Source organism: Bacillus sp. MT94 (assembly GCF_058792475.1).
This window is the reverse complement of sequence record NZ_JBXAEZ010000002.1, coordinates 57,672-288,357: the sequence shown is the minus strand read 5'-3', so window position 1 is coordinate 288,357 and position 230,686 is coordinate 57,672. Positions and strand designations below refer to the sequence as shown.

Here is a 230,686-nt window from a genome sequence, read left to right as displayed (position 1 = left end):
CATGCATATTCAATGGATATCATTCCGAATGGTGGTTCTAAGGCAAAAGGAATTGAGAAATACATTGAAAAGTTAGGTTTTAATCGTGATCAAGTGTATGCATTTGGAGATGGTTTAAATGATTTAGAAATGATTGAAGCCGTTGGCACAGGTATTGTGATGGGAAATGGCCATGAAGACTTGAAAAAACTTGCAAATCATGTGACAAAGGATGTTAGTGAAGACGGTATATATCATGGACTAAAGTGGGCTGGATTGCTATAAGTGAATATGGAACCCATTTCATAATAAAGAGGCGGAAGTTAATCTTCCGCCTCTTTATTATTATCGCTCTAGAGGTTTGGAATCATCAGGAGCGGCAAAAGGATTTTCTTTATTGATATGGTCATAGAACATAACGCCATTTAAATGGTCAATCTCGTGTTGGAATACGATTGCTGGTAAACCTTTTAAACGCAATTTTACTTCTTCGCCGTTAATAGAAGTTGCTTTTACTGTAATTCTTGTATAACGAGGAACATAACCAGGTACTTCGCGGTCTACAGATAGACAGCCTTCACCACCCTGTAAATATGTACGTTCAACAGAATGGCTAATGATTTTTGGATTGAATAATGCATGGCTATATAATGTACCATCCGCATCGGTTACATGAACTGCAATCATTTTTTTGGAAACACCGATTTGCGGAGCCGCTAATCCGATTCCAGGGCGTAAACTATATTTTTCAGCCATTTCAGGATCTTGGCTATTTATTACGAATTCAATCATTTCTTTTAAGGTAGTTGTATCTTCTTCGCTTGCCGGTAATGACACCTCTTCTGCAACGTCGCGCAAAATAGGATCTCCTTCGCGAATAACATCTTTCATTGTAAGCATATGTAATCTCTCCTTTCCTCTTTAGTCTACCAAAGGAGAGGGAAAAAGTCATCGGCAAGAAAGGGTAGGCATTTTGGAAATCGTTCTATTATAGAGTAGTTATGTATGTGATAAACAGAAAAAGACGGCAAAGCCGTCTTTTTCTTTCCATAGTTGTTTCGTTTTACATTAGCGAATGCAAGCAGCACCAACGATAATTAAAAGAATAAACAACACAACGATTAAGGCGAAGCCGCGTCCAGACCCGCCACAAGAACCGCCATAACCGTAGGAAGGATATGAACAAGTTGGATAGCAATATGAGTATCCGTACATGAGATGACCTCCTTTATCATTTCCCGCTAATACTGCGGTTACTATAATGTATGGAAGAGGGGGTGGAAATGTATAGGTATTTACCTAAAAAAGGAAGAGTAGTTTGTATATTTTTGTTACGAAGAGAGAAAAACTAAAGAGAATTAAATCGTTTACATATTATTCTAAGAGAAAAAATAAGTGAAAAAGGGAATAATATAACAGTAGGTCAATGCTTACTAATACAGATGTAAAAAATAAAAACACGTTTGTGTAGTAGAAACCTGCATATTATTTATAAAAAAACGTATTCAAAGTAATTGACATCGTAATTAGAATAGTTGTAAACTAAAAAACGTGATCAAGATTGTATTAATATGTTTCTGAAAAAACATTAGTACAGATTGTTAGGTACACAAAATTATTCTCAACCGACAGACAAACATGTTGGTTTACATCGTTGCGCTTTTTAAACTGGAAAATAGCCAGTGAAAGCGTTTCAGAATATGGTTCAAGAGAGGAAGAGGTGAACGGAATGGGTACTAAAACAAAAAAGACCCTATTTAATGTTGATGAGCAAATGAAAGCTATCGCAGCTCAATTTGAAACATTACAAATTTTAAATGAAAACGGTGAAGTTGTGAATGAAGCAGCTATGCCTGAATTATCTGATGATCAATTAAAAGAATTAATGCGTCGTATGGTGTATACACGCGTATTAGATCAACGTTCTATTTCTTTAAACCGTCAAGGACGTTTAGGTTTCTACGCACCTACAGCTGGACAAGAAGCTTCTCAATTAGCGAGTCATTTCGCACTTGAAGCAGAAGACTTCATCTTACCAGGGTACCGTGATGTACCACAATTAGTATGGCACGGATTACCATTATACCAAGCATTCTTATTCTCTCGTGGACACTTTATGGGTAACCAAATGCCTGAGAATGTAAATGCATTAGCTCCACAAATCATTATCGGTGCGCAAATCATCCAAACTGCTGGTGTTGCGTTAGGTATGAAACTACGTGGTAAAAAATCTGTTGCAATTACTTACACTGGTGACGGTGGTGCTTCACAAGGTGACTTCTACGAAGGTATGAACTTTGCAGGTGCATTCAAAGCTCCAGCAATCTTCGTTGTTCAAAACAACCGTTATGCAATTTCTACTCCAGTAGAAAAGCAATCTGCAGCTAAAACTGTAGCACAAAAAGCAGTAGCAGCAGGTATTTACGGAATTCAAGTAGACGGTATGGATCCATTAGCTGTATACGCAGCAACTGCTTTCGCTCGTGAGCGCGCAGTAAATGGCGAAGGCCCTACTTTAATCGAGACTTTAACATTCCGTTACGGTCCACATACAATGGCTGGTGATGACCCAACTCGTTACCGTACAAAAGATATCGAAAACGAATGGGAACAAAAAGACCCAATCGTACGCTTCCGTAAGTTCTTAGAAGCTAAAGGCCTATGGTCTCAAGAAGTTGAAGAGACAGTAATCGAAGAAGCAAAAGAAGATATCAAACAAGCAATTGCTAAGGCTGACCAAGCTCCAAAACAAAAAGTAACTGATTTAATGGAAATCATGTACGAAAAAATGCCTTACAACTTAGCTGAACAATATGAAATTTACAAAGAAAAGGAGTCGAAGTAAGCCATGGCTCAAATGACAATGATTCAAGCAATCACTGATGCTTTACGCGTTGAAATGAAAAATGATCCTAACGTACTTGTATTTGGTGAAGACGTTGGTGTAAACGGTGGTGTATTCCGTGCTACTGAAGGTTTACAAGCTGAATTTGGTGAAGATCGTGTAATGGATACTCCACTTGCAGAGTCTGGTATTGGTGGACTTGCAGTTGGTCTTGCACTTGAAGGATTCCGTCCAGTTCCAGAAATCCAATTCTTCGGTTTCGTTTTTGAAGTAATGGATTCAATTTCTGGTCAATTGGCTCGTATGCGTTACCGTTCTGGTGGACGTTGGACTGCTCCAGTAACAGTTCGTTCTCCATTCGGTGGTGGTGTTCATACTCCTGAACTACATGCTGATAGCTTAGAAGGATTAGTGGCTCAACAACCTGGTCTAAAAGTTGTTATTCCATCTACTCCATACGATGCTAAAGGTCTTTTAATCTCTGCGATTCGTGACAACGATCCAGTTATCTACTTAGAGCATATGAAATTGTACCGTTCATTCCGTCAAGATGTACCAGAAGGCGAATACACAATTGATTTAGGTAAAGCTGATATCAAACGTGAAGGTACAGATGTATCTGTTATCGCTTACGGTGCTATGGTTCACGCTGCATTAAAAGCTGCTGAAGAACTTGAAAAAGAAGGTATCTCTTTAGAGGTTGTTGACTTACGTACAGTTCAACCATTAGATATCGAAACAATCATCGCTTCTGTTGAAAAAACAGGTCGCGTAGTTGTAGTTCAAGAAGCTCAAAAACAAGCTGGTATTGCAGCTAACGTTGTAGCGGAAATTAACGACCGTGCAATCTTAAACTTAGAAGCTCCAGTTGTACGTGTTGCAGCTGCTGATACAGTATTCCCATTCTCTCAAGCAGAGAGCGTATGGTTACCAAACCACAAGGATATTGTTGAAGCTGTAAACAAAGTAATGAACTTCTAATTTTTAGTTTTTCATGTGCAAAAGAAATCAGCACATGCTGGTTTCTTTTGTACATATTCCATAATAATGAAATGAATCAGGGGGCTGAATTCCGTGGCATTTGAATTTAAACTACCAGATATCGGTGAAGGTATCCACGAAGGTGAAATCGTAAAATGGTTTATTAAACCAGGCGATGAAGTAAATGAAGACGATGTACTTCTTGAAGTACAAAATGATAAAGCAGTAGTAGAAATCCCTTCTCCTGTTAAAGGTAAAGTACTTGAAGTACTTGTAGAAGAAGGAACAGTTGCAATCGTAGGAGATACATTAATTAAATTTGATGCTCCTGGATACGAAAACCTTAAATTTAAAGGTGACGATCATGATGAAGCTCCAAAAGCTGAAGAAGCAGCAGTAGAAGCTCCAGCAGCGGAAGCTACTCCAGCAGCAACTGCAGAAGTAGTAAATGAGCGCGTAATCGCTATGCCATCTGTTCGTAAATACGCTCGTGAAAAAGGTGTAGACATTCATAAAGTAGCTGGTACTGGTAAGAACGGCCGTATCGTAAAAGCTGACATCGATGCATTTGCAAATGGTGGACAAACTGTAGCAGCAACTGAGGCTCCAGCAGCAGTAGAAGCTACTCCAGCAGCAGCGAAAGAAGAAGCACCAAAAGCACAACCAATTCCAGCTGGTGAATATCCAGAAACTCGTGAGAAAATGAGTGGTATCCGTAAAGCGATTGCGAAAGCAATGGTTAACTCTAAACACACAGCTCCTCACGTAACATTAATGGATGAAGTTGATGTAACTGAGCTTGTTGCTCACCGTAAGAAGTTCAAAGCAGTAGCAGCTGACAAAGGTATTAAATTAACTTACCTTCCATACGTTGTTAAAGCTTTAACATCTGCATTACGTGAATACCCAATGTTAAACACTTCTTTAGACGATGCATCTCAAGAAGTAGTTCATAAACATTACTTCAACATCGGTATCGCAGCTGATACAGACAAAGGTCTATTAGTACCAGTTGTTAAAGATACAGATCGTAAGTCTATCTTCACTATTTCTAACGAGATCAATGATCTTGCTGGTAAAGCACGTGAAGGTCGTCTAGCTCCAACTGAAATGAAAGGTGCTTCTTGCACAATTACAAACATTGGTTCTGCAGGTGGACAATGGTTCACTCCAGTTATCAATCACCCAGAAGTAGCAATCCTTGGTATCGGCCGTATCGCTGAAAAACCAGTTGTGAAAAATGGTGAGATCGTTGCAGCTCCAGTATTAGCATTATCTCTAAGCTTTGACCATCGTTTAATTGACGGCGCAACTGCTCAAAAAGCGTTAAACCAAATTAAACGTCTATTGAATGACCCACAATTATTAGTAATGGAGGCGTAATAACAATGGTAGTAGGAGATTTCCCAATTGAATTAGATACAGTCGTTGTTGGTGCAGGTCCTGGTGGATACGTTGCGGCAATTCGTGCAGCACAATTAGGTCAAAAGGTAGCAATCATTGAAAAAGCTAACCTTGGTGGCGTATGCTTAAACGTTGGATGTATTCCTTCAAAAGCGTTAATCAATGCAGGTCATCGTTATGAGAATGCAATGCATTCTGATGACATGGGTATCACTGCAGAGAACGTAAAAGTTGACTTTACAAAAGTTCAAGAATGGAAAAACGGCGTAGTTAAGAAATTAACTGGCGGTGTTGAAGGCCTTCTTAAAGGTAACAAAGTTGAAATCATTCGCGGTGAAGCTTACTTCGTAGATGCTAATACATTACGCGTTATGACTGAAGATGCAGCTCAAACTTATACGTTTAAAAATGCTGTTCTTGCAACTGGTTCTACACCAATCGAAATTCCAGGATTCAAATACTCTAAACGTGTTATCAACTCTACAGGTGCTTTAAGCTTACCTGAAATTCCTAAAAAACTTGTTGTAATCGGCGGCGGTTACATCGGTATGGAATTAGGTACTGCATATGCTAACTTCGGTACAGAAGTTACTGTAGTAGAAGCTGGCGACGAAATCTTAGCTGGTTTCGAAAAAGCTATGAGCTCTGTTGTTAAACGTGCTCTACAGAAAAAAGGTAACGTAAATATCCATACAAAAGCTATGGCTAAAGGCGTTGAAGAAACAGAAACTGGCGTAAAAGTTAGCTTTGAAGTTAAAGGTGAAATCCAAACTGTAGAAGCAGATTACGTATTAGTAACTGTAGGTCGTCGTCCAAACACTCAAGAAATCGGTCTTGAGCAAGTTGGAGTTAAAATGACTGACCGCGGCATCATCGAAATCGATGAGCAATGTCGTACAAATGTACCAAACATCTATGCAATCGGTGATATCGTTCCTGGACCACCATTAGCTCACAAAGCTTCTTACGAAGGTAAAGTAGCTGTAGAAGCAATTAGTGGCCATGCATCAGCTATCGATTACATCGGAATTCCTGCAGTATGCTTCACTGATCCAGAATTAGCATCTGTTGGTTACACTAAAAAACAAGCTGAAGAAGCTGGAATGACTGTAACTGTATCTAAGTTCCCATTCGCTGCTAACGGTCGTGCATTATCATTAAACAGCACTGACGGTTTCCTACAACTTGTAACACGTAAAGAAGATGGTCTTCTTGTAGGTGCTCAAGTTGCAGGTGCAGGTGCTTCTGATATTATCTCTGAGATTGGTTTAGCTATCGAAGCTGGAATGACAGCTGAAGATATCGCTCAAACAATCCATGCTCACCCAACATTAGGTGAAATCACAATGGAAGCAGCTGAAGTTGCTCTTGGAATGCCAATTCACATTGTAAAATAATTTAAGTAATGTAAATAGCCCCTCTCTTATTGTAAGAGAGGGGCTATTTTTATTTTCATCAAATGACTTGCAAGGTCTTTAAACGTACTTGTCGAATGAATATATAATACTTTAACAAATGATTTAGGCGTAACTTACTTCAAAGGTAATATATATCATCCTATAATATGTAATTGATTCAAACTTAACCCCATATATTAATAAAATAGAGCATGTCAAAGGAGAAGGTTCCATGAAAATATTACATGTTATATTTTATCATTTACTACTATGGAGTGGCTTTTCCACTGTATTAACATTATCGAATGGTGATAAGTTTCATTATAAAGTTATTCTTTTTTTCGTATTCCTGTATTTAGCCTATGTAATAGCGTATTTTGTATTACACGTAAGAAAGCAAGCGTTATTTCTTACATGTTCGAATTGTATACTATTTTTAATCGTATTATTTATTTTTTAAATTAACGTTTATAAAAATACATTGTTCTTCCATTAAATAATTGTAACTCTCCTTCTAATTTCTTCGCTAAAAAACGGCAAAATTCATTTGCTTTCCCTTTGTCACCATATGTTGCATTAGGTGGTAAAGAAACTTGGATGAAAAATTGTTCATTTTCTATACCAACACCAATATAAATTGAGTCATACCGGTCGTGATTGGATTGAAGTTTTAATGTTGTTGTAGATGTATCTAAAATTTCATAAGGAAAAGCTGTATTTGTATACGTGTAATTAATTTGGGCACCAGTTTTAGAAGTAACTGTTTTATAATAATGAAAAAGTTGTTTTATATCATCTATTGAAACAGATTGTTGTTTGGATTTTGGTACAAGCGTAATAAAGGCGTGTTGCATATAAGTTCCCCCTAACTTAGTAGAATACTATCATTCTACATCCTACTGAATTTTTTGACAATTAAAAGGAGTATTACATGTTTTGTTTAATATACTATTAATGAAACGTGATGTAGAAAGGTGGAAACCAATGTTTGAAAAATTGTATGATGAGCATGAAAGTGTGAAGGTACGATTTTTAGGGTTTATGACACATGATACACGTTATGATTTTGGTGTTATTTATACAAATATGTTTTTTGGAAAACCGCTCATTGTTTGTATGCAAACAGGAAGGTCTACTTTACTCGGAAGAGATGATGTAGAGAATGTTCAATATATACAGGAGATTTTTAAATTAGGATCAGAAGAGGAAGCGAAGGAGTTAGCTCAGTTTTTCAAATTTCTAGTTCCGTCAACTTCTTTACATGCGGAATATGAAGAATAATTAATGTGAAACAGTCGTACTTATAAATATGGCTGTTTTTTATTTTAATATCGCATACTAATTAAAATTTAAAATATTTAATGTGTTATACTAAAAACCTATTGACGTAAAAAGTATAACATATTAAAATAAAGACAGAAAGTTAAGCGGTTACAAAAAAGTTTTTGGGATTATAAACTTAGGGGGAAATGAAAAATGGGAACAATCGTATGTCAAGATTGTGAAGGTACAATTGCACACTTCGAAGATGAGAAAGTAACGGTACTTTACGGGAAATGTGGATCTTGCGGATGTGATCACACAGAGCATACAAAAGCCCAATAATTGATAGGAAATGGACAGCTAAAAGTTTTTAGGACCATAAACTTAGGGGGAAATGAAAAATGGGAACAATCGTATGCCAAGTATGTGAAGGAACAATCGGACATTTTGAAGATGAGAAAACGACAGTACTTTACGGAAAATGTGGAACAAATTGTGACTGTGCTAGAAAAGATAATGCGAAAGCTTAATGATAGATAAATAGATTACTATTAAAACTCAGGAGGAAATGAAAATGGGAACAATCGTATGCCAAGTATGTGAAGGAACAATTGGACATTTTGAAGATGAAAAATCAACAGTACTATACGGGAAATGTGGATCTCATTGCGAATGTGACCATAAAGAACATACAAAAGCTTAATAATAAGAAAAAGCGCCTACATGTGTAGGCGCTTTTTTAATAAATTGTAGTTGTATGGCCAACTGTTGCAACGATTGCATCATCTCTAATTGGAATAAAGCTTATGGATGTCTGTGGTGTACTAGAAGAAGCGTATTGGCTCATTATACGGCTATCTATACGGGTAATAGTATCGGTCAAGAAAGCTGAAATAAAAGCGTAAGGGACTCGTCGTTCATTTAATGAATAAATAATTTCTTCTTTTGTTTTTACACCTACGCCATGTCCGTAAAAAAAGAAATTTCCTAAATAGATTGTGTTTTCTCCTTGCCACTCAATCGTAGCTGGATTCACTTGTGGATTTTTAAAGTAAACGAGGTCACCTGGAACAAGATCGCCACCGTTTTTTGTTATGAGTCTTAGATCTTGATCGTAGTCCCATGTATAAAGTAAAAGGTTTGCAAATAGACGATTGAAAGTTTCTTCCTCATACAATGATAATAAAGCTTTATAAAAAATAATGATCATAGCGGTTGCGCATTCAGTTCCATATAGTTTTCCGTTTTTGAAAATATCTTGTATGGCAATAGAAGGTGGTATGTTTGGAAGAAGCTCGAATCCTCCAAGGGATGTTCTTTTCCAATACTGGGGGTTGCAAAAGGATTGTTGAAATGTGCGAAACTGAAATCCACTTTGAAAAAGTTCTAGTGCAGAGATAATAATATTAACTCGTAAATTGAGATCAAAGCTGAGTTCATCAGCTGTTCGGAAGGAATAAACTTCTTGATTTCCTGCCATTATTGATAAAATTTGTTGTTTCTCTGCTGCAAATGGCTCATATTCATTTGTAATATAAGGATGTACAATAGAACGGCCTATTACAATCATAATAGTATCCCCACCTATACGTTACATTCTTTAGTATCGTATGAAGAAAAGGAAAAAAGGTGAAAAAAAAGCCTATCAACTGATAGGCTTGTACTCTTTAATAACACGTAATGTTTGTAATGTCATATCTTCAGGACCTTGTACAGGTAAACCTGCTTCTAAGTTTTTACGAATATACTCTAAGTTTTCTTGTGTAATAATTTCCCCCGGAGTAAAGATTGGAATCCCTGGCGGATAAACCATAACAAAATCAGCTATAATACGACCCGCTGCATTTTCAAATGGAATGACTTCTGTTTCCGAATAAAAAGCATCTCGAGGAGAAAGTGCTAGCACTGGAATTTCTGGAATCTCTACTTGTACTTGAACACCTTTATCTGCCCTATTTCTAAATGTTGCTGCTAAATCTTGTAATGCTGCAATAAGTGTATTTGTATCACTTTCTGTGTCTCCTAAAGTGATAAGACATAGTATGTTGTATAGATCTGAGAGTTCTACTTCAATGTTATATTGCTCTCTAAGCCATACTTCAGCTTGGTGGCCGGTAATACCTAAATCTTTTACAGATACAATTATCTTTGTAGGATCATAGTTAAAGGTAGCATCTGTACCTAACATTTCTTTTCCAGGACAGTAAAGATGCTCAATAGAATTTATAGCATCACGAACATGTTCAGCTAATTGTATTGTTTGTTCTATGAGTGCTGTTCCTTCTGTAGCAAGACGTTTTCTCGCAACATCAAGTGATGCTAACAAGATGTAAGAAGTTGATGTAGTTGTAAGCATGCTAATAATAGATTGGACATGTTTTACATTCACCAAGCCTTCTTTCACATTAAGAATAGAACTTTGAGTTAAAGAGCCTCCTAATTTGTGAACACTTGTTGCTGCCATGTCTGCACCAGCTTGCATCGCTGACATCGGCAATTCATCGTGAAAATGAATATGAACACCATGAGCCTCGTCGACTAGTACAGGGATGTCATAAGAATGTGCTAATTGTACAATCTGTTCTAAGTCTGCAGCAAATCCAAAGTACGTTGGGTTAATAACAAGTAAGCCCTTTGCATCTGAGTGCTCTTCAAGTGCTTTTTTGACAGATTGAATTGTGATTCCATGAGAAATACCGAGTTTCGGATCGATTTCAGGATGCATGAAAATCGGTTTTGCACCTGAGAAAATAATAGCTGACATTACTGATTTATGCACGTTTCGTGGTACTAGGATTTTGTCACCAGGACCGCAAACGCTCATCACCATTGTCATAATAGCGCCACTTGTACCTTGAATAGAAAAGAAAGTATGATCTGCACCGAATGCAGCGGCTGCTAAATCCTGTGCTTCTTTAATCATACCTTTTGGATGATGTAAATCATCGAGTGGCGCAATATTAATTAAATCAATTGCTAATGCATTATGCCCAATAAATTCGCGAAATGTAGGATCCATGCCCTGTCCTTTTTTATGACCAGGAATATGGAATTGAATTGGATTTCGCTTACTGTGCTCAACTAAAGCGGTAAACAATGGTGTTTCGTATTGGGACAATCTATACACCCCTTCTTCTTCATAATATTTAGTATAATTTGTTTTATATAATCCTGCTCTAAAAAAGGTAAGTTCTTTTTTTAGAATGAGGCTTGTTTTTCTGCCATTCAAAAAATCGGTTTTGAGATGGTAGCTTCACTTTATTTTCTATAAAACAAAAGCATTATATCACCAATAATTATAGATGTATAGAAAAAAATATTTTTAAGGTGAGTATGTTTAATAGTTAGCCTCAACTAATGAATAGAGGAAGACAATTCCATTAAAATGAATAAATAGTGTATAATGCAGAGTGGCTATAATGAAGAATAAAATATTCTCTTTAAGATAGCATAATGAAACAAGAAGAAATGATAAATGAGGTGCGAAATGGAATATCAATATCCGTTAGATTATGATTGGTCAAATGAGGAAATGGTTATTATTGTGAAGTTTTATGAAGCAATTGAGAAAGCTTATGAAAAAGGAATTATAAGAGAAGAATTAATGGGTTTATATCGTCGTTTTAAAGAGATTGTTCCATCGAAAGCAGAAGAAAAGAAAATTGATAAAGAGTTTCAAGAAGTAAGTGGATACTCTATATATCGTGCTATTCAAAGAGCAAAGGAAGTCGAAGAACAAAAGCTTGTAAAAATGTAAAAAATATTTTGAAAAATAAAAACTGAAGTGATATAATGTGATAACAACTAAAAACGGACAATATAAATTGTCCGTTTTCTACTATCGATTACAAAGTGCATATAAAGGAAGGAGTGATTGCATCGTAGATTCAATCTTAGCAAGGAATTGTTCGTTGGTCATTGCTGAAAACTCCTCTGGTGATATATGAATACCAACTAATAATTCTGCTTTTTTTACAGTAGCTAGTCGTTCAATCATCTTTTGTAAGTCTTCGGTTTCAAGTGTTTTATGTAATTTCACACTTGGTTTAGTATGGTCAATGGACCAAACGAAGTCATTTGGAATATTTGTTTTTAAATCATTTAAATGTTCTAAGAAGGCATGAGCCGTCTCAACTTTTTGTGGACACTCATAGATTAAACCAAAGTATATGAAGGCATGAGTACCCCATAAGCCGATTTGGAAATGCGGTAGCATTTTATATCCTCGTTTATTTGTTGAAAAAGCAACCCAAGTATCGTTTGGTGGATTGACTTTGCGACGTGCGTGTTTTGCAACATGATAAAAAAAGTTCTCATCAGTGTGTTGGGATAAGTATTCTGCAAATTGTTCCCCTAAAGCTTCTAGCTTAGGATGAATGTTCGTTTTAATTGCACTCATTCGTTCTTCGAGACCATCAACTGTAAAGACATCAAAATCAGTTGACTTGAATGTTTGTATTGTCATGATTGTTCCTCCAACTCCTATTTTGCTTTTATTTTAGCATAGCTTGTACTATTCATAAAAAAAACAGCACAAAAAAATTTAAATAAAAAAATATAATTTTGTTGCATAGATGATTTATCCAACATAGTATAGTATAAAACAAAAAATCAGAAAATTAAATTAATTCTAGTCCGAGGGCAGACGAATATTGGGAGGAGGCAAATAATATGAGACAGGTGATTAATGCGTTAAAGAGAACAGATGCCGAAAAGAGAATACCGGTGCTACGTTTGGAGCTAGATTATGAATTAGCAACTTTATATGATGCGATGATGGAAGATGATAAACAGAAAAAAGAAGAGTGTGTACAAAAGTTAGAAGTGTTAAGACTTGAAATGATTCGTTTAGAAGCGTAATAATAGTATATGTATAAAAAATTAGTTGGTGCGAACCTTATAAAGGGTTCGTTTTTTCTGTGAACAGTAAAGATCGGAGTGTTTAAACATGCAAGAAGTATGGAAAGACATCGATGCACACGCCAAACGGTGGATTCGGGATGCAGGAGAGCATTTAATAGCATCCATGAAAAAAGCACTTATTATAGAAACAAAATCCAATGCAGCTGACTTAGTTACAAATATGGACCGAGAGATAGAACAGTTTTTAATTGGGAAAATTAAAGAAACATTCCCGAATCATAATATTTTAGGAGAAGAAGGTTATGGAGACGAGATAACGTCTTCTGACGGGGTTGTTTGGTTAATTGATCCAATTGACGGCACGATGAACTTTGTTCATCAAAAAAGAAATTTTGCAATTTCAATTGGGATTTATGAGAACGGTATCGGAAAGATTGGACTTATTTATGATCCAGTACATGATGAACTATATCATGCAGTCAAGGGATCTGGAGCTTTTTGTAATGATATATCAATTCCTCCATTGGAAAAAGGAACTGTAGAGCAAGGTATTGTAGCTTTAAATGCGATATGGCTTACAGATAATCCATTGCTTAATATGGAAAGTATGATGGCACTTGTTAAGAAAGCAAGGGGCACGAGATCGTATGGCTGTGCAGCGTTAGAGATGGTGTACGTTGCAACAGGAAGAATAGATGCATATGTAACGCCGAGATTATCACCATGGGATTTTGGCGGAGGACAGATAATTGTAGAAGAAGTTGGAGGGAAGGTAACGACATTCTCTGGAGCGTCACTTTCTATCATAGAGAAGAGCAGTGTGCTAGTTGCAAAACCAGGAGTGTATGAAGAAGTGTTATCTTTTATATCAGAGCCACAAAAAAAGTAAGAGGCTATGTATAAGCTTCTTACTTTTTAGCGTTATTGTGATTTGCGCATTTTTCTTTTTGTTACAAAACCGTATCCAACTGCAACAAATGTACCGATAATGCAAATAATAATACCGATTGGACTATTTTCAGCAATCATAATGCCGATACCGATTAAGAAAATAACACCGATAATTGCGGTTAATAAAAAGCGATATTGAATGTGTTCCATTTCTTCACCCTCCAATCTCATTTTACTTTCACAAAAGTAAGAATACAACTATATTTTCATTCTTGCTTTTATTTTAATTGCTATTGTATCCCCTTCGCTCTTATAATAGAGAAGGATTAAAAAGACATTAGGAGTTGGACATGTTGAAAAAACGACAAGATTTACGTAATATAGCAATTATTGCCCACGTTGACCATGGTAAAACAACACTTGTTGACCAGTTATTACGTCAAGCGGGGACATTCCGTGCGAATGAACATATTGAAGAACGCGCAATGGATTCAAATGATCTAGAAAGAGAACGCGGTATTACAATTTTAGCGAAGAATACAGCGATTCACTATGAAGATAAAAGAATTAACATTTTAGATACACCAGGTCACGCTGACTTCGGTGGAGAAGTAGAACGTATCATGAAAATGGTTGATGGTGTTCTACTTGTTGTTGATGCATATGAAGGTTGTATGCCACAAACACGATTTGTTTTAAAGAAAGCTCTTGAGCAAAACTTAACTCCAATCGTTGTTGTAAACAAAATTGACCGTGACTTCGCTCGTCCTGATGAAGTAGTTGATGAAGTAGTTGACTTATTCATCGAACTTGGTGCAAACGAAGATCAATTAGAGTTCCCAGTTGTATTTGCATCAGCAATGAACGGAACAGCAAGCTTGGATTCAAATCCGGCAAATCAAGAAGAGAATATGAAATCATTATTCGATACAATTATCGAACATATTCCAGCACCAGTTGATAACAGCGAAGAGCCACTTCAATTCCAAGTAGCACTTCTTGATTACAACGACTACGTTGGACGTATTGGAGTTGGACGCGTATTCCGCGGTACAATGAAGGTTGGACAACAAGTTGCTTTAATGAAAGTTGACGGAAGTGTAAAACAATTCCGCGTAACGAAATTATTCGGTTACATTGGATTAAAACGTCAAGAAATTGAAGAAGCAAAAGCTGGAGATTTAGTAGCTGTTTCAGGTATGGAAGACATCAACGTAGGTGAAACGGTATGTCCGGTTGAGCATGAAGAGGCTTTACCATTATTACGTATTGATGAGCCAACGCTACAAATGACATTCCTTGTAAATAACAGCCCATTTGCAGGTCGTGAAGGTAAATTTATTACATCTCGTAAAATTGAAGAGCGTCTTCGTTCACAATTAGAAACAGATGTAAGTTTACGTGTAGATAATACAGATTCTCCTGATGCATGGATCGTATCTGGACGCGGGGAATTGCATTTATCTATCTTAATTGAAAACATGCGTCGTGAAGGTTATGAACTACAAGTATCTAAGCCTGAAGTAATTATTAAAGATATCGATGGCGTAAGATGTGAACCTGTAGAGCGCGTACAAATCGATGTTCCTGAAGAATACACTGGTTCTATTATGGAATCAATGGGTGCACGTAAAGGTGAAATGTTAGATATGGTGAATAACGGAAACGGTCAAGTTCGCCTTACTTTCATGGTTCCGGCACGTGGTTTAATTGGTTACACAACAGAATTCCTAACATTAACTCGTGGTTACGGTATTTTAAACCATACATTCGATTGCTACCAACCAGTACATGCTGGACAAGTGGGTGGACGTCGCCAAGGTGTTCTAGTTTCACTTGAAACAGGAAAAGCATCACAATACGGTATTATGCAAGTTGAAGACCGTGGTGTAATCTTCGTTGAACCAGGTACAGAAGTATATGCTGGTATGATCGTAGGAGAACATACTCGTGAGAACGACTTAACAGTTAACGTTGTGAAAATGAAACAACAAACTAACATTCGTTCTGCAACGAAAGATCAAACTTCAACAATGAAAAAACCACGCTTAATGACTCTAGAAGAGTCATTAGAGTACTTAAACGATGACGAGTTCTGTGAAGTAACTCCAGAATCAATTCGTTTACGTAAAAAGATTCTTGATAAGAGCGAACGTGAAAGAGCTGCTAAGAAAAAGAAATCTGTAGAAGCATAAAAAAAACAGCTACCTTTAAGGTAGCTGTTTTTTTATGTTTATTTTTTAGAATATTTACTCTTTTTAGTGGACAGTATTTTTTTCGCAGGTTACTCTTGTATTAAGTACATAAAGAAATTTTGTTTTTTATGAGAAGGGGGGATAAATAGTGTTAGAAAGAATGTCTTTTTTTGCGAAATTATGTAAAGTTGATGAAAATCCAGAGTTAGGAATGTGGTTACTTTATGGGACGATTATTATATTAAGTGCTCTCGTCTATAATTTAGGATTTGCTAGAAAGTTGTCTGTACTAAAAAATATAGTAATATACATATCATTAGCAATTGGATGTACAGTATTAACCTTTTTTGCTGTATTTTTACCTGTTGGAGAAGGACTTGTTGTAGCGGCAATTGTACTTGGAATTTATAGATTGCGTTTGCGTCAAGCGAAACAACAAAAAGCAGGGTGAGGGGGCGAAGTTTTATGCGTTCAGTACAAGATGCACTATATAATTGGTTAACAATTAAAACAGTTGCGGAAGCACGTCCGGATGATAGTGCTGCAAAAGAAACGTATTTGTTATTTCAAAATATGATATATGAAGAACATAAATTAAAAGATGTGGAAGTTAAAAAGAACGAGGAAATGTATTTAATTACATATGAAATGAATGGGGAAAGGAAATCTGCAAGGTTTCCGCTAGAAGCCATTGATTGTTTCTTGGATCAAATGAATCTTGAGCCTGAAAAATATAAATAAGTCCTTATCTATATGAGTAAGGACTTATTTACATTTTACCAATCGTCTTCGACTTTTTTATCACGATATAATCGGAAATTACCACTTGCATGACGTTCCATTGTACGCTCTGCAATTCGTTCCGAACATTCCATGCACATATATGTATGAATAGGGCGATTACGCAGTTTTTTTGCCGTAGGATTTTCATCATCTAACATATCTTTTTTATCACAAATCATACATTTGACTCTCATTTCGTCACCTCAATACGAATTCTATCAGTATAAGTATATCATGGAAGTATAATGTTTTTGAATAATAGTGGGAAAAAATAATATTTTCGCAATTCGAAAAATAAGTTATGATAAGGATATACCAAGTATGTTTGGAGGTGAAAATATGGCGAATGTAGTAGAGCCTACTTTAACAGAGGGTTTAGTACAAACGTTGCGTAAAGAGTGTATTGTGATGATAGCAACGACAGATTTCGAAAAACAAGTTCCTAACGTAAGTGCTATTTCTTGGGTGTATGCAGTGAGCAAAACTAGTATTCGATTTGCAGTAGATCAACGTTCACGTATTGTGGAAAATATAAGGCATAATACAGGTGTAGTATTGACTATAATGGCGAATGAATCCGTATTTTCCATAAGTGGTGCAGGTGAAATTTTGACAGATAGAATGGAAGGTATTTCTTTGAAATTAACTGTAATAGAAGTTAATGTGCAAGAAGTACGTGATGTTATGTTTTATGGAGCGAAACTTGCAATTGAACCAACATATGAAAAAACATACGATCTTCGGGCGGCCAAAAAGCTGGATAACGAAGTGCTAGTAGGAATAAGAGAATTATAAATGTGCTAAATAAGAAATTCGTTTATTCACTTTTGTAATCGGTTATTGTGATTTAACGTTAATAATTATAATAAAAAGTAATATATTGAATAGAAATGAATAAAGAATAAATAAAAGGTTTAATGACTATGATTTTCGATTCTACCTCGTTTACACGGTACATATAATTATAACAATGGTTCGTCCATATTTTATGGATGAAACCCTTGTTCTACAAATTTAAAAGTGGAGTCAGGGGGTAACAGGTTGGATAAAATTTATGTGTTAGATACGAATGTACTTTTGCAGGATCCTTTATCTATTTTTTCATTTGAAACCAATGAAGTAGTGATTCCAGCAGTTGTATTAGAAGAGGTTGATTCGAAAAAACGTTATATGGATGAAGTAGGACGAAATGCTCGTTATGTATCTAAGTTAATAGATAAATTTCGTGAAATAGGAAAGCTGCATGAAAGTATCCCGCTAGAAAATGGCGGAACATTTCGTATTGAATTAAACCATCGTTCATTTGTGCAACTACAAGATATTTTTGTAGAAAAAACAAATGATAATCGAATTTTAGCTGTAGCAAAAAATCTATCTTTAGAAGAACAGGAAAAAGAGGACGGGAAGTCTGTTATTTTAGTAAGTAAAGATGTACTCGTAAGGGTAAAAGCTGATGCAATTGGTTTGAAGGCTGAAGATTATTTAAGTGATCGCGTAATTGAAGTAGAAAATATATATTCTGGCTTTTTAGAAGGATATATATCAAAAGAACAATTGGATTATTTTTATGAGAAAGGTGAATTGCCTCTATCTGAAATTGCGAATCACCCTTTTTACCCAAATCAATTTGTAGTAATGAAAGATGCATTAGGGGGCTCTAGTTCTGCGCTTGGCATTGTGGATCACTTAGGTAAGAAGGTAAAGAAACTTATTTTTCACAATGAACAAGTGTGGGGGATACGACCACGAAACGTGCAGCAAATTATGGGGTTAGAATTGTTGCTTCGTGAAGATATTCCGCTTGTAACATTAACGGGGAAAGCCGGCACAGGAAAAACGTTACTTGCGTTAGCTTCGGGACTTATGCAAACAGAAGACTTAGGGTTATATAAAAAATTACTCGTTGCAAGACCAATTGTCCCAGTCGGAAAAGATATCGGTTATTTACCAGGAGAAAAAGAAGAAAAGTTAAGACCATGGATGCAACCAATTTTTGATAACCTAGAGTATTTATTTAATACGAAAAAGCCAGGAGAGTTAGATGCTATTTTAGCTGGAATGGGTTCGATTGAAGTAGAAGCCCTTACTTATATACGCGGGAGAAGTATTCCAGATCAGTTCATTATCATTGACGAAGCACAAAATTTAACAAAGCATGAAGTGAAAACGATACTAACTAGGGTAGGGGAAAAGAGTAAGATTGTATTGATGGGAGATCCTCAGCAAATTGATCACCCATATTTAGATGAATATAATAATGGCTTAACGTATGTTGTAGAGAAGTTTAAAGAACAGCGCATTAGTGGTCATGTGAAGTTTGTTAAAGGGGAGCGATCTAATTTAGCTCAACTAGCAGCAGATTTATTGTAAAAAGGAGTGAGCTTAAGCTCACTCCTTTTCTTTAAATAATTGTAAATTTACGGATGTTCCGGATTGGATTTTGTCGATTAGATCCATCATTGAAATAGAGATGAACAGGTCCGTCTTCTTTTAATGGCTTTCCTTCTTTTGAAAAACCTAGTATAGCATTTTTGACAGTTTCTAATGGAAGTGTCATTGTATGATCTACAGTTTCAATTTCAACTTGCGTAGCGTCCTCTAAAATTTCAGCGTTAGCAAGGAATGGATGAAATGGTATACCAAATGTTCCAGTAATTAGCTGTTCTTTTTTATATTTCTTTACACTTTGTTGTATCGGCGGGAAGGCAGCACCATCACGAATTTCACGATCCCAATGTTCTGAAGTGTTTTTTAAATAAGTTTCTAGTTCAGACGTGTTTTCTCTAGTTTCATCAAAGTAAGTTGTCAAATCTACTTTTCGATCATCAAAGATCCAAACAGTTGGATCAATAGTGATTGGAAAACGTACTTTTCCGTTAATAAATAAAATTTCGCTCATTGTTGTTCCCCCATTTGTGTTATACTCCCACTTTTCAGTATAATAGCATTAGACACTGTTGTCACAAAAAATGTTTCTATTGCAATTTATTAAAACTATCGCTAATATTAATAGATAGGATAGAGGAGAGTAGGACGGAAACGGAGGGAATCAATTTGGCGTCTGAGACAGTAGCAAATCATCAGGAAAAGGCACTAGCCCTTCTACAAGCGGATGCAGAGAAGATTTTAAGACTTATTAAGGTGCAAATGGACCATCTTACAATGCCGCAATGTCCATTATATGAAGAAGTGTTAGACACACAAATGTTTGGACTATCCCGCGAGGTCGATTTTGCAGTTCGCCTTGGTCTTATTGCAGAAGAACAAGGGAAAGCAATGTTAGGTGAGCTCGAACGTGAGTTATCTGCACTTCATGAAGCGTTTACAAACAAACAACAATAACGGGTTCAAATAAGGGGGCTCAAACTAAATTAGTTTGGGCTTTTTATTTGTATAATAAAGCAGGAAGAATCAATGTACATATGGAATACAACAATAATTAAATTGAAACAGAAAGAGGAAATGAAATGAAAAAAGTATGGAAATCAATGGATTATTCATTGTTACTTCCTCTTGTTATCTTATGTGTGCTGGGAGTAATAATGGTATATAGTTCTAGTTCCATTGTTGCGATTTCGAGATTTGATAAACCAGCAAATTTCTTTTTTAAAAGACAATTAATTACTTTAGTTGTTGGGACAATAGTATTAATAATTATTGCTACTATCCCATATAAAGTTTGGAGAAAACGAATTTTTTTGTTGGGGAGTTACGGTGCTAGTGTTGCCTTATTAGCTGCAGCTGCCTTTTTCACTAAGAAAGTAAACGGTGCAAACGGCTGGATATTTGGAATACAGCCTGCAGAATTTGTTAAGATAACAGTTATTCTTGTCTTAGCTCATTTCTTTGCCAAAAGACAAGAAACGAATACACCTGTTTCCAAAGGGTCAGGTCCAGTACTTATTGGTGTTGGTATAATCATGTTTTTAATATTAAAGCAAAATGATTTAGGTACTGATTTGTTAATTGCAGGAACAGTAGGAATTATGTTTCTTTGTTCGGGAGTACAGGTTAACTTATGGATTAAACGAATTGCTTTAACTTCTATAGTATGGATTCCGGCACTATATCTTCTTGGTAATTATGCATTAAATCCATATCAAAAGGCACGTTTTTCTGTTTTCCTTGATCCGTTTAATGATCCTCAAAAGGATGGATTTCAATTAGTGAATTCATTTATTGGAATTGCTTCTGGAGGACTTAATGGTAGAGGTTTAGGGAATAGTGTACAAAAATATGGTTATTTACCAGAACCGCAAACGGATTTTATAATGGCAATTATATCTGAAGAACTTGGTTTTATAGGTGTAGCTATCATTTTAATCTGTTTATTACTTATTATTATTCGGTCATTTAGAGTTGCACAAAAGTGTACAGATCCATTTGGAAGTTTAATAGCTATCGGAATTGCAAGCTTGTTTGGAGTTCAAACGTTTATCAATGTCGGTGGTATGTCTGGAGTAATACCGCTAACAGGGGTACCATTACCGTTTGTTAGTTACGGCGGAAGTTCTTTATTAGCTAATCTACTTGCAATGGGAATACTACTCAATATTGCTAGTCACGTGAAACGACAAGAGAAACAACAGAATGGTCTAATGAAAGAAAGAGAACAAAATGGACCACATCTTGTAGTTGTAAAATAAAAAACACATCGTGCTTTAGAGCAGGATGTGTTTTTTATTTTCAAGTAGTTTTAAATATGATGTATTAATTTCTCTTTCAGTTAAAAGATGTATCACATTTGTTTAAATGTGATATACAATTAAGTTGTTAGAAAAGGAAGAGGTATGCTATACTATTTTTGTGAAACAAATTGCACAGAAAACTTATCATTTGTTAAAAAATAAGGTATGATGGATAAAAATAAAGTGAAGCTTTCTAAGTATAATATAATGTGGAAAGTGAAGAACTTCACGCTTTTTAAAGTGTGTATATATTTTATCTCTAGAGTGGTAGGAAAGTAGAGGGGGAAAATCATGACAAAGCTGCAACGTATTCAAAAAGTATTGGTAGCTAACCGTGGAGAGATTGCAATTCGTGTGTTTCGAGCTTGTTCGGAACTTGGATTAAAAACAGTTGCAATCTATTCGAAAGAGGATAGTGGTTCTTATCATCGCTATAAAGCCGATGAGTCCTATTTAGTTGGGGAAGGAAAAAAACCAATTGATGCTTATCTAGATATTGAAGGCATTATTGAGATTGCAAAAAGTAATCATGTAGATGCAATCCACCCTGGATATGGTTTCTTGTCAGAAAATATTCAATTCGCGAAACGTTGCGAAGAAGAAGGAATTATCTTTATCGGTCCGAAAAGTAAGCATTTAGATATGTTTGGAGATAAAGTGAAAGCAAGAACACAAGCGCAGCTAGCACAAATTCCAGTTATACCTGGTAGTGATGGTCCAGTAGATTCATTAGAAGAAGTCGAAAAATTTGCTGAAAAGTATGATTACCCGATTATTATTAAAGCGTCCCTTGGTGGTGGCGGTCGTGGTATGCGTATTGTGCGTACTAGTGAGGAATTAGGAGAATCATATAATCGAGCAAAATCAGAAGCGAAAGCAGCCTTTGGTAATGATGAAGTTTACGTCGAAAAATTCGTTGAAAAACCTAAACATATAGAAGTACAAATTTTAGCAGATGAAGAAGGCAATGTTGTTCATTTATACGAGCGTGACTGTTCTGTACAACGTCGCCATCAAAAAGTTGTAGAAATAGCACCGAGTGTATCACTTTCAGATGATCTGCGTCAGCGTATTTGTGATGCTGCTGTGAAGTTAACGAAAAATGTAAACTATTTAAATGCAGGGACAGTAGAATTCCTTGTAAAAGATGATGAGTTTTACTTTATTGAAGTAAATCCACGTGTTCAAGTAGAACATACGATTACAGAGATGATCACAGGAGTGGATATCGTTCAATCACAAATTTTAATAGCTGATGGACATGCATTACATAGTAAAATAGTAGGTGTTCCGAAGCAAGAGGAAGTGGTTGTACACGGATTTGCAATCCAATCTCGGGTAACAACTGAAGACCCACTAAATAATTTTATGCCGGATACAGGAAAAATTATGGCGTATCGATCAGGCGGTGGTTTTGGTGTGCGTCTTGATACAGGAAATAGCTTCCAAGGTGCAGTTATTACACCATACTACGATTCTTTACTTGTAAAAGTTACAACTTGGGCACTTACTTTTGAGCAAGCTGCTGCAAAAATGGAACGTAACTTAAAAGAATTCCGTATTCGTGGTATTAAAACAAATATTCCATTCCTAGAGAATGTAGTAAAACATAAAAACTTCTTATCAGGAGAATATGATACTTCGTTTATTGATGTGTCACCTGAACTATTCTTGTTCCCAAAACGTAAAGACCGCGGAACGAAAATGTTAAATTATATTGGTTCAGTAACAGTAAATGGCTTCCCAGGAGTAGGGAAAAAAGAAAAGCCAATATTCCCAGATGCTCGTATTCCATGTTTAAAACATTCAGAGCCAATCCAAAATGGAACGAAACAAATTTTGGACGAGCGTGGAGCAGATGGATTAGTAAAATGGGTACAGGATCAAAACCGTGTACTTTTAACGGATACAACATTCCGTGATGCACATCAGTCATTACTTGCAACTCGTATTCGTACAAAAGATTTACATCAAATTGCAGAGCCAACAGCGAGAATGTTACCAAACCTATTCTCAGCTGAAATGTGGGGAGGTGCAACGTTTGATGTCGCGTATCGTTTCTTAAAAGAAGATCCATGGGAACGATTACTAGATCTTCGTGAAAAAATGCCGAACGTTTTATTCCAAATGTTACTACGTTCGTCAAACGCAGTTGGCTACAAAAACTATCCAGATAATTTAATTCAAAAATTTGTGGAGTGTTCTGCTCAAGCAGGCATTGATGTGTTCCGTATTTTTGATAGTTTAAACTGGGTAGAAGGTATGAGAGTTGCAATTGATGCTGTACGAGATACTGGTAAAATTGCAGAAGCAACAATGTGCTACACAGGAGATATTCATGATCCATTACGTAGTAAATATGATTTGAATTATTATAAAAACTTAGCAAAAGAGTTGGAAGCATCGGGAGCTCACATTTTAGGTATTAAAGATATGGCTGGCTTACTAAAACCAAACGCAGCATATGATTTAGTTTCAGCATTAAAAGAGACGGTATCGATTCCGATTCACCTGCATACGCACGATACGAGTGGAAATGGTATATTAACGTATACGAAGGCAATTGAAGCAGGTGTTGATATTGTCGATGTAGCAGTGAGTTCTATGGCTGGTCAAACGTCACAACCGAGTGCGAACACATTATTCTATGCACTAGGTGGAAATGAAAGACAACCAGATGTTAATATCGATTCTTTAGAAAAGCTATCTCATTATTGGGAAGATGTACGCAAATACTATGCACCGTTTGAAAGTGGTATGAATGCACCTCACACAGAGGTATATATGCATGAAATGCCAGGTGGACAGTATAGTAATCTTCAGCAACAAGCGAAGGCGGTTGGTTTAGGAGATCGCTTTGATGAAGTGAAAGTAATGTACCGTCGTGTGAATGACATGTTTGGAGATATTGTAAAAGTAACACCATCATCAAAAGTTGTTGGCGATATGGCGTTATTTATGGTTCAAAACCACCTGACAGAACAAGATGTTTTAGAGCGTGGACATGCTTTGGACTTCCCTGGATCTGTTGTTGAAATGTTCTCTGGTGATTTAGGTCAACCGTACGGTGGTTTCCCGAAAGAATTGCAAAAGATTATTTTAAAAGGGAAAGAGCCGTTAACAGTAAGACCAGGTGAACTACTAGAGCCAGTAGATTTCGACGCGTTAAAAGAAGAATTATTCCATAAACTTGGACGCGAAGTAACAATTTTTGATGTAGTTGCATATGCATTATATCCAAAAGTATTTATGGACTATGAAAAAGTTGCTGAGCTTTATGGAAATGTATCTGTACTTGATACACCGACATTCTTCTATGGTATGAGACTAGGTGAAGAAATTGATGTGGAAATTGAACAAGGTAAGACATTGATGGTTAAACTTGTATCAATTGGAGAACCACAGCCGGATGGAAATCGTGTCCTTTACTTGGAATTTAATGGTCAACCACGTGAAATTGTCGTGAAAGACGAGAGTGTGAAAGCAACAGTTGCACAACGTGTGAAAGGAAACCGTGAAAATCCAAATCACATTAGTGCAACAATGCCAGGAACGGTAATTAAAGTAGTTGTAAAAGAAGGCGATGAAGTGAAAAAAGGCGATTCTATGGCAATTACAGAAGCGATGAAAATGGAAACGACAGTTCAAGCGCCGTTCAATGGTAAAGTGAAAAAAGTATATGTTAACGATGGTGATGCAATTCAAACGGGTGATTTACTTATTGAATTAGATCACTAAAATAAAAAAAGAGCTGTGTAAATATACAGCTCTTTTCTTTATTGCAAAAAATCCCTTGCCGAATTGGCAAGGGATTTTAGTTTTAAATTATTTTGTTTGTTTAGAAGTTGATCCGGCTTCTTTTGCATTCACTTTACTTCTTGTTCCTAACATAACTAAATAGCATAGTACGGCAAACAAGCAAGAAATGAATAGAGAATGTAACAATGCCATTGCTAAACTAGCGTTTGTAAATACAACTAAAATTCCTACTACAGCTTGAAGTGTAACAAGGATAAATGAAATGATCCATCCCCAATATACTACAGGTTGCTGTTTGTAATGACGAATAGCGAGAATCATCGCGTAAAGTATCCAAGCAAAAATTAACATTGCTGCAACTCTATGGCCCATTTGAACCCATTCATGTAGTTGAGTTGGCATAGGTCTGTTTTTGCTACATAAAGGAAAGTCTGGACAGGCTAAGCTAGCTCTTTCGTGACGTACTAAAGCACCTGTGTAGACGACGATATAACTGTAAATTGTTACACCATAAATATGAAATTTCATTTTTTTGTCCATAATAAGAGAACGTGCATCAAATTTTTGGTCAATTTCAAAGATAAGACACGTTAATAAAATGACAGAAGCAAATGAAATTAAGGAAATACCGAAATGGATAGCAAGTACAGCTGGCATTTGTCCCCAAACAACTGCTGCTGCTCCCATTAATGCTTGTGCAACTAAAAATACGAAGGATAAAATTGCTAACGTTTTTGTTTCACGCACATGTTTATAATATTTCCAGGACAAAATACAAAGGAGAGTGACAAGAATTCCAGCTGATCCTGATGTTAATCGGTGGCTAAGTTCAATAATAGTTTCCATTGATAAATTAGATGGAACAAATTCACCGTTACAAAGTGGCCATGATTTACCACAACCTTGACCAGAACCTGTTTTTGTAACTAAAGCGCCTCCTAATAAAACTATTAATAAATCAAGGCTTGTAATGACTGCTAACCATTTAATAAAGCGTTGCAATCTCTTTCACCATCTTTCTGCTATGAAGTTATTGCGAAATATTTTCATTCCATTATGTATAGAATAAAACGCGCTAGTTCCTATGATATATAAAAAATAATAAAATAGCAAAGAAATGGAGGGGAAAGGAAAGGGGGAGAAAATAGGTGTAAAAACAGGGTTCCTAAGGAAAAAATTAGGTGAAAAATAGGCTATTTTGAAAAGAAATGGGGAGAATACGTGTTAAATAGGATAAAATAGTTTATTATAGAAGGTAACATCATGTTATGATAAGGACAAGTCAGAATGAAGTTTTTTATATTCGACACAAAAAGTTCATGTTTTCTTCACAAAATGTTCGGGAAATATGATTTAATATATTGGAGTATGGGCGTAGATTAGTAGTAGAATGGGTTAACAATGTTTCTACTGTAATAATATTGTTATATAGAAGCGAATTATTTCATTTGAAATAGGCGCAAAAAGAAAGATGAAAGTTTTAAGAGGGGGTTAGAGTGATGAACCATGCAACAAGTGAGCTGCATGATGAGTCCGCTGTTACAAGTGTACCGGAAACAACTCGGATACAAGATTTAAAAGCACTCGTTAAAATGGGGATTGTAAACTCAAATACACTTACTGTATTTACAGGATTTTGGTTGGCATTACACTTTAATGGATTAAGTGTAATGGACAATCTGGATAAGTTATTCTTTACAATCGTTGGTTCTGGATTAGTTATGGCAGGGGTATGTTGCTTAAACAACTACATTGATCGAGACATCGATCCATTAATGGAAAGAACAAAGACCCGTCCAACGGTTACTGGAAAATATAAACCAGGATTTGCACTTACATTTGGACTAGTCATATTACTTCTTGGTTTTGTATTTTTATTATTAACAACACCAATGGCAGTCTTAATGGGATTTATTGGTGCTTTCACATATGTTGTTCTATATAGTTTATGGACAAAGAGAAAGTATACACTAAATACTGTTGTAGGTAGTATATCTGGTGCAGTTCCACCTTTAATTGGATGGGCAGCAATCGATCCATCTTTAGGTCATCCAATTGCTTGGATGTTATTTTTAATTATGTTTATTTGGCAAATCCCACATTTCCTTGCATTAGCGATGAAACGTGTTGATGAATATCGAAATGCAGGAATTCCAATGCTTCCTGTAGTTCATGGATTTGAAATTACGAAACGCCAAATTATGATTTGGACAGTATGTTTATTACCACTACCATTTTATATGAGTGGACTAGGGATAACATTTATGGTAATTGCAACACTGCTTAACATCGGATGGATCGCTTTAGGATTTTATGGATTCCGTAAGAAAGATGACATAAAATGGTCTGTGCAAATGTTTGTTTATTCCCTAAATTATTTAACAATCTTATTTGTATCAATGATTGTAGTTACATTCTTCTAAGACAACGACATAATTGGATTTCTTTACGTTGAGATTTACTTTACTTAACTATAAAGTACAATCTAATTCACAAGGAAAGTGGGGGTTGTTTGTATGAAGAAACAGTGGCGACTGCTTTCGTTCGTTTCACTGCTGGCTTTACTGTTAGGGGGATGCGGTAAAGCCTTTCAATCTACTTTAATTCCGCAAGGAGAAGTAGCAAAAATGCAATATGATTTACTTCTACTGGCAAGTGCAATCATGGTAGGAGTAGTACTAGTAGTTACTATTATTTTCTTGTATGTAATTGTGCGTTTCCGACAAAAGAAAGGTCAGGAAGATTATATTCCAGAGCAAGTTGAAGGAAATCACAAGCTAGAAATTATATGGACAGTTATTCCGATTATTCTTTTACTAATCTTAGCTGTTCCAACGGTTACATATACATTCAAACTTGCTGATGTAAGTGCGATGGAGAAAAAGAATATTGATAAAGATACTATCGTTGTTGATGTAACAGCGAATCTTTATTGGTGGGAATTTTCTTATAAATCAGAAAAGATAGTAACTTCGCAAGATTTAGTCATCCCCACAGGTAAGAAAGTGTATTTAAATTTGAAGGGTGCCGATATTAAACACTCATTTTGGGTTCCATCTTTAGCTGGGAAAATGGATACAAATACAGACAATGTGAACAAAATGTGGTTAAAGGCAGATAAATCGGGCACTTATAATGGTTTTTGTACAGAATTTTGCGGCCCATCACATTCTTTAATGCAATTTAAAGTGAAAGCTTTAGATGAAAGCGAGTACAAAAATTGGCTTGCTGATATGAAGAAGATTGATGGGAAGAAAGAAGTAGCTTCAACAAAGGCGCAAGAGGGCCAAGAAATATTTAATAAAAGCTGTATTGGTTGTCACGCAGTTGGATCTAATGATAGTAGACCACCTTCCGCTCGTATCGCACCAAACTTAGCAAACTTTGCGGATCGCGATATGGTTGCCGGTATTGCCGAAAACAATGAAGAAAACTTAAAAAAATGGCTGAAAGATCCTGAAAATATGAAGCCAGGAAACAAAATGACTGGCAAATATGGCAACTTAACGGATGATCAAATTGATGCATTAAATGCATACTTACAAACGTTAAAAGTTGAAAAGTAAAGAGGGATTATTCGCGAAGGGGAGGTTGAAAACGTGAGTTCTGTAGCAAAAAAACAGGGGATGGGTGCTGTCATATGGGATTATTTAACGACAGTAGACCATAAAAAGATTGCCATTCTCTATTTAATTGCAGGTGGATTGTTTTTTGTAATAGGCGGAATAGAAGCTCTATTTATTCGCCTTCAATTAGCGATTCCTAACAACGCTTTTCTTGTTGGGGATGCTTATAATCAAGTATTGACGATGCACGGTACAACAATGATTTTCCTCGCAGCTATGCCACTCGTGTTTGCATTTATGAACGCCGCTGTACCACTTCAAATTGGTGCACGTGATGTAGCGTTCCCGTTTTTGAATTCACTCGGATTTTGGTTATTTTTCTTTGGTGGAGTATTTTTAAATTTAAGTTGGTTTTTAGGTGGAGCACCTGATGCAGGATGGACATCTTATGCATCTTTAGCTTTAGCCTCTAAAGGTCATGGTGTTGATTTCTATGTACTCGGTTTGCAAATCTCAGGTATTGGTACATTAATTGGAGGGATTAACTTCCTTGTCACCATTATTAATATGCGTGCGCCAGGAATGACGTATATGCGTATGCCGATGTTTACATGGACGACATTTGTAACATCTTCGCTTATATTATTCGCTTTTCCACCGTTAACTGTAGGATTAGGACTTTTAATGTTAGATCGTTTATTTGGAACAAGTTTCTTTAATCCAGCATTGGGTGGGAATACAATTATATGGGAGCATTTATTCTGGATTTTCGGTCATCCAGAAGTATACATTCTTATACTCCCAGCTTTCGGAATATTCTCAGAAATCTTCGCGACATTTTCGAAAAAACGATTGTTTGGTTATTCATCGATGGTGTTTGCGACTGTATTAATTGGATTTTTAGGATTTATGGTATGGGCGCATCATATGTTTACTGTTGGACTTGGTCCAGTTGCTAATGCTATTTTCTCAGTTGCAACAATGGCGATTGCGGTTCCGACTGGTATCAAAATATTCAACTGGCTCTTTACAATGTGGGGCGGAAATATTCGTTTTACGACACCGATGATGTGGGCAGTAGCTTTCATTCCATCATTCGTCATGGGTGGAGTTACAGGGGTTATGCTAGCATCTGCACCAGCTGATTATCAATTTCATGATAATTATTTCGTAGTAGCACATTTTCATTATGTAATCGTTGGCGGTGTTGTATTTGGTTTACTTGCAGGAGCTCATTATTATTGGCCACTGATGTTTAATAAAGTATTAAATGAAACATTAGGAAAGATAACGTTTTGGCTATTCTTTATCGGTTTCCATTTAACGTTCTTTATTCAGCATTTCCTTGGCTTGATTGGTATGCCGCGCCGTTACTACACATATCTTGAAGGGCAAGGGTTGGAAATGGGGAATATGATTAGTTCTATCGGAGCGGTGTTTATGGCTCTTGGGACGATTGTTCTTCTATTCAATGTAATTAAAACGACAGTATCAAAAGAAAAAGCTGGTCGTGATCCGTGGGATGCACGTACATTAGAATGGACGATGCCAGCACCGACACCAGAATATAACTTTAAACAACTACCATTTGTTCGCGGATTAGATCCGTTTTGGATTGAAAAACGTGAAGGTAATAAAGAGATGACAGCAGCGGAACCAATTGGTGATATTCATATGCCAAATCCTTCGTTTTCACCATTTGTCATTTCTTTCGGATTGTTTATAGCGGCATTTGGTGCAATGTATATGCAGGGCGGAAAAGATAAGTTCTGGTTATTAGTAGCAATTATTGGTTTAATCATTACATTTGGCGCAATGTTCCTACGTTCAGTAATCGATGATCATGGATACCATATTCATAAGGAAGATTTAGATGATAAGGGGGGCAAGGCATAATGCATGTAGATGAAAAATTAACGAATGAAACATTTCCAGCAGAGCCTGAAAAAGCAACCCTTGAAGGGAAAAATAAGTTTGTCGGTTTTTGGTTATTTCTTGGAGGCGAAACAGTGTTGTTCGCTTCCTTATTCGGAACATATTTAGCATTAAAGAATTCTACAAATGGTGGACCAACATCTCAAGAAATGTTCCAAATGCCACTCGTTTTCATTATGACGATGCTTTTATTAACGAGTAGCTTAACAAGTGTATATGCGATGTATCACATGAAAAACTTTAACTTTAAGAAAATGCAACTTTGGTTACTAGTAACTGTATTGCTAGGTTTAGGATTTTTAGGGTTTGAGATATATGAGTTTTATCATTATACACATGAATTTAAGCATACTATGAGAAGTAGTGCGTTTGGCTCTGCATTTTATGCTCTTGTTGGTACACATGGACTCCACGTATTGTTTGGGTTGTGTTGGATTTTAACATTAATCTTTAGAAATGCGAAGAGAGGTCTAAATTTATACAATGCACCGAAGTTTTATGTTGCATCAATTTATTGGCACTTTATTGACGTAGTTTGGGTGTTTATTTTCACTGTAGTATATTTAATGGGAATGGTGGGATAAACAATGGCGATAAAGCAAACAAATAATCCTAAAGTTGATCTTGTTTATCGGAAGAGAAAAAGTGCGGAGGAAATGAAGCATCAAGTTATTACGTTTGCATTAATGATTTTTTTAACATTAGTTGCATTTGTAGCAGTGGCGTATCCAAAAACTTTTAGTCCGACTTTCTCTGTGCCATTTATTTTACTATTAGCAGTGGTACAAGTAATTTTTCAATTGTATTATTTTATGCATATGAGCCATAAAGGACATGAAGCAGCAAGTTTCTTTCTTTACTCTGGCCTGCTAATAGGGTTAATTACAATTTTAGCTTTTATGACAATTGTGTGGATTTGAAAAGTGAAATATAAGGGAGCTTGTGTTGTCACAGCTCCCTCTTCATATTATGGGATAACCTTACGAAGGTAGGTGTGAAAATGAGTAACTTGTGGATATTTGGTTTTCAGGCTTTATGGAGTCCAATTTTTTTATTATTTATGCTTTCGATTCTTATTGGGTACTTCTTAATTATTGGACCTTATAGAATGCGATTTGAAAATGCGACGAAGGTAAGTAAGAAGCAAATTTTTTATTTTACGACTGGTATTGTTCTTTTGTATTTTGTAAAGGGAGGGCCTATTGATTTAATTGGCCATATTATATTTAGTGCTCATATGTTTGAAATGGCAGTCATGTATATTGCAGTTCCACCGTTACTGTTGCTTGGTATACCAACTTGGTTATATCGTTACATTACTTCTTTTAAGTTCGTTCAAATTATATTAAAGGTATTTGCTAAACCACTTATTGCGTTGTTTGTATTTAACGGCCTGTTTTCTTTTTATCATTTACCAGTTGTTTTTGATACGGTAAAACAAAGTCAAATTGCTCATCCTATTTGTCTCGCTATATTGTTTTTTACAGCAATCATGATGTGGTGGCCGATGTTAAATCCATTACCAGAATATCAAACGTTAAGTGATATAAAGAAACTTGGTTACATGTTTGCTAATGGTATATTATTAACGCCAGCTTGTGCGTTAATAATTTTTGCGACAGCCCCGTTATTTGCAACGTATACGGATCCGGCTGCTTGGATGAAAGCGATGGAACTATGTGTACCAGCGGGCACTTTATCAGATTTAAATATAACGGGACCGGAATTTTTGCACTGGATGCCAGTAGTACAAGACCAGCAAACTGGTGGTATCATAATGAAAATTGTCCAGGAAATAGTGTACGGTACAATTATAGGCTATGTATTCTTTAGATGGGCACGTAGAGAACGTGAAAAGGATAAGGAGCAGTTGCAACAATTGCCGCCGTATTTACAAACTAAGTAAAAAAGGTGTATGGGATTCCATACACTTTTTTTACTTAGTTTTAGCTTCTTATTAAAGATTGAATTTTCTAATTATTTATGTTAAGTTAGTGTAGGCGTGTACTAAAAGTGGATATAAAATTTACTACTAGCTTTCATGTGTAATAATTCCATATGTAGTGCAAGTTTTTTAGAGAGTTACAAATATATATTGTTATCTTTAATAAACACGAACTATTTTAAGGGGGAATTTAAATGGGTAGTAGTGGAAGTATGGTAAAGCCGATTAGTGGTTTTTTGACAGCGCTAATTCAATATCCAGTACCAGTAGTAGAGTCACGTGCAGACATTGATAAACAAATTCAACAAATCATAAAAACAATTCATTCGACCAAATCAGGTTACCCTGGATTAGAATTGATAGTATTTCCTGAATATAGTACACAAGGGCTCAATACAAAAAAATGGACTACAGAAGAATTTTTATGTACAGTGCCTGGGCCAGAAACAGACTTATTTGCTGAGGCATGTAAGGAATCTAAAGTATATGGTGTTTTTTCAATAATGGAAAAAAAACCTGATGGTGGAGAGCCATATAATACAGCAGTTATTATTGATCCACAAGGTGAAATGATTTTGAAGTATCGTAAGCTAAATCCTTGGGTGCCAGTCGAGCCTTGGAAAGCTGGAGATTTAGGCTTACCTGTTTGTGATGGACCTGGAGGAAGTAAATTAGCTGTTTGTATTTGTCATGATGGCATGTTCCCTGAAGTAGCTCGTGAAGCGGCCTATAAAGGTGCAAATGTCTTGATTCGTATTTCTGGGTATAGCACACAAGTTAGTGAACAATGGATGCTAACCAATCGTTCAAATGCATGGCAGAATTTAATGTATACATTGTCGGTAAACTTAGCGGGTTATGATGGTGTATTTTATTACTTTGGTGAAGGACAAGTATGTAATTTTGATGGGACTACTTTAGTACAGGGGCATCGAAATCCTTGGGAGATTGTTACTGCTGAAGTATATCCAGAACTAGCAGACCAGGCTAGATTAGGATGGGGATTAGAAAATAATATATATAATCTAGGTTCAAGAGGATATGTAGCAACTCCTGGTGGGGTGAAAGAAAATCCATATACGTTTGTAAAAGATTTAGCTGAAGGTAAATATAAGGTTCCTTGGGAAGATGAGATTAAAGTAAAAGATGGATCTATTTATGGATATCCAGTAAAAAAAACGATTCATTCTTAGGGAGGGAAAAAACAAGCGCATCATATTGATGCGCTTGTTTTTGTTAATCAATAATTTGAAGTTCTTTTAACTCTTTTTCGACATTTTGTAGGAGTTGTTCACTTTTTTGAAGTACATTCGTTGGGAAAGTCTCATCATCGCCATATTCAACGCCGTGAGGATAATAATGTTTTCCTAATAAGGGAGGGAGTAGTTTTACTTCAGCGTGTCTACTGCCAATGTCACCTTCAACAGCGACGCCTTGCACTCGCAAATAATAAACATCCTTTAATATTTCAAATTTATAATCGTATGTAACCCGTTCATAATCCCACTGTCCAGCAAGTACGAAGTGGTTGTTTTCCATGATTTCAGTTAAAAGAGTTAATTCAACGACGGCTCCATTAAATTTCGTATTTGTAAATTGCATATAATACCTCCTTTTTTTATGTTACACCATTATTTTTATAATAGTATGAATAATAAGAAAGTGCAATTCAAATTGAGAGAAAAGGGATAATCCAGACTTTTTTCACAAAAATATGATATAGTGAAAAGAGTACGGTACACACAAAAAGAAAGAAAAGGATTTGTGTATATCTCAATTTTATGTTTTGTTCAGGAGGTATATCGTTTGAAGAAATTATTGCGTATCGTAATGATTACAATTTTAATTTTAGCTGTTGATTTATACGGGAAATTACTCGTTTCACAATATATATTAACCCCATCTCAATCAAAGCAAGAAAATAAAATTGTGAAAAAGAAAAAGCAAATTAAGGAAGACTCCTCAGACACTGTTTTAAATATGATTGGTGAAGACTCTGAAAATTTATTAGCGAAGTGGGGAGAACCCTCTCGAATAGAGCCATCTGCATACGGATATGAATGGTGGGTATACAATCAGGATTTAACTCAGTATGTTCAATTCGGAGTTTCTGAACGTAAAGTTATAACGGCGTACGCTGCTGGTGAACAAGTTAAGGTTCCACCTTATTATATAAATGAAAAATATGAAGAAGTATATAAAAAAAGTCCGCTTTCGCATGAAATTTCATTAAAAAGAGGGAAAAATAGTTATCAATTTGAACTATCTGATACCGAAGTCATGGAACAACCGTTAATACCTGTAGAAGATGGATGGGCGCAATTGTATTTTGATCAATTTACACATGAGCTTGTGGGTGTTCGTTATATGGATGATGAAACTTTATTACGCCAAAGACCATATCAGCTCGTTTATTCAGGTGAATTAATAGCAGAACAACCATTGACTCCAGAAAAGATAAAACAAGTAGAAAATGGGAATATGCAACAAATTTTTGATTTAACAAATATCATTCGAAGTCGTCATAAATTACCATTATTAACATGGGATCAGGAAACGGCAGATGTTGCTGTTGGTCACAGTAAAGATATGAAAGACAATAATTATTTTTCTCATGACTCACCTACATTAGGTACGCTAGGAGATCGTTTGCAGCGCGGGAAAGTAGGATTTCAACTTGCTGGTGAGAACATAGCGGCGCAACATAGTGATGGAATTGCGGCAGTGCAAGGTTGGTTAAATAGTGAGGGGCATAGAAAGAATTTATTAAATGAACAATTTACAGGATTAGGTGTTGGTGTATACGATAAATTTTATACACAAAACTTTATTCGAAAATAAAGCGAAACTGTAAGCGGTGGGGTGTTACATCACCTAATTAGTTACTTCGTATTCACTGAATTGTAGGTGGGAATCTGACCGTATGCAAATAGCAGAAAAAAAGGTGCATGAATCGTCTAAAAATAGGCGAACCATGCGCCTTTTTTTTCTTACTATATAGTAGATATACATGGAGAGGTGAGGATTATGCCAACAACAAAAGGGCCGTTACATCCATCGGTTCAACAGTTTAAAGAATTTGTAAACCATCACCCTAAAATGGTTCATGAGGTTAGAAGTGGTCACAAAACTTGGCAACAATTTTATGAAGAATGGTACTTACTGGGTGAAGAAGATCCAATATGGGCAACTTATAGACCGGATGGAGCGCCTGCGTTTTCTTCGGTAAAAGAAAATGAAAAAGAAAAAGAAAAAGATAATCGAACTGAAGAGGAAAAAACTGCTGATGTGATGGGGCAAATGCTTTCTTTTTTTAAAAAGTTGGACGTGGAACAAATGCAGAACCATTTAGCTAATGTGACGAGTGCTATTGGGAGCGTGCAACAAGTTATTCAGCAATTTCAAGGTAACCGTACGCAGCAAGAACAAAGTACTTCAGAAAATAACCCGTTTTTCTTTCAAAAGGATTAGGGGGAAAGATGATGAGAGCAGAAATTATGGAGTTTATAAAGGCTGATGAGGATTTATCTCGCTATATTAGAGAGCAACCGTACTGGTATAGAAAATTAACACGAAATCCTGAAGAAAAAGAGGCTTTTGAGTTAGCGGCGATGCAACATTTCAAAAAAACAATACCAGATAAAGTGGAAAAATTTCAAAATCAATTGGCTGTTGCTTCGATCATGATTGATATGTTTCAGTATATGAAGCAACAAAATGCAACCTAATTACAAGTGAAAAATATGTCCGTCATGCAGAACTTTTGTTACAATAGAGATTGATTATTTAAAAAGGAGTTGCAGCATGACGGAAATTTGTTTAGTACGACATGGACAAACTGATTGGAATTTTCAAGAAATTATTCAGGGGCGAGAAGATATTCCGCTTAATGAAGTTGGTAAGAAGCAAGCGAGTCAAAGTGCAGCTGCTTTACAAGAAGAAACGTGGGATATCATTATAAGTAGCCCGTTAATTAGAGCGCAAGAAACGGCTAATGAAATCGCAAAGGCGGCTGGATTACAATCGATTTTATTAGATGATCGATTTGTTGAACGGAATTTTGGAGAAGCTTCAGGGAAGCCAGTTGCGACTGTTAGAGAGTTGATTGCTGAGGGTAAAGTAGAAGGTATGGAGCAAGATGAAGAGATTGTAGCTCGTTGCTTTGCTGCTTTAGAAGATGTTGCAACAACTCATTTTGGCAAACGTATTATTATTGTTGCTCACTCACACGCGATAAAAGCAATTTTACATGCCATTGAACCAGATGAAATTACATTTAAGACACCATTAAAAAATGCGTGTATTAGTTATGTGAAACAAAATAGTGGGAAATGGGATGTTCTTAAATATAATATAGCGGAACATATTACTGTATAAGTGTGTACGGATATAGTGTGAAAATAGTTTCATTATATCTTTCTTTTGAGTAAGTCACTTCAATTAGTAGTTCTAATCTAAATGTGGTATGATGGATACTCGGAGGTGTCTCTCATGATTGTAGCGACGCTAGAAAGCGTATTAATATTAGATAAGGCAGAGCAGCTTGCAAAAGCGATTATCTGTTCAGATATAGCAGAAGATTATCGTAAGTATTATAGAGAATTACATGAAGATATGGAACTTCAGACGTTAATTCAGCAATTTACAGCGATGAAAGAACGGTATGAGGAAGTACAGCGTTTTGGAAAATACCATCCTGACTACACTACCGTATCAATGAAAATGAGAGAATTAAAGCGTTCTGTGGACTTACATGATAAGGTTGCAGCTTTTAAAAGAGCAGAAACTGCTTTGCAGAAGTTATTAGATGAAGTTAGTGTAGCAATCGGTTCGGAAGTGTCTTCTTCCATTAAAGTGCCAACAGGGAATCCATTCTTTGATGCTGGTGGCTGTGGTGGAGGTTGTGGTACTGGCGGAGGTTGTGGTTGTAAAAAAACGGGGTGATGTACCCCGTTTTTTAGAAGTTGGAAGGAAACGTATACAGAGTTTGTCCTGTAATGTTATAAATTTCTGATTGGTTTTCATAGAATATAAAATATATGTTTTTAAAAGGAGAAGATGGAGAAGATTATGTTCGGGCAACGACAAAGTATGATTGTTTATTTACATTCATTGAAACATGCCAAGATTTTAAGGAAATATGGTAACATACATTACATATCAAAACGATTAAAATATGCTGTAGTATATTGTGACATGGAACAAATTGAGCATATGATGCATAAATTGAACAAACTTCCTTTTGTGAAAAAGATAGAACAGTCGTATCGCCCGTATTTAAAAACGGAATTTGAAAATTCCCGTCCTGATCGAGCAAAAGAATACGATTATAGCTAATAGAAAAAATCCCCTGCTAAATTTAGCGGGGGATTTTTTAATTGAAATAAAGTGTTATTTCATCGGAGGAATGAAATTGTTCATTCGTAAAATACCAATTAAATGATTAAAAAATAGTTCTTTTTCTGGGAAAGTTGTAGATGGCTTTACAGTAAAAGTAGCCACTTTTTTTCCGAGTTGCTCTGCCGTTTCTTCAAATAAAATGACACGTTTACTTTTTTTATTTTCAAATACAGGAATGCCTTCACGACATATGTATAATGGTTGGAAATCACCAGTAGTAGTTGGTTTTAATATTACAACAAGCGAACACACTTTTTTATCGTTTTTTATCGTTTCAAATTGTAACATATGTGCTATACGTTCTTGATTTGTTTTGGCAATTTCAAGTAATTCATATAAATCAGAGTAGCCTTCTCCGAGTTCTATAAAGCGTTGAATCATATTTTTTCCTCCTCTTTCTTTTACTGTACCATTTCACTTTTTAAATGAAAAGCACACAAAGAAAAAAAACCCTGCATAGCAGGGCCCTTCTTATACTAGCATGTACTAGTAAGAAGGCAAAGGGAGAGGAGAAACCGGAGGAAGAACTTATGGGGAAACGTAAGTCTTCTCCGCGGTTGGCAACAACATCGAAGGTGATGTTGTTATAATTATTTATGTCCAATCTAAATGAAGATATACATAATGAAATTAAATTTTATGTCAGGCTTTTTATTTTTCTTTTTTTTATTTTGTGATAGGATAAAAAAGATAAAGTGGAACTAATATACATATTGGATTCATATTAGTGAATGATGAGATGAATACATAAAAATAATGAGTGGTTATTTGATGCTGAGTTTTCTAATATTTTGGTGAATGTAATTTGTTAACGGTTACCGAAGTGGGAATGGCTTTCTATAATCGCTCGATAGATTGAAATAAAGGTAGTGACAACAGATGAGAGTAGTTTCAGGAAAATGTAAAGGACACCCACTTAAAGCGGTTCCTGGTAATACAACACGTCCAACGACAGATAAAGTAAAAGAATCTATTTTTAATATGATAGGTCCTTATTTTGATGGTGGTATCGCCCTTGATTTATTTGGTGGTAGTGGTGGCCTTGGAATTGAGGCTTTGAGCAGAGGGATCGATAAAGCGATTTTTGTTGATAGGGATAGTAAAGCGATAAAAGTAATTCATCAAAATTTAGAAAGTTGTAGAATACAGGAACAAGCTGAAGTATATCGAAATGATGCGGAACGTGCAGTAAAGGCGCTTATAAAACGTGAAATGTCATTCGATCTTATATTAATAGACCCACCATATAAAGAGCAAAAAATTGTATCTTTAATTAGTGTAATGGATCAACATGGATTGCTACATAGTGATGGATTAATTATGGCAGAGCATGGTAATGATGTGGTTTTACCTGATTCAATAGGAAAGCTTGTAAAAGTACGAGCTGAGAATTATGGGATTACTGCAATATCGATTTATAAGTATGAAGGTGAGGGGACAGAATGACAAGTATAGCTATTTCTTCAGGAAGTTTTGATCCAATTACCCTTGGGCATCTGGATATTATTAAAAGGGGAGCAAAAGTATTTGATGAGGTGTACGTAGTCGTTTTAAACAATTCATCTAAAAAACCATTCTTTTCAGTTGAAGAGCGATTAGAACTAATTCGAGAAGCGACAAAGGATATCCCGAATGTAAAAGTAGATTCGCATAGTGGGCTGTTAGTAGAGTATGCAAAAATGCGTAATGCAAATGCAATATTACGTGGTTTACGAGCAGTTTCTGATTTTGAATATGAGATGCAAATTACTTCTATGAATCGAAAATTAGATGAAAATATTGAAACATTTTTTATTATGACAAACAACCAATATTCATTTTTAAGCTCGAGTATTGTGAAAGAAGTTGCGAGGTATGGAGGAAGTGTAGTAGATCTTGTGCCTCCTATTGTAGAGCGTGCTTTAAAAGAAAAGTTTCAAACCCCGTTAAAGTGAACGGGGTTTTTCTTTATACGTGCGAAAAAATAATAAAATAACATATAAATATAGACAAAATAATGTAAAAATTGGTCCGTAATGTATAAAAGATGTCCAAATTTCATGTAGTATAGAAGGATGCTTGGATAAAAATACAGGAATATCTTTTTGCATAGGTGAGAAAGAACTTACTTTCTCATAAAATGGTGTCCAAAATATAAATGTAAAAATAGGGGCAAGAATACTTTGAATAATTCGTGCGAAAAAATAGGGTTTAAATCGGATGTCTGTTTCAGCTAATATGCTAGCAACTTGTGCCTGAATAGAAAGACCGCTAAATGCTAAAATGAAGCTTGTTACCATAGCTTGTTGTAAGAGGGGTGTTTCATTTATTTGACTAATCATTTGGCTTCCGAGTGTCATTTCGAAAACACCTGATAATATAGGTATACTAAAATCTGTACTTAGTTGGAAGAATGATAAAATATGTTGCATAATAAAAGAAAGAGCTGCTGTAATGTGGAATACAGTAATCATTTTATTTAACACAGAGAATAAAATAATAAATCCGCCAATCATAAGTAATGTTTGAATAGAAGAAACGATAGCATCCCCAAGTAATTTACCGATTGGTCTTTTTTCTTGTAAGCGTGTCTCGTGAAGAATTAAAAAAGGGTTTTGAAAGCGGCGTTTTTTTGTAGTGTGTGTATTATTTTTGTAAGCGGTATTATGGCCGTAAAAACGCATAATTAATCCGACAGCAAAGTTACTTAAATAATGGGCAGCCGCTAATATAATCCCTAATTTTGGATTATTAAAAAAACCGATAGACACAGCACCGAAAATAAAAAGTGGATTAGAAGAATTTGTGAAAGAAACGAGGCGCTCCGCTTCAATCTGAGTTAAAAGGTTGCTTTTTCGTAGTCTAGCGCTTAGTTTGGCGCCTGCAGGGAAACCTGAAGCCATTCCCATTGCCCAAACGAATCCACCTATCCCTGGAACGCGAAAAAGTGGGCGCATGAGTGGTTCTAATATAACGCCAATAAATTTTACAACACCGATACTAATTAGAAGTTCCGCAATGATGAAAAACGGTAGTAGTGAAGGGAATACAACTTCCCACCATATATTTAACCCGCGAATAGAAGCTTGTAAAGCGGCTTGGGGGTGGAGTACAAGAGAAAAGGTTAAAAAAAGCGTTGATATGGTAAGGAAAGCGGTTTTCCATTTTTCATACATGTAAGTAAATCCCCCTTTGTCCCAAAAAACGTTCATTTCAGTATACGTGGATACGTAGTGAATTTAGACCATAAGTATGAAAAAGGAATGAAAAAAATTAAAGGGTGAGAAAAATGAAAGAACCAAAGATTGGTTTAGCACTTGGGTCTGGAGGAGCGAAAGGGTTTGCTCATATTGGTGTAATAAAGGTTTTAAGGGAAGCTGGTATCCCTATTCATATGATTGCAGGAAGTAGTATGGGGGCGCTAATAGGTACGTTTTATGCGGCAAGTAGTAACGTTGAAAGATTGTATAAATTGGCATCTGTTTTCAAGCGGAAGTATTATTTAGATTTCACGGTACCGAAAATGGGATTTATTGCTGGAAAACGTGTCAAAGATATGATTAAAATGTTTACATATAATAAAAATTTAGAAGAGTTAGATATCCCGACGGCTGTTGTGGCTACTGACATATTGAAGGGGGAAAAAGTGGTTTTTACAAGTGGACCAGTTGCAGATGCGGTGAGGGCTAGCATATCTGTTCCTGGAGTGTTTGTACCAGAAAAAATAGATGGACGATTATTAGTGGATGGTGGGGTTATTGATCGTATCCCAGTATCGGTTGTGAAAGAATTAGGGGCCGATATTGTTATCGCTGTGGATGTGTCTCCAATTAAGGTGAATGGCGATGTTACGTCCATTTATGACGTAATCATGCAAAGTATAGAAATTATGCAGCATGAGCTTGTAATGAATCGGCAAATTGCATCGGATTTAATGATGCGACCAGCTGTAGAGCAATTTAGTTCACGTGCTTTTACAAACATTGAAGACATTATTCGAGTTGGAGAAGTAGAAGCGGAAAAACATGTTTCAAATATTTATTTATTAATTGAGCAGTGGAAGGAGAAACATAATGTTTAAGCGTTTTCGGTTTATATATGCAATCTTAATAGGGGTTATATTGGCGATGTTACTTGTTTACGTGCGTTTACCGTATTATGTAACAAAACCAGGAATGGCTGCCAAATTAGAGCCTTACGTTCAAGTTGAGGGTGGAACGAAAGAATCTGGTGATTTTATGCTTGTTACGGTTTCAATGGGACCAGCAAATGTGGTGAATTTAATAGCGGCACAGTTTAATAAATATACACATATTTCAAAAGCGGAAGAAATATTGCAAAAAGGTGAGAGTAATGAAGAATATCAATTTCGCCAAAATTATGCGATGAAAGATTCACAAAATGCAGCAATTTATAATGCATATAAACGTGCAAATCGCTCCGTTTCTTTTGAAAATAAAGGTGTATTAGTTGCTGGTGTGGCAAAAGGAATGCCGTCAGAAGGAAAGCTTAAGCTTGGTGATGTTATTATAGCTGTTGATGGAAAAACATTTGAAAAGACGGAGCAATTTATTGAATATATGACTGGGAAAAAAGAAAGCGATGCTGTAAGTATTGAGTACATGAGAAATGGAAAACAATTGAAAGAAAATTTAAATGTAAAGAAGATTCCTAATGGGAATGGACGTGTCGGTATAGGTGTTTCTATCGTTACGGAAAGAGAATTAGTGGTCGATCCGAAAGTGAAAATTAATTCTCATGAAATTGGTGGACCATCCGCAGGTTTAATGTTCACATTAGAAATATATAATCAACTTGTGGAAGAAGACTTAACAAAAGGACATGAAATAGCTGGAACAGGTACAATTAATGAAAAAGGAGAAGTTGGCCCGATTGGTGGTATAAATCAAAAAGTGGTGGCTGCTAGCGATGCTGGGGCTGAGGTGTTCTTTGCGCCAAATGAAAAAGGAGCGGAGAAATCGAACTATAAAGATGCACTTGAGACTGCAAAGGACATTAAAACAAAAATGAAAATTGTACCAGTGGATACGCTGGATGATGCGTTAATATATTTAGAAAAGATGGATAAGGAAAAAACCTCTCTGAAATAGAGAGGTTTTTTTATAGGAATTTTGTAGTTGTTTCATCATAGCGAATAGGATGGTGTGTTATATCCTGTTTTAATAGTTGCGTGCGTAACGGTTCGTGCATGATGGAGAAATATACAGAGTTTGCTTTTTTCTCTATATCTAAAGCAGCATGGTCAAATGTTTTTGTATGAGTAAGGATTGGAAGTTCGATTTTTTTCTTGTTTTTTGAAAGATAAGTTTGTCCTTTTTGTGACATGCCTAGCAGGCGGATATATGGTGCATGTTGTTCTATATTTGCACTACGTATTTCCTCTTTTGTTGTGTTTGTTAAAATGTGTGTACAAGCTCTTTGTAGTCTAGTCCATGTATAACGTTTTGTTTTTAATGCTTCCATGAATGAATAGAAGGAGGAACTGTTTTGTATTTTTGATAAAATACGATGCTCTAAACCTTCTTCTATTTCATATATATGTCGTAAGTCTCCTGAAGACATTGTCATGAGTTTATATTTAAAAAATGAAAAGTATTGTTCCCAATTATGTAATATCCCGTAGTTTTGTTTGTAATTTGCTAAAAGCGAAGTGGTTGCCTGTGGGAGAAAAGGTTCAATTGTTGTAAATGATCCTTCTTCGCTAAAGAGTTGTTTCCGAATGCTTGTCGCGCTTGCAATATGTTGGTCATTAAATGTTTCATCATGATAATGAGAGGCGAATCTTTTTATAGTTTGAGCTTGTATAGAGCTATTTTGTGACAGAATTGCTTTAATGTATTGGAAGCCTAAAATATTATTTGGTTGTGACATATCTATGTTTTTTTCGGATGTTAAAATGTGTGAAAAAGCATCCGATGTTGCTTTTGCATAACTATTGCCAGCGTCCATGAATTGTTTTACAAGGTAGTTAAAAGTCTCTTCTTCGTTTTTTTGTACGGAGATGGTATTATAAAAATTTTCGATTTGTCCATCCTCACTACCGAAACAAATTTCAGAAACATGTAGGGCATTTAAAATGGAAATAGCACCATTTGCGAAGGTTTCAGCCTTTTGTGTTGCAAAGACGTATGGAAGCTCTACAACAAGGTCTACGCCGTTTGCTAAGGCCATTTTAGTGCGATACCATTTGGAAATGAGTGCGGGCTCACCACGCTGTAAAAAAGGACCACTCATAACGGCAATTATTATATCGGATTGTGTTAACTTTTTTGTCTGTTGCACATGATAAAGGTGACCGTTATGAAAAGGGTTATATTCAACAACAATACCACCAGCTTTTATGGTAATCTCTCCTTTCGATGTAGCATCTTTTTGAAAAACGTGATACTCTATATATTATTTACTATGATGACTTCATTATAGTGTAAAGAAAAAACATTGACAAATATAAAATGGCTAGCTATAATTTTGTTTGTTGCCTTGAGGTGATATGATATGAAATGGTCCATCCATCAATTGAATAAATTGAGAAATAAAGGATTGACATTGGATGAGATGGTAGATGTAAGTGAGCTAAAAGAGGTCGAGAAAGATATTCGTGAAATTAATCCTGTTCATGTAACGGGAAGAGTTGATTTTGGCTCCGGTAAGTTTACGTTTCATCTACATATAACTGGAAGCATGGTTTTACCATGTTCTCGTTCTTTAGTAGATGTGACATTACCATTTGACATTAAAACAACTGAGGTGTTCCAAACTTCACAAGAAGAATTTGAAACTGAAGCTGAAATTCATTGTTTAGAAGGAGAAGTACTTGACTTACTGCCCGTAATCAAGGAAAATATACTTTTGGAGATTCCAATGCAAATTTTCAGTGATGATGTTTCTGGTGGAGCACCGACGCAAGGTCAAGACTGGCAAGTGATTTCGGAAGAAGACAAAGAAAAGACTGTTGATCCAAGATTGGCAGGACTTGCAAAGTTTTTTGACAAATAATCGGAAGACTGGTTCAGGCCTTCATATGAAAATAACTATTTCTTTTAAGGAGGTGGGAAGAATGGCTGTACCTTTTAGAAGAACTTCTAAAACAGTAAAAAGAAAGCGTCGTACGCATTTCAAATTATCAGTACCTGGTATGGTAGAGTGCCCAAGCTGTGGTGAAGCGAAATTAGCTCACCGTGTATGTAAAGCATGCGGTACTTACAAAGGTAAAGAAGTAATCAGCAAGTAATTGCAGGAAAATAAACGCAGAAGATATCTTCTGCGTTTATTTTTTTTTGTCTTAATCTTTAGTTGTTGTATTCTATCTTTTCTAGTAACTGCATATGCTTAATAAAAAATGCATAGGGAGGACTAGAGAAATGGCGACAACAAGACAAGATGCTTGGACTGATGATGAAGATTTGCTTCTGGCAGAAGTAGTACTCCGGCATATTCGAGAAGGTGGAACACAACTTTCTGCCTTTAAGGAAGTGGGGAAAAATTTATCTCGTACACCAGCAGCATGTGGATTTAGATGGAATTCTTACGTAAGAAAGCAATATAAAGAACGTATTGAGGAAGCGAAGCAACTTCGTAAAGTAGAAAATTATGAAGTGAAAGAGACAAAAGTGTTAGAACCTACGTCAATTACGTTGAATGATGTTATTGATTTCTTGCAAAATTATAAAGATGAAAACTCTTTAACGGTGTTGCAACAACAAGTTGAATCATTACAAACAGAAAGAGAGCGTCTTCTGGAGCGATTATCAGTATATGAGGAAGAGTATAGAACATTGCTTGATTATATCGATCAAAAAAGAAGTGTAATGGTAGCGGAAAGAAACAATGCTCGCTCGACTGAGAAGTTAGAGAAGCTTAAGAAATAAAAAAACAGCTGTTATACAGCTGTTTTTTTTATTTCTTAAGCCGATTCTTCATTTGTAACCGCATTCAAATTTGTTTCTGGATGCCAAATATAAAAATCTCCATCAGTTACTGATACGGGGCTGAAATTTAATTTATCCCAAAAACCAGCTGAATGAATACGCGCTATCGTTTTAATAGGAAATTGCAGTTGTTTCGCATGATTTACAAGCATTTGTCCGAATCCTTGTTTTTGAAAAGTTGGTAATACTTCAAGTTTATAAAGTTCTAGGTAAGGACCTGTAATTTCGAATGGTTCTCCGCCGTTTCTTTTCATATATAGACTCATACGTGCGATTAGTGATCCGCCATAATAAATACCGTAAAATGGAGATTCACTGTCGTTTTCAATAATGTTTGCTTGCAATTCTTCCAGCATAGATAGTTCCTGGGCTCCGCACCCTTTAAATTTTTTGAATTCATCTAACGTTTTATAATTGATGAGCAAGCGCTCAACTTTTGGGAATCCCATTACATCACATCCTTTTCTTATCTCGTTGAATGCAGAAAAGTAAAAATATTTATAATAATAGTATAACTCATTTTTTTATTTTTATGAAGAAGATAGTATATTTCTTTTATTATTTTTTTGAGGATTTGCTAAACTAAGAGTATAAGTGTATTAATAGGCAGTATATACATAGTGAAAAATGAGAGTGTATTTGTTTGGCAGAGGACAACGAAATTATAGGGCGTGCTCATGTACTTTAAAAAGATATGAAAAAGGGGGGAGGCAAGGGCACTTAATGTGAATCCCTTGTGTGAAAATGAAAATTGGAATTGTCGGACCAGGTGCTATTGGTCTATTGTATACATTTTATTTACAAAAAAGTAACCAAGATGTTACGTTGTTTACAAGAACAGCTAAGCAGGCTGAAGAATTAAATGAAACAGGTGTAACTTGTATTAGAGATGGAAGATGGGAAACAGTATATCCGCCTGTTTTACCGATAGAAAGTATGGTAGCGCAAAATTTAGATTATATATTTATTGCTGTGAAGCAATATCATATAGATGACATACTACCGTTTGTGGAAGGTGCATCATCATTAATCTTTTTGCAAAACGGAATGTCGCATCTCCCAAAGATGCTGCAAATAGGGAGTGAAAATATAGCTGTTGGTATTGTAGAACATGGTGCGAAAAAAGAGGGAGGGCACATCGTTCATCATACTGGAGTAGGTGTAACGAGATTTGGAGTGGTTTGTGGCCAATCTATACATTTTAAAAAAATATTTCATTCTTTTCCTGTTGCTTATTTTCCAGTTCAAATAGAAACAGATTGGGAAGAGATTATGCGCAAAAAATTAGTAGTAAATGTATGTATCAATCCGTTGACAGCGTTATTGGGAGTAAAGAATGGTGAATTAATCAAGAATCGTTTTTTTTATCAAATGATGGAGCAAGTGTTTCAGGAGGTCGCATTTCTTATTAGAGGAGAAAAAGAAATGGTATGGCAAATGGTACGAAATGTGTGTGAAGGAACGTCTCGTAATACATCCTCTATGTTAGCGGATGTAAGAGCGAATAGACAGACGGAAATTAATGCGATTGTTGGGTATGTATTAGAAGAGGCTAAGAAACAGCAACGACCAGTTCCGACACTTCAATTTTTGTTCGATGCAATAAAGGGGTTAGAAACAAGAGTATAAGTGTTATTCTTTGCTTTTAAGTGAAACATTGACTACAATGTGGATTGGTGAGAGAACTGGATACGAAAGGAAGAATTATATGGAGATAAAAGAAATCTCTGTTCCGCAACAAGGTGTTGTAGCGGACTATATGAACGGTAAAAAAGAGATACAGTCATGTTTTGATTATATGTTAACAGAAGATGCTTTTAAACAACGTTTACATGATTTGCGTGAAAGGGAGTTTTTCCGCCAAGATTTAGTAGCGCATTTATTAGAATATAATACAAAATTACAAGCGGGAGAATCTACACTTCAAAATGTAAAAGCGCTTGGAGATGAAAATACATATGTTGTTATAGCTGGACAACAAGCGGGGTTATTAACTGGACCGCTTTATACAATTCATAAAGTTATTTCAATTTTACAGCTTGCAAAGGAAAAGGAAGAAAGTTTAGGAGTTAAAGTTGTCCCTGTCTTCTGGATTGCGGGTGAAGATCATGATATGGATGAGATTAACCATACTTTTGTAGCAAAAAATAAAAAGATGAAAAAAACTATTTTTTATGATCGTAATCCGAAAAAGGCGAGTGCTTCTGAGTCTGAACTTTCTGTTGAAGATTGTAGAAGTTGGATTGAAGAGATTTTTAAAACATACCCAGAAACAAATTTTACAAAGGATGTATTAAAATTTGTTGATGATGCTTTGAAAAAATCGAATACGTATGTAGATTTCTTTGCTCATCTTATTACGAAAATCTTTGCTAATTCTGGTTTAATCCTTGTTGATTCACATCATCCTGAATTAAGAAAGTTAGAAATTCCATTTTTTAAGCGAATTATAGGTAAGTATAAAGAGGTGCAAGAGGGGCTTCGTAATCAGCAGGAAGTAATTAAAGAACTAGGATACAAACCGATTATTGAAACGAAGTCTCATGCAGTGCATATATTCATGGAAATAGATAATGAACGAGTATTGCTTGAAGAGCATCAAGGTAAGTTTGTTGGAAAGGATGGGGCGCATTCCTTTTCATATGAAGAGTTGATTGAAGAAATGGAGAGAAATCCGGCACGTTTTAGTAATAATGTTGTAACGCGTCCTCTTATGCAAGAGTATGTATTTCCTACGCTCGCATTTATTGGAGGGCCAGGGGAATTAGCTTATTGGAGTGAATTACAACAAGTATTCCATACTGTCGGTTTTCAAATGCCACCTGTCGTTCCTCGTCTTACAATTACTTATGTGGAGAGAGATATAGCGACAGATTTATTCGATCTGCAATTGAGAGAAAGTGATCCGTTTTTAAATGATGTCGATAAACTGCGTGAAAACTGGTTGTCTAATCGAGTAGAGGAACCGATTGATGATCATTTTGAAAAGGCGAAAAAAGAAATTGCTGATATTCATATATCTTTACAGCAATTTGTAAAGAAAATAGAGCCAGGATTAGGTGCGTTTGCAGGGAAAAACGAATTGAAAATTAATGAACAAATTGAACTGCTGGAAAGAATGTTGAAAAGAAATGTTGAGAAAAAGTATGAGGTTCAGCTAAATAAATTCCGCCGTATACAATTCGCACTTCGTCCATTAGGTGCGCCGCAAGAACGTGTGTGGAATGTATGTTATTATTTAAATCAGTTTGGTTTGGATTTCGTTGATCGTGTAATGGAAAACCCTTTTTCTTGGGACGGAAAACATCATGTTATAAAACTATAAAATCTTGCTCTTTGGAGCAGGATTTTATTTTTATTCCGTTGAATTTACTGTGAAGTGATTTTTTTCTGAATTATCAATCAAAAAAATGTTGGATATGGTAATTGTGTTGGATACTTAAATATATGACAAAATAGCACAAAATGTAAACGTATTATTCGCTTTTTCGACAGTTTTTTATTTAAATTCCCGCAAAAGATGATAAAATTTAGTATATAATAAAAGAAAATAGCGATTTGTATAGTATGTTGCCTTTGTTGGTAAGTTAAATGAGTCGTTCTTTCGTATTATTTCATTCTCTAAGCGTGAAATATGTGCTTAGAGGAAGGGATACATTCAACATAATTAATTGGAAAAAGAGTAGGTGCAACAATGTTTAAACACGTAACAGTGCTTTTAAAGGAAACAGTAGACGGCTTAGATATAAAGCCAGATGGTACATATGTAGATTGTACACTGGGGGGAGGAGGACATAGTTCTTATTTATTATCCCAATTAACTGAAGGTGGAAAATTAATAGCGTTTGATCAAGATGAGATAGCGATTCAAAACGCGAAAGAAAAGTTCTCTTCATACGGTGAACAGTTTATAACAGTAAAGAGTAACTTCCGTTATTTAGCTGAAAAACTGCAAGAAATAGGTATAACAGAAGTAGACGGTATTTTATTTGATTTAGGTGTTTCATCCCCACAATTAGATACACCAGAACGAGGCTTTAGTTATCATCATGATGCACCGCTAGATATGCGGATGGATCAAGATGCCCCATTAACAGCGTATGATGTTGTAAATAGCTGGTCATATGAACAACTTGTAAGGATTTTCTTCCAATACGGTGAAGAGAAATTTTCAAAACAAATTGCAAGAAAAATTGAAGCTTATCGTGAGAATAAAGCTATTGAAACGACAGGAGAATTAGTAGAGCTAATTAAAGAAGGTATTCCGGCTCCTGCTCGTAGAACGGGTGGGCATCCTGCTAAGCGAGTGTTTCAGGCAATTCGTATAGCTGTAAATGATGAATTAAAAGTATTTGAAGAAGCATTGGAATCTGCTATTGAGGTGGTTAAGCCAGGTGGAAGGGTTAGTGTTATAACATTCCATTCATTAGAAGATCGTATTTGTAAAACAACGTTTAAGCGAAATAGTACAACGCCACAATTGCCGCCAGGATTACCGATTATTCCTGAAGAATTTAAGCCGAAATTAAAGCTTATTACAAGAAAACCGATTTTACCTTCTGATATAGAGTTAGAAGAAAATAATCGTGCGCGTTCTGCGAAGTTGAGAATCGCTGAAAAACGATAAAAGGGAGAGAGAGGTATGACTAATTTAGCTGTAAAGTACAAACAACAAGCGCAAGAAGAGGTGCAAATTCAAACGCCCCCACAGCAGATGGCTAAGCCGAAGGTTAAAGCGAAAATTACAAGAATCGAAAAACTGTTGTATGTAGCGTTTATTGGCTTTTTATTGTATGCCTGTGTCGCGTTTATTGGAAATAAAGCAGGCCTTTATCAAGTTAATGTAGAAGCAGCGACGATAGAAGAAAAAATTGTACAGCAGCAAAAAGAAAATCAAGAATTACAAGCTGAAGTAGAGAAGTTAAGTCGCTATGAACGAATCGCTGAAGTTGCAAAAAAACATGGGCTAGAAATTAATGCGAATAATGTGAAAGGCCTCAAATAAGGCAATAGGTGTGAAGGAACGATGAAGAATATGACTAAATTTCATACCAATAAGGGAGCAGGTTATTTTATGATATTTTTCCTCCTGCTCTTTTTGCTGTTATTAGCCCGATTTTTTTACATACAATCAACAGGAACAGTTCATAATCAGGATTTAGATGCACTTGCTAAACAAAAGCATAGTAAAACAGGAGTTCTTGAAGCGAACCGAGGAACCATTTATGATCAAAACGGTCATGTGTTAGCGCAAGACGCAAACTCTTACAAAATGGTAGCTGCACTAAAAGGTGCTAACTCAGTTGAGAATAAAGAAGATACTGCAAAGAAAATTGCAGGAGTACTTGGAAAAGGCGAAGAGGATATTTTAGCCACGTTAAATAAAGATAAAAGTCAAGTGGAATTTGGGAAGATAGGTAAGGGCTTGACGAAAGAAAAGAAAGAACAAATAGAAGCATTGAAATTGCCAGGGGTTTCTTTTATTACCGAAAATGCGAGAGTTTATCCAAATGGTGATTTCGCATCTTATGTTATAGGGCATGCGAAACCGAATGAAGATGGAATTGCAGTAGGTCAATTTGGATTAGAAAAAAGTTTGGATAAATATTTAGGAGCTTCAAATGGAGAGGTAGCTTATACAGGTGATCGTAGGGGGGTATCTCTTGACGGTGGGAAAGTGAATGTGAAGGCACCTAAAAATGGAGATAATGTATATTTGACAATGGATCAACGTATTCAAAGTTATTTAGAAGACGCGATGAAATCGGCGAGTCAACATTATGAGCCGGAAAGTTTAATTGGAATTGTGGCGGATCCGAAAACGGGGAAAATATTAGCAATGTCTAGTAAACCTAGTTATGATCCGAACATAGAGAATAATAAATATTTTTATAATGACGCAATTGCCAATGCATTTGAACCGGGATCAACAATGAAAATTTTCACGTTAGCGGCAGCTATTAATGAAGGTGTGTACAAAGGGCAAGATTATTATCAGTCCGGGACATATCAAGTCGGAAATAGGAAAATAAAAGATCATAACGGTGGTGCTGGTTGGGGCTCTATCACGTTTGATGAAGGGGTAGAGCGTTCTTCAAACGTAGCGTTTGCAATTTTAGGAGATCAAAAACTTGGTCCAGAACGTTTCCGAAAATATATTCATAGTTTTGGATTAGATGAAAAAACGAACATTGATTTATCAGGTGAAGGATCGAATACAATTTTATTTGATCAGCAAATACAACAAGTGACAACAGCTTTTGGACAAGGTTCCACTGTAACACCAATTCAGCTTGTACAAGCTGCAACGGCCATTGCAAATGATGGGAAAATGATGAAACCTTATGCAATTGATAAAATTGTAGATCCAATAACAGACAAAGTAAAATTAGAACATAAGCCAGAAGAAGTAGGAAAACCTGTTACAAAGGAAACAGCAGCGCAAGTAAGACAGTTATTAGAACGTGTTGTTACATCTCCGAAAGGTACAGGGACAGCTTATAAAATTGATGGATATTCAGTTGGTGGTAAAACAGGTACAGCGCAAATTCCGGATGGAAAAGGCGGCTATATGACAGGAAGACAGAATTATATATTCTCATTCTTAGGTATGGCACCAATGGACGATCCACAACTTGTTGTGTATGTAGCTGTTAAACAGCCGAAATTAAAAGATGATGAGAACGGCGCACAACCTTTAGCTGATATTTTTAAATATGTAACAAAAAATAGTTTAGAGTATTTAAAGATTAAGCCAAATGAAGTGAAAGATCCGAAAAAACATCTGAAAGAACAACAAACTACTGTTCCAGATGTAACTGGTAAAACGATGGCTGAAGCGGGGAAAGCGATTGATAAAGCAAAACTTCGTCCAATCGTACTAGGTGAAGGGAAAGTACAGCAACAAGTACCAAAAGCGACTGAACAAACATTAAAAGGCGACCGAGTCTTCTTGGTAGGAGATAAGCCTACAATGCCAAATATACAAGGATGGGCACTGCGTGATGTTATGAATTTAGCGAAGACATTACAGCTTAACTTGAAACCTTCTGGTACAGGATACGTAACAGAACAAAGTGTGGCGGAAGGAACATTATTACAACCTGGTACAGAATTAGGTGTCACACTCGTACCGCCACTCGAACCACAACAAGAAGCAGAAAAGCCGTAATGGTAAAAGAGAAGAAGTTCTAATTAAATAAGTACAAGCATATATTGGAACAAGCTAGGCGTAAGGGAGGCTTGTTCCGATATGCGTGTATCAAATGTAACAGTTAGAAAACGACTTATTTTTATACTTATATCAGGTATACTTATTTTCACTATTATCGATATTCGTCTTGGATATGTGCAATTTTTTCTTGGGAATATGTTAACGGATCGTGCGAAAGATTCATGGAGTCGTAATATTACTTTTGAACCCGAACGTGGGAAAATTTTAGACCGAAATGGTGTGGAACTTGCCACGAATAAAAGTGCTCCAACTGTCTTTGTTGTACCAAGGCAAATTGAAAAACCAGCAGAGACTGCAGAGAAGTTAGCTGCAGTATTAGGTGTGGAAAAAGATGAGATTTATAAAAGAATTACAAAAAAAGAATCGATTGTAAGGTTAGATAAAGGCGGAAGGAAAATATCACATGACAAAGCGAAAGAAGTACGAGGATTAAGTTTGAAGGGCGTGTATATCGCAGAGGATTCTATCCGGTACTATCCATTTGGAAACTTTTTATCACATGTATTAGGTTTTGCTGGTAGCGATAACCAAGGTCTTATGGGACTAGAAAAATATTATGATAAAGAGCTAAATGGAGACAAAGGTCATGTGCGTTTTTTTGCAGATGCGAAAGGGCAAAGGATGCCTAATGTTGGTGATGATTTCAAAAAACCAGAAGCCGGTTTAAATTTAGGATTAACAATCGATGCGCGTATTACAAGGATTATGGAAAGAGAAATGAATATTGCGGAGTCAACTTATAATCCAGACGGTATGATTGCAATTGCAATGAACCCTAAAAATGGTGAAATTTTAGGGATGTCTAGTCGGCCGAGTTTTGATCCAGCGGATTTTCAAAGTGTCTCTCCAGAAGTGTATAACAGAAATCTACCTGTGTGGAGTACGTATGAGCCTGGTTCAACATTTAAGATCATTACCCTAGCTGCAGCATTGAATGAAAATTTAGTAGACTTAGAGAAGGATACGTTTTATGATGATGGAGCAGCTGAAGTCGGTGGAGCTAGATTGAAATGCTGGAAAGCAGGAGGTCATGGCAGTCAAACGTTTTTAGAAGTCGTTCAAAACTCATGTAACCCGGGATTTATTGAACTTGGTGATCGCCTTGGTAAAGACCGATTATTTAAATACATTCGTAATTTTGGTTTTGGGCAGAAGACTGGGATTGACTTGCAAGGTGAAGGCAGTGGGATTTTATTTAATTTAGATAAAGTTGGTCCAGTAGAGCAAGCGACAACTTCATTCGGCCAAGGGGTTTCTGTTACACCAATTCAACAAGTAGCAGCTGTAGCGGCGGCTGTAAATGGTGGAACATTGTATCAGCCGTATATAGCTAAGGAGTTTATTGATCCGAAAAATAATCAAGTTGTTAGTAAAAAGACACCTGTTGAGAAAAGAAAAGTTATTTCCAAGGAAACTTCAGAAAAAGTTCGTTATGCATTAGAGAATGTTGTAGCGAAAGGTTCTGGTAAAGGTGCTTATATTGATGGATATCGTGTAGGTGGAAAAACGGGTACTGCTCAAAAGGTGAAAGATGGTAAATATTTAGAGAATAATTATATTGTATCTTTTATCGGATTTGCTCCAGCGGATGATCCAGAGATTGTTGTGTATGTTGCTGTTGATAATCCAAAAGGGGTTACACAGTTTGGTGGAGTGGTAGCAGCTCCAATTGTCGGGAATATCCTTCGAGATGCGCTTCCTGTTATGGGAGTGAAACCGAGAAAAGAACAAGTTGAAAAAGAATATAAATGGGGCGATACACCAACTGTGGAAGTTCCGAATTTAATTGGAATGAAAAAGAAAGATTTACAAACACAACTCGTCGATTTGCAGCTTGATATAAGTGGAGATGGAGAGAAAGTAATTAAGCAATCACCAGAAGCGGGAGCTAAAGTAAAAGAAGGCTCAAAAATTAGAATTTACTTCGGGAATTAAAGGTAACATAGTACGTTTTATGGTACAATTGGTGGAAGTGAGTTCTTTATAGAACAGTTACTTAACTTGAGACAATAAGTGTCTCAGTCATAAATAGGCCAGTAGCACTTACCTCCTTATATAGGAGGTAATGTGTTGCTTACTGAAAAAAAGATAAATAAACAATGTAGAGAGGGTTTAGTGAAATGAAGTTGCATACACTTTTATCATGTTTGCATGATTTTCCAGTTGTTCCAAAAGAAAATCCAGAAATCACATCTATAGAAGCTGATTCACGTAAAGTGAAAGAAGGAAGCTTATTTGTATGTATGAAAGGATATACGGTTGATAGCCATGATTTTGCTAAGCAAGCAGCGGCACAAGGAGCGGCTGCTATTGTTGCGGAAAGACCAATTGATGTTGACGTTCCAGTTGTACTTGTGAAAAATACTTTTCGTTCGTTAGCGGTTTTAGCTGATTATTTTTATGGTCAACCGACACACAAGTTACATTTAATCGGAATTACAGGTACAAATGGAAAGACAACAACATCGCATATTATGGATGAGATTATGCGAGCACATGGTCATAAAACAGGGCTAATTGGAACGATTAATATGAAAATCGGTGATGAAACATTTGAGGTGAAAAATACAACACCAGATGCACTAACACTTCAACAGACGTTTTCAAAAATGGTTGAACAAGGTGTGGACAGCACGGTAATGGAAGTTTCGTCACATGCGTTAGATCTTGGTCGTGTATACGGATGTGATTACGATGTAGCGGTGTTTACGAACTTAACACAAGATCATTTAGACTATCATAAAACGATGGAAGAATATAAACATGCAAAAGGGTTACTATTTGCACAGCTTGGCAATAGTTATAATCATAATCGTGAAAAGTACGCTGTGCTGAATAGCGATGATAATGTAACAGAAGAGTATATGAGAAGTACTGCAGCAACTGTTGTAACATATGGTATTGATACAACAAGTGACATTATGGCAAAAAATATCGTTATGACGAGTGGCGGAACTACATTTACCCTTGTCACACCGTATGAAAGTGTAAATGTTACGATGAAATTAATAGGTAAATTTAATGTATATAACGTACTTGCAGCAACAGCAGCAGGACTTGTTTCGGGTGTGAAATTAGAAACAATCATTGCTGTTATAAAGGAACTAGCTGGGGTTCCAGGGCGTTTTGAAGTTGTTGATGGAGGACAAAATTATACAGTTATTGTTGATTACGCACATACGCCGGATAGTTTAGAAAATGTATTAAAAACTGCAAAACAATTCGCAAAAGGTGATGTGTATTGTATCGTTGGTTGTGGTGGCGATAGGGACCGAACGAAGAGACCGATAATGGCAAGTGTTGCAACAAAATATGCAACTCATGCAATTTACACATCAGATAATCCAAGAAGTGAAGATCCAGCGGCTATTTTAGATGATATGGTACATGGTGCAAGTGGAAATAATTATGAAGTGATTATTGATAGAAAAGAAGCGATACACCATGCAATCACTAAAGTAAAAGCAGATGATATCATTATTATTGCTGGTAAGGGTCATGAAACGTATCAAATTATTGGTAAAGAAGTTCATCATTTTGATGATCGAGAAGTTGCGAAAGAAGCAATTACAGGGCGTTTAAACAACGAAGAGTAACAACGTGAGAGGAGGACTACATGTGCTTGAGCAAGGTTTATTAGTAACGGCTGGGGTAGCATTCTTAATTTCTGTTGCCCTTTCGCCATTGTTTATTCCATTTTTAAGAAAATTAAAGTTCGGACAGAGTATTCGTGATGAGGGACCAAAGTCACATCAAAAAAAATCAGGGACACCGACAATGGGTGGTATCGTCATATACGTATCTATGATGGTAACTTCACTTATTATGGCGATTAAGTTTAATTATTTAGGTGCAGAGGTTTCGTTATTACTATTAGTGACGTTTGGTTACGGATTAATCGGATTTTTAGATGACTACATAAAGGTAGTTAAGAAGAGAAATCTTGGTTTAACATCAAAACAAAAATTAGTAGGGCAGCTTGTTATTGCTATTGCATTCTTTTTAATTGGAAAAGGGCAAGCGTTCCACACATACATCATGATTCCGGGAACGGATGTTAAGTTTGAATTAGGTTGGGCGTATTTTGTACTTGTACTATTTATGCTTATTGGTGGATCAAATGCAGTTAACTTAACTGACGGTTTAGATGGTTTATTATCAGGAACAGCTGCTATTGCATTTGGAGCATTTAGTATTATTGCTGTGGCACAAGAGCAATTTGGAGTAGCGATATTCTGTATGGCAGTGGTAGGAGCTGTACTTGGATTTTTAGTATTCAATGCGAATCCAGCAAAAGTGTTTATGGGAGATACAGGTTCATTAGCTTTAGGTGGAGCCATTGCAGCTGTAGCGATTTTATTAAAACAAGAATTGCTACTTGTAATTATTGGCGGAGTATTCGTCATGGAAACTTTATCGGTTATTATTCAGGTCATTTCATTTAAAACAACAGGAAAACGTGTCTTTAAAATGAGTCCATTACACCATCATTATGAATTATGTGGTTGGTCAGAGTGGCGTGTTGTTGTGACGTTTTGGTCTGCAGGATTTTTATTAGCTGTGTTAGGAATTTATATCGGGGTGTGGATGTAATTGAAAACTGTAACTGAATTTCAAAATAAGAATATTCTTGTATTAGGCATTGCAAAAAGTGGTTATGCAGCAGCTACATTGTTACAAAAGTTAGGGGCGAATGTCATTGTAAATGACGGAAAGCCTTTAGCTGACAATGTACTTGCTGCAGAATTACAAGCAAAAGGAATGGACGTTGTATGCGGTGGCCATCCTTTAGAATTATTAGAGAGAAATATTTCTCTTGTCGTTAAAAATCCAGGAATCCCGTATTCTAATCCAATATTAGTTGCTGCGAAAGAAAAGCAAATTCCAATTGTTACGGAAGTTGAATTAGCATATCGTATTTCAAAAGCGCCATTTGTTGGAATTACAGGATCTAATGGTAAAACGACGACAACAATGCTGACATTTGAAATGTTAAAAGAAGGACAAAAGCATCCTGTTATTGCAGGGAATATAGGAACTGTAGCTTGTGAAGTAGCACAGGATGCAAAAGAAAATGAAGTTGTAGTTACAGAACTTTCATCGTTCCAATTGATGGGAGTAGAATCGTTCCAGCCTAAAATTGCAGCGTTCTTAAACTTATTTGAAGCCCACTTAGATTATCATGGGACGAAGAAGGAATATGGTTTAGCAAAAGCAAATGTTTTTAAAAACCAAACAGAAAACGATTATAGTGTAATAAACGCGGATGATGCAGATGTGATGGCTTTATCTGCGGATACTAAAGGTCAAAAAATCTTGTTTTCGACAACGAAAGAAATTGAAGATGGCGCGTGTATAAAAGATAACGCTCTTTATTTCAAAGGTGAAAAAGTTGTTGAAGTAAGCGATATCGTTTTACCTGGTCAACATAATCTAGAAAATATTTTAGCTGCGATGAGTATTGCGAAATTATTAGGTACTTCTAATGAAGCAATTACGGTCGTGTTAAAACGTTTTACGGGTGTAAAACATCGTTTAGAATATGTAACAACGATTAACAACCGTAAGTTTTATAATGACTCAAAAGCAACGAATATGTTAGCGACTGAGAAAGCACTATCTGCGTTTACACAACCGATTGTGTTACTAGCAGGTGGGCTTGACCGCGGAAATGAATTCGATGATTTAATTCCGTATTTCAAAAATGTAAAAGCGATTGTAACATTTGGACAAACAGCTCCCAAACTAGTAAGAGCGGCAGAAAAAGCGGGATTAGATATAATTGAAAGTGTCGATACTTTAGATGAAGCAGTGGTGAAAGCTTATGCTCATTCTAAAGAAGGTGATGTTGTTCTTCTTTCTCCAGCGTGTGCAAGCTGGGATCAATTTAAAACATTTGAAGAAAGAGGAGACATTTTTATACAAGCTGTGCATAAACTTATATAAAGTAAATCAAAACATCAGTAGGCTAACACCTACTGATGTTTTGTTACATAGGGCAAAAGGTTCTGCCTAAAGAGGTGGTGTTTGTGGGTAATGAAGAAAACGCCTGATTTTATGCTCATCATCGTAACACTTTCATTGTTGACAATCGGAATGATTATGGTTTATAGTGCGAGTGCAGTTTGGGCCTCTTATAAAATGGGGGACTCATTCTTTTTTGCAAAAAGACAATTACTGTTTGCGGGTCTTGGTGTAGTAGCTATGTTTTTTATTATGAAAATTGATTATTGGGTGTGGCGTACGTATTCAAAAGTAATTTTGCTAGTTTGCTTCATTCTTCTTATTCTCGTTCTTATTCCTGGAGTAGGTCTTGTTCGAGGAGGAGCACGAAGTTGGATTGGGATCGGAGCATTTTCGATTCAACCATCAGAATTTATGAAGTTTGCGATGATTATTTTCTTGGCGAAGTTTTTAGCGGAACGGCAAAAATTGATCACATCTTTTAAACGTGGTTTATTACCGGCTCTTAGTTTTGTGTTTCTTGCTTTTGGGATGATTATGTTACAGCCAGACCTTGGGACAGGAACGGTAATGGTTGGGACATGTATCATTATGATATTTATTTCGGGAGCGAGGGTCTTTCACTTTGCAATGTTTGGTTTGATTGGTGTAGCGGGATTTGTAGGATTAATTGCATCAGCACCGTATCGAATGAAACGCATTACATCATATTTAGATCCGTGGTCAGATCCGCTTGGAAGTGGATTTCAAATTATCCAATCATTACTCGCAATTGGACCTGGTGGATTATTTGGGCTTGGACTTGGACAAAGTAGACAAAAATTTCTTTATTTACCTGAACCACAAACTGACTTTATATTTGCGATCTTATCCGAGGAATTAGGTTTTATTGGTGGTTCATTTGTGTTATTATTATTTAGTCTATTATTATGGCGCGGGATTCGTATCGCATTAGGAGCGCCAGATTTATATGGTACGTTTTTAGCAGTAGGTATTGTGGCGATGATTGCGATTCAAGTAATGATTAATGTTGGTGTTGTAACAGGACTGATGCCTGTTACGGGTATTACCTTGCCGTTTTTAAGTTATGGTGGATCAAGTTTGACATTAATGTTAATGGCAGTAGGTGTATTATTAAATATAAGTCGCCATTCTCGCTACTAAACCCTGTTTATAAGACAGGGTTTTTCGTATGTGTGTAAAAATGCAATATGTATATAGAAATAAATATAATGGAAATAAGAAAAGAGAAGCGGAGGAGTTAGTAGTGCGTGTATTAGTTAGTGGTGGGGGTACTGGTGGTCATATTTATCCAGCTCTTGCTTTAATTAGAGAAATAAAAAAGTTAAATCCAGAAGCAAGATTTTTATATATTGGTACGGAAAATGGACTAGAGAGTACAATCGTTCCAAAAGCAGGTATACCATTTCAGTCTATTGTTATAAGTGGATTTAAACGAAAAATATCATTAGATAATGTGAAAACAGTAATGCGTTTTCTAAAAGGTGTACAGGATAGTAAACGATATATTCGTCGTTTTAATCCGGATATCGTAATTGGAACGGGTGGATATGTATGTGGACCAGTTGTATACGCTGCAGCCAAATTAGGTATTCCAACTATTGTACATGAACAAAATAGTGTACCAGGTGTAACGAACAAATTTTTAAGTCGTTATGTTGATAAAGTTGCTGTTTGTTTTGAAGCAGCTACAGAGCATTTTCCAGAGTCAAAAGTGGTAATGACAGGTAATCCGCGAGCATCAGAGGTAATGGATCAAAATGGAATGAAAGGGAAACGTTCAGTTGGGCTTTCTCTTCCTAAAAAGTCTGTACTTATATTTGGTGGAAGTCGTGGAGCTAGACCGATTAACGATGCCTTCGTTGAAGCAATTGAACAGTTGGGGAACAAAAGCTACGAAATACTATATGTAACAGGTGAAGTACATTATGACAAAGTGATGGAAGCCGTGAAGCAAAAAGGGAACCCGAACAATGTTATTATTAAGCCGTTCATTCATAATATGCCAGAGGTACTAACTGGTGTAGACCTTGTTGTTTCAAGGGCTGGGGCAACAACACTTGCAGAATTAACAGCGTTAGGAAAACCAAGTGTGTTAATACCGAGTCCGTACGTAACAAATAATCATCAGGAAAAGAATGCACGTTCAGTTGTTGATAAAGGAGCGGCAAAAATGTTACTTGAAAAAGATTTAACAGCTGAAACGCTTATTCGTGATATTGATGAGATTTTATTGGATGCACAAACATTACAAAATATGAAGCTAGCTGCTAAGCAACTAGGTATTCCAGATGCAGCAAATAAGCTGTATGAAGTAATGAATAAGCTTGTAAAAAAATAAAGTGAGGCTTTAATCGGTGGGGAGTGATTCTTTCTCGTTGATTATTACCTTTCACTAATCGGATGTTTACTGGCATCCCGATTCTCGCCTAACTTCTTTGTTACCGCCGAATTTTGATTTAGGAGCTGTACTGCCCGTAAATAGAGGGATAACGTTAGGTGAACGCCCTGCATATTATTGTCATAAGGAGACTTAATATGGGGGAGATTGTCTATGGAACAATTAGTAAATGAGCTTATAGAAGCAGACGTTGGTCATGTTTTAGTTAACGAGTCGTTAGCACGTTATACAACTATGAAAATAGGTGGACCAGCGGATATTTTAATTGTGCCAAAGCATGTAGCCGGTATTGAAAAAACATTACAGTTAGTAAAGCAATACAAAACGAAGTGGACTGTAATTGGGCGCGGTTCAAACCTTCTTGTATCTGATCAAGGCATAGAAGGTGTTGTTATTCGTTTAGGAGAAGGATTAGATCACTTAGAGGTCGAAAAACATAAGGTAAGAGTTGGTAGTGGATATCCTCTTATTAAATTGTCAACTTTACTTAGTCGTCAAGGGTTAGCTGGATTGGAGTTTGCAAGCGGTATTCCAGGAAGTGTCGGTGGTGCAGTATATATGAATGCAGGTGCACATAAATCGGATATATCGAGTGTATTATCGAAGGCTCTCATTCTGTTTGAAGACGGTACAATTGACTGGTTAATGAATAAAGAACTGGAGTTTTCTTATCGGGCATCTGTATTGCAAACGAAACGTCCTGGTATTGTTTTAGAGGCGGAGTTTCAATTACAGGCGGGAAAACGTGAAGAAATTGTACGTAGCATGCAAAATAATAAAGATTACCGCCGTGAAACGCAACCATGGAATCACCCGTGTGCAGGAAGTGTATTTCGGAATCCAATCCCACATTTTGCAGGAGATTTAGTAGAAAAAGCAGGGCTTCGTGGTTATAGGATTGGTGGAGCTCAAATTTCTGAAATGCATGGCAATTTTATTGTTAATACCGGGGGAGCTTCAGCGCAAGATGTATTGTCCTTAATTGAATTAATAAAACATACAATTAAGGATAAATTTGATGTAGATATGCATACAGAAGTAGAAATCATTGGAAGATAACGGTTATTCGTTCCGCTCATTATCATTTATGTTATAATAAGAAGATAAGAACGGCATGAGGAACATGCCGTTCTTTATGTTACATAGGGGGATCGTACATGAATAATAGTAAAGTGATTAAACTACAAGATCGTGTACCAAAATTGAAAAATCAAAAGAAAAAAAACAAAAAAAATGTTAATCATCGATTGATTTTATACATATCAATTTTATTTTTATTAGTGCTCTTTTTAATTTATTTTCGGTCTCCGCTTAGTAATATAAAAAAGATTAGTGTGTTTGGAAATCACTATATGACGGATGAGCAAGTAATGAAGGATTCAGGCGTGACATATGATACAAGTTATTTCCGAGTGACAGCACATAAAGCTGAAGAAAACTTAACGAAGCGAAAAGAAATTAAAGCAGTAAATGTAAAAAAACGTTTTCCAAACAAGATTGATATTCATATCGAAGAATATTTAACGATTGGTTATATAAATAAAGAGGGAAAATTACAACCGTTATTAGAAAATGGAAAAACGCTTGATGTACTACCTAATGGAAAACTTCCTGTTGCAGCACCGATTTTCGAACCTTTTAAAGAAGAGAAAATGAAGGAGTTAATCGCTGAACTAGAAAAATTAACACCAGCTATTTTAAAATCTATTTCGGAGATTCGCTATTCACCAACGAATGCGAATGAAGATCATCTTACTTTATATATGAATGAAGGTTATGAAGTGAGCACTACGATTCAAAATTTTGCAAAACGTATGGAAGCCTATCCGCTTATTTTAAAAACAATTGAGCCAGGTAAGAAGGTATTAATTGACTTAGAAGTAGGTGCATATACGAAAGAATTAGGTGCGGAAGAAAAAAAAGAATAGAATGGTAGTTTTCGTTGATTATAGCAGAAAAAACAAAACGAATGTTCTATTATATGTATACGAATTTAGAAGAATGGTTCATTTGATGAAAAATATGTAAAAATTCTTAGATTCATACTAGTATTGGTACAAGTTTCACTTTTCTATGAGTACATCTTAGTGTAGACTTATACTTGGCGGTAAACTTTACACTCGAAATAGAATTATTTCAAGATAAGCAGTTATTCATAGTTTACTGCGATATTCTTAATTGAATGCTAAATAAAAATAAGAAAAATATAGGGTTAAAAAAGGGAAACGTATAAAGACGTTGAATATTTTTCTTATAAATAGTAAAGTTGCGATTGTTGTTCCATATATTGAGTTGTATGGTATAAATAAAGAAGGAGGTGCCAAAGAATGAACAGCAATGAAATATATGTTAGTCTTGACATCGGTACATCCAATGTTAAAGTCATCATTGGTGAAATGGTTAATGACAGCTTAAACATTATTGGTGTTGGAAATGTAAAATCAAATGGTTTAAAGAAGGGATCGATAGTTGATATAGACGAGACTGTTCGATCAATTAAAAAAGCAATTGAACAAGCTGAGCGCATGGTGGGAATCCACATTGAGCAAGTTGTAGTAGGTGTCAATGCAAACCAGGTACAGCTACTTCCTTGTCACGGAGTAGTCGCTGTTTCAAATGAAGATCGTGAAATCGGGAATGAAGATGTCTTACGCGTTCTAGATGCAGCACAAGTTGTGTCAATTGCTCCAGAACGTGAGTTTATTGATGTGGTACCTCGACAGTTCATCGTAGACGGTCTTGACGAGATTAACGATCCACGCGGGATGATCGGTGTAAGATTAGAAATGGAAGGTACACTTATTACAGGCTCGAGAACTTTACTACATAACCTACTTCGTTGTGTAGAAAAAGCAGGTCTTGAAATTGTTGATATTTGTCTTCAACCTTTAGCGGCTGCAACAGTTGCTATATCTTCAGATGAAAAAAATAGAGGAGTAGCCCTTGTTGATATGGGGGGAGGATCTACAACTTTATCTATTTTTAAAGATGGAGAGTTACAAGCGACGAGCGTATTACCATTAGGTGGAGACCATATAACGAAGGATATTGCGATTGGGTTGAAAACTTCAACAGAAAATGCAGATCAAATTAAGTTGAAATATGGACATGCTTTTTATGATACAGCATCTGAAGAAGAGATGTTTACGGTTCCTATTATGGGAAGTGATCAAACAGAACAATATTCTCAGTTGGAATTATCGGATATAATAGAGGCTCGTGTAGAGGAAATTTTAATGTTTGTTCAAGATGAAGTGCGTAAGTTAGGAGTAAAGCAAGTGGCTTCTGGTTATGTACTAACTGGTGGAATTGCTTCTATGCCAGGTGTTCTTGACCTTGCATATGATATTTTACATGAAAATGTTCGTGTAGCAACTCCTGATTATATTGGTGTGCGTGAGCCCCAATATACAAGTGGAGTTGGATTAATTAAACATTCTTATCAAAAAGCTAAATTACGTGGGAAAAATGTGCAGGAAAAGCAAGAGCATTTTGAACCAGTACCAGCACCAGCACCAACGCCGGTACAACAGCAACCTGCAAAACAAAAAACTCGTAATCAAAACAATAATAATCAAAATGATGACCGCATGATGTCAAAAGTAAAACGTGTATTCCGTTATTTATGGGATTAAAATTGGACACGAAAAATGAGGTTCTAGGGGGATTTCGACATGTTAGAGTTTGATACTACTCAAGATCAATTAGCGAATATAAAAGTTATCGGTGTCGGCGGTGGCGGAAACAATGCTGTAAACCGTATGATTGAACACGGTGTACAAGGTGTAGACTTTATCGCTGTGAACACTGATGCACAAGCATTAAATCTATCAAAAGCTGAAACGAAAATGCAAATTGGTGGAAAATTAACGCGTGGACTTGGTGCAGGCGCAAACCCTGAAGTAGGGAAAAAAGCTGCAGAAGAAAGTAAAGAACAGATCCAAGAAGCACTTCGTGGTGCGGATATGGTCTTCGTAACTGCCGGTATGGGCGGTGGAACTGGAACTGGTGCAGCTCCAGTTGTTGCTCAAGTTGCAAAAGAATTAGGTGCTTTAACAGTTGGTGTTGTAACACGTCCATTTACTTTTGAAGGACGTAAGCGTGCGACGCAAGCAGCATCTGGTATTGCAGCATTTAAAGAAAATGTAGATACTCTTATTGTAATTCCAAACGATCGCTTATTAGAGATTGTTGATAAAAATACGCCAATGTTAGAAGCATTCCGTGAAGCTGATAACGTATTACGTCAAGGTGTTCAAGGTATTTCGGATTTAATTGCAACGCCAGGTTTAATTAACTTAGACTTTGCAGACGTAAAGACAATTATGTCTAATAGAGGTTCTGCTTTAATGGGTATTGGTTCTGGTAACGGGGAAAATCGTGCTGCAGAAGCTGCGAAAAAAGCGATTTCTAGTCCATTACTAGAAACATCTATTGATGGAGCTCAAGGTGTTATCATGAACATTACGGGTGGCGCTAACTTAAGCTTATATGAAGTACAAGAAGCGGCAGATATCGTAGCTTCAGCTTCAGATCCAGAAGTAAATATGATCTTCGGTTCTGTTATTAACGAAGGATTAAAAGATGATATCGTTGTAACTGTAATTGCAACTGGTTTTGATGATAGCATTGCAACTCAACCACCAAAACCAATTATTCGTCCGAATGCGAACCACACGCAACAACAGCAACAACCAGTAGCTCAACCTTCAAAACAACGTGAAGTAAAACGTGAAATGAAGCGTGAAGAGCCAGTTGTACATGAGCGTCATTCAGATTCAGATGATATCGATATTCCAGCATTTTTACGTAACCGTCGTAGACGATAAAAAAAGGAGCTTTCATGCTCCTTTTTTGTTTTTTAAATGGAAAAGACCTGCTAAGCAGGTCTTTTTTTATTTCGTATATTTCAATATATTTTGTTGGTGAAAATAAGAGTATATCATTCTATGAATTTGTACTTTTATTTTTTACCGACAGATTATGTCTAGAAATCACAAAATAACAAAAAAACACCTCCGCAAATTGACACACTTTCCTATTGGATATGCATTATACTAGTCTCAACTTGAAAAAAGAGGTGAATTGTTTGGTTGTTTACGCCGACGTTGTTTGGTTGTTAAACGCCTGCATTGATTTTCTTTTGCTTTTATTAACAGCTACCGTGTTAAAAAAGAAGATCAAAAGATGGAGGCTTGTGTTAGGGGCATTTATAGGTTCAACTATTGTTATTTTTGCCTTTACTCCTTTTGCTTCTATGATGACACATCCAATTATGAAACTACTGTACTCGTTACTTATTGTGTATACAGCATTTGGGTTTACAACATTTAGAAATTATGCACAAACTGTTTTTACTTTTTACTTTGTAACCTTTATGGTTGGCGGAGGATTAATTGGAACTCATTTCTTTTTGCAAACGAATGAAATGGTAAATGGATTGGTTCAATCTCAGTCAATTTCTTACGGCGATCCAATTAGTTGGTTATTTGTTATTTTTGGTTTTCCGGTAATTTATTATTTTTCTAAAAAGCGTATTGAAAGCGTAGAGGTCACGAAAATACACTATGACCAAATTGTGAAAGTAAAAATTCAATTAGCGGAAGAAGAACTAGAACTGGCAGGTCTTATTGACAGTGGGAACCAACTTTACGACCCATTAACAAAAACACCCGTTATGATTATGCATGTTTCATCATTAGAACATTGCTTACCATCTTGGTTAACAGAACAAATTTATTCCAAAACAGAAATTCCTCAAATACCAGAAAATGATTCTGGTTGGGCGACAAAATTACGTTTAATTCCTTTCCGTGCAGTAGGAGTAGAAAGTCAATTTTTGTGGGCAATTAAGCCTGACAGTGTGCAAGTTGATCATGAAGGTAGTTCTATTGTTGTAAACAAAGTATTAATTGGATTAAATACACAACAACTGTCTACTAATGGGGAGTATCAATGTATTGTGCATCCAAAAATGTTGATTTCACAAAAAATGGTGATCGCTTAATAATGAGAGGCGGGATAATATGATGAAATTAAAATTTTATTTAGTATACCTTTGGTATAAAGTATTGCTGAAATTAGGAATTAAGACCGATGAAATTTATTATATTGGTGGAAGTGAAGCGTTGCCACCACCGTTAACGAAAGAAGAAGAGGAAGTTCTTTTGAATAAATTGCCAAAAGGAGATCAGGCAGCAAGGTCATTACTTATTGAACGCAACTTAAGGCTCGTTGTATATATAGCAAGAAAGTTTGAAAATACAGGGATAAATATTGAAGATTTAATTAGTATAGGAACAATCGGCCTTATTAAAGCGGTAAATACATTTAATCCAGAAAAGAAAATAAAATTAGCAACATATGCATCGCGTTGTATAGAAAATGAAATTTTAATGCATTTACGTCGGAATAACAAAAATCGTTCGGAAGTTTCTTTTGATGAACCGCTAAACATTGATTGGGATGGGAATGAACTATTGTTGTCTGACGTGTTAGGTACAGATGATGATATTATTACAAAAGATTTAGAAGCTACTGTAGATCGTCACCTTTTAATGAAAGCATTACACCAATTAAATGATCGTGAAAAACAAATTATGGAACTTCGGTTTGGGCTTGCTGGAGGAGAGGAAAAGACGCAAAAAGATGTGGCGGATATGCTTGGGATTTCACAGTCATACATTTCGCGTTTAGAAAAAAGAATTATAAAAAGATTACGAAAAGAATTTAATAAAATGGTGTGAAGAATAGGACCAGCCGTTATGTAGGCTGGTCTTATTCTATTTAGTTGTATTAGGAAAGATAATTTAAATGAAAAATCGTGAAAAAACCATATGCATAAAATCCCCTTCAAAGGAAATACTTTACACTGTACAGCAACTCCCGATAGGAGGGAACACTTTGACGAGAAACAAAGTAGAAATTTGCGGTGTTGATACAGCTAAACTTCCAGTATTAAAAAATGAAGAGATGCGTAAATTATTTCGTGAAATGCAAAGTGGAGAGATAAGCGCAAGAGAAAAATTAGTGAATGGAAACTTACGTCTTGTACTGAGCGTCATCCAAAGATTTAATAACAGAGGAGAATATGTTGACGATTTATTCCAAGTTGGTTGCATCGGACTTATGAAATCAATTGATAATTTTGATTTAGGCCAAAATGTAAAATTTTCAACGTATGCTGTGCCGATGATTATTGGGGAAATACGCAGATATTTGCGTGATAATAATCCGATTCGCGTATCGCGCTCATTGCGAGATATTGCGTATAAAGCTTTGCAAGTAAGAGAGAAGTTAATTGCAGAAAATTCAAAAGAACCAACAGCAATGGATATTGCAAAAGTGCTAGAAGTAACTCATGAAGAGATAGTATTTGCTTTAGATGCAATTCAAGATCCAGTTTCATTATTTGAACCGATTTATAATGATGGAGGAGATCCTATCTTTGTTATGGATCAGTTAAGTGATGAAAAACAAAAGGACGAGCAGTGGGTTGAAGAACTAGCATTGAAAGAAGGAATGAAGCGTTTAAATGATCGAGAGAAAATGATTATTAGAAAACGTTTCTTCCAAGGAAAGACACAGATGGAAGTTGCAGAAGAAATTGGGATTTCCCAAGCTCAAGTATCACGTTTAGAGAAGTCAGCCATTAAACAAATGAATAAAACGATTCAAGGATAAGGTCTCACCAATTATGGTGAGACCTTTTTATATGTAATATGGTTTGTGCTCATAGTAGGGGATTAGTGTTCATATAATGAAACTAGCATGGTGTTTCGTATAGGTGGCTTCCTGTAAATATGAGAAACAGCTTCCAATTCGTCATATAAGGGAGAGGGTAAAAATGGTGATACGAATTTCAGAGTTACAGATGAAGGATGTTATAAATATTTCAGATGGAAAAAGGATTGGGAATATTGGAGATATTGAAATTGATATGAACACAGGGCAAGTTTGTTCTGTTATTATTTCCAAACAGACACGTATGCTAGGTATTTTTGGAAAAGATGTTGAGATTGTAATTCCTTGGAAGGAAATTGTGAAAATTGGGGAGGATGTCATACTTGTAAGAGTAGATCCTGTTAATACTGTAACAGAATCAATACAAACACCGACAATTTCATAAAGAATATTACAAATTCCTCTTTTTTTTCTGTTAGGATTATGAAAAAATAAAAGTATGGTAAAATAGACAGGAAGTACCATGCTTTTTTCTGTTATTTTAATTAAAAGGAGCCGCTTTATTATGAGAGAACCATTTAAATATGTGGACGGTATACTGTATTTACAAGCGTGGAAAGAACTTGGAAACATTACTGCTGGATTTACGACAAAAGATGGTGGGATAAGTACGGGCTCCTTTCATGCGATGAATTTAGGATTACATGTGAATGATATCGTGGAGAACGTTCATGAAAACAGACGCATTTTAGCAAATAAGTTACAAAAACCATTAGAAAACTGGATTTGCTCTGAACAAGTTCATGATCATCATGTTGAAAAAGTAGGGCAACAGGAAAAAGGAAGTGGCGTTTATTTATATGAGGACGGCATTTCAAAAACAGATGGCATTTATACGAGTAATGAAGATGTTCTGTTAACGTCTTGTTACGCGGATTGTGTTCCGCTCTATTTTTATGCACCATCACATGGTATGATAGGACTTGCGCATGCTGGATGGAAAGGCACTGTACAAGAGATTGCAAAGGAAATGATTCAAAAGTGGAATGCAGAAGGTATTTCAAGTGATGAAATTCATGTTGCAATTGGACCGTCGATTGGATCTTGTTGTTATGTTGTGGATGATCGTGTATTAACAGCAGCACAGAAAGTAATTAACGGTGCTGTTCCTCATCAAAAAATTTCTGACGGGCAGTACGCAATTAATTTAAAAGAAATTAATCGTATATTATGTGTACAAGCAGGCATAAAAGAAGAGCATATTGTAATGTCATCTCTTTGTACAAGCTGTGAAGAGCAACTATTTTTCTCTCATCGTCGTGATCAAGGTAAGACAGGAAGAATGTTGAGTTTCATAGGTTTTAAGGAGGAAGGAAGCAAGTGACAGTACAAGAAAATTTAGTAATTGTAAACGAAGCTATTAAAGAATCTTGCGTTCGAGCTGGACGTTCGTTGCAAGATATTAAACTTGTTGCAGTGACAAAAACTGTAGGGATTGAAAAAACAAACGAAGTAATTGAAACTGGAATTATCGATTTAGGTGAAAATAGAAATGAAGGTTTCTTACAGAAATATGAGCATTTCGGTTCAAAAGTTAATTGGCACTTTATTGGCTCATTACAAACGAGAAAAGTAAAAGAAATCATTAATGAAATTGATTATTTACATTCGTTAGATCGTCTTTCCCTGGCGAAAGAAATTCAGAAACGTGCTGATAAGAAAGTGAAATGCTTTATTCAAGTGAAAACCTCATCTGAAGAATCGAAGCAAGGATTAGCAATAGAAGAGGTTGTTTCTTTTATTCAAAGTTTGCAAGAATTCGATAAAATTGAAGTGGTTGGACTAATGACGATGGCTCCATTTACAGAAGAAGAGGAAGAAATCAGACGCTGTTTTAAGGAATTACGTATGTTGCAAACAAAGGTGCAGGAGCTAGAGTTATTACATGCGCCATGTAAAGAATTATCAATGGGAATGTCCAACGATTACACGATTGCAATTGAAGAAGGGGCTACATATATTCGTTTGGGAACGATTTTAGTAGGAAAAGCGTAAAAGGAAGGAGAATCTTATTATGAGTTGGTCAAAAGTAAAATACTTCTTTTTTGATACACCGGAAGAAAAAGAAGCAGCTCAATATGGTTATGAAAAGGAGCAAACAGACATGAAAAAGCAGCAAGATCCACCAGAACAACAAGATGTTACGTTTCCAAAAGCGCAACCGAAGCAAAATGTTGTGAGTATTGAAACAGCAAAACAATCTTCAAAAGTTGTTTTATTAGAACCACGCACATATTCGGAAGCACAAGGGATTGCGGACCACTTAAAAGGTAGACGAGCTGTTGTAATTAATTTGCAGAGAATGTCTACTGATCAAGCGGTACGTATCGTTGACTTTTTAAGTGGTACTGTATACGCTATAGGCGGGGACATTCAAAAAATAGGACCAAAAACATTTATGTGTACACCTGAAAATGTTGATATTGTTGGTGCAATTTCAGAGTTATTCGGTGAAGAAGAAGAAACAAATATAAAGAGGTGGTAATACGCCATGACAACAGTTTTAATGGTGTTAAGTTCTGCTATCGAGATTTACTCGTGGGCACTGATTATTTACATTCTCCTATCATGGTTTCCTGGTGCAAAGGAATCATCTTTTGGAGAGTTCTTGGCGCGAATTTGTGAACCGTATTTAGAACCATTCCGCAGATTTATTCCGCCGCTTGGTATGATTGATATTTCTCCACTCGTTGCGATTTTTGCGTTAAAACTTGCTAAAAGTGGTTTGTTCAGTTTGTTCAGCTATTTCTTATAGTAAGAGGTTAAATACATGAGCATTTACGAACATTTTAGGCCTGATGAAGAGGTCTTTGTAGATAAAGTGCTGGAGTGGAAGCGAACAGCGGAGTACCATCAAGTGAAATTAACAGATTTCCTTGATCCAAGACAGCAACAAATTGTTTCTATGGTAATTGGACAAGGAGATGTCGCTGTGCAATTTGGTGGTGCAACGCCTAATGCAGAGCGTAAAAGAGCACTCATTTATCCAGACTATCTAGAATTAAATGAAGAAGAATTTCAAGTAGAAGTATTAGAAATTGACTATCCTTCCAAGTTTTATACGCTAGAACATAGGCAAATATTAGGTACATTTATGTCTCTTGGTTTAACGAGAGAAAAATGTGGTGATATTTTGCTGCAAGAAAATCGTGCCCAAATTGTAGTTGCGAAAGAAATCGTATCGTACATTGAGATGAACTTACAAGCAATAGGAAAAGTAAAAGTCTCCTTATCAGCAGTGCAAGGAGAACAAATTCTACAAATACATGAAACGTGGGGGGAGAAATCTGGAACGGTTTCTTCACTTCGTTTAGATGTTATGTTAGCTGAAATGTTACATTTATCTAGACAGAAAGTACAACCTTTCATAAAAAATGGTTTAGTAAAAGTCAATTGGAAAACAGTGGAGCAAACTTCTTATGAATGTTATCCAGGAGACGTTTTTTCTGTTAGAGGATATGGCCGAAGTAAATTATTTTCTGTAGAAGGTAGAACAAAACGCGACAAATGGAGAATTTTGTATGGTATACTAAAATGATTGGTTTTTTAGAAGGAAATCCTCCTATTTTGTCGAAGAAAAGATATAATTGAAAGAGGAAATTTAGATAACTACTTGGAGGTGGCGTTGTGCCGTTAACACCATTAGATATTCATAACAAAGAATTTGGTCGCGGATTCCGTGGCTATGATGAAGATCAAGTAAATGAGTTTCTTGATCAAATTATCAAAGATTATGAATTGGTCATTCGTGAGAAAAAAGCTTTAGAAGAAAAAGTTGCGCAGTTAGAAGGGAAGTTAGATCATTTCTCTAATATTGAAGATACGTTAAACAAATCTATCGTTGTTGCGCAAGAAGCAGCGGAAGAAGTAAAACGTAATGCGCAAAAAGAAGCGAAATTAATTGTGCGTGAAGCTGAAAAGAATGCTGATCGTATTATTAACGAAGCATTAGTAAAATCAAGAAAAGTTGCTTTTGATATTGAAGAGCTAAAGAAACAAGCGAAAGTATTCCGAACTCGTTTCCGTATGTTATTAGAAACACAGCTTGAAATGTTAAACAACGATGATTGGGATAAACTAATTGAGTTAGAAGACGAAGTAGATGAACTGTTGAAAAAAGAAGAAACAGTGTAAGCTTGACGTTTTTCTCATTATTACATATAATTTTAAACAACATATTTATTAAGAAAAACGAAGATAGGGATAAGTACCTTTTCAAACCTTATATAGCGAACTGAGGATGGTGTAAGCTCAGGATAAGGAGATAGTGGGAATATCACCCTGGAGTTCCGCGCTGAATAAATAGAGTAAGCGTAGGCGTGTATTCGCGTTAAGAATATAAAGAGGATTCTATACATATGTATATGATCTACTAGGGTGGTACCGCGGGAGACTTTCTCGTCCCTTTTTGGGATGAGAAAGTCTCTTTTTTATTCCGTTTTTTAAGTATTTCTTTTATACATGTAAGGAGGAATTGAGCATGGAGTACAAAAATACATTACTGATGCCGAAAACAGAGTTCCCAATGCGTGGGAACTTACCAAAACGTGAGCCTGCAATGCAAGAAAAATGGGCTGAAATGAATATTTACGAAAAAGTACAAGAACATACAAAAGGTCGTCCTTTATTTGTATTGCATGATGGACCTCCATATGCGAATGGTGACATTCATATGGGACATGCATTAAATAAAGTATTAAAAGACTTTATTGTTCGTTATAAATCAATGACTGGTTTTAGTGCGCCATATGTTCCAGGATGGGATACGCACGGTTTACCAATTGAACAAGCTTTAACAAATAAAGGCGTAAAGCGTAAAGAAATGACAGTTGCTGAGTTCCGTAAGTTATGTGCAGAGTATGCATATGAACAAGTAGAACGTCAACGTGAACAATTTAAGCGTTTAGGTGTACGTGCAGATTGGGATAATCCATATATTACTTTAGAGCCAGCTTATGAAGCACAACAAATTAAAGTGTTTGGTGACATGGCGAAAAAAGGTTATATCTATAAAGGTCAAAAACCAGTTTACTGGTCTCCAACGAGTGAATCTGCTTTAGCAGAAGCTGAAATTGAATATCAAGATAAAAAATCAGCATCTATTTACGTAGCATTCCCTGTAAAAGATGGAAAGAATGTATTAGAAGGTGATGAAAAGTACATCATTTGGACAACAACACCTTGGACATTACCTGCAAACTTAGGTATTTCTGTTCACCCAGAGCTTGAATATAGTATTGTAAAAGTAAATGATGAGAAATATATCATTGCTTCTGAGCTGTTTGAGACAGTTGCAAAAACGTTAGAGTGGGAAAATGCTGAAGTTGTGAAAACAGTAAAAGGTAGCGAACTTGAGTACACAGTTGCAAAACATCCATTCTACGATCGTGATTCATTAGTTATGCTAGGAGATCACGTAACAACAGATGCAGGTACAGGTTGTGTTCATACAGCACCAGGACACGGGGAAGATGACTTCGTTGTTGGTAAAAAGTATGGATTAGAAGTACTTTGCCCAGTCGATGATAAAGGTGTATTAACAAATGAAGCACCTGGATTTGAAGGCTTATTCTATGATAAAGCTAACAAGCCAATTACAGAAAAATTAGAAGAAGTAGGCGCGTTACTGAAACTAACATTCATTACACATTCATACCCACATGATTGGAGAACGAAAAAACCAATTATTTTCCGTGCGACAGCACAGTGGTTTGCATCTATTGAAGCATTCCGTAAAGAATTAATAGAAGCTGTAGCGGAAACGAAATGGGTACCAGCATGGGGAGAAACTCGTCTTCATAATATGGTTCGTGACCGTGGTGACTGGTGTATTTCTCGTCAGCGTGCATGGGGTGTGCCAATTCCGGTATTCTATGCTGAGAATGGTGATCCAATTATTACGGATGAAACAATTAACCATGTAGCAGATTTATTCCGTGAACACGGTTCTAACGTATGGTTCGAGCGTGAAGCGAAAGATCTATTACCAGAAGGATTTACACATCCGGGTAGCCCAAATGGCGAATTCCGTAAAGAAACAGACATCATGGATGTATGGTTCGATTCAGGTTCTTCTCACCAAGCGGTATTAGAAGAGCGCGAAGATTTACAGCGTCCAGCTGATTTATATTTAGAAGGATCTGACCAGTATCGTGGTTGGTTTAACTCTTCATTATCAACAGCAGTTGCTGTAACAGGTAAAGCTCCATATAAAGGCGTATTAAGTCACGGTTTCGTACTAGATGGTGAAGGACGTAAAATGAGTAAGTCGATTGGAAACATCGTCGTACCGAAGAAAATTATGGATCAATTAGGCGGAGACATTTTACGCTTATGGGTATCTTCTGTTGACTATCAATCTGACGTACGTATTTCAGATGATATTTTAAAACAAGTAGCAGAAGTGTATCGTAAAATCCGTAACACATTCCGTTTCTTATTAGGAAACTTAGACGACTTTAAGCCAAGTGAAAATGCAGTAGCTGTAGCTGAACTTCGTGAAGTAGATCGTTACATGTTAGTGAAATTAAATGACTTAATTACAAAAGTTAAAGAAGCATATGAGACATACGACTTCGCTGCTGTGTATCATGCAATTCATAACTTCTGTACAATTGATTTAAGTTCATTCTACTTAGACTTTGCAAAAGACATTTTATACATTGAAGGTGCAAATCACGAAGATCGTCGTGCAATTCAAACTGTATTATATGATGTTCTTGTTGCGTTAACAAAACTTGTAACACCAATCTTACCGCATACAGCTGATGAAGTATGGCCATACATTCCAGGCGTAACAGAAGAAAGTGTACAATTAACTGATATGCCAGAAGCTGTACAATTAGATGACGCGGAAGCGTTAAAAACAAAATGGGATGCATTTATGACATTACGTGATGACGTGTTAAAAGCACTAGAAGTAGCTCGTAATGAAAAAGTAATCGGTAAGTCATTAAATGCAAGCATTACGCTATATCCAACTGCAGAAATGAAAGCTATGTTAGAGTCTATTAGCGAAGACTTAAAGCAATTATTCATCGTTTCTGAGTATAAACTTGGTGGTATGATGGATGAAGCGCCAGCAGATGCACCGAAGTATGAACATACAGCGGTTGTTGTTGCTCAAGCAACTGGTGAAACATGTGAACGTTGTTGGGTAGTTTCAGAAACAATTGGTAAAGATGCTGAACATGAAACATTATGTGAGCGTTGTGCAACAGTTGTTAAAGAAAACTATGTAAAATAATAAAAAACTGACTGCTATTCATGCAGTCAGTTTTTTTGTTGATGGCATATCAAAAAAACTTTTCAGACTCTTTCCTGTGAAGGAAAAATGTGTGTGAGGTAAGCAAATAAATTTCGGACACACTAACTGTACATTACAGCTAGGAGGAATGTACACGTGAATGAAATTTACATGGAAATAAAAGAAGAATTGCAATTGATGAGAAAAGAGTTGCAAGAGAGACTAGCTAAAGAAGTAATGCACAAATATGATGTCGAGTTCAGCCAAGAGCTTGGATATGAAATTAAGGAAGAGATAAAGAAAAAATTGCTATTACATGATATAAAAGAGGATTTAAAGGATGTAGAACGCGCATTATTTAAAATGGAAATAGACATGTACGGTATTTGTGAAGAGACGGGGAGATTAATTTCGACAAAGCAAATGAAGACAATGCCGACTGCTCGTACGATTCATGAATTCTTCTATGAAAAGGTAAATGTATGAATACGCACAACGATATTATATTACCTTTTTTTAATTTATTTTATTCTTCTATAAAGGTTCATTGTGAAAAGGTAGCAGCTATGCTAAAATTTTGAGGTACACTGTCTTTGTGGGGGAAATGAAAATGATATATTATGTAATAGCGTTATTTGTCATTGCTATCGATCAAATATCGAAGTGGTTAATTGTAAAGAACATGGAATTGGGTACGAGTATTCCGATTATCGACAATGTATTATACATAACATCACATCGAAATAGAGGCGCTGCTTGGGGTATTTTAGAAAATAAAATGTGGTTCTTCTACATTATTACAGTTGTTTTTGTAGTGTTTATCGTATTTTATATGAAAAAGTATGCGAAAACAGACAAGCTTCTAGGTATTTCGTTAGGTCTAATTTTGGGCGGGGCAATTGGTAACTTTATTGATCGTGTATTTAGACAAGAAGTAGTGGATTTCATTCACGTGTATATTTTCTCGTACAACTATCCAGTATTCAATATAGCTGATTCAGCATTATGTATTGGTGTTGTATTAATTATTATTCAAACATTATTAGAAGGCAAGAAAGCGAAGGAGTAATTGAATGAGTGAAGTAGTACAAGTAACAGTTGCAGCAGAGCAAAAAAACGAGCGAATTGATAAATTCGTTACAGGGATAAATAACGAATGGTCACGTTCACAAGTACAGCAATGGATTAAAGATGATGTTGTGACAGTGAACGGGAAAGCAGTAAAAGTGAATTATAAAGTAAAAGAAGAAGATGAAATTACAGTAACGATTCCTGAGCCAGAAGCGCTAGATATTCAACCAGAGGATTTAAATTTAGAAATTTATTATGAAGATGCAGATGTGCTTGTTGTAAATAAGCCACGTGGCATGGTTGTACATCCAGCACCAGGGCATACAAGTGGTACACTTGTAAACGGCCTTATGCACCATTGTACAGACTTATCAGGCATTAACGGTGTAATGCGTCCAGGTATCGTGCATCGTATTGATAAAGATACATCTGGACTATTAATGGTTGCTAAAAATGATATGGCACATGAATCGCTTGTAAATCAGCTTGTAGCCAAAACAGTAACGAGACGTTACAAAGCGATTGTACACGGTGTGATTCCGCATGATAAGGGAACTATCGATGCACCAATTGGTCGTGATAAGAAAGAGCGTCAAAGTATGACAGTTGATGAAAATGGTAAGAACGCTGTTACACACTTCCAAGTGTTAGAACGTTTTAAAGACTTTACACTTGTAGAATGTCGCTTAGAAACGGGACGTACGCACCAAATTCGTGTTCATATGAAATATATTGGCTATCCACTTGCAGGAGATCCGAAGTATGGTCCGAAGAAAACGTTAGATATGAATGGACAAGCACTTCATGCGGGTATTTTAGGCTTTGATCATCCTCGTACTGGTGAATATATTCAGTTTGAGGCACCGATTCCAGAAGTGTTTGAAGACGCATTAAATATTTTACGAAAATAGTATTGACAAATCATAAGAAAACTGAGATACTGACAACAGTTAAATAATGATCCTTTAACACAGCCCCGTGAGGTTGAGAAGGTAACGGTTTGAAATACTTAGGGTATGTTGTACCCTTTTTTCAAAAGTCCTCTCGCACACGCTGAGAGGACTTTTTTTATACCATTACTCTCACGCAAGAAAAAAAGCTTGGAGGTGTAGAGCATGCAAGAGAAAGCTGTCGTTTTAGATGACCAAATGATTCGCCGCGCTTTAACACGAATTAGTCATGAAATCGTGGAACGAAATAAAGGTGTCGATAATTGTGTTCTTGTCGGAATTAAAACTCGTGGAATTTTTATTGCACAACGTTTGGCAGAACGAATTGGTCAAATTGAAGGAAAAGAAATGGAAGTTGGAGAGTTAGACATTACGTTATATCGTGATGATTTAACACTACAATCCAAAAATAAAGAACCACTTGTAAAAGGTTCTGATATCCCTGTAGATATTACGAAGAAAAAAGTTATCCTCGTTGATGACGTATTATATACAGGAAGAACAGTTCGAGCAGCAATGGATGCTCTTATGGATTTAGGTAGACCATCTCAAATTCAATTGGCGGTTCTTGTTGATAGAGGTCATCGTGAATTACCAATTCGCGCTGATTATGTAGGAAAGAACATTCCAACATCAAGTGAAGAGCGTATCGAAGTTGATTTGCAAGAGACAGATCAACAAGATCGAGTAAGCATATACGATAAGTAAAGCCCTTTTAAATGTAGTCCTGTGAGGCTGCCAAAGGGTCTTGGCTTTCATATGTCAAATTTGGCATACGAAAGTATAGGACTCTTTGTGCACAGGCACAAAGAGTTTTTTTATTGCAAAGATTTAAACTGAAGGAGGATGTAACAATGGAACAAAAGCCAGTGTTAGACGTTAATGAAGTACCGAAACCGGGAAAATGGTTATTTTTAAGTATACAACATTTGTTCGCGATGTTTGGATCAACAGTGCTTGTTCCGTTTTTAACAGGATTGAATCCATCAGTAGCATTAATATCAAGTGGATTAGGAACGCTAGCGTTTCTTCTTATAACGAAAGGTCAAGTACCAGCATATTTAGGATCATCATTCGCCTTTATCGCACCGATTATAACAGCGAAAACGGCAGGTGGGCCGGGAGCAGCAATGCTTGGTGGTTTGCTAGCAGGGCTTGTGTACATCTTAATCTCACTCGGAATTAAGAAATCAGGATCAGAGTGGATTATGAAACTACTACCACCAATCGTAGTTGGTCCAGTAGTAATGGTAATCGGTCTAGCTTTAGCACATACAGCAGTTAACATGGCGATGAACGGTGCGGATGGCAAATACAGCTTTACACATTTTTCAGTAGCATTAGTAACATTAGCAATTACAATCATTTGCTCGATATTCGGAAGAGGATTTTTCAGTATCATACCAGTGTTACTTGGCATTATCGGCGGATATATCTTCGCTTACTTCCAAGGGCTAGTAGACTTAAAGCCGGTAGCTGAGGCAAAATGGTTTGTTGTACCAGATTTCACAGTACCATTTGTAACATACACACCAGAGTTTTCATGGAAGATTGTACTCTTGATGGTACCAGTTGCACTAGTAACGATATCAGAACATATCGGACATCAAATTGTACTTGGAAATGTTATTAAAAGAGATTTAATTGAAAAACCAGGTTTACACCGTTCGATCTTCGGTGACGGAGTAGCAACATTAATTGCATCACTAATCGGTGGGCCACCGAATACAACGTATGGTGAAAACATCGGTGTGCTAGCAATTACGAGAGCATACAGTGTATACTTATTCATCGGTTCAGCAGTATTCGCAATCATGTTCGGATTTATCGGTAAGATTTCTGCACTGATTCATTCGATCCCAACACCAGTTATGGGCGGGGTATCAATCTTACTATTCGGTGTAATCGCATCAAGCGGATTACGCATGATGGTAGATGATAAAACAGATTTAAGTGACAAACGAAACTTAATGATTGCATCAGTAATACTAGTAATCGGTATTGGTGGAGCGGTACTTCACGTAGGGGATTCATTCCAAGTCGAAGGAATGGCGCTTGCAGCAATTGTAGGTGTACTGTTAAATCTACTACTACCAGAATCAAAACAAGAAAAACATACAAAACAATCTAAGCAGATTGCTTCATAAAAATAACCTTTTAATTCAGTCCTGTGAGACGGAAAAGGGTGGCTTCTTCCTTGCACCCTAGTCTTACATGACTAGGGTATTTTTATGCAAAGGTTGTTATAAAAATACAAAAGTGGTAACATAAAAATCAGAAAGATGAGGGATGACGATGAGCCATTTGTTAACGATGAGTGAATTATCGGAAGTAGAAATTTCAGAAATCCTAAAAGACGCAGAAGATTTTGCGAATGGAAAAGAGAGCAAAACGACAGAGCAAACTTTTGTTGCAAACTTGTTCTTTGAGAATAGTACGAGAACGAGATTTAGCTTTGAAGTTGCTGAGAAGAGATTAGGACTAGATGTTTTAAACTTTTCAGCTGATGCATCTAGCGTACAAAAAGGAGAAACTTTATACGATACGATAAGAACACTAGAATCAATCGGAACAAAAGCAGTGGTCATCCGCCATGAGCAAGATCGCTACTTCGATGAACTAAAAGATCAGGTGAATATCCCGATCTTAAACGCTGGAGATGGATGTGGAAACCACCCAACGCAGTGCCTACTCGACCTTCTTACAATTAAACAAGAGTTTGGAAGATTTGAAGGTTTGAAGATTGCAATAGTAGGAGATGTTCGTCATAGCCGAGTAGCACGTTCTAATGCAGAAGCATTAACGAAGCTTGGTGCAACAATTTACTTTGCAAGTCCAGAAGAGTGGAAAGGTGAAGACAACACATTTGGAACATACAAACCATTAGATGAACTTGTTCCAGAAGTGGATGTAATGATGTTACTCCGTGTACAACATGAGCGTCATGATCATTATGAAACAGACATTATGAAAGAATATCATGAGAAACACGGATTAACAGTAGAAAGAGAAAAGCGTATGAAAGAAGGAAGCATTATTATGCATCCAGCTCCCGTAAACCGTGATGTTGAAATTGCAAGTGAACTTGTTGAGTGTGAGCGTTCACGCATATTTAAACAAATGGAAAATGGAGTTTACGTAAGAATGGCTGTACTAAAACGCGCCTTACCAAATGTATTAGGAGGAATGAAACATGAATTACTTGTTTAAAAATGGTCGTTATATGAATGAAGAAGGAAAAATTGTAGCAACAGATCTTCTCGTACAAGACGGTAAAATCGCTAAGGTAGCAGAAAATATTACGGCAGATAATGCTGAAGTAATCGATGTGAACGGAAAGTTAATCGCACCTGGATTAGTAGATGTACACGTACATCTTCGTGAACCAGGTGGTGAACATAAAGAAACAATTGAAACAGGTACACTAGCAGCGGCAAAAGGTGGATTCACTACAATTTGTGCAATGCCAAATACACGTCCGGTACCAGATTGCAGAGAACATATGGAAGACTTGCAAAATCGTATTAAAGAAAAAGCACATGTCAACGTACTACCATACGGAGCAATTACAGTACGTCAAGCTGGTTCTGAAATGACAGATTTCGAAACATTAAAAGAACTTGGAGCATTTGCTTTCACAGATGACGGCGTAGGCGTACAAGATGCGAGCATGATGTTAGCGGCTATGAAACGTGCAGCAAAATTAGATATGGCAGTAGTTGCGCACTGTGAAGAGAATACGCTTATTAATAAAGGTTGTGTACATGAAGGGAAGTTTTCTGAGAAACACGGATTAAACGGTATCCCATCAGTATGTGAATCTGTACATATTGCAAGGGATATATTGCTTGCGGAAGCAGCAGATTGTCACTATCACGTATGTCACGTAAGTACGAAAGGTTCAGTACGTGTAATCCGTGATGCGAAACGCGCTGGAATTAAAGTAACAGCAGAAGTAACACCACATCACCTAGTGTTATGTGAAGATGATATCCCATCAGCTGATCCTAATTTTAAAATGAACCCACCGCTTCGTGGAAAAGAAGACCATGCAGCATTAATTGAAGGTTTATTAGATGGAACGATCGATATGATCGCAACTGACCATGCACCGCATACAGCGGAAGAGAAAGCACAAGGAATTGAAAGAGCACCATTCGGAATTACTGGTTTTGAAACAGCATTCCCGCTTCTATACACAAACCTTGTGAAAAAAGGAGTCATTACGCTAGAACAGTTAATTCAATATTTAACAGAAAAGCCAGCTGATACATTTGGCTTAGAAGCAGGTCGCCTGAAAGAAGGTAGAACAGCTGATATTACAATCATTGATTTAGAACAAGAAGAAGAGATTGATCCAACAACATTCTTATCAAAAGGAAAAAATACACCATTCGCAGGTTGGAAATGCCAAGGATGGCCGGTAATGACAATCGTTGGTGGTAAGATCGCATGGCAAAAGGAGAGTGCATTAGTATGAAAAGACAACTTATCTTAGAAGATGGAACAGTATTAATTGGAAAAGGTTTCGGAGGAGAAATCGAAAAGTCAGGTGAGGTTGTATTTACAACAGGAATGACTGGATATCAAGAAACATTATCTGATCCATCATATTGCGGTCAAATCGTAACATTCACGTACCCATTAATCGGAAACTACGGCATTAACCGTGACGATTTCGAATCGATTCACCCATCTGTAAATGGTTTAATCGTAAACGAAATTTGTGATCATCCATCAAACTTCCGTAATGAAATTTCGTTAAATGATTACTTAAAAGAAAGAAACATCCCGGGATTAGCAGGAATTGATACGAGAAAATTAACGAGAAAAATTCGTCAATACGGTACATTACGCGGACGCCTTTGTAACATGGATGCAGATGTAGAATACATCGTGAGCCAATTAAAAGCGACAGTATTTACAGATCACGTGAAACGCGTATCGACGAAAGATCCATACCCAAGTCCAGGACGCGGACACCGAGTTGTACTTGTAGACTTCGGAATGAAACATGGTATTTTACGAGAATTAAATAAGCGTGACTGTGATGTAATTGTAGTTCCTTACAACACAACAGCAGAAGAAATTTTACGCCTTAGCCCAGATGGAATTATGTTAAGTAACGGACCTGGGGATCCAAAAGATGTACCAGAAGCAATTGAAATGTTAAAAGACATTATCGGTAAAGTTCCTTTATTCGGAATTTGCCTAGGACATCAATTGTTCGCTCTAGCATCTGGTGCAAATACAAGTAAGTTGAAATTCGGTCACCGTGGTTTAAACCACCCAGTAAAAAATCTTGCAACTGGAAAAGTAGCAATTACATCTCAAAACCATGGTTACGCAGTAGAAGAAGAATCAGTTGAAAATACAGAGCTTGAAATTACACATGTTGCTTTAAATGATGGAACAGTAGAAGGTCTTCGTCATAAGAAGTTCCCAGCATTTACAGTACAATACCATCCAGAAGCTTCAGCAGGACCTGAAGATGCAAATGATTTATTCGAAGATTTCTTAGCAATGATTGAAAACTTCAAGAAAGAAGGGGAAGAGTTATGCCAAAACGCCTAGACATTAACACAATTTTAGTAATCGGATCAGGACCAATTGTAATTGGGCAAGCAGCGGAGTTTGACTACTCTGGTACACAAGCTTGTCAATCTCTAAGAGAAGAAGGTTACAAAGTAATCCTTGTTAACTCTAACCCAGCAACAATTATGACAGATACTGCAACAGCAGATAAAGTATATATCGAACCATTAACATTAGAATTCGTAAGCCGTATTATTCGTAAAGAACGTCCAGATGCAATCTTACCAACATTAGGTGGTCAAACAGGGTTAAATATGGCTGTTGAACTTGCGAAATCAGGCATACTTGAAGAATGCGGAGTTGAAATTTTAGGAACGAAATTATCAGCTATCGAGCAAGCGGAGGATCGCGATTTATTCCGTACATTAATGCAGGATTTAAATGAACCAATTCCATCTAGTACGATCATTCATACGCTGGAAGAAGCACATGAATTTGTAAAAGAAATTGGTTATCCAGTTATTGTTCGCCCAGCATTTACAATGGGAGGAACAGGTGGCGGAATTTGTAGTAATGAAGAAGAACTAATTGAAATCGTATCCGGTGGATTAAAACATAGTCCAGTAACACAATGTTTATTAGAAAAGAGCATTGCTGGTTGTAAGGAAATTGAATATGAAGTAATGCGTGATTCGAATGATAACGCGATTGTAGTATGTAACATGGAAAACATCGATCCAGTTGGGGTTCACACAGGTGATTCTATCGTAGTAGCACCAAGCCAAACATTAAGCGACCGTGAATATCAAATGTTACGAAACACTTCATTACGAATTATTCGTGCATTAGGAATTGAAGGTGGATGTAACGTTCAGCTTGCACTAGATCCACATAGCTTCCAATACTATGTAATCGAAGTAAACCCACGTGTAAGTCGTTCATCTGCACTAGCATCTAAAGCGACTGGATATCCAATTGCAAAATTAGCAGCGAAAATTGCAGTCGGCTTAACATTAGATGAAATCATAAACCCAGTAACACAAAAAACTTACGCTTGCTTCGAGCCAGCATTAGACTATGTTGTTTCAAAAATTCCACGCTGGCCATTTGATAAGTTTGAATCAGCAAACAGAACACTTGGTACACAAATGAAGGCAACTGGTGAAGTTATGTCAATCGGACGTAACTTAGAGCAATCATTATTAAAAGCGGTTCGTTCTTTAGAGCTTGGCATTTATCACTTAGAATTAGACCACTTAAAAGAACTTGATAAAGAAACAATGAAAAAACGCATTATTAAAGCAGACGATGAGCGACTGTTTATTGTAGCAGAAGCAATTCGTCAAGGTGTAACGAAAGAAGAAATCAACGAATGGTGTGAAATGGACTTCTTCTTCTTACAAAAAATTGAAAACATCGTAAATATGGAACGCGAAGTAAAAGCGAATGTAGGAAATATGGAAGTACTACAAGCTGCGAAAGAAATGGGCTTCAGTGATCACTACATTGCAGCTGCTTGGAACAAAACGGAGCGTGAAATTTACGATATGCGTAAAGAAAGCAATATAACTCCTGTTTATAAAATGGTAGATACTTGTGCGGCAGAGTTTGAATCTGCAACACCATACTACTACAGCACATATGGTGATGAGAATGAATCGGTGATAACAGATCGTAAGAGTGTTGTTGTACTAGGGTCTGGTCCAATCCGTATCGGTCAAGGGGTTGAGTTTGACTATGCAACAGTTCACTCTGTATGGGCAATTAAAGAAGCTGGATATGAGGCAATCATTGTTAATAACAATCCAGAAACAGTTTCAACAGACTTCAGTATTTCTGACAAATTATACTTTGAACCATTAACAATCGAAGATGTAATGCACATCATTGATTTAGAAAAACCAGAAGGCGTTATTGTTCAGTTCGGTGGACAAACGGCAATTAACTTAGCGGCGAAATTAGAGGCTCACGGTGTGAAAATCTTAGGAACATCACTTGAAGACTTAGACCGTGCAGAAGATCGTGATAAATTTGAAGCTGCTTTAACAAAACTTGGTATCCCGCAACCAGTTGGTAAAACAGCAACGACTGTAGAACAAGCGGTAGCAATCGCAGAAGAAATTGGTTATCCAGTATTAGTAAGACCATCTTACGTACTAGGTGGACGTGCGATGGAAATCGTATATCGTCAAGAAGAACTGCTGCACTACATGAAAAATGCAGTTAAAGTTCATGCAGATCACCCAGTATTAATCGACCGTTACATGGTTGGTAAAGAAATTGAAGTAGATGCAATTTCAGATGGTGAGAATGTATTCATTCCAGGTATTATGGAACATATTGAACGCGCTGGAGTTCACTCTGGTGACTCAATTGGAGTATATCCACCACAAAGTTTATCTGAAAAACTAAAAGAACAAATCATTGAACATACAATTGCACTTGGAAAAGGATTAAACATTGTTGGATTACTAAATATCCAGTTTGTAGTATTCAAAGATCAAGTGTACGTAATTGAAGTAAACCCACGTGCAAGCCGTACAGTACCGTTCTTAAGTAAAATTACAGGCGTACCGATGGCGAATGTTGCAACGAAAGTTATTTTAGGGCAAGACCTAGTAGAGCAAGGATACGGAACGGGCTATCACCCAGAAGAGAAAGAAGTATATGTAAAAGCTCCGGTATTCTCATTCGCGAAACTACGTTCAGTTGATACAACATTAGGACCTGAAATGAAATCAACAGGGGAAGTAATGGGTAAAGACTTAACGCTTGAAAAAGCATTATATAAAGGATTAGTTGCTTCAGGAATTAACATCCCAACGCACGGATCAGTAATCATTACTGTAGCGGATAAAGATAAAGAAGAGGCGATGGAAATTGCAAAACGTTTCCACGAAATCGGCTATAACTTATTAGCAACAGCTGGAACAGCACAATCATTAGAAGAGCAAAATATCCCAGTACAAGTTGTAAACAAAATTGATTCTGAAGACTACAACTTACTAGATATTATCCGTCAAGGAAAAGCACAGTTTGTAATTAACACATTAACAAAAGGTAAACAACCAGCGCGTGATGGTTTCCGCATTCGCCGTGAATCAGTAGAAAATGGCGTGGCTTGCTTAACATCACTTGATACAACAAGAGCAATCTTACGAGTATTAGAATCTATGACATTCTCAGCTCATTCAATGAAAGAAATTACGCAAACAAAGCGTCACGAGGTGGTACATGCATGATGCAAAAGCAAAATATGATCGTCGTTAATCAAAAAGAAATCGCAAAAAACATTTACGAGTTAGTGCTTCAAGGAACTTTAGTACAGCAAATGAACGAACCAGGGCAGTTTGTACACATTAAGGTAGCAGAGGGCATTGCGCCCCTTCTGCGCCGCCCGATTAGTATTTGTAATGTAGATCAAGAGAAGAACGAATTTACAATGCTATATCGTGCGGAAGGACAAGGGACAAAAACATTAGCAACTAGAAAACAAGGTGAAATGGTAGACGTACTAGGACCACTAGGACACGGTTTTCCTGTAGAAGAAGCAGAAGCTGGTCAAACAGCTTTACTAGTAGGCGGGGGGATTGGTGTACCACCACTTTATGAACTATCACAGCGCCTCGTTGCAAAAGGTGTACGTGTAATTCACATCTTAGGTTTTCAAACGAAAGATGTAGTTTTCTATGAAGAAAAATTTGCAGAACTTGGTGATACGTACGTTGCGACAGTAGATGGTACACACGGTACAAAAGGATTTGTCACAGATGTAATTGATAATTACGGAATTGACTTTGATATTCTTTATTCATGTGGTCCGTTAGCGATGCTTCGTGCATTAGAAGGACGTTACAAAGAGAAAAAAGCCTATATTTCATTAGAAGAACGTATGGGCTGCGGTATTGGAGCTTGTTTCGCATGTGTATGCCACTTACAAGAAGATCCAAGTGGACATTCTTACAAGAAGGTGTGTAGCGACGGACCAGTATTTCCAATCGGGGAGGTTGTACTATGAACAGATTGCAAGTTGAATTACCAGGATTATCATTAAAAAATCCAATTATACCGGCATCTGGATGCTTTGGATTTGGTCGTGAATATGCACAGTTTTACGATTTAAGTGTACTAGGATCAATCATGATTAAAGCGACGACAGAACAACCACGCTATGGAAATCCAACACCTCGTGTTGCTGAAACACCGGGCGGCATGTTAAATGCGATCGGACTTCAAAACCCAGGGTTAGAAAAAGTAATGAATTCTGAATTACCATGGTTAGAACAATTTGACCTTCCAATCATTGCTAACGTTGCAGGCTCACAAGCTGAGGATTATGTAGCGGTTGCAAAGGAAATTTCTAAAGCGCCTAATGTCCATGCACTAGAATTAAATATTTCTTGTCCGAACGTAAAAACAGGTGGTATCGCCTTTGGTACAAATCCTGAAATTGCTGCTGATTTAACGAAGCGAGTAAAAGAGGTTTCTGAAGTACCTGTATACGTGAAGTTGTCACCAAACGTGGCAAACATAGTGGAAATTGCAAAAGCGATTGAAAATGCAGGTGCAGATGGTTTAACGATGATTAATACATTGCTTGGTATGCGTTTAGATTTAAAAACAGCTAAACCAATTTTAGCAAACCGTACAGGCGGATTATCAGGTCCTGCGATTAAGCCAGTAGCAATTCGTATGGTACATGAAGTAAGCCAAGCGGTTAACATTCCAATTATCGGAATGGGTGGTATTGAAACAGCGGAAGATGTAATTGAATTCTTCTACGCTGGCGCAAGCGCAGTTGCAGTAGGTACAGCGAACTTTATCGATCCGTTCGTATGTCCGACAATTATTGAAGAGTTACCAGCATTACTAGATGAATTAGGATTTGATCACATTTCGGAATGTCAAGGAAGGAGCTGGAAGCAAACATGTCACAGTCGTTAATCGTTGCACTAGATTTTCCAGGGAAACAAGATGTAGAACAATTCTTGCGCCACTTTGAAGGGGAAGAGTTATTTGTCAAAGTTGGTATGGAGTTATTTTACAAAGAAGGCCCTGCAATTATTACGTACTTAAAAGAAAAAGGACATAAGATTTTTCTAGATTTAAAACTTCATGATATTCCGAATACAGTAAAAAGCGCTATGCGTAGCCTAGCTAGTCTAGATGTTGATATGGTAAATGTTCATGCTGCTGGGGGAAGCAGCATGATGAAAGCTGCGATTGAGGGATTAGAGGAAGGTAAGCAAGAAGGAAAAGAGAGACCGATTTGTATTGCAGTTACACAACTAACAAGCACTTCGGAAGCTATGATGAAAAAAGAGATTGGCATTGAGAAGACGTTAGAAGAAGCGGTTGCTCATTATGCAAAACTAACGAAAGAAAGTGGACTTGATGGCGTTGTTTGCTCAACGCTTGAAGTTCCAAAATTACGTGAAGTATGCGGGAATGAATTTGTAACAGTAACACCGGGGATTCGTCTTGCAAGCGATGATGTAAATGACCAGGTGCGCGTAGCAACACCGAAACGTGCGAGGGAACTTGGCTCAAGCTACATCGTAGTTGGACGTAGTATTACAAAAGCAGAAAATCCGCTTGAAGCGTATAAAACAGTAAAACAACAGTGGGAAGGTGTAACAGTATGAAAAAAGAAATCGCATCGCATTTATTAGAAATTGGAGCAGTATTTTTACAACCGAATGATCCATTCACATGGTCTTCAGGTATGAAATCACCAATTTATTGTGATAACCGTTTAACTTTATCTTATCCAAAAGTACGTCAAGCGATTGCAGCTGGATTAGAAGAGTTAATTAAAGAGAACTTCCCAACTGTAGAAGTTATTGCAGGAACAGCAACTGCTGGTATTGCGCACGCTGCATGGGTAAGCGATCGTATGGATTTACCAATGTGCTACGTACGTAGTAAAGCAAAAGGCCACGGTAAAGGGAATCAAATTGAAGGAAAAGCTGAAAAAGGTCAAAAAGTTGTAGTAGTAGAAGACTTAATTTCAACTGGCGGAAGTGCAATTACATGTGTAGAAGCACTTCGCGAAGCTGGCTGTGAAGTATTAGGAATCGTATCAATCTTCACATACGAGCTAGAAGCAGGAAAAGAAAAGCTAGAAGCAGCTAACGTAGCATCATATTCTTTAAGTGATTACAGTGCATTAACTGAAGTTGCAGCAGAAAAAGGTATGATCGGACAAGCTGAAACGAAAAAATTACAAGAGTGGCGTAAAAATCCAGCTAACGAAGCTTGGATCACAGCGTAACATGAAAAAAACGACCGCGGGGGAACGCGGTCGTTTTTTATATTATTGTTAAAACTTCAAGTAAAGTTCCATCAATATCAAAGAAAATCATATTACAATCTCCTTAACTACTTAGCGCTTTCTGCAAGCTCATATCCTCTTACAAACAATAAAGTCATATAAGAAACAATAAATGAGAAGATGCTGTACATGCCAACCCAAAAGAAAAATTTTGGAGTAAAGGCGATAACACCTATTATTAAAAAACTAGCAAACGTTACAATCGGCATTACGTAATACGTTTTCGTCTTGCGCGTTCCAATAACAGAAACGATAAAGATAAGTAATGGACAAATTAATAAGACGAAAATCAATTCATTCATAGGTATGTCCCCTTTTCTAATTGCAGTAATCTGTTTCTCGTAAACGTTTTGAAATAATTACTCTCCTAATATAATTTCGCTAAGTAATAACGAATCCCTCTTGAAAACTGATAATTCATGATGAATTTTACAAGCAAAAAACGTAAGCAAGAGAACACTTGCTTACGTTATAGAATAAACATCGCAACGATCGTGGTGACAATTAAACCGATAACAACCGGTAAAAAGTTTCGGCGTGCAAGTTCAAATGGATCGACTTTACAAATCGCAGCAGCAGGAATAAGTGCCCAAGGAATTAACGTCCCGCCCCCGGTCCATATAGCTGCAATTTGCCCGAGTGCTGTTAATGTAGCTGTTCCATGGCCAAGTGCTGTTCCAAAAAGATTGGCAATGGAACCAGCAAGTGATATACCTGAAAAACCTGATCCATCTAAGCCGGTAATGACACCAACGATGGTTAATGTCCCTGCCGATACATATTGATTTAAAGGAACAGTTTGAGATAAAGCGATGCCTAAGTCGTTAATGATTCCGTGTGAACCTTTCGGTAAATAGTCCCCGATAATTTTTACAAATCCACTATCTCCTAAATAAAAGAGTGCAGCGATAGGAATAACTGGTCCGAAAATTTTAAAGCCAAATTGGAGCCCTTCTATGAAATAATCGGTCGTTTTATTCAGTCCATTTCCTTTGTAGGCGATGAGGGAAATGATGATAATCATAATAACAGTCGTTCCGCCGATAAGTGCAGTTGCGTCGCTTCCTTGTAGTTGAAATTGAATCATGCAAAGGATATCAATGATATATACGATAGGGATACAAATAGCGAGCCATTTCTTTGTGCGAGGAGATAATGAAGTGAGCGTTTTAGAAGACTCAGTTGATAGAATAGATTCTTGTATAGCTAAGCCTGTATGAAACTCTTTTCGTAAGAAGAAAAAAGCGACGGAAGTTGTCACAACGCCCATAACGATAACGAGTGGAACACTTGCAGATACGACGCTGGAAACAGGGAGACCAGCAGCGTCTGCGGTTAATTTTGGTGCGCCTTGTATAACGAAGTCGCCGGATAAAGCAATCCCATGACCGAATAAGTTCATAGCAATTGCTACTCCAATTGGGGGGAGACCTACGCGTACAGCAACCGGTAATAAAATAGCTCCCATTAATGCGACAGCGGGAGAAGGCCAAAAGAAGAAAGAAATTGTCATCATCAAAAGGCCAATAATCCAGTAGGCGAGGGTAGGGGTACGGATCATCTTTGTAAATGGTGAAATCATTGTATCATTTATACCGGTATGAACGAGTAAATTGCTCATGGATACAATAATAGAAATGATTAATATAGTTGGTAATAGCTCAGTAATGGCGTAAATAAAACTTTGAAAAATGCCGCTAACGGCAAGAGGGATAGAACTTGTAGCAGTTAATGCTAATAAAAAGATAAAAACGATACAAATAATTGTAGTATCTTTCCGGAGAATAAAAAAGGTAATAATAGTGAGTAAACAAATAACATAGAGAGCGTGTAATAGCGTTAATTCAACTCCCATAACATTCACATCCTTAGGCAATCGTGTAGTTTATTGTATGAAAGTAGGGAAAGTATGTGAGTATAAGAAACAGAAAAAAAGGTAAAATTTCATGTACTGCAATGGTAAGGATAAAAATGGATGTTACAATACAATTAATCCTAAAAATGGAATTCGAGGAGGGCTTATGCACAAAAAAATTGGATTTTTGGGATTTATCATATCTTGTAGTCTATTAATCATTTTAAAGCTATTTACAAACAATGAATGGATAAGTATTATACTTGTTTTCGGGTTTGTATTTATACTTTTATATAACTGGGATGGTATGAAACAATACAGTAAAAAGTATCGGAATTATGATAGGTATCATCGTTGTTTGCTCATTGTTCGCAGGGGTTATTTTAATAGAGGGTCAGAAACAAATGGAGAAAATGTCTATTTTTCAAGAATGGATGTCTTCTGCAAACGGTCTTTATCTTGTAATTATAGTTGTTATTTTTCTAAGAATTGTTATAAGTATAGCAAGTTACATATTAAAGGAGAAGTAGAATGGGGGAGTACGAATGAGAGAAAAAATAGGATATTATGGTGTGCTAGTTTGTTTACTATTATCAATTATTTCAGGACAATTTCTTAACAGTGAATGGGTACCAGTTATATTATGTATAGGAGTATTGATTTTTGCTCCTATGTATCGCTGGAATGAATGGAAAGCATATAGTCGAAAAAAGAAAATGGTTTTCAGCATCGAATTTGTCATTATAATCAGCACAATTCCGTTTTTGTTATGGAAAGGAAATGAGATAATAGATGGAATTGTAATGTTTCAAGGGTGGTTGTTTATTGCGAAAATGCTATATTTAATATGCATTTTAATGTTGGTAGTGGTAGTCACTAAAATAGTAAACGAAAAGCTATTCGTTAATGAATAAAAGAAAATGCCACCTTATTCGGTGGCATTTCCTCATTTTACTGCATGAGCTTTTTGCATCTTTTTAATTAAACGAATTTGTCCACGATGATTGATTTCATCTTCAAAAACGTGAAACCACTTAAAATAGTTATTTGCTGGTTTGTCATACCAAAAGTCTGTCGTTTTAAATAACCATTCATCAGGTAACGATTGAAAAGTCTCGATTGTTTTGGAACGTACTTCTTGTAATGTATTTATGTAAAATTCTATAGCGTTTCCTTTTATTTTCTCACGCCCAAGATCGCCTAATTCAATGCCAGGTAACCAGCGTTCTAATTCAGCCTCCGTTGGTTCACGGTCTTCAAAAGTATGAATCTGGTAGTAAAATTCAATAGCAGCCATATGATACAATAACATGCCAATTGAATTTGTGTCCTTATCATATAAATAATCAAGTTCCTCAATTGTTAAACCTTCCACCCCTTGCATTGTTGTATAGCGAGCGTAATTCATCATGGAAACAAGATTTGAAAATTCAGGCTGTAACCCATCTATCTTATCAATTACAAAATTCAATTTAAATTCCCCCTCTTAAACGATGACTCCAGAGAAAGAATTCTATGTGCAACGAAAAACTCCTTTAAAAAAGGTCGTGATTTCAACAAGGAATAACAATTAGTTCTCTATTTGATTTTGTAATAACGTCATAACCATCTTTGGTGATGACAATATCATCTTCGATTCTACAACCGCCCCAGTTCGGTATGTAAATGCCCGGCTCAACTGTAACAACCATACCTTCTTGTAAAGTTGCCTTGCTTTCTTGGGATAAGCGAAGTGGTTCATGTATTTCTAACCCAAGACCGTGCCCGGTAGAGTGGCCAAAGTATTGACCGTATCCATGTTCTGTAATGTAATTCCTCGTTATATCATCGATACTTTTCGCAGTTTCTCCAGGCTTAATTGCTTCAGTCCCACGCTTTAACGCTTCTCGTACAACATTGTATATTTTTTGGAATTCTTCCGATGGTTCCCCGATTGCTACGGTACGTGTTATATCGGAACAATATCCGTCGTAAAGTGCACCGAAGTCTAATGTAACGATATCGCCGCGTTCGATTATTTTATTTGATGCAACTCCATGGGGAAGTGAAGAACGAACGCCTGAGGCTACAATGATTTGGAATGAAGAAGATGTAGCCCCTTTTTTTCGCATGAAAAATTCTAACTCATCTCGAACGTCAGTCTCGCTTATTCCAGGCTTTAGAAATGTAACAATATGGTGAAATGCTTCGTCAGCGATTGTAGCTGCGATTTTCATTGTTTCTATTTCAGATGTGTCTTTAATAAGTCGAATATCTTCAATAATCTCACACACTGGAACCATTTCTGTATGTATATATTTTTGTAGTTTCTTAAATTGTTGCAAAGTCATATTATTGTCTTCTATACCAAGTTTTTGAATGTTTAATTTTGATACTTGATTTGCAACTTCTTCTTCTAAATTTCCTTTATGCATAATAATTTCTGCTGCTTTTATTTCCGTTTTTGCTTGATCTACGTAACGGAAATCAGTAATGAAAATAGCTTTATGCGCAGCGATTAAGACAACGCCTGCGCTACCTGTAAAGCCTGTTGCATATTGACGGTTTTCTTTCTTTGTAATAAGTAACCCGTCGATTCCGTAATTATGTAGTTGTTTTTGGATGTTAGTTATTCTTATATTCATTTTAATTCCTCCTTTTTACATTAATAAAGCAAGAATTGTGCCAATATATTTATTTAGAATAAAAGAGAAGAGGGTAGCTGTGTGTCAAAAAAACTAGACGGATGTAAAATAAATATATATAAAATTTTTACAGTAAGTTTTTATGTGAATGAACAATAATGTAAACTTGCAAACAAAATCTTTTTAATTTAAGTATTATATTTTTTGTATAAATAAATTAAAAAATTGGTATAATAAGGGATTGTTACGTTTTTTTGTAGGTAAAGAGATGTAACGAAAAAATTGGGTTAAGGAATGTGAATGTATGAAGAAATTAAGTAAAGTAATGTCATTTTGTTTGGCCGCTAGTATGCTTGTTATAACGGGGTGTGAAACAAGTGAAAACAAAGTTCAAGTGAATAAAATGATTGACCAGCTTGATGAAGCGCCAGAAGTGACAGAAAAAGAAGCAAAAAAGATTGTAAGAAAGAGTGTAGATGGAATAGCAAATGCGTTTAGTGAGATGGAAAAAGAAAATGGATGGAGCCGAAATAATCCTGGGGATTTAGAGACAGCTAAAAAAGGAGTTAAAGGATTGGTTTCAGAAAAGTTTGTAGAGAATCAGCTTCCTGAATTGCTTGCTAACTTTAATAGATCGAGAGAGACTGATATGTTACCATTCCCAAATTATTTTCAAACTGAAATAAGATTTTCTTCTTCACAAGATAAAGAAAATTTAACGGTACATACATTAAGTTTAGAAGATGAAATAGGTAATGCGGCCCAAGATTGGGAATTTCATTTGGTGTATAAAGAAGGGGAATGGTTAATGGATAAATGGTCATTCGTTTTTCCTGAAGATTTAAAACTTACAAAAGAAGAAGCAAATAGAATTTTAAAAATGCCAGACGATAAGAATGTGTCATTTGTAAGTGAAGAAAATAGTGGCGATAAGAAATACATATTCAAAGATAGTAACGGATTAATTACTGTAAATGCGAAAACATCTCTTATTTCATACAATGTAGATAAAAATAGGTATGAAAAGGTAACGAAAGAAAGAAATATTCAAGAAACAGAACAAGTACAGAGAAAGGATTCGAGTGCGTATACAGGCTCAAAAGAAGAGAAACAATCGCAAAAAGAATCTTCTTCAAAGATAGATAGAGCAAATGTTTTAAGTGAATTAGCTGCTATAGATAAACAAGAAAAACATACGAATGCTATGTCAACCAATGATATAGTAAATGAAATAGAAGGAAATTATGAACTGTGGGATAATAAACTAAATGAAATTTACAGTACATTAAAAAGTACGATGTCACCTGATGCGTTTCAGTCGTTAAAAACGAAACAAATTGCGTGGGTTAAAGAAAAAGAAAGTAAAGTTAAAGCAATTGGTACTGATACAAATAATGGAACGATGAGGCGTATAGAAGCTTCAGAAGAGAAATATAAGATGACAAAAGCAAGATGTTATGAATTAGTAAATGGGTATATGAACTAGTGTGAACGAATATAAAAAATGCGTTGCTTATAAGCAACGCATTTTTGTATTTACGCTTTTAATTTCATTACAATATCAGCATCTGGTGTTACATATACGGTTTGCTGATTGTCGTACGTAACAAAACCAAGTTTTGCACCACTCGGTTTTTTCACATGGCGTATTTTAGTGAAATCAACAGGTACAGAGCTAGACTCTTTCGCTTTACTGTAATAAGCGGCAATTTTGGCAGCTTCTAGTAAAGTTTCTTCAGCAGGCTCTAAAGAACGAATGACAACGTGAGAGCCAGGTATGTCTTTCGTATGTAACCAAATTTCATCACGGCGGGCAAACTTCGTTGTTAAATAATCATTTTGTTTATTGTTTTTACCAACGAAAATCTCTGTGCCATCACTTGCTAAATATTTATCTAATACTGGCTTAGTAGGCTTTTTCTTTGCGTTTTTCGTTTTGCGATTGCGCACATAACCTTCTTCAGCTAATTCCTCACGAATTTCTTCAATATCTTTTGAAGAAGCAGCTTCCATTTGTTGAAGTAAGCTATCAAAATAAAGAATTTCTTCATTGGTTTTTTCGATTTGTTCTTCTACAACAACAACTGAATTTTTTGCTTTTTGATACTTTTGGAAATAGCGTTGTGCATTTTCAGATGGTGTTTTTAAAGGATCTAATGTGATTTTTACAGTTCCGCCATTTTCATCGTAATAATTAACGACCTCAATATCTTTATCGCCTTTTTTCAAAGCGTACATATTAGCTGTAAGTAGCTCTCCAAATAGTTGATATTTATCTGCTTTTCCAGCATCTTGCAGTGTTTTTTCGAGTTTAATGAGTTTTTTCTCGTTTTTATTTTTTTCATTTTGCATAAAGCGTTCTAAATCATGAGCTTGTTGTTTTACACGATCGCGCTCTGCTTTTCCGAAAAAGAAACGATCAAGCAATTCACTAACAGATGAGAACGTCTTATCTTCTCCTTGCAAGTGTGCAAGAGGGAAAAGATAAAAGAATTCTTTCCCATTTGAAGTAGTCATCGCTGGTGAATATGTATGAGTTAATAATGGTTTTTGTATGGAGAAAAATGCATCCGCTAATGCTTTTTCATTTACCATACCAGCTTTTTTCACTACTTCTTTTGCGAATAACGGGGATATTCCCGTAAAGGTGCCGACAAGCTGTTTATCCATGTTTCCAGATAGAAAGTCTAGTGGTCTAATAAATTCATCATTTGTTTCAATCTGAAGTGGGTTAATTTTATGTTGTGCTGGTGGTGCAATATATTCAGCTCCAGCGTATACAGTACGATGGCGGTTTACCGCTAAAGATATGTGTTTTAAGCTATCTAAAATAACGTTTGTTTTCGTATCTACTAAGATAATGTTACTATGTCGGCCCATTATTTCGATTACTAATGTTTTTAATGATTCGTCTCCAATTTCATTCCGACTGCGAACTGTAATTTGAATAATACGTTCTAAGTCAATTTGTTCAATTTTTTCAATAAACCCACCTTCTAAATGTTTACGAAGAAGCATACAAAACATTGGCGGTATTGCTGGTGAATCGTAGTTTTGATTCGTTAAGTGCAGACGCGCATATGTAGGGTGAGACGAAAGAATTAGTTTTTGGTTCTTTCCGTTTGCTCGAATATGTAATAAAATCTCATACTTTGAAGGTTGATATATTTTGGAAATTCTTCCTGTGTAAAGAGAATTTGCAATTTCATGTGTAATTGCTCTTGTAAATAATCCATCGAATGCCATAAATGAACACTCCTTTCTAACTAAAAGTTAATTATAGCATTTTTTTGGACGAGGCTGAATAAGCTTTCAATAGAGTATGTCTGGAATCAGGAGGTCGATGGCAGGATGAACTGGTATGGAATGCGGGCACATGAAGTGGAAGAAAGAACGAATACGAATGTAAAGGTTGGACTTACAGAGAAAGAAGCAGAAGGGCGCGTAAAGAAATTTGGTACTAATGAATTAGAAGAAGCAAAAAGGCCTTCTGCACTAATGGTATTTTTAGCACAGTTTAAAGATTTCATGGTACTCGTTTTGTTTGGAGCAACAATTGTTTCTGCGTTTTTAGGTGAATACATTGATTCTATTGCTATTGTTGCCATTGTTATTATCAATGGTATTCTCGGATTTTTTCAAGAAAGAAAAGCTGAAAAATCATTGGAAGCTTTAAAGGAACTAGCCGCTCCACAAGTTACTGTAATGCGGAATGGAAAGTGGGTAAAAGCACCATCTAAAGCACTTGTTTTAGGTGATATTATTAAGTTTTCCAGTGGTGATCGTATTGGGGCTGATGTGCGTCTTGTTGAAGCATCAAGTTTATATATTGAAGAGTCTGCTTTGACAGGGGAGTCCGTACCTGTACAAAAGAAGGTAGAAGCATTGCAAGGGCAAGATGTTGCAATTGGTGATCAAAAAAATATGGCTTTTATGGGGACAATGATTACGCGAGGATCTGGTACAGGAGTCGTTGTAGCAACTGGTATGAATACAGCGATGGGGCAAATTGCAAATATGTTACAAAATGCAGAGCAAATGGAAACACCACTGCAAAGAAGGTTAGAACAGCTCGGAAAAATATTAATTATTGTGGCTCTTATTTTGACAGCACTCGTTGTATTAGCTGGTGTGTATCAAGGGAATGAAGTATATCATATGTTTTTAGCTGGTGTGTCTCTGGCTGTTGCGGCTATTCCAGAAGGGTTGCCGGCAATTGTTACAGTAGCTTTATCACTTGGTGTACAGCGTATGATAAAAAAGAGAGCAATTGTACGAAAGTTACCAGCCGTAGAAACGTTAGGTTGTGCTTCCGTTATATGTTCTGATAAAACGGGAACAATGACGCAAAACAAAATGATGGTAACACATATGTGGTCAGGCGGAGAATTGTGGAAAGTGACAGGGCAAGGATATGAACCTAATGGCTCTTTTATGAAAGGTGAAAAAGAAGTGAATCCAGCTAAGACAAAAGCACTTTATCAGCTACTTACATTTGGTTCACTATGTAACAATGCAAATATTATTCAAAAGAAAAAGGCGTACGTATTAGATGGAGATCCAACAGAGGGAGCGCTTGTAGCTGCAGCAATGAAAGCTGGGATAACACGTGAGGCATTGAAAGGGAAATTTGAAGTTATTCGTGAATTTCCATTTGATTCAACTCGAAAAATGATGAGTGTTATTGTACGAGATCGAGAGGGGAAAAAGTTTATTGTTACGAAGGGAGCACCGGATGTTCTTTTACAAATGAGTCAAACGATTTTATGGGGGGATAAGCAACAGCCGTTAAGTGAGCTATATAGAAAAGAAGTACAGGCGGCTATTCATAGCTTAGGTAGTCAAGCGCTTCGAACAATTGCAGTTGCGTTTAAACCTTTAAAAATAACGGATTCTATTGAACATGAAAGAGACGTTGAAAAAGATTTTATGTTGGTTGGGATACAAGGTATGATTGACCCACCAAGACCAGAAGTGGCGCAGGCGGTAAAAGAGTGTAAAGAAGCTGGTATTCGAACAGTAATGATTACAGGTGATCATAAAGTGACAGCAATGGCGATTGCTGAACAATTAGGAGTTTTGCCACCAGATGGACGCGTTGTTGAAGGAGTAGAACTCGCGAATATGGATGTGGAGGAATTAGAAAATGTTGTAGAAGATACGTATGTATTCGCTCGTGTATCACCTGAACATAAATTAAAAATTGTTAAGGCACTGCAAAATCAAGGGCATATAGTAGCGATGACAGGTGATGGAGTGAACGATGCTCCAGCTATAAAAACAGCGGATATTGGGATAGCGATGGGGATTACAGGAACAGATGTTGCAAAAGAAGCCTCTTCACTTGTTTTACTAGACGATAATTTTGCTACAATTAAGTCAGCGATTAAAGAAGGAAGAAATATATACGAGAACATACGTAAGTTCATCCGATATTTATTAGCATCAAATGTTGGAGAAATTTTAGTTATGTTATTTGCGATGTTACTTGCATTACCCCTGCCGATGGTTCCTATTCAAATTTTATGGGTGAACTTAGTTACTGATGGTTTACCAGCGATGGCATTAGGTTTGGATAAGGCTGAAGGAGATGTGATGAAGAGAACGCCGCGCCACCCGAAAGAAGGGGTATTCGCTAGAGGGCTTGCATGGAAAATAATAAGTCGAGGTTTTTTAATTGGGGCAGTGACGTTAGTAGCGTTTATTATTGCGTATAACCAACATCCAAATGAACTCAAATATGCACAAACTGTAGCGTTCGCGACGTTGGTACTTGCTCAGCTTATTCATGTATTTGATTGTCGTAGTGAGCATTCTGTCTTTCATCGTAATCCATTTGGGAACGTGTATTTAGTAGGGGCGGTTATCATTTCATTACTACTCATGCTAGTAGTGATATATTATCCACCGTTACAACCGATTTTTAGCACAATGCCGATACAAGCAAGAGATTGGTTATTAATTGGAGGTTTGTCATCAATTCCGACTTTCTTACTAGTAGGTTCTTTATTAACAGGGAAAAAGGCGAAAAAGAAAAAGCCAATGTTATATAAGAAGGGATTAAACTTGAAATAGTCAATGTTATGAAAATGTGATATAATTTACAGAAGGTAGTAGAGCCTTGTCTCTATTACCTTTTTCATTGAGTTATTTTATGGCTTGGATGTGATAAAAATGATTTCTAGTATGACAGGGTTTGGAAGATCGAAAGTAGAAAGTGATACTTTTCAAATTACAGTAGAAATGAAATCGGTGAACCACCGTTTTTTAGAGATGAGTATTCGACTTCCTAAGCAAATGATGGTATTTGAGGACAAAATTCGTAAAATAATTGCACAGCAAGTTCGACGTGGACGCATTGAAGTGTCTATTAGTATAGCAGGTGAAGGACTTGTTGAAAGAAAATTAAGTGTGAATTGGTCACTTCTTGAGCAGTACCAATCGATGATGGAAGATATAAAAGGAAAGTTTCAATTACAAGATTCTATTACACTCGAGCAATTAATGGCAATGCCAGAAGTAACAGCAATTGAAGAAATAGAAAATGTAAATGAACATTTTGAAAACAGTTTATATGAGGCTGTTCGTCAAGCTGCTCATATGTTGAAAACGATGAGAGATGACGAAGGAGAACGATTACATAAAGATATAGCGTATCGTTTACAAGAGATTAGCAATTGTGTAAATGCAATTATTCCACATGCACCAATTGTTACACAAAAATATCGTGAACGATTAGAAAATCGCTTAAAAGAATTACATAATCAAGAGTTAGATGAACAAAGATTGCTAACAGAAGTCGCAATCTTTGCAGAGCGTTGTGATATTCATGAAGAGTTAGTTCGTTTGCAAAGTCATTTAGAGCAATTTCGTGAAACATTGCAGATTGAAGAGCCTGTTGGAAGGAAAATGGATTTCATCGTGCAAGAGATGCATAGAGAAATTAATACGATTGGTTCTAAGGCAAATGACTTAACAATTTCAAAATATGTTGTAGAAATGAAAAATAACCTTGAAAAAATTCGTGAACAAGTACAAAATATTGAGTAGCTTTCAAAAAATATATAAAGTTATACGTGGTGGAGAAATCGGATAGACTTACTAGGAGGCGCAAACTATGGCCATGCGGTTTTTAAATATTGGATACGGAAATATTGTATCTGCTCATCGAATTATTGCTATTGTAAGTCCGGAGTCAGCTCCTATTAAACGAACAGTACAAGAAGCACGCGAACATAATGCTTTGCTTGATGCTACGTATGGGAGAAAAACAAGGGCGGTTATTGTTATGGATGATGGGCATGTTGTATTAAGTCCAATTCAACCAGAGACGATTGCACATCGTTTGAATAATAAAGAAGATTTAAGTGAGGAAGGGTAGGTTTTACATATTTATGAGAAGTAGAAGAGGATTGCTCATCGTTCTTTCAGGGCCTTCTGGGGTTGGAAAAGGAACGGTTCGTAAAGAGCTGTTTAGCCATGAGGATACACGTTTTCAGTACTCTATTTCAGTAACGACACGTAAGCCGCGTGAAGGTGAAGTAGATGGTGTGGATTATTTCTTTAAAGAAAGAGAAGAATTTGAGGAAATGATTCGTAATGAAAGATTACTTGAGTGGGCTGAGTTCGTAGGTAATTATTACGGAACACCAATTGACTATGTTGAAAAAACATTACAAGAAGGAAAAGATGTATTCTTAGAAATTGAAGTGCAAGGAGCAATTCAAGTTAAGAAAGCTTTCCCAGAAGGTGTATTTATTTTCTTAGCACCTCCAAGTTTATCTGAACTAAAGAGCCGTATTGTCGGACGTGGTACAGAGACTGAAGATGTTATTGAAAATCGTTTAACTGTAGCGAAAGAAGAAATCGAGATGATGGACGCTTACGACTATGTAGTAGAAAACGATCAAGTTGAATTAGCTTGTGATAGAATTAAAGCGATTGTGGTTGGCGAACATTGCCGCCGCGAAAGGGTAGCAAAATATTATAAAGAAATGACGGAGGGTCTATAATTATGTTAAATCCATCAATTGACTCATTACTACAAAAAATCGATTCTAAGTACACATTAGTAACAGTGGCTGCAAAACGCGCACGTGAAATGCAACTTGCTAATAACTGTGTTGTAGAGCAACCTGTTTCTCATAAATGTGTAGGTAAAGCATTAGAAGAAATCGATGCAGAAGCATTAAGCTACGTACCAAGTGAAGATAAAGTAGCTGAATAAGCCTTTGCCTTCGACAAAATAAAACATAGACTTTATAATTTTCTATGTAACGGTAACAACCTATTTACAAGTAGGTTGTTATTTTTTTACGAAAGGAATGAAATATTGGTACTGACGAGCTGGGAATTCTATTTCAGTATTATAAGTTTGAAAAAGAAAGAGGACGAGTCATATGCTAAAAGGGAAAAAGATACTTCTATGTGTAACAGGAGGCATTGCGGTTTTTAAAGCAGCTGCGTTAACGAGTAAATTGACACAATCTGGCGCGATTGTAAAAGTAATGATGAGTGAGTCGGCAATGAAGTTTGTTACGCCTCTTACATTCCAAGCGCTTTCTCGCCATGATGTATATACGGATACGTTTGATGAGAAAGACTCGGCTGTTATTGCTCATATTGATTTAGCAGATTGGGCGGATGTTGTACTTGTCGCACCTGCTACTGCCAATTGTATTGGAAAGTTAGCTGGTGGTATTGCAGATGATATGATTACAACTACTCTGTTAGCTACTACAGCCCCGGTATGGATTGCGCCTGCTATGAATGTGCATATGTATGAAAATAAAATTGTTCAAAAAAATATGATGACATTGAAAACGCTAGGATATACATTTATTGAGCCTGGGGAAGGCTTTTTAGCATGTGGATATGTAGCGAAGGGACGACTAGAAGAACCTGAAGCGATTATTGCACGGTTAGAGGAAGCTTTCTCAGAACACAAACCATTGCAGGGAAAAAGAATATTAATAACTGCTGGCCCAACACGTGAAAAAGTTGATCCAGTTCGTTTTATGACGAATTTTTCTTCTGGAAAAATGGGGTATGCGATTGCAGAAGTGGCGGCGAATTTAGGCGCTGATGTTATACTCGTTTCAGGACCGACAGCATTAAATCCACCGTTACATGTAACGACAGTGCAAGTGGAATCTGCACAAGATATGTTAGAAGCAGTTCTTCAACATTATCAAAACGTAGACGTTGTCATTAAAACAGCAGCAGTTGCAGATTATCGTCCGAAATATGTTCATGATAATAAAATGAAAAAGCAAAATGGTGATGCTGTCATTGAACTCGAAAGAACGGTGGATATTTTAAAAACGTTAGGTCAGAAAAAGGATAAACAGTTACTTATCGGTTTTGCTGCTGAAACGACAAATGTAGAGGAATATGCAACGAAAAAACTACGTGAGAAAAATGCAGATATGATTGTCGCGAATGATGTAAAAGCGCAAGGAGCTGGATTTGGCACGGATACGAATATTGTAACAATGTATAGAAAAGATGGAAAAGTTATTGAGTTACCACTTTTACTGAAAAAAGAGGTAGCTCGTGAAATATTAAAGCAAATTGAAATGATGTTAGAAGATGATCGTTTATGAAATTTGCAAGTGTAATTGTTGATGTACCTGCCCGTCAGACAGATCGACCATTTGATTACATTATCCCTGAAAAATGGGAAGATATTGTACAGACAGGAATGCGTGTAGTAGTTCCGTTTGGGCCAAGGAAATTACAAGGTTTTATTATTGGGATTAAAGATTCGGTGGATGTAGAAAGTAAGAAGTTAAAGACAATCCATGAAATATTAGATGTAACACCGGTTTTAAATGATGAATTATTAAAGCTTGGATATTGGCTTACAAGTGAAACGTTATGCTACATGATTTCAGCTTTTCAAGTGATGCTTCCAACTGCGATAAAAGCAACGTATAAAAAACGTCTACAACTTTGTAAACAGGAAGAAATAGCATCTGAAATACTATATTTATTTCAGGATAAAGAAGCAATTGATTTTGAAGTAATCGAGCAGCAGCCACATTTATACCGGACTATTCAACAAGAAATTAAAAATGGTACGGTTGAAGTCGTTTATCAAGTGAAAGATAAAGTACAAAAGAAGAAGCAAAGAGTTGTTCAGCCGGAGTTGCCAGAAGATAAATTGGAATTAGCGGCATTTGAACTGAAAAGTAAAAAACAACAAGATGTACTTTATTATTTTGTGGAAAATTATAAAAGTGTACCGTTGAAAATAATTACAGAAGAGTTACAAATAACAGATGCTCCAATAAAAGCACTTGTTAAAAAGGGCTTCATTTCAGAAAAGTATGTGGAAGTATACCGAAATCCGTATGACGATGATGATTTTGAACAAACGAAACCATTTCCACTTACGGAGGAACAAAAACAAGTTATTACACCGATTTTATCATCAATTACAAATGAAACTTATAATCCATTTTTACTATATGGTGTTACAGGAAGTGGAAAGACAGAAGTATATTTACAATCTATAGCAGCAGTGCTTGAGAAAGGAAAAGAAGCTATCGTTCTTGTTCCTGAAATTGCACTAACGCCCCAAATGGTGGATCGTTTTAAAGGTAGGTTTGGCTCGCAAGTTGCAGTTCTTCATAGTGCGTTGTCTGTTGGAGAAAAGTATGACGAGTGGCGTAAGATTTTAAGAAAAGAAGTGAAAGTTGTAGTTGGTGCGCGTTCAGCCGTTTTTGCGCCTTTTGAGAATTTAGGGATTATTATTATTGATGAAGAGCATGAATCAAGTTACAAACAAGAAGATAATCCGAGGTATCATGCAAGAGATGTAGCTGTCTGGAGAGGGCAATATCATAAATGTCCTATCGTTCTTGGTAGTGCGACACCAACACTTGAATCGTTTGCAAGGGCGAAAAAAGGTGTTTATAAACTACTAACAATGGAAAGACGTATGAATGAACAAGCTTTACCAACGGTAGAGATTGTTGACATGCGAGAAGAACTTCGTGACGGGAATCGATCAATGTTTTCTAAGGCGCTGCATGAAAAAATAGCAGATCGATTAGAAAAGAAAGAACAAATGGTACTCTTTTTAAATAGAAGAGGTCATTCTACATTTGTTATGTGCCGTGATTGTGGGTATGTTGTACAATGTCCGCATTGTGATATTTCATTGACATATCATAAAATGAATCATCGTTTAAAATGTCATTATTGTAGTTACGAAGAGAATATGCCAACTGAGTGTCCAGCTTGTCAAAGTACATACATTCGTTTCTTTGGTACAGGTACACAAAAGGTAGAAGAAGAAATTACAAAACTATTTCCAGAGGCGCGAGTCATTCGAATGGATGTAGATACGACAAGTCGAAAAGGAATGCATGAAAAATTATTAAAGGCGTTTGGGGAAGAAAAAGCAGATATACTACTTGGAACACAAATGATTGCTAAAGGATTAGATTTTCCGAAAGTAACTCTTGTTGGGGTTTTAACTGCAGATACGATGCTTCACTTACCTGATTTTCGGGCAAGTGAAAAGACATATCAGTTATTGACGCAAGTAAGTGGACGAGCGGGTAGACATGAATTGCCAGGGGAAGTTGTGATTCAAACATATACGCCAGAACATTACAGTATAGAGTTAGCGAAGAACCAACAATATGATGTGTTTTTTGACCAAGAAATGCAAATGAGGCGAACAAGACAATATCCCCCATATTACTATGTTGTACTTGTAACTGTATCTCATCCTGAATTATTAAAAGCGGTGCAAGTGACGGAAAAAATTGCCTCGTATTTACGAACGCATTGCTCACAGCAAACAATGGTGTTAGGACCAGTTGCTTCAGCAATTCCAAGGATAAAAGATAGATATCGTTATCAATGCATGATAAAATACAAACGGGAACCAAACTTAAAGAACGTGCTCAAAATGGTAAATGAACATTATCAAGCAGAAATGCAAAAAGAGCTACAAATCTCAATTGATTTTAATCCAACAATGTTAATGTAGCGGAGGGAAATATGGCAGTTTTAGAAATAATCAAGCATCCAAATGAAGTGTTAGAAACACCATGCGAAAGAGTAATTAACTTTGATAAAAAGTTAGTGAAATTGTTGAAAGATATGCATGAAACAATGTTAATTGCGGACGGAGTCGGTTTAGCTGCGCCTCAAGTAGGTGTAAGCTTGCAAGTAGCGGTTGTTGATGTCGATGATGATACTGGGAAAATCGAGTTAATCAATCCATCAATATTAGAAAAACGTGGTGAACAAGTAGGTCCCGAAGGCTGTTTAAGCTTCCCGGGACTTTATGGTGAAGTAGAACGTGCCGATTATATTAAAGTAAGAGCGCAAAATCGCCGTGGGAAAGTATTTTTATTAGAAGCGGAAGGATTTTTAGCGCGTGCAATTCAACATGAAATCGATCATTTACACGGTGTTTTATTTACATCGAAAGTGACAAGATATTATGAAGAAAACGAACTAGAATAGGTGTTAAAAGGAGCGGTTTTTAAATGATAAAAGTAGTGTTTATGGGAACACCGGACTTTTCAGTGCCGGTGCTTCGTCGTCTTATTGAAGATGGCTATGAGGTAGTAGGTGTTGTGACGCAACCTGATCGTCCAGTAGGTAGAAAAAAAGTATTAACACCTACACCTGTTAAAGTTGAAGCGGAAAAACATGGTATCCCTGTGTTACAGCCGTTAAAAATTCGTGAAAAAGATGAATATGAAAAAGTATTGGCATTAGAGCCAGATTTAATTGTAACAGCTGCATTTGGTCAGATTGTACCAAATGAAATTTTAGAAGCACCGAAGTATGGATGTATTAATGTCCACGCTTCTTTACTTCCTGAACTTCGTGGTGGTGCACCAATTCATTATGCAATTATGGAAGGTAAAGAAAAAACTGGTATTACAATTATGTATATGGTAGAAAAATTGGATGCTGGTGATATCTTAACGCAAGTGGAAGTGGAAATTGAAGAGCGTGAAACGACAGGCTCATTATTTGATAAATTAAGTGAAGCTGGAGCACACCTTCTATCTAAAACAGTACCTTTATTAATTCAAGGTAAGTTAGAACCGATTAAACAAAACGAAGAAGAAGTAACGTTTGCTTACAATATAAAACGTGAACAAGAGAAAATTGATTGGACAAAAACAGGTGAGGAAGTATACAATCACATTCGCGGATTGAATCCATGGCCAGTTGCTTATACAACTTTAGCAGGACAAGTTGTTAAAGTATGGTGGGGAGAAAAAGTGCCTGTAACTGAACCGGCTGAAGCAGGTACGATTGTTGCAATCGAAGAAGATGGTTTTGTTGTAGCAACTAGTAATGAAACAGGTATTAAAATTACTGAATTGCAACCTTCTGGTAAAAAGCGTATGAGTTGTTCACAATTTTTACGTGGAACAAAACCTGAAATTGGAACGAAGTTAGGAGAAAATGCATGAGACAAAATGTTCGTGAATTAGCTCTTGATGGTTTAATTCAAGTGGAAAAAAGTGGTGCATATAGCAACTTACTTTTAAATAATCTAATTGAAAAAAGTGCAATTGATAGAAAAGATATTGGTTTATTAACTGAAATTGTATATGGAACGATTCAACGTCGTGACACATTAGATTATTATTTACAGCCTTTTTTAAAAAAGAAGGTTGAGGCGTGGGTAAGGGTATTGCTTCGCTTATCTTTATATCAAATGATTTATTTAGACCGAGTGCCAGAAAGAGCGGCTATTCATGAAGCGGTTGAGATTGCAAAGCGTCGCGGGCATAAAGGAATTGCTGGTATGGTGAACGGTGTATTACGTTCGATTCAGAGAGAAGGTGTACCTTCTGTAGATGAAATCAAGGATCCAGTAGAACGTCTTGCAATTGCGACGAGTCATCCAGTTTGGCTTGTACAAGAGTGGACTTCTGCATATGGCTTAGAAACTGCAGAGAAAATGTGCGAAGTAAACATGTTACCACCTGTACCAACAGCACGTGTGAATGTTGATAAGGTAACGGTAGAAGAAGCGATTGAGTTGTTGGCAAGTGAAGGTATAGAAGCAAAACGTGGTGACTTGTCAGATGATGCAATTCAGATTGAAAGAGGAAATGTAGCGCATACAGAAGCGTTTAAAAAAGGATTTCTTTCTATTCAAGATGAAAGTTCTATGCTTGTAGCACGCGCTTTAGAACCGAATACGGGAGATGCAGTTCTTGATAGTTGTGCTGCTCCAGGCGGAAAAACAACGCATATCGCGGAACGATTAAAGGGAACTGGTAAGGTCATGTCCCTTGATTTACATGCACACAAAGTACGTTTAATTAAACAGCAAGCAGAGCGACTTGGTCTAGAAAATGTTGAAACAAAAGCGCTAGATGCTAGAAAAGTGCAAGAGCACTTTGCAAATGAAACGTTTGATAAAATATTGGTAGATGCACCGTGTTCTGGATTTGGTGTAATTAGACGTAAGCCTGATATTAAGTTAGGAAAAGATAAAGGCGATAGTGAAAGATTATCGACGATTCAACTTGCGATACTAGAAAAAATAGCACCATTATTAAAACAAGGCGGTCGTCTTGTTTATAGTACGTGCACAATTGAGAAAATAGAAAATGAACAAGTAATAGATAAATTTTTAAAAGAACATCCTGAATTTGAATGGGATACTACGATAAAAGAACGTATGCCAGAAAAATTAAGTCCGTATATTAATGAAGGTCAAGTACAAATTTTACCGCATTATTTTGCAACGGATGGCTTTTATATTGCTTGTTTAAGGAAGAAGGTGTAGCATCATGGAAACAACTGTAAGAAAACAAAAGAAAAATGTAGAAACGAAGAAACCATCAATTTACTCTTTACAACTTCATGAAATGCAAGATTGGTTAAAGGAACAAGGAGAACCGAAGTTCCGCGCTGGACAAATTTTTGACTGGCTATATAAAAAACGTGTAAAAAATTATGAGGATATGTCAAACCTTTCTAAAGGATTGCGTGATAAATTGTCGAATTCCTTTGATATTACTACTTTAAACACGTTAGTAAAACAAACGTCTTCAGATGGAACGATTAAATTCTTATTCCAATTATATGATGGATATTCTATTGAAACGGTATTAATGCGACATGAATATGGAAATTCCATTTGTGTAACAACGCAAGTTGGTTGTCGTATTGGATGTACGTTCTGTGCTTCGACACTTGGTGGACTAAAACGAAACCTAGAAGCTGGAGAAATCGTAGCGCAAGTAGTAGAAGTTCAGCGTGCGCTTGATGAAACAGAAGAACGTGTAAGTTCTCTTGTTGTTATGGGAATTGGAGAACCATTTGATAACTACGATAATTTAATGGGATTCTTACGCATCACTAACCATGAAAAAGGACTTCATATTGGTGCTAGACATATGACTGTTTCGACGAGTGGAATTATCCCGAAAATTTATAAGTTTGCTGAAGAAGAACTACAAATTAATTTTGCGATTTCATTGCATGCTCCAAACTCAGAATTACGTTCAAAATTAATGCCGATTAACCGTGCTTATAAATTACCGGATTTAATGGAAGCTATTAAATACTATGTAAATAGAACAGGGCGCCGTATTACTTTTGAATATGGATTATTTGGAGGAGAAAATGACCAAGTTGAGCACGCTGAAGAGCTTGCTGCGCTCTTAAAAGGTGTAAAATGTCATGTAAACTTAATCCCGGTAAACTACGTACCTGAACGTGATTATGTACGTACACCACGTGAGCAAATTTTCTTGTTCGAGAAAACGTTAAAAGATCGTGGAGTGAATGTAACGATTCGCCGTGAACAAGGTCATGATATTGACGCAGCCTGCGGTCAGTTGCGTGCGAAGGAGCGCAAAGAAGAGACGAGGTGACGAGATGAAAGCCGTATTTCTATCGGATAAAGGAAAAGTTCGTCAACATAATGAAGATAGTGCAGGAGTTTTTCACAATTTAGATGGAAATGTTTTAGCGGTAGTAGCAGATGGAATGGGAGGTCATCGAGCTGGTGATGTAGCTAGCTCGATGGCCATTCAATTATTCCATGATTATTGGAAGCAAACGCATAATATGAATGAACCGAAAAAAGTAGAACAATGGTTACATACTAGTGTTGGGATTATTAATGAGCGCATATATGAATACGCTCAGCAAAATGTAGAATGTAATGGTATGGGAACAACGCTTATAATAGCTGTTTGTACACCAAGTTTTGTGACGATAGGGCATATAGGAGATAGTCGTTGCTATATGGTATCAGAAGGAGAAATGACGCTTGTAACGGAAGATCATTCGCTTGTAAATGAGCTTGTGAGACATGGTGAAATTTCAAAGGAAGATGCAGAGTATCATCCGAAAAAGAATGTGTTATTAAGAGCGCTAGGAACAGAAGAAAAAGTTGGATTAGATGTTAAAACGTTGGTGCTTGAGGAAGATGATCAATTACTTCTTTGCTCTGATGGGTTATCAAACAAAGTTTCTATTGATGATATGCAACAAATTTTACAGTTAAATGAACAGCTTGAAGGTAAAGGGCAGCGTCTCATTCAATTGGCGAATGATCGCGGTGGAGAAGATAATATCACACTTGTTCTTATTGATTATGCGGGTTCGACAAACGAAAGTAGGTGAAGTGCAACGTGCTGATTGGAAAACGCTTAAATGACCGTTATAAGCTGCTGAAAATGATTGGTGGTGGCGGAATGGCCAATGTATATTTAGCTCATGATGATATACTTGGCCGAGATGTAGCGGTAAAAATATTAAGACTCGACTACTCAAATAACGAAGAGTTTATTAAACGTTTCCATCGAGAAGCGCAGTCTGTTACAACGTTGTCGCATCCAAATATTGTGAATATGTATGATGTCGGAGAAGAAGATGGTATATATTATCTTGTCATGGAATATGTACCCGGGCAAACATTGAAGCAATACATAATTGAGCGAGGTATGTTACCTATAGGAGAAGCTCTTGATATTATGGAGCAGTTAACATCCGCCATGGCACACGCCCATCATTTTGAAATTGTGCATCGTGATATAAAGCCGCACAATATTTTAATTCGAGCTGATGGAATAATAAAAGTAACAGATTTTGGAATTGCGACAGCTACAAGTGCAACAACAATTACACATACAAATTCAGTACTGGGCTCAGTCCATTATTTATCACCAGAACAGGCACGTGGCGGGATAGCAAATAAACAATCGGATATTTATTCTCTTGGAATAGTTATGTTTGAATTGTTAACAGGAAGACAACCGTTTTCTGGCGAATCTGCTGTTGCTATAGCTTTAAAACATTTACAAAGTGAAATCCCATCACCAAAAAGATGGAATGAAAATATTCCGCAAAGTGTTGAAAATATTATATTAAAGGCAACTGCAAAAGATCCTTTCCATCGATATCAATCTGCCAATGCGATGAAGCGAGATATTGAAACTGCGCTATATCCAGAGAGGATAAATGAGCAACCATTTTACATACCAGAAGATATGGAAGCGACGAAAGCGATTCCGATTATTCAACAAGAACAATTATTTGAAAATGTAAGTGATGAAACGATTGTTTTAAAAGGGAGTAAGGTGGAAGAACCGATAAGAGCAGAAGCAGCTGAGTTAGATAAGAAGAAAAAACGGAGTAACAAGTGGCTTAAAGTTTTAATTTCAACATTTTTATTTTTAGCAATAGGAATAACATTAGCGCTTACGGTTATTCCAGGATTATTTATTCCGAAAGATGTGAAAGTTCCTGATGTGGCTGGTATGAAATACACGACAGCTGTAAATACGTTAGTAGAAAAGGGCTTTGAGGTGACGGAGCCTAATATTGTATATACAGATGATATTGAAGTTGGGGATGTAATAAAAACGGAACCTGTAGCAGGAAGAGTCGTAAAAGAAAACGCTAAAATTACTATCTATCAATCAGGTGGAAAAAAGAAAAGTAAGATGGCGAATTTCACAGGGCAAAACTTTGAGAGTGTAAAAGCTGAGTTAGAAGAAAAATATAAACAAGTTACAGTAAATTATATTGAAAATGATAAGCCGAAAGGTGAAATTGTAGAGCAAATTCCGACGCCTGATCAAATGGTTATAGAAGCGGAGCAAGAACTGAAAATCTGGGTAAGTAAAGGTCCTTATCAAATTAGACCAGGTGACTTTTCGGGGTGGACTGAAAATAGTGTAACTGGTTATTTGAATGAGAGAAAACTAACGTCAGATATAAAACGAGAGTATTCAGATTCAGTCGAAAAAGGACTTGTAATTTCGCAATTTCCAAAACCAGGTACACCATTAAAAGAGGGAGATAAAGTAACTATTATTATCTCTGATGGTCAAAAGCCTAAAGTGACTAAAACGGTAAAAGTGGACAATATCTCTATCCCATATGAGCCTGCTGTAACAGGTGAAAAAAAGCCGCAAACAATAGAAATTTATAAAGAAGACATGCAGCAAAAAATGGATAGACCGGTTGAAACGAGAACAATTACTGAATCAGCGACTATTTCTTTAGAATTTGTAATTCAAGAAGGTTCAAAGGGACACTATAAAATTGTACGAGATGGAGTAACGATTATTGATAAAGAAGTACCATATCCAACTCAATAATAGTGAAAGTCTACTTATTATTATTATTATTATTATTATTATTATTATTATTATTATTATTGCCTGTTATGCTGTCTACAAAGTGGACGGTATAGCAGGCAAAAATATATGATTCAAAAAGCTAGTAAAGTGATGCAGCTGTAAATATTTTTTTGCATTTAATGGGAAATTTAATGTATATTAGCGAAAGTATATATGGTAGGTTTTGAAATCGTTATTTGGAAAATTTAAATCCATTCATTTTTAAATTCAGCATCACCTTATACAAAAAAAGGAGAATTCTATGCCAGAAGGAAAAATTATAAAAGCTTTAAGTGGGTTTTATTACGTGCAGCATGAAGAAGGGGTTACGCAATGTCGTGGGCGAGGTGTATTTAGAAAAAATAAAATTACACCACTTGTAGGAGACCAAGTTGTTTTTCAGGCAGATAATCCAACTGAAGGTTATGTGCTTGAAGTGTTTGATCGAAAAAATGAACTTGTTAGACCTCCTATTGCTAATGTCGATCAAGCGATCCTTGTGTTCTCTGCAGTAGAACCAGATTTTAATCCTGGACTGTTAGATCGATTTTTAGTGCTGATTGAATATCATAACATTAAGCCAATTATTTGTATTAGCAAGATGGATTTAGTAGATGAAAAGATGAAAGCAACTGTTGAAGCTTATGCGAATGATTATCGTGAGATGGGTTATGATGTTTTATTTACTTCTATTAATACGTCAGAAAGTATTGATATATTAAAACCATACTTAGAAAATTGTGTTTCTGTCGTTGCGGGTCAATCTGGTGTTGGGAAATCTTCAATGCTTAATGTGCTACGTCCAGAATTAGAGCTGAAAACAAATGATATTTCCTCCCATTTAGGACGCGGGAAGCATACGACAAGACACGTAGAATTAATTGCAATTGGGAGTGGACTAGTAGCAGATACACCGGGTTTTAGTTCACTAGATTTCATTGATATAGAAGTAGAAGATCTTACATATTGTTTTCCAGAGTTGAAAGAAGCGAGCCAATACTGTAAATTTAGAGGGTGTACACATCTTTCTGAACCGAAATGTGCAGTGAAAGCTGCGGTTGAAGAAGGGAAGATTACAGAATATCGCTATAAGAACTATAAACAATTCGTAGAAGAAATTAGAGAGAGAAAGCCGAGGTATTAGTTATGATTAAAATTGCACCATCGATTTTATCAGCAGATTTTTCAAAATTAGGGGAAGAGATTAAAGATGTAGAAAAGGGCGGAGCGGATTACATTCACGTTGACGTAATGGATGGACATTTCGTACCAAATATTACGATTGGACCATTAATTGTAGAAGCTATCCGTCCAATTACATCATTACCATTAGATGTACATTTAATGATTGAAAATCCTGATAACTATATCCCGACTTTCGCACAAGCGGGAGCGGATATTATTACTGTTCACGTAGAGGCGTGTCCACATCTGCATCGTACAATTCAGTTAATTAAATCTCACGGTATTAAAGCGGGTGTTGTATTAAATCCACATACGCCAGTTTCAGTGATTGAGCATGTATTAGAAGATATAGATATGGTATTACTTATGACAGTAAACCCTGGATTTGGTGGACAGAAGTTTATCCATTCTGTATTACCGAAAATTAAACAAGTTGCAGACATGGTGAAAGAGCGCAATCTAGAAGTAGAAATTGAAGTTGATGGTGGTGTAAATGCTGAAACAGCAAGACTTTGTGTGGAAGCAGGAGCAAATGTACTTGTAGCTGGATCAGCAGTATACAATCAAAAAGACCGCGGTGAAGCAATTCGCGTAATTCGAGGGTAGTGATGAACTTTTATCCTAGTAAGGTATTCATAGGATAGGGTAAAAATATGTAAAAAGGCAATCTACCGAATGGCAGATTGCCTTTTTACAATGGAAGGGGAAGAAAAAATGATTATTCATATTTTGGCAGGAGGACCTTCGGAATATTGCGCAGATTTTGCTCGATATGAGAATGAGGAAGTAGTGTGGGCTGCGGTTGATAGGGGAGTATACCGTCTATTAAAGAAAGGGATTACCCCGGCTGTTGCGTTTGGAGATTACGATTCAGTTACTGAAGAAGAATTAGTATGGATGGGACAGCAAACGAACGAATTACATATTGTTCCGCGGGAAAAAGATCAAACGGATTTAGAAATTGCAATCAACTGGGCATTAGGACAGAAGCCGGCACTAATTCGTATTTTTGGTGCTACCGGTGGAAGACTTGATCACGGTTTGGCAAATATACAAATGCTTTTAAAAGGGTTAGAAGTAGAGATAGAAATGTGTATTGTGGACAATAAAAATGAAATAACAGTTAAAAAAGTGGGTACACATATAATTGAAGAAAATAAAAATTTTCCTTATGTATCTTTTGTACCAGTTACTGAAATAGTGGAAGGGATTACATTGTTTGGTTTTAAGTACCCTCTTACTAATAAAACAATAGAGTGGGGATCAACACTTTGTATTAGTAACGAACTCGTTGAGGAAAAAGGTACTTTTTCATTTACTTCTGGCATATTAATGTTGATAAGAAGCACTGATTGAAGAAACAATTTTGCTCCTTACATCATATAGTGACCAAGTGGAGTAATGGGGATTAGGAGGGAAACCATGAGATTTTATACAATTAAGTTACCTAAATTTCTTGGTGGAATTGTTCGTGCAATGTTAAATACCTTCAAAAAAGATTAAAAAAAGCACCTATCACCGGTGCTTTTTCCATTGTTATAGTAAAAAAAGAGCCTATCGGCTCTTTTTTTTATTATTAAACACGTTCGATTTTGCCAGATTTTAATGCTCTAGCAGAAACGTAAACACGTTGAACTTTTCCGTCGATGCGTACGCGAACTTTTTGAAGGTTAGCGCCCCACTTACGTTTTGTAGCGTTCATTGCGTGAGAACGAGAGTTACCAGAACGAGCTTTTCTTCCAGTAATAGCACAAACACGAGCCATTTATATTTCCCTCCCTTGATACCTTACCATACGTAATTTTTCAATGTTAGTCTTTTATGCGATGCTAAAAACACTACTATAATTTAACACAACTAAAAAGAGAATGCAACACCGTAGAAAAAAGAAATCAAGAAAATTTACTTGACACTATATGTCAATGAAGAAAAGTTAAAATCCATAAAAATTGCTTGACATATTATAGTGGTACATGTTGTATAATAACAATGGACTATTTTGCTCATCATAAAAAAGTGTAATTTAAAACATAAAATATGAGAGTGAAAAGAAAGAACGATGGAATTTTCTTTAAAAAGATTATATGATAGTAACTAAAGTAGTCTAGCTCACTTTCACCATTTATGAAGGGGGAAACGAGATGTCAATTGAAATTAAAACGAAGTACGGTCAAATTGATATTAGTACAGATGTAATTGCAACAATTGCTGGAGGTGCCGCGGTAGATTGCTACGGTATCGTAGGTATGGCATCAAAAAATCAGTTAAAAGATGGATTAACAGACATTTTACGAAAAGAAAACTTCACTAGAGGTGTTATTGTTCGTAAAGATGAAGATGAAGTACATATTGATATGTATATTATTGTGAGCTATGGTACGAAAATTTCAGAAGTGGCACATAATGTGCAGACGAAAGTGAAATATACATTAGATCAAACTGTAGGACTAGCAGTAGATTCTGTAAACATCTACGTACAAGGAGTTAAAGTAATAAACTTGTAATGTGCATTAAGGAGGAAAATCTGTGTCAATTCAAAAAATTGATGGAAAACGTTTATCACAAATGATCATGCAAGGAGCGAATAATTTAACAAATAATGTTCAGCTTGTTGATGCATTAAACGTATTTCCAGTTCCAGATGGCGATACCGGTACAAACATGAACTTATCTATGACTTCAGGTGCGCGTGAAGTGAAAGCAAATCCTTCACAGCATGCTGGTAAAGTCGGCGTAAGTTTAGCCAAAGGATTATTAATGGGAGCTCGTGGTAACTCTGGAGTTATTCTATCTCAGTTGTTCCGTGGTTTCTCTAAATCCATTGAACAAAAAGAAGAATTAACAACAGTTGATTTTGCTGCAGCACTAGAAGCTGGAGTAGAGGCGGCTTATAAAGCGGTTATGAAACCGATTGAAGGAACGATTTTAACGGTTGCAAGAGAAACGGGTAAATATGCAGTAACAGTTGCGAAAAAACAGCGCGACTTTGTTTTGTTTATGGAAGACGTTGTGAAAGAAGCAAACGCATCGTTAAATCGTACGCCAGATTTATTACCTGTATTAAAACAAGTTGGCGTTGTAGATAGCGGTGGTAAAGGTCTTGTAGTAGTATACGAAGGATTTTTAGCTGACTTAAAAGGAGAAACGATTTCTTCTGATGCACCGACGCAAACATCTATGAATGAGATGGTACGCGCAGAACATCACCGTAGTGTACAAAGCCAATTGAGTACAGAAGATATTAAGTATGGATATTGTACGGAGTTCATGGTGAAATTAGAGGCTGAAAAGGTGAAAGAGCATAATTTCTCTGAACAAAAATTCCGTGAAGATATTAGTGTATATGGTGATTCTCTACTAGTTGTGTCTGATGATGAAATTGTAAAAGTTCATATCCACGCAGAACATCCTGGAGACGCTATGAACTACGGGCAAAAATACGGTAGTTTAATTAAGATCAAAGTAGAAAATATGCGTGAACAGCATACTGCTTTATTAGATGAACCTGCTATGGTTCCTGAACAACCAGCTCAATCGAAAGAAAAACAACCATATGGTATCGTAACTGTGGCAATGGGGTCTGGTATTAAAACTTTATTTGAGAGCATCGGCGCAACGAAAGTTATCGAAGGTGGTCAAACGATGAATCCAAGTACGGAGGATATCGTGAAGGCAATTGAAGAAGCAAATGCTGAAAAAATCATTATTTTACCGAATAACGGAAATATTGTAATGGCAGCAGAACAAGCGGCATCAGTTGTAGATCAAGAAGTTATTGTTGTTCGTTCGAAAACAGTTCCTCAAGGTATGGCAGCAATGTTAGCATTTAACCCAGTTGGAACGTTAGAAGAGAATGAAGAAAACATGCAAGAAGCTTTATCTCATGTGAAAACAGGTCAAATTACGTATGCTGTACGTGATACGGAAATTGATGGTGTAGCAATTCAAAAAGATGACTTCATGTGTATTGCAGATGGAAAAATTGTATCTACAAATGCTGAAAAAGTAGGAGCTGCGAAGCAATTACTAGAAGCGCTTATTGATGAAGATTCTGAAATCGTAACGATTCTACAAGGTGAAGATGCAACTGACGAAGAAGTAGCGGAGTTAGTTGAATTTGTAGAAGAGAAATTTGAAGATGCAGAAGTAGAAGTGCATGCTGGAAACCAACCAGTGTATTCTTTCATCTTCTCTGTAGAATAAGATAAGATTCGTTTTGAAAATAAATGGATTACTTACTTGCTAATGGATAAGAAGTAGTAATATGAAGTTTATTACTAGTTTTTATTCAAAAGGCTAGCATATTGAAGAGAGAAAAGAGCCTTGCTGCTAATAGTGAGGCTCTTTTTTACTTGTTTTATATAAGGGATTTGAGTAGTTTCTCTTAGAATGCCTATGATAGAATATATAAGGTGAAAGAGAGCGATTACAGATGCTAATTGGTACTCAAATAAAATGCAATAAAGAAAATAATGTGACGGGGTGTGAGAATCTTGAATGATGTTGTACAAGTTCCTGTTACGGATGTAAAGGGGATCGGAGGAGAAACATCTGAGTTACTACATGAGATGGGGATTTATACAGTTTCTCATCTATTAGAACATTTTCCGTACCGTTATGAAGATTATGCGATGAAAGATCTTGCTGAAGTAAAGCATGATGAACGTGTAACGGTTGAAGGGAAGGTTCATAGTGCTCCTTTGCTGCAATATTATGGTAAGAAGAAATCGCGTCTAACAGTTCGTGTTCTCGTCGGTCGTTATTTAATTACGGCGGTATGTTTTAATAGGCCTTACTATAAGCAAAAATTAACGTTAGATGAAACGGTAACGATTACTGGTAAATGGGATCAACATCGTCAAACAATTGCTGTATCAGAACTTCATTTTGGGCCAGTTGTACGTCAACAAGAAGTGGAGCCTGTTTACTCAGTAAAGGGGAAACTTACAGTAAAACAGATGCGTCGTTTTATTGCTCAAGCGTTAAAGGAATATGGAGATTCTATAGTCGAAGTGTTACCGGATGGTTTGTTAGGCCGGTATAAATTATTACCAAGATATGAAGCACTTAAGGCTTTGCATTTTCCGGTAGGACAGGAGGATTTAAAGCAAGCGCGTCGCCGTTTTGTATATGAGGAATTTTTCTTATTTCAGCTGAAAATGCAAACACTGAGGAAAATGGAGAGGGAAAATTCAAAAGGGACGAAGAAAGAGATTCCGTCAGTAGAATTACAAGAATTTATCGATGCATTGCCGTTCCCGTTAACTGGTGCGCAGCGCCGAGTTGTAGATGAAATTTTAAAAGATATGACATCTCCTTATCGGATGAACCGACTATTACAAGGTGACGTTGGTTCTGGGAAAACAGTTGTTGCTGCGATTGGCCTTTATGCATCGAAATTAGCTCATTATCAAGGTGCTTTAATGGTTCCTACAGAAATTTTAGCTGAGCAACATTATCAGTCGCTTGCTGAAACGTTTTCGCATTTTGGTATGAAGGTGGAACTGCTAACAAGTTCTGTTAAAGGTGCAAGACGCCGAGAAATTTTAGCGAAGTTAGAACAAGGAGAAATAGATATTCTTGTTGGAACGCACGCTTTAATTCAAGATGAAGTTATATTTCATAGGTTGGGTCTCGTTATTACAGATGAACAGCATCGATTTGGTGTAGCGCAGCGCCGAGTTTTACGGGAGAAAGGTGAAAGTCCAGATGTATTATTTATGACAGCGACACCAATTCCGCGTACGCTTGCAATTACTGCATTTGGAGAGATGGATGTTTCGATAATCGATGAGATGCCAGCAGGTAGAAAGGTGATTGAAACATACTGGGCAAAACATGATATGTTAGATCGCGTCCTCGGTTTTGTTGAGAAGGAAATAAAAAAAGGAAGACAGGCATACGTTATTTGTCCTCTAATTGAAGAATCTGAGAAACTTGATGTGCAAAATGCTATCGACTTACATAGTATGCTGACGCATCATTACCAAGGGAAATGCCAAGTTGGATTGATGCATGGGAGATTATCGTCTCAGGAAAAAGAAGAGATAATGGGCCAGTTTAGTGAAAATAAAGTGCAAATTCTTGTATCGACAACAGTTGTTGAGGTGGGTGTGAACGTACCGAATGCGACTGTGATGGTTATTTATGATGCAGAACGTTTCGGTTTATCGCAGCTTCATCAGCTTAGAGGGCGTGTCGGGCGTGGTAGTGAACAATCATATTGTTTATTAATAGCAGACCCTAAATCAGAAACAGGAAAAGAAAGAATGCGCATAATGACTGAAACAAATGATGGATTTGTATTGTCAGAAAAAGATTTAGAATTACGAGGTCCTGGAGATTTCTTTGGGAGTAAGCAAAGTGGCTTACCAGAATTTAAGGTTGCTGACATGGTACACGATTATCGAGCGTTAGAAACAGCAAGGCAAGATGCGGCGATACTAGTAGATTCAGAAGCATTTTGGCACAATGATCAGTACGCTGCCTTGCGTACGTATCTTGATGGGACAGGTGTGTTCCAAGGAGAGAAGCTCGATTAAAGGGAGTCAACAAAAATTTTTGTTGCATTCTACTTTTAATGATTATATACTACTGTTAGTACCTAGTCATAAAAATGGATGGTGCGGTATGAAGAAAAGAAGAAGTAAAAAAGAAAGACAAGAATTATTACAACAAACAATCGAATCAAATCCTTTTATCACGGATGAAGATTTAGCGGAAAAATTTCAAGTGAGTATACAAACAGTACGACTGGATCGTATGGAATTGTCTATTCCTGAATTAAGAGAGAGAATTAAACATGTAGCTACAAAGCAACATGAAGAAGATGTGAAATCTTTACCGTTAGAAGAGGTTGTCGGAGAAATTATTGATATTGAATTAGATAGACATGCAATCTCTATCTTTGAAGTAAAGGTAGAACATGTATTTAAAAGAAATCAAATTGCCCGTGGGCATCATCTGTTTGCGCAAGCAAACTCACTAGCTGTTGCGGTTATTGATGAAGAATTAGCTTTAACTGCAAAGTCTACCATTCGATACATTCGCCCTGTAAAATTAGGAGAGCGTGTTGTTGCAAAAGCGCGCGTTGAAGATGTAGAGAATGATAAGGGACGGACGGTTGTCAAAGTGCGTAGCTTCGTTGGAGAAGAACTTGTTTTTACAGGCACTTTTGAAATGTATCGATCTAGTAATTATAGTGAGGAAGGTAACAACTTATGAAAATCGCAATAGATGCAATGGGCGGAGATCACGCTCCAAAGGCTGTAGTATTAGGGGCAATGAAAGCTATTAAGGAATATTCTGATTTACATATTACGTTAGTAGGGAAAGAAGAGGAAATTCGTCAATATTTAACGAGTGATGAACGAATTACTATTCTTCATACAGACGAAAAAATAGAATCGACGGAGGAACCAGTAAGAGCGGTTCGTCGAAAAAAACAAGCTTCAATGGTACTTGCGGCACAGCAAGTAAAGGATGGAGAAGCAGACGCTTGTATATCCGCAGGTAGTACAGGAGCTTTAATGGCAGCTGGATTATTTGTTGTCGGTCGCATGGAAGGAATTGAGCGACCAGCTTTATCGCCTACAATGCCAACTGTAGATGGAAAAGGTTTTGTTATGTTAGATGTTGGAGCAAATGTTGATGCAAAACCAATTCATTTATATCAATATGCAGTAATGGGATCTGTTTATGCTGAGAAGGTAAGAGGAATTGAAAATCCTCGTGTTGGACTATTAAACGTTGGAACAGAGGATGGAAAAGGAAACGAGCTTTCAAAGCAAGTATTTGCAATGCTTAAGGATGCGCCAATTAATTTCGTTGGGAACGTTGAATCAAGAGATTTATTGCAAGGTGTAGCAGATGTTGTTGTATGTGATGGTTTTACAGGGAATGTAGCGTTGAAATCATTAGAAGGAACAGCACTTGCGCTATTCTCTATGTTGAAAGAACAACTAATGAGTTCGTTTACGAGCAAATTAGCAGCGGCGGTATTAAAGCCAAAACTTATGGTATTAAAAGATAAAATGGATTATTCGGAGTACGGGGGAGCTGCATTATTTGGATTGAAAGCACCTGTCATTAAGGCTCACGGTTCTTCTAATGACCAGTCGATATTTAGTGCGATTCGTCAAACGAGAGAAATGGTAGCGAAAGAAGTAATTCCTACAATTTCAAGCGTAATGGAGAAAGAGTCACTCCAATAAGAGGAGGATTTGAAATGGGAAAAATAGCATTTCTTTTTCCGGGCCAAGGTTCACAGGCAGTTGGAATGGGTAAACAATTAGCAGAGAATAATAAAGAGGTTGCAAAAGTGTTTGCAAAAGCAGATGAGGTGTTACAAGATTCACTTTCAGAAGTGATTTTTGAAGGACCGCAGGAAAAGCTTACATTAACAACAAATGCTCAGCCTGCATTATTAACAACGAGTTTTGCTATTTTGACAGCTTTGAAAGAGTATGACATTACACCTGACTTTGTCGCTGGTCATAGTTTAGGTGAATATAGCGCTCTTGTAGCAGCTGGTGCATTCACTTTTGAAGATGCGGTATATGCTGTAAGGAAACGCGGGGAATATATGGAAGAAGCTGTTCCGGGCGGGGAAGGTGCAATGGCAGCTATATTAGGTGCTGACCCACATATGCTGAAACAAGTTACAGAAGAAGTAACAAGTGAAGGATATGCAGTGCAAATCGCTAATATGAATAGTACGAAGCAAATTGTAATTTCTGGAACGAAGCAAGGCGTAGAGCTTGCTTCTCAAAGAGCGAAAGAAAATGGTGCAAAGAGAGCAATTCCACTAAAAGTAAGTGGGCCATTCCATTCTTCACTTATGAAGCCGGCAGCTGAGAAGTTCCAAAGTGTTTTGAATGAAATTACAATTCATGATACGAATATTCCTGTTATTGCAAATGTTACGGCGGATGTTATTACACGTGGTGCCGACATTCAAGAAAAGTTAATCGAACAGCTTTATTCGCCTGTATTATGGTACCCGTCTATTGAATGTATGGTGAAGCAGGGAGTAGATACATTTATTGAAATTGGACCTGGAAAAGTACTTGCTGGACTTATGAAGTCAATTGATTCATCAGTAAAAGCATATGCGATATATGATGAAGAGACATTAAAAGATACCATTTCAAATTTGAGAGGAGAAAACTGATGTTAAAAGGGAAGGTAGCATTAGTAACTGGCGCTTCACGTGGAATTGGTCGCGCGATTGCGATCGATTTAGCGAAACAAGGGGCAAATGTAGTAGTAAATTATGCAGGTAATGAACAAAAAGCAAATGAAGTAGTAGATGAAATTAAGAAATTAGGTTCTGATGCGATTGCGGTAAAAGCAGATGTTGCAAATGCTGATGATGTTACAAATATGGTGAAACAAACAGTAGATACATTTGGACAAGTTGATATTCTTGTAAATAATGCTGGTGTAACAAAAGATAATTTATTAATGCGTATGAAAGAAGAAGAATGGGATACAGTTATTAATACAAACTTAAAAGGTGTATTCTTATGTACAAAAGCAGTATCTCGTTATATGATGCGTCAACGTCACGGTAGAATTATAAATATCGCTTCTGTTGTGGGTGTTATAGGAAACCCAGGGCAAGCTAATTATGTTGCTGCTAAAGCGGGTGTTATTGGATTAACAAAAACATCTGCAAAAGAGTTAGCAAGTCGAAATATTACTGTGAATGCAATTGCGCCAGGCTTTATTGCGACTGATATGACTGATGTACTAGATGAGAATATTAAAGCCGAAATGTTAAAAGTTATTCCAGCTGCTCAATTTGGTGAAGCGCAAGATATCGCGAATGCTGTAACGTTTTTTGCTTCTGATCAAAGCAAATATGTTACAGGTCAAACGTTAAATGTTGATGGCGGTATGGTAATGTAATAAAAGAATCGATTTCACCTAGTTTTTTTGGTCAATATTTAATATAATATTTGAGGGGAGGTGAATGGAATGGCAGATGTTTTAGAGCGCGTAACAAAAATCATCGTTGATCGTTTAGGAGTAGAAGAGACTGAGGTAGTACCAGCTGCAAGCTTCAAGGAAGATTTAGGAGCAGACTCCCTAGATGTAGTAGAACTTGTAATGCAATTAGAAGATGAATTCGAAATGGAAATTTCTGATGAAGATGCTGAAAAGATTGCTACTGTTGGCGATGCTGTGACTTACATAGAGAGTCATCTATAATGCTTAAGTGAAGTCCCGTTTTTTAGCGGGGCTTTCTGGCTTATATCTGGAGGGACCTATGCCGTACCGAAAATATAGAGAAAAAAAATACGAAACAAAATATCGTGAAGCATTTAAAGTGTTTCAAGAAAAGATAGGTATTACGTTTACAGATGAAAAATTATTGATTCAAGCATTTACGCATTCATCGTATGTGAATGAGCATCGAAAAAAACCGCATGAAGATAATGAGCGTCTTGAATTTCTTGGAGATGCAGTATTGGAACTTACTGTATCGCAGTATCTGTTTCAAAAATATCCGACAATGAGCGAAGGAGAGTTAACAAAACTACGTGCAGCTATTGTATGTGAGCCATCTCTTGTTCGTTTTGCGAACGAATTGTCATTTGGTAGCCTTGTTTTATTAGGAAAAGGTGAAGAAATGACAGGTGGACGTGAACGACCAGCTTTATTAGCGGATGTCTTTGAAGCGTTTATTGGTGCCCTTTATCTTGATCAAGGGTTAGAAACAGTTTGGGAATTCTTAAAAGAAATTGTATATCCGAAAATTAATGAGGGTGCTTTTTCTCATGTGATGGATTATAAGAGTCAGTTACAAGAATTGATTCAGCGTGATGGTAGTGGCAATGTTGAGTATCAAATTTTGCAAGAAAAAGGACCAGCTCACAATCGAGAATTTGTGTCACGTGTTACGTTAAATAACGTAGCTTTAGGTCTTGGTAGTGGTAAGTCGAAAAAAGAAGCAGAACAACAAGCTGCTGCAGAAGCATTGAAAAAATTAAAAGAACAACTATAAGGAATCCCCCTTTGAATGAGGGGGATTCCTTGTGCATAGAATGAAACTTTCTTTTTGTTTGTAAATAAAAAGAAGGTAAATCCGTATAATAGCTTGTTTTTGTATAGAGAACATTTATAAAGACGGAGAATAGGAGGAAGGCCTTTCGTGTTTTTAAAAAGATTAGAAATAGCAGGGTTTAAGTCTTTTGCTGAGCGTGTATCTGTTGATTTTGTCCCGGGTGTAACTTCTGTAGTAGGACCTAATGGAAGCGGGAAAAGTAATATTACTGATGCAATTCGCTGGGTACTTGGTGAACAATCTGCAAAATCATTACGTGGTGCAAAGATGGAGGATATTATTTTTGCAGGCAGTGATACGAGGAGAGCGGTTAATGTTGCTGAAGTAACAATAACTTTAAATAATGAAGATCAACGTTTACCAATTGAATACAATGAGGTGTGTGTAACACGTCGTGTATCTCGTTCAGGTGAAAGTGATTTTTATATTAATAAACAATCATGTAGATTGAAAGATATTATTGATTTATTTATGGACTCTGGTATGGGAAGAGAAGCTTTTTCAATTATTAGCCAGGGGAAAGTGGAAGAGATTTTAAGTAGTAAGTCAGAAGAGCGTCGAGGTGTATTTGAAGAAGCGGCAGGCGTACTAAAATACAAACTTCGCAAAAAGAAAGCTGAAGGAAAATTAGAAGAAACACAAGAAAACTTAAATCGTGTACAAGATATAATTCATGAATTAAGTAGTCAAGTAGAACCTTTAGAAAGACAAGCTTCTATTGCGAAAGATTATCTTGAGAATAAAGAAGAATTAGAGAAAGTAGAAGCTGCGCTTATTGTCCATGAAATTGAAGAATTGCATGAGAAATGGGAAGCACTTCGAAATCAGTTTGGGCATAATAAAAACGAAGAAGCTAAAATGTCAACGAATTTACAAAAAAGTGAAGAAGAACTTGAGGAATTACGAGGACAATTACAAGCGGTAGATGAGTCTGTAGACTCGTTGCAAGAGGTACTTCTTCTTTCTAGTAAAGAGCTAGAAAAACTAGAAGGGCAGCGCGAGTTGTTAAAAGAGAGAAAGCAAAATGCTACGACGCATTGTGCGCAACTTGAGCAGTTAATTGTTGAATTAACAGAGAAAGCTAAAATTTACGATGGTGAGATTGAGTCAAGTACAGAAGCTTTAATGCAATTTGTGAATGAAGTAAAAGAGTTGGAGCAAAAATTGCATGATAATGAGCAATTGCTTGCTACTTTTGCTGACAATTTAGAGGAACAGATTGAGAATTTAAAAGGTGACTATATTGAACTTTTAAATCAACAAGCTAGTCATCGCAATGAATTATCTATGATTGAAGAACAATCTAAACAGCAAACGTCTAAAAACGAGCGTCTAGATGAAGAGAATGCGAAATATGTAGAAATGCGTATGGAAATTACAGCGAAAAAGACGAAACTTGTAGAAAGTTACGAACAAGCGAAAGAAAAAGTAGCTGGCATTCTCTCAAACATACAGAAGACAGAGGCGGCACTTGGGAAATGTAAGACGCAGTATAGTGAAAATGAAACAAAACTATACCAAGCATACCAATTTGTGCAACAGGCACGTTCTCGAAAAGAAATGCTTGAAGAGATGCAAGAAGATTATTCTGGCTTCTATCAAGGTGTACGTGAAGTATTGAAAGCTAGAGAAAATAGGTTGCAAGGTATCGAGGGTGCTGTTGCGGAACTGTTAACGGTTCCGAAAGAATACGAAGTTGCAATGGAAATCGCTCTAGGTGCAGCGATGCAGCATATTGTTGTACAAACAGAGGAGCATGCTCGTAATGCGATTGCATTTTTAAAGCAAAATAAACATGGACGTGCAACGTTTTTACCGCAAGCTGTTATTAAAAGCAGATCGTTATCATTTGAGCAATTACGCATTGTAAATCAACACCCATCGTTTGTAGGTGTGGCGGCAGAACTTGTGCAGTACAACAATAAATATGAAAATGTAGTTTCAAATTTATTAGGTACTGTTATTGTTGCGAAAGATTTACGCGGAGCAAATGAGTTGGCGAAACAACTGCAATACCGTTATCGCATTGTAACAATTGAAGGTGACGTAGTGAATCCTGGCGGTTCTATGACTGGTGGGGCGGTAAAACAAGCGAAATCTTCTTTATTAGGACGCCAACGTGAACTGGAAGAGTGGACTCGCAAGTTAACTGATATGGAAGAAAAAACAACGAAGTTAGAAAACTTTGTTAAAGCAGTAAAACAAGAGATTCAAGAAAAAGAAGTGAAAATACGCGAACTAAGGCAAACTGTAGAAGTGGATCGTGTAGAAGAGCAGAAATTAAGAGAAGAGATTAATCGTTTAGAATTAGAAGAACATCGTATTAATGACCGCTTGTCTATTTATGATTTAGAGATTGAAGGGTTTTTACAAGATCGAGTAAAAATGCAAGGGCGTAAAGAGGAGTTAGAAGGGATTTTAGCGAATCTTCAAGCTGATATCACTGAGTTAGATAGTAAAATTGTAGCTTTAACAAAACAAAAAAGTGAGCAACATTCTTCGAAAGAAAAAGTTCAAAAAGAAATGACTGAATTAAAAGTGCTGGCAGCTGAAAAGCAACAACGCTTATCTAATCAAAAAGAAAAAGTTGAACGATTGACGAAGGAAAAAGAAGAAACGGATACGACACTTGTAAAAACGAAAGAGGATTTAGCATTCTTAAAACAAGAAATGACATCTAATTCAAGTGGTGAAGAGCAAATTACGAATATGATTGAGAAGAAAGCGTATGATCGTAATCAAACTTCAGAATTAATTCGCTCTCGTCGTGAACAACGTGTATCGTTGCAAGAGAGAGTAGAACATTTAGAACGCAATTTGAAAGAAACGACAGGTAAACATAAATATATTCTTGAAATGTTGAAAGATCAAGAAGTGAGAATAAACCGACTTGATGTAGAGTTGGAAAATAGATTACAACATTTACGTGAAACATATACGATTTCATTTGAAGCGGCGAAACTAAAATATACAATGACAATGCCTGCAGAAGATGCGCGTAAGAAAGTAAAATTAATCAAATTATCCATAGAAGAGTTAGGTACAGTGAACCTAGGGGCAATTGATGAATATGAACGTGTAGCGGAGCGTCATACATTCTTACTAGAGCAGAGAGACGATCTAGAAGAAGCGAAAACGACATTGCACCAGCTTATTACCGAAATGGATGAAGAAATGAAAAAGCGCTTTTCTACTACGTTTGAAGGCATTAGAATGGAATTTCAATCGGTATTCTCTGAATTATTTGGAGGCGGTAGAGCGGATTTAGTAATGACTAATCCAGAGGATTTACTAAATACGGGTATTGATATTGTAGCACAACCGCCAGGGAAGAAATTGCAGAACTTAGGTTTACTTTCAGGTGGAGAGCGTGCTTTAACGGCAATTGCGCTTTTATTTGGTATTTTAAAAGTGCGCCCAGTACCGTTCTGTGTACTAGATGAGGTAGAGGCCGCCCTTGATGAAGCGAATGTAGCTCGTTTTGCACAGTATTTAAAGAAATTTAGTGATGAGACGCAGTTTATTGTAATTACACATAGAAAAGGTACAATGGAAGAGTCTGATGTGTTGTACGGTGTAACAATGCAAGAATCAGGGGTATCTAAACTTGTTTCGGTTCGTTTAGATGCCGGAGAAGAACTTATTGCAAGTGAATAGGAAGGATGGGAAAGTATGAGTTTTTTTAAAAAACTAAAAGAAAAAATTTCAAAACAAACGGATACAGTAACAGAGAAATTTAAACACGGATTAGAAAAAACTAGAAATTCATTTGCGGATAAAGTGAATGATTTAGTGTATCGTTACCGTAAAGTGGACGAAGATTTCTTCGAAGAGTTAGAAGAAATCTTAATTGGTGCAGACGTTGGCGTTGCGACGGTAATGGAATTAATTGATCAATTGAAAGAAGAAGTACAACGTCGTAACATTCAAGATCCAAAAGAAGTACAAGCTGTTATTTCAGAAAAACTAGTGGGAATTTACAAAGGTGACAGCGATTTTAGTAACGAAATTAATATGCAAGAGGACCAATTAACGGTTGTTTTATTTGTTGGTGTTAACGGTGTAGGAAAAACGACAACAATTGGTAAACTGGCGCATAAGTTTAAATCAGAAGGTAAGTCAGTCCTATTGGCAGCAGGAGACACATTCCGTGCTGGGGCGATTGAACAATTAGAAGTATGGGGCGATCGTGTTGGTGTAGAAGTGATTAAACAAGGATCTGGATCTGATCCAGCGGCGGTTATGTATGACGCTGTACAAGCTGCGAAAGCACGTAAGGTAGATGTATTACTATGTGACACAGCAGGACGCTTGCAAAATAAAGTAAACTTAATGAAAGAGTTAGAGAAGGTGAAGCGTGTAATTGAGCGTGAAGTACCAGGTGCTCCTCATGAAGTATTGCTTGTTATTGATGCAACAACAGGACAAAACGGTTTAAGCCAAGCGAAAACATTCCGGGAGGCAACGAATGTAACTGGTATTGTTTTAACGAAGTTAGATGGAACTGCTAAAGGTGGTATTGTATTAGCGATTCGTAACGAAATGGATGTACCGGTGAAGTTTGTTGGATTAGGAGAGCAAATGGATGATTTGCAGCAGTTTGATCCAGAACAATATGTGTATGGTTTATTTGCGAACTTAGTAGAAACAGAAGAAGTATAAGCGAAAGAAGCGGTATTTCCGCTTCTTTTTCTATAAAAACATATGATGTTAAGAAAAAAACTTGACACTCTTTTGGACTCCATGTAAACTAATTCATGTAAAGGGAAATCACTTAACAAAGGATGATCCAACATGCTCGAAAAAACAACGAGAATGAACTATTTATTTGATTTTTATCAATCGTTGTTAACGCAAAAACAAAGAAGTTATATGTCGCTTTATTATCTAGATGATTTATCTCTTGGTGAAATTGCGGAAGAATTTGATGTAAGTCGCCAAGCCGTGTATGATAACATTAAACGGACTGAAGCGATGCTTGAAGAATATGAAGAAAAATTAGTATTACTTCAAAAGTTTCAAGAGCGACAGCGACTTGTTGCAAAGCTAAAACAGCTAATCAGCGAAGAAGAGCATGTGAATGAAGAAATGAAACAAGTTGTTGAAGCTATCGAAAAATTAGATTAGGAGGGCGGCAATATGGCATTTGAAGGATTAGCCGACCGACTTCAACAGACAATGCAAAAAATCCGCGGCAAAGGAAAAGTTTCTGAAGCCGATGTGAAAGAAATGATGAGAGAAGTTCGTCTAGCTCTTTTAGAAGCAGATGTTAACTTTAAAGTAGTAAAAGATTTTGTGAAGCGTGTGTCTGAACGTGCTGTCGGACAAGATGTAATGAAAAGTTTGACACCTGGACAACAAGTAATTAAAGTTGTACAGGAAGAACTTACAGAACTTATGGGCGGAGAGCAAAGCAAAATTGCTGTTGCTAATAAGCCACCGACTGTTATTATGATGGTTGGTCTGCAAGGTGCGGGTAAAACAACGACGACAGGTAAGCTTGCGAATTTGCTTCGTAAAAAGCATAATCGTAAACCGATGCTTGTTGCAGCTGATATTTACCGTCCAGCAGCAATTAAACAGCTTGAAACATTAGGGAAGCAATTGGACATGCCTGTATTTTCTTTAGGAGATCAAGTAAGTCCTGTTGAAATTGCGAAACAAGCGATTGCAAAAGCAAAAGAAGATCATCATGATTATGTTTTAATCGATACAGCGGGTCGCCTGCATATTGATGAAGAACTAATGGATGAATTAGCGAAAGTTAAAGAAGTTGCGAAACCGGATGAAATTTTCCTTGTTGTCGATGCGATGACGGGACAAGACGCGGTAAATGTTGCACAAAGTTTCCATGAACAGTTAGGTTTAACAGGTGTTGTATTAACGAAATTAGATGGTGATACGCGCGGTGGTGCTGCATTATCTATTAAGGCTGTAACAAACACACCGATTAAATTTGCTGGTATGGGTGAAAAACTAGATGCAATTGAAGCGTTCCATCCAGAGCGTATGGCATCCCGTATTTTAGGGATGGGCGATGTCTTAACATTGATTGAAAAAGCGCAAGCTACAGTTGATGAAGAGAAAGCAAAAGAACTTGAGCAAAAAATGCGTACGCTTTCGTTTACGCTTGACGATTTCCTAGAACAACTTGGACAAGTGCGTCAACTTGGGCCGCTTGATGAATTGTTAGGAATGCTTCCTGGTGCAAATAAAATTAAAGGGCTGAAAAATGCGCAAGTTGATGAAAAACAAATTGGGCATATTGAGGCAATTATTCGTTCTATGACTAAATTAGAACGAGAACAACCGGAAATAATCAATGCTAGTCGCAAAAAGCGCATTGCCAAAGGTAGCGGTACAACTGTACAAGAAATCAATCGTCTAATCAAACAATTCGATGACATGAAAAAAATGATGAAGACGATGACTGGAATGCAAAAAGGCAAGAAAAAAGGACTAGGTGGATTGAAGTTTCCATTCATGTAAGGAAAAAAAGATGGCTCTGTTAAGAAAAAATACTTTACAAAGCAATAGTCTTTTTGCTAATATAATTATCTGTGTGAAATAAATTCGGAGGTGCTTTATAAATGGCAGTTAAAATTCGTTTAAAACGTATGGGAGCTAAAAAAACTCCTTTCTATCGTGTAGTTGTTGCAGATTCTCGTTCTCCTCGTGACGGACGTTTCATTGAGGAAATCGGAACTTACAATCCAGTTGCTCAACCAGCTGAAGTTAAGATCAACGAAGAAGCAGCATTAAAATGGTTAGGAAATGGTGCTAAACCATCTGATACAGTTCGTAACTTATTCTCTAACCAAGGTATCATGGAGAAATTCCACTTATCTAAACAAGGTAAGTAATTGAGGCAATGACTATGAAGAAGTTAGTCGAGACGATTGTCAAGCCTCTTGTCGATCATCCTGAAGATGTAAAAGTTACACAGGAACTTTACAACGGAGAGATAAAGTATCGATTAACTGTACATCCTGAGGATGTTGGAAAAGTCATTGGAAAGCAAGGGAGAGTTGCGAAAGCGATTCGAATGCTCTTGTATTCAGTGGGACATCATAATGATGAAAAAGTAACACTGGAAATTCAATAAACGTAAAAAGGGCGAGGAGTTATTCCTCTCCCTTTTTTAACATTTAAATAGAGATTGCATGTTCCATATATGAAATGGAGATGCTTAATTTATATAGAAACCAGGGGTGACATACTATTTATGACAAAATGGTTTAACGTAGGGAAAATTGTAAATACTCATGGCGTAAGAGGAGAAATCCGTGTTATTTCTCGTACTGATTTTCCAGAAGAGCGATATAAAGTAGGAAACACACTATACATATCGAATGAGAAAGACACAGACTACCTTCCGGTGAAGGTAACTTCTCATCGCCAACATAAGACATTCGATTTATTAACATTTGAAGGATATAACAATGTAGATGAAGTAGAGAAGTTTAAAGGTTCTTTAATAAAAGTACCAGAAGAGCAGTTAGGCGAACTTGCTGAAGGTGAATACTACTATCACGAAATTATTGGTTGCAGCGTTGTAACGGAAGAAGGAGAAGCGCTAGGGACAATCAAAGAAATTCTCTCTCCTGGTGCAAATGATGTTTGGGTGATTAAACGTCCGAAGGGTCAAGATCTTTTAATTCCTTATATTGATGACGTTGTACTTCAAGTTAATATTGAAAATAAATTAGTAACCATTCATGTAATGGAAGGGTTGCTATAATGAAAATTGATATTTTAACGTTGTTCCCAGACATGTTTACCGGTGTATTTGGATCTTCTATATTAAAGAAGGCGCAAGAAAAAGAAGCGGTAAACCTTCGTGTTGTTAACTTTCGTGATTATACAACAAGTAAGCATAATAGCGTAGACGATTATCCTTACGGCGGAGGAGCTGGTATGGTGCTTACTCCTCAGCCTATTTTTGATGCTGTAGAAGATTTGACGAAAGAGACAGAGCGTAAGCCGAGAGTTGTCTTAATGTGTCCGCAGGGCGAAAGATTTACGCAGAAGAAAGCGGAAGAGCTTGCAGAGGAAGAACATTTGATCTTTGTATGTGGGCATTATGAAGGGTATGACGAACGAATTCGTGAGCATCTCGTAACGGATGAGATTTCTATTGGTGACTATGTATTAACGGGCGGAGAATTAGCTTCTATGGTTATTACTGATAGTGTTGTACGTCTCTTGCCAGGCGTGCTAGGAAATCATGCTTCACAAGTGGAGGATTCGTTTAGTACAGGTTTATTAGAGCATCCTCATTATACACGTCCGGCTGATTTTCGTGGTATGAAGGTACCGGATGTATTAATGTCAGGGAATCATAAAAATATTGACGAATGGCGACATAAGGAATCTTTGCGCCGTACGTATACGCGTAGACCTGATTTGTTAGATGATAGAGATCTATCTAAACAAGAGAAAAAATGGCTTGAGGAAATAAAGCGAGAGCAGTAATAACTTCATATATTTGCTATTGCAACAGGCCTAGTAATATGCTATTATAACATTTGTGCTACTGAAATCAGTAGCCGTATTAACGATGTTCCGCTGTAATTTATTAAGACTTTATAAGAGCATCTGTTTAAAGGAGAGAATTTAATATGCAACAATTAATCGCAGAAATTACAAAAGGCCAATTAAAAACTGACCTTCCTTCATTCCGTCCTGGTGACACTTTACGTGTACACGTAAAAGTTGTTGAGGGAACTCGTGAAAGAATTCAGCTTTTCGAAGGTGTTGTAATTAAACGTCGTGGTGGCGGAATTAGTGAAACATTCACAGTTCGTAAGATTTCTTACGGTGTAGGTGTTGAGCGTACATTCCCAGTTCACACGCCAAGAATCGCGAAAATCGAAGTACTTCGCCGTGGTAAAGTACGTCGTGCTAAGTTATACTACTTACGTAACCTTCGCGGTAAAAAAGCACGTATTAAAGAAATTCGATAAGACATGTATGGGAGCTTGTAAATGCACAAGCTCCCTTTTTCCAATCTATATGAAATTTTGGTATAATACGAACAGCTTACATAACCGTGGAGGGGAAATGCATGAAAAAAGAGAAGAGTTCACTTTGGGAATGGATTAAAGCAATTTTGATTGCTGTTGTATTAGCTGGTGTTATTAGACAGTTTTTCTTTGCTCCAATTCTCGTAGACGGGGTATCGATGGCACCTACCTTACATGATCGTGATCGAATGATTGTGAATAAAATTGGTTATCACATTGGAGATCCAAAACGCTTTGATATTATCGTATTTCGAGCAACAGAAGATAAAGATTACATTAAGCGCATTATAGGCCTGCCAGGCGATGAAATAGAGTATCGTAATGATAAACTGTATGTTAACGGAAAGGCTTATGAGGAGCCGTATTTAGACAAGCAGAAAAAGCAAATTGCTGACGGACCGCTTACATATGATTTTAATCTTGAAGAAATGACAGGCAAGAAAACTGTTCCAAAAGATCAATTATTTGTTTTAGGTGATAATCGTCGTTTTAGTAAAGATAGCCGTTCAATCGGTACGATTTCAAAGGATCAAGTAATTGGTAAAGCCAATATGTTATATTGGCCGTTAGAAGACGCACGTATTGTGAAATAAATGAAAAAGAAGGTGGCAACATGGTAATTCAATGGTTTCCAGGGCATATGGCGAAGGCTAGACGCCAAGTAACGGAGAAATTAAAATTAATTGATGTTGTAATTGAGCTTGTAGATGCTCGATTACCATTATCATCTCGAAACCCAATGATTGATGAAATCATTACACATAAGCCGAGGCTTGTTGTTTTAAATAAAGCGGATATGGCAGATGATCGTTTAACAAAACAATGGATCGCATATTTTAAAGAAAAAGGCCATATGGCAATTTCGATTAATGCGCAAGCTGGACAAGGTATGAAAGAAATTGCAGCAGCTTGTAAAGTGCTTGTTAAAGAAAAATTTGATAAAATGGTTGCAAAAGGTATTAGACCGAGAGCGATTCGCGCATTAATTGTAGGTATACCAAATGTTGGTAAATCTACATTGATTAATAAATTGGCAAAGAAAAATATTGCTAAAACAGGAGATCGTCCAGGTGTGACAACAGCTCAACAATGGATTAAAGTTGGGAAGGAAATGGAATTGTTAGATACGCCAGGTATTCTGTGGCCTAAATTTGAAGATCAATTAGTGGGTCTTCGCTTAGCGACGACGGGTGCAATTAAAGATTCAATTTTAAATTTACAAGATGTAGCTGTTTACGCATTACGTTTTATGGAGAAACATTATCCAGAACGCTTGAAAGAACGCTACAATTTAAATGAGATTCCAGAAGATATTGTGGAATTATTCGATGCAATTGGAAAAAATAGAGGCTGCTTAATGGGCGGCGGAATGATTGATTATGATAAGACATCTGAGCTTGTACTTCGTGAGCTTCGTGGTGGCAAACTTGGAAAAATGACGTTTGAGACACCGGAAGAGTTTGCAGAGCAAGTAGAAGATGTGGAAAAAATAGAAGAAGTATAAGACGTGCGTTTGTGCGTCTTTTCTTTTTGGATACGTTTAAAAAGGAGCTTGTATAAATGCAAACAATGACGATAAAAGAAGCGGAAAATGTATTGAAAGAAATTATGAATGAAGAAGATGATCGCTTTCAACTGTTAATGAAAGATGAGCGAAAAGGCGTTCAAAAGCTCGTTTTGAAGTGGTATAAACAAAAAGAGTTAGAACAGAAAGAAAAAGAGAAGTTTTTTGAAATGTCCAAGTATGAAAATGGTTTGCGTGAAAAAGGGGTCACATATATCGCAGGTATTGATGAAGTAGGGCGCGGGCCATTGGCTGGGCCTGTTGTGACGGCAGCTGTCGTTCTTCCTGAGGATTTTTATATTCCAGGGTTAAATGACTCAAAAAAGCTGAGTGAAGCGAAACGTGAGCGTTTTTATGATGAAATAAAAGTACAAGCGATTGCAATTGGAGTTGGAATTGTATCACCGCAAGTTATTGATGAAATTAATATTTACCAAGCAACGAAACAAGCGATGTTAGATGCTGTTGCAAATTTATCTTATACACCCCAACATTTATTAATTGATGCGATGAAGCTTCCCACACCAATTCCGCAAACTTCAATTATTAAAGGTGATGCGAAAAGTGTTTCGATTTCAGCTGCATCCATTATCGCAAAAGTAACGAGAGATCGTATGATGAAAGAACTGGGAGAGAAGTATCCTGAATACGGATTTGAGCAACATATGGGATATGGCACAAAGCAACATTTAGAGGCAATTGAAGTGCATGGAGTATTAGAGGAACACCGAAAGTCATTCGCGCCAATTAAAGATATGATTCAAAAATAAGCTGTAAATATGCAGCTTATTTTTTATTTTGGCATATAAACATTACTATTTTCGAAAAAGAATAAAGCGATTTCAGTTTTCTGACACTTTATTGTAGACAGCGTGCCAATCATCTTATACAATGGCAATGTAATGTTTTTTAAACATTAAAAAACTTTTCGAGTAAAACAGGAAAACAGGGGAGGATGGGACCATGAATATCCATGAGTACCAAGGTAAGGCAGTCCTTAGAAGCTATGGGGTTAGCGTTCCGAACGGGAAGGTTGCATTTACAGTAGAAGAAGCTGTAGAAGCAGCGAAAGAATTAGGAACAGATGTATGTGTAGTGAAAGCACAAATTCACGCTGGTGGACGCGGCAAAGCTGGCGGAGTAAAAGTTGCAAAAAATTTAGATGAAGTTCGTACATATGCAGAAAGCATTTTAGGAACTACACTTGTGACACATCAAACAGGTCCTGAAGGTAAGGAAGTAAAACGCTTACTTATCGAAGAAGGTTGCGATATTAAAAAAGAATATTATGTAGGTCTAGTTTTAGATCGTGCAACTTCTCAAGTTGTTTTAATGGCTTCTGAAGAAGGCGGAACAGAAATTGAAGAAGTAGCAGAAAAAACACCTGAAAAAATCTTTAAAGAATATATTGATCCGGCAGTAGGCTTACAAGGTTTCCAAGCGCGCCGAATTGCATTTAACATCAATATTCCAAAAGAGCTTGTAGGACAAGCTGTGAAGTTTATGATGGGCTTATACCGTGCGTTTATTGAAAAAGATTGCTCTATCGCTGAGATTAACCCACTTGTTACAACAGGTGAAGGTAAAGTTATGGCACTAGATGCAAAATTAAACTTTGATTCTAATGCGTTATATCGCCATAAAGACATTTTAGAGCTTCGTGATCTTGACGAAGAAGATGCAAAAGAAATTGAAGCTTCAAAATACGACTTAAACTACATTCCTTTAGATGGAAATATCGGTTGTATGGTTAATGGTGCAGGTTTAGCGATGGCTACAATGGATATCATTAAACATTACCACGGTGACCCAGCTAACTTCTTAGATGTTGGTGGCGGTGCAACTGCTGAAAAAGTTACAGAAGCATTCAAAATTATCCTTTCTGACAAAAATGTAAAAGGTATCTTCGTTAACATTTTTGGTGGCATTATGAAGTGTGATGTTATTGCAGAAGGTGTTATTGAAGCAACGAAACAGGTAGGTCTTGAGTTACCTTTAGTTGTACGTCTTGAAGGTACAAACGTAGAACTAGGTAAGAAAATTTTAAATGAGTCTGGCTTAAATATTGTTGCAGCAGAATCTATGGCAGACGGTGCACAAAAAATTGTTTCACTAGTGGGCTAATAGAAAGCGGGGGAGAAAAATGAGCGTATTAGTTAATAAAGATACAAAAGTTATTGTTCAAGGTATTACAGGTTCTCAAGGTTTATTCCATACAAAACAAATGATTGAATACGGTACGAAAATTGTCGGTGGTGTAACGCCAGGTAAAGGTGGCACTGATATTGAAGGTGTACCAGTATTTGATACTGTAGAAGATGCAGTGAAAGCAACAGGCGCAAACGCTTCAGTTGTATACGTTCCACCCGCTTTTGCGGCTGATGCAATTATGGAAGCAGTTGATGCAGAAATTGATTTAGTAGTATGTATTACTGAAGGAATTCCTGTATTAGATATGGTAAACGTAAAGAGATATATGGCTGGTAAACATACACGTTTACTTGGACCAAACTGCCCAGGTGTTATCACGCCTGATGAATGTAAAATCGGTATTATGCCAGGATACATTCATAAAAAAGGTCATGTAGGTATCGTATCGCGCTCTGGTACTTTAACGTATGAAGCTGTACACCAGTTAACACAAGAGGGTATTGGACAATCTACTGCTGTAGGTATCGGCGGGGACCCTGTTAACGGTACAGACTTTATTGATGCGTTAAAAGCATTTAATGAAGATGAAGAAACACATGCTGTAATTATGATTGGTGAAATCGGCGGTACAGCAGAAGAAGAGGCAGCTGAATGGGTAAAAGCTAATATGACAAAACCTGTTGTAGGCTTCATTGGTGGTCAAACAGCGCCTGCTGGCAAACGTATGGGCCATGCTGGTGCAATCATTTCTGGCGGTAAAGGAACTGCTGCTGAAAAGATTAAAACAATGGAAGCTTGTGGCATTAAAGTAGCTGAAACTCCAGCAGTTATGGGAGAAACGCTAATCTCTGTTTTAAAAGAAAAAGGTTTATTTGAGACTTGCAAAAACTATTAATCTGTTGAAAGACACCCTCTTACTTGAGGGTGTCTTTTTACACTTTTTCTGTTTACATAATAAAAATTATGGGTAAGGAGAATTGAGATGAAAAGAGAGCGATTATTACATCTTCATTACTTGCTAGCAGATTATTGGAAAGCGATGGAGAGGCTACTATATGTCGATCCAGAATTAAAGAACATATATACTTTTAACGAAAAACAAATGGAATACTACACTGGAATATCCTCGAAAAAATCTTCAGAACTAGTGAAATTTCTTCAAAGTTCAAATCTTCCGCAATATATATCTTATTTAGAGAAAAATCGTATTTTTTATATAACGATATGGGATGAAAATTATCCGCAATTATTACGTGAAATACAAGATCCTCCCTTCGTTTTATATGGAAAAGGAGAAAAAGATTTTCTCAATAAAGTAAATAAATTAGCAGTTGTTGGAACGAGAGAACCATCATTATATGGTCATGAGAGTTTGAAGTTTATTTTACACCCTTTATTAGAAAGAGAGTGGCTTATTGTCAGTGGGTTTGCAAAAGGGATAGATACAATGTCTCATGAGATTACAGTAAGGCATCATTGCCCGACTATTGCGATATTAGGGCACGGATTGTCGTTTATGTATCCGAAAGAAAATAGACATTTATATGAAATGTGGAAGGAATATATATTGTTATTGACAGAGTATCCTCCGCACTATGCACCGAAAAAATGGTATTTTCCAAAAAGGAACCGGATTGTTAGTGGTATAAGTAAAGGTGTTTTAGTTGTAGAAGCCAAATCGAGAAGTGGAACACTTATTACTGCAGACCTTGCGTTAGAGCAAAATAGAGAGGTGTTTGCGCTTCCTGGACCTATATTTATAGAGGGGGCATCGGGAACGAATCATCTTATTCAACAAGGAGCAAAATTAGTAAGAAATGCAGAAGATATCTTGGAGGAGATTTTAAATTAACCTTATATTTTTAAATTTTTATTAAACAATTATTGACAAATGGTAGATTGGCACTGTATGGTATATTCATTCTTGATTGACAAAAACAAGAGAAATCAATAAGATTAATGAAGACTTGAATCCACCTCTTAAGGAGGCACTAGCATGTCAGATTACCTCGTAATCGTGGAGTCGCCTTCTAAGGCGAAGACCATTGAGAAATATTTAGGGAAAAAATACAAAGTTGTCGCGTCTATGGGACATGTTCGCGATTTGCCAAAAAGTCAAATGGGGATAGAAGTAAAGAACAACTTCACCCCGAAGTATATTACCATTCGTGGTAAAGGTCCCGTCTTAAAGGATTTAAAATCAGCGGCGAAAAAAGCAAAGAAAGTTTATCTCGCGGCCGATCCAGACCGCGAAGGGGAAGCGATTGCTTGGCATTTAGCGAATACGTTAAATGTGGACGTTGAATCAGATTGTCGGGTTGTGTTTAATGAGATTACGAAAGATGCAATCAAAGAATCATTTAAACATCCTCGCGCAATTAATATGGATTTAGTAGATGCACAACAAGCAAGACGCATACTTGATCGTCTTGTTGGTTACAATATTAGTCCTTTATTATGGAAGAAAGTAAAAAAAGGATTAAGTGCAGGGCGTGTACAATCTGTAGCAGTTCGTTTAATCATCGAACGTGAAAAGGAAATTCAAAGCTTTGAACCTGAAGAATTCTGGACAATTAAAACAGAATTTGTAAAAGGAAAAGACACATTTGAAGCAAGTTTTTACGGTGTAGATGGTGAAAAAGTTCAATTAACGAATGAAACGCAAGTGAATGAAATAATTGAACAGATGAAAGACAATGCGTTTTCAGTTGAAAATGTAACGCGCAAAGAGCGAAAACGTAATCCTGCATTACCGTTTACAACATCTTCCTTGCAACAAGAAGCAGCACGTAAGTTAAATATGCGAGCAAAGAAAACGATGATGCTTGCACAGCAATTGTATGAAGGGATAGATCTTGGAAAACAAGGAACTGTAGGTCTTATTACGTATATGAGAACTGATTCAACACGTATCTCAGAAACAGCTCAAACAGAGGCACGTACTTACATCACTGAAGCGTATGGTACGGAATACATAGGAACAGAAAAGAAGAAAGAATCGAAAAAGTCAAATGCACAAGATGCACATGAGGCAATTCGTCCTACTTCGGTAATGAGAAAGCCAGAGGAACTGAAAAGTTTCTTAAGTCGTGATCAACTTCGATTATATAAATTGATTTGGGAGCGATTTGTTGCAAGTCAAATGGCGTCTGCTATAATGGATACTGTGACAGCGAGACTCATTAATAACAATGTTCAGTTCCGTGCAAGTGGATCGGTTGTAAAGTTCCCAGGATTTATGAAAGTGTATGTAGAGTCGAAAGATGATGGTGCGGAAGAAAAGGATAAGATGTTGCCGCCTTTAGAAGTAGGGGAAACTGTATTTTCAAAGGATTTAGAACCGAAGCAACATTTTACACAACCTCCTCCGCGCTATACAGAGGCCCGTCTAGTAAGAACACTTGAAGAACTTGGAATTGGAAGACCGTCGACTTATGTACCTACACTTGAAACGATTCAAAAACGTGGATATGTAGGTTTGGATAATAAACGCTTCGTTCCGACTGAACTTGGTGAAATAGTAATTGAACTTATTTTAGAGTTTTTCCCAGAAATTATTAACATTGAATTTACTGCCAATATGGAGCAAAGCCTTGATGAAGTAGAAGAAGGAAATGCCAATTGGGTGAAAATTGTTGATGATTTCTACGTAGGATTTGAACCGCGCTTAGAAAAAGCGGAAAAAGAAATGCGTGAAGTGGAAATTAAAGATGAGCCAGCTGGGGAAGACTGTGAATTATGCGGACATCCAATGGTCTTTAAAATGGGTAAATACGGGAAGTTTATGGCTTGTTCGAATTTCCCTGATTGTCGTAATACAAAAGCGATTGTGAAAGAAATCGGTGTAACTTGTCCGAAATGTGAAGAAGGACAAATTATTGAGCGTCGCAGTAACAAAAAGAAACGTCTTTTCTATGGATGCGGTACGTATCCAGAGTGTGACTTTGTATCTTGGGATAAGCCAATTGGTCGTAAATGTCCGAAGTGTGAAGGCATGCTTGTAGAGAAAAAGTTAAAAAAAGGCGTGCAAGTACAATGTATTTCGTGCGATTATGAAGAAGAACAACAAATGTGAGCGTAACTGCTCACATTTTTTTCGGGAAGAAAAGGAAAGGTGATATAAATGACAACACAAGTAGTAAACGTCATTGGCGCAGGTCTTGCAGGAAGTGAAGCAGCTTACCAAATTGCAAAACGTGGTGTCCAAGTTAGATTATATGAAATGAGGCCGGTAAGGCAAACACCAGCTCATCACACAGATAAATTTGCTGAATTAGTATGTAGTAACTCACTTCGTGCAAACACTTTAACAAATGCAGTTGGAGTTATTAAAGAGGAAATGCGTTTAATGGATTCTGTAATTATTCGTGCGGCAGACGAGTGCTCTGTACCAGCTGGAGGTGCTTTAGCTGTAGACCGTCATGAGTTCGCAGCTAAAGTAACAGAATACGTAAAAAACCATCCGAATGTAACTGTAGTGAACGAAGAGCTTACTGAAATTCCAGAAGGACCAACAATTATTGCAACAGGTCCACTTACATCTCCTGATCTTGCTGCACAATTAAAAGAACTAACAGGTGAAGATTATTTCTATTTCTACGATGCGGCAGCACCAATCGTAGAAAAAGACAGCATTGACATGAATAAAGTATATTTAAAATCGCGTTATGACAAAGGTGAAGCTGCATATTTAAATTGCCCAATGACAGAAGAAGAGTTTGACCGTTTTTATGAGGCTTTAATTGCTGCTGAGACAGTGCCTTTAAAAGAGTTTGAAAAAGAAATTTTCTTTGAAGGTTGTATGCCAGTAGAAGTTATGGCAAGTAGAGGGAGACAGACGCTAGTATTTGGACCTATGAAACCTGTTGGATTGGAAGATCCAAAAACAGGAAAAACGCCATATGCTGTTGTTCAGTTGCGTCAAGATGATGCAGCGGGAACTTTATACAATATCGTAGGTTTCCAAACGCATTTAAAATGGGGACCACAAAAAGAAGTGCTACAGTTAATTCCGGGACTGGAAAATGCAGAGATTGTACGTTATGGTGTAATGCATCGTAATACGTTTATTAATTCACCTAATTTGCTTCGTCCAACATATCAATATAAACAACGTGATGATTTATTCTTCGCTGGTCAAATGACTGGAGTAGAGGGATATGTTGAATCAGCAGCATCAGGATTATTAGCGGGAATTAATGCTGCACGTCTTGTGCAAGGTGAAGAGCCAGTTGTATTACCGTCAGTAACTGCAATGGGTAGCATGGCAAATTACATTACGGCAACAAATGCTAAAAACTTCCAACCGATGAATGCAAACTTCGGTCTATTTGCACCGTTAGAGAAAAAGATCAAAAAGAAAGCGGAACGAAATGAAGCATACGCAACACGAGCTTTAGAAACAATTCAAAATTTTGTAAATATTTAATTAAATTTCTTGCAAAGGCTACTAAGTTGTGATACGATTTAGTAGCCTTTATTGAGGTGAGTTGTGTGAATGTGAAGAAATTGTTACAATTATTCGTTGGATATTTACAAATTGAAAGAAATTATTCAAAATATACAATTGCAAGTTATCAAAATGATTTAGAACATTTTGTGCAATTTATGGAGCGAGAAGGCATATCCTCTTTTTTAGACGTTACATACGCGGATGTTCGTTTGTACTTAACGACGTTGCACGATGAAAAGTTAGCCCGTAAATCTGTCGCAAGAAAAGTATCAAGCTTACGAAGTTTATATCGTTTTTTGATGCGTGAAGGTTATCGAAAAGATAATCCGTTTGCACTTGCGTCACTCCCCAAAAAAGAATTGTCAATCCCAAAGTTTTTATATGCTGAAGAGTTAGAGGAATTATTTGAAGTTTCTGACACGGGAACACCATTAGGTCAAAGGAATCAAGCTTTATTAGAGTTGATGTATGCGACTGGAATCCGTGTGAGTGAATGTGTCAATTTACAACTTACCGATATTGACTTTGCGGTGGGAACAATTTTAGTAATGGGAAAAGGAAAAAAACAAAGGTATATTCCGTTCGGAAGCTATGCGCAAGATTCTTTAATTACTTATATAGAGAATGGGAGAAAACAGTTAGTTAATAAGACTGACGAAGACTCTCGTATGGTATTTTTAAATGCGAAAGGTACACCGCTAACAAGTCGTGGAGTACGTTATGTTTTAAATGAACTCATTAAAAAGGCGTCACTGACAATGCGGATAAGTCCCCATATGTTAAGGCATACATTTGCTACACACATGTTAGATGAAGGGGCGGATTTACGTACTGTACAGGAGCTATTAGGTCATGAGAATTTGTCGACTACACAAATTTATACGCATGTATCTAAAGAAAGATTGCGTTCTGTTTACATGAAGCATCACCCGCGGGCATAAATTGCTTTAAAAGCTATAAAAACAAATAAAGGAGTTTTTTCTATGGGGAATTTCCACGCTACAACGATATTTGCAGTTCATCATAATGGAGAATGTGCAATGGCTGGAGATGGTCAGGTGACAATGGGAAATGCTGTTGTAATGAAACATACAGCTCGTAAAGTTCGCAGACTTTTCCAAGGTAAAGTTTTAGCTGGTTTTGCAGGTTCAGTTGCTGATGCATTTACTCTTTTTGAAATGTTTGAAGGGAAATTAGAAGAGTATAATGGCAACTTGCAGCGTGCTGCTGTTGAAATGGCAAAACAATGGCGTGGCGATAAAATGTTACGTCAACTAGAAGCGATGCTCATTGTCATGGATAAAACAACTATGCTTCTTGTTTCAGGTACAGGAGAAGTGATTGAACCGGATGATGGTATTTTAGCAATTGGATCTGGTGGAAATTATGCGCTTTCTGCAGGTCGTGCTTTAAAGCAATATGCAAGTGAACACTTAACAGCGAAACAAATTGCGAAAGCGAGTTTAGAGATTGCTGGTGATATTTGTGTTTATACGAATCACAACATAATTGTTGAAGAATTGTAGAATCGTAAGGGAGGCATTTTATATGCATTTACATTTTACTCCGCGCCAAATTGTGGAAAAATTAGATCAATATATCATCGGTCAAAAAGACGCAAAGAAAGCGGTTGCTGTAGCGTTGAGAAATCGATACCGTCGCAGTAAATTAGCTGAAAATTTACGTGATGAAATAGCACCTAAAAACATTTTGATGATTGGACCGACAGGTGTTGGGAAAACAGAGGTAGCACGACGAATGGCGAAACTCGTTGGAGCACCTTTTATTAAGGTTGAGGCTACAAAATTCACAGAAGTTGGATATGTGGGTAGAGATGTAGAGTCGATGGTACGTGACCTTGTGGAAACATCGGTTCGTATCGTAAAAGAAGAAATGGTAGTGAAAGTTCAAGATAAAGCAGAAGAGCAAGCGAATCAACGTCTTGTTGAAATTTTAGTACCGAGTCCGGAGAAGCAATCTGGATTTAAAAATCCATTAGAGATGCTTTTTGGGGGCGCTCAAAATTCGAGTCAAACGTCTGATACACAAGAAGATGGTGAAATCGAAAAGAAACGTCAAGATGTGGAGAGAAAGCTTGCTGCAGGGCTTCTTGAAGAAGAGATTGTATCGATTGAAGTGACTGAGCAACAGTCGTCAATGTTTGATATGTTACAAGGAACTGGCATGGAGCAAATGGGAATGAATTTCCAAGATGCGTTAGGGAGTTTTATGCCGAAAAAAACAAAAAAACGTAAACTTTCTGTAAAAGAAGCAAGAAAACTCTTGACAAATGAAGAGGCACAGCGCTTAATTGATATGGATGAAGTTACACAAGAGGCTGTTTATCGTGCTGAACAGCTCGGGATTATTTTTATCGATGAAATTGACAAAATTGCTGGTAAGCAGTCGAATAGCGTAGATGTATCACGTGAAGGTGTGCAACGTGACATTTTGCCAATTGTAGAAGGGTCGAATGTTGCGACAAAATACGGATCAGTAAAAACGGATTATATTTTATTCGTTGCAGCTGGAGCGTTCCATATGTCTAAACCGTCGGATTTAATTCCGGAATTGCAAGGGAGATTTCCGATTCGAGTAGAATTAACAAAATTATCGACAGACGATTTTGTTAAAATATTAATCGAGCCTGACAATGCGTTAATTAAACAATATATGGCATTATTAGCGACTGAAGGTATAGAAATTGAATTTTCAGACGAAGCTATTCGTAAGATTGCTGAGATTGCTTATCAAGTTAATCAGGATACAGATAATATTGGAGCAAGAAGACTTCATACGATTATGGAGAAGCTCCTTGAAGATTTATCGTTTGAAGCATCTGAAATTACGTTAGAGAAAATAACGATAACCCCTCAATACGTTGAGGAGAAATTAGCAACAATTGCTAAAAATAAAGATGTGAGCCAGTTTATTTTGTAATAGTGTCATCAGGTGACTCGCCCTAGTTTCCAAGTGATGAAAAAATATGTGAGTAACATGTAGGAGGAACTTTTGAAATGGAATTATTAGCAAAAACAAGAAAATTAAATGCGTTATTACAGAGCGCAGCAGGGAAGCCTGTAAACTTTAGAGAAATGTCTGACACAATGTGTGAAGTAATCGAAGCAAACGTATTCGTAGTTAGTCGTCGTGGTAAATTACTAGGTTATGCAATTCACCAACAAATCGAAAACGAACGCATGAAGCAAATGCTTGCAGAACGTCAATTCCCAGAAGAATATACACAAAGCTTATTCAACATTACAGAAACATCTTCAAACTTAGATGTGAACAGTGCTTACACAGCATTCCCGGTAGAAAACAGAGAATTATTTGGTCAAGGTTTAACTACAATCGTACCAATCGTTGGTGGTGGTGAGCGTCTAGGTACTTTAGTATTAGCTCGTCTTGGTCAAGAGTTCTTAGATGACGATTTAATCCTTGCTGAGTACAGCTCAACTGTTGTAGGCATGGAAATCTTACGTGAAAAAGCAGAAGAAATCGAAGAGGAAGCACGTAGTAAAGCTGTTGTTCAAATGGCGATCAGCTCATTATCTTACAGTGAGTTAGAAGCAATTGAGCATATCTTCGAAGAATTAAATGGAATAGAAGGTTTACTTGTTGCAAGTAAAATTGCTGATCGTGTAGGAATTACTCGTTCTGTAATCGTAAATGCACTACGTAAATTAGAAAGTGCTGGTGTAATTGAGTCTCGCTCTTTAGGTATGAAAGGAACATACATTAAAGTGCTAAACGACAAGTTTCTACAGGAACTTGCTAAATTAAAAACAAACTAATTTATAAAAAACTCTCCTCGATCGAGGAGAGTTTTTTTGTGCAATGGATTGATGGCGCTTGTGAAAAGTGCCATAAGCGTGTTTTCTGGGAAAACTATTAATTGTGTTTTACTTTTTTGCTTAAAAGAAATGAAGGTTGGTAATACTAGAATTCGAGTATGAACAAAGAAAGTTTTACATTGTTCGCATTTTCGACTTGATTGTAATATTTCAGTATGATATAGTAAGCAGTGGTGTCAGTACAAAGTACACACGTTTACTGATTTAAGTGTTGGTGCTACGTTTGTAGTTTCGCTTAGAGATGAAGTAAACGGAGGATATCAAAAACCATTTAGGAGGAACTATATTATGTCAGTAATTTCTATGAAGCAATTGCTTGAAGCTGGTGTTCATTTCGGACATCAAACTCGTCGTTGGAACCCAAAAATGAAGCGTTACATTTTCACAGAGCGTAACGGTATCTACATCATCGACTTACAAAAAACTGTGAAAAAAGTTGAGGAAGCTTACAGAACGATGCGCGACATCGCTGCTGAAGGTGGAGACATCTTATTCGTAGGTACTAAAAAACAAGCACAAGAAGCTATTAAAGAAGAAGCAACTCGTGCTGGTATGTACTTCGTTAACCAACGTTGGTTAGGCGGAACTTTAACAAACTTCCAAACAATCCAAAAGCGTATCAAGCGTCTTAAAGACATCGAAAGAATGCAAGAAGATGGTACTTTCGAAGTACTTCCTAAGAAAGAAGTTGTTCAACTTAAAAAAGAGTTAGAGCGTCTTGAGAAATTCTTAGGCGGTATTAAAGATATGAAAGGTCTTCCAAGTGCATTATTCGTAGTAGACCCTCGTAAAGAGCGTATTGCAGTTGCTGAAGCACGCAAATTACACATTCCAATCATCGGTATCGTTGATACAAACTGTGATCCAGACGAAATCGATCACGTTATTCCAGCAAACGATGATGCAATTCGTGCTGTAAAACTTCTTACATCTAAAATGGCAGACGCGATCCTTGAAGCAAAACAAGGTGAAGAAACTGTTACTGCGTAACAAAGTTGGAAAGGTGATAAGGGGTTCGGCCTTTTATCACCTTTTTTAAGGTATAAACACCTTTATAAAAGGTATAAATACATATTTTAGGAGGATGAAAAATATGGCAATCACTGCTCAAATGGTAAAAGAATTACGTGAAAAAACTGGCGCAGGTATGATGGACTGCAAAAAAGCTTTAACAGAAACTAACGGCGACATGGAGAAGGCAATTGACTTCTTACGCGAAAAAGGTATTGCGAAAGCTGCTAAAAAAGCAGACCGCATTGCTGCTGAAGGTTTAACTTTCATCGAAACAAACGGTAACGACGCTTTAATCTTAGAATTAAACTCTGAAACTGATTTCGTTGCGAAAAACGAAGGTTTCCAAGCACTAATTAAAGAATTAGCTGCTCACTTATTAACTAACAAACCAGCTAACGTTGAAGAAGCTATGGCTCAAACAATGGAAAACGGTAAAAACGTTGAAGAGCACATCAATGAAGCAATCGCTAAAATTGGTGAAAAACTTACACTTCGTCGTTTCGAAATCGTATCAAAAACTGATGCAGATGCATTCGGCGCTTACCTACACATGGGTGGACGCATTGGTGTATTAACAGTTCTTGAAGGTTCTACTGATGAAGCTGCTGCTAAAGATGTTGCAATGCACATCGCTGCAGTTAACCCTAAATACATCGACCGCGATGCTGTAACAGCTGAAGAAGTTGAGCATGAGCGTCAAGTATTAACACAACAAGCATTAAACGAAGGCAAGCCTGAAAAAATCGTTGCAAAAATGGTTGAAGGCCGTCTAGGCAAATTCTTCGAAGAGATTTGCTTACTTGACCAAGCATTCGTTAAAAACCCTGATATGAAAGTTCGTCAGTTCGTTGAGTCTAAAGGCGGAACATTAAAAGGATTCGTTCGCTACGCTGTTGGTGAAGGTATCGAAAAACGCGAAGACAACTTTGCTGAAGAAGTAATGAACCAAGTAAAAGGTAGTAACTAATACAGATTAGGGAACACATTGTGTTCCCTTTTTTAAAATAAAGATGTAAGCAATTGGAGGTTCATTATGAGTAAACCGAAATATAATCGTGTCGTTTTAAAGCTAAGTGGAGAAGCTTTAGCTGGAGAGCAAGGATTTGGAATTAATCCAACTGTTATTAAGTCAGTTGCAGAACAAGTAAAAGAAATTGCAGAACTTGATGTAGAGGTTGCTGTTGTTGTTGGTGGCGGTAACATTTGGCGTGGGAAAATTGGAAGTGAAATGGGCATGGATCGTGCAGGAGCAGATTACATGGGCATGTTAGCTACAGTTATGAATTCATTAGCTCTTCAAGATAGCTTGGAGAATATTGGAATCCAAACTCGTGTACAAACTTCAATTGAGATGCGTCAAGTGGCAGAGCCTTACATTCGCCGTAAAGCAGTTCGTCACTTAGAGAAAAAACGTGTTGTTATCTTTGCAGCAGGTACAGGTAATCCATACTTCTCTACAGATACAACAGCAGCATTACGTGCAGCGGAAATCGAAGCAGACGTTATTTTAATGGCAAAAAATAATGTGGATGGCGTATATAGCGCAGATCCATCTATTGACCCAACAGCTACGAAATACGAAACGCTTACTTACTTAGATGTATTAAAAGAAGGTTTAGGTGTAATGGATTCTACAGCTTCTTCTCTATGTATGGATAATGATATTCCATTAATTGTATTCTCAGTTATGGAAAAAGGTAATATTAAACGTGCCGTTTTAGGCGAAAATATTGGAACAGTTGTAAGGGGGAAATAAATATGGGACAACAAGTATTGAAGTCTTCAAATGAAAAAATGGAAAAAGCAGTTGCTGCTTATTCTCGTGAATTAGCAACAGTTCGCGCTGGTCGTGCAAGCTCGTCTGTATTAGATAAGGTACAAGTTGATTACTATGGTGCACCAACACCAGTTGTGCAATTAGCGAACATTACAGTTCCAGAAGCACGTTTACTTGTAATTCAACCTTATGATAAAACTTCTATCGGTGATATCGAAAAAGCAATTTTAAAAGCAGATTTAGGCTTAAACCCTTCTAATGATGGAACTGTAATTCGTATTGCATTCCCTGCATTAACAGAAGAGCGTCGTCGTGATCTTGTTAAAGTTGTGAAAAAATATGCTGAAGAAGCAAAAGTAGCTGTTCGTAACGTACGTCGTGACGGAAATGATGATCTTAAGAAGCTTGAAAAAGCTGGCGAGATTACAGAAGATGATTTAAGAGGATATACTGAAGATATCCAAAAAGAAACAGATAAATATATTGCAAAAGTTGACGAAATCGCAAAAAACAAAGAAAAAGAAATCATGGAAGTGTAATAGCGATAACTTCGCAAATATGACCCTCTTCTTAAGGGGGTCTTTTTACACTTTTAGGCATACGTCTGCTTGTTGGAGGGTATGAATGATGTTTAAAAACTTTCCTTTTTTTAAAGGTAAAAAGGACACATCGTTTGATCATCTCGTTGAAGAAGTGAAAAAAGGATATATCCCAGAACATATTGCCATCATTATGGATGGGAATGGAAGATGGGCAAAGAGGAGAGCAATGCCTCGTATTGCGGGACATCATGAAGGTATGCAAGTTGTAAAGAAAATTACAAAATTTGCAAGTAAACTTAATGTGAAAGTGTTAACTCTTTATGCTTTTTCAACTGAGAACTGGAAAAGACCGAAAAAGGAAGTTGATTATTTAATGAAGCTTCCAGAAGAATTTCTAGGTACATTTTTACCAGAATTGATTGAAGAAAACGTACAAGTCCGAGTAATAGGGCAAAAAGATCGTCTTCCTACGCATACACGCAGAGCGATGGAGAAAGCCATGGAAGATACGAAAGAGAATACGGGATTAATTCTTAATTTCGCGTTAAACTATGGAAGTCGAGATGAAATCGTTTCTGCTGTGCAACATATGATGAAAGATAATGAGGAAGGAAAAATTCGTTCTGAAGAGGTAAGTGAAGAAATGCTTTCCTCCTACTTAATGACGAGTTCTTTACCCGATCCAGAGTTATTAATCCGAACAAGCGGAGAGCTACGTATTAGTAATTTCATGTTATGGCAAATTGCATATTCGGAGTTTTGGTTTACAGATGTGTATTGGCCAGACTTCAAAGAAGAACATTTGCTAAATGCGATTACTGACTTTCAACATAGAGGGCGCAGATTCGGAGGCGTGTAGAAAGAGAGGGTTTGGTAGTGAAACAGAGAATTATTACTGGAGTGGTTGCTGCCGCGCTATTCATTCCCATCGTAATATACGGTGGCGTGCCTTTTACGGTTTTAGTGTATGCACTTGCTTCTATAGGTTTATATGAATTAATTCGTATGAATAAGCTTACGCTTATTTCAGTACCGACAGTTTTAGCTGCAGTATTATTGTGGATTCTTTTAATTCCAAGTAGTGCATCAGAACTGTTTACATGGATTGGATTAGGTAAATTGGAAATCACATTTGTGATTGTTTTATTACTTTTATCATATACAGTCCTTTCTAAGAATACATTTACTTTTGATAATGCTTCATTTTTACTAATGGCAACGACATATGTGGCAATGGGATTCTTATATTTAAATGAAACGAGAATATTAGGAATTAAATATGTGTTTTGTGCATTATTTGTTATATGGGCTACTGATTCAGGCGCATATTTCGTAGGAAAAGCATTGGGCAAGAGAAAATTGTGGCCAGAAATTAGTCCAAATAAAACGATTGAAGGTTCATTAGGCGGCATCGTTTGTGGAATTATTGTGGCACTTGTTTACAACGTGTTCTTCCCAGTCGAATCGAATGTAGTAATTTTAATTGTGCTGACAATTATCATTTCTATTTTTGGACAAATTGGTGATTTAGTACAATCTGCTTTTAAACGTCATTATGGCGTAAAGGATTCAGGTACAATTTTACCTGGGCATGGTGGTATATTAGATCGAACAGATAGTTGGTTATTCGTTTTACCAATTCTCTACTTCTTATTACAATACAATTAATAAATGAACGAGGGGTTGGAGTCATGAAAAACATTAGTTTATTAGGTGCAAGCGGATCAATTGGTACACAAACTTTAGATGTATTACGCTCGCACCCAGACCAATTCCGTCTCGTTGCTTTTTCTGTAGGGAAAAATATTGACTACGCAGTAAAGGTAATTCAAGAATTTTCTCCGCAAATCGTCTCTGTGCAAAGAGAGGAAGATGTTTTAAAATTACAAACTGTTTCTGGTAATACAAAAATTGTATATGGTAGTGAAGGACTTTTAGAAGTAGCATTACATCCAGATGCGGAGATTGTAGTAAATGCTGTTGTAGGTAGCGTAGGGTTGTTACCGACACTTCGTGCGATTGAGGCGAAAAAAACAATTGGAATTGCAAATAAAGAAACGTTAGTAACTGCAGGACATCTTGTAATGGAAGCAGCGCGAAAACATAATGTTTCGTTACTTCCAGTAGATAGTGAACATTCGGCTATTTTTCAATGCTTGAATGGTGAAAATGAAAAAAGAATTTCTCGTCTTATTATAACGGCTTCTGGTGGAAGTTTCCGTGATAAAACGAGAGATGAATTGCATCATGTGACCGTAGAAGATGCGCTTCGACATCCAAACTGGTCAATGGGTTCGAAAATTACAATTGATTCTGCTACAATGATGAATAAGGGACTAGAAGTAATTGAAGCACATTGGCTTTTTGGTATCCCTTATGAGCAAATCGATGTTGTTTTACATAAAGAAAGTATTATCCATTCTATGGTTGAATTTGAAGATCGTAGTGTAATGGCGCAGCTTGGTTCACCTGATATGCGAGTACCAATTCAATACGCACTTACATATCCTGATAGATTGCCTCTTTCAGACACAAAACAGTTAAACTTATGGGAAATAGGGACGTTGCATTTTGAGAAAATGGACCAAGAACGATTCCGTTGTTTACGTTTTGCGTATGAAGCTGGAAAAGCTGGTGGAAGTATGCCAGCTGTAATGAACGCAGCAAATGAAGTAGCTGTTGAAGCTTTTTTACAAAAGAGAATTGGTTTCTTAACAGTGGAAGACCTCATTGAAAAAGCAATGAACCATCACAATGTCATTGCACGTCCGAGCTTAGAGGAAATTCTGGAAATTGATGCAGCCACAAGACGGTTTGTGATGGAACAAATTTAGCAAAGGTGGTTATGGAATTGAATACAGCGATTGCCTTTATATTAATTTTCGGTGCACTCGTATTTTTCCATGAGCTAGGGCATCTATACTTCGCGAAAAGAGCAGGCATTTTATGCCGCGAGTTTGCGATTGGTTTTGGTCCGAAAATATTCTCATTTGAAAAGAATGAAACGGTGTATACGATTCGATTACTGCCTCTGGGTGGCTATGTAAGAATGGCTGGCGAGGATGCAGACACAGTTGAGTTAAAGCCAGGGAAAAAGGTTGGCCTTGTGCTAAATGAAAAAGACGAAGCTGTGAAATTAGTTTTTGATGGATATGAAAAATATCCAAATGTTCGTGTTATTGAAGTCGAACAAGCTGATTTAGAGCATAATCTAACGATTTCAGGCTATGAAGAGTATGAGGAAGAGCTTCAAACATTCCGAGTGAATGAAAAGGCTCGCATCATTACTGCTGGAGAAGAAATTCAAATTGCTCCATATAACAGGCAATTTGGCTCTAAAAAATTGGGTCAACGCGCTTTAACAATCTTTGCGGGTCCTGCAATGAACTTCATTTTAGCATTTGTTATTTTTGTGATTCTTGGATTTGTACAAGGGGTTCCTATTGACAAACCAATGGTCGGAAAAGTGATGGATAATAGTGCAGCACAGCAAGCTGGCCTGAAAGAGAATGATACAATTCAAGCGATTGATGGGAAAAACACAAGTACATGGAAAGATGTTGTTACTATTGTACGTGAAAACCCGAATAAAGAAATTACGTTACAAGTAAAGCGTGATAATGAACAGTTTAATGTGAAAGTAACGCCAACACTTGATAAAGAAGGAAAAGACGAAGTTGGTAGAATTGGTGTTTATTCTCCTGTAGAGAAAACAGTAATGGGTTCTATTAAATCAGGATTTGAACAAACGTACCAATGGACGAAACTAATTTTTGAATCTCTTGTGAAATTAGTAACTGGTCAATTTTCTATTAATGAGTTGTCAGGTCCAGTAGGAATTTATAATCTAACAGATCAAGTTGTAGATTATGGATTTACGCGTGTACTAAGTTTAGCGGCAGTTCTAAGCATTAATCTTGGTTTATTTAATTTATTACCAGTTCCTGCTTTAGATGGTGGCCGTTTATTCTTCTTCTTAATTGAAGCGTTACGAGGGAAACCAATTGACCGTCAAAAAGAAGGAATGGTTCATTTTATTGGTTTTGCATTATTAATGTTATTAATGTTAGTTGTAACATGGAATGACATTCGTAAGTTTTTCTTGTAAAATAGAATGAAACTAATAATGAAATAGAGCTCGTAGAATAAAATCCCTCACCTAATTCGAGGTGAGGGGTTTTACTGCGTGTAAGAGTAAAATGAAGAGGTGCAAATAAATGAAACAAAGTATGGTATTCAGTCCTACATTACGTGAAGTTCCAGCTGATGCTGAAATTAAGAGTCATCAATTATTACTTCGCGCAGGTTTTATGCGTCAAAATGCTTCTGGTATTTATAGTTTTCTACCATTTGGATTAAAAGTATTACACAAAGTAGAACGTATCGTTCGAGAAGAAATGGAGCGTGCAGGAGCTGTAGAATTATTAATGCCAGCTATGCAAGCTGCAGAATTATGGCAAGAATCAGGTCGTTGGTATTCATACGGATCTGAATTAATGCGTATGAAAGATCGTAACGCTCGTGAATTCGCATTAGGAGCGACACATGAGGAAGTAATTACGGATCTTGTGCGTGATGAAGTGAAATCATATAAAAAATTACCGTTAACATTATACCAAATTCAAACAAAATTCCGTGATGAGCAAAGACCTCGTTTCGGTTTATTACGTGGAAGAGAGTTTCTAATGAAAGATGCATACTCTTTCCATGCTACACAAGAGAGCTTAGATGAAGTATACGATCGCTTATATAAAGCATACTCTAACATTTTTGCTCGTTGTGGCTTGAATTTCCGTGCAGTTATTGCTGATTCTGGAGCAATGGGCGGAAAAGATACACATGAATTTATGGTATTATCTGATGTTGGTGAAGATACAATTGCATACTCTGACACATCTGATTATGCAGCAAACATCGAAATGGCTCCTGTTGTAGATACGTATACGAAGAGTGACGAAGCAGAAAAAGCTCTTGAAAAAGTAGCAACACCAGACCAAAAAGCAATTGAAGAAGTATCTGCATTCTTAAACATTGCAGCTGACAAGTGCATTAAGTCTATGGTATTTAAAGTAGATGAGAAATTAGTAGTTGTACTTGTTCGTGGTGATCACGAAGTAAACGATGTGAAAGTGAAAAATGTATACGGCGCTTCAGTTGTTGAGCTTGCTTCTCATGAAGAAGTAAAAGAATTATTAAATTGTGAAATTGGTTCATTAGGGCCGATTGGTGTAACAGGTGATATTGAAATTATTGCTGATCACGCTGTAGCATCAATTGTTAACGGATGTTCAGGAGCGAACGAAGAAGGATTCCATTATGTAAATGTAAATCCAGAACGTGACTTTAAAGTAAGTCAATATACAGATTTACGCTTCATTCAAGAAGGAGACCAATCTCCAGATGGAAACGGAACAATTCTTTTCGCACGCGGAATTGAAGTTGGTCATGTATTCAAATTAGGAACTCGTTATAGTGAAGCAATGAACGCGACATTCCTAGATGAAAACGGAAAAACACAACCACTTATTATGGGTTGTTACGGTATCGGTGTATCTCGTACAGTGGCAGCAATTGCAGAGCAGTTTAACGATGAGAACGGCTTAGTTTGGCCAAAAGCTGTAGCACCATTCCATGTGCATGTAATTCCAGTAAATATGAAATCTGATGCACAACGTGAAATGGGTGAAAATATCTACAACTCATTACAAGAACAAGGCTATGAAGTGTTATTAGACGATCGTGCAGAACGTGTAGGTGTTAAGTTTGCAGATGCAGATTTATTCGGTCTTCCAGTTCGCGTTACAGTTGGTAAAAAAGCAGACGAAGGTATTGTAGAAGTGAAAGTACGTGCTACAGGTGAGTCTGAAGAAGTAAAAGTAGAAGAACTTCAAACATATATTGCAAATATTTTAAAATAAGAAGAGGTACCTCGTAATGGGGTACCTTCTCTTTCTTTGTAAACGTATTTTGTAAAAGAAGAAGGAAGAAATCTTTCTTTGTAGTACGTTTCAATTTATAATAGCAAATGGAAGGAGAGTGCTTATGTCTTTAACAAATGAACAACAAGAGCGATTTCAAATTTTGCTCCAGCAGTTGCAAATACCAGACGACCTTATAAATCAATATTTACAAGGCGGTGGTATTGAAAGGCTCGTTATTGATAAAGCGAATAAAAGTTGGCATTTTGATTTACAAGTGCCACGTATTTTGCCTACAGAATTATATGAATTGCTAGAAACAAAGCTTAAGCAATCATTTTCTCATATTGCAAGAACAACATTTGCATTAGAAACAGAGAATAAACAATTTACAGAAGAAGAAGTAAGGGCGTATTGGCCACTTTGTACGGAACGAATTACATTTTCACCCATGTTCGCGTACTTAAAGAAGCAACTTCCGCAGGTGAATGGAGTGAAGTTGTTAATAAATGTAAATAATGAGCTGGAGTCTACTGCTTTAAAGAAAAACGTTGCGAAACCAGTGGGGGATCAATACGAAGCTTTTGGATTCCCGCGTTTCCAGTTAGACACACATATACAGCAAAATGCAGAAGAAATGCAAAAGTTTCGTGAGCAAACGCAGCAAGAAGACCGCGAGCGTGTTATACAAGCTATGGAAGAAATGGCGAAGAAGCAAGCTGAAGAAAGCAGCGTTGTGCATGAAGGACCGATTACACTCGGGTATCTTATTAAGCCGGATGAAGAGATTACACCGATGCGAGAAATTCAAGATGAAGAAAGAAGAAAAACGGTTCAAGGATATGTCTTCCATGTAGAAACAAAAGAGCTTCGTAGTGGGCGTACGTTATTAACTTTAAAAATAACGGATTATACGGATTCTATTATGATCAAAATGTTCTCGCGTGACAAAGAAGATATTCCAATGCTGCAATCCTTGAAAAAAGGAATGTGGGTGAAAGCGCGTGGTTCTGTTCAAAACGATACATTCGTTCGAGATTTAGTAATGATTGCAAATGATATTAATGAAATAACAGGGCCGTCTCGTAAAGATAAAGCGCCAGAAGGCGAAAAGCGTGTAGAACTTCATCTTCACACTCCGATGAGCCAAATGGATGCTGTTACTCCTGTTTCTAGACTTGTTGCCCAAGCTGGTAAATGGGGACATGAAGCTATTGCGGTTACAGACCATGCTGTGGCTCAGTCGTTCCCGGAGGCATATTCTGCGGGGAAAAAAGCTGGAGTTAAAGTTATATACGGTGTAGAAGCGAATTTAGTTAATGATGGTGTACCGATAGCGTATAACGAGGCGCATCGTTTACTTGCAGAGGAAACGTATGTTGTTTTCGACGTTGAGACGACAGGTTTATCAGCTGTATACGACACAGTCATTGAGTTGGCTGCCGTAAAAGTAAAGGGTGGCGAAATCATTGATCGCTTTGAATCTTTCGCAAATCCACATCAACCATTATCAGCGACGATTATTGAATTAACAGGTATTACAGATGATATGTTAACTGATGCACCAGAAGTGGACGAAGTGTTTAAAAAGTTTGAGGAATGGATGGGTGACCATACACTTGTTGCCCATAATGCAAGCTTTGATATGGGCTTTATTAACGTAGGTTTTAAAAAGGCTGGGTTAGAAAAAACGAATAACCCCGTTATTGATACGTTAGAACTTGCACGATTCTTATTCCCAGAAATGAAAAATCATCGATTAAATACGATGTGTAAAAAACTTGATATTGAATTAACGCAACATCACCGTGCGATTTATGATACAGAAGCGACGGGATATTTACTTGTGAAAATGTTGAAAGATGTAATTGAAAAGGGATTTGAATATCACGATCAATTAAATGATAGCATGGGACAAGGGGATGCGTATAAGCGTGGCCGTCCAAGTCATATGACGTTACTTGCCACATCAGATGTTGGGTTGAAAAATTTATATAAACTTGTTTCATATTCTCACCTTAATTACTTTTACCGTGTACCACGAGTACCGAGGTCACTATTAAAAAAATACCGTGAAGGAATTTTAGTAGGAACGGCTTGTGATAAAGGTGAAGTATTTGAGGCAATGATGCAAAAAGCTCCTGAAGAGGTAGAAGAAATTGCACAGTTCTATGATTACATTGAAGTAATGCCTCCAGAGGTGTTGCGTCATTTAGTAGAGCGTGAACTCGTTCGAGATGAAGGACAATTAAAAACAATTATCTCTAACTTAGTAAAACTAGGTGAGACGTTAGATAAACCAGTTGTCGCTACAGGGAACGTGCATTACTTAGATCCAGAAGATGCAATGTATCGTAAAATTTTAGTTAGTTCACAGGGCGGGGCAAATCCGTTAAATCGACATTCATTACCGCCAGTACATTTCCGTACAACTGATGAAATGCTAGAGTGTTTTTCATTTTTAGGTGAGGACAAAGCGAAAGAAGTTGTTGTAACGAATACACAAAAAGTTGCGTCATTAATTGGTGATGTTCGTCCGGTAAAAGATGATCTATATACACCGAAAATTGAGGGTGCCGATGATGAAACACGTGATATGAGTTATAAAATGGCACGCAGTATATATGGTGAAGAACTACCAGAAATTGTAGAGGCTCGCTTAGAAAAAGAATTGAAAAGTATTATTGGACATGGGTTTGCCGTTATTTATTTAATCTCACATAAGCTTGTGAAAAAATCGTTAGTCGACGGATATCTAGTAGGTTCGCGTGGTTCAGTAGGTTCATCGTTCGTTGCAACGATGATGGAAATTACAGAAGTAAACCCATTACCACCACACTATGTCTGTCCAAAATGCAAGCAATCTGAATTCTTTAATGATGGTTCGGTAGGCTCTGGTTTCGACTTACCAGATAAAGATTGTCCGACATGTAATGTGGCATATGTAAAAGATGGACATGATATCCCATTCGAAACGTTCCTTGGATTCAAAGGAGATAAGGTACCCGATATCGATTTGAACTTCTCCGGGGAATACCAACCACGTGCCCATAACTATACGAAAGTACTGTTCGGTGAAGATTATGTATACCGTGCTGGAACGATTGGTACAGTTGCGGAAAAAACAGCTTATGGATATGTAAAAGGTTATGCAAATGATCACAATTTAACAATTCGGAATGCAGAGATTGACCGCTTAGTAGCGGGATGTACAGGGGTAAAACGTACAACTGGACAGCATCCAGGTGGTATAATCGTTGTGCCAGATTACATGGATATCTTTGATTTCTCCCCAATACAGTTTCCTGCTGATTCAATTGGTGCTGAGTGGAGAACAACGCATTTTGACTTCCACTCGATTCATGATAATTTATTGAAACTTGATATACTAGGACACGATGATCCGACCGTTATTCGTATGTTACAAGATTTAAGTGGTATTGATCCGAAAACAATCCCAACGGATGATCCAGAGGTAATGAAAATTTTCTCTGGTCCAGAAACGTTAGGGGTAACGGAAGAACAAATTAACTGTAAAACAGGTACACTTGGTATCCCAGAATTCGGTACGAAATTCGTAAGACAGATGTTAGAAGAGACAAAACCAACGACATTCTCAGAATTGGTCCAAATTTCTGGGCTGTCACATGGTACTGACGTATGGCTGGGTAATGCAAATGAGTTAATTTATAACGGTACATGTACGCTGAGTGAAGTTATCGGTTGTCGTGATGACATCATGGTATATTTAATCTATCAAGGTTTAGATCCATCATTAGCCTTCAAAATCATGGAGTCGGTTCGTAAAGGTAAAGGTGTACCGGAAGAATGGGAAGATGACATGAAAGGTAATAATGTACCAGGTTGGTATATTGATTCATGTAAGAAGATTAAATATATGTTCCCTAAAGCCCATGCGGCTGCTTACGTACTTATGGCTGTGCGTATCGCATACTTTAAAGTACATTTTGCACTTTTATTCTATGCGGCATATTTTACAGTCCGTGCAGATGATTTTGATGTAGAGGCGATGGCGAAAGGTTCAGCATCCATACGTGTGAAAATTGATGAAATAGCTCAAAAAGGATTGGATGCAGCGCCGAAAGAGAAAAGTTTATTAACGGTACTAGAAATGACGCTTGAAATGTGCGAGCGTGGATACTCATTCCAAAAGGTTGATTTATACCGTTCGCATGCAACGGAATTTATTATTGATGGAGACTCATTAATCCCTCCGTTTAATGCAGTGCCTGGTCTTGGTACGAACGCAGCCTTAAGTATTGTGGAAGCGCGCAAAAATGGAGACTTCTTATCAAAAGAAGACTTACAGCAACGAAGTAAGGTTTCGAAAACAATTATTGAGTATTTAGATAGCCAAGGTTGTTTAGGAGATTTGCCGGATCAAAACCAATTATCACTGTTCTAATAGGTAGGAAAAGTCTTTGCAAATCAATATTTGCTGTGGTATACTATAAACCGAGATAACCATGTCATGTATATTTTGTGAAAAAGAGAGTGGGGAAACCCACTCTTTCGTGTTACTATCTACATTTTATTCATGTAGATAGTAAAGACATTTCTGTCGTATATACATATTTTGTTACAAGTTTTACTTCTTAAATTTGGTAATACTAAGACAGATATTCCCTGCTTAACGGCAGGGGCTTTTGTTAGCTAACGAGAAAGAATAAGATAGACCGTCTTTATGAACGGGATCTTTTCTTGTAAATGGTACATGGCGGCAGGAAGGAGGCTGTTTATGGATAAGAAAGTCACAGAAGTTGTAGAAGCATTTGCGCAGCCAATCGTTGAAGAGTTAAATCTTGAACTTGTAGATGTAGAGTATGTGAAAGAAGGACAAGACTGGTTCTTACGCGTATTCATCGATTCTGAAAAGGGAGTCGACATTGAAGAATGCGGTGCGGTAAGTGAACGTTTAAGCGAAGCTTTAGATAAAGAGGATCCAATTCCTCACCTTTACTTTTTGGATGTATCATCTCCTGGAGCAGAACGCCCATTAAAGAAAGAGAAAGACTTCCAGCAAGCGGTAGGAAAACAAGTGGCAATTAAAACATATGAGCCGATTGATGGCGAAAAGATGTTTGAAGGAAAGTTACTTTCCTACGACGGTACTACAATTACACTACTATTAACAATTAAAACACGTAAAAAAGAAATCCAAATTCCAATGGATAAAGTTGCAAATGCGCGACTTGCTGTTACGTTTTAGTAAGAAGGGGGATCTTCATGAGCACTGAGTTGTTAGATGCTTTGCTCGTATTAGAGTCAGAAAAAGGTATTAGTAAAGATATTATTATTGATGCGATTGAAGCAGCGTTAATCTCTGCTTATAAACGCAATTTTAACCAAGCACAAAACGTTCGTGTGAGCTTTAACCCAGAAGTGGGAACAATTCAAGTTTTAGCACGTAAGGACGTTGTTGATAATGTGTTTGATCCACGTCTTGAAATCTCTGTAGAAGAGGCAAGACAAATTAATCCAAACTACCAAGATGGCGACGTACTAGAAATTGAAGTAACGCCAAAAGATTTTGGTCGTATTGCAGCGCAAACTGCAAAACAAGTTGTAACACAACGAGTTCGTGAAGCAGAACGTGGTGTTATTTACTCAGAATTTAGTGATCGTGAAGAAGACATTATGGTTGGTATTGTACAACGCCAAGATGCTCGTTTCATCTACGTAAGCTTAGGTAAAGTAGAAGCTTTATTACCTGTAAGTGAGCAAATGCCAAATGAGCAATATAAGCCACATGATCGTATTCGCGTATTTATTACAAAAGTAGAAAAGACAACAAAAGGACCACAAATTTACGTATCACGTACACATCCTGGTCTTTTAAAACGTTTATTCGAAATGGAAGTTCCAGAAATTTATGATGGAACTGTAGAAATTCGCTCTGTAGCGCGCGAAGCAGGAGATCGTTCTAAAATCTCTGTGCATGCAGAAAACATTGATGTTGATCCAGTTGGTTCTTGCGTAGGACCGAAAGGACAACGTGTACAACGTGTTGTAGATGAACTAAAAGGTGAAAAGATTGACATCGTTCGCTGGTCAAATGATCCAGTTGAATATGTTGCAAATGCTTTAAGCCCATCACAAGTTGTTAAAGTACTTGTAGATGAAGATGAAAAAGCAACAACTGTTGTTGTTCCAGACCACCAGCTATCATTAGCTATCGGTAAGCGTGGACAAAATGCGCGTCTTGCAGCTAAATTAACAGGCTGGAAAATTGATATTAAAAGTGAGTCTGATGCGAAACAACTTGGAATTGTAACAGAAGAAGATAGCGTAATCGCATTCGGATTCGATTCAGTTGAAGACGAAATCGAATAGAGGTGATGAGTATGAGCAATCGAAAAGTTCCGTTACGAAAATGTATCGCGACGCAAGAGATGAAATCAAAACGAGAGCTCGTTCGCATTGTTCGTTCCAAAGAGGGCGAAGTGTCTATTGATTTATCTGGAAAAAAATCAGGACGAGGTGCATATTTGTCAAAAGATAAAGAATGCATTATGCAAGCCCAAAAGAAAAACATTTTGGAACATCATCTAAAAGCGAAAATCGACAGTTCTCTGTACGAAGAGCTTCTTGAGCTTGTTGAGAAGGAGTCGAAATAAGTGTCCGATTGGAAATCGTTTTTAGGACTAGCAAATCGCGCTCGAAAAATCATTTCGGGTGAAGAACTCGTTTTAAAAGAAGTACGAAGTGGTAAAGCAAAGCTCGTATTGCTTTCTGAAGATGCGTCAGCGAACACTACTAAACGTATCACGGATAAAACGACGTACTACAACGTACCAATGAAAAAAGTCGAAAATCGACAACAATTAGGGCATGCGATTGGGAGAGACGAGCGAGTCGTTGTAGCTGTGTTAGATGAAGGCTTTGCGAAAAAGCTACGTAGCATGCTCGATACAAATTACCGGGGGTGAAGGTATGAGTAAAATTCGAGTACATGAATATGCAAAAAAAAATAATATCTCAAGTAAAGATCTTATGACAAAACTTAAAGAGATGAATATCGAGGTTTCGAATCATATGACAATGTTAGAAGATGAAGTAGTAAATAAATTAGATAATGAATATAACACTGGAGCGGAAAAACCTTCTGTTGCAGATGAGTTTGAAGTAGAAGAGAAAGTTGTTCGCAGTAAAAAGAACAGCAATAAGAAAAAGAAAAAAGGCAAAGGAAATGAAGACAAACGTCAAGATAACTTTGCTGGAAGACAACAAACGCAAATAGTAGAAACACCAGATAAAATTACTTTCTCTGGAAGCCTTACAGTAGGTGAACTTGCTAAAAAGTTAAGTAAAGAGCCATCTGAAATTATTAAAAAGCTCTTCATGCTTGGAATTATGGCAACAATTAACCAAGACTTGGATAAAGATACAATTGAGTTAATTGCTACTGATTACGGTATTGAAGTAGAAGAAGAAGTAGTTGTAAGTGAAACTGAGTTTGAAACATTCATTGATGAGCAAGATGATGAAGAAAACTTAAAAGAGCGTCCAGCTGTTGTTACGATTATGGGACACGTTGACCATGGTAAAACAACATTACTTGACTCAATTCGTAATTCAAAAGTAACTGCTGGCGAAGCGGGTGGAATTACTCAGCATATTGGTGCATACCAAGTTGAAGTAAATGATAAGAAAATTACATTCTTAGATACGCCTGGTCACGCGGCATTTACAACGATGCGTGCTCGTGGTGCGCAAGTAACTGATATTACAATCCTTGTTGTTGCAGCTGATGACGGTGTTATGCCTCAAACAGTTGAAGCGATTAGCCATGCAAAAGCAGCTGGAGTACCAATTATTGTTGCTGTGAATAAAATGGATAAACCAGCGGCGAATCCTGATCGTGTAATGCAAGAATTAACAGAATATGAATTAGTTCCAGAAGCTTGGGGCGGAGATACAATTTTCGTACCAATTTCTGCAATCCAAGGCGAGGGAATTGACAACTTGCTAGAGATGATTCTTCTTGTAAGTGAAGTAGAAGAATATAAAGCAAACCCAAATCGTTATGCAACGGGTACTGTAATTGAAGCACAGCTTGATAAAGGTAAAGGAACTATCGCGACATTATTAGTTCAAAACGGTACACTTCGAGTTGGAGATCCAATCGTTGTTGGAACTTCATTCGGACGTGTTCGTGCAATGGTAAGTGATATTGGTCGTCGTGTAAAAGTTGCTGGTCCATCAACTCCTGTTGAAATTACAGGTTTAAATGAAGTACCACAGGCTGGAGATCGTTTCATGGCATTCGCTGATGAGAAGAAAGCTCGTCAAATCGGTGAATCACGTGCACAAGAAGCGTTAGTTGCACAACGTGGTGAGAAATCTAAATTAAGCCTTGAAGATTTATTCCAACAAATCCAAGAGAGCGATGTAAAAGAAATCAACTTAATCGTAAAAGCAGACGTACAAGGTTCTGTTGAAGCGATGGCAGCGTCACTTCGTAAAATTGATGTTGAAGGCGTAAAAGTTAAAATCATTCACACTGGTGTAGGTGCGATTACAGAATCTGATATCATTTTAGCTTCTGCATCTAATGCAATTGTAATTGGATTTAACGTACGTCCGGATGTGAACGCGAAGCGTACAGCTGAATTAGAGAACGTTGATGTTCGCTTACACCGCATTATCTACAAAGTAATCGAAGAAATTGAATTAGCAATGCAAGGTATGCTGGATCCAGAATTCGAAGAAAAAGTAATCGGTCAAGCGGAAGTTCGTCAAACATTCAAGGTAACAAAAGTTGGAACAATCGCAGGTTGTTACGTAATTGACGGTAAAATTACACGCGATAGTGGCGTTCGTATTATCCGCGATGGTATCGTAATTTTTGAAGGACAACTTGATACGTTAAAACGTTTCAAAGACGACGTAAAAGAAGTTGCACAAAACTATGAGTGTGGTATTACAATTGAGAGATATAATGACCTTAAAGAAGGGGACATCATTGAAGCATACGTTATGGAAGAAGTGAAGCGATGATTGTCGCTTCACTCTCATTCGAGTGTATGATTTACGATGTGCATTCTTTAAAAGAGAAACGGGCAATTTTGCAACGAGTGCTAACTCGTGTGAAACAGCGCTATAATGTAGCTGTTTCTGAAGTTGGGCATCAAGATGTATGGCAACGTACAGAAATTGCGATTGTTTCCGTATCCTCAAATCGTGTTATCTGTGAAAAAGAAATGAATCGTGTACTGGAGTACATCGATTCATTTCCTGAAATTGAACGTACGATAACACAATTGGAATGGTATTGAATGAGGTGAAGAGTTATGAAATTACGTGCAAACCGTGTAGGCGAGCAAATGAAAAAAGAATTAGGCGACATCATTAGTCGTAAAATTAAAGACCCACGTATCGGATTTGTTACAGTAACAGATGTACAAGTGAGTGGTGATTTGCAAATTGCCAAAGTATATATTTCTGTTTTAGGTGACGAAGAACAGAAAGAAAATACGTTAAAAGGTTTAGCGAAGGCAAAAGGCTTTATTCGTTCAGAAATTGGCCAACGTATTCGTCTTCGTAAAACACCGGAAATTACCTTTGAGTTTGATGAGTCTATCGGATATGGTCATCGAATTGATACACTTTTACATGAAATTAATAAAGACGGTAAACGTGAAGAATAATGGATAGACATTTGTCTATCCATTTTTTCAATGCAAAATAAGTTTTGGATATTTACTACGAAAGAATTATGATGAGGTGAACATATATGGAAGGTGTAGTATTATTACATAAGCCAAAAGGCATGACATCACATGATTGTGTATTTAAATTAAGAAAGATATTGCGAGAAAAGAGAATTGGTCATACGGGAACATTAGACCCAGATGTAACGGGAGTATTACCACTTTGTGTGGGGAGAGCAACGAAGATTGCACAATTTTTAACAAGTGAAACGAAAACATATGAAGGTGAAGTAACATTAGGGTTTTCAACAACAACAGAAGATGCTTCTGGTGAAGTTGTGGAGAAACAAGATGTAAACCGTGTTATTACACGTAAAGAAGTAGAAGAGGTACTAGCGGAATTAACAGGCACGATTGAACAAATGCCACCAATGTTCTCAGCTGTAAAAGTAAACGGGAAAAAATTATATGAATATGCAAGAGCAGGACAAGAGGTGGAACGTCCAGTTCGTACAATTACGATTCATGAATTCGTATTACTTGATGACCGTGAAGTTTTTGAAGGAGAAAATATTTCATTCCGTTTCCGTGTAACGTGTAGTAAAGGAACATATGTAAGAACGTTAGCGGTAATGATCGGGGAGAAACTTGGTTTCCCATCACATATGTCTCACCTTGTAAGAACGGCATCTGGTGAATTTTTATTAGAAGATTGCATATCATTTGAAGAAATTGAAGAAAACGTGCAAAATGGAACAGTAGAGTCTATCTTCATTTCAATTGATGAAGCATTAAGTAAGTTTCCAAAAATGGTTGTAGATGAAAAGCAAGCAGAGAAAATCAAGAATGGTATGTTCTTAAAGAATGAATTAGAAATAACAGCACCATTTATTACAGTGTTTGATAAAAATGATCGTTGCTTAGCAATTTATGAACATCATCCGAAACATCCTGGCATGTTAAAGCCGATGAAAGTACTTGTGAATAATCAAGAACTAAAGCTATAATGAATTATTGGAAGGATTATTACAGAAAAAGGTGAATTCAAGCGTGAAACTTATTCATTTAACTCATCCACATGAACAAAATAAATTAGAATTACCACCTACTGTAATGGCATTAGGATTTTTTGATGGCATTCATTTAGGACATCAATGTGTAATTCGAACTGCGAAAAAAATAGCGGACGACCGAGGATATAAAAGTGCAGTTATGACATTTCATCCTCATCCATCTGTTGTTTTAGGGAAAAAGGATGCGCATGTGGAGTATATTACACCAATGCGTGATAAAGAAAAAATAGTCGAAAGCTTAGGAATCGATATATTATATGTGATTAAATTTGATGAATCATTTGCAGGGTTATTACCACAACAATTTGTAGATGATTATATTATTGGTTTAAATGTAAAGCATGTAGTAGCAGGGTTTGATTATTCATATGGACGTTTAGGAAAAGGAAAGATGGAGACTTTACCATTTCATGCAAGAGGGGAGTTTACACAAACTGTGATTGAAAAAGTTGAATTTCAAGAAGAGAAAGTAAGTTCTACAGCATTACGAAAGTTAATTCGAAATGGCGAAATGGAACAAATTCCATCTATTTTAGGTAGAGCCTATACTGTAGCGGGAACAGTTATACACGGCGACAAACGTGGGCGTCAAATTGGTTTTCCAACAGCTAATGTAGGTTTAAGTGATGAGTATTTATTGCCACCTGTAGGTGTTTATGCAGTGAGATTAAAAGTTCACGATGAATGGTACGATGGTGTATGTAATATTGGATATAAACCGACTTTTAAAGAAGATGAGCGTCAATTATCAATTGAAGTGCACTTATTTGAATTTAACAAAGATATATACGATCAAAATGTTACAGTAGAGTGGCATATGCGTATAAGAGAAGAGAAGAAATTCAATGGCATTGATGAGTTAGTTGAACAAATCGCAAAAGATAAGAAAACAGCACAAGAATATTTTGCGAGCGAAAAGAATATACTTGCTTTTTCAAATGAAAAGTAGTATTCTATGTTATGTACTTTATGACAACCATTGCTTGGCATTGCGACTCACCGACGCTTGCTAGGTAATTGGGGGTTTAATTAATAGGAGGTGAAATAGGATGGCTTTAACACAAGAGCGTAAAAATGAAATCATTGCACAATTTAGAACTCATGAGACTGATACTGGTTCTCCAGAGGTTCAAATTGCTGTCCTAACGGAGCAAATTAACACTCTAAACGAGCACTTACGTACTCACAAGAAAGATCATCATTCACGTCGTGGTCTATTAAAGATGGTTGGTAAACGTCGTAATTTACTAACTTACCTTCGTAATAGCGATATCACACGTTACCGTGAATTAATCACAAAGCTTGGCTTACGTCGATAGTCAAAGAAGCGGGAATATTCCCGCTTTTTTGTTAGGTAAAAATATATCTTCTACGCTTTATAGCTTACTTAATTTTAGGCAATACTAGAGGTAGAATATTGTGATATACTATCCATTTACATAGAAGAATTGAATACTTTAAATTGAGAGGGGTACTTAAATGAGTCAAGAAAAGCAAGTCTTCTCGATAGATTTAGCTGGTCGCCAGCTAACAGTTGAAACTGGTCAGCTTGCCAAACAAGCGAACGGAGCAGTATTAGTAAGATATGGCGATACAGCGGTTCTATCTACAGCAACTGCATCAAAAGAAGCTAAAAATGTAGATTTTTTCCCACTTACAGTAAACTATGAAGAGCGTTTATATGCAGTCGGAAAAATTCCTGGCGGTTTTATTAAGCGTGAAGGTCGTCCAAGTGAAAAAGCAATTTTGGCAAGTCGTTTAATCGACCGTCCAATTCGTCCGCTATTCGCAGATGGTTTCCGTAACGAAGTACAAGTTGTCAGCATTGTAATGAGTGTTGATCAGGATTGTTCTTCTGAAATGGCAGCTATGCTTGGTTCTTCATTAGCGTTATCGATTTCAGATATTCCATTTGAAGGTCCAATCGCTGGTGCGACAGTTGGTCGTATTAATGGCGAATTCGTTATTAATCCAACAGTAGAACAGCAAGAACAAAGTGATATCCACTTAGTTGTAGCTGGTACGAAAGATGCGATTAACATGGTTGAAGCAGGAGCAGATCAAGTGCCTGAAGAAACAATGTTAGAAGCAATTATGTTTGGTCATGATGAAATTAAACGTTTAATTGCATTCCAAGAAGAGATTGTACAAGCTGTAGGTAAAGAGAAATCAGAAGTGAAACTTTATGAAGTTGACGCTGATCTTAATCAAGCTGTACGTGAAATGGCTGAGAAGGATATGCATTCTGCAATTCAAGTACATGAGAAACATGCACGTGAAGATGCAATTAACGAAGTGAAAAAGCGTGTAATCGAGCATTACGAAGCTGTGGAAGCTGACGCTGATACATTAGGACAAGTAAATGAGATTTTATATAAAATTGTAAAAGAAGAAGTACGTCGTCTTATTACAGTTGAAAAAATTCGCCCAGATGGCCGTAAAGGTGACGAAATCCGTCCTTTAGCATCAGAGGTTGGTATTTTATCTCGTACACACGGTTCTGGTTTATTCACACGTGGACAAACACAAGCATTAAGTATTTGTACATTAGGTGCATTAGGCGATGTGCAAATTTTAGATGGTCTTGGTGTAGAAGAATCAAAACGCTTTATGCACCATTACAATTTCCCATCATTTAGTGTTGGTGAAACAAGACCGATGCGTGGACCAGGTCGTCGTGAAATTGGTCACGGTGCACTAGGAGAGCGCGCACTTGAGCCTGTAATTCCATCTGAAAAAGATTTCCCATACACAGTACGCCTTGTATCTGAAGTATTAGAATCAAATGGTTCTACTTCACAAGCAAGTATTTGTGGTAGTACTTTAGCAATGATGGATGCGGGTGTTCCACTTAAAGCTCCAGTTGCAGGTATTGCAATGGGTCTGGTTAAATCTGGTGAGCATTACACAATTTTATCTGATATTCAAGGTATGGAAGATCATTTAGGTGATATGGACTTTAAAGTAGCAGGTACAGCACAAGGTGTAACTGCGCTGCAAATGGACATTAAAATCGATGGTTTATCACGTGAGATTTTAGAAGAGGCATTACAACAAGCGAAAATTGGTCGTGTGCACATTCTAAATCATATGTTATCTGTTATTGCAGAGCCACGTACTGAATTATCAGCTTACGCTCCAAAGATTATTACAATGACAATCAACCCAGATAAAATCCGTGACGTTATTGGACCAAGCGGTAAACAAATCAATAAAATTATTGAAGAAACTGGCGTTAAAATTGACATCGAGCAAGATGGTACAGTATTCATTTCATCAATAAATCAAGAAATGAACGACAAAGCTAAGAAGATTATCGAAGATATCGTTCGCGAAGTACAAGTAGGTGAGATCTACGAAGGAAAAGTGAAACGTGTTGAGAAATTTGGTGCTTTCGTTGAATTATTCAGCGGTAAAGATGGATTAGTTCATATTTCTGAACTTGCACTTGAGCGTGTAGGTAAAGTAGAAGACGTTGTGAAAATCGGTGATGTAATTACAGTTAAAGTTATCGAGATTGACAAGCAAGGTCGCGTAAATCTATCTAGAAAAGTATTGCTAAAAGAAGAGCAAGAAAAAGAAGCTGCTAAAGAAGAAAACAAACAAGAGCAGCAATAAGTAAAAGCCAGTTAAACTGGCTTTTTTTGTTATGTAAAAAACATGATGTTCATATATTTTTATGTCGGTATAGGTATAGTTTTCATTATAACGCTCAAATTAACAAAGATAAGAAGAAAATGTTTTTATATAGTTAATTTGGGAGGGTTTATATGAAAGTTCGTATATTGGCATACATATGTATATTTTCTTTATATGTCAGTTTAGGCTCTTATTCTGTTTTTGCACAAGATAACTTGCATGAAGAAATTCAAAAGCATGCAAAACAGTATGAGATTGCACCTCAAAATGCGATGATTGATAAAATATGGAAGGCAACACCTGGATATAATGGAAGACAAGTGGATATTGAAGCATCGTATAATAATATGAAGAAGCTAAAGGAATTTGATCAAAAATATCTTGAATTCAAAGAAGTCTCACCGAGTGTTCATTTGGAAGATTTATCACCAGCTCCAATTTATAGAGGGCATCCAAATAAAAAGATGGTAGGATTAACAATAAATGTGGCATGGGGAAATGAGTATTTGCCTCGCATATTAGAAATCTTGAAAAAGCATGATGTGAAGGCCACTTTCTTTTTAGAAGGACGTTGGGTGAAAGAAAATTTGCGGTTTGCAAAAATGATTGTCGATGCAAAACAAGAAGTTGGAAATCACTCATACACACACCCTAATATGAAAACGTTATCGTCAGATGAAATACGAGATCAGTTACAAAAAACAAATCGAATGATAGAAGTAGCAACGAATCAAAAAGTAAGATGGTTTGCCCCGCCGAGTGGAAGCTTTCGAGATGAAGTCGTAAAGATTGCAGATGATTTTCAAATGGGAACGATTATGTGGACTGTAGATACGATTGATTGGAAGCGACCTGAGCCGGATGTACTATTGCAGAGAGTAATGAGAAAAATACATCCAGGTGCTATCATATTAATGCATCCTACTTCGTCTACAGAAGAGGCTTTAGAAACAATGATTATAAAATTGAAGGAACAAGGATATAAAGTGGGGAATATAACTGAATTACTGGATGAAAAACGTGTGGATTAAATACATTTGCATGACATTCATCCTTAAACTTGTTATCATTAAATAATAGCGTTTTATTTAGAGAAACTGGCAGTAGGAGGAAAGTTTTTGATTAAAAAATATACTTGTAAAAATGGTGTAAGAATAGTTATGGAGAATATACCAACTGTAAGATCGGTTGCAATTGGTATTTGGATCCATGCGGGATCAAGAAATGAAAATGAAAAAAATAATGGGATTTCTCACTTTTTAGAGCATATGTTCTTTAAAGGGACAGAAACACGTAGTGCACGAGAGATTGCAGAATCATTTGATAGCATTGGTGGGCAAGTGAATGCATTTACTTCAAAAGAATATACTTGTTACTATGCAAAAGTATTAGATGAGCATGCTAAATATGCTTTAGATGTTTTAGCAGATATGTTCTTTAATTCAACATTTGATGAGGAAGAACTGAAAAAAGAGAAGAATGTCGTATGTGAAGAAATTAAAATGTACGAAGATGCGCCAGATGATATTGTGCATGATATGTTAACGAAAGCAACATATGAAACGCATCCACTTGGATATCCTATTTTAGGAACAGAAGAAACGCTTAATACGTTTACAGGTGATACGTTACGTCAATATATAAAAGATCATTACACACCTGAAAATGTAGTTGTATCAGTTGCAGGAAATATTGATGAAGCATTTTTACAAACAGTGGAGCAATATTTCGGTAGTTATGAAGGAACAACAAACCGTGAACAAGTACATAGCCCAATTTTCCATTTCAATAAGGTAGCCCGTAAAAAGGAAACGGAACAAGCTCATTTATGTCTAGGATATAAAGGCTTACAAATGGGACACGAAGATATTTATAACTTAATTGTATTAAATAATGTTTTAGGCGGTAGCATGAGTAGCCGTTTATTCCAAGAAGTACGTGAGCAACGTGGATTAGCTTACTCGGTATTTTCTTACCACTCTTCTTATGAAGATACAGGTATGTTAACACTTTACGGTGGAACAGGTAGCCAACAATTAGATACACTGTATGAAACAATGCAAGAAACATTAGAGACATTGAAAAATACAGGTATTACAGAAAAAGAGCTTATGAATAGTAAAGAGCAATTAAAAGGAAACTTAATGTTAAGTTTAGAAAGTACAAATAGCCGTATGAGTCGTAACGGTAAAAATGAATTGCTTCTTCGTAAACATCGTTCACTTGATGAGATTATTGAAAGTGTAAACACTGTAACAAAAGAAAATGTGGACGGATTAATTCGCAACATGTTTACTGATGAATTCTCTGCGGCACTTATTAGTCCAGACGGAAAACTTCCAAAAGGAATAAAACTATAATCGATTTTTATGATGTATCTGATAATAACCTTCTCTCTTTTTAAATGAGAGAAGGTTATTTTTTTTATACATATAGAATAGGTACTAATTATAGACAATGCAAATGAAAAATTCAGTAGGGGAGTGGAGTATGTATGCGATTAAGTGAATTAAGTGGTAAAGAGGTTGTAGATATAGAAAAAGCGGAAAAAATGGGAGTCTTAGGTTATATGGATTTAGAGATTAATGAGAAAGACGGACAAATACAAACACTTATAATACCTGTAGGGAAGTGGGGAGGTTTTAAAAAGGAACCACAAGAAGTAAGGGTGGCATGGAATCAAATAAAGAAAGTCGGACATGATATGCTTCTTTGTGATAGTATAGATCGTTCAAATTCGGAGTGAAGGATGGCCATTTTGGTCATCTTTTTTTGTATCTACATAGAAACCTGATAAATCATATGTGCATTTGGATTTTCAATCACCATAAACTCGTACATTACATATGATGTGGAGGAAAAAGAAAAAGTAGGCACTTTTCTTATAAATGACAGAAAAAGAAGGTGAATTAGGGAATGTTGACTGAGATGCATATTGCTGTCATAGGAGGAGATGCAAGGCAGCTAGAAGTAATTCGTAAGCTAGTTGAATTGGATGCGAAACTTTCTTTGATAGGGTTTGATCAGTTAGATCATGGTTTCACAGGGGCAGCAAAAGAAAGTATACAAAATTTAGATTTCACTTCTGTAGACGCAATTATTTTGCCGGTTGCAGGTACAAATGCTAAAGGAGAAGTAGATACTATTTTTTCAAATGAAAAAGTTTCAATAACGAAAGAACAAATTGAAAATACACCAGAACACTTTACTATATATTCGGGTATTGGTACACCTTACTTGGAAAATCTCGTATCTACTACGAACCGAAAACTTGTTAAATTATTTGATCGTGATGATGTGGCAATATACAATTCTATTCCAACTGTCGAAGGTACATTAATGATGGTAATTCAACATACCGACTATACAATTCATGGGTCCAATGTAATGGTTCTAGGATTTGGTAGAACAGGAATGAGTGTTGCGAGAGCATTTCAATCATTAGGAGCCCATGTCAAAGTTGGAGCAAGACGATCTGAACATATTGCACGTATTACAGAAATGATGTTTTCTCCTTTTCATATGCAAGACATAGAGAAAGAAGTAGGAAATATCGATATTGTAATCAATACAATTCCGCACCTCGTTGTAACAGCGAATGTTATTGCAAAAATGCCAGCTCATACGTTAGTGATTGATTTAGCCTCTAAACCAGGCGGTACTGACTTTAGATATGCGGAAAAAAGAGGAGTCAAAGCGTTGCTAGCACCTGGATTACCAGGTATTGTTGCTCCCAAAACGGCTGGGCAAATTTTAGCAAATGTTCTTTCTCAGTTATTAGCAGCAGATGCAATTGCAAAGGAGGAGGAAAAGAAATGAGTTTGAAGGGGAAACGAATTGGTTTCGGATTTACGGGTTCACATTGTACGTATGAGGAAGTTATGCCGCACTTAGAAAAATTAATTGCTGAAGGGGCAGAAGTACGTCCCGTTGTTTCATACACTGTTCAATCAACAAATACTAGATTTGGAGAAGGAGCAGAGTGGATTAAGAAAATTGAAGAAATAACAGGTTTTAAAGCAATTAATTCAATTGTTGGAGCAGAGCCACTTGGACCTAAAATTCCATTAGACTGCATGGTAATCGCTCCTTTAACAGGAAATTCTATGAGTAAATTTGCAAATGCAATGACAGATTCTCCAGTACTAATGGCAGCAAAAGCGACGCTAAGAAATGGCAAGCCTGTCGTATTGGCAGTTTCGACGAATGATGCTTTAGGATTAAATGGGGTAAATCTAATTACACCAATAAGGTGACGACAAAGCATAAACGCTTATATGTCGCCATCTTGAGGGAGCTTAGGGTAAAGCACAAGTTCGAAATCATCGAGCCTTTGCCATTTTTCCTTTTTATAAACAGCCTTTTCTAAAACCGACTTTAGGAGGCTGTTTTTCTTTTTGGGATCATCTGTTTTAAAGTACAGATCAAGAACATGCTCCACTTGAGGTATTGTGTCTTTCTTGACTTTTTCCTTCTTAATTTCGGTTTTAATTTCTTTCTTTAAGTTTTTCATAGTGGAAGTAATTTCAGTTATACGGTCAGAAACTACATTCGAGCGTTCTAAAAACATATCGACTGTGTAAACGCCACGTTCTAATAAATCATGTAAATTATTTTTTTGTTTTTGGACATCCACTAATTCTTTTTCAAGCTTGCGCAATGCAGCTTCATTCATTTGAATAACTTGTGTTTCTTTTAATTTGTCATCTTGCTTATGTTTTTCAAAATCAGCTTTATAATTGATGTACCATTCTTTTAATGCCTCGAGTAAACGCTTTTCAATTAATTCAGTATAACTTGATTTGTTTTCACAGCCACGGTGTTTACAATCCATCGTTTCTTTTCGATTCTTTGGATAACGTTGTACCATACTGTAACCACATTTAGCGCATTTAATAATACCAGCCAATGGATTTTTTATTCCGTTCGTATTGTAGGGAATGTGATATCTTGAGTTTAATTTTTCTTGTACTTGCTCAAATAAGCTCTGGGGTATGATGGGCTCATGTTTGCCATCAGCAATAATCCACTCTGATTTATCTTGTCTTGCACAACTACGTTTCACAGCGTCAGGACGTTTTACTTCTTTTCTCTTTTGCCAAGTCACCTTTCCGATATACACATTATTTTTTAATATATCTAAGATGCTGTAGGGGTTCCATTCATTACCTAGCTTACTTTTGTAGCCAAGGTCATTTAACTTGCTTCTAATTGCATTTGCTCCCATATCCTCATTTGCATACCAATCAAATATCATTCTTACAACTGAAGCTTCTTCTGGAATAATCGTTAAAGTACGTTCTCGCTTATTTAAGCGATGGATATCATATCCGAATGGTGCATGTGTACCAAGGTAATTCCCAGCCTCTACACTGGCGACACGACCTCGTTGCATACGGCGTGTAATAATCTTTAACTCCTTACGAGCCATAAAAGCTTCAAATTCGCTGTATTCTTCATCCCACTCATCATTAAGGTCATAAGTCTTCCTAGGTGTCATAATCTTCGTATTCGAGCGTTTAAACGTCTCTAAAATGATTCCTTGCTCTTTCATACCACCACGACCTAAACGATCCATATCCATACAAAGAACAACATCATATTTGTTATCTTCAATTTCTTCGAGCAGCGCTAACATCTCAGGGCGTTTTACTAAGCTCTCACCAGATACGATTTCCTCACGGACAGATAAAACATTTAAGTTCATTTCCTTGGCAATTTTTAGCAGGGTAGTGCGGTGCTTTGCTAATGTTTCACCTTCACCACGTGCTTCAGCTTCGAGATCGGCACGAGATTTTCTTAGGTAGATTGCGGTTTTCATAGTTAAACCTCCTTATTGATATGTATTATATGAATTGTAATGATTGGAATGAAGTAAATGATAATATAAAAAGCTAGCCGGATTTAATATGATTAAAAAAGCCCATGAATTGGACTTTCTAATCATGAATTACTTTATTGTATTCAAGCCAGTTTTTTGTTTCTGGATTATAAAGAAAAATTGTATTTTGTTCCTGTAAATCATTTACTCTTACTAGAACCCATTCTTTAGTTGAACGAGTATGGAGATGAATTAATTCTTCATTTTTGACATTAGTTTCTGAAATGAACTTTACAGTATAGTAAACTTTTTTTAATTCACCTATTTCTTTAAGATAGAGATACATAATCGCAATTAGGAAAACCCAAATTACTATTGGACCAACTAAAAATTGAATAGCCTGTTGAGATGTTAGATCAAATTTTAGTATTTGTTCTTTAGCTAAATAGAAATGCATGGCTTGGGTAAGTAGACTAGCAACCACAAGTATAATATATATAAGTTTGTTTAGACCCAAATACATAAAAATGATGCCATTTTTGATGAAAATAAGAGCATTTTTAGTTTTATTATGTTGGTTTAGCCACTCATTTTTTTTGTTAATAAAATTTTGGTAACTGTTAATTGTGTGTAAATAGTTTAAAGCGGTACGAATTATTTTAAATGCAATATAAATTAATATAGAGATAATTAAGATGAAAACTAACATAATATCTATAGTATATATTGTATTCAATTTAACTTTTGTTGGTTTAGGAAGACCAATAAAATATAAGGAGAACGATACAAATTGGAATAGAAGATAAAATCCAATAAAGGCCGTAATAGATTGTGTCATCTTTGTTAAAAACCTAATGTGTTTTCCTTCAAATATTAAATCAAAATTGGTTTTCTTATTATAGATAATTAGAACGCCCAAAAAAGAGGATATGGATAGAATTATTGGAAAAGCTTTAGATAATCCTTCAGAAAAAGAAGCTATATCTTTTATAAAAGTCATTTATATCAGTTCCCTTCTACAACTTTATATAACAATGAATATTAATATGTATGGGTCTTTAAATGAACGTGTGGTTGCTTAATCACCTGATTTGTTGCACCTTGCTATTTTATCTTGATAATCAAGTGCCTGTTTTTTTGCGATCGGATTGTCATCCATTTGTTCTAATTGAGATAACGCAGAACGTGCTGTATCGCAATCCATTTTTTCAATTTCTTGTCTCTCGAATCGTTCACGGCGAGAGGCTGCCGCCCTATCGAAAGCTTCCTCTTTCTCTTTTGGATCAGCGGCTTGAAGTTTTCTTATTTGCTCCTCCTTGAATCGCTCCGATTCGGGTCCTTCTATTTTTGGTGCTGATTGATTACTGGAATCATTTTCGTCGAGTTGTTTTTCTTGATTCTGATGTTGCTCTGCTTTGGTTGCTTGTTCTTGCTTCGCTTTTTCTTCCGCTTGGCGTTGCACTTCAGCTTCCTGACGTTGTTGTTCTTCTTGTTTTACTTTTTCTTCTACCTGATGTTGTTCTTCTGCACTCTTTGTTTCTTCTTGTGCGTGTTGTTCGTCTTCTTTAACTGGATTGTTAGTATCACAACCAACTAGTCCAATAGATAAAAAGAGCACTGTAAATGGTACTAGGTACTTTTTCATTATTAATCCTCCATAAGTTAATAGAATTGCATCTGCTTTCTTAACAAATATAGGTTTTTAAACGGGCGAATCCGCTAGGAATCCCATAAATCTCCGCAACTTCTTGAATAGATAAACGAGTATCCTTATAAGTAGAAATCATTTCACCGGTAAGTAACATTTCCACAGCAAATGTATTTGCTTCAATTTCTAAGCGATCCACTGAAAAGAAGGTTTGGTTACGCAAGAAGGGAGTATTTGCTTTAGGATGAAGTACAGCATGACCTAATTCATGTGCACAAACAAATCGTTGAGTAGTTTCATTAATTTGATTATTAATATGAATGAATTTAAAGCGTTTATAAGTGTTGTAAAAACCAAGAGTATTCCCTAGGTCTTCAAACAACACTATAATACCTTTTCGTTTAGCAATTTCAAAGGGGTTTGTTGTGCCGTGCTTTTTTGCGATTTTCAGTACGTAGTCTTTAATCTTCATTTCTCGCTCCGTTCAATCTTTTTTGTACTTGTTTGGAGTGAATTTTTGTTTGGCTAATTGTTTTGCCATGCGCATAGAGTTTTCTAGAGAAATACGGATCATTTCTTTTGTGTGTTCATCTATTGGTTCTCCATCAAACATTAAAGCATCTTCGCTATTTTCTAATTCTTCTAATGTTTTTTCTAAATCACGTGCAATATCACGTTCTTCTTTTTTAGAAAGTTTGTTAGACCTACCCAATAATTCGTCTGTAGATATTTCATATAAATCAGCTAATTTTCCTAATGTTGTTGTATCAGGATCACGATAGTCGCGTTCATAATTTGAAAGGACAGTATTTGTAATACCGATTTTTTCGGCGACAAACTTTTGAGACCATTTGCGTCTTTCTCTTTCTTTTTTTAATCTATAGCCTAAAGTCATAGTTTATCCTTCCATTCTTCCATTTGTCTTTTCGTTAATTATTTTAACAATATTTCACGTTATGTGAAACTTTATTCACTAAAAGTTAATAAAACCATTGGCTTTCACGTTACGTGGAATGAGGTGGTGTTAAATGGAGATTAATCAAAAGATACGGGAATTAAGAATTTCTAAGGGTATTTCACAAGTATTTATGGCAAAAGAACTTAGTGTTTCTGTATCAGCTTATAACATGAAAGAAGCAGGGAAACGTTCGTTTAAAGCACAAGAATTAAAGTGTGTTGCAAAAGCACTAAATGAACATCCATCAATTTTTTTTGACTAAATATTACACGTAAAGTGGAATTCGTGTTAAAACTTGTGTAAAAGTAGGTGAGAAAATGCTATCAACTAACATGGCAGTACCAACAGAACCGTCGCATAAACATATAAAAAGCACTTCAAGAGGTGACACCATGAGCCAACAAGAAGAATATGCGGCGACTTATGAATTTGGAAAAACGAAAGTCCATGTTGTGGCTCCTGAGCCAAAATCACAAAAGGATATTGATAAAATCCGTCAAGCATATTACAAGGCTGGTTGGGCCATCATCAAAGAGATACAAGTAAAAGCAAATGTTGAGGAATAGTTCCTCTCTTTTTATACGAAAAGTAGACAAGTTATATATGGACTAAGTTCATTGTAACCATTTGAAAACTAAATATGGAGGCGAACAGATATGGGAACAAGCATATACTGCAATTCAGCAATAGGAGAATTATTACAGAATGCCAGAGAATGTTGTGACAATGTTCAGCTGAAAACGAAGAAAGGGTTATCTAAGTACCTTGGTATTACACATGAAAGACTAACCCGTATTGAATCTGGACTTTCTAAACCAGAATTTGAACTTGCGATGGATTGGTGCTATGCAACAGGAGCAAAGTTGAATCAACAAGCGATCAAACATATTTATGGTGTTGGATTGCCGCCTACAGATCCACGATTAACTCAGGATGTAAATCTACAATTGATGAACTACATTAAGCAAGCTGAAGAGGGAATTGCGGCGGCTAAAGAAATTATGAACCTACAGGTTACAACAAGATCATGGAAGCATGATGAAAAAAAGAAACATGAATACGCAGTTCATGCAAAAGAAATCTTCGATACAATCCAAGCTACTCAATGTGTAGTACAAGCCCTTGAACAAGTTCATTTTGGCATTATAGAACAAATACAAAGAAGTTGGTTGCAAAAGGCTATGGCAGAAAACGTTATTATTCAATCGGTGGATAGCTTAATGAATTTAACAAAGCTGCTGTAAAGGAGGAAGAAAAATGACAGTAGATTATAAGAAACCAAGTTTAAGAGAATATAAGGAATTAATTCGTTATGATGCAAAACTAACTGGTGAAATTAAAATAGCTAAAACATTTGGCGATGATAAAAAGTCAGGAGAATTACAACAAGAAAAAAAGTTAGTGGGAATTCGAATCAAAATTATTGAGGCATCATTTACTTTAAAACATAAGTGGGCAAAAGAAAAAGCTACCGCCTAGACAACAGTAGCTCGCAATAAATTCTACAAAATAATTATACCATTTTATTCATTATTTAGACAAGCCACTGTGCTTGTCGTTATGACCAGAAAGGGGTTGTCCCTCCCATACGGCTACAATGCTCCTTTCTGGTTGTAACGATGCGTACAGCATCAATTTAATTAGAAAGGAGATGTAATTCATGACACATAAATACGATCGTCTTCATGATCTAGTTCTTCCAGGAGACTTTTCATTTGCGAATAAACTTCGTAACTGTATGAGTGAATGTATTCATAACATGTTTAATGCAGAATCAACTGAAGAATCAAATCACTGGGAAGAAGAGCTAGAGCGATGTATAAGGGAATTTAAAATGCTTCGTGATACAAAAGAGGAACATGAGGCATCGATGAGTTATCGTGTAGTGATTAAAGATTTAAGAGCAAGAGGAGTTAACGCCTCTTTAGTAACACGTAGAAAATAAAAAATCTACCACTTGGCAGAGTGATAGATAAATGGCTTTGGAAAAAATATTTGAATTAATTATATCAAATTAGCTTTCGTATAACAACGGAGTGTGTTGCATGCTTTTAGACAAATCATTACATAGAGTGTTGCTGAATCCTAAGATACTTCAGCAAGCGACATCAGAACAACACCTAATTTACTTAGTAAACCAATATCTCAAAATAGGATACAAGAATTATCGCTTATTACGTATAGAAGACGGATTCGCGATATGTAAACGGGAGGATGAATAATATGGCAGTTTATAGACCAGTACATGTTTCATTTTGGCAGGATTCATTTGTTTTAGATCTTACACCGGAGGAAAAGTATTTCTACTTATATTTGATGACAAACAGTAAGACGTCTCAATCAGGAATCTATGAGCTTCCACTTCGTATCATTGAAACTGATACAGGGTACAACCGCGAAACTGTTATGAAGCTATTAGAACGTTTTGCAGAGTACGGGAAAATTAATTACAACCAAAAAACAAAAGAGCTGTTCTTAATCAACTGGTTAAAATTCAATCCGATTAAAAATGTGAACATTGAAAAGTGTGTATTAAAAGAAATTCAATCTGTGAAGGACCAGGATTTTTTAGTTGATTTCTATGAAACTTGCTTGGAATTAGAAGTGCAACAAGAATTTAAGATTCCAAGAATTAAGGAGTATTTATCAGTGCGTTTGGAGGGGTTTATAAGGGGCTTCCAAGACCCTAGCAAGGAAGAAGAAAAAGAAAAAGAAGAAGAAAAAGAACAACAACAACAACAAGAAAAACAACAACAAGAAAAACGCGTAAGCGCGGAAGAAGTTGTTGAGGTTAATCCGATTTCTTTTTACGAACAAAACTTTGGACTGATTACACCTTTTATTGCAGATGGTATTCATGCATGGATAGATGATTTAAATGCAGAGCTTGTTGTAAAAGCTATGGAAATCGCTTTAGAGAAAAATACAAGAAACATGAATTACGTAAATACGATTTTAAGAGATTGGCATCTTAAGGGATTGAAAACCGTAGCGGGCGTTGAAGCAGCTGACAAAGCATTTCGTAATCAACGATTAGCAAAAGGGCAACAAAATATTCAGGCTTCTTATCAACAAAAAGGCTTATCGGAATCTACTAAAAACGTAATACAGCAGCAACAAGCATGGGAGCTGAACATTCCAACAGAAGAAGAACTTGCAGTACTTAACCAACAGAATGCGTGGTTGGCCAAATGAGTAACGATATGATTCGCAATGTTGAAGCTGAACAAAGTGTTTTAGGTAGCATAATCCAAGAAGGCGATTTAATTAAAGATTGTCAGCTAAAGGTAAAACAGTTTTCTTTACCAACACACCAAGTAATTTTCAAGGCAATGAGAGAATTAGAGGATGCTGAGGTTCCGATAGATCTTGTTGCTCTTATTGGAAAATTTGATGAAAGCTTTATGCATCAAATTGGCGGAATCGAATTCTTTGTAAACTTAACAGAAGTTGTTACGACTACTAAAAATTTCTCGTATCACGAAGGCTTAGTTATCGAAGCATGGAAAATGAGACATGCTCAAGAGGTTGCTGGTAATTTATATAACCGCCTTCAGCAAGATAGGGATATGAGTGCTATTAGTACATCAATTGATGAATTAAGCGCCATTGAAGAAACGGGTTACTCAGATGAATTTAACTTGAAAGATACGCTTGTTGATTTGTATAAGAACATGCAAATTGATGTAGGGGATTTAACCGGTATACCAACTGGTTATGACGACTTAAACAGAATGACCGCAGGATTGCAAGAAGGTGATTTAATTATTATCGGTGCCCGCCCTTCGATGGGGAAAACAGCATTTGTATTAAACATTGCATTCCATGCAGCAAGCGCTCATACAGCAACAGGGGTCTTTTCTCTAGAGATGGGCGAAGAACAGTTACTTAAGCGTATGATCTCAAGTACTGGAAATATAGATGCTAAGAAATTAAAGAACCCTAAAAAGCTATGTAATTTAAAAGATTGGGAAAAGATTAGTCAGGCTATGGGCTTGATAAATGATTTACCATTAGAAATTTACGATAAAGCAAATGTAACGATGCAAGAGATTTACGCAAAGACTAGGAAATTAAAGCGTAAGTATCCTGATAAAAAGGTGCTAGTCGCAATTGATTACTTGCAGCTTATTGTAGGTGATCCGAAGCATAGAGGAAACCGCATGCAGGAGATTGGGGAGATTAGTCGCAAGTTGAAACTTATGGCACGAGAACTAAATGTATGTGTAGTTGCTCTATCACAATTAAGTCGTGCTGTTGAGAGCAGACAGGATAAACGCCCGTTACTATCAGATTTACGTGAGGATGGTCAAATTGAGCAAGATGCGGACTTGATTGCATTCTTATATCGTGAAGATTATTACGACCGTGAAACAGAGAATAAAAACATAATAGAAATCATTTTAGCGAAACAGAGAAATGGCCCAGTTGGTGTAGTTGAACTAGCATTCATTAAAGAATTTAGTAAGTTTGTAAATTTAGAGCGTAAGTTCAATCATCAACAGGAGGCTTAATCATGTTGTTACGGCAAGAAGTAGAACGTAGAAAACTAGCAATTATTCGTAAATTATTGGGATTAGGATTAGCTGAAATTAACGGACAAACATTAGATCAACTAACGTTAACGCAGCTTGAAGGGATTTTAATAGCAAGTTTGCAGGTGTTGGAGGGAACAAGCGATGACAAAGCAGCTAACAATCTTTGATGTTGAACCAGTTGTGTCATTTGATCCTAAGAAAGCTCATGTTCATCGGTTAAATTCTAAACTACGTTTTGCTGACGTTGTTGTACAAATACCACGTCAAGCCAAAGCGATTGATGAATTAAAACCAACGACAGCGCCTGATGAGTGTTACGAATTATTTGAGGATTATACAATTGGGATTTGGCGTTATAAGCGAGTGGAGGATAAACAGTTTGATTGGGAAGAAGCTGAAGAGATATGTAAGCGAGCAAGGGATAGCAAAGAACCGATTCCAATACGGCTTCATCTATCCTTGGAACAATCATTTGTTCCTGAGAATGTTGTGCAGTATTTATAAGCAAATAAAAAAGCCGAGAATACTCCCGACTACTTTTGACAAAGTAATTATATTATGGGAGTGGTGAATGTGGCGATTATTAAAGAAGATATTGCAGAAATGAGAGCGGAAATTTCGCTTGTTGAAAATATGATTTATGTCGTTAAAGACGGACAAGTACATCCGATTGAGCCGCCTACAAGTGGTCATGGTGAACAGTCCTTTGTATATAAAAGTGGAAAAGTGACTCGTATGGATGAGCGGAAGACGAGATTAATTTAATACTATTTTAGAAAAAAAGATTTGAGAAATAAATAAAGTGAGATTTATAGGGAGTGTGGGAGCTAACTTAATGAGCTTTTTATTTTCAAAAAAGTATGTTTTAATTTGCGAGGATGATAGGACTGTGAAAAGGTCTATACGAATTGATATGAGGTAGAGGGTATAATCGTTTATTTTGATTGTAAAGCAATTGAATTAATGGGAGAGTATGAAACACAAGGCCCAGACAAAGTTTAACTAGAATCTTTATCTGGGTTTTGTCTATGTATTTGATAGTATAGAGGGTGAAAATGCTATTAGAGAAAAAAGTCAATTTGTAATGTTAATAACTTATACTACCAACTGTATAATCATTACTGTAATCTATACTTGCAGAAACCTTCTTCTTTTTGTCACCAGATATATAGCCAGATACCTCAAGCCTACTACGAGAGATATTTGTAGAAAATTCTACTTTTGTCACTGTAATATCCCAATTTTTCTCCTTTTTAAAATACTCGATAGCGGCTTGTGATGCTTTTTCTTTCATTTCATTTTGTTCTTTTTCACTATAAGGGTGGGTAGCCTTATAAATTTGATATATAGTGCACGAACCTAAACCTAAAACAACCAATAACGTTATTAAAAGGAGTTTTTTCATTTCTTACCACCTCTATTTTTCATTCGGTTTTGAAGCTTGGACATCCCTGTTTAGGTGGCTATCTGAAATCACATAGGTTTCTTTTTTCATAGAAAACTCCCCTCCATAGTAAACAGATCAAGGTGATTTCTTTTTACTGTCTGCTATAAGGGGAGCGTATCAAATCTAGGTCTCTTTTTTATGGTGAGGAAAGTTCTCTTACTTCGTAATCATTGGTAGAAGATACTACAACAGAAAAAGTTTTATTTTTATCATTAGAAATATATCCGTTAACAAAAAGTTTTAATCCGCCCAATTCACTTGAAAATTCAGTATCTGTAATAGTAACATCAATATTTTTTTCTTTCTTAAAATATTCAATCGTAGCTTTGTTTGCTTTATTTTTAATTTCTTGCTTTTCTTGGGGAGTCATTGACATTAAAGGATTTGCTGTATGTATGAATTTTATAACTGCGCAAGAAGCCATACCGACAAGAATTACACTGATAATTATTGTAATTTTTAGTGATTTTTTGATTGCAATTCACCTCCCGCTATTATTATACTTATATTACCAAATGAATGGGGTTAAGGAAAGAGGGAGAAGGGTTGACTACTATTATATCAGATTCAACTTATAATAAATTATCTGAGGCTGCATATCAAAAAGAAGATAAAATAGACATTGCCGGTTGGAAGCCAATACACCCAAAAGGCGCAAAATTGCATGACCCTGAAACAGGTTTCGATGCAGTTGTTTTTCAAAATGAAACAACTAAAGAAATTGTTGTTGCTTATAGAGGAACGGAAGGGAAAGAATCATTAGATAGATCGGTGCCTGATTTTTTAACTGATGCAAAATATATATTAATGGGTAAGAATCCGATACAAGATGGTGAGAAAATAAATCCGTATGATAAAAGTCAAGTAATAGCAGCTAACCAGTTTACACAATCAGTATCACTTTTAGAAATAGTAAAAAATGAATATCAGGGTGCGAAAATTTCAACTACAGGACATTCTTTAGGTGGTGCCAATGCTCAATTTGCTAGTGCAATATGCGGTGTACCTGCTGTTACTTACAGTGCCCCTGGCATTTATGATATGCTTCCAAAGGACATAAAGAAAAAAGTAGATGCAGGAGAATATAAAGGACAAATAACTAATTATATTAATCCGAAAGATTCAATTTCTGGTGGTGCTCTAAGAGAAGATAAAACACATATTGGTGATACCTATATGGTCAATTCTGATTTTAAAACAGCAAATAATGACTATGGGATGCATCAAATTGATAGGTTTTTAGATTCAATAGGAGCAAAGGATTATCACGGTCTAGGAAATTATCACTTTGATAGTTTCGGTAATATTAATAATTCCATGTTAGTAGACGTAAACACGGGTCACAAATTATATAAGTCTCCCAGATATTCAATACAGCATGGTGAAATCAAGATAGTCATGGAATACTTAGAAGAATCAGCAAAAAAAATGCAACAAAGTGCGGAAGAATTTCAAAATCAGATACCACGAGTAGTTTCAGAAGTAATGCAGCATCTTAGTTCAACTAAGAGTCAACGTCTGGAGAGAAGGATTGAAGAATTGTATCATTGCTTAGATCAAACCAGTAGAGTATATGCGACAAAAGCCAGGGAAGTATCAGCTTTTATTAAGAGAAAAGCTGATGAATATAAGGCAGCAGATGAAAATTTTCAAGGATTTGAGTGGTTAAAAAAATGAGACAAATGTATTTTAATGAAGAACATATAGAAGCAGCATTAGGGCGTTTAACGAATTTGATTATAGATATAAATAAAAATCAAGAGAGAGTAAATGATATTTATAATCTTATACAAGCAGGTTGGTCGCAAAATGGAGCTGGAAAGAAAGCGATTGAGGATTTGGAGTATTTACGAAAAGAACTAAATCACTCTGTGAATGAAATTGAAACAAAGAAACAGAGGTTGAGAGATGATTGGGAACTTATTAAAGCAGTAGACAGGAGCTATAAATAAGTATATGAAGATGTTCAGAGCCGAAAGGCTCTATAGTTTTGCTTTAAAATGAAATTTTTATAGAAATTTCATTTTGTCATAAATAAAAAGGCGGTTGTTTCCACAACCACCTTTTAGTAAAATAAAGTACTTTTTCAGAAAAAATATTGAAATAATTCAAATCCGCATCATTTGAATCAAAGTAGCAGCAGGTACCCTAATTCCTTCTAATTGATTATTTTTAGATACAAGCCAATTGTTTTCATCCAATAGGATTGGATTTACATCATCTGAAGGTGGATTATTTTCATAATTTAGATTTTCGTTATTCCCCACATACTGAATTCATAATGATATTCCGTTCTTTCGATACATACGCCGAATTCTAAATCATCACCAACTAATACAAAATCCGCATACCCAGTTAGAAATCTTGATATGGTTGATAACTCTTCTAAATTATCAAATACTTCAGCAATGTTTAGCTTAACTGCTTCAATTTTACCACCCTTAGAGAAAAAGAGTCTTCCTTGATTAACTGGAAATTTAATAGTTTTAGCTGTTTCTTTTAACAGTGCTATTGATAGTCTTCCGTTTTCTTCATAATCAGTGCTACCAAATTTTTTTATGTTTGAATTTTGTTCTAGCGTATTAAATAATTCTTTACAAAATAAATCATTAGATTCTGCATCCATAAATGAGTCCATAGAAATCGTAACAATATTAGAAAGTTCGTCTATTAGTTCTTTTCTACTAGCGTTTCTTTTTGCTTTCATTTTTAGAATTTCGATTCGGCTTTTATTCATATTACTCAAAATCGTTCACACCTTTAGTTTCTTATTTTTTTCCTTTTTTCTTGTATCCTTCAAAATCTTCCGGATAATGTCCAGGGTGTTGGTTATATCTTCCTTTTTCCAGTGGGCTTCCTTTTTCATCATCTGCAGTATGGAAATGGGAACCCCTTCCCATTTTATCTTCTCTATGCTCAATTATATATACTTTTTCATTCTTAATATTAGAATATTCTTCTACCCACCTATGTTCACTAGTTCCATCAAAGATTTGAGTAGGTTTTTGGCGTGGAGTAGAGTTTGGGATTCCAGCGTTACGTCTAGCTTTACGATATGCGCCATTACTGGTTAATAATTTGTCCTGTCTCTCAAGATGAGCTTTATAATTTTCAGTAGCTCTAGCAGTTTTAGCGGCTTTAGTAGCTTGAGCTGCATCTGCAGTCATTTTTACACCTTTTCCAACTTTAGCGAGTTTTCCAAATGGTGTAATACCAGCTACGGCCATTCCGCCTGCAAAAATTCTATCCCAGGTTGACAGTTTTTCTCCAGTAGAAGGGTCAACTCCATCCCAAACTCTTTTAATATCATACTCACCAGTTAATTCACCAGCAATATCTCGAGCTAGTTTGCCGCTATCAAATCCTTTTTCTTCAGAAGAAGGTTTACCACACATTGCGCCTTCTTCCAACGTAACATCTTGATCATCCGCATTACGGAATTTTTCAGCAATTCGTTTTAAATCTTCTTCCACTTGTATAATTGAATTGATAGATGTAAAAGCTCTTGGTCTCGCATCATTGAACATTTGAATGAACTGTTGATTAGAGGCACCAATCCATTGAAAACACAATTGATCTATTTCATTACATAAATTATTATGTATAGATTCTAATGCGATTCGGGTATTACTTGCACGATTAGCAACTTCTTCTAGCATTTCAGGTGTTACTTTGATTTGAACCATTTTTTTCCTCCCTCCCCCAATTAAAATTATGAGACAAAAAGAAAAAAATGTAAATACAGAAACTTTAGATTAATATAATAATATTCGCGTGAAATAGAATCTGCTTAATTGTAAATGATGCCTATATATGTTAAATATTTTCTTGCAAAAGAATAGTTTTATGAACAAAAATTATTATCTGGTTCTATATGTAGATGATTATATATTGATTTTCATCTTTATAAATGTTAGGGTAAATATACACCGTTTCTTATTTATCTATGAGTACTGTCTGTAGAACGAATAGAATAATTTGAAAAAATCCCCTTTTGCACCTATATGCAGAAGGGGATTTTAATATTTATGAGATTTAAAATTTACTTTTAGATAACGCTTTAAGTACTGGCTTTACAATTAAACCTATTAAACGAAAAGTTTTAAATATAGAGCGTACAACCTTCATGAAGATGCCCCCTAACAGAAATTATATGTTAAGTATGTATTATTTCTTTTCTTTAACTTCACATTCAGCTTCAATGAAATTTAATATTTTACCTTTTGAATCATTATTTTCAAATTTAGTGTTATATAAGACTACTCTAGTACAACTTCTTTATAGCTTTCATATACATGTCTGACCCTTGATTTATTAAGATAAAACCATCATTAACCTCAGAATTATTCATATTATCTAGGTAAACGTATACGTCTTCTATCCCGTCACGCATAATTTTCAACGAACGTAAAATAAGTTCATGAACATCTTTTTGCCCATCACCAGGTGTTAGAGCATTGAATTTGTTTGTTACGTTTGATACATTAGCTAATGCGTCTCTGAAACGCTGTTTTGATGTACTTAGCGTACTATCTTCATTAATTATCTTAGACATTTCACCCATAGAGGTTTCTAACTCTTTAGTTAAATCCATAACTTCAGTCTTATAAGCTTTTGCTGCTGGGCTTTCTTTAGCAGTTTCTTGTTTGTCTGATGCATCTAGAGATGTACTATCTTTTAAATGGTCTTTAGATACCTCACAACCTCCACCCACAAGCATGAGTGCAAGTGCGAGATATACTAGTTTCATTGCTTTCATTTTAGTGTATTCTCCTTGTGATATTATTTGTTTCTCTAGTTAGGGCTCTCTTCATTACTTAAGCCAACATTAATGCAGTAAATAAATAAAAACCCCCTTATATATGTAAATCAAAATATAATTATAGCAGGAATAAGTGGTTGAGTTACATAATTGTTGTAAAAAATCTAATTTATACTTTCTTAAGCTCACATAAACCCATATTCAAAGTAAAACTTGTCCGTCCATTAAGCTACTTACAATCCCTTTGGATGGGTTATTGTATTAATGAAGAGTAGGATATACATGTATGGAAATGAAAATAAATTTACAACTTGTGAAATGATTATATAATAGAAGAAAAACGAAATATTTATATTGTCGTCACCCTGTTGGCGTCAACCTCATGCGCCTAATGGCCACAAAAAATATCTATTTCGTCCCATTCGGTCAAGATGCGCCAGAGAAAAAACCGAACTCAATGGTAGCTCGTATGGAGTTACTGGAAGATACAGTATTAGAAGCGCTGCAAGGAAAGCAATTGCAACCGGTGGTCGTAGAAAAATTCAGATATATGAATTAAAAAACGAAAAAAAACGGACAATTTTTGATGAAACCATCATTCTTACTGTAGAATATGATAAAATTAACGTTATTAAGATTAGAAGGGGTATTGTATACTCCTTCTGATTCTAAGTTATAGAAGGATTGGTATCTAGAAAGGGGCATAGTGATGGAAAAGCAAAAAACTTTTCATGTCGCTGTAGTTGGAGCAACCGGCGCAGTTGGTGAACAAATGTTAAATACTTTAGAGAAACGAGAATTTCCAATCGGGAAATTAACGTTACTTTCATCTAAACGATCTGCAGGTAAGAAACTTGTATTTAAAGGCGAAGAATTTACAGTTCAAGAGGCAACTCCTGAAAGCTTTGAAGGAGTAGATATCGCACTATTTAGTGCTGGTGGATCTGTATCGAAACAATTAGCGCCAGAAGCAGCAAAACGCGGTGCGATTGTTGTTGATAATACAAGTGCATTCCGTATGACAGAAAACGTGCCACTTGTTGTACCTGAAGTAAATGAAAACGACTTAAAAGAACATAATGGTATTATTGCAAATCCAAACTGTTCTACAATTCAAATGGTAGTAGCTCTTGAGCCAGTTCGTCAGCAATATGGTTTAAAACGAGTAATCGTTTCCACATATCAAGCTGTATCAGGTGCTGGTGCGGCAGCTATTGAAGAACTTCATGAACAATCACAAGCAATCTTAAATGGCGAAGAAGTTAAGGCAAATGTTCTTCCTGTATCAGGTGATAAGAAGCATTTCCCAATTGCTTTTAATGCGATTCCACAGATTGATAAGTTCCAAGATAATGGATTTACATTTGAAGAAATGAAAATGATTAACGAAACAAAAAAAATTATGCATATGCCTGAATTAGAAGTAGCGGCAACATGTGTACGTTTACCAGTTGTATCAGGACACTCTGAGTCTGTTTACATCGAAGTAGAAAAAGAAGGCGTAACAGTAGCAGAATTAAAGAGCTTACTTGCAAATGCGGAAGGTATTGTTCTGCAAGATAATCCAGAAGAGCAGTTATATCCAATGCCAGCTACTGCAGTAGGTAAAAACGAAGTATTCGTTGGAAGAATCCGTAAAGATTTAAATAACGATAAAGGATTCCATCTTTGGGTCGTATCTGATAACTTATTAAAAGGCGCTGCATGGAATTCTGTTCAAATTGCAGAGCGCTTAGTAAAATTACAATTAGTGTAAACGGCTAAGAGAAGGTGCAAAATATGAAAATAATTGTTCAAAAATTTGGTGGCACATCAGTACGTGATGACAATGGACGTAAGCATGCGCTTCATCATATAAAGAAATCATTAGCTGCTGGTTATAAAGTAGTTACTGTCGTATCTGCTATGGGTCGTAAAGGTGAACCATATGCAACGGATACGTTATTAAGTCTTGTAAATCAAGAGGAATCTACTATTTCTAAACGTGAGCAAGATTTATTATTATCGTGCGGAGAGTTAATCTCTGCAATTGTTTTCTCTAATATGTTGAATGAGAACGGTATAAAAGCAGCAGCATTAAATGGTGCACAAGCTGGTTTTGTAACGAATGATGACTTTACGAATGCAAAGATTATTGAAATGAATTGCGATCGTATACATGAAGAGTTAGAAAATGTAGATGTAATCGTCGTTACAGGATTCCAAGGGCAAACGAAAAAAGGTGATACGACAACACTTGGACGCGGAGGTAGTGATACTTCAGCTTCAGCATTAGGTGTTGCACTTCATGCTGAATACATCGATATATTCACTGATGTAGAAGGTGTTATGACTGCGGATCCTCGTATTGTAAAAGATGCACGTCATCTTCAAACTGTAACGTATAACGAAATTTGTAACATGGCTTATCAAGGTGCGAAAGTCGTTCATCCACGTGCAGTTGAAATTGCGATGCATGCAAAAGTGCCACTTCGTGTACGTTCTACGTATTCTGATAGTGAAGGTACGCTTATTTCAGCATATGACGGTGCTACAAGAGGTCGTGATGTAGAAGAACGTCCTGTTACAGGTATCGCCCACGTATCAAACGTAACGCAAATTAAAGTGCTTGCAAAAGAAACGGCATATGATTTGCAACAACATGTGTTTAAAGAGATGGCGAACGAAGGAATAAGTGTCGATTTAATTAATATTTCACCTACTGGTGTAGCATATACGGTGAGTGATAATGTATCAAGTCATGCAGTTAAATTATTAAAGAACCTTGGATATGAGCCAATTGTGACAGAGCATTGTGCGAAAGTATCTATTGTTGGAGCTGGAATGGCAGGATACCCAGGGGTTACTGCGAAAATCGTTACAGCTTTAGCGGAAAAAGGTATTCAAATCCTGCAATCGGCAGATAGTCATACAACAATTTGGGTTCTTGTAAAAGAAACTGATTTAGTGGAGGCTGTAAATGCATTACATAGTGCGTTTGAGCTTTCAAAAGAAAAGCAACTGGAACAATAAGGAGTGAGACCATGATAGATTTTGGGACAATTGCAACCGCGATGGTAACACCGTTTGATATAAACGGGAATATCGATTTTGCAAAGACAACGAAATTGGTAAATTATTTAATTGATAACGGTACAACAGCAATCGTGGTAGGAGGAACGACAGGAGAATCTCCTACATTAACTTCAGAAGAGAAGGTAGCGTTATATCGCCATGTCGTATCTGTTGTCGATAAAAGAGTGCCCGTAATCGCTGGAACAGGTAGCAATAATACGCATGCTTCTATTGACTTAACTAAAAAGGCAACAGAAGTTGGTGTGGATGCAGTAATGCTAGTAGCACCGTATTATAATAAGCCGAGTCAAGAAGGAATGTATCAGCATTTTAAAGCAATTGCTGAAAGTACGCCGCTTCCGGTTATGCTATATAACGTTCCAGGACGATCTATTGTACAAATCTCCGTTGATACAGTTGTTCGTTTATCAGAAATAGAAAACATTGTTGCTATTAAAGATGCCGGCGGCGATGTGTTGACAATGACAGAAATCATTGAAAAAACAGCGGACGACTTTGCGGTATACAGCGGTGATGACGGTTTAACGTTACCGGCTATGGCAGTTGGAGCGAAAGGTATCGTTTCGGTAGCCTCTCATGTTATCGGAAACGAAATGCAAGAAATGATTACAGCATTTCAAGCAGGAGAATTTAAGAAGGCACAAAAATTACATCAATTACTTGTAAGAGTAACTGATTCATTATTTATGGCGCCAAGTCCAACTCCAGTAAAAACAGCGTTACAAATGGTTGGATTAGATGTAGGTTCTGTACGTTTACCACTTCTTCCATTAACAGAAGAAGAAAGAGTAACGTTACAATCTGTAATGCAATCTATCCCTCGTTAATAAAAAATGACCTAGTGTAGGACTAGGTCATTTTTTATTATATGCAAATCTTTTCCTCTTTTTCTTACTTATATGTGTTCTTATAAGAATATTAATCGCTTCTTCATTATGTGTATAAGAAAATAATCGTACCCCTTTAACTGAGTCAAAAAATGATAGATATTATGGCATAAACGTAATAAACTACGGTGTCTGTTTTTAGAGAAATCCCCTCAAATGTGACGTAATTCATAAAAAAACTCCATTTTGTAAGTGTTTTTGTTGGATTCTAGAAAAATAAATCTTGAAACTCCCTATTATGAAATGAATTTAGCGTATGTATGGCTAGTTCTTCAAAATAATATGGAGTATAAAATCGGAGTAAATATAAAGGAAATACGTTCGATACTTTTGTTGTCATTCCGTTCTTTTCCTCTTTCTTTCGCACGATTTAACTTGTGTTCTATTTCTTGTATCAGGTATAATATGGCTAAGTAGCTTAGTACGGGTATGCTTAGCAAAATTGGGAAAAATTATAATTTAATTAAATTTTCATATCATATCGAATAAGATATTTGATTTATATAATGAAAGAGAGGTGAAACCTGGTTTAAAAAATAAACAAGGACATGATATCGCATAACGGTAAGGACATTCGTCTTGGACGGTGAAAATATGGTGGTTGTAGAGTTTCCCCTGGTGTCTCTGCAATTTTAGTGAAATCAGTGTTTGCAAGATTTTTAAACCAGGCAACAACATGAAGAGAAAAGAGAATGAGTCTGTTAAAGTATTTGCTCTTGGTGGAGTAGGTGAAATCGGGAAAAACATGTACTGTGTTGAAATTGATTCTGAAATCTTTATCGTAGATGCGGGGTTAATGTTCCCGGGAGATGAAATGTTTGGAATTGATATCGTTATTCCTGATATTACATATTTAGTGGAAAATCAAGAGCGAGTAAAAGGTTTATTTATTACTCACGGTCATGAAGATCATATTGGTGGAATTGTGTATGTGCTTCGTAAATTATCTATTCCAGTCTATGCAACGAAATTAACAGTAGGACTTATACAAGAAAAACTTGGTGAAGCGGGCATGTTAGGCCGTGTAGACCTAAAAACAATCGATTCAAATTCAACAGTAGAGTTTAACACTACAACAGTGTCATTCTTCGGAACGACACATAGTATTCCGGATTCTGTTGGCGTTTGTTTCCATACATCAAAAGGTGCAATCGTGTATACTGGAGACTTTAAATTCGATCAAACTCCAATTGGAAATAGTGGAGCAGATCTTGGGAAAATGGCGCAAATCGGAAATGAAGGTGTACTTTGCCTATTATCTGATAGTACAAATGCAGAGCGTCCAGGGTATACAGGTTCAGAAAAAGAAGTTGGTGTAGAAATTTCTAAAGTGTTCTACGGCGCAGAAGGTCGTATTATCGTTGCTTCATTTGCATCGAATGTACATCGTATTCAACAAGTATTTGATGCAGCTGCCGAAACAGGGCGAAAAGTAGCGGTAGTAGGACGTAGTATGGTGAAAGTAGTAGACATTGCAAGACGTCTTGGTTATTTAGATGTTCCAGAAGGTATGGTTATTTCATTACAAGAAGTAGACAACTTCCCAGAGAAAAAGGTAGCTATTTTAACGACAGGTAGTCAAGGTGAACCGATGGCTGCTCTATCTAGAATGGCAAAACAAGCACATAAACAAATTTCAATTCGTAAAGGTGATACTGTTATCATTGCTGCTTCGCCAATTCCGGGTAATGAAATATCTGTATCAAAAATTATTGATTTGTTATTTAGAGCTGGAGCTGAAGTTGTTTATTACGGCGAAAGAAAAGTTCACGTTTCAGGTCACGGTAGCCAAGAAGAATTAAAATTAATGTTAAATTTAATGAAACCGAAGTACTTTGTACCCGTACATGGTGAGTTTCGTATGCAAAAAGCACATGCGTATTTAGCTGAAGATGTAGGTATTACAAGAGAAAATATCTTTATCGTAGAAAAAGGCGATGTAATTGCTTTTGGTGACGATGAAGCGAACTTAGTCGGTAAAGTACAAGCTGGTAATGTTTTAATTGATGGATTAGGTGTAGGTGACGTTGGTAATATCGTTCTTCGAGATAGAAAGATGTTATCTCAAGATGGAATATTAGTAGTTGTTGTAACACTTGGTAAAGATGAAAAGAAAATTATCTCTGGTCCAGAAATCATTTCACGTGGTTTCGTATATGTTCGTGAATCAGAAGCGTTAATTGAACGATCTACAGAGATTGTACGTATGATTGTTGAGCAGTCAATTAAAGAATATTCGATTGAATGGTCAATGTTAAAACAAAATATTCGTGAATTATTAGGACAGTTCTTGTACGAAGAGACAAAGAGAAAACCTATGATTTTACCGATTATTATGGAAGTATAAAAAAGATCACCCTTATGGGTGATCTTTTTTTCTTTTTAACCCTATCGAATGAAATTTATAACTTAAGAAATAATAGTTATATACGAGTGAAAGGGGATGCGAAATGACAGAACGTGATCGATATACAAATGAAGAAAAAGAAGCTGAGCCAAAAGAAGCTGGAAAAGAGGCTTCAATAGTAGAAAAAATTCAACAGCTTGGACAGACAAATGTACCACAGATGAATGAATCACGTATTCATTGTTTAACGATTATCGGACAAGTGGAAGGTCATGTTCAATTACCGCCGCAAAATAAAACAACAAAATACGAGCATATCATTCCGCAAATTGTTGCGATTGAACAAAATCCAAAAATTGAAGGTTTGCTGTTAATATTAAATACGGTTGGAGGTGACGTTGAAGCTGGACTAGCAATTTCTGAAATGGTAGCTTCACTTTCAAAGCCAACAGTATCTTTAGTTTTAGGTGGGGGACATTCCATTGGTGTACCGATTGCTGTTTCTACTGACTATTCGTTTATTGCGGAAACTGCGACGATGACAATTCATCCAATTCGTTTAACAGGTCTTGTCATAGGTGTGCCACAAACATTTGAGTATTTGGATAAGATGCAAGAAAGAGTCATTCGTTTTGTGACGAAGCACTCGAAAGTAACAGAAGATCGTTTTAAAGAGCTTATGTTTGCGAAAGGAAATTTAACGCGAGATATTGGGACGAATGTAATTGGTGGGGATGCAGTAAAGTACGGTCTTATAGATGATGTTGGTGGTATTGGAAATGCAATTCGAAAATTAAACGAATTAATCGATGTTCGCGCGGAAGGTAGTGCAGAAGGGACAATGTTACAATGATTTTATATACAATTATGCCAGAGCAACTTGTGTATCCGGCCGATTATTCACAATGTGAAAGTCAAAAAGTTGTAAATATAAATGGTGTGGAATTAATGGTTTCTGAAGAGGAACATGGATGTTATTCTATTGTACGTGTGCTAAGTACGGACCCACTTCACTATTTAGAGTTTGAGCCAGGTCAGAAAATAACCTTTTAGCAAAAAGAAGGATTTTGTTTAGAAGCTATGGTATAATATAAAAAACAAGACGGTTGAGCAGCCATGAGTAGGCTGCTTTCTTCTGTTTATTTAGCATTTTACAAGAAGTGTAAAAATAGAAGATATAAAGACCTGAAAAATAGAGAAAACAGACATATAAATAGAGCGTTTTTAGGAGAGCTTTACTTATATGTAGAACACGAGGTGAAGAAATGGCAAAACAAAAGCAAAGAGGGACGAAGGCAAAGGCAAGACGTACGATAAAGCCAACTTTGTATTATGAAATCGTCGGTTTAACTCTTTTTGCACTTTCAATCATTACGATTTTACAGCTAGGCGTTGTAGGGAAATCGTTTGTGTTATTTTTTCGCTTCTTCTTTGGTGAGTGGTACATAATTGGTGTGTTAGGTGTAATAGCTTTATCGGTTTCCTTTGTTATAAAACGCGGATGGCCGAACCTTTTAAATAAACGGTTAATTGGATTTTATTTAATTGTATTGGCAATATTAATGTTTAGTCATATTACATTATTTAACCTTCTTACAAAAGATGGAGCAGTGCAAAATACTTCTGTTATTGTGAGTACGAAAGATAACTTCTTTCTTGAAATGAAAAAAGGGCCAGATAGCGTTCATTTAGGTGGTGGTATGTTTGGTGCGCTTATGTTCGCGACATGTTACTTCCTATTCGACGAAGTAGGAGCCTATATCATTGGAATTATTTTAGTTATTCTCGGGGTACTCTGTATAACAAATAAACATATTGGAGAAGTGTTAGCTCCAGTTGGTAGAATTCTTAGAAGTCAATTTCAAGTGATACAAGGGGATTATAAAGATTGGAAATCCAAAAGAACGGCTGAACAAACAGAAAAGAAAAAAACAACAAGAAGTACAAGAAGCAAACGTGCTGCAGAACAAGAAGAAGTTATTGAGCCGATGGAAGAAATCCAAATTGATCCGCCAATTATTTCAAATTTCACTGAGAATTATCCTGTAAATGAAGAAGAGGATAAACGAATTGAAGTAGAGCAAGAAGATTTGATCACTTCACCGTTTATTGAAGAGACTCCACCAATTGAAGAATCAAAGAAAAAGCGTGGAGAAAAAATTGTTGAATCGTTAGAGAGTGAAGCGCAAGCACCTCCTATGCAATTTTCAAATGTAGAAAATAAAGATTACAAGCTTCCTTCACTTGATATATTAAAATTTCCAAAGAATAAGCAAGTTACAAATGAAAACGCGGAAATTTATGAGAATGCTCGTAAATTAGAACGTACATTCCAAAGTTTCGGAGTGAAAGCGAAAGTAACCAAAGTGCATAGAGGTCCTGCAGTTACAAAATATGAAGTGTATCCTGATATGGGGGTAAAGGTAAGCAAAATTGTCAGTTTAAGTGATGATTTAGCCCTTGCTTTAGCTGCAAAGGACATTCGTATTGAGGCGCCAATTCCCGGGAAATCAGCTGTAGGGATCGAAGTTCCGAACTCAGAAGTTTCGATGGTAACGCTGAGGGAAGTTCTTGATTCTAAGGCTAATAATCATCCGGAAGAGAAGTTGTTAATTGGTCTTGGCCGAGATATTACAGGTGAAGCTGTATTAGCCCGTTTAAATAAAATGCCCCATTTACTCGTAGCTGGTGCGACAGGTAGCGGGAAAAGTGTATGTATTAATGGTATTATTGTTAGTATTTTAATGCGTGCAAAACCGCATGAAGTAAAATTAATGATGATTGACCCGAAAATGGTAGAGTTAAATGTATATAACGGTGTGCCTCATTTGTTAACGCCAGTTGTAACTGATCCGAAAAAAGCATCGCAAGCATTGAAAAAAGTTGTGAGTGAGATGGAACGTCGTTATGAATTATTTGCTCATAGTGGTACACGTAACATTGAAGGATACAATGATTATATAAAAGAACATAATAGTCAATCAGAAGCGAAACAACCCGAATTACCGTATATTGTAGTAATTGTGGACGAGTTAGCAGATTTAATGATGGTTGCTTCGTCTGATGTAGAGGATGCGATTATGCGTCTAGCGCAAATGGCTCGTGCTGCTGGTATTCATTTAATTATTGCAACGCAACGTCCGTCAGTTGACGTTATTACGGGTGTTATTAAAGCAAATATTCCATCACGTATTGCATTCGCTGTATCTTCTCAAACAGATTCTCGTACAATTCTTGACGGTGGTGGTGCAGAAAAGCTACTAGGTCGTGGCGACATGCTGTTTATACCAATTGGTGCATCGAAACCTGTACGTGTACAAGGTGCATTTTTATCAGATGATGAAGTTGAGAGAGTTGTAGAATATGTTATTGGACAGCAAAAAGCACAATATCAAGAAGATATGATTCCGCAAGATGTTCCTGATACGAAGCAGGAAGTAGAAGATGAATTATATGATGAAGCGGTTCAACTTGTAGTGGAAATGCAAACAGCATCTGTTTCTATGCTACAACGTAGGTTTAGAGTAGGTTATACGCGAGCTGCTCGTCTAATTGATGCAATGGAAATGAATGGTGTAGTAGGTCCATATGAAGGTAGTAAACCGAGAGAAGTACTCATTAATGATGTACAAGAAAAAAGTTCTTAAAAAAAGCCTAATTGTTTTTACAATTAGGCTTTTTTATATAGTGTTTTTGTTATATACTATACTCAGCAATAAAGAAAGGGCTTACATTTATAAGGTCCCTATAGAATACGAATACTTTGAGTGTGTTTTATGTAAATGTTCGATATTTAATACAGAAAAATGTTGGATTTTGTTGACACGTATGAGAGCAAGTGGTAAGATTACTTCGAAAAGAATCACTGCCTCATATAATCTTGGAGATAAGGTCCATAAGTTTCTACCTGGCAACCATGAATTGCTAGACTATGAGGGGAAAAGTGTGTAACAAAGGATGTAAAGGATCTTTGTGCCGAACTTTTTCTCGAAATGAGGAATGTTTATGGTGCAAAGTTTTTTTTATACAGTAAAGAGTGAAAATTTCATTTTAAAAAATTATTATTATTTATTCGACAATTGTGCTTATTTTTAGTGGTTAGTCATTTGTACTATGTTGTAAGTTGAAAAAAGAGAAAAGAAGTCTTACATCAGAGGTCGAATAATTGAAATGCGGGGGAGTCTTATGTCAGTAAAATCCGATAGTCGTCACCTATATTTACGGGTGATTGATCACATCAAAGAAAAAATTAAAGATGGGGCTTATAAAGAACGACAAAAGTTACCATCAGAGTTTGATTTAGCGAAAGAACTTGGCGTAAGTAGAGCGACTTTAAGGGAAGCGTTACGTATTTTAGAAGAAGAAAATGTTGTCATTCGTAGACATGGTGTAGGGACATTTGTAAATGCAAAGCCATTATTTTCTTCTGGAATAGAACAACTTTCTAGTATTACAGATATGATTTCTAGTGTGGGGAAAACACCAGGAACGATTTTTTTATCATCATCTACTACAACTTTAACAGAAGAGGAAAAAGAGAAGTTTAATAGTGAAGATGGTTTTAATGCAGTGATGATTGAACGCGTGCGTACAGCAGATGGGGAACCTGTTGTATATTGTATCGATAAACTTGCAAAAGAAATATTGCCAGATTTATCGGGTTACAATGAGGAATCATTATTAACGGTGATACATAATAACACGCATAAGCGCATAACATATGCGGTTGCTCACATTGAGCCAATTGGCTATCACCCTAAAATCTCACCAATTTTAGAATGTGAGCCTGAAACAGCACTGCTTGTATTAAAACAAATGCACTATGATCAAAATGATGAGCCAATCTTATATTCTATCAATTACTTTAGAGCTGATAAGTTTAGCTTCCACGTATTAAGAAAGCGTATGTAGGTAAGTTCCTTTTTAGGGAGGTGACAGCAAGAAGTAAGGGACAGCAGCGAAAGAATAAATAAATATATATCATTTTTGGAGGGGTTTCTAGTATGAAGAAAAAAGCAGGTCTTTTATTATCATTAACATTAGTAGCAAGTACAGTTTTAGGTGCATGTGGTAACTCGGATAAGGCAAGCAGTGACAAGAAAGACACGAAAGACTTCAAGGTTGGTATGGTAACGGATGTTGGGGGCGTTGATGACAAATCGTTCAACCAATCTTCTTGGGAAGGACTAAAAAAGTTTGGTAAAGATAATGGATTAAAGGAAAAGACAAATTATCGTTACCTACAGTCTGAAAAAGAAGCGGATTATATTCCAAACTTAAAGAAATTTTCAAAAGATAAGTATGATTTATCTTTCGGAATTGGTTATAAATTAGAAGGTGCAATTAAAGAAGTAGCAAAAGAATCTCCAAAACAACAATTTGCAATCGTTGATACTGTAGTAGATGCACCAAACGTAACGAGCATTACATTTAAAGATCATGAAGGATCATTCCTTGTAGGTGCGGTAGCAGCTATGTCAACAAAATCAAATAAAGTAGGATTTGTTGGTGGGATGAAGAGTGATTTAATTAGTAAATTCGAAAATGGATTTAAAGCGGGTGCAAAAGCAGTAAATCCAAACATTGAAATCGTATCTGAATATGCAGAAGCATTCGATAAACCTGAAAAAGGTACAGTTCTTGCATCAGCAATGTACGGTCAAGGCGTAGACGTAATTTACCATGCTGCTGGTGGTACAGGTAACGGTGTATTCACTGAAGCGAAAAACCGTAAGAAAAAAGGTGAAAATGTTTGGGTAATCGGTGTTGACCGTGACCAAAACCAAGAAGGTATGCCTGAAAACGTAACATTAACTTCAATGGTAAAACGTGTAGATATCGCTGTTGAAAAAGTAGCACAAGAAGCGAAAGACGGTAAGTTAAAAGGCGGTAAAGTAGAAGCGTTTGGTTTAAAAGATGACGGTGTTGGTATTGCAAAAACAACTGACAACGTGAAAAAAGTTAACCCTGAAATTTTAACAAAAGTAGAAGAGCTTGAAAAGAAAATTACAGACGGTGAAATTAAAGTACCAGCTACAGATAAAGAGTATAAAGAATATGAAGCTTCTCTAAAAAAATAAATAGAGAAATAGCAAAGGTTAGTTCATAGAACTAACCTTTGTATGTATAAAACTTCCGAATTGCTTAATAAGTTAATAGTGTAATAGGGAATGTTCCCTGTTAAAAGGAGGAACACAATGGAATACGTAATTGAGATGAATAACATTACGAAAGTATTCCCAGGCATTGTAGCGAATGATGATATTACGCTGCAAGTAAAGCAGGGTGAGATACATGCTTTACTTGGAGAAAATGGTGCAGGGAAATCCACATTGATGAATGTACTATTTGGTTTGTACCAACCAGAACAAGGTGAAATTAAAATTAAAGGAAAGTCTGTAAACATTACCAATCCGAATGTGGCAAATGACCTTGGTATTGGAATGGTTCATCAGCACTTTATGCTTGTTCATAATTTTACAGTTACAGAAAATATTATTCTCGGAAATGAACCGAAGAAAAAAGGGAAAATTGCTGTTGAGGAAGCTGCTAAAGAAATTCAAAAACTGTCTGAACAATACGGTTTAGCTGTAGATCCATATGCGAAAATACAGGATATTTCAGTTGGTATGCAACAGCGTGTTGAGATTTTGAAAACTCTTTACCGCGGTGCAGAAATTTTAATATTTGATGAACCGACAGCTGTGTTAACACCGCAAGAAATTCATGAGCTAATTCAAATTATGAAAAAGCTTGTGCAAGAAGGAAAATCTATTGTTCTTATTACACATAAGTTGAAAGAAATTATGGAAGTTTGCGATCGTTGTACGATTATTCGTAAAGGAAAAGGAATTGGAACGGTTGACGTTGCAAATACGGATGAAAATAAACTTGCAGAATTAATGGTCGGACGTCAAGTGAATTTTAAAACAGAAAAAATAGACGCGAAACCAAAAGAAGAGGTACTTTCAATTGCAAACCTTGTTGTTCACGATGCACGTCAACTACCTGCTGTAAAAGGCCTTGACTTAACTGTTCGTGCGGGGGAAATTGTTGGGATTGCAGGGATTGATGGAAACGGACAAAGTGAATTAATAGAAGCAATTACTGGTTTACGAAAAGTTGAGTCAGGTTCTATTGCAATTAAAGGGAAAGAAATAACAAATTGGCCTGTTAGAAGAATAACAGAAGAAGGAATTGGTCATATTCCAGAAGATCGTCATAAACACGGACTCGTCCTTGATTTTTCTGTTAGAGATAATATAGTTCTGCAAACGTACTATAAGAATCCGTTTTCAAAGAAAGGGATTTTAAATTTCAGCAAAATTACAGAAAAAGCAAAGGCTCTTATTGAACAGTTTGATGTACGTACACCTAGTGAGCAAACGTTAGCACGCGCTCTATCTGGGGGAAATCAACAAAAAGCAATTATTGCACGTGAAGTAGACCGTGATCCAGATTTATTAATCGCAGCACAGCCAACACGTGGTTTAGATGTAGGAGCAATTGAATTTATTCATAAGAGATTAATAGAGCAAAGGGATAAAGGGAAAGGTGTATTACTTTTATCACTAGAGTTAGATGAAATCTTAAATGTTAGCGATCGAATTGCTGTTATTTATGAAGGGAAAATTGTAGCAATAGTTGATGCGAAAGAAACGAATGAACAACAGCTTGGATTGTTAATGGCTGGAGGAACAAAGAAGGAGCAGGTGGGTACAAATGGCTAAAAAACTTTTAACAGAACGAACGATAAATATTTTAGTCCCAGTACTATCCGTTATTTTTGGCTTACTTGTCGGAGCGATTGTAATGCTAGTTAGTGGTTATGATCCAATTGTTGGTTATAGTGCACTTTGGACAGGGATGTTCGGCAGCGCAAGTGCGATTGGTGAAACGCTTCGTACAATGATACCGCTTATTCTTGCTGGTTTATCAGTGGCGTTTGCATTTCGTACAGGTTTATTTAATATCGGGGTAGAGGGTCAATTGCTAGTTGGTTGGCTTGCAGCGGTTTGGTTCGGTTATGCAGTTTCACTACCAGCTTTCCTTCATATTCCATTATCTATTTTATTCGCAGCATTGGTAGGAGGAATTTGGGGCTTCATTCCTGGATATTTAAAAGGAAAGTTTCAAGTTAATGAGGTTATTGTAACAATTATGATGAACTATATCGCATTATATGTAACATATGACATCATTAAGCGCTTTTTACATGAAGGTAATGATAAAACGTATGACATTAAAGAGAGTGCATCACTATCTTCAGACTGGCTTGCTTCTATTACTGATGGTTCGCGTCTTCACTGGGGAATTATTGTAGCAATATTAATTGCTATTTTAATGTGGTTCTTATTAGATCGAACAACTTTAGGCTACGAATTAAAGTCGGTAGGATTTAATCAGCATGCTTCTCAATATGCAGGTATGAAAGTTTCTCGTAATGTAGTATTCTCCATGACAATTGCTGGTGCATTTGCGGGGATTGGTGGAGCGATGGAAGGATTAGGAACATTCCAGAGTATGACAGCGATGTCTTCGTTTACAGGAGTAGGATTTGATGGGATTGCTGTAGCATTACTTGGAGGGAATAATCCGTTTGGGATAATCCTTTCAGCTTTATTATTTGGTGGTTTGAAAAGTGCTTCCCCTCAAATGAACTTTGAGGCAGATGTACCATCAGAGCTTATTAATGTAATTATTGCATGTATCATCTTCTTTGTTGCATGTAGTTATGTGTTAAGATGGGCGCTTACACGCATGAGCAAGGAGGGGAAATAAATGAGCTTTTTAGATATATTAGCCATTCTTGTGACGGGTACGTTATATACATCGGCACCTATCATTTTCACAGCACTAGGTGGTGTATTTAGTGAACGATCGGGTGTTGTAAATATCGGATTAGAAGGACTAATGCTATTTGGTGCATTTATTGGAGTTGTTACAAACTTATTAATGGGTGATACTTGGGGAACGATGACTCCGTGGATTGCGTTATTATTTGCGGCAATTGGTAGTGGATTATTTGCATTACTTCATGCGGTAGCTTCTATTACATTCCGAGCAGATCAAGTTGTAAGTGGTGTAGCAATTAACTTCTTATCTCTTGGTTTAACGGTATTTGCAATTAAGAAGATTTTTGATAAAGGGCAGACTGACTTTATTCAGTATCGTATTGAAAAGATTGATATTCCAGGCCTTTCGGATATTCCGGTTTTAGGGAAAATATTTTTCTCGAACGTACCAATAACGTCGTATATTGCCATTATTTTAGCATTCGTTGTTTGGTATGTTATTTATAAAACACCGTTCGGTCTTCGTCTACGTGCTGTTGGTGAACACCCAATGGCAGCGGATACGATGGGGATTAACGTATATAAAATGCGCTATATTGGAGTCTGTATTTCAGGAGTGTTTGCTGGAATTGGTGGAGCGATTTTTGCAATGTCAATTTCTAATAACTTCTCAGGGGCAACTATTACAGGACAAGGTTTCTTAGCTTTAGCTGCTATGATTTTTGGAAAGTGGAATCCACTAGGCGCACTAGGTGCAGCTCTATTCTTTGGTTTTGCACAATCTCTTAGTGTAACGGGCGGAACAATTCCTGTATTAGATCAAATTCCAAGTGTTTTATTAACGATATTACCATATGTATTCACAATATTAGCGCTTGTTGGTTTTGTAGGTCGTTCTGAAGCTCCGAAAGCATTAGGAACTCCTTATGAAAAAGGAAAACGATAAGTATTTTATAAGTATAAAAAAGCTCGCACATTAGTGTGGGCTTTTTTACATAGAATATATTTAATACGGAATTTTACTATGTTCCTTACATATTAAAGTTTTTAGAAAGAATCATATGTAAGCATAATAAGGAAGAAAAGTTGATTTTTTATTTCTAAAAACTGTATATTGAAGAGGAATATTCCTATATACGTAAAGGAGGGCTATAAATGAAACTAATGGAACAACAACTACATGAGTTAGGTGGTTTGCGCGTACATATTATTCCGACTGATAAATATAAAACGAATACCTTTGTATTTCGTTTTAAAGCGCCTTTAAATGAGGAGACGGTGACAGAGCGTGCCCTATTGCCATACGTATTGCAAAGTGCGACAGAAAAATTACCTTCTGTAATTCGTCTTCGTCAATATTTAGAAGAATTATACGGGTCTTCTTTAGCAGTAGATGTAAGTAAAAAAGGGGAAGACCATATTATCTCCATTTATGTAGACATTGCAAATGAAGTATATTTACATGATGCACCACCGTTATTTGAAAAAGCGCTTTCTATGTTGTCGGATATTGTGTTACATCCAGCGACGGAGGGGAACGGTTTCCTACCTTCTATCGTAGAAAGTGAAAAAAGAGCACTGTTACAGAGAATTGAAGCTACTTATGACGATAAAATGCGTTATGCAAACGAGCGTTTAATTGAAGAAATGTGCAAAGTAGAACCGTATCGTTTAAGTGCAAATGGAAAAAAAGAGAGTGTTGCTTCTATTACAAATGAAAGTCTGTATCAATATTATCAAAAGGTGTTAGCGGAAGATGAGATGGATCTATATATTATTGGTGATATTTCAGAAAACGCCGTTGATCTTGTAAGTAAGTATTTTTCTATTTCAGCTCGTCCAGTGAGAGAAAGAAATGTACTCCTTCATAGACGAAATAATGAAGAAAAAGAAGTTGTTGAAAAACAAGAATTAAAACAAAGTAAATTACACATCGGTTATCGTACATTTGTCACATATAAAGATGAAGATTATTTTGCATTGCAATTGTTCAATGGATTGTTTGGTGGTTTTTCTCATTCGAAGTTATTCGTAAATGTGCGTGAAAAAAATAGTTTAGCGTACTATGCAGCATCGCGCTTTGAAAGTCATAAAGGTTTATTATTTGTTATGTCAGGAATTGAAGCGAAAAATTATGAAAAAGCAGTTGAGATTATTAAAGAACAAATGCTTGCGATGCAAAACGGAGAGTTTTCTGAAGAAGAAATACATCAAACAAAAAGTGTCATCCAAAATCAAATATTAGAGGCGATTGATACACCGCGTGGATTTGTAGAAATGCTATATCATGGTATTATTTCAGATCGTACACGTCCAGTTGAAGAATGGCTTACAGGTATAGAAAGTGTGACAAAAGAAGAAATTGTAAAAGTTGCTAAAAATATTGAACTAGATACAATTTACTTTTTACAAGGAACGGAGGGAGAGTAAATGGAGAAAATTATTTATGAGCAATTAAAAGAAACACTCTATTATGAAAAACTTCCTAATGGATTAGATGTATATGTTTTACCGAAACAAGGATTTAATAAAACATTTGCGACGTTTACAACGAAATATGGTTCAGTAGATAATACATTTGTACCATTAGGGAAAGAAGAAATGATTCGTGTACCTGATGGGATTGCACATTTTCTTGAGCATAAATTATTTGAAAAAGAAGATCACGATGCTTTCCAATTGTTTAGTAAACAAGGAGCATCGGCAAATGCTTTTACATCCTTCACACGAACAGCTTACCTTTTTTCATGTACTTCAAACGTAGAACAAAATTTAAATACATTACTAAACTTTGTGCAAGAGCCTTATTTCTCTGAAAAAACAGTTGAAAAAGAGAAGGGGATTATTGGGCAAGAAATTCAAATGTATCAAGATAACCCAGATTGGCGTTTGTACTTTGGGTTAATTGATAGCTTGTTTGTAAAACACCCAATTAAAATTGATATTGCAGGGACAATCGAATCTATTAGTAAAATTACGAAAGATTTATTATATGAATGTTATGAAACATTTTATCATCCGAGCAATATGTTATTATTTGTTGTGGGTGCAATTGATCCAGAGAAAACAATGGATTTAGTACGTGAAAATCAAGCAAAAAAAGATTATAAAAACCAGCCAGAAATTGTGCGTTCATTTGAAGAGGAACCAAATGAGGTAAATGAAAAGAAAAAAATTATTTCAATGCCTGTGCAAACACCGAAATGTTTAGTTGGTATTAAAGCGACTAATTTAAAAGAAAAAGGGCAAGCGCTTTTAAAACAAGAAATTGCGCTTACGTTACTTTTAGATTATTTATTTGGAAAAAGTTCTGTTCATTACGAAGCTTTATATAATGAAGGGCTTATTGATGATTCATTCTCGTATGACTATACAGAAGAAAATAACTTCGGTTTTGCAATGGTTGGCGGTGATACGAAACAACCTGATGAATTGGCAGATCGTTTAAAAGATATTTTATTAAAAACAGATTATGATCAATTAGATGCGGCGGCATTAGAACGAGTGAAGAAAAAGAAAATTGGTGGTTTTTTACGCTCGTTGAATTCACCAGAATATATTGCAAATCAATTTACACGATATGCGTTTAATGAATCTAGTCTATTTGATGCATTGACTGTATTAGAAGGGCTAACCGTTCAAGACTTACAAGAAGTAGCAAAATTATTGTTATCAGAAGAAAAAATGAGTGTTTGTCAGGTGTTACCGAAAAAATAACATTTTAAAGATACCCTCATCTTATCATTGAAAAATTGTAAGATGAGGGTATTATTTAGTTGTGTGAAAAGTGAACTTGTAGAGATAAGAGAGGGAATTTATGAAAAAGTATGCGTTAGTAACTGGAGGGAGCGGAGGGATTGGCTCTGCTATTTCGAAACAATTAATTCAAGATGGATATACAGTTTATGTTCATTACAATAACAGTGAAGGAAAGGTATTGGAATTGCAGAAAGCATGGGGGGAAGTTATCCCTGTGCAAGCGAATTTGGCTTCTAGTGATGGAGCAGAGCAATTGTGGAGACAAATTGAACATCCTATTGATGTTATTGTATATGCAGCTGGGAAGAGTATTTTTGGACTAGTAACAGATGTAACAAACGATGAATTGGATTATATGGTAGAACTTCAAGTGAAGAACGTATATAAATTACTTTCAATGGCACTTCCGCCTATGATTGGGAGGAGAAGTGGTAATATTGTAATTGTTTCATCTATATGGGGACAAATAGGGGCTTCTTGTGAAGTGCTTTATTCAATGGTAAAAGGGGCGCAAAATTCATATGTGAAAGCTTTGGCGAAAGAAGTGTCTTTAAGTGGATTACGTGTGAATGCGGTAGCACCAGGAGCAATTGAAACGGAAATGTTAAGTGTTTTTTCTGAAGAAGATAAAATGGGAATTGCTGAAGATATACCATTAGGTAGAATAGGGTTACCAGAAGAAGTAGCAAAAACAGTTGCATTCCTCGTATCACCAGGAGCATCTTACATAACTGGACAAATCATCGGAGTGAATGGTGGTTGGCACTGCTAAAAATTTCTTACATAAAAAATGAATAGTTGCACAAATTAAGCATGATTTTATTACTCAATAGTGAGGTGCTTAATTATGTCAGTATTAGATAATTTTGATCAGTGGAAGAGCTTTTTAGGAGATCGTTTAGAGCAAGCGCAAGGAAAAGGTTTAGACGGCGGTGCGGTATCAGATATGGCATTTCGTGTTGGCGACTACCTTGCTAATGAAGTAGAAGGACGCAATGACCAAGAGAAATTATTAGCTGAGCTTTGGAAAGTTGCTGATGAACAGGAGCAACATACCATTGCAAACTTAATGGTTAAGTTTGTACAACATAAGTAAAAGTAGAGAGGAGATTCTCCTCTCTACTTTTTTTGTATAATAATTACACAGGATAGATTATACATTTAGCTTCCCTATTAAGGTGAAATCATATAATATAGTACGTAGGTGTAAAGTAAGCAAGGGGAGTGATCTTGGATGATTGAATGGTATTTTGAATATGAAATACATAAAAACCGACCTGGCTTGCTTGGTGACGTTTCTTCGTTAATCGGTATGCTCGGCATTAATATTGTCACAATTAATGGTGTAGATAATGCACGACGTGGGTTACTTCTTATGTGTGATAATCAAGAGCAAATCTCTAGACTTGAATCAATTTTAAATACGATGGATAACATAACGGTAACGAAATATCGTCCGCCCAAGCTAAGAGATAAGCTAGCGGTTAGGCATGGTAGGTACATACAACGAGATGCAGATGATAAGAAAACATTTCGATTTGTGCGTGATGAATTAGGCTTACTTGTAGACTTTATGGCAGAAATTATGAAAAAAGAAGGCCATAAACTAATTGGGATACGCGGAATGCCTCGTGTCGGAAAAACAGAATCCATTGTTGCTGCAAGTGTTTGTGCAAATAAAAGGTGGTTATTTGTATCATCTACTCTTATTAAGCAAACTGTTCGTAGTCAATTAATTGAAGATGAGTATAGCGATGACAATATTTTCATCCTAGATGGAATTGTGTCAACGAAGCGTGCTAACGAAAGACATTGGCAGCTCGTTCGTGAAATTATGAGATTGCCTGCAACGAAAGTTGTGGAACATCCTGATGTATTTGTGAGTCAGTCAGAATACACATTGGATGATTTTGATTATATTATCGAGTTGCGCAACGATTATGATGAAGAAATTCAATATAATTTAGTAGATGAAATTGAGCAAGGTACGCAAAATAATTTCTCTATGTTTGACTTTTAAAGAAATATTGAGGTGTTAGTAGTGACGGAATTGGGACAAAAGCTGAAAGAAGCAAGAGAAGCGAAAGGCTTGACTATTGATCAGCTGCATGAGATTACAAAAATTCAAAAACGCCATTTAGTGGCAATTGAAGAAGGCAATTATGATGTATTGCCAGGAGCTTTTTATGCGCGTGCATTCATTAAACAATACGCAGATGCGGTTGGATTAAATGGAGAGGAACTGCTTGTAGAACATCAGAGTACGATACCACAATCTGAAAAGCGTGAAGTTCCACAAGTATCAACGGGACAAAAAACACAAGAAACAATGCAAAAATCTTCATCATGGCCAATTGCAGATCACATGCCGAAAATCTTAGTTGCGTTGTTAGTAATCGCAGTTGGAGTGGTAATCTGGTTTGTGTTTCAAGCGTTAACTGGAAAAGATGATGAAAAAGTTCCGAGTGCTCAAAGTGAGAAAATTGAAGTTCAAAAAGCAAAAGATTCTCCGTTAGATACGAAGAAAGATGAAGCGAAAGCGGAAGAGCCAAAAAAAGAGGAACCAAAGAAAGAAGAACCAAAGAAAGAAGAGCAACCAGCACCACCAACGGGACAGCAAGAAGTGAAAGTAGTTGGAACAACTGGTAAGGTATCTACTTTGGAAATTCATAATAATAAAACGTTAGAATTGGAAATCATAGCGAAGGGTACAAGCTATGTAGATGTTAAAGATGATGCGGGTAACGAAATTTTAAACACTACAGTACAAGGTGGTCAAACAGAAAAACGTGATGTATCAACATTAAAAGAAGTACGACTTAATATTGGAAATGCAACGAATGTTGAAGTTAAACTGAATGGCCAAGTGGTTGCTTTCCCATTGGACCCAGAAAAAGAACTTCACCAAAGATTGGTGATAAAAAACCAAGGGATAGGGCAACCTGCACAATAACAGTCATCGCTTCGATGACTTTTTTCAATGAACAAATGTTTTTGATATGATGGAGGAATAGCTGTGAATTTACCAAATAAAATTACAATATCTAGAATCTTCTTAATTCCAATTTTCATGGTAATTATGTTAGCGCCCTTTAATTGGGGTTCATACACAATTGGTGATGTTGATTTACCAATTCAACATTTAGTGGGGGCACTTATCTTTATCGTTGCTTCAGCTACAGATTGGATTGATGGACATTACGCAAGGAAGTATAATCTTGTAACGAATTTAGGAAAGTTTCTTGATCCGTTAGCTGATAAATTACTTGTTTCAGCAGCACTTATTACATTGGTAGAGATGCGATATGTACCGGCTTGGATTGTTATTGTAATTATCAGTCGTGAGTTTGCTGTAACAGGTTTACGTCTTGTACTTGCTGGAACAGGGGAAGTAGTTGCGGCAAATCAGCTAGGGAAAATTAAGACATGGACACAAATTATTGCGATTGCAGCATATTTATTACACGATGTACCTTTAAATTTAATCCATATTCCAGTTGCGGATATCTTCATATGGATTGCATTAATCTTTACTGTTATTTCAGGATGGGATTATTTCTGGAAAAATAGAGCTGCATTTGTAAACTCAAAATAGAAGTTTATGGGGGAATTGGGATGAATGCTGAGATTATTGCGGTTGGAACTGAATTATTACTTGGACAAATTGCAAATACAAATGCCCAGTTTTTATCTGAAAAGTTGGCTTCAATTGGAATTAACGTGTACTATCATACTGTTGTTGGTGATAATAATAAGCGACTGCAAAAGGCAATTGAAGCTGCGGAAGAACGTGCTAATATCCTTATTTTTACAGGTGGGTTAGGACCGACAAAAGATGATTTAACGAAAGAAACGATAGCGACTAGTTTAGATGAAAAGCTTGTGTATGATGAAAAGGCATTAGCCTTAATAAGTAATTACTTTAAGCGTACAGGCCGTGAATTTACGGAGAATAATAAAAAGCAAGCGCTCGTTTTAAATGGAGCAACAGTATTTGCAAATGACCACGGTATGGCGCCGGGTATGGGGGTAAATAAGAACGGAAAAGTTTATATTTTATTACCAGGGCCGCCAAAAGAAATGAAACCAATGTATGTAAGTTACGTAGAGCCTTTTTTACGTAATTTTACAACAGGAGAAAACATTTATTCACGTGTGCTTCGTTTCTTCGGTATTGGGGAGTCCCAATTAGAGGTGAAAGTTCAAGATTTAATTGATGGACAAACAAACCCAACAATTGCCCCGCTAGCAAATGATGGAGAAGTGACATTACGTTTAACCGCTAAGCATCAAAATGTTAGCGAAGCGGAGAAACTAATTCAACATGTGGAAGATTTGATTTTAGAAAGAGTAGGAGAATTTTTCTACGGATATGACCAAGAATTTTTGCATTATAAGGCAATCGAGTTATTGAAGAGAAAAGGGTTAACTTTAGCATGTGCAGAAAGTTTAACAGGTGGTCTTTTTGGAAATCAAGTAACTGAAAATGCTGGTGTTTCTTCTGTATTTAAGGGCGGTGTCATTTGTTATCATAATGATGTGAAGCAACATGTTTTACGTGTGCCTGAAGAAGTATTGCATACTGATGGTGCAGTTAGTAAGGAATGTGCTCGTTATCTTGCTGAAAATGTTAAGGATTTATTAAAAGCGGATATCGGAATTAGTTTCACTGGGGTAGCAGGGCCAGATGCTTCAGAACAGAAAGAGCCAGGAACAGTATTTGTTGGATTAGCGATTAAAGGTGAACAAACTGCAGTCTTTCCTCTTAATTTAAGTGGAAGTCGTCAACAAATTAGAGAACGATCAGCAAAATATGGATTTTATCATTTATATAAAAAGCTAGAAGAGATATAAGTTTCTTCTAGCTTTTTTTATAGTTAAATTCCGTATTTGTGTGATGGAAAATAAAAAAATCGAATAAATGTTCGATTTTTGTTGGCAAATTGAATTGAAAATAGGTATAATAAGATTAGCAATTCAGTTAAGGAGGAATTTTGAATGAGTGATCGTCAAGCGGCATTAGATATGGCGTTAAAACAAATAGAGAAGCAATTCGGTAAAGGTTCAATTATGAAATTAGGAGAACAAGCGGAACGTAGAATTTCTACAATTTCAAGTGGTTCTTTAGCACTTGATGTGGCGCTAGGGGTAGGCGGATACCCACGTGGCCGTATTATCGAAATTTACGGACCTGAAAGTTCAGGTAAAACGACAGTTTCATTACATGCAATTGCAGAAGTACAACGTCAAGGTGGACAAGCAGCATTCATCGATGCGGAGCACGCAATGGATCCTGTATATGCACAAAAATTAGGCGTTAACATAGATGAATTACTATTATCACAGCCTGATACAGGGGAGCAAGGATTAGAAATCGCAGAAGCACTTGTACGAAGTGGTGCGGTTGACATTATCGTAATTGACTCTGTAGCAGCTCTTGTACCGAAAGCAGAGATTGAAGGAGACATGGGTGACTCACACGTAGGTTTACAAGCACGTTTAATGTCACAAGCACTTCGTAAGCTTTCAGGAGCAATCAACAAATCAAAAACAATTGCAATCTTTATTAACCAAATTCGTGAAAAAGTTGGGGTTATGTTCGGAAACCCAGAAACAACTCCAGGTGGTCGTGCGTTGAAATTCTATTCAACTGTCCGTCTTGAAGTGCGTCGTGCGGAGCAATTAAAGCAAGGTAACGACATCGTTGGTAATAAAACAAAAGTAAAAGTAGTGAAAAATAAAGTAGCGCCACCATTCCGTGTTGCTGAAGTTGATATTATGTACGGAGAAGGTATTTCAAGAGAAGGTGAAATCTTGGATATGGCTTCTGAGCTTGATATCGTTCAAAAGAGCGGTGCTTGGTATTCTTATAATGAAGAACGTTTAGGACAAGGTCGTGAAAATTCGAAGCAATTCTTAAAAGAGAATACGGACTTAAGAGAGGAAATTGCCTTCTTTGTTCGTGATCATCACGGAATTGGTGAAGATTCTGGTGTGGAAGACACGGAAGATTCAACTCTTCAAGATTAAAAAATAAAAGACACGGGTCCCGTGTCTTTTATTTTTTTACCTTCTATTAAAGGGGTATCTATCGTAGTGATTAAAATATTTTTTTGACTCAAATGGGATGTGTAAAGAGGAATATTCATGCGTTTTAAGGGAATAAAATGGTATTTACTAAGGTTTTCCAGGATAATATGCTATCAATTTTTCAAATTCAGATAACATTCAGGACTGAAGGTAAAGAAAGTAAAAGTAGACAACGCTTGACAATGAAAATTACGATAGATACAATGAGAATGTATATTTTTTCTTATATACGATATACTCTTCTCAAGAAGAGAAGTAATATTCGGAGTAAGGTTTAAAACTTACCGAAATAATAATATGACATTTTAATTGTGAAATGAAGAAAGTCCCTTAAAAAAGCGGGACGACGGTCTTTGCTGTATGTTGTAATTTAATGTACATGCCGACAGTCTTTTTTCATTCATAGCAAGGGGAGGTGAAATCATGAGTAGTACAGTTTGGATACTCATCTCCATTTTGCTTGCAACAACAGTCGGTGCAGTTGTTGGCTTTTTTGTTCGAAAGTCTATTGCTGAAGCGAAGATTAATGGTGCGGCTAATGAAGCGAAACGTATTCTAGACGAAGCGAATCGTGAGGCTGAAGCACTTAAGAAAGAAGCGCTTTTAGAAGCAAAGGATGAAATTCATACACTTCGTACAGAAGCTGAATTAGAAATTCGTGACCGTAGAAGCGAATTACAAAAACAAGAAAATCGTTTAATGCAAAAAGAAGAGAACCTTGATCGTAAAGACGAAACGCTCGATAAACGCGAGCAGCAGTTAGAGAAGAAAGAGGATTCTCTTGTAGCGAGACAACAACAGATTGAAGAGTTGGAAAGCAAAGTGGGAGAGTTAGTTCAAAAGCAACAAACAGAATTAGAGCGCATTTCCAATCTGACACGCGAACAAGCGAAAGCAATTATTCTTGGTAAAGTAGAAAATGAAGTTTCTCATGAAATCGCTGTTATGGTAAAAGAAAGTGAAGTTCGCGCGAAAGAAGAAGCGGATAAGAAAGCAAAAGAGATTTTATCTCTTGCAATGCAAAGATGTGCAGCTGATCATGTTGCTGAAACAACCGTTTCGGTTGTAAATCTTCCAAATGACGAAATGAAGGGACGTATTATCGGGCGTGAAGGTCGTAATATTCGTACGTTAGAAACGTTAACGGGTATTGACTTAATTATCGATGATACACCAGAGGCGGTAATCCTTTCTGGATTCGATCCAATTCGTCGTGAAACAGCTCGTATCGCTCTTGATAAACTAGTACAGGACGGACGTATTCACCCAGCGCGTATTGAAGAGATGGTCGAAAAATCAAGACGTGAAGTGGACGAGTATATTCGCGAAGTCGGAGAGCAAACAACGTTTGAAGTGGGTGTTCATGGATTACACCCAGATTTAATTAAAATTTTAGGTCGTTTAAAATACCGTACAAGTTATGGACAAAACGTCTTAAAACACTCTATGGAAGTTGCATATTTAACTGGACTTATGGCAGCAGAGCTTGGCGAGGATGAAAAACTAGCAAGACGTGCTGGTCTATTACATGATATCGGAAAAGCGATTGACCATGAAGTAGAAGGTAGCCACGTTGAAATTGGTGTTGAACTCGCAACGAAATATAAAGAGCATCCTGTAGTTATAAACAGTATCGCATCTCACCATGGTGACACAGAACCAACTTCTATCATTGCAGTTTTAGTTGCAGCAGCAGATGCTTTATCAGCTGCAAGACCGGGAGCTCGTAGTGAAACGCTTGAAAACTACATTCGTCGTCTTGAAAAGTTAGAAGAGATTTCAGAGTCTTATGAAGGCGTTGAAAAATCATTTGCAATTCAAGCAGGACGTGAAGTTCGTATTTTGGTAAAACCAGATACAATCGATGATTTAGAAGCTCATCGTTTAGCTCGTGATATCCGAAAACGTATTGAAAATGAACTGGATTACCCAGGACATATTAAAGTAACTGTTATTCGTGAAACACGTGCAGTGGAATACGCAAAATAAAGTGGTGAAACACCACTTTATTTTTTTGTGTTGGAATTGGATAAAATAAAGACAGTTAGTTATATAGCGTAAAAGTGAAACAAACTTATAATAAACATATTATAAGGAATTTCCTTAATGCTATAGCAATAAAAAATGCAGTACATAGAAAGGGTAAGACATATGAGAATATTATTTGTTGGGGATGTAGTAGGATCTCCTGGTAGAGGTATGATTCAACAATACGTACCGGCATTAAAGAAAAAATATACACCTACAGTAACAATCATTAATGGAGAAAACGCAGCAGGTGGCCGTGGGATTACAGAAAAAATATATCGAAACTTTTTAGAATGTGGGGCGCAAGCAGTTACACTTGGAAACCACGCTTGGGATAATCGTGAAGTATTTGAATTCATCGATGATGCAAAATATCTTGCAAGACCAGCTAACTTCCCAGAAGGAACTCCAGGAAAAGGACTTATCTTTGTGAACTGTAATGGAACAGAAGTTGCAGTTATTAACTTACAAGGACGTACTTTCCTTCCTCCGATTGATTGTCCATTCCGTAAAGTGGATGAATTAATTAATATTGCGAAAAAACGTACGAATATTATCTTTGTTGATTTCCATGCCGAGACTACAAGTGAAAAACAAGCGCTAGGTTGGTATGTAGATGGACGCGCTACAGCAGTAGTAGGTACGCATACGCATGTCCCTACAGCGGATAACCGTATTTTACCAAGCGGAACGGCATATATTACAGATGTTGGGATGACAGGGCCATATGATGGAATATTAGGTATGGACCGAGAAGCGGTATTGAAGAAGTTTTTAACGAACTTACCGGTACGATTTGAAGTAACAAGTGGTAGAACGCAATTAAGTGCAGTGTTAATTGATGTGGATCCAAATACAGGAAAAGCAAAGAAAATTGAGCGCATTTTAATTAATGACGATCAACCATTTTTTGAGTAAATTTCCGTTAAATTTTAGATAAGTTATTATATTTTAATTTTTTAGAAAAATTACGAAAATTTAGCAGGAATACGCGCCATTCCTCGTGAATATAAGTTAAAGTGAAATAATTGCTAATACTTTTTAAAGAAACGAGGAGGAAACGCGGAATGGAAATATTAAAAGTTAAAGCAACGTCGGTCCCTAATTCTGTAGCTGGTGCACTTGCAGGTGTTATTCGCGAACGCGGAACAGCAGAAATTCAAGCTATTGGTGCAGGTGCATTGAACCAAGCGGTAAAGGCAGTAGCAATCGCAAGAGGATTTGTAGCGCCTAGTGGTTTGGACCTGATTTGTATCCCAGCGTTTACAGATATTATGATTGATGGCGAAGAGCGTACAGCAATAAAATTAATTGTAGAACCTCGTTAAGTTTTAAACAACCTGTTTGCAGTATGCAAACAGGTTGTTTTTATAATGGAGGAATGAAAATGAAAATTTTTGATGCTCATTGTGACGTGCTTCTTCAGTTATGGAGTGCACAAGGGAAAAGGAATTTTAACGATGATTCACAATTACATATTACATTTGAACAGTTAAAGAGAAGAAAAGGAAGTATACAATGTTTTGCTATATATGTACCAGAAACAGTGGCATATGAAAACCGATTTGAAGCAGCATTACAAATGGTAGATATTTTTTATAATGAAATTTTATCCCTACCAGGTGTAAAGTTTATTCAGACAAAAGATGATATTAACATGTTAAAACAGGACGAGGTTGGAGCGATATTAACACTAGAAGGATGCGAAGCAATTGGAAAAGAAGCAATGAAATTACGGTTGTTGTATCGCCTAGGAGTACGTTCTTTTGGACTAACATGGAATTATGCCAATCTCTTAGCTGATGGTGCGCTAGAGACACGTGGGGCGGGTTTAACGAATTTTGGTAAACAGGTTGTACAAGAACTGAATGCGCTACATGTATGGACTGATGTGTCTCATCTAAATGAAAGAAGTTTTTGGGATGTTATAGAGATTGCAAAAAATCCTATTGCTTCCCACTCAAATTGTATGAAACTTTGCGAGCACCCACGTAATTTAAACGATGAACAACTTAAAGCTCTTATAAAGAAAAATGGCATGATCGGTGTCACTTTTGTACCGCAGTTTCTAACAAGTGAAAGGCAAGTAAATATAACTGATATCATAAAACATATCGAATATATTTGCTCGCTAGGTGGAGAAAACAATATAGGGTTTGGTTCAGATTTTGATGGGATTGTAGATACGGTTGTCAATGTATCTGCCTATGGAGATTATGAAAATGTCATGAATGAGCTTTATAAATACTATGCTGCATCTACTGTAGAAAGATTTTTATATGATAATTTTGTTGAACATATGAGTTTTTAAGTTTGTGGTTTAAAATTCAGAAAAATTAAAATTAATTCATTTGATTTTATTGCTTTTTTTAAGACCTAATACTAGAATGAAAAACAAAATAGCTTTATACTAAAGATTCAGGGAAATCAGAAGAGGCATAATTTGCGTCCGTTGTAGTTTATTTGCATAAAAAATGCTAAACTATTACTGTAAAAAAATACACTACAATGAATGCAGCCAAAAGGGGTGTAGGAGATGATTAGTCAACTTTCATGGAAAGTTGGAGGCCAACAAGGTGAAGGAATTGAAAGTACAGGAGAAATCTTCTGTATTGCATTAAACCGATTAGGATATTACCTATACGGTTACCGCCACTTCTCATCACGTATAAAAGGCGGCCATACAAATAATAAAATTCGTGTAAGTACAACAGAAGTACGCGCGATCTCAGATGATTTAGATATTTTAATTGCTTTTGACCAAGAAACAATTGATTTTAACTTCCACGAACTACGTCCAGGTGGAATTGTAGTTGCGGATGCGAAATTTAATCCAACAATACCCGACAATACAGATGTAAATCTATATGTGATACCGTTTACAGATATTGCTTCAGAATTAGGCACATCGTTAATGAAAAACATGGTTGCTGTTGGAGCATCAAGTGCAGTATTAGGATTAGACGAAACAGCTTATTTAGATGTTGTTGAAGAAATCTTTGGTCGTAAAGGAGAGCAAGTCGTTCAAAAGAATATGGACGCAATTAAACGCGGCTCTCAATATATGAAAGAATTACTAGGTGAGAAAGTAAACATGATGCAGCTTGAAAAAGCTGATGGTAAAAAACGCATGTTTATGATTGGAAACGATGCAATCGCATTTGGTGCGGTAGCTGGTGGTGCTCGTTTTATGTCAGCATACCCAATCACACCTGCATCAGAAATTATGGAATACTTAATTAAAAAATTACCGAAAGTCGGCGGAACAGTAATCCAAACTGAGGATGAAATTGCAGCTTGTACAATGGCAATCGGCGCAAACTATGCTGGTGTTCGTACATTAACTGCATCTGCTGGTCCTGGTCTGTCATTAATGATGGAAGCAATCGGTTTAGCAGGTATTACAGAAACCCCATTAGTAATTGTTGATACACAACGTGGTGGTCCAAGTACGGGATTACCGACGAAACAAGAACAGTCTGACTTAATGGCGATGATTTACGGTACGCATGGTGAAATTCCAAAAATCGTAATGGCGCCAAGTACAGTTGAAGAAGCTTTCTATGACATTGTAGAAGCATTTAACTTATCTGAAGAATATCAAGTTCCTGTTATTTTCTTAACAGATTTACAGCTTTCGTTAGGAAAACAAACAGTAGAACCACTTGAATTAGATAAAGTGGAAATCCGTCGTGGTAAGCTTGATTTAGAAGCAGAATTACCAGAACGTGAAAATAAAGCATACTTCAAGCGTTATGAAGTAACTGAAGACGGCGTTTCGCCGCGTGTTTTACCTGGTATGAAAAATGGTGTTCACCATGTTACAGGTGTAGAACATGATGAAACTGGAAAGCCATCGGAATCAGCAATAAACCGTAAAGATCAAATGGACAAACGTTTCCGTAAAATGGAGAACTTGAAGTTTAATACCCCTGTTTATAAAAATGTTAAGCATGAAGAAGCAGACGTATTGCTTGTTGGATTTAACTCAACTCGTGGTGCGATCGAAGAGGCAATGACGCGTTTAGAACAAGAGGGTATGAAAGTAAACCATGCTCATGTGCGTTTAATTCACCCGTTCCCAACAGCTGAAATCGATCCACTTGTGAAAAAGGCGAAGCGTGTTGTAGTAGTAGAAAACAATGCAACAGGTCAGCTTGCTAACATTATGAAAATGAATCTTGGTAATGGTGAGAAAATTTCTAGTCTTTTAAAATATGATGGAAACCCATTCTTGCCGAAAGAGATTTACAACGAATGCAAAAAAGGGGTTGTATTAAATGGCAACATTTAAGGACTTTCGTAACAGTGTAAAGCCAAACTGGTGCCCAGGTTGCGGAGACTTCTCAGTGCAAGCTGCAATTCAACGTGCAGCAGCTAACGTTGGCTTAAATCCAGATGAACTTGCTGTTATTTCTGGTATCGGCTGTTCAGGCCGTATTTCAGGTTATATTAATTCATATGGTGTGCATAGTATTCATGGTCGTGCCCTTCCAATTGCACAAGGTGTGAAAATGGCAAATCGTGATTTAACAGTTATCGCTTCAGGTGGTGACGGTGATGGATTTGCGATTGGTATGGGACATACAATCCATTCTATTCGTCGTAATATCGACATTACGTACATCGTAATGGATAACCAAATTTACGGGTTAACAAAAGGGCAAACTTCACCACGTAGTGAAGCGGGATTTAAAACGAAAAGCACACCACAAGGTTCAATTGAACCATCACTAAATGTAATGGAAATGGCTTTAACAGCTGGTGCGACATTTGTGGCGCAAAGCTTTTCGAGTGATTTAAAAGAATTAACACAAATTATTGAAGCTGGTATTAACCATAAAGGATTTTCATTAATTAACGTATTCAGTCCATGTGTTACTTATAATAAAGTAAATACTTACGATTGGTTTAAAGAGAACTTAACGAAACTAAGCACAGTAGAGGGATATGATCCATCTAATCGCATGATGGCTATGCAAACGTTAATGGAAAATAACGGTTTAGTAACAGGTTTGATTTATCAAAATACTAAGCAACCATCATATCAAGAACTTGTTAAAGGCTATAGTGAAGAGCCTTTAGTGAAATCTGATTTAAATATGGATCAGAAAATGTTTGATGAGCTTGTTGCTGAATTTATGTAATGTAAGAAGAGGAGGTTGCCGATTTGGCAACCTTTTTTATGTGCAAAAAATATAGGGTAGTTTTATTTACTTAGAAAATTCAGAATGGTAAAATAATATGTAAATCGTTGTATGAAAATGGCAAGTTCATTGCTTATGAAATGTAAGATAATAAAGGGCCTCTGGATTGTTAAAATTGGCGAAACAAGTCATACTATGGTAATGTTTATAGGGATAAAGCAATATGCTTTTGGGTAGGACAACAAGAAATGATAAAAAGGGAATGTCTATTTGCGTGGGGAAGACTTCATTCTTATGAATGATTAGATTGATTACTCAAGTTTCAAAGGACAAGTTATCTCCAAGCTATCTAACCATTTTTGAGGTGAGTCTAAGCGCATTAAAATGGACTATAGAGTGTGTATAGTTAAGGGTGAAAGGAGATTACCGATGAACGAGCAACAACGATTAGCAAGTCAACAAGCAAATTCCTCTACGAAAAAAGAAGAGAAAGATTATAGTAAATACTTTGAAAGTGTATATCAACCACCTTCCTTAAAGGATGCGAAAAAGCGCGGGAAAGAAGAAGTTAAAATTGAACGGGATTTTGGCTTACCTAAAGAGTTTCGCAATTTTGGTACAGGCCGAAAGTTCTATATTCGTACATATGGTTGTCAAATGAATGAGCATGATACGGAAGTAATGGCAGGTATTTTCACAACACTTGGATATGAACCAACTTTTTCAACTGAGGATGCAGATGTAGTTTTATTAAACACTTGTGCCATTCGTGAAAATGCTGAAAATAAAGTGTTTGGTGAACTAGGCCATTTAAAGTCACTAAAACGAAGAAATCCGGACCTTTTAATTGGTGTATGTGGTTGTATGTCTCAAGAAGAATCTGTTGTAAATAAAATTATGCAAAAAAATCAGCATGTAGATATGGTGTTTGGAACGCATAATATTCATAGATTACCGTACATTCTAAAAGATGCGATGTTCTCGAAGGAAACGGTAGTTGAAGTTTGGTCAAAGGAAGGCGACGTAATTGAAAACCTTCCGAAAGTACGTCGTGGTGATATTAAAGCTTGGGTAAATATTATGTATGGCTGTGATAAGTTCTGTACGTATTGTATTGTACCGTATACACGAGGAAAAGAGCGAAGTAGACGTCCAGAAGATATTATCCAAGAGATTCGTCACTTAGCTGCGAATGGTTATAAAGAAATTACATTACTTGGACAGAACGTAAATGCATATGGTAAAGATTTTGAAGATGTAAAATACGGTCTTGGTGATTTAATGGACGAACTTCGTAAAGTTGATATAGCCCGTATTCGTTTTACAACGAGCCATCCACGTGATTTCGATGATCACTTAATTGAAGTACTTGGCAAAGGTGGCAACCTAGTAGAACATATCCATTTACCAGTTCAATCTGGAAGTACAGATATGTTGAAAATTATGGCGCGTAAATATTCGCGTGAGCATTATTTAGAACTTGTAAGAAAAATTAAAGAAGCAATTCCAGATGCAGTATTAACAACAGATATTATCGTTGGTTTCCCAAATGAAACAGATGAGCAATTTGAAGAAACGATGTCGTTATATCGTGAAGTAGGATTTGATACTGCCTTTACATTTATTTATTCTCCTCGCGAAGGTACACCAGCTGCAAAAATGAAAGATAATGTACCGATGGAAGTAAAGAAAGAACGTCTTCAACGCTTAAATACACTAGTAAATACGTTGGCAATTGAAAAGAATAGTCGTTATAAAGGTCAAATTGTAGAAGTGTTAGTTGATGGGGAAAGTAAAAATAATCCGGAAGTACTTGCAGGTTATACTCGTACGAATAAACTTGTAAACTTCGTTGCTTCAAAATCTTTAATTGGTCAGCTTGTGAAAGTAAAAGTAACGGAAGCAAAAACTTGGTCTCTTAACGGGGAATTAGTTGAAGAGCCGATTGAGGTGAAATAATAGATGAAAGTATATTCGAAAGATGACATTGTTGAACAAGCGAAAGAATTAGCAAAAATGATTTCTGAAACAGAAGAGGTTGATTTTTTTAAGAAAGCAGAGGCGCAAATTCATAAAAATGAAAATGTAAAGCGCGCAATCGATGAAATTAAAGCACTGCAAAAACAAGCAGTAAACTTGCAACATTACGGGAAATGGGAAGCTTTAAAAAAGGTAGAAGCTGAAATTGATGCATTGCAAGATAAGTTAGACAGTATTCCAGTTGTACAAGAATTTAAATCTTCACAAACATATGTAAATGACTTATTACAGTTAGTTGCTAGTACAATTTCTAACAACGTAACAGATGAAATATTAATTTCAACTGGTGGCGATGTACTTAAGGGTGAAACTGGCGCAGCGGTAGAAAGTAAAAAAGGAAATTGTGGTTGTTAAAGAGATGTCATATTGACATCTCTTTTTTTTAGTTGATTAAACGTAAGTTCTTCTCAAAAAAAGAATGACACATTCCGCTATTGTCACGCATATGATTAAGTGAATAGTGATTGAGGAGGGTTACGAATGTCCGAATTTAGAGAGATTATTACAAAAGCAGTGGTTGGAAAAGGACGTAAGTATACAAAGTCAACGCATACATGTGAATCGAATAATGAACCAACAAGTATTTTAGGGTGCTGGGTAATTAACCACTCGTACGAAGCAAGAAAGAATGGGAAGCATGTGGAAATTGAAGGTTTCTATGATGTGAACACTTGGTATTCATTTGATGGAAATACAAAGACTGAAGTTGTAACAGAACGCGTGAACTACACGGACGAAGTAAGCATTGGTTATCGTGATAAAAACTTTTCTGGTGACGATTTAGAAATTATTGCTCGTGTTATTCAGCCACCAAATTGTTTAGAAGCGCTTGTATCACCAAACGGTAATAAAATTGTTGTAACTGTAGAACGTGAATTTGTAACAGAAGTAGTTGGAGAAACGAAAATTTGTGTAAGTGTAAATCCTGAAGGCTGCGTAGAATCAGATGATGATTTCCAAATTGCTGATGATGAATTTGAAGAATTAGATCCGAACTTTATCGTTGATGCAGAAGAAGAGTAATAGAAAGCTAGGGAGAAGTTCTTCCTAGCTTTTTACTTTACATAAGTGGCGCTGAATGAACATGATTCTTTATGAAATATGTTATAATGAAGATAGACTCCTGAAATAGGAGATATGGATGTCCGTGAAATGTGACATATATGAAAATTGATTACTATGTAAGAATTATGGAGGAAAAGTATGACGCAATATACCCCTATGATACAGCAATATTTAAAGGTTAAGGCAGACTATCAAGATGCCTTTTTATTTTTCCGATTAGGCGATTTTTATGAAATGTTCTTTGAAGATGCCGTTAAAGCAGCTCATGAGCTTGAGATTACATTAACGAGCCGAGATGGTGGCAGTAGTGATCGTATACCGATGTGCGGTGTACCCCATCATGCAGCTAAAAACTATATTGAACAACTTGTTGAAAAAGGATATAAAGTTGCTGTTTGTGAGCAAGTGGAAGATCCAAAAACAGCTAAAGGTGTAGTGCGCCGTGAAGTAGTACAACTAATTACGCCAGGAACGATGATGGAAGGGCGTACAATTGATGAGAAAGAAAACAACTTCTTAGCCGCATTAACACATTTTGAAGATGGATCATATGCTTTAGCTTGTAATGATTTAACGACTGGACAAAATACAGTAACGTTATTGACTGGTTCAGTAGAAGATATTTTATTGGAAGTGTATGCAACTGGTTCGAAAGAAATTGTTGTAGATTCTTCATTTTCTAAAGATGAATTAAATAAATTAACTGAAACGTTAAAAATGACAATTTCATATGAAGATGCAACGGCAATTCCTGAAGGATTAGAACATCTTGTGAAAAATGTTTCGCAAGCAAAGTTAATTAAAGCAATTGGACGCTTATTTAACTATGTGATAAGAACGCAAAAACGTTCATTAGATCATTTACAACCTGTAGAAATTTATTATACGAATCAATTTATGAAAATTGATGTGCATTCAAAGCGAAATTTAGAGCTGACGGAAACACTTCGAACGAAAGAAAAAACAGGATCATTATTATGGCTATTGGATAAAACAAAAACAGCTATGGGTGGTCGTATGTTAAAACAGTGGATGGAACGTCCACTTATTCAGAAAGAAAAAGTTGAAGAGCGTTTAGAAATGGTTGAAACATTTGTAAATGATTACTTCTTACGTGAAGATTTAAAAGAAAAATTAAAAGAAGTATATGATTTAGAACGTTTAGCAGGAAAAGTTGCATTTGGTAATGTCAATGCAAGGGACTTATTACAGTTAAGACGATCTTTACTTCAAGTGCCAGCTATTTTAGAAGCGATTAGTTTGTTAGATAATGCTTATGCAGCAAGGTTAATTCAAGGAGCGGATCCATGTGAGAGCTTAACTGAATTACTAGGAAGAAGTATTCAAGAAAACCCACCGCTTTCTATTAAAGATGGAGATATTATTAAAGACGGTTATAATGACAAGCTTGATCAATATCGTTACGTTAGTAAAAACGGAAAAACGTGGATCGCTGAGCTTGAAAAACGAGAGCGTGATATTACAGGAGTTAAATCGTTAAAAATCGGGTACAACCGTATTTTCGGCTACTACATTGAAGTGACGAAGGCGAATCTTGCAGCACTTCCAGAAGGCCGCTACGAACGAAAACAAACGCTTGCTAATGCTGAACGTTTCATTACAGATGAACTGAAAGAAAAAGAAACGTTAATTTTAGAAGCAGAAGAAAAAATTGTACAACTAGAATACGATTTATTTACAGCGCTTCGTGAAGAAGTAAAAGTATTTATTCCGAAATTACAACATTTAGCAAAAGTAATTAGTGAATTAGACGTACTGCAAAGTTTTGCGACAGTTAGTGAAGAAGAACAGTTTGTAAAACCTGTACTAACAACGAAGCGTGAAATCTTTATTAAAGATGGTCGTCATCCTGTCGTTGAAAAAGTATTGAACGGGAAATTGTATGTACCGAATGATTGTATTATGCCAGAGAAGATGGATGTCTTTTTAATTACAGGACCGAACATGTCTGGTAAAAGTACGTATATGAGACAATTAGCACTTGTAACTGTTATGTCGCAAATCGGTTGTTTCGTACCAGCAACAGAAGCAGTATTACCTGTATTTGATCAAATCTTTACGAGAATTGGTGCAGCGGATGATTTAATATCAGGTCAAAGTACATTTATGGTCGAAATGTTAGAAGCGAAAAATGCAATTGCAAACGCATCAGAAAGAAGTTTAATTTTATTCGATGAAATTGGACGAGGTACATCTACGTATGATGGTATGGCACTTGCACAAGCAATCATTGAACATATTCATGACCAAATTGGTGCAAAAACGTTATTCTCTACGCATTATCATGAATTGACTGTGTTAGAAGAGAGTTTAGATCAACTGAAAAATGTACACGTTTCAGCAATTGAAGAGAATGGAAAAGTAGTATTCCTTCATAAAATTCAAGATGGAGCAGCTGATAAAAGTTACGGAATTCACGTTGCGCAACTTGCAGAGCTTCCAGATAGCTTAATCGCCCGCGCGAAAGAAGTGTTAGCACAACTAGAAGGACAGGAAGAAATTATTATTCCAAAGCGTGTAGAAGTAAAGGTACAAGAAGTTGTTCCAGAACCTGTAGTTGTAAAAGAAGAACCGGCAGAAATACAAGAAAAGAAAGAAGAGACTGAAGAAGAGTCACAACTATCTTTCTTTGGAGGAGACCAATCTTCAAAAAAACAAGACAAGCCTGTGCTTGATCAAAAAGAAAGCGCAGTACTTGCGCAAATTAAAAAAATTGATTTACTTGATATGACACCTTTAGAAGCGATGAACGAATTGTATCGCTTACAGAAGAAGTTAAAGAAAGGATGAGTAAGTAGATGGGGAAAATTCGCAAACTCGATGACCAACTCTCTAACTTAATTGCGGCAGGGGAAGTAGTAGAGCGCCCTGCTTCAGTCGTAAAAGAACTTGTGGAAAATTCTATCGATGCGAATAGTACATCTATTGAAATCCACTTAGAAGAAGCTGGGTTATCGAAAATTCGTATCATTGATAACGGTGATGGTATTGCAGAAGAAGACTGTATCGTCGCTTTTGAACGCCATGCGACGAGTAAAATTAAAGATGAAAACGATCTGTTTCGCATAAGAACACTCGGTTTCCGCGGTGAGGCATTGCCGAGTATTGCCTCTGTTAGTGAATTAGAATTAATTACTAGCACAGGTGATGCGCCTGGTACACACCTCATAATTAAAGGTGGAGACATTATAAAACAAGAGAAAACTGCGAGCCGAAAAGGAACAGATATTACAGTACAAAACTTATTCTTTAATACACCAGCGCGTCTTAAATATATGAAAACCATTCATACGGAGCTCGGGAATATTACAGATATCGTGTATCGTATTGCAATGTCACATCCAGAAGTATCGTTAAAACTGTTTCATAATGAAAAGAAATTGCTTCATACATCAGGTAACGGTGATGTAAGACAAGTACTTGCATCGATTTACAGTATTCAAGTTGCGAAGAAGCTTGTTCCAATTAAAGCTGAATCTTTAGACTTTACAATTAAAGGCTATGTAACATTACCAGAAGTAACGAGAGCATCTCGTAATTATATGTCAACGATCGTAAATGGTCGTTACGTTCGAAACTTTGTACTAATGAAAGCAATTCAGCAAGGATACCATACATTACTGCCAGTCGGCCGGTATCCAATTGGCTTCTTATCGATTGAAATGGATCCAATGCTAGTTGACGTTAACGTACATCCAGCGAAGTTAGAGGTTCGTTTTAGTAAAGAACAAGAATTGCTAAAGCTGATCGAAGAAACATTGCAAGCTGCATTTAAAAAAATACAGCTCATTCCAGATGCAGGCGTAACAACGAAGAAAAAAGAAAAAGACGAAAGTGTGCAAGAACAGTTCCAGTTTGAGCATGCAAAGCCGAAAGAACCATCTATGCCGGACATTGTTTTACCAACTGGAATGGATGCAAAACAAGAAGAACCGCAGGCTGTGAAACAGCCACCACAACTGTGGCAACCGCCGAAACAAGAATGGCAACCACCACAGTCGCTCATAAGAGAAGAACAAAGTTGGCAACCATCTACTAAACCGATAATCGAAGAACCAATTCAAGAAGAGAAATCGTGGGACAGTAATGAAGAGGACTTTGAACTAGAGGAATTAGAAGAAGAAGTTCGGGAAATAAAAGAGATTGAAATGAACGGGAATGACTTACCACCACTTTATCCAATTGGACAAATGCATGGAACATATATTTTCGCTCAAAATGATAAAGGCTTATATATGATTGACCAGCATGCCGCGCAGGAACGTATTAATTATGAATACTTCCGTGATAAAGTAGGAAGGGTAGCGCAAGAAGTACAAGAGTTACTTGTACCATACCGTATTGATCTATCTCTTACTGAATTTTTACGTGTCGAAGAACAGTTAGAAGAACTAAAAAAAGTCGGGCTATTTTTAGAACAATTCGGCCATCAATCCTTTATCGTTCGCTCGCATCCAACATGGTTCCCGAAAGGACAAGAAACAGAAATTATCGATGAAATGATGGAGCAAGTTGTTAAACTAAAAAAAGTTGATATTAAAAAGTTACGTGAAGAAGCAGCCATCATGATGAGCTGTAAAGCATCCATTAAAGCGAATCAATATTTAACGAACGATCAAATATTTGCCTTACTGGAGGAATTACGTACAACAACAAACCCATACACATGCCCACACGGAAGACCGATTCTTGTGCATCATTCTACTTATGAGTTGGAGAAGATGTTTAAAAGGGTTATGTAGAGTGAATAAAATTACTTTTCAAAAGGGAGCAACATTTACTGTTGCTCCCTTTTAATATGTAGATTTAATTGTTAAATGAAAATAAGGTGGAGTAATTTTGCAGTTTATTTCTTGGTTGCGTTAGCTTAAATT

General features: G+C 36.5%; 230 protein-coding genes, 3 pseudogenes, 1 riboswitch and 1 other annotated feature (1 of these 235 running past the window's edge). Of the genes and pseudogenes, 201 read left to right on the top strand and 32 right to left on the bottom strand.

The window, feature by feature from the left end; translation table 11 throughout:
• Positions 1–264, top strand: partial view of a Cof-type HAD-IIB family hydrolase gene (locus AC1Q51_RS07095; RefSeq protein WP_000998269.1) — the end only. The gene continues 510 nt to the left of window position 1, outside the view; the window shows 264 of its 774 coding nt (coding positions 511–774); its start codon lies off the left edge, out of view; its stop codon occupies positions 262–264.
• Between the two features lie 60 nt (positions 265–324).
• Here the strand turns inward: AC1Q51_RS07095 and def (AC1Q51_RS07090) are convergent, their stop codons facing one another.
• Positions 325–879: a peptide deformylase gene (gene def / locus AC1Q51_RS07090; protein WP_000957039.1), complete on the bottom strand. Its 555-nt coding sequence runs from the start codon at positions 877–879 to the stop codon at positions 325–327.
• Positions 880–1,047: 168 nt separating this feature from the next.
• Positions 1,048–1,194: a YjcZ family sporulation protein gene (locus AC1Q51_RS07085; protein WP_000274562.1), complete on the bottom strand. Its 147-nt coding sequence runs from the start codon at positions 1,192–1,194 to the stop codon at positions 1,048–1,050.
• A gap of 514 nt (positions 1,195–1,708) precedes the next feature.
• On the opposite strand from AC1Q51_RS07085, the gene pdhA reads away from it, so the two are divergent.
• From pdhA to AC1Q51_RS07060, 5 genes are all read left to right on the top strand, one after another.
• On the top strand, positions 1,709–2,824 hold the full coding sequence (gene pdhA / locus AC1Q51_RS07080; protein WP_000536895.1) for a pyruvate dehydrogenase E1 component subunit alpha: 1,116 nt from the start codon (positions 1,709–1,711) through the stop codon (positions 2,822–2,824).
• Between the two features lie 3 nt (positions 2,825–2,827).
• Positions 2,828–3,805: a pyruvate dehydrogenase complex E1 component subunit beta gene (pdhB, locus tag AC1Q51_RS07075; protein WP_000068163.1), complete on the top strand. Its 978-nt coding sequence runs from the start codon at positions 2,828–2,830 to the stop codon at positions 3,803–3,805.
• A 93-nt stretch (positions 3,806–3,898) separates the two neighbouring features.
• On the top strand, positions 3,899–5,188 hold the full coding sequence (gene pdhC, locus AC1Q51_RS07070; RefSeq protein ID WP_000863420.1) for a pyruvate dehydrogenase complex dihydrolipoyllysine-residue acetyltransferase: 1,290 nt from the start codon (positions 3,899–3,901) through the stop codon (positions 5,186–5,188).
• A gap of 5 nt (positions 5,189–5,193) precedes the next feature.
• Positions 5,194–6,606 (top strand): dihydrolipoyl dehydrogenase, encoded by a 1,413-nt coding sequence (gene lpdA, locus AC1Q51_RS07065; protein WP_000260104.1) that lies wholly within the window; start codon positions 5,194–5,196, stop codon positions 6,604–6,606.
• A 232-nt stretch (positions 6,607–6,838) separates the two neighbouring features.
• Entirely contained in the window at positions 6,839–7,066 is a 228-nt protein-coding gene (locus AC1Q51_RS07060) for a hypothetical protein (protein WP_000697470.1), read from the top strand.
• A gap of 1 nt (position 7,067) precedes the next feature.
• On the opposite strand, the gene AC1Q51_RS07055 is transcribed toward AC1Q51_RS07060, so the two are convergent.
• Positions 7,068–7,460: a DUF1885 family protein gene (locus AC1Q51_RS07055; protein ID WP_023522926.1), complete on the bottom strand. Its 393-nt coding sequence runs from the start codon at positions 7,458–7,460 to the stop codon at positions 7,068–7,070.
• Between the two features lie 130 nt (positions 7,461–7,590).
• On the opposite strand from AC1Q51_RS07055, the gene AC1Q51_RS07050 reads away from it, so the two are divergent.
• The 4 genes from AC1Q51_RS07050 (at position 7,591) to AC1Q51_RS07035 (ending at position 8,572) form a co-directional block, all read left to right on the top strand.
• Entirely contained in the window at positions 7,591–7,887 is a 297-nt protein-coding gene (locus AC1Q51_RS07050; protein ID WP_000462038.1) for a DUF3055 domain-containing protein, read from the top strand.
• A gap of 195 nt (positions 7,888–8,082) precedes the next feature.
• On the top strand, positions 8,083–8,211 hold the full coding sequence (locus tag AC1Q51_RS07045; protein WP_000536778.1) for a GapA-binding peptide SR1P: 129 nt from the start codon (positions 8,083–8,085) through the stop codon (positions 8,209–8,211).
• A gap of 59 nt (positions 8,212–8,270) precedes the next feature.
• Positions 8,271–8,399, top strand: a complete 129-nt coding sequence (locus tag AC1Q51_RS07040) for a GapA-binding peptide SR1P (protein ID WP_000536803.1) — start codon at positions 8,271–8,273, stop codon at positions 8,397–8,399.
• 44 nt (positions 8,400–8,443) lie between these two features.
• A complete protein-coding gene (locus tag AC1Q51_RS07035; RefSeq protein ID WP_000536796.1) occupies positions 8,444–8,572 on the top strand; it encodes a GapA-binding peptide SR1P in 129 nt (42 codons plus the stop codon).
• 36 nt (positions 8,573–8,608) lie between these two features.
• On the opposite strand, the gene AC1Q51_RS07030 is transcribed toward AC1Q51_RS07035, so the two are convergent.
• Both AC1Q51_RS07030 and speA read right to left on the bottom strand, forming a co-directional pair.
• Positions 8,609–9,439 carry a protein-glutamine gamma-glutamyltransferase gene (locus AC1Q51_RS07030; protein ID WP_000635337.1) on the bottom strand — a complete coding sequence of 277 codons (831 nt, stop codon included), beginning with the start codon at positions 9,437–9,439 and terminating at the stop codon, positions 8,609–8,611.
• 75 nt (positions 9,440–9,514) lie between these two features.
• Positions 9,515–10,987 carry an arginine decarboxylase gene (speA, locus tag AC1Q51_RS07025; RefSeq protein WP_000084899.1) on the bottom strand — a complete coding sequence of 491 codons (1,473 nt, stop codon included), beginning with the start codon at positions 10,985–10,987 and terminating at the stop codon, positions 9,515–9,517.
• A gap of 369 nt (positions 10,988–11,356) precedes the next feature.
• Here speA and AC1Q51_RS07020 point away from each other — a divergent pair, with 369 nt between their 5' ends.
• Positions 11,357–11,626 (top strand): UPF0223 family protein, encoded by a 270-nt coding sequence (locus tag AC1Q51_RS07020; protein WP_000456546.1) that lies wholly within the window; start codon positions 11,357–11,359, stop codon positions 11,624–11,626.
• Positions 11,627–11,707: 81 nt separating this feature from the next.
• On the opposite strand, the gene AC1Q51_RS07015 is transcribed toward AC1Q51_RS07020, so the two are convergent.
• Positions 11,708–12,334: a YktB family protein gene (locus AC1Q51_RS07015; RefSeq protein ID WP_000155318.1), complete on the bottom strand. Its 627-nt coding sequence runs from the start codon at positions 12,332–12,334 to the stop codon at positions 11,708–11,710.
• A 206-nt stretch (positions 12,335–12,540) separates the two neighbouring features.
• Between AC1Q51_RS07015 and AC1Q51_RS07010 the strand changes: the two genes are divergently transcribed.
• Positions 12,541–12,729 (top strand): YkzI domain-containing protein, encoded by a 189-nt coding sequence (locus tag AC1Q51_RS07010; protein WP_001250164.1) that lies wholly within the window; start codon positions 12,541–12,543, stop codon positions 12,727–12,729.
• A gap of 88 nt (positions 12,730–12,817) precedes the next feature.
• Positions 12,818–13,621 (top strand): inositol monophosphatase family protein, encoded by an 804-nt coding sequence (locus AC1Q51_RS07005; RefSeq protein WP_001158700.1) that lies wholly within the window; start codon positions 12,818–12,820, stop codon positions 13,619–13,621.
• 32 nt (positions 13,622–13,653) lie between these two features.
• On the opposite strand, the gene AC1Q51_RS07000 is transcribed toward AC1Q51_RS07005, so the two are convergent.
• Positions 13,654–13,833, bottom strand: a complete 180-nt coding sequence (locus AC1Q51_RS07000) for a DUF5325 family protein (protein ID WP_000400123.1) — start codon at positions 13,831–13,833, stop codon at positions 13,654–13,656.
• A gap of 140 nt (positions 13,834–13,973) precedes the next feature.
• Here AC1Q51_RS07000 and typA point away from each other — a divergent pair, with 140 nt between their 5' ends.
• The 3 genes from typA to AC1Q51_RS06985 all read left to right on the top strand — a co-directional run bounded on the left by typA (position 13,974) and on the right by AC1Q51_RS06985 (position 16,559).
• Positions 13,974–15,818 (top strand): translational GTPase TypA, encoded by a 1,845-nt coding sequence (gene typA, locus AC1Q51_RS06995; protein ID WP_000914752.1) that lies wholly within the window; start codon positions 13,974–13,976, stop codon positions 15,816–15,818.
• Between the two features lie 148 nt (positions 15,819–15,966).
• On the top strand, positions 15,967–16,269 hold the full coding sequence (locus AC1Q51_RS06990; RefSeq protein WP_000893662.1) for a YlaH-like family protein: 303 nt from the start codon (positions 15,967–15,969) through the stop codon (positions 16,267–16,269).
• Between the two features lie 14 nt (positions 16,270–16,283).
• Positions 16,284–16,559, top strand: coding sequence for a hypothetical protein (locus tag AC1Q51_RS06985; RefSeq protein WP_090977166.1), 276 nt, complete (start codon positions 16,284–16,286; stop codon positions 16,557–16,559).
• A gap of 35 nt (positions 16,560–16,594) precedes the next feature.
• On the opposite strand, the gene AC1Q51_RS06980 is transcribed toward AC1Q51_RS06985, so the two are convergent.
• On the bottom strand, positions 16,595–16,795 hold the full coding sequence (locus AC1Q51_RS06980) for a YlaI family protein (RefSeq protein WP_002093346.1): 201 nt from the start codon (positions 16,793–16,795) through the stop codon (positions 16,595–16,597).
• Between the two features lie 145 nt (positions 16,796–16,940).
• Between AC1Q51_RS06980 and AC1Q51_RS06975 the strand changes: the two genes are divergently transcribed.
• Positions 16,941–17,396: a pyridoxamine 5'-phosphate oxidase family protein gene (locus tag AC1Q51_RS06975; RefSeq protein ID WP_000024600.1), complete on the top strand. Its 456-nt coding sequence runs from the start codon at positions 16,941–16,943 to the stop codon at positions 17,394–17,396.
• A gap of 246 nt (positions 17,397–17,642) precedes the next feature.
• Positions 17,643–18,971 carry a PhoH family protein gene (locus tag AC1Q51_RS06970; protein ID WP_000358083.1) on the top strand — a complete coding sequence of 443 codons (1,329 nt, stop codon included), beginning with the start codon at positions 17,643–17,645 and terminating at the stop codon, positions 18,969–18,971.
• 31 nt (positions 18,972–19,002) lie between these two features.
• On the opposite strand, the gene AC1Q51_RS06965 is transcribed toward AC1Q51_RS06970, so the two are convergent.
• Entirely contained in the window at positions 19,003–19,500 is a 498-nt protein-coding gene (locus AC1Q51_RS06965; RefSeq protein WP_001289810.1) for a molybdopterin-binding protein, read from the bottom strand.
• Between the two features lie 155 nt (positions 19,501–19,655).
• Between AC1Q51_RS06965 and AC1Q51_RS06960 the strand changes: the two genes are divergently transcribed.
• The 3 genes from AC1Q51_RS06960 to pyc all read left to right on the top strand — a co-directional run bounded on the left by AC1Q51_RS06960 (position 19,656) and on the right by pyc (position 25,027).
• Positions 19,656–19,943, top strand: a complete 288-nt coding sequence (locus AC1Q51_RS06960) for an Fpa/YlaN family protein (RefSeq protein ID WP_000135694.1) — start codon at positions 19,656–19,658, stop codon at positions 19,941–19,943.
• 125 nt (positions 19,944–20,068) lie between these two features.
• Complete coding sequence (locus AC1Q51_RS06955; RefSeq protein ID WP_016512362.1) at positions 20,069–21,247, top strand: FtsW/RodA/SpoVE family cell cycle protein; 1,179 nt, start codon at positions 20,069–20,071, stop codon at positions 21,245–21,247.
• Positions 21,248–21,580: 333 nt separating this feature from the next.
• Positions 21,581–25,027, top strand: a complete 3,447-nt coding sequence (gene pyc / locus AC1Q51_RS06950) for a pyruvate carboxylase (protein ID WP_000164055.1) — start codon at positions 21,581–21,583, stop codon at positions 25,025–25,027.
• An 87-nt stretch (positions 25,028–25,114) separates the two neighbouring features.
• On the opposite strand, the gene ctaA is transcribed toward pyc, so the two are convergent.
• A complete protein-coding gene (ctaA, locus tag AC1Q51_RS06945; protein WP_001188740.1) occupies positions 25,115–26,050 on the bottom strand; it encodes a heme A synthase in 936 nt (311 codons plus the stop codon).
• A 497-nt stretch (positions 26,051–26,547) separates the two neighbouring features.
• On the opposite strand from ctaA, the gene ctaB reads away from it, so the two are divergent.
• The 7 genes from ctaB (at position 26,548) to AC1Q51_RS06910 (ending at position 33,687) form a co-directional block, all read left to right on the top strand.
• Entirely contained in the window at positions 26,548–27,471 is a 924-nt protein-coding gene (gene ctaB / locus AC1Q51_RS06940; RefSeq protein ID WP_001015053.1) for a protoheme IX farnesyltransferase, read from the top strand.
• A gap of 93 nt (positions 27,472–27,564) precedes the next feature.
• A complete protein-coding gene (gene coxB / locus AC1Q51_RS06935; RefSeq protein WP_000745273.1) occupies positions 27,565–28,614 on the top strand; it encodes a cytochrome c oxidase subunit II in 1,050 nt (349 codons plus the stop codon).
• A gap of 60 nt (positions 28,615–28,674) precedes the next feature.
• Entirely contained in the window at positions 28,675–30,510 is a 1,836-nt protein-coding gene (gene ctaD, locus AC1Q51_RS06930; protein ID WP_170924972.1) for a cytochrome c oxidase subunit I, read from the top strand.
• Entirely contained in the window at positions 30,510–31,133 is a 624-nt protein-coding gene (gene ctaE, locus AC1Q51_RS06925) for a cytochrome c oxidase subunit III (RefSeq protein WP_000557861.1), read from the top strand. The genes ctaD and ctaE overlap by 1 nt, the downstream gene beginning before the upstream one ends.
• A gap of 3 nt (positions 31,134–31,136) precedes the next feature.
• Positions 31,137–31,469 (top strand): cytochrome c oxidase subunit IVB, encoded by a 333-nt coding sequence (gene ctaF / locus AC1Q51_RS06920; protein WP_000985703.1) that lies wholly within the window; start codon positions 31,137–31,139, stop codon positions 31,467–31,469.
• 80 nt (positions 31,470–31,549) lie between these two features.
• Positions 31,550–32,455 carry a cytochrome c oxidase assembly factor CtaG gene (gene ctaG, locus AC1Q51_RS06915; protein ID WP_000069031.1) on the top strand — a complete coding sequence of 302 codons (906 nt, stop codon included), beginning with the start codon at positions 31,550–31,552 and terminating at the stop codon, positions 32,453–32,455.
• 233 nt (positions 32,456–32,688) lie between these two features.
• A complete protein-coding gene (locus tag AC1Q51_RS06910; RefSeq protein WP_000535799.1) occupies positions 32,689–33,687 on the top strand; it encodes a formamidase in 999 nt (332 codons plus the stop codon).
• A gap of 43 nt (positions 33,688–33,730) precedes the next feature.
• Here AC1Q51_RS06910 and AC1Q51_RS06905 read toward each other — a convergent pair whose 3' ends face one another.
• Positions 33,731–34,096, bottom strand: a complete 366-nt coding sequence (locus tag AC1Q51_RS06905) for a YugN family protein (RefSeq protein WP_001160948.1) — start codon at positions 34,094–34,096, stop codon at positions 33,731–33,733.
• Between the two features lie 204 nt (positions 34,097–34,300).
• Between AC1Q51_RS06905 and AC1Q51_RS06900 the strand changes: the two genes are divergently transcribed.
• The 6 genes from AC1Q51_RS06900 to AC1Q51_RS06875 all read left to right on the top strand — a co-directional run bounded on the left by AC1Q51_RS06900 (position 34,301) and on the right by AC1Q51_RS06875 (position 37,831).
• Positions 34,301–35,335, top strand: a complete 1,035-nt coding sequence (locus tag AC1Q51_RS06900) for a CAP domain-containing protein (protein ID WP_000735387.1) — start codon at positions 34,301–34,303, stop codon at positions 35,333–35,335.
• 186 nt (positions 35,336–35,521) lie between these two features.
• Positions 35,522–35,965 (top strand): YlbD family protein, encoded by a 444-nt coding sequence (locus tag AC1Q51_RS06895; RefSeq protein WP_098284576.1) that lies wholly within the window; start codon positions 35,522–35,524, stop codon positions 35,963–35,965.
• A gap of 11 nt (positions 35,966–35,976) precedes the next feature.
• On the top strand, positions 35,977–36,222 hold the full coding sequence (locus AC1Q51_RS06890; RefSeq protein WP_001200990.1) for a YlbE-like family protein: 246 nt from the start codon (positions 35,977–35,979) through the stop codon (positions 36,220–36,222).
• A 76-nt stretch (positions 36,223–36,298) separates the two neighbouring features.
• Entirely contained in the window at positions 36,299–36,871 is a 573-nt protein-coding gene (locus tag AC1Q51_RS06885; protein ID WP_053563739.1) for a histidine phosphatase family protein, read from the top strand.
• Positions 36,872–36,985: 114 nt separating this feature from the next.
• Positions 36,986–37,438 (top strand): YlbF/YmcA family competence regulator, encoded by a 453-nt coding sequence (locus AC1Q51_RS06880; RefSeq protein ID WP_000634366.1) that lies wholly within the window; start codon positions 36,986–36,988, stop codon positions 37,436–37,438.
• A gap of 126 nt (positions 37,439–37,564) precedes the next feature.
• Positions 37,565–37,831: a YlbG family protein gene (locus AC1Q51_RS06875; protein WP_002082261.1), complete on the top strand. Its 267-nt coding sequence runs from the start codon at positions 37,565–37,567 to the stop codon at positions 37,829–37,831.
• A gap of 54 nt (positions 37,832–37,885) precedes the next feature.
• On the opposite strand, the gene AC1Q51_RS06870 is transcribed toward AC1Q51_RS06875, so the two are convergent.
• Positions 37,886–38,275 (bottom strand): DUF7147 family protein, encoded by a 390-nt coding sequence (locus AC1Q51_RS06870; RefSeq protein ID WP_000616017.1) that lies wholly within the window; start codon positions 38,273–38,275, stop codon positions 37,886–37,888.
• A 498-nt stretch (positions 38,276–38,773) separates the two neighbouring features.
• Between AC1Q51_RS06870 and rsmD the strand changes: the two genes are divergently transcribed.
• Positions 38,774–39,340, top strand: a complete 567-nt coding sequence (gene rsmD, locus AC1Q51_RS06865) for a 16S rRNA (guanine(966)-N(2))-methyltransferase RsmD (RefSeq protein WP_001266976.1) — start codon at positions 38,774–38,776, stop codon at positions 39,338–39,340.
• Entirely contained in the window at positions 39,337–39,828 is a 492-nt protein-coding gene (coaD, locus tag AC1Q51_RS06860; protein WP_000200601.1) for a pantetheine-phosphate adenylyltransferase, read from the top strand. Before rsmD ends, coaD begins: the two co-directional genes overlap by 4 nt.
• Here coaD and ylbJ read toward each other — a convergent pair.
• On the bottom strand, positions 39,820–41,049 hold the full coding sequence (gene ylbJ, locus AC1Q51_RS06855; RefSeq protein WP_000273089.1) for a sporulation integral membrane protein YlbJ: 1,230 nt from the start codon (positions 41,047–41,049) through the stop codon (positions 39,820–39,822). The two genes, coaD and ylbJ, sit on opposite strands and share 9 nt — an antisense overlap.
• 113 nt (positions 41,050–41,162) lie before the next feature.
• Here ylbJ and AC1Q51_RS06850 point away from each other — a divergent pair, with 113 nt between their 5' ends.
• Both AC1Q51_RS06850 and AC1Q51_RS06845 read left to right on the top strand, forming a co-directional pair.
• Complete coding sequence (locus AC1Q51_RS06850) at positions 41,163–41,954, top strand: patatin-like phospholipase family protein (RefSeq protein WP_000662590.1); 792 nt, start codon at positions 41,163–41,165, stop codon at positions 41,952–41,954.
• Entirely contained in the window at positions 41,947–42,984 is a 1,038-nt protein-coding gene (locus AC1Q51_RS06845; RefSeq protein ID WP_098284578.1) for a SepM family pheromone-processing serine protease, read from the top strand. The genes AC1Q51_RS06850 and AC1Q51_RS06845 overlap by 8 nt, the downstream gene beginning before the upstream one ends.
• Positions 42,985–42,994: 10 nt before the next feature.
• On the opposite strand, the gene AC1Q51_RS06840 is transcribed toward AC1Q51_RS06845, so the two are convergent.
• Positions 42,995–44,176, bottom strand: coding sequence for a nucleotidyltransferase (locus AC1Q51_RS06840; protein ID WP_065229290.1), 1,182 nt, complete (start codon positions 44,174–44,176; stop codon positions 42,995–42,997).
• 213 nt (positions 44,177–44,389) lie between these two features.
• Between AC1Q51_RS06840 and AC1Q51_RS06835 the strand changes: the two genes are divergently transcribed.
• From AC1Q51_RS06835 to AC1Q51_RS06825, 3 genes are all read left to right on the top strand, one after another.
• Positions 44,390–44,890: a YceD family protein gene (locus tag AC1Q51_RS06835; protein ID WP_000872146.1), complete on the top strand. Its 501-nt coding sequence runs from the start codon at positions 44,390–44,392 to the stop codon at positions 44,888–44,890.
• Between the two features lie 61 nt (positions 44,891–44,951).
• The gene (gene rpmF, locus AC1Q51_RS06830) at positions 44,952–45,125 is read left to right on the top strand and encodes a 50S ribosomal protein L32 (RefSeq protein WP_001984764.1); all 174 of its coding nucleotides are present in this window, start codon (positions 44,952–44,954) and stop codon (positions 45,123–45,125) included.
• Between the two features lie 130 nt (positions 45,126–45,255).
• Entirely contained in the window at positions 45,256–45,762 is a 507-nt protein-coding gene (locus AC1Q51_RS06825) for an RsfA family transcriptional regulator (RefSeq protein WP_000246469.1), read from the top strand.
• A gap of 35 nt (positions 45,763–45,797) precedes the next feature.
• Here the strand turns inward: AC1Q51_RS06825 and AC1Q51_RS06820 are convergent, their stop codons facing one another.
• On the bottom strand, positions 45,798–46,271 hold the full coding sequence (locus AC1Q51_RS06820) for an N-acetyltransferase (RefSeq protein ID WP_000506690.1): 474 nt from the start codon (positions 46,269–46,271) through the stop codon (positions 45,798–45,800).
• 295 nt (positions 46,272–46,566) lie between these two features.
• On the opposite strand from AC1Q51_RS06820, the gene panE reads away from it, so the two are divergent.
• The 39 genes from panE (at position 46,567) to pyrE (ending at position 90,261) form a co-directional block, all read left to right on the top strand.
• The gene (gene panE, locus AC1Q51_RS06815; protein ID WP_142316431.1) at positions 46,567–47,451 is read left to right on the top strand and encodes a 2-dehydropantoate 2-reductase; all 885 of its coding nucleotides are present in this window, start codon (positions 46,567–46,569) and stop codon (positions 47,449–47,451) included.
• Positions 47,452–47,530: 79 nt separating this feature from the next.
• Positions 47,531–49,147, top strand: coding sequence for a bacillithiol biosynthesis cysteine-adding enzyme BshC (gene bshC / locus AC1Q51_RS06810; RefSeq protein WP_069356136.1), 1,617 nt, complete (start codon positions 47,531–47,533; stop codon positions 49,145–49,147).
• Positions 49,148–49,516: 369 nt separating this feature from the next.
• Complete coding sequence (gene rsmH / locus AC1Q51_RS06805) at positions 49,517–50,449, top strand: 16S rRNA (cytosine(1402)-N(4))-methyltransferase RsmH (RefSeq protein ID WP_097924697.1); 933 nt, start codon at positions 49,517–49,519, stop codon at positions 50,447–50,449.
• 15 nt (positions 50,450–50,464) lie between these two features.
• Positions 50,465–50,827, top strand: a complete 363-nt coding sequence (ftsL, locus tag AC1Q51_RS06800; protein ID WP_000182804.1) for a cell division protein FtsL — start codon at positions 50,465–50,467, stop codon at positions 50,825–50,827.
• 30 nt (positions 50,828–50,857) lie between these two features.
• Positions 50,858–52,993 (top strand): penicillin-binding protein, encoded by a 2,136-nt coding sequence (locus AC1Q51_RS06795; protein ID WP_435051922.1) that lies wholly within the window; start codon positions 50,858–50,860, stop codon positions 52,991–52,993.
• Positions 52,994–53,074: 81 nt separating this feature from the next.
• Complete coding sequence (locus AC1Q51_RS06790) at positions 53,075–54,991, top strand: stage V sporulation protein D (RefSeq protein ID WP_001266235.1); 1,917 nt, start codon at positions 53,075–53,077, stop codon at positions 54,989–54,991.
• 185 nt (positions 54,992–55,176) lie between these two features.
• Positions 55,177–56,652 (top strand): UDP-N-acetylmuramoyl-L-alanyl-D-glutamate--2,6-diaminopimelate ligase, encoded by a 1,476-nt coding sequence (gene murE, locus AC1Q51_RS06785; RefSeq protein ID WP_097924695.1) that lies wholly within the window; start codon positions 55,177–55,179, stop codon positions 56,650–56,652.
• Positions 56,653–56,674: 22 nt separating this feature from the next.
• Positions 56,675–57,649: a phospho-N-acetylmuramoyl-pentapeptide-transferase gene (gene mraY, locus AC1Q51_RS06780; RefSeq protein WP_000893060.1), complete on the top strand. Its 975-nt coding sequence runs from the start codon at positions 56,675–56,677 to the stop codon at positions 57,647–57,649.
• Complete coding sequence (murD, locus tag AC1Q51_RS06775) at positions 57,650–59,002, top strand: UDP-N-acetylmuramoyl-L-alanine--D-glutamate ligase (RefSeq protein ID WP_000860103.1); 1,353 nt, start codon at positions 57,650–57,652, stop codon at positions 59,000–59,002. It abuts the gene before it with no gap.
• Positions 59,003–59,092: 90 nt separating this feature from the next.
• The gene (spoVE, locus tag AC1Q51_RS06770; protein ID WP_000753524.1) at positions 59,093–60,184 is read left to right on the top strand and encodes a stage V sporulation protein E; all 1,092 of its coding nucleotides are present in this window, start codon (positions 59,093–59,095) and stop codon (positions 60,182–60,184) included.
• A gap of 103 nt (positions 60,185–60,287) precedes the next feature.
• Positions 60,288–61,382, top strand: coding sequence for an undecaprenyldiphospho-muramoylpentapeptide beta-N-acetylglucosaminyltransferase (murG, locus tag AC1Q51_RS06765; RefSeq protein ID WP_492331517.1), 1,095 nt, complete (start codon positions 60,288–60,290; stop codon positions 61,380–61,382).
• Positions 61,383–61,595: 213 nt separating this feature from the next.
• Positions 61,596–62,501 carry a UDP-N-acetylmuramate dehydrogenase gene (murB, locus tag AC1Q51_RS06760; RefSeq protein WP_090977174.1) on the top strand — a complete coding sequence of 302 codons (906 nt, stop codon included), beginning with the start codon at positions 61,596–61,598 and terminating at the stop codon, positions 62,499–62,501.
• Between the two features lie 98 nt (positions 62,502–62,599).
• Positions 62,600–63,370 carry a cell division protein DivIB gene (gene divIB / locus AC1Q51_RS06755; RefSeq protein WP_001065789.1) on the top strand — a complete coding sequence of 257 codons (771 nt, stop codon included), beginning with the start codon at positions 62,600–62,602 and terminating at the stop codon, positions 63,368–63,370.
• Between the two features lie 399 nt (positions 63,371–63,769).
• Complete coding sequence (gene ftsA / locus AC1Q51_RS06750; protein ID WP_001087557.1) at positions 63,770–65,077, top strand: cell division protein FtsA; 1,308 nt, start codon at positions 63,770–63,772, stop codon at positions 65,075–65,077.
• A gap of 39 nt (positions 65,078–65,116) precedes the next feature.
• On the top strand, positions 65,117–66,271 hold the full coding sequence (ftsZ, locus tag AC1Q51_RS06745; RefSeq protein WP_000888984.1) for a cell division protein FtsZ: 1,155 nt from the start codon (positions 65,117–65,119) through the stop codon (positions 66,269–66,271).
• 260 nt (positions 66,272–66,531) lie between these two features.
• Complete coding sequence (spoIIGA, locus tag AC1Q51_RS06740; protein WP_000261975.1) at positions 66,532–67,449, top strand: sigma-E processing peptidase SpoIIGA; 918 nt, start codon at positions 66,532–66,534, stop codon at positions 67,447–67,449.
• 19 nt (positions 67,450–67,468) lie between these two features.
• Positions 67,469–68,188, top strand: coding sequence for an RNA polymerase sporulation sigma factor SigE (sigE, locus tag AC1Q51_RS06735; protein WP_000976948.1), 720 nt, complete (start codon positions 67,469–67,471; stop codon positions 68,186–68,188).
• A 157-nt stretch (positions 68,189–68,345) separates the two neighbouring features.
• Positions 68,346–69,125, top strand: a complete 780-nt coding sequence (gene sigG / locus AC1Q51_RS06730; protein WP_000197755.1) for an RNA polymerase sporulation sigma factor SigG — start codon at positions 68,346–68,348, stop codon at positions 69,123–69,125.
• A 163-nt stretch (positions 69,126–69,288) separates the two neighbouring features.
• On the top strand, positions 69,289–69,570 hold the full coding sequence (locus AC1Q51_RS06725; protein ID WP_000236749.1) for a YlmC/YmxH family sporulation protein: 282 nt from the start codon (positions 69,289–69,291) through the stop codon (positions 69,568–69,570).
• Positions 69,571–69,690: 120 nt separating this feature from the next.
• Positions 69,691–70,509, top strand: a complete 819-nt coding sequence (gene pgeF / locus AC1Q51_RS06720) for a peptidoglycan editing factor PgeF (RefSeq protein ID WP_090977176.1) — start codon at positions 69,691–69,693, stop codon at positions 70,507–70,509.
• The gene (locus AC1Q51_RS06715) at positions 70,506–71,180 is read left to right on the top strand and encodes a YggS family pyridoxal phosphate-dependent enzyme (RefSeq protein WP_000218011.1); all 675 of its coding nucleotides are present in this window, start codon (positions 70,506–70,508) and stop codon (positions 71,178–71,180) included. Before pgeF ends, AC1Q51_RS06715 begins: the two co-directional genes overlap by 4 nt.
• Before the next feature lie 19 nt (positions 71,181–71,199).
• The gene (locus tag AC1Q51_RS06710; protein WP_000119129.1) at positions 71,200–71,670 is read left to right on the top strand and encodes a cell division protein SepF; all 471 of its coding nucleotides are present in this window, start codon (positions 71,200–71,202) and stop codon (positions 71,668–71,670) included.
• A gap of 6 nt (positions 71,671–71,676) precedes the next feature.
• Complete coding sequence (locus AC1Q51_RS06705) at positions 71,677–71,940, top strand: YggT family protein (RefSeq protein ID WP_000214324.1); 264 nt, start codon at positions 71,677–71,679, stop codon at positions 71,938–71,940.
• Positions 71,941–71,955: 15 nt separating this feature from the next.
• Positions 71,956–72,723, top strand: coding sequence for a YlmH family RNA-binding protein (locus AC1Q51_RS06700; RefSeq protein WP_000029713.1), 768 nt, complete (start codon positions 71,956–71,958; stop codon positions 72,721–72,723).
• 89 nt (positions 72,724–72,812) lie between these two features.
• Positions 72,813–73,319 carry a septum site-determining protein DivIVA gene (divIVA, locus tag AC1Q51_RS06695; RefSeq protein WP_001131611.1) on the top strand — a complete coding sequence of 169 codons (507 nt, stop codon included), beginning with the start codon at positions 72,813–72,815 and terminating at the stop codon, positions 73,317–73,319.
• 51 nt (positions 73,320–73,370) lie between these two features.
• Positions 73,371–73,594, top strand: a binding site (T-box leader).
• Positions 73,595–73,665: 71 nt separating this feature from the next.
• Entirely contained in the window at positions 73,666–76,431 is a 2,766-nt protein-coding gene (gene ileS2 / locus AC1Q51_RS06690) for an isoleucine--tRNA ligase (RefSeq protein WP_000455951.1), read from the top strand.
• Between the two features lie 156 nt (positions 76,432–76,587).
• Positions 76,588–76,917 (top strand): TraR/DksA C4-type zinc finger protein, encoded by a 330-nt coding sequence (locus AC1Q51_RS06685; RefSeq protein WP_001002956.1) that lies wholly within the window; start codon positions 76,588–76,590, stop codon positions 76,915–76,917.
• Between the two features lie 124 nt (positions 76,918–77,041).
• Positions 77,042–77,500: a lipoprotein signal peptidase LspA gene (gene lspA / locus AC1Q51_RS06680; protein ID WP_000642180.1), complete on the top strand. Its 459-nt coding sequence runs from the start codon at positions 77,042–77,044 to the stop codon at positions 77,498–77,500.
• Positions 77,501–77,504: 4 nt separating this feature from the next.
• Entirely contained in the window at positions 77,505–78,413 is a 909-nt protein-coding gene (locus AC1Q51_RS06675) for an RluA family pseudouridine synthase (RefSeq protein WP_000005832.1), read from the top strand.
• A 204-nt stretch (positions 78,414–78,617) separates the two neighbouring features.
• Positions 78,618–79,160, top strand: a complete 543-nt coding sequence (pyrR, locus tag AC1Q51_RS06670) for a bifunctional pyrimidine operon transcriptional regulator/uracil phosphoribosyltransferase (protein WP_001156491.1) — start codon at positions 78,618–78,620, stop codon at positions 79,158–79,160.
• A 146-nt stretch (positions 79,161–79,306) separates the two neighbouring features.
• A complete protein-coding gene (gene uraA / locus AC1Q51_RS06665; protein ID WP_000435927.1) occupies positions 79,307–80,599 on the top strand; it encodes a uracil permease in 1,293 nt (430 codons plus the stop codon).
• 148 nt (positions 80,600–80,747) lie between these two features.
• Positions 80,748–81,662, top strand: coding sequence for an aspartate carbamoyltransferase (pyrB, locus tag AC1Q51_RS06660; protein ID WP_000018860.1), 915 nt, complete (start codon positions 80,748–80,750; stop codon positions 81,660–81,662).
• Positions 81,646–82,932 (top strand): dihydroorotase, encoded by a 1,287-nt coding sequence (gene pyrC / locus AC1Q51_RS06655; protein WP_001108371.1) that lies wholly within the window; start codon positions 81,646–81,648, stop codon positions 82,930–82,932. Before pyrB ends, pyrC begins: the two co-directional genes overlap by 17 nt.
• Positions 82,929–84,026 carry a carbamoyl phosphate synthase small subunit gene (locus tag AC1Q51_RS06650; protein WP_000828670.1) on the top strand — a complete coding sequence of 366 codons (1,098 nt, stop codon included), beginning with the start codon at positions 82,929–82,931 and terminating at the stop codon, positions 84,024–84,026. The genes pyrC and AC1Q51_RS06650 overlap by 4 nt, the downstream gene beginning before the upstream one ends.
• Positions 84,011–87,229, top strand: coding sequence for a carbamoyl-phosphate synthase large subunit (gene carB, locus AC1Q51_RS06645; protein WP_001126128.1), 3,219 nt, complete (start codon positions 84,011–84,013; stop codon positions 87,227–87,229). Before AC1Q51_RS06650 ends, carB begins: the two co-directional genes overlap by 16 nt.
• A complete protein-coding gene (pyrK, locus tag AC1Q51_RS06640; RefSeq protein WP_000983359.1) occupies positions 87,226–88,005 on the top strand; it encodes a dihydroorotate oxidase B electron transfer subunit in 780 nt (259 codons plus the stop codon). Before carB ends, pyrK begins: the two co-directional genes overlap by 4 nt.
• Positions 88,002–88,931 carry a dihydroorotate oxidase B catalytic subunit gene (gene pyrD / locus AC1Q51_RS06635; protein WP_001081057.1) on the top strand — a complete coding sequence of 310 codons (930 nt, stop codon included), beginning with the start codon at positions 88,002–88,004 and terminating at the stop codon, positions 88,929–88,931. Before pyrK ends, pyrD begins: the two co-directional genes overlap by 4 nt.
• Positions 88,916–89,632 (top strand): orotidine-5'-phosphate decarboxylase, encoded by a 717-nt coding sequence (gene pyrF, locus AC1Q51_RS06630; protein WP_000083496.1) that lies wholly within the window; start codon positions 88,916–88,918, stop codon positions 89,630–89,632. The genes pyrD and pyrF overlap by 16 nt, the downstream gene beginning before the upstream one ends.
• Positions 89,629–90,261 (top strand): orotate phosphoribosyltransferase, encoded by a 633-nt coding sequence (pyrE, locus tag AC1Q51_RS06625; RefSeq protein WP_053563751.1) that lies wholly within the window; start codon positions 89,629–89,631, stop codon positions 90,259–90,261. The genes pyrF and pyrE overlap by 4 nt, the downstream gene beginning before the upstream one ends.
• A gap of 107 nt (positions 90,262–90,368) precedes the next feature.
• Here pyrE and AC1Q51_RS06620 read toward each other — a convergent pair whose 3' ends face one another.
• Both AC1Q51_RS06620 and AC1Q51_RS06615 read right to left on the bottom strand, forming a co-directional pair.
• Positions 90,369–90,623: a YbeF family protein gene (locus tag AC1Q51_RS06620; RefSeq protein ID WP_001003933.1), complete on the bottom strand. Its 255-nt coding sequence runs from the start codon at positions 90,621–90,623 to the stop codon at positions 90,369–90,371.
• Between the two features lie 167 nt (positions 90,624–90,790).
• Entirely contained in the window at positions 90,791–92,176 is a 1,386-nt protein-coding gene (locus AC1Q51_RS06615; protein ID WP_000537906.1) for a membrane protein, read from the bottom strand.
• 166 nt (positions 92,177–92,342) lie between these two features.
• Here AC1Q51_RS06615 and AC1Q51_RS06610 point away from each other — a divergent pair.
• Both AC1Q51_RS06610 and AC1Q51_RS06605 read left to right on the top strand, forming a co-directional pair.
• Positions 92,343–92,706 (top strand): annotated as a pseudogene (locus AC1Q51_RS06610) (YoqO family protein).
• A gap of 15 nt (positions 92,707–92,721) precedes the next feature.
• On the top strand, positions 92,722–93,090 hold the full coding sequence (locus AC1Q51_RS06605) for a YoqO family protein (protein ID WP_001208250.1): 369 nt from the start codon (positions 92,722–92,724) through the stop codon (positions 93,088–93,090).
• A 32-nt stretch (positions 93,091–93,122) separates the two neighbouring features.
• Here AC1Q51_RS06605 and AC1Q51_RS06600 read toward each other — a convergent pair whose 3' ends face one another.
• Both AC1Q51_RS06600 and AC1Q51_RS06595 read right to left on the bottom strand, forming a co-directional pair.
• A complete protein-coding gene (locus AC1Q51_RS06600; protein ID WP_001012043.1) occupies positions 93,123–93,647 on the bottom strand; it encodes a DinB family protein in 525 nt (174 codons plus the stop codon).
• An 82-nt stretch (positions 93,648–93,729) separates the two neighbouring features.
• Entirely contained in the window at positions 93,730–94,800 is a 1,071-nt protein-coding gene (locus tag AC1Q51_RS06595) for a M24 family metallopeptidase (protein WP_098284585.1), read from the bottom strand.
• A 304-nt stretch (positions 94,801–95,104) separates the two neighbouring features.
• On the opposite strand from AC1Q51_RS06595, the gene AC1Q51_RS06590 reads away from it, so the two are divergent.
• The gene (locus AC1Q51_RS06590) at positions 95,105–96,286 is read left to right on the top strand and encodes a lysozyme inhibitor LprI family protein (protein ID WP_000736524.1); all 1,182 of its coding nucleotides are present in this window, start codon (positions 95,105–95,107) and stop codon (positions 96,284–96,286) included.
• Between the two features lie 50 nt (positions 96,287–96,336).
• On the opposite strand, the gene AC1Q51_RS06585 is transcribed toward AC1Q51_RS06590, so the two are convergent.
• Complete coding sequence (locus AC1Q51_RS06585) at positions 96,337–98,046, bottom strand: Rqc2 family fibronectin-binding protein (RefSeq protein ID WP_000863271.1); 1,710 nt, start codon at positions 98,044–98,046, stop codon at positions 96,337–96,339.
• Between the two features lie 105 nt (positions 98,047–98,151).
• On the opposite strand from AC1Q51_RS06585, the gene AC1Q51_RS06580 reads away from it, so the two are divergent.
• The 17 genes from AC1Q51_RS06580 to spoVM all read left to right on the top strand — a co-directional run bounded on the left by AC1Q51_RS06580 (position 98,152) and on the right by spoVM (position 116,129).
• Positions 98,152–100,875, top strand: a complete 2,724-nt coding sequence (locus tag AC1Q51_RS06580; protein ID WP_001104774.1) for a calcium-translocating P-type ATPase, SERCA-type — start codon at positions 98,152–98,154, stop codon at positions 100,873–100,875.
• Between the two features lie 99 nt (positions 100,876–100,974).
• Positions 100,975–101,850, top strand: coding sequence for a YicC/YloC family endoribonuclease (locus AC1Q51_RS06575; protein WP_000625865.1), 876 nt, complete (start codon positions 100,975–100,977; stop codon positions 101,848–101,850).
• 67 nt (positions 101,851–101,917) lie between these two features.
• Positions 101,918–102,181 (top strand): extracellular matrix/biofilm regulator RemA, encoded by a 264-nt coding sequence (remA, locus tag AC1Q51_RS06570; protein WP_001251456.1) that lies wholly within the window; start codon positions 101,918–101,920, stop codon positions 102,179–102,181.
• A gap of 13 nt (positions 102,182–102,194) precedes the next feature.
• Positions 102,195–102,812 (top strand): guanylate kinase, encoded by a 618-nt coding sequence (gene gmk, locus AC1Q51_RS06565; protein WP_001257742.1) that lies wholly within the window; start codon positions 102,195–102,197, stop codon positions 102,810–102,812.
• Positions 102,813–102,814: 2 nt separating this feature from the next.
• Positions 102,815–103,027: a DNA-directed RNA polymerase subunit omega gene (gene rpoZ / locus AC1Q51_RS06560; protein WP_000933961.1), complete on the top strand. Its 213-nt coding sequence runs from the start codon at positions 102,815–102,817 to the stop codon at positions 103,025–103,027.
• Between the two features lie 172 nt (positions 103,028–103,199).
• On the top strand, positions 103,200–104,405 hold the full coding sequence (gene coaBC / locus AC1Q51_RS06555) for a bifunctional phosphopantothenoylcysteine decarboxylase/phosphopantothenate--cysteine ligase CoaBC (RefSeq protein WP_000911748.1): 1,206 nt from the start codon (positions 103,200–103,202) through the stop codon (positions 104,403–104,405).
• A complete protein-coding gene (priA, locus tag AC1Q51_RS06550; RefSeq protein WP_090977185.1) occupies positions 104,402–106,807 on the top strand; it encodes a primosomal protein N' in 2,406 nt (801 codons plus the stop codon). Before coaBC ends, priA begins: the two co-directional genes overlap by 4 nt.
• 11 nt (positions 106,808–106,818) lie before the next feature.
• Positions 106,819–107,289 carry a peptide deformylase gene (gene def, locus AC1Q51_RS06545; protein ID WP_000279455.1) on the top strand — a complete coding sequence of 157 codons (471 nt, stop codon included), beginning with the start codon at positions 106,819–106,821 and terminating at the stop codon, positions 107,287–107,289.
• A gap of 23 nt (positions 107,290–107,312) precedes the next feature.
• The gene (fmt, locus tag AC1Q51_RS06540) at positions 107,313–108,257 is read left to right on the top strand and encodes a methionyl-tRNA formyltransferase (protein WP_090977186.1); all 945 of its coding nucleotides are present in this window, start codon (positions 107,313–107,315) and stop codon (positions 108,255–108,257) included.
• Entirely contained in the window at positions 108,254–109,588 is a 1,335-nt protein-coding gene (gene rsmB / locus AC1Q51_RS06535; RefSeq protein ID WP_001249664.1) for a 16S rRNA (cytosine(967)-C(5))-methyltransferase RsmB, read from the top strand. The genes fmt and rsmB overlap by 4 nt, the downstream gene beginning before the upstream one ends.
• 4 nt (positions 109,589–109,592) lie before the next feature.
• Positions 109,593–110,681 (top strand): dual-specificity RNA methyltransferase RlmN, encoded by a 1,089-nt coding sequence (gene rlmN / locus AC1Q51_RS06530; RefSeq protein WP_000450550.1) that lies wholly within the window; start codon positions 109,593–109,595, stop codon positions 110,679–110,681.
• A 4-nt stretch (positions 110,682–110,685) separates the two neighbouring features.
• Positions 110,686–111,438 carry a Stp1/IreP family PP2C-type Ser/Thr phosphatase gene (locus tag AC1Q51_RS06525; RefSeq protein ID WP_000648708.1) on the top strand — a complete coding sequence of 251 codons (753 nt, stop codon included), beginning with the start codon at positions 110,686–110,688 and terminating at the stop codon, positions 111,436–111,438.
• 8 nt (positions 111,439–111,446) lie between these two features.
• Complete coding sequence (gene pknB, locus AC1Q51_RS06520; RefSeq protein ID WP_000904746.1) at positions 111,447–113,420, top strand: Stk1 family PASTA domain-containing Ser/Thr kinase; 1,974 nt, start codon at positions 111,447–111,449, stop codon at positions 113,418–113,420.
• 283 nt (positions 113,421–113,703) lie between these two features.
• Positions 113,704–114,585, top strand: a complete 882-nt coding sequence (rsgA, locus tag AC1Q51_RS06515; protein WP_001113932.1) for a ribosome small subunit-dependent GTPase A — start codon at positions 113,704–113,706, stop codon at positions 114,583–114,585.
• A gap of 2 nt (positions 114,586–114,587) precedes the next feature.
• Positions 114,588–115,232 carry a ribulose-phosphate 3-epimerase gene (gene rpe / locus AC1Q51_RS06510; protein WP_000589974.1) on the top strand — a complete coding sequence of 215 codons (645 nt, stop codon included), beginning with the start codon at positions 114,588–114,590 and terminating at the stop codon, positions 115,230–115,232.
• A 69-nt stretch (positions 115,233–115,301) separates the two neighbouring features.
• Positions 115,302–115,982 carry a thiamine diphosphokinase gene (locus AC1Q51_RS06505; RefSeq protein WP_000752665.1) on the top strand — a complete coding sequence of 227 codons (681 nt, stop codon included), beginning with the start codon at positions 115,302–115,304 and terminating at the stop codon, positions 115,980–115,982.
• Positions 115,983–116,048: 66 nt separating this feature from the next.
• Positions 116,049–116,129: a stage V sporulation protein SpoVM gene (gene spoVM / locus AC1Q51_RS06500; RefSeq protein WP_001213599.1), complete on the top strand. Its 81-nt coding sequence runs from the start codon at positions 116,049–116,051 to the stop codon at positions 116,127–116,129.
• Between the two features lie 73 nt (positions 116,130–116,202).
• On the opposite strand, the gene rpmB is transcribed toward spoVM, so the two are convergent.
• Positions 116,203–116,391 (bottom strand): 50S ribosomal protein L28, encoded by a 189-nt coding sequence (gene rpmB, locus AC1Q51_RS06495; protein WP_000124776.1) that lies wholly within the window; start codon positions 116,389–116,391, stop codon positions 116,203–116,205.
• Between the two features lie 376 nt (positions 116,392–116,767).
• Here rpmB and AC1Q51_RS06490 point away from each other — a divergent pair, with 376 nt between their 5' ends.
• The 56 genes and pseudogenes from AC1Q51_RS06490 to dpaB all read left to right on the top strand — a co-directional run.
• A complete protein-coding gene (locus tag AC1Q51_RS06490; RefSeq protein WP_000021109.1) occupies positions 116,768–117,130 on the top strand; it encodes an Asp23/Gls24 family envelope stress response protein in 363 nt (120 codons plus the stop codon).
• Between the two features lie 22 nt (positions 117,131–117,152).
• Positions 117,153–118,829 (top strand): DAK2 domain-containing protein, encoded by a 1,677-nt coding sequence (locus tag AC1Q51_RS06485; protein ID WP_000027131.1) that lies wholly within the window; start codon positions 117,153–117,155, stop codon positions 118,827–118,829.
• A gap of 290 nt (positions 118,830–119,119) precedes the next feature.
• Positions 119,120–121,168: an ATP-dependent DNA helicase RecG gene (gene recG / locus AC1Q51_RS06480; RefSeq protein ID WP_001000823.1), complete on the top strand. Its 2,049-nt coding sequence runs from the start codon at positions 119,120–119,122 to the stop codon at positions 121,166–121,168.
• An 88-nt stretch (positions 121,169–121,256) separates the two neighbouring features.
• A complete protein-coding gene (gene fapR / locus AC1Q51_RS06475; RefSeq protein WP_000747349.1) occupies positions 121,257–121,850 on the top strand; it encodes a transcription factor FapR in 594 nt (197 codons plus the stop codon).
• Complete coding sequence (gene plsX, locus AC1Q51_RS06470) at positions 121,847–122,839, top strand: phosphate acyltransferase PlsX (protein ID WP_000684100.1); 993 nt, start codon at positions 121,847–121,849, stop codon at positions 122,837–122,839. Before fapR ends, plsX begins: the two co-directional genes overlap by 4 nt.
• A gap of 14 nt (positions 122,840–122,853) precedes the next feature.
• On the top strand, positions 122,854–123,798 hold the full coding sequence (gene fabD, locus AC1Q51_RS06465; RefSeq protein WP_090977188.1) for an ACP S-malonyltransferase: 945 nt from the start codon (positions 122,854–122,856) through the stop codon (positions 123,796–123,798).
• Positions 123,798–124,538: a 3-oxoacyl-[acyl-carrier-protein] reductase gene (fabG, locus tag AC1Q51_RS06460; protein ID WP_000911769.1), complete on the top strand. Its 741-nt coding sequence runs from the start codon at positions 123,798–123,800 to the stop codon at positions 124,536–124,538. The genes fabD and fabG overlap by 1 nt, the downstream gene beginning before the upstream one ends.
• Before the next feature lie 69 nt (positions 124,539–124,607).
• Complete coding sequence (gene acpP, locus AC1Q51_RS06455; RefSeq protein ID WP_000786062.1) at positions 124,608–124,841, top strand: acyl carrier protein; 234 nt, start codon at positions 124,608–124,610, stop codon at positions 124,839–124,841.
• Between the two features lie 58 nt (positions 124,842–124,899).
• Positions 124,900–125,637, top strand: coding sequence for a ribonuclease III (gene rncS, locus AC1Q51_RS06450; RefSeq protein WP_001146875.1), 738 nt, complete (start codon positions 124,900–124,902; stop codon positions 125,635–125,637).
• A gap of 147 nt (positions 125,638–125,784) precedes the next feature.
• Complete coding sequence (gene smc, locus AC1Q51_RS06445) at positions 125,785–129,354, top strand: chromosome segregation protein SMC (RefSeq protein ID WP_075717457.1); 3,570 nt, start codon at positions 125,785–125,787, stop codon at positions 129,352–129,354.
• A gap of 15 nt (positions 129,355–129,369) precedes the next feature.
• Complete coding sequence (ftsY, locus tag AC1Q51_RS06440; protein ID WP_000007642.1) at positions 129,370–130,359, top strand: signal recognition particle-docking protein FtsY; 990 nt, start codon at positions 129,370–129,372, stop codon at positions 130,357–130,359.
• Positions 130,360–130,491: 132 nt separating this feature from the next.
• Entirely contained in the window at positions 130,492–130,824 is a 333-nt protein-coding gene (locus tag AC1Q51_RS06435) for a putative DNA-binding protein (RefSeq protein WP_000891062.1), read from the top strand.
• 12 nt (positions 130,825–130,836) lie between these two features.
• Positions 130,837–132,186: a signal recognition particle protein gene (gene ffh / locus AC1Q51_RS06430; RefSeq protein WP_000863460.1), complete on the top strand. Its 1,350-nt coding sequence runs from the start codon at positions 130,837–130,839 to the stop codon at positions 132,184–132,186.
• A gap of 101 nt (positions 132,187–132,287) precedes the next feature.
• Complete coding sequence (gene rpsP, locus AC1Q51_RS06425) at positions 132,288–132,560, top strand: 30S ribosomal protein S16 (protein ID WP_000268750.1); 273 nt, start codon at positions 132,288–132,290, stop codon at positions 132,558–132,560.
• A gap of 14 nt (positions 132,561–132,574) precedes the next feature.
• Positions 132,575–132,802: a KH domain-containing protein gene (locus AC1Q51_RS06420; RefSeq protein WP_000737399.1), complete on the top strand. Its 228-nt coding sequence runs from the start codon at positions 132,575–132,577 to the stop codon at positions 132,800–132,802.
• 120 nt (positions 132,803–132,922) lie between these two features.
• Positions 132,923–133,438, top strand: coding sequence for a ribosome maturation factor RimM (gene rimM / locus AC1Q51_RS06415; protein ID WP_000170272.1), 516 nt, complete (start codon positions 132,923–132,925; stop codon positions 133,436–133,438).
• Positions 133,438–134,172, top strand: a complete 735-nt coding sequence (gene trmD / locus AC1Q51_RS06410) for a tRNA (guanosine(37)-N1)-methyltransferase TrmD (protein WP_000686899.1) — start codon at positions 133,438–133,440, stop codon at positions 134,170–134,172. The genes rimM and trmD overlap by 1 nt, the downstream gene beginning before the upstream one ends.
• Positions 134,173–134,318: 146 nt before the next feature.
• Positions 134,319–134,663 (top strand): 50S ribosomal protein L19, encoded by a 345-nt coding sequence (rplS, locus tag AC1Q51_RS06405; RefSeq protein ID WP_001186516.1) that lies wholly within the window; start codon positions 134,319–134,321, stop codon positions 134,661–134,663.
• A gap of 101 nt (positions 134,664–134,764) precedes the next feature.
• Entirely contained in the window at positions 134,765–135,316 is a 552-nt protein-coding gene (gene lepB, locus AC1Q51_RS06400; protein WP_000711852.1) for a signal peptidase I, read from the top strand.
• A 20-nt stretch (positions 135,317–135,336) separates the two neighbouring features.
• Entirely contained in the window at positions 135,337–136,227 is an 891-nt protein-coding gene (gene ylqF / locus AC1Q51_RS06395) for a ribosome biogenesis GTPase YlqF (RefSeq protein ID WP_000236702.1), read from the top strand.
• A gap of 56 nt (positions 136,228–136,283) precedes the next feature.
• A complete protein-coding gene (gene rnhB, locus AC1Q51_RS06390; RefSeq protein ID WP_098284587.1) occupies positions 136,284–137,057 on the top strand; it encodes a ribonuclease HII in 774 nt (257 codons plus the stop codon).
• A 193-nt stretch (positions 137,058–137,250) separates the two neighbouring features.
• Positions 137,251–138,411: an ADP-forming succinate--CoA ligase subunit beta gene (gene sucC, locus AC1Q51_RS06385; protein ID WP_001020790.1), complete on the top strand. Its 1,161-nt coding sequence runs from the start codon at positions 137,251–137,253 to the stop codon at positions 138,409–138,411.
• 19 nt (positions 138,412–138,430) lie between these two features.
• Entirely contained in the window at positions 138,431–139,333 is a 903-nt protein-coding gene (gene sucD, locus AC1Q51_RS06380; RefSeq protein WP_000115178.1) for a succinate--CoA ligase subunit alpha, read from the top strand.
• 87 nt (positions 139,334–139,420) lie between these two features.
• Positions 139,421–140,290 (top strand): DNA-processing protein DprA, encoded by an 870-nt coding sequence (dprA, locus tag AC1Q51_RS06375; protein WP_000818046.1) that lies wholly within the window; start codon positions 139,421–139,423, stop codon positions 140,288–140,290.
• 144 nt (positions 140,291–140,434) lie between these two features.
• Positions 140,435–142,513, top strand: a complete 2,079-nt coding sequence (gene topA / locus AC1Q51_RS06370) for a type I DNA topoisomerase (RefSeq protein ID WP_001286955.1) — start codon at positions 140,435–140,437, stop codon at positions 142,511–142,513.
• A gap of 48 nt (positions 142,514–142,561) precedes the next feature.
• Entirely contained in the window at positions 142,562–143,866 is a 1,305-nt protein-coding gene (gene trmFO, locus AC1Q51_RS06365) for an FADH(2)-oxidizing methylenetetrahydrofolate--tRNA-(uracil(54)-C(5))-methyltransferase TrmFO (protein ID WP_000213006.1), read from the top strand.
• A gap of 65 nt (positions 143,867–143,931) precedes the next feature.
• Complete coding sequence (gene xerC / locus AC1Q51_RS06360) at positions 143,932–144,831, top strand: tyrosine recombinase XerC (protein WP_001101245.1); 900 nt, start codon at positions 143,932–143,934, stop codon at positions 144,829–144,831.
• Between the two features lie 42 nt (positions 144,832–144,873).
• On the top strand, positions 144,874–145,416 hold the full coding sequence (gene hslV / locus AC1Q51_RS06355; RefSeq protein ID WP_000526274.1) for an ATP-dependent protease proteolytic subunit HslV: 543 nt from the start codon (positions 144,874–144,876) through the stop codon (positions 145,414–145,416).
• A 22-nt stretch (positions 145,417–145,438) separates the two neighbouring features.
• Entirely contained in the window at positions 145,439–146,830 is a 1,392-nt protein-coding gene (gene hslU, locus AC1Q51_RS06350) for an ATP-dependent protease ATPase subunit HslU (RefSeq protein WP_000550085.1), read from the top strand.
• Positions 146,831–146,907: 77 nt separating this feature from the next.
• The gene (codY, locus tag AC1Q51_RS06345; protein WP_492331455.1) at positions 146,908–147,687 is read left to right on the top strand and encodes a GTP-sensing pleiotropic transcriptional regulator CodY; all 780 of its coding nucleotides are present in this window, start codon (positions 146,908–146,910) and stop codon (positions 147,685–147,687) included.
• A gap of 348 nt (positions 147,688–148,035) precedes the next feature.
• Complete coding sequence (gene rpsB, locus AC1Q51_RS06340) at positions 148,036–148,737, top strand: 30S ribosomal protein S2 (RefSeq protein ID WP_000111485.1); 702 nt, start codon at positions 148,036–148,038, stop codon at positions 148,735–148,737.
• 103 nt (positions 148,738–148,840) lie between these two features.
• Entirely contained in the window at positions 148,841–149,728 is an 888-nt protein-coding gene (gene tsf / locus AC1Q51_RS06335) for a translation elongation factor Ts (protein ID WP_001018577.1), read from the top strand.
• Between the two features lie 66 nt (positions 149,729–149,794).
• On the top strand, positions 149,795–150,517 hold the full coding sequence (pyrH, locus tag AC1Q51_RS06330; protein ID WP_000042669.1) for a UMP kinase: 723 nt from the start codon (positions 149,795–149,797) through the stop codon (positions 150,515–150,517).
• Between the two features lie 2 nt (positions 150,518–150,519).
• Positions 150,520–151,077, top strand: a complete 558-nt coding sequence (gene frr, locus AC1Q51_RS06325) for a ribosome recycling factor (protein ID WP_000531505.1) — start codon at positions 150,520–150,522, stop codon at positions 151,075–151,077.
• 85 nt (positions 151,078–151,162) lie between these two features.
• Positions 151,163–151,939 (top strand): undecaprenyl pyrophosphate synthase, encoded by a 777-nt coding sequence (gene uppS / locus AC1Q51_RS06320; protein ID WP_000971296.1) that lies wholly within the window; start codon positions 151,163–151,165, stop codon positions 151,937–151,939.
• Between the two features lie 17 nt (positions 151,940–151,956).
• Positions 151,957–152,748 (top strand): phosphatidate cytidylyltransferase, encoded by a 792-nt coding sequence (gene cdsA, locus AC1Q51_RS06315; protein ID WP_000813592.1) that lies wholly within the window; start codon positions 151,957–151,959, stop codon positions 152,746–152,748.
• 23 nt (positions 152,749–152,771) lie between these two features.
• Positions 152,772–153,914: a 1-deoxy-D-xylulose-5-phosphate reductoisomerase gene (dxr, locus tag AC1Q51_RS06310; protein WP_000790379.1), complete on the top strand. Its 1,143-nt coding sequence runs from the start codon at positions 152,772–152,774 to the stop codon at positions 153,912–153,914.
• Positions 153,915–153,931: 17 nt separating this feature from the next.
• On the top strand, positions 153,932–155,188 hold the full coding sequence (gene rseP / locus AC1Q51_RS06305) for an RIP metalloprotease RseP (RefSeq protein WP_001090233.1): 1,257 nt from the start codon (positions 153,932–153,934) through the stop codon (positions 155,186–155,188).
• A 109-nt stretch (positions 155,189–155,297) separates the two neighbouring features.
• Positions 155,298–156,998, top strand: a complete 1,701-nt coding sequence (locus AC1Q51_RS06300; protein WP_090977191.1) for a proline--tRNA ligase — start codon at positions 155,298–155,300, stop codon at positions 156,996–156,998.
• 124 nt (positions 156,999–157,122) lie between these two features.
• Positions 157,123–161,424, top strand: coding sequence for a PolC-type DNA polymerase III (locus tag AC1Q51_RS06295; RefSeq protein WP_053563760.1), 4,302 nt, complete (start codon positions 157,123–157,125; stop codon positions 161,422–161,424).
• Positions 161,425–161,757: 333 nt separating this feature from the next.
• The gene (rimP, locus tag AC1Q51_RS06290; RefSeq protein WP_000359095.1) at positions 161,758–162,228 is read left to right on the top strand and encodes a ribosome maturation factor RimP; all 471 of its coding nucleotides are present in this window, start codon (positions 161,758–161,760) and stop codon (positions 162,226–162,228) included.
• A 17-nt stretch (positions 162,229–162,245) separates the two neighbouring features.
• Positions 162,246–163,352, top strand: a complete 1,107-nt coding sequence (gene nusA, locus AC1Q51_RS06285) for a transcription termination factor NusA (RefSeq protein ID WP_000102598.1) — start codon at positions 162,246–162,248, stop codon at positions 163,350–163,352.
• Between the two features lie 11 nt (positions 163,353–163,363).
• Complete coding sequence (gene rnpM, locus AC1Q51_RS06280) at positions 163,364–163,636, top strand: RNase P modulator RnpM (RefSeq protein WP_000071125.1); 273 nt, start codon at positions 163,364–163,366, stop codon at positions 163,634–163,636.
• The gene (locus AC1Q51_RS06275) at positions 163,637–163,948 is read left to right on the top strand and encodes a YlxQ family RNA-binding protein (protein ID WP_001286522.1); all 312 of its coding nucleotides are present in this window, start codon (positions 163,637–163,639) and stop codon (positions 163,946–163,948) included. It begins immediately after the preceding gene.
• A gap of 4 nt (positions 163,949–163,952) precedes the next feature.
• Positions 163,953–166,019, top strand: a complete 2,067-nt coding sequence (infB, locus tag AC1Q51_RS06270) for a translation initiation factor IF-2 (RefSeq protein WP_000036347.1) — start codon at positions 163,953–163,955, stop codon at positions 166,017–166,019.
• Positions 166,016–166,297, top strand: coding sequence for a DUF503 domain-containing protein (locus tag AC1Q51_RS06265; RefSeq protein WP_000634349.1), 282 nt, complete (start codon positions 166,016–166,018; stop codon positions 166,295–166,297). Before infB ends, AC1Q51_RS06265 begins: the two co-directional genes overlap by 4 nt.
• Positions 166,298–166,312: 15 nt before the next feature.
• Positions 166,313–166,669 (top strand): 30S ribosome-binding factor RbfA, encoded by a 357-nt coding sequence (gene rbfA / locus AC1Q51_RS06260; RefSeq protein WP_000776437.1) that lies wholly within the window; start codon positions 166,313–166,315, stop codon positions 166,667–166,669.
• Positions 166,670–166,755: 86 nt separating this feature from the next.
• Positions 166,756–167,679, top strand: a complete 924-nt coding sequence (gene truB / locus AC1Q51_RS06255) for a tRNA pseudouridine(55) synthase TruB (RefSeq protein WP_000399362.1) — start codon at positions 166,756–166,758, stop codon at positions 167,677–167,679.
• Positions 167,680–167,722: 43 nt separating this feature from the next.
• Entirely contained in the window at positions 167,723–168,694 is a 972-nt protein-coding gene (ribF, locus tag AC1Q51_RS06250) for a bifunctional riboflavin kinase/FAD synthetase (protein ID WP_000766703.1), read from the top strand.
• Between the two features lie 100 nt (positions 168,695–168,794).
• A complete protein-coding gene (gene rpsO, locus AC1Q51_RS06245) occupies positions 168,795–169,064 on the top strand; it encodes a 30S ribosomal protein S15 (protein ID WP_001229392.1) in 270 nt (89 codons plus the stop codon).
• A gap of 160 nt (positions 169,065–169,224) precedes the next feature.
• Positions 169,225–171,363 (top strand): polyribonucleotide nucleotidyltransferase, encoded by a 2,139-nt coding sequence (gene pnp / locus AC1Q51_RS06240; RefSeq protein WP_097924678.1) that lies wholly within the window; start codon positions 169,225–169,227, stop codon positions 171,361–171,363.
• 152 nt (positions 171,364–171,515) lie between these two features.
• Complete coding sequence (locus AC1Q51_RS06235; protein WP_090977196.1) at positions 171,516–172,415, top strand: polysaccharide deacetylase family protein; 900 nt, start codon at positions 171,516–171,518, stop codon at positions 172,413–172,415.
• 87 nt (positions 172,416–172,502) lie between these two features.
• Positions 172,503–173,744: a M16 family metallopeptidase gene (locus AC1Q51_RS06230; RefSeq protein WP_000593001.1), complete on the top strand. Its 1,242-nt coding sequence runs from the start codon at positions 172,503–172,505 to the stop codon at positions 173,742–173,744.
• A 134-nt stretch (positions 173,745–173,878) separates the two neighbouring features.
• Complete coding sequence (locus AC1Q51_RS06225; RefSeq protein WP_001239757.1) at positions 173,879–174,130, top strand: YlmC/YmxH family sporulation protein; 252 nt, start codon at positions 173,879–173,881, stop codon at positions 174,128–174,130.
• 170 nt (positions 174,131–174,300) lie between these two features.
• The gene (dpaA, locus tag AC1Q51_RS06220; protein ID WP_000954735.1) at positions 174,301–175,203 is read left to right on the top strand and encodes a dipicolinic acid synthetase subunit A; all 903 of its coding nucleotides are present in this window, start codon (positions 174,301–174,303) and stop codon (positions 175,201–175,203) included.
• Positions 175,200–175,625: pseudogene (dpaB, locus tag AC1Q51_RS06215) on the top strand (dipicolinate synthase subunit B); the annotation flags it as partial. The gene dpaA and the pseudogene dpaB, both read left to right, overlap by 4 nt.
• Before the next feature lie 32 nt (positions 175,626–175,657).
• Here the strand turns inward: dpaB and AC1Q51_RS06210 are convergent.
• The 5 genes from AC1Q51_RS06210 to AC1Q51_RS06190 form a co-directional block, all read right to left on the bottom strand.
• Positions 175,658–177,205, bottom strand: a complete 1,548-nt coding sequence (locus AC1Q51_RS06210; RefSeq protein ID WP_016512391.1) for a recombinase family protein — start codon at positions 177,203–177,205, stop codon at positions 175,658–175,660.
• Positions 177,206–177,323: 118 nt separating this feature from the next.
• Entirely contained in the window at positions 177,324–178,205 is an 882-nt protein-coding gene (locus AC1Q51_RS06205) for a hypothetical protein (protein ID WP_492331454.1), read from the bottom strand.
• A 78-nt stretch (positions 178,206–178,283) separates the two neighbouring features.
• Positions 178,284–178,850, bottom strand: a complete 567-nt coding sequence (locus AC1Q51_RS06200) for a hypothetical protein (protein WP_016512393.1) — start codon at positions 178,848–178,850, stop codon at positions 178,284–178,286.
• A 40-nt stretch (positions 178,851–178,890) separates the two neighbouring features.
• Complete coding sequence (locus AC1Q51_RS06195; RefSeq protein WP_492331453.1) at positions 178,891–179,325, bottom strand: ImmA/IrrE family metallo-endopeptidase; 435 nt, start codon at positions 179,323–179,325, stop codon at positions 178,891–178,893.
• 12 nt (positions 179,326–179,337) lie between these two features.
• Positions 179,338–179,748: a helix-turn-helix domain-containing protein gene (locus tag AC1Q51_RS06190; RefSeq protein ID WP_000172329.1), complete on the bottom strand. Its 411-nt coding sequence runs from the start codon at positions 179,746–179,748 to the stop codon at positions 179,338–179,340.
• 133 nt (positions 179,749–179,881) lie between these two features.
• On the opposite strand from AC1Q51_RS06190, the gene AC1Q51_RS06185 reads away from it, so the two are divergent.
• From AC1Q51_RS06185 to AC1Q51_RS06140, 10 genes are all read left to right on the top strand, one after another.
• Positions 179,882–180,073 (top strand): helix-turn-helix domain-containing protein, encoded by a 192-nt coding sequence (locus tag AC1Q51_RS06185; protein ID WP_000405167.1) that lies wholly within the window; start codon positions 179,882–179,884, stop codon positions 180,071–180,073.
• A 55-nt stretch (positions 180,074–180,128) separates the two neighbouring features.
• Entirely contained in the window at positions 180,129–180,377 is a 249-nt protein-coding gene (locus tag AC1Q51_RS06180) for a hypothetical protein (RefSeq protein WP_097877249.1), read from the top strand.
• A gap of 90 nt (positions 180,378–180,467) precedes the next feature.
• Positions 180,468–181,055, top strand: coding sequence for a sporulation sigma factor-processing peptidase (locus AC1Q51_RS06175; RefSeq protein ID WP_492331452.1), 588 nt, complete (start codon positions 180,468–180,470; stop codon positions 181,053–181,055).
• A gap of 13 nt (positions 181,056–181,068) precedes the next feature.
• Positions 181,069–181,290, top strand: coding sequence for an RNA polymerase subunit sigma (locus tag AC1Q51_RS06170; protein ID WP_492331451.1), 222 nt, complete (start codon positions 181,069–181,071; stop codon positions 181,288–181,290).
• Positions 181,291–181,471: 181 nt separating this feature from the next.
• Positions 181,472–181,756, top strand: coding sequence for a hypothetical protein (locus AC1Q51_RS06165; RefSeq protein ID WP_492331450.1), 285 nt, complete (start codon positions 181,472–181,474; stop codon positions 181,754–181,756).
• A 278-nt stretch (positions 181,757–182,034) separates the two neighbouring features.
• Positions 182,035–183,006, top strand: coding sequence for a DnaD domain-containing protein (locus tag AC1Q51_RS06160; protein ID WP_492331449.1), 972 nt, complete (start codon positions 182,035–182,037; stop codon positions 183,004–183,006).
• Positions 183,003–184,325 carry a replicative DNA helicase gene (gene dnaB / locus AC1Q51_RS06155; protein ID WP_492331516.1) on the top strand — a complete coding sequence of 441 codons (1,323 nt, stop codon included), beginning with the start codon at positions 183,003–183,005 and terminating at the stop codon, positions 184,323–184,325. Before AC1Q51_RS06160 ends, dnaB begins: the two co-directional genes overlap by 4 nt.
• 2 nt (positions 184,326–184,327) lie before the next feature.
• Positions 184,328–184,516, top strand: a complete 189-nt coding sequence (locus AC1Q51_RS06150) for a hypothetical protein (protein WP_016512402.1) — start codon at positions 184,328–184,330, stop codon at positions 184,514–184,516.
• On the top strand, positions 184,491–184,853 hold the full coding sequence (locus AC1Q51_RS06145; protein WP_016512403.1) for a hypothetical protein: 363 nt from the start codon (positions 184,491–184,493) through the stop codon (positions 184,851–184,853). The genes AC1Q51_RS06150 and AC1Q51_RS06145 overlap by 26 nt, the downstream gene beginning before the upstream one ends.
• Positions 184,854–184,922: 69 nt before the next feature.
• Positions 184,923–185,114, top strand: coding sequence for a DUF3954 domain-containing protein (locus AC1Q51_RS06140; protein WP_016512404.1), 192 nt, complete (start codon positions 184,923–184,925; stop codon positions 185,112–185,114).
• 322 nt (positions 185,115–185,436) lie between these two features.
• On the opposite strand, the gene AC1Q51_RS06135 is transcribed toward AC1Q51_RS06140, so the two are convergent.
• Both AC1Q51_RS06135 and AC1Q51_RS06130 read right to left on the bottom strand, forming a co-directional pair.
• The gene (locus tag AC1Q51_RS06135) at positions 185,437–185,754 is read right to left on the bottom strand and encodes a hypothetical protein (protein ID WP_492331448.1); all 318 of its coding nucleotides are present in this window, start codon (positions 185,752–185,754) and stop codon (positions 185,437–185,439) included.
• 178 nt (positions 185,755–185,932) lie between these two features.
• Complete coding sequence (locus AC1Q51_RS06130) at positions 185,933–186,220, bottom strand: hypothetical protein (RefSeq protein WP_016512406.1); 288 nt, start codon at positions 186,218–186,220, stop codon at positions 185,933–185,935.
• A 122-nt stretch (positions 186,221–186,342) separates the two neighbouring features.
• Between AC1Q51_RS06130 and AC1Q51_RS06125 the strand changes: the two genes are divergently transcribed.
• Together AC1Q51_RS06125 and AC1Q51_RS06120 are read left to right on the top strand one after the other, a co-directional pair.
• Entirely contained in the window at positions 186,343–187,473 is a 1,131-nt protein-coding gene (locus AC1Q51_RS06125) for a Tle-like phospholipase domain-containing protein (protein WP_492331447.1), read from the top strand.
• Positions 187,470–187,748 carry a hypothetical protein gene (locus tag AC1Q51_RS06120; RefSeq protein ID WP_002161963.1) on the top strand — a complete coding sequence of 93 codons (279 nt, stop codon included), beginning with the start codon at positions 187,470–187,472 and terminating at the stop codon, positions 187,746–187,748. The genes AC1Q51_RS06125 and AC1Q51_RS06120 overlap by 4 nt, the downstream gene beginning before the upstream one ends.
• A gap of 156 nt (positions 187,749–187,904) precedes the next feature.
• Here the strand turns inward: AC1Q51_RS06120 and AC1Q51_RS06115 are convergent, their stop codons facing one another.
• From AC1Q51_RS06115 to AC1Q51_RS06100, 4 genes are all read right to left on the bottom strand, one after another.
• Complete coding sequence (locus AC1Q51_RS06115) at positions 187,905–188,063, bottom strand: hypothetical protein (protein WP_175495686.1); 159 nt, start codon at positions 188,061–188,063, stop codon at positions 187,905–187,907.
• Entirely contained in the window at positions 188,042–188,542 is a 501-nt protein-coding gene (locus AC1Q51_RS06110; RefSeq protein ID WP_098200689.1) for a YxiF family protein, read from the bottom strand. The genes AC1Q51_RS06115 and AC1Q51_RS06110 overlap by 22 nt, the downstream gene beginning before the upstream one ends.
• A gap of 22 nt (positions 188,543–188,564) precedes the next feature.
• Positions 188,565–189,482 (bottom strand): WXG100 family type VII secretion target, encoded by a 918-nt coding sequence (locus AC1Q51_RS06105; RefSeq protein WP_000249941.1) that lies wholly within the window; start codon positions 189,480–189,482, stop codon positions 188,565–188,567.
• Between the two features lie 578 nt (positions 189,483–190,060).
• Positions 190,061–190,555: a hypothetical protein gene (locus AC1Q51_RS06100; RefSeq protein WP_088047312.1), complete on the bottom strand. Its 495-nt coding sequence runs from the start codon at positions 190,553–190,555 to the stop codon at positions 190,061–190,063.
• A gap of 373 nt (positions 190,556–190,928) precedes the next feature.
• Between AC1Q51_RS06100 and spoVFB the strand changes: the two are divergent.
• The 33 genes and pseudogenes from spoVFB to mutL form a co-directional block, all read left to right on the top strand.
• A pseudogene (spoVFB, locus tag AC1Q51_RS06095) lies at positions 190,929–191,117 on the top strand (dipicolinate synthase subunit B); the annotation flags it as partial.
• Positions 191,118–191,267: 150 nt separating this feature from the next.
• Positions 191,268–192,314: an aspartate-semialdehyde dehydrogenase gene (gene asd / locus AC1Q51_RS06090; RefSeq protein WP_000414846.1), complete on the top strand. Its 1,047-nt coding sequence runs from the start codon at positions 191,268–191,270 to the stop codon at positions 192,312–192,314.
• Between the two features lie 23 nt (positions 192,315–192,337).
• The gene (dapG, locus tag AC1Q51_RS06085; RefSeq protein ID WP_000692450.1) at positions 192,338–193,570 is read left to right on the top strand and encodes an aspartate kinase; all 1,233 of its coding nucleotides are present in this window, start codon (positions 192,338–192,340) and stop codon (positions 193,568–193,570) included.
• Positions 193,571–193,581: 11 nt separating this feature from the next.
• The gene (gene dapA / locus AC1Q51_RS06080; RefSeq protein ID WP_000564763.1) at positions 193,582–194,460 is read left to right on the top strand and encodes a 4-hydroxy-tetrahydrodipicolinate synthase; all 879 of its coding nucleotides are present in this window, start codon (positions 193,582–193,584) and stop codon (positions 194,458–194,460) included.
• A 736-nt stretch (positions 194,461–195,196) separates the two neighbouring features.
• Positions 195,197–196,867, top strand: coding sequence for a ribonuclease J (locus tag AC1Q51_RS06075; protein ID WP_000823089.1), 1,671 nt, complete (start codon positions 195,197–195,199; stop codon positions 196,865–196,867).
• A gap of 103 nt (positions 196,868–196,970) precedes the next feature.
• Positions 196,971–197,720 (top strand): translocation-enhancing protein TepA, encoded by a 750-nt coding sequence (gene tepA, locus AC1Q51_RS06070; RefSeq protein ID WP_000139807.1) that lies wholly within the window; start codon positions 196,971–196,973, stop codon positions 197,718–197,720.
• Positions 197,717–197,920 carry a YlzJ-like family protein gene (locus tag AC1Q51_RS06065; RefSeq protein WP_000605020.1) on the top strand — a complete coding sequence of 68 codons (204 nt, stop codon included), beginning with the start codon at positions 197,717–197,719 and terminating at the stop codon, positions 197,918–197,920. The genes tepA and AC1Q51_RS06065 overlap by 4 nt, the downstream gene beginning before the upstream one ends.
• A 212-nt stretch (positions 197,921–198,132) precedes the next feature.
• Positions 198,133–200,514 (top strand): DNA translocase FtsK, encoded by a 2,382-nt coding sequence (locus AC1Q51_RS06060; protein ID WP_053563764.1) that lies wholly within the window; start codon positions 198,133–198,135, stop codon positions 200,512–200,514.
• A 203-nt stretch (positions 200,515–200,717) separates the two neighbouring features.
• A riboswitch (purine riboswitch) is annotated at positions 200,718–200,819 on the top strand.
• A gap of 233 nt (positions 200,820–201,052) precedes the next feature.
• Positions 201,053–201,778: a GntR family transcriptional regulator gene (locus AC1Q51_RS06055; RefSeq protein ID WP_000114182.1), complete on the top strand. Its 726-nt coding sequence runs from the start codon at positions 201,053–201,055 to the stop codon at positions 201,776–201,778.
• Positions 201,779–201,870: 92 nt separating this feature from the next.
• Complete coding sequence (locus tag AC1Q51_RS06050) at positions 201,871–202,947, top strand: BMP family lipoprotein (protein WP_000725773.1); 1,077 nt, start codon at positions 201,871–201,873, stop codon at positions 202,945–202,947.
• 117 nt (positions 202,948–203,064) lie between these two features.
• A complete protein-coding gene (locus AC1Q51_RS06045; RefSeq protein ID WP_000456925.1) occupies positions 203,065–204,597 on the top strand; it encodes an ABC transporter ATP-binding protein in 1,533 nt (510 codons plus the stop codon).
• Positions 204,590–205,648 (top strand): ABC transporter permease, encoded by a 1,059-nt coding sequence (locus AC1Q51_RS06040; RefSeq protein ID WP_001085255.1) that lies wholly within the window; start codon positions 204,590–204,592, stop codon positions 205,646–205,648. The genes AC1Q51_RS06045 and AC1Q51_RS06040 overlap by 8 nt, the downstream gene beginning before the upstream one ends.
• Entirely contained in the window at positions 205,649–206,608 is a 960-nt protein-coding gene (locus tag AC1Q51_RS06035; protein WP_000008857.1) for an ABC transporter permease, read from the top strand. It begins immediately after the preceding gene.
• Between the two features lie 209 nt (positions 206,609–206,817).
• The gene (gene yfmF, locus AC1Q51_RS06030; RefSeq protein ID WP_000772413.1) at positions 206,818–208,092 is read left to right on the top strand and encodes an EF-P 5-aminopentanol modification-associated protein YfmF; all 1,275 of its coding nucleotides are present in this window, start codon (positions 206,818–206,820) and stop codon (positions 208,090–208,092) included.
• Positions 208,093–209,379 (top strand): EF-P 5-aminopentanol modification-associated protein YfmH, encoded by a 1,287-nt coding sequence (yfmH, locus tag AC1Q51_RS06025; RefSeq protein ID WP_000411277.1) that lies wholly within the window; start codon positions 208,093–208,095, stop codon positions 209,377–209,379. It abuts the gene before it with no gap.
• A gap of 100 nt (positions 209,380–209,479) precedes the next feature.
• Positions 209,480–210,193, top strand: coding sequence for an elongation factor P 5-aminopentanone reductase (ymfI, locus tag AC1Q51_RS06020; RefSeq protein WP_000759626.1), 714 nt, complete (start codon positions 209,480–209,482; stop codon positions 210,191–210,193).
• A gap of 75 nt (positions 210,194–210,268) precedes the next feature.
• Entirely contained in the window at positions 210,269–210,517 is a 249-nt protein-coding gene (locus AC1Q51_RS06015) for a DUF3243 domain-containing protein (RefSeq protein ID WP_000114444.1), read from the top strand.
• 138 nt (positions 210,518–210,655) lie between these two features.
• A complete protein-coding gene (locus AC1Q51_RS06010) occupies positions 210,656–211,441 on the top strand; it encodes a DUF3388 domain-containing protein (protein WP_000574107.1) in 786 nt (261 codons plus the stop codon).
• A gap of 21 nt (positions 211,442–211,462) precedes the next feature.
• On the top strand, positions 211,463–212,374 hold the full coding sequence (locus tag AC1Q51_RS06005) for a helix-turn-helix domain-containing protein (protein ID WP_000137474.1): 912 nt from the start codon (positions 211,463–211,465) through the stop codon (positions 212,372–212,374).
• Between the two features lie 63 nt (positions 212,375–212,437).
• On the top strand, positions 212,438–213,016 hold the full coding sequence (pgsA, locus tag AC1Q51_RS06000; protein WP_001052977.1) for a CDP-diacylglycerol--glycerol-3-phosphate 3-phosphatidyltransferase: 579 nt from the start codon (positions 212,438–212,440) through the stop codon (positions 213,014–213,016).
• A 20-nt stretch (positions 213,017–213,036) separates the two neighbouring features.
• Positions 213,037–214,275 carry a competence/damage-inducible protein A gene (locus tag AC1Q51_RS05995; protein ID WP_492331446.1) on the top strand — a complete coding sequence of 413 codons (1,239 nt, stop codon included), beginning with the start codon at positions 213,037–213,039 and terminating at the stop codon, positions 214,273–214,275.
• 144 nt (positions 214,276–214,419) lie between these two features.
• Complete coding sequence (recA, locus tag AC1Q51_RS05990; protein WP_001283854.1) at positions 214,420–215,451, top strand: recombinase RecA; 1,032 nt, start codon at positions 214,420–214,422, stop codon at positions 215,449–215,451.
• Between the two features lie 483 nt (positions 215,452–215,934).
• Positions 215,935–217,500 carry a ribonuclease Y gene (gene rny / locus AC1Q51_RS05985; protein WP_000099769.1) on the top strand — a complete coding sequence of 522 codons (1,566 nt, stop codon included), beginning with the start codon at positions 215,935–215,937 and terminating at the stop codon, positions 217,498–217,500.
• Positions 217,501–217,662: 162 nt separating this feature from the next.
• Positions 217,663–218,457, top strand: coding sequence for a TIGR00282 family metallophosphoesterase (locus AC1Q51_RS05980; protein ID WP_001221097.1), 795 nt, complete (start codon positions 217,663–217,665; stop codon positions 218,455–218,457).
• A gap of 149 nt (positions 218,458–218,606) precedes the next feature.
• Positions 218,607–218,867: a stage V sporulation protein SpoVS gene (gene spoVS, locus AC1Q51_RS05975; protein WP_000404341.1), complete on the top strand. Its 261-nt coding sequence runs from the start codon at positions 218,607–218,609 to the stop codon at positions 218,865–218,867.
• 59 nt (positions 218,868–218,926) lie between these two features.
• A complete protein-coding gene (locus tag AC1Q51_RS05970; protein WP_089171658.1) occupies positions 218,927–219,850 on the top strand; it encodes a dipeptidase in 924 nt (307 codons plus the stop codon).
• Positions 219,851–220,075: 225 nt separating this feature from the next.
• Positions 220,076–221,833, top strand: coding sequence for a 2-oxoacid:acceptor oxidoreductase subunit alpha (locus tag AC1Q51_RS05965; RefSeq protein ID WP_492331445.1), 1,758 nt, complete (start codon positions 220,076–220,078; stop codon positions 221,831–221,833).
• The gene (locus AC1Q51_RS05960) at positions 221,820–222,686 is read left to right on the top strand and encodes a 2-oxoacid:ferredoxin oxidoreductase subunit beta (RefSeq protein WP_000190155.1); all 867 of its coding nucleotides are present in this window, start codon (positions 221,820–221,822) and stop codon (positions 222,684–222,686) included. Before AC1Q51_RS05965 ends, AC1Q51_RS05960 begins: the two co-directional genes overlap by 14 nt.
• 429 nt (positions 222,687–223,115) lie before the next feature.
• On the top strand, positions 223,116–224,645 hold the full coding sequence (gene miaB / locus AC1Q51_RS05955; protein ID WP_492331444.1) for a tRNA (N6-isopentenyl adenosine(37)-C2)-methylthiotransferase MiaB: 1,530 nt from the start codon (positions 223,116–223,118) through the stop codon (positions 224,643–224,645).
• 3 nt (positions 224,646–224,648) lie between these two features.
• The gene (locus tag AC1Q51_RS05950; RefSeq protein WP_000870460.1) at positions 224,649–225,080 is read left to right on the top strand and encodes a YlbF/YmcA family competence regulator; all 432 of its coding nucleotides are present in this window, start codon (positions 224,649–224,651) and stop codon (positions 225,078–225,080) included.
• 126 nt (positions 225,081–225,206) lie between these two features.
• Positions 225,207–225,749, top strand: coding sequence for an outer spore coat protein CotE (gene cotE, locus AC1Q51_RS05945; protein WP_001288799.1), 543 nt, complete (start codon positions 225,207–225,209; stop codon positions 225,747–225,749).
• A 180-nt stretch (positions 225,750–225,929) separates the two neighbouring features.
• Positions 225,930–228,602, top strand: a complete 2,673-nt coding sequence (gene mutS / locus AC1Q51_RS05940; protein ID WP_000195993.1) for a DNA mismatch repair protein MutS — start codon at positions 225,930–225,932, stop codon at positions 228,600–228,602.
• Positions 228,603–228,610: 8 nt separating this feature from the next.
• The gene (gene mutL / locus AC1Q51_RS05935; protein ID WP_097822628.1) at positions 228,611–230,554 is read left to right on the top strand and encodes a DNA mismatch repair endonuclease MutL; all 1,944 of its coding nucleotides are present in this window, start codon (positions 228,611–228,613) and stop codon (positions 230,552–230,554) included.
• Positions 230,555–230,686: the final 132 nt, after the last annotated feature.

Excerpts from the sequence above, each read along its gene's own strand:
- AC1Q51_RS05995 (WP_492331446.1), top strand. The coding sequence starts at position 213,037 with ATGAATGCTGAGATTATTGCGGTTGGAACTGAATTATTACTTGGACAA.
- AC1Q51_RS07040 (WP_000536803.1), top strand. The coding sequence starts at position 8,271 with ATGGGAACAATCGTATGCCAAGTATGTGAAGGAACAATCGGACATTTT.
- AC1Q51_RS06225 (WP_001239757.1), top strand. The coding sequence starts at position 173,879 with ATGCGATTAAGTGAATTAAGTGGTAAAGAGGTTGTAGATATAGAAAAA.
- pdhA (WP_000536895.1), top strand. The coding sequence starts at position 1,709 with ATGGGTACTAAAACAAAAAAGACCCTATTTAATGTTGATGAGCAAATG.
- AC1Q51_RS06010 (WP_000574107.1), top strand. The coding sequence starts at position 210,656 with ATGATTGAATGGTATTTTGAATATGAAATACATAAAAACCGACCTGGC.
- AC1Q51_RS06795 (WP_435051922.1), top strand. The coding sequence starts at position 50,858 with ATGACTAAATTTCATACCAATAAGGGAGCAGGTTATTTTATGATATTT.
- spoVS (WP_000404341.1), top strand. The coding sequence starts at position 218,607 with ATGGAAATATTAAAAGTTAAAGCAACGTCGGTCCCTAATTCTGTAGCT.
- AC1Q51_RS06790 (WP_001266235.1), top strand. The coding sequence starts at position 53,075 with ATGCGTGTATCAAATGTAACAGTTAGAAAACGACTTATTTTTATACTT.
- ctaF (WP_000985703.1), top strand. The coding sequence starts at position 31,137 with ATGGCGATAAAGCAAACAAATAATCCTAAAGTTGATCTTGTTTATCGG.
- AC1Q51_RS06850 (WP_000662590.1), top strand. The coding sequence starts at position 41,163 with ATGAAAGAACCAAAGATTGGTTTAGCACTTGGGTCTGGAGGAGCGAAA.
- coaD (WP_000200601.1), top strand. The coding sequence starts at position 39,337 with ATGACAAGTATAGCTATTTCTTCAGGAAGTTTTGATCCAATTACCCTT.
- AC1Q51_RS06725 (WP_000236749.1), top strand. The coding sequence starts at position 69,289 with ATGGTGATACGAATTTCAGAGTTACAGATGAAGGATGTTATAAATATT.
- fapR (WP_000747349.1), top strand. The coding sequence starts at position 121,257 with ATGAAGAAAAGAAGAAGTAAAAAAGAAAGACAAGAATTATTACAACAA.
- AC1Q51_RS06615 (WP_000537906.1), bottom strand. The coding sequence starts at position 92,176 with ATGGGAGTTGAATTAACGCTATTACACGCTCTCTATGTTATTTGTTTA.
- AC1Q51_RS06870 (WP_000616017.1), bottom strand. The coding sequence starts at position 38,275 with ATGATTCAACGCTTTATAGAACTCGGAGAAGGCTACTCTGATTTATAT.
- ctaB (WP_001015053.1), top strand. The coding sequence starts at position 26,548 with ATGAACCATGCAACAAGTGAGCTGCATGATGAGTCCGCTGTTACAAGT.
- rpoZ (WP_000933961.1), top strand. The coding sequence starts at position 102,815 with ATGTTAAATCCATCAATTGACTCATTACTACAAAAAATCGATTCTAAG.
- AC1Q51_RS06190 (WP_000172329.1), bottom strand. The coding sequence starts at position 179,748 with ATGACTTTAGGCTATAGATTAAAAAAAGAAAGAGAAAGACGCAAATGG.
- AC1Q51_RS07020 (WP_000456546.1), top strand. The coding sequence starts at position 11,357 with ATGGAATATCAATATCCGTTAGATTATGATTGGTCAAATGAGGAAATG.
- AC1Q51_RS05980 (WP_001221097.1), top strand. The coding sequence starts at position 217,663 with ATGAGAATATTATTTGTTGGGGATGTAGTAGGATCTCCTGGTAGAGGT.
- mutS (WP_000195993.1), top strand. The coding sequence starts at position 225,930 with ATGACGCAATATACCCCTATGATACAGCAATATTTAAAGGTTAAGGCA.
- rsmH (WP_097924697.1), top strand. The coding sequence starts at position 49,517 with ATGTTTAAACACGTAACAGTGCTTTTAAAGGAAACAGTAGACGGCTTA.
- AC1Q51_RS06160 (WP_492331449.1), top strand. The coding sequence starts at position 182,035 with ATGGCAGTTTATAGACCAGTACATGTTTCATTTTGGCAGGATTCATTT.
- typA (WP_000914752.1), top strand. The coding sequence starts at position 13,974 with ATGTTGAAAAAACGACAAGATTTACGTAATATAGCAATTATTGCCCAC.
- AC1Q51_RS06050 (WP_000725773.1), top strand. The coding sequence starts at position 201,871 with ATGAAGAAAAAAGCAGGTCTTTTATTATCATTAACATTAGTAGCAAGT.
- rlmN (WP_000450550.1), top strand. The coding sequence starts at position 109,593 with ATGGAAACAACTGTAAGAAAACAAAAGAAAAATGTAGAAACGAAGAAA.
- remA (WP_001251456.1), top strand. The coding sequence starts at position 101,918 with ATGGCCATGCGGTTTTTAAATATTGGATACGGAAATATTGTATCTGCT.
- AC1Q51_RS06170 (WP_492331451.1), top strand. The coding sequence starts at position 181,069 with ATGACAGTAGATTATAAGAAACCAAGTTTAAGAGAATATAAGGAATTA.
- AC1Q51_RS06955 (WP_016512362.1), top strand. The coding sequence starts at position 20,069 with ATGAAAAAAGTATGGAAATCAATGGATTATTCATTGTTACTTCCTCTT.
- hslU (WP_000550085.1), top strand. The coding sequence starts at position 145,439 with ATGCATTTACATTTTACTCCGCGCCAAATTGTGGAAAAATTAGATCAA.
- gmk (WP_001257742.1), top strand. The coding sequence starts at position 102,195 with ATGAGAAGTAGAAGAGGATTGCTCATCGTTCTTTCAGGGCCTTCTGGG.
- dpaA (WP_000954735.1), top strand. The coding sequence starts at position 174,301 with ATGTTGACTGAGATGCATATTGCTGTCATAGGAGGAGATGCAAGGCAG.
- ffh (WP_000863460.1), top strand. The coding sequence starts at position 130,837 with ATGGCATTTGAAGGATTAGCCGACCGACTTCAACAGACAATGCAAAAA.
- AC1Q51_RS07000 (WP_000400123.1), bottom strand. The coding sequence starts at position 13,833 with ATGGAACACATTCAATATCGCTTTTTATTAACCGCAATTATCGGTGTT.
- hslV (WP_000526274.1), top strand. The coding sequence starts at position 144,874 with ATGGGGAATTTCCACGCTACAACGATATTTGCAGTTCATCATAATGGA.
- rsgA (WP_001113932.1), top strand. The coding sequence starts at position 113,704 with ATGCCAGAAGGAAAAATTATAAAAGCTTTAAGTGGGTTTTATTACGTG.
- AC1Q51_RS06045 (WP_000456925.1), top strand. The coding sequence starts at position 203,065 with ATGGAATACGTAATTGAGATGAATAACATTACGAAAGTATTCCCAGGC.
- pyrE (WP_053563751.1), top strand. The coding sequence starts at position 89,629 with ATGAAAAAAGAAATCGCATCGCATTTATTAGAAATTGGAGCAGTATTT.
- AC1Q51_RS06490 (WP_000021109.1), top strand. The coding sequence starts at position 116,768 with ATGTCAATTGAAATTAAAACGAAGTACGGTCAAATTGATATTAGTACA.
- nusA (WP_000102598.1), top strand. The coding sequence starts at position 162,246 with ATGAGCACTGAGTTGTTAGATGCTTTGCTCGTATTAGAGTCAGAAAAA.
- spoVE (WP_000753524.1), top strand. The coding sequence starts at position 59,093 with ATGAAGAAAACGCCTGATTTTATGCTCATCATCGTAACACTTTCATTG.
- rimP (WP_000359095.1), top strand. The coding sequence starts at position 161,758 with ATGGATAAGAAAGTCACAGAAGTTGTAGAAGCATTTGCGCAGCCAATC.
- pyrK (WP_000983359.1), top strand. The coding sequence starts at position 87,226 with ATGATGCAAAAGCAAAATATGATCGTCGTTAATCAAAAAGAAATCGCA.
- rncS (WP_001146875.1), top strand. The coding sequence starts at position 124,900 with ATGCCGTACCGAAAATATAGAGAAAAAAAATACGAAACAAAATATCGT.
- fabD (WP_090977188.1), top strand. The coding sequence starts at position 122,854 with ATGGGAAAAATAGCATTTCTTTTTCCGGGCCAAGGTTCACAGGCAGTT.
- yfmH (WP_000411277.1), top strand. The coding sequence starts at position 208,093 with ATGGAGAAAATTATTTATGAGCAATTAAAAGAAACACTCTATTATGAA.
- AC1Q51_RS06885 (WP_053563739.1), top strand. The coding sequence starts at position 36,299 with ATGACGGAAATTTGTTTAGTACGACATGGACAAACTGATTGGAATTTT.
- trmD (WP_000686899.1), top strand. The coding sequence starts at position 133,438 with ATGAAAATTGATATTTTAACGTTGTTCCCAGACATGTTTACCGGTGTA.
- AC1Q51_RS07010 (WP_001250164.1), top strand. The coding sequence starts at position 12,541 with ATGAGACAGGTGATTAATGCGTTAAAGAGAACAGATGCCGAAAAGAGA.
- AC1Q51_RS06205 (WP_492331454.1), bottom strand. The coding sequence starts at position 178,205 with ATGACTTTTATAAAAGATATAGCTTCTTTTTCTGAAGGATTATCTAAA.
- pgeF (WP_090977176.1), top strand. The coding sequence starts at position 69,691 with ATGAGAGAACCATTTAAATATGTGGACGGTATACTGTATTTACAAGCG.
- rsmB (WP_001249664.1), top strand. The coding sequence starts at position 108,254 with ATGAGACAAAATGTTCGTGAATTAGCTCTTGATGGTTTAATTCAAGTG.
- AC1Q51_RS06180 (WP_097877249.1), top strand. The coding sequence starts at position 180,129 with ATGCTATCAACTAACATGGCAGTACCAACAGAACCGTCGCATAAACAT.
- AC1Q51_RS06835 (WP_000872146.1), top strand. The coding sequence starts at position 44,390 with ATGAAATGGTCCATCCATCAATTGAATAAATTGAGAAATAAAGGATTG.
- AC1Q51_RS06650 (WP_000828670.1), top strand. The coding sequence starts at position 82,929 with ATGAAAAGACAACTTATCTTAGAAGATGGAACAGTATTAATTGGAAAA.
- fmt (WP_090977186.1), top strand. The coding sequence starts at position 107,313 with ATGATAAAAGTAGTGTTTATGGGAACACCGGACTTTTCAGTGCCGGTG.
- AC1Q51_RS06065 (WP_000605020.1), top strand. The coding sequence starts at position 197,717 with ATGATTTTATATACAATTATGCCAGAGCAACTTGTGTATCCGGCCGAT.
- AC1Q51_RS06605 (WP_001208250.1), top strand. The coding sequence starts at position 92,722 with ATGAGAGAAAAAATAGGATATTATGGTGTGCTAGTTTGTTTACTATTA.
- ctaE (WP_000557861.1), top strand. The coding sequence starts at position 30,510 with ATGCATGTAGATGAAAAATTAACGAATGAAACATTTCCAGCAGAGCCT.
- AC1Q51_RS06585 (WP_000863271.1), bottom strand. The coding sequence starts at position 98,046 with ATGGCATTCGATGGATTATTTACAAGAGCAATTACACATGAAATTGCA.
- pyrB (WP_000018860.1), top strand. The coding sequence starts at position 80,748 with ATGAGCCATTTGTTAACGATGAGTGAATTATCGGAAGTAGAAATTTCA.
- AC1Q51_RS06185 (WP_000405167.1), top strand. The coding sequence starts at position 179,882 with ATGGAGATTAATCAAAAGATACGGGAATTAAGAATTTCTAAGGGTATT.
- murB (WP_090977174.1), top strand. The coding sequence starts at position 61,596 with ATGGAACAATTAGTAAATGAGCTTATAGAAGCAGACGTTGGTCATGTT.
- truB (WP_000399362.1), top strand. The coding sequence starts at position 166,756 with ATGGAAGGTGTAGTATTATTACATAAGCCAAAAGGCATGACATCACAT.
- bshC (WP_069356136.1), top strand. The coding sequence starts at position 47,531 with ATGGAGATAAAAGAAATCTCTGTTCCGCAACAAGGTGTTGTAGCGGAC.
- AC1Q51_RS06820 (WP_000506690.1), bottom strand. The coding sequence starts at position 46,271 with ATGGGATTCCCAAAAGTTGAGCGCTTGCTCATCAATTATAAAACGTTA.
- AC1Q51_RS06295 (WP_053563760.1), top strand. The coding sequence starts at position 157,123 with ATGTCTTTAACAAATGAACAACAAGAGCGATTTCAAATTTTGCTCCAG.
- ftsZ (WP_000888984.1), top strand. The coding sequence starts at position 65,117 with ATGTTAGAGTTTGATACTACTCAAGATCAATTAGCGAATATAAAAGTT.
- ftsL (WP_000182804.1), top strand. The coding sequence starts at position 50,465 with ATGACTAATTTAGCTGTAAAGTACAAACAACAAGCGCAAGAAGAGGTG.
- dnaB (WP_492331516.1), top strand. The coding sequence starts at position 183,003 with ATGAGTAACGATATGATTCGCAATGTTGAAGCTGAACAAAGTGTTTTA.
- AC1Q51_RS06035 (WP_000008857.1), top strand. The coding sequence starts at position 205,649 with ATGAGCTTTTTAGATATATTAGCCATTCTTGTGACGGGTACGTTATAT.
- AC1Q51_RS06590 (WP_000736524.1), top strand. The coding sequence starts at position 95,105 with ATGAAGAAATTAAGTAAAGTAATGTCATTTTGTTTGGCCGCTAGTATG.
- tsf (WP_001018577.1), top strand. The coding sequence starts at position 148,841 with ATGGCAATCACTGCTCAAATGGTAAAAGAATTACGTGAAAAAACTGGC.
- AC1Q51_RS06100 (WP_088047312.1), bottom strand. The coding sequence starts at position 190,555 with ATGAAAGCAATGAAACTAGTATATCTCGCACTTGCACTCATGCTTGTG.
- topA (WP_001286955.1), top strand. The coding sequence starts at position 140,435 with ATGTCAGATTACCTCGTAATCGTGGAGTCGCCTTCTAAGGCGAAGACC.
- murE (WP_097924695.1), top strand. The coding sequence starts at position 55,177 with ATGAAGTTGCATACACTTTTATCATGTTTGCATGATTTTCCAGTTGTT.
- AC1Q51_RS06165 (WP_492331450.1), top strand. The coding sequence starts at position 181,472 with ATGACACATAAATACGATCGTCTTCATGATCTAGTTCTTCCAGGAGAC.
- AC1Q51_RS05950 (WP_000870460.1), top strand. The coding sequence starts at position 224,649 with ATGAAAGTATATTCGAAAGATGACATTGTTGAACAAGCGAAAGAATTA.
- rpmB (WP_000124776.1), bottom strand. The coding sequence starts at position 116,391 with ATGGCTCGTGTTTGTGCTATTACTGGAAGAAAAGCTCGTTCTGGTAAC.
- AC1Q51_RS06710 (WP_000119129.1), top strand. The coding sequence starts at position 71,200 with ATGAGTTGGTCAAAAGTAAAATACTTCTTTTTTGATACACCGGAAGAA.
- AC1Q51_RS06975 (WP_000024600.1), top strand. The coding sequence starts at position 16,941 with ATGGCGAATGTAGTAGAGCCTACTTTAACAGAGGGTTTAGTACAAACG.
- rimM (WP_000170272.1), top strand. The coding sequence starts at position 132,923 with ATGACAAAATGGTTTAACGTAGGGAAAATTGTAAATACTCATGGCGTA.
- def (WP_000957039.1), bottom strand. The coding sequence starts at position 879 with ATGCTTACAATGAAAGATGTTATTCGCGAAGGAGATCCTATTTTGCGC.
- ctaG (WP_000069031.1), top strand. The coding sequence starts at position 31,550 with ATGAGTAACTTGTGGATATTTGGTTTTCAGGCTTTATGGAGTCCAATT.
- AC1Q51_RS06040 (WP_001085255.1), top strand. The coding sequence starts at position 204,590 with ATGGCTAAAAAACTTTTAACAGAACGAACGATAAATATTTTAGTCCCA.
- pyrD (WP_001081057.1), top strand. The coding sequence starts at position 88,002 with ATGAACAGATTGCAAGTTGAATTACCAGGATTATCATTAAAAAATCCA.
- ftsA (WP_001087557.1), top strand. The coding sequence starts at position 63,770 with ATGAACAGCAATGAAATATATGTTAGTCTTGACATCGGTACATCCAAT.
- lspA (WP_000642180.1), top strand. The coding sequence starts at position 77,042 with ATGATATATTATGTAATAGCGTTATTTGTCATTGCTATCGATCAAATA.
- ileS2 (WP_000455951.1), top strand. The coding sequence starts at position 73,666 with ATGGAGTACAAAAATACATTACTGATGCCGAAAACAGAGTTCCCAATG.
- pyrR (WP_001156491.1), top strand. The coding sequence starts at position 78,618 with ATGCAAGAGAAAGCTGTCGTTTTAGATGACCAAATGATTCGCCGCGCT.
- coxB (WP_000745273.1), top strand. The coding sequence starts at position 27,565 with ATGAAGAAACAGTGGCGACTGCTTTCGTTCGTTTCACTGCTGGCTTTA.
- AC1Q51_RS06200 (WP_016512393.1), bottom strand. The coding sequence starts at position 178,850 with ATGAAAAAGTACCTAGTACCATTTACAGTGCTCTTTTTATCTATTGGA.
- coaBC (WP_000911748.1), top strand. The coding sequence starts at position 103,200 with ATGCTAAAAGGGAAAAAGATACTTCTATGTGTAACAGGAGGCATTGCG.
- AC1Q51_RS06675 (WP_000005832.1), top strand. The coding sequence starts at position 77,505 with ATGAGTGAAGTAGTACAAGTAACAGTTGCAGCAGAGCAAAAAAACGAG.
- AC1Q51_RS06135 (WP_492331448.1), bottom strand. The coding sequence starts at position 185,754 with ATGAAAAAACTCCTTTTAATAACGTTATTGGTTGTTTTAGGTTTAGGT.
- AC1Q51_RS05970 (WP_089171658.1), top strand. The coding sequence starts at position 218,927 with ATGAAAATTTTTGATGCTCATTGTGACGTGCTTCTTCAGTTATGGAGT.
- AC1Q51_RS06595 (WP_098284585.1), bottom strand. The coding sequence starts at position 94,800 with ATGAATATAAGAATAACTAACATCCAAAAACAACTACATAATTACGGA.
- dxr (WP_000790379.1), top strand. The coding sequence starts at position 152,772 with ATGAAAAACATTAGTTTATTAGGTGCAAGCGGATCAATTGGTACACAA.
- rnpM (WP_000071125.1), top strand. The coding sequence starts at position 163,364 with ATGAGCAATCGAAAAGTTCCGTTACGAAAATGTATCGCGACGCAAGAG.
- AC1Q51_RS06890 (WP_001200990.1), top strand. The coding sequence starts at position 35,977 with ATGAGAGCAGAAATTATGGAGTTTATAAAGGCTGATGAGGATTTATCT.
- recA (WP_001283854.1), top strand. The coding sequence starts at position 214,420 with ATGAGTGATCGTCAAGCGGCATTAGATATGGCGTTAAAACAAATAGAG.
- AC1Q51_RS06435 (WP_000891062.1), top strand. The coding sequence starts at position 130,492 with ATGCTCGAAAAAACAACGAGAATGAACTATTTATTTGATTTTTATCAA.
- pnp (WP_097924678.1), top strand. The coding sequence starts at position 169,225 with ATGAGTCAAGAAAAGCAAGTCTTCTCGATAGATTTAGCTGGTCGCCAG.
- pyrC (WP_001108371.1), top strand. The coding sequence starts at position 81,646 with ATGAATTACTTGTTTAAAAATGGTCGTTATATGAATGAAGAAGGAAAA.
- AC1Q51_RS07085 (WP_000274562.1), bottom strand. The coding sequence starts at position 1,194 with ATGTACGGATACTCATATTGCTATCCAACTTGTTCATATCCTTCCTAC.
- mutL (WP_097822628.1), top strand. The coding sequence starts at position 228,611 with ATGGGGAAAATTCGCAAACTCGATGACCAACTCTCTAACTTAATTGCG.
- lpdA (WP_000260104.1), top strand. The coding sequence starts at position 5,194 with ATGGTAGTAGGAGATTTCCCAATTGAATTAGATACAGTCGTTGTTGGT.
- AC1Q51_RS07050 (WP_000462038.1), top strand. The coding sequence starts at position 7,591 with ATGTTTGAAAAATTGTATGATGAGCATGAAAGTGTGAAGGTACGATTT.
- AC1Q51_RS06525 (WP_000648708.1), top strand. The coding sequence starts at position 110,686 with ATGAAAGCCGTATTTCTATCGGATAAAGGAAAAGTTCGTCAACATAAT.
- AC1Q51_RS06265 (WP_000634349.1), top strand. The coding sequence starts at position 166,016 with ATGATTGTCGCTTCACTCTCATTCGAGTGTATGATTTACGATGTGCAT.
- cotE (WP_001288799.1), top strand. The coding sequence starts at position 225,207 with ATGTCCGAATTTAGAGAGATTATTACAAAAGCAGTGGTTGGAAAAGGA.
- rplS (WP_001186516.1), top strand. The coding sequence starts at position 134,319 with ATGCAACAATTAATCGCAGAAATTACAAAAGGCCAATTAAAAACTGAC.
- fabG (WP_000911769.1), top strand. The coding sequence starts at position 123,798 with ATGTTAAAAGGGAAGGTAGCATTAGTAACTGGCGCTTCACGTGGAATT.
- ymfI (WP_000759626.1), top strand. The coding sequence starts at position 209,480 with ATGAAAAAGTATGCGTTAGTAACTGGAGGGAGCGGAGGGATTGGCTCT.
- def (WP_000279455.1), top strand. The coding sequence starts at position 106,819 with ATGGCAGTTTTAGAAATAATCAAGCATCCAAATGAAGTGTTAGAAACA.
- rny (WP_000099769.1), top strand. The coding sequence starts at position 215,935 with ATGAGTAGTACAGTTTGGATACTCATCTCCATTTTGCTTGCAACAACA.
- AC1Q51_RS06845 (WP_098284578.1), top strand. The coding sequence starts at position 41,947 with ATGTTTAAGCGTTTTCGGTTTATATATGCAATCTTAATAGGGGTTATA.
- AC1Q51_RS06060 (WP_053563764.1), top strand. The coding sequence starts at position 198,133 with ATGGCAAAACAAAAGCAAAGAGGGACGAAGGCAAAGGCAAGACGTACG.
- AC1Q51_RS06195 (WP_492331453.1), bottom strand. The coding sequence starts at position 179,325 with ATGAAGATTAAAGACTACGTACTGAAAATCGCAAAAAAGCACGGCACA.
- frr (WP_000531505.1), top strand. The coding sequence starts at position 150,520 with ATGGGACAACAAGTATTGAAGTCTTCAAATGAAAAAATGGAAAAAGCA.
- AC1Q51_RS07030 (WP_000635337.1), bottom strand. The coding sequence starts at position 9,439 with ATGATTGTAATAGGCCGTTCTATTGTACATCCTTATATTACAAATGAA.
- lepB (WP_000711852.1), top strand. The coding sequence starts at position 134,765 with ATGAAAAAAGAGAAGAGTTCACTTTGGGAATGGATTAAAGCAATTTTG.
- ctaD (WP_170924972.1), top strand. The coding sequence starts at position 28,675 with ATGGGTGCTGTCATATGGGATTATTTAACGACAGTAGACCATAAAAAG.
- AC1Q51_RS06055 (WP_000114182.1), top strand. The coding sequence starts at position 201,053 with ATGTCAGTAAAATCCGATAGTCGTCACCTATATTTACGGGTGATTGAT.
- infB (WP_000036347.1), top strand. The coding sequence starts at position 163,953 with ATGAGTAAAATTCGAGTACATGAATATGCAAAAAAAAATAATATCTCA.
- AC1Q51_RS07005 (WP_001158700.1), top strand. The coding sequence starts at position 12,818 with ATGCAAGAAGTATGGAAAGACATCGATGCACACGCCAAACGGTGGATT.
- AC1Q51_RS06015 (WP_000114444.1), top strand. The coding sequence starts at position 210,269 with ATGTCAGTATTAGATAATTTTGATCAGTGGAAGAGCTTTTTAGGAGAT.
- AC1Q51_RS06705 (WP_000214324.1), top strand. The coding sequence starts at position 71,677 with ATGACAACAGTTTTAATGGTGTTAAGTTCTGCTATCGAGATTTACTCG.
- pdhB (WP_000068163.1), top strand. The coding sequence starts at position 2,828 with ATGGCTCAAATGACAATGATTCAAGCAATCACTGATGCTTTACGCGTT.
- AC1Q51_RS07015 (WP_000155318.1), bottom strand. The coding sequence starts at position 12,334 with ATGACAATACAAACATTCAAGTCAACTGATTTTGATGTCTTTACAGTT.
- AC1Q51_RS06980 (WP_002093346.1), bottom strand. The coding sequence starts at position 16,795 with ATGAGAGTCAAATGTATGATTTGTGATAAAAAAGATATGTTAGATGAT.
- rpe (WP_000589974.1), top strand. The coding sequence starts at position 114,588 with ATGATTAAAATTGCACCATCGATTTTATCAGCAGATTTTTCAAAATTA.
- ftsY (WP_000007642.1), top strand. The coding sequence starts at position 129,370 with ATGAGTTTTTTTAAAAAACTAAAAGAAAAAATTTCAAAACAAACGGAT.
- plsX (WP_000684100.1), top strand. The coding sequence starts at position 121,847 with ATGAAAATCGCAATAGATGCAATGGGCGGAGATCACGCTCCAAAGGCT.
- rnhB (WP_098284587.1), top strand. The coding sequence starts at position 136,284 with ATGCAAACAATGACGATAAAAGAAGCGGAAAATGTATTGAAAGAAATT.
- AC1Q51_RS06985 (WP_090977166.1), top strand. The coding sequence starts at position 16,284 with ATGCGTTCAGTACAAGATGCACTATATAATTGGTTAACAATTAAAACA.
- rpsO (WP_001229392.1), top strand. The coding sequence starts at position 168,795 with ATGGCTTTAACACAAGAGCGTAAAAATGAAATCATTGCACAATTTAGA.
- AC1Q51_RS06210 (WP_016512391.1), bottom strand. The coding sequence starts at position 177,205 with ATGAAAACCGCAATCTACCTAAGAAAATCTCGTGCCGATCTCGAAGCT.
- AC1Q51_RS06880 (WP_000634366.1), top strand. The coding sequence starts at position 36,986 with ATGATTGTAGCGACGCTAGAAAGCGTATTAATATTAGATAAGGCAGAG.
- rsmD (WP_001266976.1), top strand. The coding sequence starts at position 38,774 with ATGAGAGTAGTTTCAGGAAAATGTAAAGGACACCCACTTAAAGCGGTT.
- yfmF (WP_000772413.1), top strand. The coding sequence starts at position 206,818 with ATGAAACTAATGGAACAACAACTACATGAGTTAGGTGGTTTGCGCGTA.
- AC1Q51_RS06700 (WP_000029713.1), top strand. The coding sequence starts at position 71,956 with ATGAGCATTTACGAACATTTTAGGCCTGATGAAGAGGTCTTTGTAGAT.
- spoVM (WP_001213599.1), top strand. The coding sequence starts at position 116,049 with ATGAGATTTTATACAATTAAGTTACCTAAATTTCTTGGTGGAATTGTT.
- AC1Q51_RS07060 (WP_000697470.1), top strand. The coding sequence starts at position 6,839 with ATGAAAATATTACATGTTATATTTTATCATTTACTACTATGGAGTGGC.
- dapG (WP_000692450.1), top strand. The coding sequence starts at position 192,338 with ATGAAAATAATTGTTCAAAAATTTGGTGGCACATCAGTACGTGATGAC.
- AC1Q51_RS06300 (WP_090977191.1), top strand. The coding sequence starts at position 155,298 with ATGAAACAAAGTATGGTATTCAGTCCTACATTACGTGAAGTTCCAGCT.
- AC1Q51_RS07055 (WP_023522926.1), bottom strand. The coding sequence starts at position 7,460 with ATGCAACACGCCTTTATTACGCTTGTACCAAAATCCAAACAACAATCT.
- rpsP (WP_000268750.1), top strand. The coding sequence starts at position 132,288 with ATGGCAGTTAAAATTCGTTTAAAACGTATGGGAGCTAAAAAAACTCCT.
- priA (WP_090977185.1), top strand. The coding sequence starts at position 104,402 with ATGAAATTTGCAAGTGTAATTGTTGATGTACCTGCCCGTCAGACAGAT.
- uppS (WP_000971296.1), top strand. The coding sequence starts at position 151,163 with ATGATGTTTAAAAACTTTCCTTTTTTTAAAGGTAAAAAGGACACATCG.
- divIB (WP_001065789.1), top strand. The coding sequence starts at position 62,600 with ATGAATAATAGTAAAGTGATTAAACTACAAGATCGTGTACCAAAATTG.
- AC1Q51_RS06910 (WP_000535799.1), top strand. The coding sequence starts at position 32,689 with ATGGGTAGTAGTGGAAGTATGGTAAAGCCGATTAGTGGTTTTTTGACA.
- AC1Q51_RS06620 (WP_001003933.1), bottom strand. The coding sequence starts at position 90,623 with ATGAATGAATTGATTTTCGTCTTATTAATTTGTCCATTACTTATCTTT.
- pyc (WP_000164055.1), top strand. The coding sequence starts at position 21,581 with ATGACAAAGCTGCAACGTATTCAAAAAGTATTGGTAGCTAACCGTGGA.
- AC1Q51_RS06105 (WP_000249941.1), bottom strand. The coding sequence starts at position 189,482 with ATGGTTCAAATCAAAGTAACACCTGAAATGCTAGAAGAAGTTGCTAAT.
- AC1Q51_RS06235 (WP_090977196.1), top strand. The coding sequence starts at position 171,516 with ATGAAAGTTCGTATATTGGCATACATATGTATATTTTCTTTATATGTC.
- sucD (WP_000115178.1), top strand. The coding sequence starts at position 138,431 with ATGAGCGTATTAGTTAATAAAGATACAAAAGTTATTGTTCAAGGTATT.
- AC1Q51_RS06150 (WP_016512402.1), top strand. The coding sequence starts at position 184,328 with ATGTTGTTACGGCAAGAAGTAGAACGTAGAAAACTAGCAATTATTCGT.
- AC1Q51_RS05965 (WP_492331445.1), top strand. The coding sequence starts at position 220,076 with ATGATTAGTCAACTTTCATGGAAAGTTGGAGGCCAACAAGGTGAAGGA.
- AC1Q51_RS06175 (WP_492331452.1), top strand. The coding sequence starts at position 180,468 with ATGGGAACAAGCATATACTGCAATTCAGCAATAGGAGAATTATTACAG.
- rpsB (WP_000111485.1), top strand. The coding sequence starts at position 148,036 with ATGTCAGTAATTTCTATGAAGCAATTGCTTGAAGCTGGTGTTCATTTC.
- AC1Q51_RS07045 (WP_000536778.1), top strand. The coding sequence starts at position 8,083 with ATGGGAACAATCGTATGTCAAGATTGTGAAGGTACAATTGCACACTTC.
- AC1Q51_RS06145 (WP_016512403.1), top strand. The coding sequence starts at position 184,491 with ATGACAAAGCAGCTAACAATCTTTGATGTTGAACCAGTTGTGTCATTT.
- dprA (WP_000818046.1), top strand. The coding sequence starts at position 139,421 with ATGAAAAGAGAGCGATTATTACATCTTCATTACTTGCTAGCAGATTAT.
- AC1Q51_RS06905 (WP_001160948.1), bottom strand. The coding sequence starts at position 34,096 with ATGCAATTTACAAATACGAAATTTAATGGAGCCGTCGTTGAATTAACT.
- AC1Q51_RS06895 (WP_098284576.1), top strand. The coding sequence starts at position 35,522 with ATGCCAACAACAAAAGGGCCGTTACATCCATCGGTTCAACAGTTTAAA.
- AC1Q51_RS06575 (WP_000625865.1), top strand. The coding sequence starts at position 100,975 with ATGATTTCTAGTATGACAGGGTTTGGAAGATCGAAAGTAGAAAGTGAT.
- AC1Q51_RS06875 (WP_002082261.1), top strand. The coding sequence starts at position 37,565 with ATGTTCGGGCAACGACAAAGTATGATTGTTTATTTACATTCATTGAAA.
- AC1Q51_RS05960 (WP_000190155.1), top strand. The coding sequence starts at position 221,820 with ATGGCAACATTTAAGGACTTTCGTAACAGTGTAAAGCCAAACTGGTGC.
- AC1Q51_RS07035 (WP_000536796.1), top strand. The coding sequence starts at position 8,444 with ATGGGAACAATCGTATGCCAAGTATGTGAAGGAACAATTGGACATTTT.
- panE (WP_142316431.1), top strand. The coding sequence starts at position 46,567 with ATGAAAATTGGAATTGTCGGACCAGGTGCTATTGGTCTATTGTATACA.
- AC1Q51_RS06120 (WP_002161963.1), top strand. The coding sequence starts at position 187,470 with ATGAGACAAATGTATTTTAATGAAGAACATATAGAAGCAGCATTAGGG.
- AC1Q51_RS06130 (WP_016512406.1), bottom strand. The coding sequence starts at position 186,220 with ATGGCTTCTTGCGCAGTTATAAAATTCATACATACAGCAAATCCTTTA.
- AC1Q51_RS06505 (WP_000752665.1), top strand. The coding sequence starts at position 115,302 with ATGGCAGATTGCCTTTTTACAATGGAAGGGGAAGAAAAAATGATTATT.
- pyrH (WP_000042669.1), top strand. The coding sequence starts at position 149,795 with ATGAGTAAACCGAAATATAATCGTGTCGTTTTAAAGCTAAGTGGAGAA.
- AC1Q51_RS06825 (WP_000246469.1), top strand. The coding sequence starts at position 45,256 with ATGGCGACAACAAGACAAGATGCTTGGACTGATGATGAAGATTTGCTT.
- sucC (WP_001020790.1), top strand. The coding sequence starts at position 137,251 with ATGAATATCCATGAGTACCAAGGTAAGGCAGTCCTTAGAAGCTATGGG.
- uraA (WP_000435927.1), top strand. The coding sequence starts at position 79,307 with ATGGAACAAAAGCCAGTGTTAGACGTTAATGAAGTACCGAAACCGGGA.
- tepA (WP_000139807.1), top strand. The coding sequence starts at position 196,971 with ATGACAGAACGTGATCGATATACAAATGAAGAAAAAGAAGCTGAGCCA.
- rbfA (WP_000776437.1), top strand. The coding sequence starts at position 166,313 with ATGAAATTACGTGCAAACCGTGTAGGCGAGCAAATGAAAAAAGAATTA.
- AC1Q51_RS06965 (WP_001289810.1), bottom strand. The coding sequence starts at position 19,500 with ATGAGCGAAATTTTATTTATTAACGGAAAAGTACGTTTTCCAATCACT.
- trmFO (WP_000213006.1), top strand. The coding sequence starts at position 142,562 with ATGACAACACAAGTAGTAAACGTCATTGGCGCAGGTCTTGCAGGAAGT.
- rpmF (WP_001984764.1), top strand. The coding sequence starts at position 44,952 with ATGGCTGTACCTTTTAGAAGAACTTCTAAAACAGTAAAAAGAAAGCGT.
- sigE (WP_000976948.1), top strand. The coding sequence starts at position 67,469 with ATGATGAAATTAAAATTTTATTTAGTATACCTTTGGTATAAAGTATTG.
- AC1Q51_RS06420 (WP_000737399.1), top strand. The coding sequence starts at position 132,575 with ATGAAGAAGTTAGTCGAGACGATTGTCAAGCCTCTTGTCGATCATCCT.
- pyrF (WP_000083496.1), top strand. The coding sequence starts at position 88,916 with ATGTCACAGTCGTTAATCGTTGCACTAGATTTTCCAGGGAAACAAGAT.
- miaB (WP_492331444.1), top strand. The coding sequence starts at position 223,116 with ATGAACGAGCAACAACGATTAGCAAGTCAACAAGCAAATTCCTCTACG.
- carB (WP_001126128.1), top strand. The coding sequence starts at position 84,011 with ATGCCAAAACGCCTAGACATTAACACAATTTTAGTAATCGGATCAGGA.
- AC1Q51_RS06580 (WP_001104774.1), top strand. The coding sequence starts at position 98,152 with ATGAACTGGTATGGAATGCGGGCACATGAAGTGGAAGAAAGAACGAAT.
- acpP (WP_000786062.1), top strand. The coding sequence starts at position 124,608 with ATGGCAGATGTTTTAGAGCGCGTAACAAAAATCATCGTTGATCGTTTA.
- dapA (WP_000564763.1), top strand. The coding sequence starts at position 193,582 with ATGATAGATTTTGGGACAATTGCAACCGCGATGGTAACACCGTTTGAT.
- codY (WP_492331455.1), top strand. The coding sequence starts at position 146,908 with ATGGAATTATTAGCAAAAACAAGAAAATTAAATGCGTTATTACAGAGC.
- asd (WP_000414846.1), top strand. The coding sequence starts at position 191,268 with ATGGAAAAGCAAAAAACTTTTCATGTCGCTGTAGTTGGAGCAACCGGC.
- AC1Q51_RS06075 (WP_000823089.1), top strand. The coding sequence starts at position 195,197 with ATGAAGAGAAAAGAGAATGAGTCTGTTAAAGTATTTGCTCTTGGTGGA.
- ylbJ (WP_000273089.1), bottom strand. The coding sequence starts at position 41,049 with ATGTATGAAAAATGGAAAACCGCTTTCCTTACCATATCAACGCTTTTT.
- ylqF (WP_000236702.1), top strand. The coding sequence starts at position 135,337 with ATGGTAATTCAATGGTTTCCAGGGCATATGGCGAAGGCTAGACGCCAA.